The sequence below is a fragment of the Hyphomicrobium facile genome, from assembly GCF_900116175.1.
GTDB lineage: Bacteria > Pseudomonadota > Alphaproteobacteria > Rhizobiales > Hyphomicrobiaceae > Hyphomicrobium_B > Hyphomicrobium_B facile.
Genome location: NZ_FPCH01000004.1, coordinates 1 through 230,686, shown reverse-complemented (window position 1 = coordinate 230,686; position 230,686 = coordinate 1). Strand labels below are relative to the sequence as shown.

The window sequence follows — 230,686 nt, the reverse complement described above, 5'->3', positions numbered from 1 at the left end:
GCGAGCGGAGGGTCGATCTCGGCGACGCCCGGAATGTAGAAAAACGATTTCCCGGTTTTGGCATCGGTGACTTTGAGGCCGATGGTGTCGCCGTCGCGGCTGCCGAAGTTATTGCCGGCGTCGCCTTTCTCCAGAAAGAGCGCGACTTTGCCGGGTACGGCGAAGGCTTCGACGACGAGGCCGAGGTCGACGCCGCCGCCTTCGAGGCGCGTCGGCTGGTCGAGTTCGAAGGTGTTGCGGGAAACCTTGTCCCGGGCAAGCACTTCGAAAATGCTATTGGCGTTCAGGGTCGCCAGAACGCGGTCTGCGGCGTAGATCGAGAACGGCTGGCCTTCGCGGAGGCTGAGCAGGCCGGTGATGTGGTCCACGTCGGCGTTGGTCAGGACGACGGCCTTGATCGGCGAATTGCGCAGTGCGCCCGCCTTAGCCGGCTGGAGTTCCGGTGTTTCGTTGATCTGCTGGCGGATATCGGGCGAGGCGTTGAGCAATACCCAGTTCGAGCCATCAGCACTGACGGCGAGAGACGATTGCAGCCTTGCCTTATATCCCGCTACGCCGGCTCTCACTTTGGATGAGTGAAAGCCATTGCAATTCCATTGCGGGAATCCGCCCCCAGCGGCGGACCCGAGTACTTTGATGATCATATGCGCTGAATGTGGTTGCGCCGACGGGTCGCCGAAGCCGGCAGCGCTCTCAATTATTCGAGATGAAACGGCCGCGGCGGCCGATGATGCATCGACCGCCGCGCCGGTGTCTCACAAACCTTGCGAGACCGAAGACTTCATCGGTTAGATGAGGTCGATCTCGGCCGGCAGGTAGCTCGTGACCTCAAGGCCAACTTCCTGCTCGCGCACTGCGGGTTTGGTCCAAATCTTCATAGTGTTTCCTCCAAAGCGGTAAACTGCTTACGTCTTCGCAGACCCCGCCGAGGGCCCACCAGATCGGTGCAGGCACTTTTGTCGTGCCGCCCCAATCTGCGGATCAGCTGACCAAAGTCAAGGCTGGTTGCCGCTGTCCACTGATGTAGATCATGTTCCGGGTCTTCTTTTCAAATCAATGCGCTTCACGTCTGCGTGTGAACGAATTGACCCGGCGCTTGCCCGTTATGCCTGGTTTGGGATTTCACCCTCGGGCCTGCCGGATTCGAGTCCATTTCAGCGCGCCATCTGCAACCCGAATTTCCGCCGGGCTAGATCTGGGATATTAGAAAAATATTCTTATCTTTGGGGTGGAATGCCGCAGGTGCGTAGAAAATTGTTCTACAATATCGTATGCAATCGGCCTTGGCAGCGTGACGTTCGGCTTTCTCGGTCGGCTGTTAAGGATTGACCTTTAAGAATGCGCGGCCAGCTCACGCGGCCGGCCGGCATGTTTGGGCTTTTCCGGAGCTCGGAGGCGCGCTACGCCCGCGCCTTGAACGCCGGGCTGATACCCTGACGAGGAGAGCTTTTAGTGACCGCGACCCCACTGCTTCCGCGCAATGCGCCCTTTCTGCCGGAAGACATCGAACTGTTGAACAAAGTGGTTGCGCGGACAACTCCGCAGCAGCGTTCGTGGCTTGCCGGATTTTTCGCGGGTTTCGAGGCCGCGCAAGGCGGCGGCATGGCCCAGGTGGTGCCGGCATCCAAGCCGCGTGCGCCGCTCACTATTCTCTATGCGAGCGAAAGCGGTAACTCCGAAGCCCTCGCAAGCAAGGCAAAGAAGGCCGCCCAGAAGCACGGTCTCGACGCGAAGGTCTTCGATATGGCCGACGCCGATATGGCGCTGCTGGCCAAGGCGAAGAACATCGTCGTGTACGCCGCGACCTGGGGCGAGGGCGATCCGCCCGCCCGCGCTGTCGATTTCTATCAAGCGCTGATGAGCGACGCGGCACCGCGCATCGATGGCGTTCGGTTCGCGGTTCTGGCGCTGGGCGATACGGCCTACACACAGTTTTGCGCAATCGGCAAAGCCATCGATCAGCGGCTCGAAGAATTAGGTGGTGTGCGGACGTTCGATCGCGTCGATCTCGATCTCGATTATGCCAAGAAGGCTGCGGAGTGGACGGAAGGTGCGCTTGCCAAGCTCGCACCGGAAGACACGCAGGCTGCGGGCGGAACGGTCGTGCATGTCGATTTCGGCGGCGCCTTTCCGCAGGCCGACGATGACGAACCCAAGTTCACCGCGGAGCAGCCGCTCGAAGCCGAGATCTCGGCGCTCGTCAATTTGAACGGCAGCGGCTCGACGCGCGAAACGTGGCACACGGAATTCGCGTTCGACGATCCGGCTTTCACCTATCAGCCGGGAGATGCGATCGGCCTGCTGCCGGAAAACGATCCGGGTCTCGTTGATGATCTTCTGCAGGCTGTCGGACTCGGTTCGGATGCCGCGCTGTTCCTGAAGCTGCAGAAATCCTATGACGTCACGACGCTGTCGCGAGCGGCCGTCGAGAACTACGCGAAGCTGACAGGGCGCGCCGACGTCAAGGCGTTGCTCGAGGGCGAGGCTTATCCGAAGTTTGCTTCCGACCGGCAGCTCATCGACCTTTTCCTGGCGTACCCGGAGAAGCTCACCCCGGAACAGCTGACAGGTCTTTTGCGGCCGTTGCCGGGACGGCTCTACTCGGTCGCGTCGAGCCTCAAAGCGCATCCGGGTGAAGCGCATCTTCTCGTCGGCGCGGTTCGCTGGCAATCACATGGCCGCGAGCGCAAGGGCGTAGCTTCGACGTTCCTCGGCGAGCGCCGCAGGATCGGCCAGACGGGCCGCATCTACGTCAAGCCGAACCGGCATTTCCGTCTGCCGGCGGACGGGCACACGCCGATCATCATGATCGGCGCGGGAACAGGCGTTGCGCCCTATCGCGGCTTCGTCGAAGAGCGCATTGCGGACGGCGCCAAGGGCAAGAGCTGGCTCTTCTTCGGCGAGCGGAACTTCACCAATGACTTCCTCTATCAGCTCGAGTGGCAGGACTATCTGGCGTCGGGCGATCTCTCTCGGATCGATGTTGCATTCTCGCGCGATCAGCCGGAAAAGATCTATGTCCAGCATCGCATCTGGGAAAGGCGAGCGGACATCAATGCGTGGCTGCAGGAAGGCGCGCACATTTACGTCTGCGGCGACGAGAAGGGCATGGCGAAGGACGTCGATGCGACGCTCGTCAAGGTTCTTGCCGAACCGCTGAAGGGCGATGAAGAGGCGGGCCGCGCGAAGCTCAAGGAGCTGACGAAGGCCGGCCGCTATCAACGCGACATCTACTAATTCAATTGCACGAAATCCCTTCGCAGCCGCCGAGGCCGAAGGGAGCCGGGGAATACGAAATGACCGACAAGCGTTCGAAGAACGAGATCATCAAAGAGCACAGTCATCAGCTGCGCGGTACGCTGGCTGAGGGTCTGCTCAAAGTCGAAACAGGCGCCATCGCGGAAGACGATCAGCAGCTGATCAAGTTCCACGGCTCCTACATTCAGGACGATCGCGACGTTCGCGGCGAGCGGGGAAAGAAGAAGCTCGAGAAGGCTTACTCCTTCATGATCCGCCTGCGCATTCCGGGCGGTGTCGTGACACCGAAGCAATGGCTCGGGCTCGATACCATCGCGAGTACGTATGCGAACGGCACGATGCGGCTGACGACGCGCGAAACATTCCAGTTTCACGGCGTCATCAAGTCGAACCTCAAGCGCACGATGCAGTCGTTCAACGACATCTGCCTCGATACGCTGGCTGCTTGCGGCGACGTCAATCGCAACGTGATGACGGCGGCCAATCCGCATCTGTCGAAGGCGCATAAGCAAGCCTACGATCTCGGCAAGGCGATCAGCGAGCACTTGCTTCCGCGAACGGGCGCCTATCACGAGATCTGGCTCGATGGCGAGAAGGTCGAAGACGCGTCGCGGCCCGCGAAGAAAGACGAAGAGCCGATCTACGGCGTGCATTACCTGCCGCGCAAGTTCAAGGTCGTCGTGGCGGTGCCGCCCGATAACGACGTCGATATTTATGCGCACGACCTCGGCTATATCGCCATCGTCGAGAAGGGCGAACTCGTCGGCTGGAACGTTACCGTCGGCGGCGGCATGGGCATGACGCACGGCGATACGAATACCTTCCCGCGTACGGCGGATCTTCTTGGCTTCTGCAAGCCCGATCAGGCGATAGACGTTGCCGAAAAGGTCGTCACCGTTCAGCGGGACTGGGGCAATCGCGAAAACCGCGCGCGGGCGCGACTGAAGTATACGATCGAAGATCGTGGGCTCGATAATTTCCGCGATGAAGTCGAGCGGCGTCTCGGGTTCAAGTTCGAGAAGCCGAAGCCGTTCAAGTTCACCGGCACGGGGGACAAAATCGGCTGGCGGCAAACGATCGACGCGAAGAAGACTTCGGACAAGGCCTGGCATCTCACGCTCTTCGTCGAGAACGGGCGCATCAAGGATCGCCCGGGCTATGCCTTGCGTACGGCGCTGCGCGAGATCGCTGAACTCGGTATCTGCGATTTCGTCTGCACGGCGAACCAGAACGTCATTCTCGCGAACGCCACGGCCAAAGCTAAGTCCAAGATCGAGGCGGTCTTCAAATCGCATGGGGTTTCGCTCGACGTGTCGTCGGGGCTTCGGCGCAATGCGATGTCGTGCGTCGCGCTGCCGACGTGCGGTTTGGCACTGGCGGAAGCCGAACGCTTCCTTCCCGATCTCGTCACCGCGCTCGAAGAAAGTCTCGACAAAGCCGGTCTCAACGATGACGACATCGTCATCCGCATGACGGGTTGCCCGAATGGCTGCGCGCGGCCGTATCTTGCGGAGATCGGCCTCGTCGGCCGCAATCCGGGGCTTTACAACCTCTATCTCGGCGCGGCGTTCAACGGGTCGCGACTGTCGAAGCTTTACGCGCAGGATGTCGACAAGCAGCGCATCGTTTCGCTGCTCGAGCCGCTGTTCATCGCTTATTCGAAAGAGCGCGAGAAGGGCGAGCACTTCGGCGATTTCGCGATCCGGCATGGCGCCGTGGCGATCACGCCGGCCGGCAATCAGTTCCACAGCGACGTGAAGCTGGTTTAGGAGCCCTGAACCGTTTCTTTCGTCATCCCGGCGAAGGCCGGGATCCATCCAAGCCTGAATAGCGAAGAACAGAAGCCTGGACGGATCCCCGCCTGTGCGGGGATGATATTCTGCGCGGGCTTTTTTCGGCCAGCTAAGCCTTCAGCGAGAGCTGGTAGGCGGCGAAGCAGAGGATCGCCGCCAGGAAGATACGCAGCAGTTGATCGGGTAGAATCCCGGTCAAGCGCGATCCGATAGCGATGCCTGGGATCGAGCCGACGAGCAGCAGTCCCAAGAGTTCGAAGCTCGTATTCCCGATCGACATGTGGCCAAGGCCCGAGACGAGCGTCAGCGGCACTGCGTGCACGATGTCGGTGCCGATCAGGCGGCGCGTGCGGAGCATCGGATAGAGCAGAGTCAAGATAACCACGCCAATGGCGCCTGCGCCGACCGACGTCAGCGTTACGATAGAGCCGAGCGTCAAGCCAAGCAGCATCGTCGGCAAGCGGCGGACTTTGATCTCTACCGGTTCGCCGACGTGGGCATGGCCGCGAACGACGAACGGATAGATCAGGATCGCGAGTGAACTCAGCACAAGCGCCGCGACGAGCGCCTGCTTGATGAAATGAGCAAGCGCCGCGGTGTCGGGATTGAGCAGGTGCAGAACGACAAGCATCGCGACGGAGCCGGGGACGCTGCCCAACGCGAGCCAGCCGACGAGGTGCCAATTGACGTTTCCGAAATTGTGATGGGGCCAGGCGGCCGATGCCTTGGTGATGGAGGCGAACAGCAAGTCGGTGCCGACGGCCAGCGCGGGCGGCACACCGATATTCGTAATCAAGAAGGGAGTCATCAGCGAGCCCGCGCCGACGCCCGTCATACCGACGAGGAAGCCGACGACGAAGCCGCCCGTAATCACCATTGGCCACAGGGTGTGCAAATCGAATTCGGGCATGGGATTCCGTTGCGCGGTTGACGGACTGACCTACGCGAGATCACCCCGATCTGCAATTGCGGATTTTGTGCTGATATAGCGCGGAACCAAGGTCAGGTTGTCAGCCCGGCGCTATGCCGAGGATCCATCGCGCCATGCAGCATCGAGCTATTGGATTAATGCATCCTCGGGACGAGCCCGAGGATGACATTGCTGGTGTGCGTTCGCGCGATGCAACACGGCTGCGCGTGGTTGGCAGCCGGCTTAGAGGCCCGGGTCCATCCCGTCATCGACCGGCGGCGGCGGTTCGATCGCCACGGAGACGCCGGCCGAGCGCAGAATGATCGCGACCTCGTTGGCGCGGCGCATGAACTCCTCGCGATCGCTCGAACTCATCGACAGGTCGCGATTGAGGCCGTTTGCGAGCATATCGCGCTTCAGTACGAAGTGACCCTCGGCCGGTTGTTCCGCCTTGGCATTGACGGATGTCGCGATGCCGCCGGCCATCGTTGCGCCGGTGACGGAATCGACGAGCAACAGCGTGCCGGTTTCCGGCGTCTCGGTGAAGACGTCGATGGAGGCGGCACGGCCGAGCGAAATTTTCGCAATCGCGATGTCGTTCGCACTGCAGCTGCGCGCCGGACGCGACGCCATCGTTTCGAGATCGAGGAGCGCTTTGATCTCGATGTTGGAGATCGGGATGAGGTCGGTGGACGTCCGCAAGAGATAGCCGGCCGTCGGGCTGAATGCGTCTTCCGAGAGCCACACAAAGCGGGCTTCGATCGTTTGTGCCGGAACGGGACGCATCTCGGGCGCCGACAGCACGGCGCCACGCGACACGTCGATATCGACGTCGAGCTGAAGGGCGACGGCCTGACCGGCGGAGGCGCTTGGAAGGTCGCCGTTCATCGTCGCGATGCGGATGACCTTGCCGCTGGCGTTGCTCAGGGCATCGACGACGATGTCGCCGACTTTCACCGAGCCTGACGTGACGGTGCCGGCGAGGCCGCGGAAATCCTGGCCGTCGCGGAGCACGGTCTGCACGGGAAAGCGAAAGACGGAGCCGGCTTCGCTGGTACGGCTCGGCGTTTTCTCCAGATGCTGGATCAGCGTCGGGCCCGTGTACCAGGGCATGTTGCCGGAGCCGGCTGATACGTTGTCGCCGAAGACGGCGGACAGCGGAATCGCGGTCGCGTCCCAGAAATTGAATTTCCAGCACAGCGTGCGGAAGTCAGCCTCGATTTTTCGGAACACGTCTTCCGACCAGCCGACGAGGTCCATCTTATTGACGGCGAGCACGACGTGCTTGACGCCGACGAGATCGAGGATCGCGGTATGGCGCTTCGTTTGCTTCTTCACGCCCGAGCGCGCGTCGACGAGCACGATCGCGACGTCGGCGTGGGACGCGCCCGATGCCATGTTGCGCGTGTACTGCTCGTGGCCGGGGGAATCGATGATGACGAAACGGCGCGTGTCGGTATCGAAATACTTCCAGGCGATGTCGATCGTGATGCCTTGCTCGCGCTCAGCAACGAGGCCGTCGAGCAGCATCGAGAAATCGGGAAGATCGGTGCCCGCGGCCTTGCGGCCGGAGCGGCGCACGTTCTCGCGCTGATCCTCGTAGAGATCGGAGGCATCCCAAAGCAGGCGGCCGATCAAGGTCGATTTGCCGTCGTCGACGGAGCCGCAGGTCAGAAGATGCGTGATGCCGCCAAGCTCGCGCACCAGATTGGGCACGACTTCGAGATGGGGGGCAGCCTTCTGCGTGGCTTCCGTTTTATGCAGTGCGTGCACCGACATCAGAAATAGCCTTCCTGCTTCTTCTTTTCCATTGCGCCGGCCTGATCGTGATCGATCAAGCGGCCTTGGCGTTCCGAAGTCTGCGCGTTGATGGTTTCAGCGACGACGGATTCAATCGTATCGGCGTCGGATTCGACGGCGGCGGTGAGGGGATAATCGCCGAGGGTGCGGAAGCGGATCTTTCGCATCTCGACTTTTTCGCCATCGCGCGGTTGGAGGCGCTGGTCGTCCTGCATCAGGATTTGTCCGTTGCGGACGATCGTCGGTCGCTCGGCGGCGTAATAGAGCGGCACCACCTCGAGCTTCTCGCGCAGGATGTAGCGCCAGACGTCCTTTTCGGTCCAATTCGACATCGGGAAGACGCGGACGGTCTCGCCGGTTCCGAGACGGCCGTTCAACAGGTGCCACATCTCGGGGCGCTGTTTGCGCGGGTCCCAGCGGTGGCCGGAGGCACGGAACGAGAAGACACGCTCTTTCGCGCGGCTTGCTTCTTCGTCGCGGCGGGCGCCGCCGAACGCAGCATCGAAGCCATACTTGTCGAGCGCCTGCTTCAGCGCCTGCGTCTTCAGCACGTCGGTGTGGATCGACGGCGCGTGATCGATCGGATTGATCCCGCGCTTGATGCCTTCCTCGTTCGTGTGGACGATCAGATTCAATCCGAGTTCGCGGGCCGTGCGATCGCGGAATGCGATCATGTCCCGGAACTTCCACGTCGTATCGACGTGAAGGAGCGGGAAGGGCACGGCTTGCGGGAAGAACGCCTTGCGCGCGAGGTGCAGGAGAACGGTCGAATCCTTGCCGATCGAATACATCAGCACGGGCTTGCGGAACTGCGCCGCCGCCTCGCGGAAGATGTGGATGCTCTCGGATTCGAGTAGATCAAGATGTGAAGGCGAAGCCGTCATGCGGCGCGGTCCTCTGGTTCAAATCCGGGGTCTTCGGACTGCGTGTGAAGTCCGCATTCCTTGCCGTTCTCGTTTTCCCACCACCAGCGCCCGGCGCGAATGTCTTCGCCGGGCTTGATGGCGCGCGTGCACGGCTGGCAGCCGATCGACGGGAAGCCTTGGGCATGGAGTGCGTTGACGGGAATTTTGTTCCCCGCCACGTAGTCTTCGAGCTGAGCCAGCGTCCAATCGGCGATGGGGTTCAGCTTGATGAGTTTGGCGCCCGCGTCGTAGCTCGCGAACGGTACGTGCGAGCGGCCTTGCGATTGCTCGCGGCGGAGGCCGGTCAGCCAGGCGGCTGCGCCTTCGAGCGCGCGATTGAGCGGGCGGACCTTGCGTATTTCGCAGCAGGCCTTCCGCGCTTCTATGGAATAGCGAAAGCCGTAAATGCCGTCGTTCGAAACGAGGTCCTCGACTTCGGCTGAGTCCGGAAACATCACGCGGATCTTGATGCCGTACTTGCCTTCGGTTTCGAACAGCGTGTCGAGCGTCTCGGGGAAGTGCCGGCCGGTATCGAGGGTGAAAATGTCGATGTTCGTTGCTGTGGTCGCCACGGCGTGCGTGATCGCCTGATCCTCGATGCCGAGACTCGTCGAGAATGCGATCGTGCCGTCGATGGCCGCACGGATGGCGGCGAGGCGCTCCTCGAGCGTCGTCAAGCTCGCGAGCTTCGCGTCAAGGTCAGCGGCAACCGCATGTTGCGGCGCGGAATGATCATTGCCCGCCGGTCCGCCAGGAGCGGACGCGGGTGCTTCGAACAGCGTCATGGAAGGCCTCCAGTGCTGGGATACATAGGGGTAAATCATTCCCCTGAGAAGCCATTTTCACAAATAAGAATAGGATATTATTCCGGGATGTAAGGCTGGAAGGCGTTTTTGTCGCCGTCGAGGTCCGTAGAACCCGGATGCGTTTGGGCCCTGCGACAGGCCGTTCCGGGTCTCCGTTTCGGGTGGGAGGAAGCGGAGGGTGCCGCGGGGCTGCTGCTCCTACAACTTCTGGCGGTTCGCCCGGGCGAGCCAGGCGACCAGTCCGTTTGCGGCCCGCTTGGCGGTTGCTAAGGTTGGCTGCAGCAGATGGCCCCGGGTTGGCGCCCATCGCCACCCTCGGGCAGGTTTGCGCCCGCCCAATAGCGGCGCGCCTGCCCGGACAAGCATCGGCTCTGAGAGAGCGGCCAGTTTGAGGCCAACGGCGATCGCTTCGCTTTTCAATCACCACGCGTAGTCGAAGAGGTCCAGTTCGGGGCGTGCAAATCTTTCAATATGCTGACGGGCCGCAGGAGTGATGACATCTCGATAATGGATTTCATTCGGACGTACTCCGCCCTTGGCATTTGGCAGTGTGAGCGGTTGGTCGATGCCCAATCGACTCAACGTGGATTGAAAACCACTCTCCAGTTCTTCGTAGCGGATAAAATGGTCGACTAGCACGTCGCCCCCTGACGTATACATGAACCAATTCGTCAGCAGGGAAGGCGTCGACTTTTCCAAAAGATACTTGTTGATCGTTTCCTTGGTATGCGTGCTGGTCTTTCGATTGTTCCAGAAGTATTGGCTCAACGCCCGGTCGTATGGATTGCGAACGATGGTGAATTTGAAGTAGCTGTCCCACACCGATTTGGGCAACGCGCGCCGCACTCGGACGGCGGGCATGTGTTCGTAAAACGCCTTGCGAAATCGAAAGTGTTTGGAGACGGGGGAGAGCGGAGGTATCGGAAGCGACACATACGCAGCGCGATAAAGTGGAATTGCAAGGTTGCGGGCCCGGTAGGCCGGGTATTTTCGTTCCTTGGATTCTCTCGCCGGCGCGATGATGTCGTCCGCTCCACAAAGTTCAGAAAGCGATATTTCGATGCTCGTGCCGGCGGTCTTGCTGGTCTTGACGAAGATGAAGCGTCGAGCGTGTGAAACGATCATTGTAGATGCCTCGTGTCCTTCCTAGGCGCCCCGCGTGCGTCAGGATCGGTTAAAGTCTTAGCAGTGCACGGTCTGTGGGTCATGCTGTGGGTCATGGCCTCGTATAATTCGGCGCCGCACAAGCGGCGATTCGAAAAAATGCTTTCCACAAGGATAGTCAGAAAGCGGATTCGATAGATTTTGCTGCGACGTGTCGCCCCGGTGACACCGCTCCGCTATGCTCTGGACCGAAGGCCAATTTGCCGACATACATCGCCCAATTCCGGTCGCCGGTTTTGGCCGGTGTGGGGCATACAATGGTCTTCCATTTTCTCAAGCTGACAATACCGTATTGTCTTTTGGCAATTGCCGTATGGTCGATTCCTAGCAGTCGGCTTAAGGATCGAATTGATGCTTTAGCCAAGTTCATCAAACACCACCGAAGATACCCGATCAGAAGATTGGTCTTCAGCGATGTCTTGTACCGAATTAAATCGGGATCAGAACTGCTCGATCCGGCCAGGACTTTTACAACGGACAAGGAGCTGGCAAAAATCTTCATCAGCGGTGTCGTTGGTCCTTCTTACAACGTCCCTACGATAGGGGTTATAAGATCTCACGCTGATCTGGCGGCATTTCGTTTTCCGGAGCGGTGCTTTATCAAAGCGACGCACTCTTCTGGCCGCAATATATTCAGGCAAAATGGTGAGCCAATAAACTATGATGTTTTGAGTGAGTGGCTCAATCACAGCTACTATGAAAAGAAGCGCGAGGGCAATTACAGGGACTTGCGGCCGAAAATCATCGTCGAGTCACCGGTTTTCGATGGGCGCGAGTTTTACGAATTGAGCCTGTTTTGCTATAATGGCGAAGTCAAAATTATCATTAGGCAATACGGCAACAAATTTGCGAAGACCTCTCGGAGGAGAAGGATTTATACGGCTGAATGGCAAGACTGCAATTGCTCCATGGGCTACCCGCTTGCAGAACTGGCCGAAAAACCAAAAAATCTCGACGAGATAAAAGCGGTGGCAAATGCGATAGCAGCCTACTTCTCTTTCGTGCGATTGGATATTTATACGGACGAGAAGGAGTTTTTCGTCGGAGAAATTACGCATAGCCACGCGGGTGGGGGACAATCGTTTATCCCGGTAGAGGCCGAAATCGACATATCAAGGCATATGTTTGGCGTTGAAAAAGGTCTAGTGGCTTAGCCCCCAGAGCGGCAGATGGTTCCGCCGCCTTCTTCCGGTTAGTCCCCTTGGGATTTACTGGAGCGAATTCAGATCGCGGCATTCGACGAGCAGTGGCTTTCGAAGGCGCTGCATGTTCACGACAACGAATTTAGCCCGGGACCACCGCGTTCTCGTGCGAGCCAAGCCAGCAATCCGTTTGCTGCCCGCGTCGCGGTTGCGAATGTCGCCTGCAGCAGATAGCCCCCGGTCGGCGCTTCCCAGTCGAGCATCTCGCCGGCTGCGAAGACGCCGGGGTGCCCCTTGATCATCATGTCACGATCGAGGGCGGCCCAGTCGATGCCGCCGGCGGTGGAGATGGCGCGCTCCATGCCGGCAAGGCCTGCGACCGAGAGCGGAACCGACTTGATGCGGGCCGCCAGAGCTTCGCTTCCGGCGGGGAGGCTTGTGCCTGCTTCGCGCAGGAGGGCGAGCGCGACCGGATCGAGATGTGTCGCCTTCCGCAGAAAGTTCGTCAGCGTTTCCTTGCCGCGCGGCTTAGCGAGCCGTTCGGCCAAAACGGACTGATCCATGTCGGGCTTCAGGTCGATGGCGAGTGTTGCGCTCGTCCCTGAGTGTAGCGCCGAACGTATGTGCGGTATGAGCGCGTAAATCGCTCCGCCTTCGAGGCCGGCGCTGGTCACGATGGCTTCGCCCCGCGTCGTGGCACCCGCACAAGTGAGCGCGATGCGCTTCAATGCGGCGCCTTCGAAGCGTGATTTGAAGATCTCGGACCACGCGATCCGCACGCCGCAGTTGGCGGGAGCAAGCGGCGTTACCGGAATGCCTGCGGCGCTGAAGGTCCCGGCCCAGTCCGCGTCTGAGCCGAGCTTCGGCCAGCTTGCACCTCCGAGCGCGAAGAGCGTTGCGTCAGGCGTCGCCGTGACGGTTCCTTCGGGTGTTTCAAAAAGGAGACCGCGCTCGCGCTCCGGCGTGAAGCCGGTCCAGCGGTGCCTCGTTTTGATCGCGACACCGAGCTCGCCCAGACGGCGCAGCCACGCGCGCAAAAGAGGGGAGGCTTTCATCGCCCGCGGGAAGACGCGCCCGCTCGAGCCGATGAATGTGTCGGCGCCGAGCCCGTTCGCCCATTCGATGAGGGTCGCGGGCGGAAAGCTCTCGACCATGGCGCGAACGTTTTCTGCGTCCGTCCCGTATCGGGTCAGGAAACTTTCGAGCGGTTCGCTGTGCGTGAGGTTCAGGCCACCGCGTCCGGCGAGCAGGAACTTGCGGGCGGGTGAGGGCATGCGCTCGTAAACGGTGACGCGATGTCCGGCATTCGCAATGATCTCGGCGGCATAGAGACCGGCGGGTCCCGCACCGATGACAGCGACGTCGCGGGGGGCTGCGGCGCTCACCATGTTCCCGTATTCGGCATGGAGACCCACGGTTCAGTTGGGGCCAAGGGTGTGCCCTTCTGCAAAAGTTCAATTGAGACGAGGTCGGGCGAGCGCACGAACGCGATGTGTCCGTCGCGCGGCGGCCTGTTGATCGTGACACCGGCCGCCCTGAGCCGCTCGCATGTTGCGTAGATGTCATCCACCTGAAACGCGATGTGGCCGAAGTGCCGGCTCGATCCGTAGTCTTCGGGGTCCCAATTATAGGTGAGCTCGAGCATCGGCGCCTTTTCGCTCAGGGCGCGCGCTTCGTCCTCTGGCGCTGCGAGGAAGATCAACGTGAAGCGGCCCTTCTCACTTTCCATGCGACGGATTTCTTTCAGCCCGAGAGCGTCACAGTAGAACTTCAGGCTCGGCGCGATCTCCTTGATGCGGACCATCGTGTGCAAGTAGCGCATCGCTCCCCTTTCCTTCGAACTTCCGAGGTTGCTGCAAGTCGTCAGCGGCAAAATTCGCGCGCCGGAATTCATGCGCTGCAGCTGTGCCACAGTGCGGCTCTAAACGTCTCGCGGCACCGGGTCGCCTTATCTCGCGTTTTTGCGTAACTGTGGATGACCATTGAAGACTTTCGCTTCTGCATGCGCGACGGCATGTCGGAAGCTCATGGGAAACAAGACGAGATGAGCGAATCACGTCGCGATGATTCGCAGTGCAAAACTTATGCACGCATGTGGAGGAATTCTGCACCGAACTGCGCACACAATCGAAACTGGGGATGAATCACGACTGCGTTTTTTTACAGGTTATCATTGGCTTAGTGTGTGACATACGATGTGGATTGAGGCACCACAACTCGCGGTCAAGGGGGAGTGGCCAAAATATTGCCCCTAGTTCCGGGCAGAGCCAGTGTTATGGTTTACGTCGTTGCGCAGTTGCGTTTCAGCGTTCGCTTCTGAAGAGGGCTCTTCCAGAACGGACGCGAGGACGGCAACCGCGGAATACTCGTTATCGTTTGACGCACAGTACACGCGGGGTAAGCAAGTATGGGGGATAATAAACGTCCCGGGCTTTCAGAATATTTTGAACCGGGTCCGATTGGTCCCGAAGCGCTCGACGACGCGGCGGCCGAAGTTTTCGAGGTCGCCGGAACAATCAAATGGTTCGATGCTTCGAAAGGCTACGGCTTCATTGTTCCTGACAATGGCCTGCCGGACATACTTCTGCACGTCACCTGCCTCCGGGCCGGTGGATTTCAAACAGCTTACGAAGGTGCACGCCTTCACTGCGAAGTTCTGCGCAGGCCAAAAGGCATGCAGGCATTTCGAATTCTCAGCATGGACGAAAGCTCGGCTATACATCCGTCGCAGCTTCCGCAACGCACCCATGTCATCGTGCAGCCGGAAAGCGATTGGTGCCGGGCTTACGTGAAATGGTTCAATCGCGTACGCGGTTTCGGGTTCCTGACCCGCGGCGAAGGCACGCCCGATATCTTCTGCCACATGGAAACGTTGCGCCGCTTCGGCTTCACTGAGCTACGGCCGGGCCAGATCGTCCAAGTCCGCTGGGGCTATGGATCGAAGGGCTGCATGGCTGCGGAACTCAGGCCGGACGGTGTGCCGACGGGGCTGCCGTCCCGTAACTGACGCGGGAACGATGGCGACAGTCATGTCGAGTTCAACGAAGGGGGCCGCGATTTGCGTGGCCCTTTTTATTTTTCTGCCCGTGTTCGCGGCGAGCTTCCCAGTTCTCAACCGGTTGATCGATCTCGTTCCGGCCGCATACGCCAAGATGCGCCAGGACAAGTTGACGATCGTTTCTGCTCAAGGCGGGGTCGAGCATCCGTTTACCGTCGAGGTCGCGTCGACGGAACAGGAGAAGGCGCTGGGGCTCATGTTCCGCACGTCGCTCGGAGAGAGCGAGGGCATGCTCTTCCCCTATTCGGCCGAGCGCGGTTTGCAGATGTGGATGCGCAACACGTACATCCCGCTCGATATGCTTTTCATTCGCGCCGACGGTACGATTGCGCGGATCGAGGAGGGGGCTGAGCCGCTATCGGATCGGGTGATTTCGTCGGGTGCGACCGTGCTCGCGGTTCTGGAAATTCCGGGGGGTACGGCGTCGCGGCTCGGCATTAAAGCCGGCGACAAAGTGCGTTATCCGATTTTTTCCGGTGCGGCGGGGCCGTGAAAGCGGGATGCCGCACCGCTTTCGTTAGCCGCGACTTGACCTTAGCGGGCGAAAGCGGCAGATGAGAGCGATGTCGGGGCGTAGCTCAGCCTGGTAGAGCATCTGCTTTGGGAGCAGAGGGTCGCGTGTTCGAATCATGTCGCCCCGACCAATAATTTCAGAGACTTGCTGATCGCGACCGGGGGCGTTGTACAAGGCGAGCTGTCCCGTTGTACAAATTCGGTTCGCTCGGCGTTCTCCCACTTCGCGATCGCAGCCACCGCGAGCTTCCTCTGGCTAACCTCGCGCGCATAGTGTTCGACCATCTCGAAAAGGTTGCTAGGGTCTCGATCGAAGCAGCTGACTCTTAATCAGCGAGCCCATGGTTCGAGCCCGTGATCACCCACTAACTGGCTGAGTTTTCGCGGAAATTTTCGCACTAAGTTTTACACTTTCCGCTGACTCCTCAAAATCCCCGGCGAAAACTTCCGCTCCTATACATTTGCGGACATCAGCAAGAACCACGCGCTCGCAATCGGCGATGCAAAGCGATTTCTGCTTAATCCCAACAGCCGACATCCGCGAACTTGATGACGGCCGTGACTGAGCGTTGGGCGTCGAAGTCCGCGACGCGGAGAAAGCAGACATCGATGAGTTCTAATCAGCAACTTGAACAGGACGTTGGCGGCGAATGCTTCCGCATCCTTCATCAGCTTGTGCCACTTAAGGGTCGGCATCTCCCGGGGGTAGTTGCCACCCCCGGGTACTGCACCCAATCCCAAGGGGATTAGGTGCCTACGGAATTGCCTACCCTGGTTCTTCGATATCAAGGTGGATGGCAGCCGTTCAGATGCGCGGCCTGATCGCCGGCGGCCAACTCAAGCGTTCACGTTCGCACCGGCAGGCAGCCTTGGAGCGTCTTCGTCGAGGACCCGTTGAACGTCTTCCTTCAGGAGGTAGACAGAGACGGCGAGCAGCACCAGATCCTTCAGAAGGAAGGCCGAATTTATTGTCATCGCCGGAAAGCCTCCGGCGCCGGCATCCCATGCGTCTGGCACGAACGGCATGACCGTGAGGGTAGAGATGAAGGTGACGGTGGCACCGAGCGCGCCGAGCATGCCGGCCTTCTTGTTCCAGAAACCCAGAAGCAGCAACGTGCCAAAGATCCATTCCGAGGCGCCGAGGAAAATGGCGGTGCCGCGAATTCCCAACACCGGGATCGTCCAAGAGATGAGCGGGCCATGGGTAATGATAGGCAACAGCCCTCTGATCTCCGATTCGAACCATTTGTCGTATCCGAACCACGCGAAGATGATCACCATTGCGGCGCGGAGCAGGTTGTAATCGAGGTCAGGCTTCAGGAGGCCTGAGCGGCCGAGAAGTTGGGCGATGGCGTTCATTTGTTTTCTCCTCTGAACAGGCCGGACGAGCCGGGGGACGGATCGCATCTGCGTTGATGCCGATGGGTGTCACAATAGTTCAGAAAATGAGATTGATAATGCTGGTTTGGCTCGATTATATGCTCCATCGTCTCAGACGGAGGCTGCGCGATGGAGCACATAGATTGGCTGAGCCGGTTGCTGGACATCGTACCGGTCACCGGACGAGCTGAGCACCGCTGCTTCTTCGCTGCGCCGTGGCGGTTGGAGAGCGCGAGTTCGGAGCCAGGGGAAATCCCCTACCACGTCATCCTCGCCGGCTCTGCGATCCTTGAGGGGGCCGATGGCGAACCTCCGCGAGCACTAAGGGCCGGCGATATCCTGCTCTTGACCCGGGGGGCAGCGCACGTCCTTCACGACGGCGGAGGCCGATCCGCATCGCCCATCCGGCAGAGGATCGGCGCCACGATCACGGTCGATGAAAATGATGGTCACGGCGAGCGGCTCGATATGCTCTGCGGCCGCTTTATCTTCTCAGCAGCCCACGCGCGCCTGATCCACGATCATCTACCACCGCGTCTGGTCGTCAACGCGGCTGAGCACTCGGCGATCGCAGCTAGACCCGGCGCGCGAGCTCGGCTCGCCAACTTAGTGGGTTTGATGCGATCGGAATCGGCGGAGGAGAACCTTGGGGGTCAAGCTATGCTTGGAGCCTTGTCGACAGTGCTCTTCACTCTCACGCTGCGCCTTGCGAGCGAGGATCGTGACGCTCCTACCGGATTGCTTGCGCTGGCCGGCCATCCGCACCTAGCCGGAGCCTTGTCGGCCATGTTGGCTGCTCCAGGTCGCCCTTGGACCCTGCCGGAACTCGCCAGCCTCTGCGGAATGTCGAGGGCCACGTTCATCCGCCAGTTCCAGCAGAGCCTCGGCCGCTCCGCTACGGAACTGCTAACCGATGTGCGCATGACAGCGGCGGCAAACGCCTTGCGAGCCACCTCCAACTCGGTCGCGGCGATCGGCGAGGATGTAGGCTACCAGTCCGAGGCTGCATTCCAGCGGGCGTTTAAGCAGCACGTCGGATTCACGCCGGCAGAGTACCGGCGTCGAGCGGCGATGGACGCAAAGAGTTCGAGGTGACTTACAAGCTGCGGTGCGATGTCCCCGCAGAAGAGGCGCCTAGGGCTCCGTTTCGTAAATAGAAGCCCAAAGCGGTAACTTCACTCAGAGACCATGACCCGACATTTCACTTCTGGCCCAAAGCTGCACTTGGGCGAATGTCCGCTTTCGGAATTGCAGAAGGCGACCTCGAAAGCATCCTCTGTGCACCACGACGGATCGAATCGTAGGTCCGTTTCCTCGGCAAAGCGGACGGACGTCGACCAATTCGGGGTTGCGTTGCGATTGATGTAAAACGATTGAGTGCCTGTGATCACTCTTGATGCTCGATGAGCGCTCGTGACGACATGGGAGTGTAAAACCCCATTGATTTCATTCGAAATCACGTTGTCTCTTAATCAGCGGGTCCACGGTTGGAGCCCGTGATCACCCACCAAATGTTTCAGGGACTTATCGGAAAGTTTGGCAATCCGGCATCTTCCGAGTGACGGTGCCTGGATGGACCGGAGCTTCAGACGCGCTCGGCTCCGCCGTCTTAACGCCTTTTTGCTGCTGCGCTGCTCGCGCTCTTTTGCGCGCAAGCGAGCCGCTCTTCACTGCTGAGCACCGATCTACGCCGTCAGATACGGCTTGTTCTGGGAAATCTCGCGGATGATTCCGCGCAACCAAGTGTGGCGCGGACTGCGCTGGTAGCGCCTGTGCCAGAACGGCTTGACCACAATCGGGGCGGTGACGAGGGGCGGTTCGAAAATCTGCAGATCGCACAATGGCGCCAACTTGTTCGCCAACGGCCTCGGTATCGTTCCGATGAGATCGGAATCTTGAAGGATAAATGGCATGGTGACGTGGTTCGACAAATAGAGCCCCACCGAGCGCGACAAACCCGCCTTATCCAGCGTCAATTCGAAAAGATCACGGCGGCGCGTCGGATGTTCGACCACTACGTGGCGTAGGGACAGAAACTCGTCCATTGATATCTGGTCGTGAATATCCGGATGTCCGCGGCGTGCCATGCATGCGAAACGATGTTCAAAGAGCAATTGCTGTTGAAAGTTGCTTGATACCAAATCGGGAAAATACCCGATGGCCAAGTCAACTTCACCGGATTCAAGTCTACGCGCCAATTCGGGCGGATCGACCACTACAGATCGAATAACCATTCCTGGAGCTTCGAGTTGTGCCCGGCGCACGAGATTGGGAACGAATTCGAGTTCTCCGATATCGGATAAACAAATCTGTACGCTGCCTTCGCGTTCGGGATCGAACGCGGCCTCCTCAAGAATCTGGTGCCGGATTTCCTGGATTATGTTGCGCAATGGCTCCTCAAAAGCCAAGGCACGCGCGGTCGGAATCATTTCGCTACCGGAGTGCACGAATAGTTCGTCGCCTAGACTTTGGCGAAGTTTTTTCAATGAAATGCTTACCATCGGCTGGCTCACTCCTAACCGCCGCGCTGTCTTTGTGATGCTCCGTAGCTCGAACAAGACATTTAGCACTCGTAACAAATTCAAATCGAAGCTTTTAAGGTCGACCATCATCAATCCCATAATGTCATTGCACTGCTCAATATCTCATAAGTGGCAATTATAGTCTCTATTGATGATTGGTTGATGTGCGGATGAAGCGATTGGCGTATCCGACTGCCGCACCGGCAGCAAATTAGATTGGATAAGCCATGATCCGGATCGCCAGCCTTACTTTTACGATCTTAATAGGAGCCTGCATTATGACCACGCCCGTTTCCGCTCAGGTAGACCCCGCAACAGATCCGCATATCGACTCGCAAGTTCGTGCGCTGCTCATAGATTTGAACAAGGATCCGAGTCCTTTTTGGGAATTGGCTCAGCCTAAGCCGCAGGACATTCTCTCCGGCCTGCAAAGCAAAACGCCTGTCGACGTATCTGGAGTGAAGACGGTCGAGAGAACGATTACCGAAGACGGCCGCAGCGTGAAGATCTACATCATGACGCCTGAGCATGTGACCGGTAAGCCCGGAGTACTCTTCTTCATTCACGGCGGCGTCTGGATCGCCGGCAATTTCGATAACCACAAGCGATTGCTGCGCGACCTTGTGGTCGGGTCGGGTCAGGTCGGTGTGTTCGTCGAATATACCTCGCTTCCTGCAGCCACGTATCCCACGCAGCCCGAAGAGTGCTACACCGCTCTGAAGTGGGCCGCCGCTCACGCCAGCGAATTCGGCGCCGATGGCAGCCGTATCGCCGTAGCCGGCAATTCTGTCGGCGGCAATATGAGCGCCGCACTGACTTTGATGGCGAAGGATCGCAACGGGCCGAAGATCAGCTATCAGGTGCTGTTGATTCCGGCCACCGACGGAAGCGTCGACACCCAGTCTTACAAGGACTTTGCGACTGGGCGTTTCCTAGCGCGGGCATTCATGAAGTACGGCTGGGACCTTTATGCACCGGATGAGAAGACGCGGAACCTGCCCTACGTCTCGCCGCTGAGAGCGAGCCCTGATCAACTCAAGGGTCTTCCGCCAGCGCTCATTATCACTGCAGAAAACGATCCTCTGCGCGACGAAGGCGAGGCCTATGCCCGCAAGCTGAAGGACGCCGGCGTGAGCGTCGATGCCGTTCGCTACAACGGCACCATCCACGACTTCGTCTTGCTCAACGCCTTGCGGGACTTGCCTTCGACCCAGGCAGCGCTCCGGCAGGCGAGCGAAGGCATACGCGCGCACATTGGGCAGTAATTGATGTGTTCGTGGCGCAGTTGGAGAGAGTCCGCTGCGCCACGCTAATCGTGCATCCGATGTCCGGCTCCATCCGCCTTCAAAGCGGCTCGTTGGTGCACCCCATGCGCGGACAGTGGGAATCATCAATGATCTGAACCGCCGTCGGCGATCCATGCAGACATAATTGCGGCGACCAATCCGAGCTTACTTCATGCCGGATTTCAGCTTCCGGATACCAGCCGTCGTCCCTTTGCGTCCGAAAGCAGACACTGTTGTCGGCGCGGCTGAGTTCTGCTTTGGGTCAAAAAGCAGACTTTGAGCCTCGGGCTGCCCGACTTCTGCTCATGCGTCGGGAGCGGACGGGTCTTCAATTTTTGTAAAAAGAGCGATACCCGTGATCACTCTTGACGCTTGATGAGCGCTGCTGATGACGTGGAGATGTAAAACCCCTTTGATTTCATTGGAAATCGCGTTGTCTCTTAATCAGCGAGTCCACGGTTCGAGCCCGTGATCACCCACCAAGTCCCCGAAATATCCGGGAAATTTTCGTGGTCGGTTTTACATTTCCGGCTGACTACCAGAAATTCGTCGACGCAATGTTCGGCTCCTATTCTGATATCAGACCGAACAATCGTTCCCTCCCGATCTCCGCTGCGGGCCAGATGCGGACATCACACGTTGTCAATAAGTGACCTATTTTGAAGGTGCTCGAGGGACGAGCATCGCCGGCCCCGCGATCATGGCATGAGGGCGAATGGAGCCAAGATGGATGTTCGGGTACCCTCCACACAGCGCTCAGCTAGGTGACGGGTCCCGCCCAGATTTCTCCGGGCGGGAATAAAGCCTCTTGGCCTATCGGGGCTGCCAGATGTCAGCGGCGCTTGGCCCCGTGCCCACCACGATCGCGGTCATCGCCCTTGTTGCACGAAATCGCTTTTTTCATCTTAGGAATGCGCGAATTGCTCCAGTTCAGGATGACCTGCATGATGTCGTTGCTGTCGTTGCCGAGACCCTCGTCGGTGCCGTCCATCATCATGTGGGTGATGCCCTCCATGACCGGTCGCTTCAGCGGAGAGGGCCAGGCATTGGCATTGCTCGGCGCCTCGTCCAGCTTGATGTACTCGACAGCGGCGCTGCCATTGCGAGCCTTGCGACGAGCGATGAGCGCATTCACGATGTCTTGCGACTGCGCGCTCGTCGCCGAATAGTCACCCTTCACCACTACATACGGGATGTCGTCGAAGTCCGCTTCCGTCAGGCCGGCGTTAGCAAGCGTGACGGGCGTGCCCTCGACGGTAATCAGGCCCTTGAGGTACTTCAGGGCGCCGTTCTGCTTCAAGTAGCGGACCGCGTGGTGCCCGATCGGCCCGCTTTGCGAGTGCGTCGCGATCACTGCACCGCCGTAGATCTTGCCGAGCTGCTCGACCAGCTCGGCGACATTTACCGGCGTCCACGTATGTCCGCTTGCAAACCCACCGGCGCTAATTGTCGTGGGCGTGCACGTCGGACACTGTCCGCCCGGTAGCGTTTGCTCCGCGTTCGGTACGAGCTGGCGCCAATAGTGCAGGAGATAGTAATCCTTCGGTCCCGCAAGCGTGCCGGGCACCTGCTCTCCCTTGGGAATGAGATTGGGAGGAATGAGTTCCGCGCTCGTCGTGTGGATCGGGAACTGCGGCTTTACGCCTGGCCTGTGCGTGGTGTCGGGATCGAGCGGGCTCCACCCGTGCGGGACCAGTTGGTCGACAAATATGTTGGCGGTGCCAGGTCCATTGGTCGGTTGACCCGTCTGAGGGTTAACCAGATGGCCGAACGTGCCTTGCCACCAATCTGACGGACCTAAGACGAGCGTATTGGGAATAAGGGCGCGTCCTTCAGCATCGTTCGAAGGATCTGAATCGGTCAGCTTGGCGACGCCCTCGTGGATAGCGCTCACGTCGAAACCGGAGCGTCCGCGTCCGGATTGGTCGACGACGAAGGTTGGGATGCCCTTGCGAAACGCGTAGGGCGCCCAGCCTTCGCGGCCATCCGGTGTCGATTCAAGGGACGCGCCTGTATGTGCGCCGCCGCTGACGAAGATGACTGGGTAATCGTTGAACTTCATCGGGATCTGGAACTGGACGTACATCTGCCCGATCATCACGACCTGGGGATTAGCGCTGCGCACCGAGGAACGCTCGTAGTAGGTCCGCTTGAGCATGCCGCCGACGAAGAAGCTGCCCTGGTCGCAGACATTCACGCTGTGCTTCAGGTAGTGGCGCGTGGGCGTCGGATAGAAGCTTGGGATGGTGGATTGGTTGGACGCCGCCCATGCGCCCGTCGCGGCCGTGGCGCATATAAGGGTGGCACCAAGCGTGAGCCCGCCTCCGCGCCCGCTACTTCCAGTCTTACTCAACAACATGACGACCTCTCCCCAGTTCTGATGCCGCTTCGCAAGCTGTTGGGCTCGGGTCAGCGATTGCCAATTCCGGCAATCTTGAACAGTCACAGTTGATTCTCGCGATGTCTTGGGAGAGCGAGAACAAAGTTCGCGCAGCGGGAACTACCTCGAATTATTTCAAGATCATTCAGCCTCGCCCGTGGGGCGACGCAGTTGATGAGCGTGTCCCGCATAAGCGGCCGTCGCTGATGCAGCGCAATAAGTCTAAAATATTTGCATTAAATCACTTAATCTCTATGCTGACGTTTGGGCGCTCCCCGTCTGGACGGCGTCCGTTGTTCGCCGTCGGGCTCCGTGAACTACTGAAAAACTATATGACCTGTCCGTCAACCGGTGGAGCCCGAAGTGCCACTGTACGCGCATCGATTGCGGCCCAAAATTTTGAGCGTTTTGAAGACCCTGGGCACAATAAACATTTGATCATGGAGGACGTCTTGAAACCATTCGAGGAAGATCCCCGAATTGAGCGCAAATTCTCTTCAGATCGGAATTGGTCACTAGTCGGTGTCGCGGTACTCTGGGCCCTATATGCGTTCATTTTCTATGAAATGCGTGACTACGCGGGTTCGGGTGACGTCATGCTCGCCCTTGCGATCTCAGGCGGCCTCGTGCTGCTGTTTAACACGGTCTCGATTTTTGCCCTGATCTCGCAGCTAAACGCGCGCCGGAAAGAAATCTACGGTCTCGATCTGCATTATCTCGACCTTCAAAAAAAGAAACCCTGATCCCTTATTCGTGGTCAAGCGGCGGCCCGGCGCTGCCGCACACCTTTCGCAGGGCGCACGCATCGACGGTCTTGGGCCGTGGGCGGCGGAACTTGCGGCCAAACATGAGCGCTCCGTGCTCTGCGGTCTGTATCCTTTACCAAAGAAACAGTGTTCCCACTGCTTGAGCGGATTTGCGGAAGTCGTCGAAAAGGGTGACGATCTGATACGAGAAAAAAAATGCGGAGCCGTAGAACGCGCTTGGATATTTCATCTCCATTGCGAGCAGTCGTTGAGCTAGCCAGGGCCACTTAGAAAAGGCTTTGACAGAAACAACGACAGCCGAGATCCCGATCAACGCTCCCGCGAGGATGTCGCTTGCGTAGTGAAGCCCGCCATAGACCCTTGGCAGACAGACGACGAAGAATGACCAGAAGTAGCTAACAAGGCCGAGAGGACGAGAGATCAAGAAGATAATGGTTGCGAGCGCGAAGCTGATGACCGCGTGATCACTTGGAAATGAACTCCATTTTTCCATCCCACGGTCGTCAGCGTAAAACGGAAGAACGAAATCATGAGCGCCCGAAAAGAAGGGGCGTGGTCGCTCGGGTAGAATATCCTGCAAAAATCGGCTGATCACGAATGCTGCTATCACACCAATCAAACCAGAGGCAATATCGGATCGGTTCAGTTCTCTTTCATGCTTGCGGAACCACAACGCCCACACCAAGGCCACGATTGGCAGCAGCTTGATGCTGCCCAAACCTAGAAAGCCGATGATGAATCGGTCGGCGGTTTCAGATCTATGAGCGTATTGTCCAAGTACGCGCATCACTTGGGCATCAACTGCATTCACGTCCTTGCCTCGCAAGGTCTAGATGAAAGCTATGCGCGGACAACTGATTGTCTCTGCCCGGGCAAGCAATCATTTTCCAGACTGGCCGAAAATGCCGACCAATGTCTGGCGTTGGAACATCCTGGCGCGGGCGTGCCGGCCGGTTCGTTCACGGTCTTTCTTTCTTCCCAACACAGAGTGACAAAACCCGTTCCAGAGAGGGGCCGCGCAGGGAGCGGAAAAATTCGTGAATTGCGGGACGCTAGCGAAATCGAGTATCGCGAGGAGGGAGATTTGGGATCGGCAAGCCATTTGAAGGCCCGTGTGATGCCGGCCTTCGGCCCAAAACTCTATCCTACAGAAGAAGGACTTGTTAGCCGCTTAGATTCGGACAAGTCTTGGCTGATCGTGAGGTGCCCATGAATTACTATTCGCATTCGGGGGACTACTTTTCACCCCGACCAAACAGGACGGGTGCGATCTTCAGCGTACTTGTTGGCCTTGTCTTCGTCTCTCTGTTCGTTTTTGGGGTTGTCTCGACTTACGGCCTTCGCTGACGCTGATCGACGCCCGGTCCCGCTTCTTCCTTGAGCCTGTGGTGGGGCAGCAGGTTGTCAAGTGGGGATGAGGCTGACGTCAGTCGCCGCTCCAATTTCGCGTTCTATCAGATTGTCCGGCTATTTTTCTTAGCAGACTTTCTATGAGCGCATCCGCCGACTCGTTTTCGGTTCCGTCGATGGTTTCGGTGAGCGCTTGTCCACGGTTCTGCGCATTTCGGTACGATGCGCGTTCTGGGATGAACCCGGGCAATAATTCGTATCCCGCCGCAGCAACGTAGTTCCTCGCAACTTTCTCCTCGCTTGGTTCCAATACACGGCAGAGGGCGACTGCCAGGCGGCTTTGAGGAATTCCTATTTCCTCAAGGGCGCGGAGGAGCAGAACAGTCGGATACAAATCATCAATGGTCGCGCTCGTCGGCACCACGACCATGTGAGAGGCGCGGGCGACCGTGCCTGTCGATGGACTCGTATGGCCCGGTGTATCGACGATGATGAGATCGAAAGCTTCACTATCTGCGAGCGCATCGTCGAATGATCGGAAGGCTCCGACGTCGATGGGAGAGGCAGTCCCTCTCTGCTTACGCGCCTTTCCCCATCGGACCGAAGTCTGCTGTTGGATATCAAGGTCTGCGAGCTTGACCTTCAGCTTGCCCGTCGCGCCGACTGCGGCCAGGGCTCGGGCGAGCGTACTTTTGCCGACGCCGCCTTTTTGACTGACGAATGACACGATCAAAGGCATTCGTGATCCCTAGGTGCGCTCTTTTTGATCCGTCTTCTTTCCTGCGCCATGTGTGATGGACTGTTACCTGAAGAGACGCAAGGATGTGTGAGGGAAGGCGTTGAGCGCTCTGTCCTGAAACTTCGTGGCGTATGGTCGCCGAATGGACCATCGGGCCGCGTTTTCCGTCTCGGGCAATTGAAGCTGAGACTGACTTGACATACCGGCGTGAGTTCGCGGTCTTGAAATGGCTTGCTGCCGCAAAATTGTTATGCATCAAGTGGATGCGCCGAACTCTTCAGGTCACAAGGGAACCTGCGCTCTCCGCTGGAAGCACGCTTCAGAGTGACGTGGTCTGTCCAGGAGTAACCCCGGCTGAAAACTACCCAGGTAGGGTCGCGACCAGTTGTCCGTTACGCGCCGCGACGACCTGTCTTCAGCTGGCGGCCAGCTGACTATTCGGCGTCGATGCCGAGTTCGCGCGCTGCGGAGGTCAGACGGGTCTTTGCAGCGGCGTCGTTTGCAAAGGCCGCGAGGGCTTTCGTCAGTGCTGCTTTGGCAGCGTCCTTCTCGCCGAGGGTCATGCGCGAACTCATAAGGCGCATCCAGCCGTTCTCGTCGTTCGGAGAGGCTTCGAGCCGGGCGGCGAGATTGTCGACCATGCCGTGGATCATGTCGTTCCGCTGAGAAGCGGTGTCCCCTGTGGCAGGCTCTGATGTTGAAGCGGACGGCGAATTACTTGCCGCGACGTGCGCCGACTTTATTTGCTCGAGGGCTTTCTTGATTTCCACATTGCCGGGGTCGAGCTTCAGGGCGGTTTCGTAGGCCTTGGCCGCATCGTCTGGCTTATCCGTATTGAGGTAAGACCATCCGAGCATTTTCCAGCCGTTCACATCGTTCGGATCTTTTTCGAGCCTCGTCACGAGCTTCACGATCATCGTATCGACGTCAGGCAAATCGACCGCGTTTGAAGCGGGCGATTGAGCCGCCCCCATTTCCGGATGCGCGTCTATCGAATTTGCGTATGCTCGCAGAGACTCCAACGCATTCGAGTCATCGTCAGAGGCGAATGCCGAATGCGGCGCGGACGGCGTATCACTCAGGGATGCTCCGGCGCTGGAAGAGCTCAACTCGTTCTGAGCGACGCCTGCAAAACAAAGGGCGGCGATCGCAGCGAGCGGAAGCAATACGAGACCGGATGAGGGAAAGCTCACCGCGATCCAGCGTCTGACGAGCGCCACTGCCGGCCGGTGACCGTGCAATTTAACACGAAAGAGAAGTAGCGCTGTCGCCAGCAGCGTGGCGGCTGTTCCCGTGGCGACCATCATATAGTGCTGTGTCATTGTCCCATTCCTCGCGAAGTTTTTTTTTCGCCGAGGAATGGGTCGCAAAATGAGGCATCGGCACAATGGTTTCGCGCGACAAAAAATGATGATGAGGCGCCGATGCCGATGTCTCGTCGGCAATCGGTTTGATCGGAGTAGAACATACGTCGCTACTGCGTCGGGATCTTCGTCTGCATGATCGGCGTGATCACGCCATTCACATGATACTTGTGGCAGGTGAGGCAGTCTTGGCGCACCTTTTTGGTGGCGTGACAGCTCTGGCAAAGGTCCTTGCTCACGGCTCCAAAATTGGAGGCAAAGTTATGCGGATTGCCCTGCTCGTAGCTCTTCAGGTACGGGCGGCTCTTGTCGAGGCTGTGGCAGGTCAGGCAGCCGCGGTTTTGCACGACGCCCAAATGCGGCTCATGGATGAAAGTCGTAAAGCGCCCCTGTTTCGTCTCAGTCGATGCCGGTGAGAAGTTGACGACGCGTCCTTTGCCTTGAATGTCGTCCACGCTGTGGCACTTCGTGCATGATCCTTGAGCGTCCTTGCTCGTCAGGAAATCGAAGACGGCTGCTGCGGGGCTTCGGTCACCCTTCGGTGCCTGTGGCCCGGTGAGGAAGAGCCATGAGTAGATGAATTTGTCCTTGTGGCCTACTGGGCGATAGAAAATCGCATAATCCTGGCGGTACCAGCCGCCGTATTCGGCCCAGCTCTCCGGATCGATATTGCTTTCTATGCTGATCACAGGCGCGGTCTTCGCCGGAGATGCGGACGCGGCTTGCGACTGCGATGGAATTGCGCGCGGTTCTGGCGCTCTGACGCGGTCATTGCCGCGCGACTTTATCTCGCGAAGCTCTTCCTCCGTGGGGCGGAGGAGTTCGTCGGATTGGCTCGCCGCCTTTTCGCTCGCCGCTTGAGAAGTCTCCGCCGGTCGTGCGTCCTGCAAGCCTGCTCTCATCGGTTCGGGCAGGTTGCCGGCGCGTTTTTCCTTGCCGCCGTTCGACTTCGCGTTGGCGCTATCGTCCTTTCCGGTGGCTGCTTCGGGATTGGCGCCTTCAGCCTTCTTCTCCTGTCCCGCGGGCATGAGGCACTGACCAAGAACGCGCATGAGGCATGCGGGCGGATCGTATTTGGCGCTGCCGGCATTTTCAGTCGGTGCCTCCTTCTCCTCAGTCTCGGCCGATGACTGAGGTTCTTCCGAAGGCGTCGTCGTATCTGCGGCAGCGGGCTCCTCGGTGGTCGCCGCGCTCGAATTGCTCGGTTCGGGATCATTGGCGACGGGTTGCGGATTGGCGGGCACCGGACCGCCCGTGATTTCGCTCGCGAGATTGGGCAGCCACTGCTGCTGGGCGCCGACGACGACATCACGCGGTATGCTCGCGGTCAGATCGGCAACGAGAGACGCACTCAGCTTTCCGCCGCTGCCGATGTTGAGGTCGCCGAGGACGTCCGAAGCCTTGCCGGAGATGAGCGCATACAGCAGCCTCTTGATCTCCCAGGCCAGCTCCTTCACCGCCGTTATCTGGTCGTCGCTTGCATTGGCCAGATCCTGGAGGTTCAATTTGTCCACGGTGTTGATAAGCGCGCGGCCCTTTTCGGTCCGGCTGATCATCACCTTCATGAAGGGCGTCAGCCCGGCTTCAGACGCCTCCGGCCATTCGCCGATCGCGGCATTTTTCTGCTTCAGGGTTGGGAGGTCGAGGCCAGGGAGCGCGAGGAAGGCGATGCCTTTCGGACCGGTCGCCCGCTCCTTGCCTGTGATCTGGTCGAGATGGCAGCCGGTGCAGGTCTTCTCAAATGGCGCGACCGCCATGACTCGCCTGTCCTTCTGACTGTCGTGACAGGTCGAGCAGGAGTCCGGAATGCGCTTTGCTGCGTCCTTCTTCGCCACTTCGGGAAAGTGTTTATCGAAATGGCTGGCATGATCGTAGACGATCCGCGTGCGCCGATCGAACGGATAGTTTTCGAATTGCGGATGATGGCCGTCGAAGCTGTCGAACTTCACGACATGGCACGAGCGGCACTGCTCGTTGGAGATCTTGCCCAGTTTGAAATTGGCGCCTTTATGCTCCTGGTGGCAGGTCGCGCAAGTAAGGCCGCGCGAAACGACATCGTGGGCCGGGAAGGCTGCGTTTTGGGCGCGCGCCGATAGCGGCTCGGGCGTAGTCGCGGCAATCTTGGTCAGCCGCTTGGTGCTCGCTAGCAGGACATCGGCCGAAGCACCGTGCGGGAAGAAGGCCGTTTCCGGCATCTTGTGGCAGGTGATGCAGGCCTTGCTGTCGGCGATCGGGTTGCCCGCAACAAGGCCGTGAATCCAACTCAACTTGCCGTCACCGCTTTTGCTATGACAGGAAGAGCAATTTTCAATCGACGCATGCGCGCTCGTCATCGGCCCGGGCATGAGGAACTGCGTGCCCTTCGACAGAAAGAAAGCGGTGAACGTGGAGGCAGCCGTGACGAGCGCCACGAGCAGCGCCAGACGGTCGCGCCGAAAACTCGGAGGCTTCGGACTGTCGCTCTCTTGCGGCCAGAAAAAGCGCCACATCACAGTGCCCCCGACGCGTAGGAGTAGACGACGAGGACGTGCAGCACCGAGAGCACGAACAGCCCGTAGGTGACGGGCACATGTACAAATAGCCAGGCCCTGGTGAGCCCGAAATGGACGCGCGCGAAATCGAGCGCATCTTTTTCGGTTACCAGGTTCCAGATTCTGGAAAGCTTTTCCTGGCCCTGAGCGTCAACGTAGGGCGCGAGGTGATTGATTTCGTCGATCAGCCGCTTGAGCGGGCGTTGCGAAGCGACCAGATGGGACGAGAAATTGCGCGGCCCCTCGAAAAAGTCCTGCAGGTGGTTGGTGTAGAGATCTGTGATCCAGGCGTCATAGGGCGCCGCGGGCAACGCGATCGCGTCGGCAGACGGATCGGGCATTGCAACGACTGCTTTCACATCTTGCGCGAGTTCAGCGACGCGCGCGGGAATGCGGTCATACCCAATGCGCTCGTCGACGCGGCTCTTGGTCTTAAGCGACCAAGCCAGATAGGTGCCGAAAAGCCCGCTCAGAGTTACGAGCACGAAGCCTGTCCACAACGTCCAATCGAAAGCCGAATTCGGAAGGGCGAAATTCGAATGTGAAAGGAATGCTGCGACCAGCAGGTAGCCCACGAAAATATGGAACGTCCGCCACCGCATGATGGATTTTGGCGATAGCCGGCCCGTTTTGGTGGCGACGTGAAAGAAGAGCTGCAGGCTCATTCCACCGGCCAGAAGCCAGCCGTCGAGATAGCGTGGGTCGCGAAGTGCAGAGGTGTAGATTTCGACAAGCCAGAATAGGCCGCCGGAGATGGCGACGATCAGTATCGCTGTGATTGCCTGGCCGCTGACCCCTCGCATCGAGCCGGGAGAGCGTACTCCCACAGACCCGTTGGCCGCGCGCCGCGCCACGAATTTCACGGCGGCCCGCCAAAATCATTCATCGTCATTCCCCCATCGTGCGTGTCAGGCGGCTGATGCCGACATCGCGCCGAGATCAGTTGGTTGCACTCGGTTGCCTCACTGTCCCCACGTACTTCTCCGGTCCCGGAATGAGCGCATCGAGCCCGGCCATCGTGCTGCCGTCGTATTTTTCGGTGAGGCCCGTGAGCAGCTTGGAAACGCTATCGGCAGCAGCGGTCAGCAGGCGCTCATTGTTGAGTTTCAGCGATGCCGAATGGGCATATTCGACCAACTTGGCGATTTCTGGCACGTTCGGCGCTGCTTTCGCCGCAGCGGCAAGTTGCTTTCGTACCCGGTCAACGCGCTGGGCCATGAAGAACGCGTAAGGCTTTCTCACCGTGGCTTTAGCGACGCCGCGCAAGGACGTCTCGAGTTCAACGCCAAGGCCGACAAGATAGAGCATCCGCCTGCGCGTCGTGTTCGCGGCGGCGTTCTCCTTGCCTTTGGAATACCAAGTATTGTGGCGCACCTCGCCCTGCGACCAGGAAACCAGATCGAAGGCGCTGCCGGCGCGATGGCCGCCTTTGTTCACGAGTTCTTCTTGCGGCACGACGTGGCAGCCGTAGCAGTTCTTCGCCAGCTGGTAGATTGCGCTGGTCCTTATCATCCCTTTGGAATCGGCAAGTTTCCAGCGTGCTGCTGCCTCGGCTTTCGTCTCTGTCTTTGCGGTCTTGCCGCTGTAGCTGCTGTGAACTTTGATCCAGTCTTTGCCCGCGCTGTGGCAAGACTCGCAGGAGATGCCTGCGACAGGCTCTTTGCCGTCGTCCTTCTGCTGAACCGTGAAGTGACAAGTGACGCACAACCCTTCCGATTTGATGCGTCTCACTCCCATTTTATCGGCGATTTTCTTCGCTTCGCCGTTGCGCGGAAGATCTCGAAACGTTTTGAAATGGTGCGTTGTCTTCCAGGCTTCGGTTTCCTGCTTGTGGCACTCGGCGCAGGCATTCGGCCCGACGACCTGCGCGGCATCGGATAGGGCCGCGCCACACGCGGCAAAACACATGATCAGCGAGGCGGAGAGAAAGTAGGCGAGGCGAGAAAGGCGCCGTGTGCCGGGAAGCGAAGAACTGAAACTCAAACGATCTAGAACCACAGTGGTGTCGAGCCTTGCGTCGGCGAGCCTTAAGCGCTCGTATCGAACGTGATTGCGAGGTCGCGGGAGCGATCGAAATCCGGATTACGCTTCGGGCGGCTGAGGGGCACGGCGAGTTTTTTTATCGCCCGGGTCAGAACGCCGCCTTCGCTCGTGCCATCGGCGTTCGGCAGGAACGGATCCGCATGGCAGGTCGCACCAACATGCGCGGCGATGTTTTTGACTGACTCGACCATTCCCGGCGCGCCGCAGGCGTAGAGAACATCGGTCGGCAACAGCCGCGGCAGATAGTCGGTCGGCCGGCCGGGCATGATGGCGTTCGGCAAAGCCTGCGGCGAACTGCAGACAGGCACGACGAGGACGTTGGGGAAACGCGCGAGCTTCACGAGGGCTTGGCCCATATATAGAGACTCGAGGGTACGGCCGCCGGCGATGATCATCATCCTTCGCTCCGGCCTCTCTCGCAAAGCGGCGACGGCGATCGACCAGATCGGTGCGAAGCCGGTATTGGTGGCGACGAGAATGAGGCGGCCTTCCAGATTGGGCCGCAAATGTGCCGAGCCGTACGGCCCGGTCAAAGTCACTCGATGTCCCGGCGTGATGCGCTTGCCGAGCGACGAGGTGACACGGCCGCCCTTCATGCGACGGACATGAAACCAGATAGAACTCGTGTCCGGATCGCCGCGCAGGGGATGAGTGATGCTGAAGGGACGGCGCGGATAGCCCTTGAAGCACACCTGCGCATACTGTCCAGCATGATACGGCAGCGCGCGGTCAGTCTTGATGCCGACCTCGATCACCTCGGAGGACAGGGGACGCAGCGAACTCAACACGCCTTCGACGGCTCGGATATTTGTCTGGCGGTTGCTCTCCAGGACCGCGTTACTGGCGATGCGGCACTGGCACGCATGAACGATGCCGGGCTCGGAGCCTTCGCCGCCTTCGACGTCGCCCGAAACCAGCCGAACGCAGCATGTGCCGCAGTGTCCGGCGCGGCAATCGTAAGGCAGGTCGATGCCGTTATTCAGAGCTGCGTCTAGCAGCAACTCACCAGGGCGTGCCTCAAAGCTTTTCCCATCGATCGTAATTTTATGGCTACCTGCCATCACGTGCTCAATTCTTGCCGTTTCAAGGAATTCGGAATTGGGGAGCTATCCATCTATTATGGTTAGACAATGGCCCCCGGCGGATCGAATAAAATGAAACATGGATTGAAGGCGAATTATTTCTGCGAATAAACTCGAATTATGCATTAAGCGGAACGCTGGCTGCCATCTATGTTTTGCTCGCTACGACAAGAACGCGCTGACTTAAAACGTGTCGCTACTTCAATGGCTTGTCGGCGATGTCTATAATTATTTAGATGAGCATAATTCCTTTTATATTCACATCGAGTGGAATAGAAACGTTTTTTCGATTCCGAATTAACTATATTCAATTTCGTCCGCTATTAAATCTGGCCATATCGCTGCCCCGTTTCCCCTATTGTTTTGTTTCCAACGGGGGATCGCATAAATCGGACTGCATTTCGCGCGATCAATGCAATTTTGAGTTCTGCCCAACGGGTATGGGCAGTCTGGACTGGGGGCGATGGTACAAGTTTCGCGTGTTTCACTGCTTGCCTGCGCATGGGCAGGCACGATGCTGGTCTGCGTTACGTTCTCTCGGCAAGATGCCGTCGCAGGGTCTCGCTCATTCGCCGAGGCACAAAGTCAAACTCAACAGAGTCGTTCGGGACTGAAATTCGCGCAGAATAGCGAAGCTGCCGGCGGCAGCGCGGCAGCCAAAGGGACGAGCATCGAGATCGTAAAGTCCAAGTCCGATCCGCACAGCGGCCAGGGCGTCGACGAGTCTCTATATCCTACAGCCGCGCAATGCGGCGCCTGTCACAAGCAGATTTATGAAGAGTGGTCGTCGTCGCAGCATGCCTATGCGTCGATATCTCCGATGTTCCATAAGTTCGAGCAGAAGTTCCAATCGCTCACTCAAGGAACGGTCGGCACTTTTTGCGTGCGATGCCATCAACAGGTCGGCACGCAGATCGGCGAAGCCCGCGAAGCGCCACTCTGGGAGCGCAGTCAGATCTCGCGCGAGGGCGTAACCTGCATCACCTGTCACCGGGTCAAGGAGCAGTACGGCAAGGTCAACGGCGAGCGCCGGATCGAGCCCGGAAAAATCTACGAGCCTGTCTACGGCAGCGGCGAAAAGAGCGTCATCAAAGACGTGCTCGCCAACAAGGATACCTACTCCGTCAAAACGGGTGCCGACGGGCGCGGCAACGACATTCACGAGGGCATGATCACCAACGATCAGATCACCAAGTCGGAGTTCTGCGTCAGCTGCCATCAGGTTGCGGTCAACCTCGGCATCAAGTTGGAAATCGTCTGGGATCAATATCGCGACAGCCCGGCACGCAAAGCCGGCGTCAGCTGCCAGGATTGCCATATGGGCAAAACGCCGGGGAAGCCCGACGGGTATGCGACCGCGCCTTCTGCGATCGTCGGCGGCAAAGAGGTCAACCCCGGGCGCAAGCACGCAAACCACCGGTTTATCGGTCCGGGTTATTCTATCGCGCACCCTGGTATCTTCCCGCACAACACGAAGGCGCAGGCCACGAGTATCAAGGACTGGTTGGAGTTCGACTGGCGCGCCGGCTGGGGTAGCCGGAAGTTCGAAGACAAGGTTGCGGCTGGAAAGATCAAGGTCGATTTTCCAAAGCGATGGGCCGATGCGAGCGATCGCGAAGATGCCCGTGAGATCATCGATGAAAATCTGAAGAAGCTCGACGAGCGTGACAAGCTCCGGCGCGAGGTGATGGAGAACAGCAGCAAGGTCGACGGTCCCTATGTCCAGGGCACACCGCGGATCGGTAAAGAGCTGGCGTTCTCCTACAAGATCAAGAACGTCAATACGGGGCACAACCTGCCGTCCGGCTCGCTCGGTGCGCAACCGCAGCTTTGGGTGAACGTCGCCCTCGTCGATCCTGATGGGAAGAACATCTGGGAGTCGGGCTACGTCGACAGCAACGGGGACATGGCGGATCTACATAGTTTGGACGTCGCGGCTGGCCGCATCGACACCGATCAAATGCTGGTGAATTTTCAAACCAAATTCCTGACGACCAACGTCAAGGGCACGGACCGGGAGATGTACCTGCCGGTAAACTTCGATATCGATCAGTTGCCGCACCTTCGTCCGCCGCAAATCCCGACCACGGTTCTCAATCATCCGCCGCTCGTGCGCATGGAGAACCATTCTCTGGCGCCGCTAGGGGAGAAGGTGGCCAAATATTCGGTACCTGGAAAGTTGATCAAAAAGCCCGGCAAATATCGCCTTGCGTTCCGCATGCGTAGCCGTGCCGAGCCTATCTATTTCATGCGCTTCGTCGGTGCCACCAGGGCCATGGAGCAGAGCATGAACGAGCGGATCATGAACTTCCATGACTTCGCCGTCGATGTCGACGTGAAAGGATAAAAATCAAAGAGCCGAGTGTTTCGGATTTGGTCCCGCCAAGGGGCCAAAATAGCGGGTCCGAAGCCTCTCTGAAGTCTCCTGAAACTCGAACGCACGAGCCAGGGGCATGAAGTGGGAGCTTCCTTATGACCTGCGATGCGAAGGGCAACCTTCGATACCGAACGAGTGTGACGACTGCTGCTATTGTTCTGATGGCCGGAAGCTATCTGACGATGTCCGGCACGACCGCAAAAACTGAACCCCGTGAAAGCGGCGCCGAGACCGGCAAAGACGAGAGCTGGATTACGACTTTGTCCAGCGAGTCTCCAGCCGCGTCCCAGTCCGTAGGGAAACGCTACAACGAGACAATCGTTGCAAAGCAGTACCTCGGCGCCGATGTCGGCGACGCGGACAAATCGAACGCGAAACCAGAAGAGGGCAAGAAGACTCCCAAAAAAGCAAAACCAACCGAGAGCGCCTTCCGCTCCGATCCGCAGTACACACACGCGTACGACTCCGAGGAACAAGCCGACATCTATGGCGGGAAAACCGCAGTCGAGCCGCCGCGTCCGCTGCTCGAGATTGGCCGCGAGCAATACACCTCGGGAATATACGACGAGAGCAGCACGGTCCTCGGGAAATTGAACCCGCTGCTTCCGGGGCTCGCCGTCTACGGGGATTGGCGGACAGCCATCGCCTACAATCGCAATAACGGCAAGGATATCGCGCAGGTCGCGACGCGGTTGAATCTCGACGTCGATTTCAAGCTCACGGCAACAGAACGCATCCACGCGTTCTTCACGCCGTTTCAGGACGGCAACGCGAAATTTACTCGCTTCGAGTTCGGCGGCCGCGATGGCGATCAGAAGTTCAACGGTGAGTTCGATTTCACTCCGCAGATTCTGTACTTCGAGGGTGACGCGGGTTCCATTTATTCCGGCATGACCGGACAGCACGCCTCGTTCGACTTGCCCTTCACCGTCGGTCTCTTCCCACTGTTCCTGCAGAACGGGATCTGGGCGAATGACGCGATCCTGGGTGGTGCGGTGACGCTGCCCGCGCGGAATTCGGCGGCACTCGGTCTCTCCAACTTCGACATTACCTTCTTCGCGGGCTTCGACAACATCGACAACGCCAGCTTCGTGAATGCAAACGGCAAAGTCGACAACAACAATGCCAACCTCTTCGGCGTCACGGCCTTCGCCGACGCTTTCAACGGCTATGTCGAAGCGGGTTATGGCTTTCTACAGGGCACCGGTGTTCAGGACGGCGTCGAGCAGCATTTCCTGACGGCCGCATATACTCGGCGCTATGCCAACACGATCTCAAACTCGACCCGCTTGTTCGCGAACTTCGGGGAGGATGGCCGCGGAAATGGCGACGGCGTTGCCCTCATTTCAGAGAACAGCTTGATCACGCCTTTGCCGAGCACGCTTCTTCCATACGCGAACTTCTTTGTTGGCGTTGGGAACCCCGAGCCCCTGGTCGATGGCAACAACGCGGGCATACTGAAGAACGTCGGCATCAACTTCGAGACCGACGCCCTGACGGGCTACCCGAAGCTCGACGACACGGCCTCCAATACCTTCGGCGGCGCGCTTGGCGTGCAGTATCTCTTCAATCTGGATCAGCAGATCGTCTTCGAGGTGGCGACGGTGCAGCCCTTCGAGAATGACAATATAGGTCCCAAGGGCGCACAGTACGGCTTCGGCGCTCGCTATCAGATCCCGCTCACCAGGTCGTGGCTGTTCCGCGCCGATGCGACTTATCAGATCCAGGAAGGGGCCGAAGATAATTTCGGGGTCCGTACGGAGCTGCGCAGCAAGTTCTGAGCGACCTCAAAAAAAGCTTCGCCGTCGGGGACGACGGCGAAGCTATTAGGATAGTTTCTGACCTGGGGGCCGGAGCGCCCGGCGTCTTATCTAGGCCGGGCGATGGCGTCGATCTCGATGTCGACGTCATCGTCGACCATCGATTGGTAGTTCGTCATGTTGAATGCGCTGCGCTGAATGCGCGTTTTGGCGATAAATCTGCGCGCGCCGGCGTCGTGCTTGAGTGCGGGATCGTCGTGTTGCTCGATGCTGACCTGGAGCGTCACCGGCTTGGTGATGCCGTTGACCGTGATCTCGCCCAAAAGCTCCGCGGCCGTCGGCGAGCCTGTTCGGACCCCGACGCTCTTAAAGGCGATGACGGGCGAGCGCTCAACGTTGAAGAAATCCGCGCCTCTCAACTCGTTGTCGATGAAGTCTTCGCCGGTCGTGAGGCTCGCAGCGGAGATCGAGGCGCTGACCTTGCTCTTTCCAGGGGCGGCTTCGTCATAGTCGAGTGTGCCGCTGACCTTCGTGAAGCGGCCACGCTGCGTCGCGTAAGCCATCTTATAAGCGAAACGAACCTCCGTTCGCCGCTGGTCGAATTCAAAGCGACGGGCCTCAACTGCCGGTGCACCGGCGACTGTCAGTTCTGCGGCAAGCAGTGCAAGACATGCCATTCGCAAAGATGCCGCCGCTTTGAGTGACGACGCGCGTCTTGAGAGTTCGATCTCGCCCAATAGGTCTTGGGTTTCGGCATTACTCTGGCGACGGCTATTGCCGAGACGCATTTTTTTCATTGAGTGGCCTTTCACCGTTTGTATTTTGGGAGAAGCCTGTGGCGCGTTTTGCGCGCTCCTCGAGCCCATTTGTATGGATCAAGGCTTCGACGACTTCAGAAATGCCGTCTCGTCCGGTCATTGCGGCTCTGAAAATAATCCCGGCAATGGCCGATAAAACGAGGGGGTACAGGAACAGGACGATCAATTCGATAAGCGTTGTCGCCATCGCACGTTCTTCCGGTCTCGTATGCGGCGCGGGACGGCGTCGTGAATGCGCCGGAAGGCAAATGAGCCGCATTTGGCCCAATTATCTCAAGCGGCGAATTCCGTATATGAGATGCGCCAATCCCGTACTTTGATTTCCCCAATCGCACAATTCGATTGCGGGATGGCGAAAATGGGTTCGAGAAATACTCATTCTCTTTGAATCGAGGCTTCAATAGTGGCTATTGCCCGCCGATAAATGCCGAATTTATTGGGCCTGCAGAATGAATCCGGGTCACGGCAGGTGCGAAAGCAGCCGGCGATCACATTTCATTTCATGAATTCCGCGGTCGTTCTCACGGATCATGCTTCCTGTGCGAGATGCCGCTTCTTTGCCGCCAAACGAATGCGTGCTGAACGTAGCCGCGCAGTGACCGACGACTGCAATTTGGCTAAGCGGGAGTTTTTTTCGTCGGAAGATATCGGCCAGAGCTGGCCACCATCGTATCCGCAGGCGATGCGACCCAGAGCGCCACGCATCCGATCTGTCTCAAGATCCATGACGAGTTGTTCAACCTCGACCGGATCTGTGATCCCACGGTCGCGAGCGAGGAGGGACGCAAGGAGACGCTTATCAATCGAAGGTAAACTGGCCCAAAATCCGCGGGCAAGTTCGCCGGCCAGATGATTGTCCGGGTGCTCAGCACACTCTGGGGCGCGGCCGATTTGATAGAGGTGCGGCACGGCATCCCACTGAGCCCGCTCGCGGGGTGCAGCAGCGAGTGCGTCCTTCGCCTCCTGCGCGACGTAGAAGCGATTTAGAGTGTCGAAAAGGGTGAGCACGTAGCCTTGCGCCAGGAGATTTGGCTCCCATTCCAGCCAGGAGGGTGCGCCACTTGCGGGCGACACCGCCTCGGCCAGGATCACCTTGGGCCGAAAGCGGTTCCAATCATTGCCGGCCAGAATGCTGGCCTCAGCGCCTTCGACGTCGATCTTGAGAAAGTCGATCTCTGTAACGCCGTAGCGCCCGCACAACTGAGCCAGAGTCACGACGGGCATCGACACGGTGCGATGGCTAGCGCCATATTTTTCTGCAGCTTCCGCGTGAGATTTTATCGTCGTGGAGAGGGCGTGCAGCCGGTTCACGACGTAGAAATCCATCACGCCGCTGTGGCTGCCAACGAGAGCCTCCAGGACTTGGTCGCGGGGCCGGATCTCAGCATACAGCGCAGCAAGATGCGGCTGAGGCTCGACGCAAATGCCTTGCCATCCGCGCTCATAAAACCAGAACGAAACGCTGTCCGCGATGGGATGACCTGCACCAATGTCGATATAAAAGCCCGAAGTCTTGTGCCCTAGCGCCTGCCAAAGATGGTAGTCCTCCATGTTTTGAGCATAAGTCAGTTCCATTGGTCCCCCGGTGCGCGCCGGCCCGCTGCGGCTTAGCTTTTAGACAGGCATCATGCACCTTTGCTTCGCCAAGACCAGCTTCGCTCGGCGAACGCGAGCATTCTGCAACCAAGCTGGCGGGTGCGCGCGCAATATTGCGCCGCCCGAATTCGCGTGACGCGGGACCAACCCATCTATGCCGTGGACGGATCAAATCATCCAGTTCGAGACGTCTTGTCGGCGTTTTCGAGAACTTCCATCAACGAACGGCCGCTAGAAGGATCCTTCGATCCTGACACGATGTCGACCGGGTCGCTTTGAGCGTCCGACGGGATGCTCGTTTTTGATGTCGCGGAATCCCCGAAGATGATTGATTTTTGGAGTCACATTTCATGACGATCATCAGCAAGCATTCGGTGCTGGCGATTTTAGTCGCCGTTGCACTGCTTGGCGTCTCACCGGCGTACGCGCAGTCCGTTGAGCAGCAGGAGAAAAACCAGATGAATAATTCGGCCGCTCCTGATGTGCTGCCGGATTCATCGCAGACAGGGCCCAGCCAGTCGATTCCCCAACAGGAACAGAACCAGATGAACAATTCGGCGGCCCCTGATGTGCTGCCGGATTCGTCGCAGACAGGGCCTAGCCAGTCGATCACCACTCAGGAAAAGAACCAGATGAAATAAGCGGGCGCCTGAGGATCCTGATCCTCAACGGCATTTACCGATCCTGGGGCTCTGGAGCGGCAGGATGTCGTCGTCCGAAATTGGGGTCGAAAAGCTCAGTTCAAAATGCTAATGGCACATCTGACGTTTGCCAGCCGTTGACCATCCAGGGTGGGTTCGGCGGGCAAGCGGGAGTCTCGGCCTTTCTCGCGTGTTCGTTCGAGGTTGGCCCGGTCAGTCGTCGATTTCTACGCGGAGCCACCATGACGGCACGGATCTTCAAACCCGCCAAGACTGCCATGCAGTCGGGGGAAGCGCGCACGAAGGAGTGGGTGCTCGAGTTCGGACCGGCGAGCCCGCGCGATATCGATCCGCTGATGGGCTGGACGAGTTCTCGCGATATGCAATCGCAGGTACGGCTGGAATTCGACACGAAGGAAGAGGCGGTCGCGTACGCGACGCGCGCCGGTCTTGCCTATACGTTGACGGAGCCGAAGCCGCGCAAGCCGATCCGCAAGGCCTACGCCGATAATTTCCGCTACGGCCGGACGACCAACTGGACGCACTAATGTTTGGCGCTGGCGACTCCGCTGCGCGGAGCCGGCCGCCAGCGCGGCCTTGTGGTGGGCTTTTGTACCAGTCAGATTTGATGGCGCATGCAACCCGCCTTAGGCGAGCGGGCTGCACGCGTCAGCGAAGTTTCTAACCGAACAGCGCAACTGTCTTCTGCACCGTAATCCAGATTCCCCAGCCGAGCGGGATCAGGACGAGGAGCCAGAAGGGCACGGCCTTCGCATCGATGCCGCCCTTGCCGATGCCGAACGAGCCTGAGACTTTGGCGCCGCCCTTCTCATGCAGTTTGGCGCGTTCTTCGGCGATTTCGGCGTCCGTCATGTTCCATTTCGGATTAACGGGACGCACGAGCAGGTTGGCGAGGAACCCGACAACCAACAGCCCCGCCAGCACGTAGAATATGGGCCCGTAGATCTGATCGGCAGGAATGCCTTCGGCCTGCCGGGTGTCGTGCAGGTAGTTGACGATCACGGGACCGACGATGCCGGCTGTCGACCAGGCGGTGAGGAGACGGCCGTGGATGGCGCCGACGAACTGGGTGCCGAACATGTCGGCGAGGTAGGCAGGTATCGTCGCAAAGCCGCCGCCGTACATCGATGCTATGATGCAGAAGCAGGCGACGAAGAGCGCCAGCGACTTCCATTCGGCCGCTTGCGTTGCGAGTGCGTAGAGCGTCGCTCCTAGCACGAAGAAGATGAAGTAGGTCTGCTTCCTGCCGAGCGCGTCCGAGGACGAGGCCCACGCAATTCGCCCGAAGATGTTGAAGAGCGAGATGAGGCCGACGAACCCAGCCGCGACGCCAGCTGCTTGAGCTGCAAGAGCGGCGTCCTTTTTGACATCGGCGAATGCAAGTTCGGGATGGCCGATCAGGGCACCGCCAAATGTCTCCTGCAACATTGGCGAAGCGGCTCCGATGATGCCGATACCAGCCGAAACGTTGAGGCAGAGCGCAAGCCACAAAAGCCAGAACTGGGGCGTCTTGTGCGCGTTGGCGAGATGCACCTGGTTCGACGTGATCATGGCGTTCGTCGACGCCGGCGGGGTCCAGCCTTCCGGCTTCCATCCGGCCGGCGGCAGGCGATAGGCAAAGGCACCGATGAGCATGAATACGGCGTAGATCGCGGCCATGACGAGGAAGGTCTGCCAGACGCCGGGATCGCCTTCCGTCTTGAAGTGGTTCATGAGGAGTGTGGCCAGCGGCGAGCCGATCATCGCGCCGCCGCCGAAGCCCATGATGGCGAGGCCAGTTGCCATGCCGCGACGGTCGGGAAACCATTTGATCAGGGTCGATACCGGCGAGATGTAGCCCAGTCCGAGGCCGACACCGCCGATGACGCCGGCGCCGAGCCACATGAGCCAGAGCTGATGCTGATGGACGCCGAGGGCGGAAATCACGAGGCCGCCGCACCAGCAGATTGCCGCGACGACACCTGCTTTGCGCGGGCCGGCCCGTTCAAGCCACCCGCCCCAGATCGCGGCGGAGACGCCGAGCAGGACGAAGAAGAATGTGAACATCCAGCCGAGATCGAACTGGCTCCAATTGCAGTCGGTGGCGGACAGGGCTTTGAGCGTGCCTGCGGCCTTCTCGCTGAAGGTTACCGCACCGGCGGAGCATTCCGGCAGAGGTTTGCCGTCGGCGCCGAGGAGCGCCGCTTGCAGCGGCTTCCAAAAAACGGAGAAGCCATAGGCCATGCCGATGCAGAGATGGATGGCGAGAGCCGCTGGCGGGACGAGCCAGCGATTGAAGCCGGCCTTCGCGACGATACGTTCTCGATCAAGCAAACCGGGAGCGGACGCATCCGCCGGGCTCGTTACACTCATTGTTGTTCCCCCAAAAATATACGGCAGTTCGTCGCTGCTTTTTTCCGTCTTTCTTGCATGGGGGGCGCGACACAATCAACACGGGCCGGACGCTATTGTGGACGTCGCGCGCTGAATCTTGTCCGTTATAGCGGCGTTTTAATGCGGTGCTGATGGAAGCAGGCGGAGCGTCAAGGTGTGGTCAACATCGCGGCCCTCGTCAAAGGCCGTTGCGGATCAGAAAAAATTCGCTACAAAACGCGGAATTCGCCGCGGCGCGGGTGTAGCTCAATGGTAGAGCAGCAGCCTTCCAAGCTGAATACGTGGGTTCGATTCCCATCACCCGCTCCAACTTCTCCAAAATTTCTCCATAAAATCAAAGACGTATAAGAGGCTCGGCTGTTTCGCGGGGCGTCGCGCAAGTAACTACCAAGCTGTTGAAACGCAGAGTACAAAGACTTAGGGGCACCCAAGAGTTGGGGCACGGCTTTCAGAGGGTGACATGGCCAAGTGGCGTCGTCGCATTCAATCCGTCGGTTCGGCCGAGCGGCGTCCCGTTGCTCTCGACATTTCCCGCTTCATGAAGCTCTGCGCGATGCTCGCCTCTCCCAATGAAGGCGAGCGAGCGTCGGCGGCCTTGAAGGCTTCGGAAATGTTGCAGGCTGCCGACCTGACCTGGGAAGACGTCATCAAGGATTCGAAAGCACTCGCAGAACATTTGTCGCTGACGAAAAGCGACAACGAGGAAGCGCGCGCTCACCGGTTCTGGAAGACGAAGGGTTCGCCCGATCACGCACGCGCGCAATCCGACGCGACGTGATCGCGCCGGCGGCCAACTAGATTTCCTAATTCGTTCGTAGCCGCGACGTCGCCGATTGGCGCCGCGGTTTTTATCTCTCGACTTCGAATCCGCGGATCGCCCAGGCTGCGGCCAAGCCGAATAGCCAAAGCGCAATCGGCGGGGCGAAGAGCAATATCGGGACCTCGATGAAATCGCCTCTCGTGCTCAGGCTGCCTTGGACGCCTTCGAGTATAAGGTAGATCGTCCATCCCATGATCCAGCCTGCCGAGATCAGCATCCAGACTCGAAACAGGCCGCGTCTCCAGTTGACGGACACAGATTCGGCCTTGAAATCCGACGCGACCCGGCGAGGAATTCCAAAGTTCGGCATACCACCCTCCTGGTTTCGAAAGGACGAGCAAGCGGCTTGTTCTTTCGAAGCAATCCGGCCCGTTCAGGCGCCTGATGTTGTCATCATGTGCGAGAGAACTCGGCCGCCCACGCGAGGCTAGCATGGCGGAGAAAGGGGTGCACGCCCCTTCAGGAGCGGGGAGGTATGTGGCGGCAGGGGGTGCTCATCCCGCAACTCCTGGCCGCCACTGCTGGCCCTGACTCCTGGCCGCCACTCTCGCAATCGTTGCGCGCGATCAATTCGCGTCATCAAATCGGGTCGTGGCATCAAATCGGGCCTCAGCCGCCGAAATAGGACTGATCAATTGGCGGCCGTTCGGATTTGCCTCGTTCTATGATTGCGGCAAGGTCCTCGACCATCCAGTTGAAAAGCTCGAGTCCCTGGTCGACGTTCGCGAGGCTCGGCTTTCCCGTAACCCCGTTGAGACTCGTTCTGTTCACGGGGTGTGAAAAGACGAGACCGCCTGTGCGATCCGGGTCATCCGAGCTTGCGATCAAATCTGGCCTCGCGATTTCGGGAGCTGCCGCGAGCATGAGCGACGTCTCGGCGGCGTTCGCGTGCCAGTCGTCACCGTCGGCAAAATGCGCGGCGCGCACCCGGTCGCTGACCGTCGCCGTGTTGATGAGCGCGACCATCATGTCGTCGTGCTCGGCTCGAAGCATTTCGAGAGCGCATCGGAGTGGCGCGTAGTTCGTCACGTGACTGTTGACGATGAAGAGCCGCCGCACGCCGCTGTGATAGGCCCAGTCGCCGATTTCCTTCACGACATTGATCAGCGTTATCGGCTGAAGTGCAATCGTGCCGGGCCAGCGGCGACTATGACCGATCGAGCACCCGTAGGGCAGAACGGGGAGCATCGGAACGCTCGTCCGCTCTGCAACTTTCCGGCAGAGGCGATCCGCCAAAACGTAGTCCATGCCTGTGCCGAGATGCGGTCCGTGCTGCTCGGTCGCGCCTACGGGTAGAATTGCCGAGTGGCTGGCATTCGCCAAGTCGCCCGGCAATTCGCTCCATGTTCTTTCCGCCCAATTCATCGGCGCGCCTTCAGTAGAACTTCAGGTAGCGGGCGCGTTCCCAGTCGGAGACGTGATTGAGGTAGCTCAGCCACTCGTCACGCTTGTAGTCGACCCAGGTCTTCTTCATCGCTTGCCCGAACGTTTCTTCGCTCAAAGGATCGGCGTCGAAAGCGGAGACCGCTTCGTCGAGCGTGCGCGGAAGATGATAGACGCCCATGGCTTTGAGTTCGGCTTCGCTCTTCAGATACATGTTCTCGGTGTGGGGATCACCCGGATCGAGTTCGTTGGTAATGCCTTCGAGACCGGCGGCCAGGACGAGCGCTGCACCGAGATAGGGATTGCAGGCGCTGTCTGCGGCCCGCAACTCGATGCGGCCGCCGCCTTGCGGAATGCGCAGTGTGTTGGTGCGGTTGTTGTTGCCGTAGCAGGCCCAAACAGGCGCCCAGGTGAAGCCCGACATCGAACCCTTCAAGACGAGGCGCTTGTAGCTGTTCACGGTCGGTGCGACCACGGCGCAGATCGCGGGAAGATGCTTCATGACGCCGGCGAGGAACTGATAGCCGAGCTTGGAAAGGCCGCAGCCACGCGGATCGGCCGGATCGGCGAACAGGTTCTTGCCCGTCTTCTTATCCGAAAGCGACATGTTGAAATGCGCGCCGCTGCCTGCGCGGTCGGCGTAGGGCTTCGGCATAAAGGTTGCGAAGCCGCCATGCTTGCGGGCGATCTCGTGGGCCATGAGACGGAAGAACACGAACTTGTCCGCCATGGAGAGGGCGTCGAAATAGCGGAAGTCGATTTCGAACTGTCCGATGCCGTCTTCGTGGTCGAAGCTGTAGACGTCCCAGCCGAGGCCGTTCATGGCGTCGACGAGTTCGCCGATCCAACCCATGTTGTCGAGCGTGCGCGTGACGTCGTAGGCAGGCTTTTCGAGATGCTTGCGATCCGACAGCGGCTTGAAGCCGAGTGCTGGGTCGTCTTTCAGCACGAAGAATTCGGCTTCCATGCCGAGGTTGAGGCCGTATCCCATGGCATCGGCTTTTGCGAGCGTGCGCTTCAGGATGTTACGGCTGCAGGCTTCGAAGGGTTTGCCCCTGCACCAGAGATCGCTTGCGAACCAGGCAATGTCGTCCTTCCAGGGAAGAACGGTGCACGAGGCGGCGTCGGGGTGAGCTGCCACTTCTTCTTCGCTCACATCCTGCGGAACTCCGTCGAGCGCCGCACCCGTGCAGAGTTCCGATCCGCCGAGCATGCGGTCGAGGTGCGATACCGGCACAGCCTTGCCCTTCGACACGCCATGCATGTCGACGTAGCTGGCGAGCAGATATTTCACGCCTTTCGATACGAGCTGATCTTCGAGTTCTGAGCGCGGTTTGTTGACGACGGCGTCCATTTTCTTATCGTCTCCGATGTTCGTTTTGGCTTTGAGGGGGTGTCGAGCCGGCGCGGCAAGGCCGATGGCGGTACTCAAGCCGCGCCGGTTCGTTCGTTTGTTCGGTCGTTATTTCGCGGCAACGAGGGAGCTGACGAACTTCGCGTCGAAGGTGTCCTCGATCTTCGGCGCTGCCTTGATCTGGTCGCGCTTGATGAGCACGTCCGCGATCAACTTGCCCGACGTGAAGAGCGATTTTGCATCGTCGCGCGGAGCGAAATATCCGGCCATTTCGGCGACCGGAATATTGTAAGCGCCCTTCGCCTGTTCCTTCACATCGTCAACCGACGTCGAGAAGTATTTCGCAACGATCGCGTAGGCTTCGTCGGGATTCTCCTTCAGGAACGCCATGCCGTCGATGTAGCCCTTGATCACGGCTTCGACAGTCTTGGGATTTTTCTCGATGTAGTCGGCCGAGAAGTAGAGGACGTCGGTGATCAGACCGGGGGCCGACGCCGATGTGTAGAGGGCGTGGTAGCCGCCGTTGGCGTCGAGCTTCAGGATTTTGCTGACGTTGGGTTCGTAGGTGGCGCCGGCAACAGCGCCGCCCAGCAAAGCCGCGGCAACGCTCTCGGGCGTTGCGTCGAGGCCTTCGACATCGGCTTCGGTCAAACCGGCCTGCTGCAGCGCATAGGCGACGAGAAGGTTGTCGCACGTTGCGAACGGGTAGGCGACTTTCTTGCCCTTGAGGTCGGCCAACGACTTGATCGACTTCTGGGCGAGGATTGCATCGGCGCCGTTGGAATAATCGATCGGCATCACGACGCGATAGTTGTTGCCGTTGGCGACGAGGTTGATCACCTGATCGTAGGTGTACATCGCGCCCTGAATTCCGCCGCTCTGAAGGGCGGCCGGAATAAGGGCCGGGTCGGCGAAATCTTTAAGAGCGACTTTGACGCCGTACTTATCGAACATGTTTTTTTCGACGGCGACGTAGAACGGCGCGTAACCGATCCATGCGACCGTCGCGAGGTTGACCTCTTCGGCGCGGGCGGAGCTTGCGTGTATCGACGCCAGTCCGGCCAATGCGAATGCGCCGCCTATTCCTACAGTCCGTATACGTGACAAAAGTCTACGCATGGTCTCTGATACTCCTCCGTTAAAGGTACCGGGCGTCATGCACCGGCTTCGATGCTTCCCACTGCAGACCTGTCGAGGGACAGGCCAACCGTATCGCGGATACGTTCCATCACGGTCCGCTTGAGCTGTAGAAACTGAGGGTCGATGCGCATCTGCTCATCGCGCTTTTTCGGAAGCGGCACGTCATAGATCGTGTCGATCCGGCCTGGATGCGGTGACATGAGGACGACTTGCGTGCCGAGATAGAGAGCTTCCTCGACGTCGTGTGTCACGAACATGATCGTCGTGCCTTCCTGCTCGACGACGTCCAGTACGAGATCCTGCATGACCTCGCGCGTTTGCGCATCGAGCGCGCCGAACGGTTCGTCCATCAGAATGATCGACGGCTTCGACATCAGTGCGCGCGCGATCGCGATGCGCTGGCGCATGCCGCCCGAAAGTTGCGAGGGATAAAGATCCTGCGATGCGGATAGGCCGACGAGCGAGATCAGCGACGCCGCACGTTTTTCTTCGGCGTCGCGTTCGAGCGCGAGATTGTCGTATTTGTTGGCGCTGAGACGGCGGCTGAAGAGGACATTCTGCGCGACCGTCAGCCACGGGAAGAGGCTGTAGTCCTGAAACACCATCGCGCGATCGACGCCTGGGCCTGCAATCTCTTTGCCGCCGACGAGAACGATGCCGCCATCGGCGGACTCGAGGCCTGCAACGATCCTCAGCAACGTTGATTTTCCGCAGCCCGACGCGCCGACGATCGTGACGAACGTTCCGGCTGCGATCGAAAGGCTCACGTCGTCGAGGACGAGATTGCGGCCGCGCTTTCCGTCGAAGCTTTTGAAGACGCCCTTGATCTCGATGGCGTTGGTCATTGCCTATTGCCTCCGCAGGTAAGGGAAGAGAGCGTGGTGGAGGGCGCGGAGGAGCTGATCCTGGATCAGGCCGAGGAAACCGATAACGATCAGGCCTGCGAAGATCTTGTCCGTTTGCAGGAAGCGTTGGGCTTTGAGCACCGAGTAGCCGAGGCCGGAGTTGGCAGCGACGATTTCAGCAACGACCAGGTACGTCCACGCCCATCCAAGGGTGATGCGGCAGGTGGTCAGAAGCGCAGGCGCGGCCGAGGGAAAGATGACCTTGTAGAGAATTTCCCGCCGCGTGCCGCCCATGGTCTGTGCCGCCTCTATCTGCTGCATCGGCACTTTGCGAACGTCATCGGCGAACATCAGCACCATCTGAAAGAACGTGCCGACGAAGATGATTGCGATTTTCGAATTTTCGCCGACGCCGCACCACAGCATCATCAGCGGAACGAAGGCGACGGCCGGCATGTAACGGATGAAATCCATGGCCGGTTCGAGGAAGGCTTCGGCAGGTTTGAACGTGCCGGCAACAAGTCCGAGCGGAAGCGCTATAATGAGGGACGCGAGAAAGCCGAGTGAAACGCGCTGAACACTGATTGTGAGATCGCCGGCGAATCCTTCATTCGCAATCCACGACCAGAAGCGCTTCAGTACGTCGAGCGGCCCCGGCATGAACATTTTCGGCACGATGCCGGCCTCGTTGACGAAGGCCCATAAGAGGATCGGTGTGGCGACGCCGAGGAAGGCGTAAAGCGCATATTGGCGGCTCGTCAGTGTGCCGCGCAGTCTCCACTGACGCTTTGCTCTGGACTGTTCTCTTGCAGCCTTGGTTGCCTGCGGGCCATCAAGTTTTAGAGGCGAAGCATCCATCCAAATTGCCCGTGTGGTTGAAACGCTCATCAATCGGGCTCAAGAGGAATTGGCTTGTCTGCTGCCAAAGTTGCACTTGAGCTCCCTAATTAAGCGCTTAATCAATATTCGCGGGCAAGCGATTCTGGCCCGTAAAGTGCAGCGTTTTTGAACAATCTTTGCACCAACGCGCACATTCTTCAGGCACGGCTGACACAGGGCGTCGGGTTTGATAGGAACGTCGGAATAGTTGAGATCGAGGGAGACACGACGTTGAGCGCTGAGAGCAGTTCGCCGGTCGCCGCGCGGAAACGCCGGAAGCAGGCGGCAAAACGGCGGAGCCAAAGGCGCGTTGTGCGCGCCGGACGTCCGAGGCTCGATGTCGCTTCACCCGATACGGAGATGAAGATCTGTGCGGTTGCGCTCGATCTCTTTGCCGATCGCGGGTTTTCATCGGTCACGACGAAGGACATCGCAGATGCGACCGGCTTCAATCCCGCGCTGATCTATTATTATTTCGGGAGCAAGGATGAGCTATTCCGGCGTGCCGTTACTCTTGCTGTGGAGCGGGCGTTCGAGCAGTTTCGTTTGGCGCGCGAGGGCTTGGAGCATCCTCGCGACATCATCTACGGGTGGCTCGACATTCACGTGAAAGAGTACAGAACGATATCGAAGCTCATCATGATCGCTATCGACTATGCCAAGACATCGAAACGCAACGTGCGCATCGACGAAGCGATCAGGCGGTTCTATCTTGACGAAAGGGATGTGTTGAAGGCGGCGCTTGCTTCGGGCGTCGCGCGGGGTGATTTCCGCAATGTCGATGTCGAGGAGACGGCGAACTTCATCTCGACTTTTCTCGACGGCGTGTGTGCGCGTGCGATGATATTGAAGGATTTCGATCCGATCGTCGCGATCGGAGAACTCCGGTCTTTCCTGAATACGCATTTGAAGCGGAAGAAGTGAGCGCGCCGCGGATCGGTGGTCGGTGTTGCATGAATGGAGAGGGCCCGATGGAGACAGTGCCTGAGACGATGAGGGTGCTGCAACTCGGAAAAAATCTGATCGGCTTCTATGACGGGCGTGTGCCCGGCAAGCGCTATCATTCGTCCGAGCCGAATTGGCTTGATGACGGCGGTTATGCGCTTGGCATTTGCAGCTATGCGGTTGTCTATGGTGCCTCGGCGGTTGTTTACGACACGCATTTGTCTCTCGCGCACGCGCGGGCCATCAGGCGGGCGCTCGAAGCGCGGGGTGTTCGTGATATCCGCGTTGTGCTGAGCCATTGGCATCTGGATCACGTCGCGGGCAACGCGGTTTTCGATGATTGCGAAATTATCGCGGGCGAGGAGACCGCGCGTTTGCTTATCGATAAGAAGAAAGCGATCGAGGCCGGAACGCTCGATGGATTGCCCGGAATTTCGCCGCTCGTTCTGCCGACGACGACGTTCTCGGAGGGATTTGATTTGAGCTGTGGCGATGTTGGAATCGAATTGCGGCCGCTTGATATTCACAGTCGCGACGGCGTCGCGATGTACCTGCCGGGAGACGGAACATTGCTCGCGGGGGACACGCTCGAAGATACGGTTACATATGTCGACGAGCCTGACCGTCTGGCGCAGCATCTTGACGGGCTAGCAAAGCTGGCGACTTGGGATTTTTCGCGCATTCTTCCGAACCACGGCGCACCCGAGCGCATAGCGGGGCCAGGCTACGATGCCGGTTTGATCGATGCGACGCGTATTTATGTCGAACGTCTGATCGGGGTCGCGCAAGATGACCATCTCGCGGGGCTACCTCTAAAAGCTTTTCTCGCCGAGCCATTGGCGGATGGTGCGATCAGCTATTTCGAGCCTTACGAGGCCGTTCATAGAATGAACATCGAGAAAGTGCGGGGCAGGGCGGCTTAGGCGAGTGTTCGGAGACAAGCGTGGTTGCATGCGCGGAAACCGCTTCAGGATATCTGAGTGCGGGAAGCTCCGTTGCGAGACGTCAGCCAAAGGCCGATCGAAATGAGCGCAAAAAGGCCGAGACAGACGAACGCTGTTGGATAGCCAAACTCCTGGGCGAGCCCGCCGCCGACAAGTGGACTCAACGCAGCGCCGAGGCCTTGGGCTCCCATCACTGCGCCCTGACCAACATTGACGCGGCCGGTGCCATTCAGAATTCGCGCGACAAGACCTGGAACGGCGACGCTTTGTAAGCCGGCACCCACTCCATCGAGTATCTGCACCGGGTAAACGCCCCACGGGACGATCAAATAGGCGGCGAGCAAGCCTCTGACCGGAAGCGCGATGAACGAGATAAGCAGCACGAGCCAATAGCCTCGCGTTTCGTTCATTCGCATTGCCACAAGGGATGCCAGGATCATTGTCGCTTGCGCGACGACGATGGTCATCGCGACGAAGCTCGGGCCGTTGCTGCGGGCTTCTGTCACCACGCCCATTCCGTAAAGCGGCAACATGGCCCCGTTGCCGAGGTGGAAAGCAGCGAGAGCGACTGCGAGGATCAGGAGTGGCTTGCATTCCATGAGAGCCGTGAAGCCGCTTGCCTTAGCATCTTGTCCATCTTCCTTGAGTCCGCGTGCGGCTGCGTAGTCTATGCTGGCGGCAGGGATCAAAGTTACAGACAGAATAGCGAGGATGCCGAACACCGCGGCAATTACGAAAACAGCGGAATATCCGAACTTCCAGCCGGCATAGCCGGATAGCGCGGAGCCCACCATGTTGCCTGCGTGATTGAAGGCTTGGTTTCGTCCGTTCTGGTTATTGAAGCCGGCTTGTCTTACGATTCCGAGCGTTATGCCGTTCACGGCGGGGACGATCGCTGCGCCCGCTATGGCAGTTGCCATCTGAGAGCCTGCGACGACCCAGAACTCTTGAGACAGAAGAACGATTGTCGACGCCGCGATCGTGAAGAAACACGCTATGATAACGCAGGCCCGCTTGTATCGCGTTTGATCGATCAGTGCTCCGGCCGGCATACTCATCAGCATGCCTGCGACGCCTCCGAACGTCATGACGGTACCAATCAATCCGCTTTTCCAGCCGTGCGCCAATAGAAAGACGCCGAGAAACGGTCCGATTCCGGCTTGAAAATCGGCCATGAAAAAGTTGAGAGTTAGGAGCGACCACGGGGCGCGTCGCGTCTTGGCCTTATGAATTGCGTCTGAGGCCAACTCGGGTCCGGCCATGCGTCTCTCCACAGATAGTCAGCGTAGTGGAGAAGTTTGTGGTTCGGTGAATTGTTCCAATAGCTTTAGCATTGGTCCCACAATCTCTCTTTGGGCTTGGCAAGCCGAACTTTGCCGATGTTGTTTCAAGAGGACGTACATGCCAGATCGCGCCGATCCCTTCGACCTCGAACGGTTCGTCAATGCTCAGGCGGACAGCTTCGTGCGTGCGGCGAGGGAACTCGCAGCCGGCAAAAAGTTGTCGCACTGGATGTGGTACGTTTTTCCGCAGCTGCGCGGTCTCGGCTCAAGCGCCATGTCGGAGAAATTCGGCATCGGGAGCTATGAGGAGGCTCTGGCCTATATTGGGCATCCGGTCCTCGGACCCCGCCTTGCTCAGGTGACGGCCCTCATGCTCGATCACAGAGACAAATCCCTGATCGATATACTGGGCACGCCCGACAACCTGAAATTCCACTCGTCGATGACGCTGTTCGCATCGGTGACGGGTCACGAAAGCATCTACGCTCGCGCGCTCTATACCTTCTGCAACGGCCCCGACCGAAAGACGCTCGCGCTTCTGGGTAAAATCAACAAAGACGCATAACGATCGGCCGCGGGGTGCAGTGCGTTATCGCTCGGGCTCTTCTATCGGCCCAGTCTCGACCTCGACAGCATTGCCTGCGCCGACCGCGATGTAAATCTTGAGATCGGGGCGCTCCTTCGCGATGCGAAGAGCGAGCGGCCGCGCCTCGGCCTGATGGGCTCTATGCTGCTCATCCGACCAGAGACTGTTGGCTGGATCATCGCTGTTCAGTGACGACGTGAAAGCATCCGCCCAGGCGTTGAGGTCGGCCGAAAGCTCTTGTGAGAGCCCCAGCTTCTCGGGGGGGAAATCTCCGTAAAGGTGTTCGTCCATCGCCCAGAGCGGGTAGGTGTGGAAGTCGGCCATCAGCTTGATCGACCGGGATTGCGAAGGATCGCTCTCGAGGGCCGACGGGTTCTCGTCGTCAGGCCACGCGGCTTCGTCGGACCACGCGAGCGGGGAGGCGCTCGCCGATGCGCGCATGCTGCCGGGGCCGACGACCATCCAGAGGACATAGCCAAAATGCGCGACAACGGCTGCGACGGCGGCAGCGAGGAGTGGGCCTGGCACTTCTTGCCAGCTCATCAGCGCGTCCCGGCTCGCCGCCCAAACGACAAACGCGGTGGCCGCCAGATAGAGCACGAAGGCATTGCGCGTCTGTGCGCGACCCGTGGCGTCAGGCGGCTCTTCGTGGTCGAAGATCTGCGGGGCGAGGTAATACAAATAGAATGCCTGCCCAAATGCGGAGAGGAGGAACAGCCACATTGCAAAGTCCGCGCGGATGACGAGGGCGACGCCACCAGCGAGAATGAGATTTGCAGCGGCGAGGAGCCAGTAGCTTTGCGCGGTCTCGGCCGCTTTCGGTTTCTGTCCGGAGATGCCGGCTATGGCCAGGTCCATGAAGAGGGACGTCAGAGCTGCCCGCGTCGCCAACCACCCGGCGAACGCATAGAATGCGCCGACTATTCCCAAGGCTATTTCGGTCACGCTCGTCGATCCTCACGTTGACATTCGGCGATCCGAGACGGCAGCGACCCAACGCCGCTCGGCCCGCGTTTTCCTCCCTGGGGCACGCGGGACGCGCGCTCCAATGGCTGCGTCAATAGCGAAAGCCCGTTTTTAGAGTCTCTTTATCACCGCCTGTCTTTCTTCTGTGAAGAGCGATAGTGCGGGAACAGTACAAACGCCGGAGGCTGCAATGGGCCGGACCCACCAGCCAGGACAGAGCGAATTCAAAGCGACGCTGCCTGAAAATATCGACTGGAAGCCTTTCCCCGCGTTTCCGTCATCGGTCCGGCTTGCCGTCGTTGTCGGGCAGCCCGCGGAGGCTGCGCCCTATGTGATCAGGGTGAAGGTTCCCTCCGGCGTAAAGCTGATGCCGCACAGTCACCCGGAGGACCGAGTCTACACGGTCATCTCCGGAATTTTTTACATAGGCCTCGGCGACCAATTTGACGGCGGCAAGTTGCAAGCCTATCCGCCCGGAAGCGTCATTGTTCTACCCGGCGACACGTCTCACTTTCATTGGGCAAAATCCGGCGAATACGTCACTCAGGTGACGGCGATAGGTCCGCTGGGTCTAGAATATTTGGATCCCAACGACGATCCCCGTAACAGAGGCGATCATCGGGGCGATCGTGATTGATCATCAACTGCACGGTTGGAGTGCGAGCGGGACGGGATTGGCTGTGAAGAATTTAGAATAGGGAATCTGCCAGCGTGGCAGGTGATTTGGCTGGATCGTTCAGGCCAGCCAAAAGGGGATATCTAAAAAGATACCCCCTGTCTGAAATATGGACACGTGCTGAAATATCAATACAGTATGCTGATTGTTTTCCTCCCTTGCGCTGTCAAATTCAACTGACAAACTGTCAAGTTCTGTGGATAACTTTTCCGACTTCGATTCCTGATGCCGTTAAGGCGCACCAACCGCATCGCAATTGAAAAAGTTCCACTCAGCGGCGACGCCGACTAGATAGTGCGACGCGCGCCGAGCAACCGGTGGTTTTGCTCCTGATCACGATACCGGGCTCTGAGATAAAATCCGGCCGCTATCGGGAGTTTGGACCTTGATGTCTCAGTTCGTGGATGGTGAAGCGTAGACCACCGGTACATTCAGAGACCGTACGGCTTCACAAAAATTGACGGTGGCCGTGTCGCGCGCGAATTGAATCACGACGGTGTCGATTTTCTTCCGTCGCAGCAGAGTCAATGCAGCGGCATAGCTATTGAAAACGTGTGTTGTGGCTCCGGTATTGAGGAGCGCGTTTCTGACGTGGTGGGGAACGCAGCCAGGCGTAGACACGATAATTACGGAGCGGGTGGAAAGTGACATTAATTGGACTACCTTTTATTCAATTTAGCACCAAATATTCGTCCCCCCGAAATATCCCTCCGCGCACAGCAAACGACATTTCTTTATAGCTTTTGCGACAGGCGACCTCGCGGCGATGATGCGTCGCACGCGGAGAGAATTCCATTATGGGCTGGCGAAGACTCCGTGCGGCCATTCCAGAGGGGCGTGCTGCGTTCACGCGGTTTCGACATTGAAGGCACGACGATACTCGACAAGGGCTCGAGCCTTCTAGCTTCCTACCGTCAATCATCGAATCGCGCCCCGCTGACGGACGACTTGGACGTCAGATCGAAATCATGTTCTCGGCCAGTGACGCAGAGAGCAAAAACCAACGCTCAATTTATGCGCGTGCGCTAGCCGCTAGGGTCGACATTTCCGGGCCTCGATGCAAATATGGACAGGATTCTGCAGCTGGGAATGTGGAATAAACAATGACGATGTTTGTTCGACTGATCTTCCAGCTAGCACTGCTCATAGCCCTCACCGGCTGCGCTGCATCGCCTGATCCCGGATGCGTCAAGCACCACTGCGACCCTTCGATTGACGAGCAATTCAAGCGTAACGCGAGTTGGGACGCGAGAACACCCGACGAGTACGCCAAGCTTCCTGCAAAGAACTGAGGGTCAGCGGTTTCTGGAAAGGGCAGGGACCGGTGCTCGTTGAGCCGACGGCGGGACAAGTCAACTGTTGCAAAGGAGCTGAACGAAAGTTCGCAACGCCTTCTGAGGGAAAACCTCGGCGCGCTGGTTTTGTCGAGATAGATTTTCATGGAGCCAGTCTCATATGAGTTGGCCGTCCCATTCTCCCGGTGCGGACTTAATCGTCGCTTCAAGTCACAAATCGTTATGCCGCCTTTGAACGCGTCTCGACACACCCGCCGAGGCTCTTAATCTGAAGCCCAGTGACAGGGATCAGCAAAGCGATGCTCGCTTCAGTGGCCCGCTGGGCTCTCATTCTAGGGATCGTGGGGTTCTTCGGCGGCTTCATCGGTCCGATCGTCTTTACCCCTGAAGCCAACCAAGGGCCGCTGCTGGGTATATTCATCACGGGACCCATTGGAGTTGTGCTTGGTGCAGTGGTCGGCTTGGTGCTTGACCTTCGAGACCGGTAGCGATGTGCAACCTCTATTCTCAAACCGGCAACGTCAAAGCGATCCGCCGTCTCTTCAACGTCAGCCACAAGGACGATCTGGGCGTACCAAGGCGTTGGTAAGATTGGTGCCGGCTGTAGGATTTGAACCTACGACCCCCTGATTACAAATCAGGTGCACTACCACTGTGCTAAGCCGGCTTGCCGTTGTTTCGGCGTCGCCCGTGCGGGGCGCGTCATTTTGGCTGCGACGTGTCAGGTGGACCTGACTTCGCGCAGGCGCTTGATACTCGACGGGGCGGGTGGAGTGCAAGCGCCCTGCCGCATCTCCGGTGACGCGGGCCGATCGGACAAAAAAAGAAGCAGAGATTGCTCTCTGCTTCCTCTGCTTCCCGTTAGAAGCGAGCCCTTACGGGCACCACCAGACCGGTCCGATTGCCATGCAACCACGACGGCTCCAGTCGCCAGGCCGCTTGTGGTAGCGGTGCCAGCCCTTGGGCGGATGCCTGTCGTGCCGCTTGTGGTAGTACTTCCTCTTGTGATTGTTTCTGTAATTGTTTCTGTGATCGTTCCTGTAGTCGACTTGCTGGATCGCAGTTGACGCTGCGACAGGTGCAGGCGGGCCTACTGTGATCGCCGAAGCAGATGTCGCCGAAAGGATCGACGCAGCCACAGCACACAACGCGATGCTTTTGATACCCAAAGTTGTTTCTCCCGATTTCCAAATAAGCGAACCTGCCTCAACGCGCGAGGTTCTCTTTGGTTCCGCTACGAACCTGACCGACGCCATACGGGATACGTGCGCGGAACATCAACTTATTCCAGAATCGCTCTAGCTCTGCCTCGCGGCGAAACATGCTCTGGGGATGTGGGGTTTATGTCTCGACGTCGTCAGAGTGAGGCTGACGTTCAAGCTTGGGCGGTGCTGGGCGAGAGGGCTGCTTCGCTGAAGTCGCGCGCGACGGGCTCGCAACCGAAGAAGAATTTCGTCGAGAAGCAAGCTCGATCAGTTCGGCTAAATCGGCAAAGCCGCGCTTTTAGAGCGGCAAGGCGGGGCGTGCTGCGATTGCGCAGGGCCGGCTTGCCGAAGAAAATCAAGCTGTTGTTCGATGCTTCGCTTCTTGTGCAGACCGGCAGTGCGAAGCCTCCTCGAGACGTGGTACAATCACACCGACGAGAGGAGGTCCCGGCATGCAGTTCACCGTGGGTTTCAAGTCGGACGGAAAGCTCGGGCATGTTCTCATCGATGGCGACGATGCCCTGGTGGCCGCGCTCAAACTGAAGGCCAAGTGTCCAGCGGCGACCATCATGTATGTTCGGCCACGAAACCGCCGTGGGGACAATCGTCATCCGCCGCTTCCGGCTCTTTCGCCGAACTGATTTAGATCAGATCACGCTCGCGCACATTACACGCGGGGTCCCGGCTGGGCAGGGCGCCGTTCGGCGAATTCCGCGATGACGAGGTGGCCGAGCACGATTGCGCATTGGACGTATCGCTTCGCAAGGCGGCGCGGGTTTGTCGCCAGTCTCCACATCCATTCGAAGCCGAGTTTGCGGAAAAGTTTTGGCGCCCGTACTTGAGCGCGGGCAACGAAGTCGAGGGACGCTCCCGCGCAGACCATGCCGCATGCCAATCCTTTGGCACGAGCGCGCTCGGCAAAGATTTCCTGCTTCGGCGCGCCGAGGGCGACAATGCAGATGCGGGCTCCCGACCTTCTGATGGTTTCGATCGCACGGTCGGCCTCTGCGCCCTCCGGATCGAATGCGCGAGAGGGAGAGAGCATTCCCGCGATCTTCAGAAGGCCGTCGGTGTGGTCGGCGATTTCGTGCGCGGCCTTTGCCAGGACATCCTCGGTGGAACCGAAAAGAAATACGGGGAGACGTGCGTCTGCGGCCGCATCAAGCAACGGCAACAGCATGTCGGAGCCGGTGGCGCGAACGATGCTGCGGTCTTGCAAGCGCGCGAGCCAAGCGACCGGCGCTCCGTCCGCCGTGACGATGTCGGCTTCGCGATAGGCCAGGCGAAATCGCTCGTCGCTGCGAAGCTTCACGAGGTGATCGAGATTCAAGGTGAAGACGGTGAACGCTTCTCTTGCTCCCGCTCGATTGATGACCGAGGCGATCGCCGTATCCATGTCCGGCGTGTTGATCGGCCAGCCGCCCACGTGTGCGAGGGGCGCGCTCGGCGGTTTTGCGATGCTCTCTGATTGCAGATCCGCCAATGCGCGTGCGGCAGTATTCTTCTGTTGCACTTTGTATCTCTGATCCGGCTGTCATGTCCCTGAGGGGGAGTGCCGGAGCAATTCCCGTGCCTCGCGTTAACGGGGGCGGGCGGCGGAGATCGGGTGGCCGATCTGTCCCATTTTGTGGCCGTTCGTCCCGATATGGATGGCGCGCGCGGCGTTCTTCGAAACGCTCCGCCCAAGGATCGATCGTTGAGAGAGCCGAGTGCCGCGATATATTTCGGAACGCCCGAGCAATTCGGTTAAGAGCCGCTGAATTCTCGCGTAACACGCGGGTTTTACGAGAGTTTTTGGGATGTGGGTGCCGATGCAACCTGCGTCCTGGTGCTGTTTCCGTCGGGCATTGCTCGAAGGGAAACGGCATGCCGCGCCGCAACGGCCCGGCAAATGCACTGTCATCGTGCGGCGGGACGTTTGGCTTTGCCCGCCGGTGTGACAGGACGCTTATCGGTGCTTGGAACTGTTCGACAACTTGCTTCGCCGAACCTCATGAGGTTCTCGCGATTTGCTCTGACCCAATCGAGTTTCCGTGCGGCAGCTTTTTTAGCCGAGCTTGCCGGCATCGTGCTGATCGCGATCGCGACCGGCGTGTTCTACGACTGCGTGGTCAATGGCGAAGCCGGCTTCGACCAAACTTACGCGGCGGCCGGCATCCTCGCGGGGCTCGGCTATAGTCTGGCGTTTCTCATTCGCGATGAATACGCCATCGAGGTGCTGTTGGAGGGACGACGCAGCCCTGGGCGCGTTTTTCTGACGTGGAGCCTCGTGTTCATTGGCCTCGCGGTCATCGGTTTTCTGACGAACAGCACGGATGCGTTTTCGCAAGGGTGGCTGGCCGTGTTTTTCGTGTCGGGGCTTGCCAGTGTGCTGTTGTTCAATTCGACGCTCAGCCGCGCCGCGGTTCACATCATGTCGCGCGGCTGGATTCGCTGGCGCAAGGTGATGATCGTTGCGACGGACGGGGATGTCTCCGCGCTCGAAGAAGAGATCAACGGCGCCGCGGCCGGGTTCTGGATCATCGCTCGAACGACGGTTCCCAATCTTGCGCAAGAGCCCAATCAGATCGACGCCGTTCTCGATGCAGCAATCGCAAAGGCGCGGATGCTCGGCGTCGAAGACGTCATCATTTCGCACGAGCTCGTGCGCAGCCAGTTCCTGGAGCGGGCCGTCAATGCTTTCAGTGTTCTGCCCGTCGCTCTCCACTTGAGCACGAGCGGCTTTGTGCGGGGGTTCAAGGACGCACGCATCGCGCGCTTCGGCGAAACCACGACCATCTCTTTGACGAGGCCACCGCTTGGGCCGTTGGAAGCCGCGACGAAGCGCTGGTTCGATTTGGTGGCTGCGGGTGTCGCGCTCACTCTTCTCAGCCCGCTGTTCGCGGTGATCGCGGTCCTGATAAAGTTGGATAGCCGCGGACCGGTGTTCTTCAAGCAGCGGCGGCGTGGATACAACACCGCGGAATTTCAGATCTGGAAGTTTCGCACGATGACGTCACTCGACGATGGCGACGTGATCGTCCAGGCGACGGAGAACGATGGTCGCGTAACGGCTCTCGGGAACATCTTGAGGCGGACGTCGCTCGACGAGCTTCCTCAGCTCATCAATGTTCTCAAGGGCGAAATGTCGCTCGTCGGTCCCCGCCCGCATGCCGTCGCACATGACCGCTATTTCGAGAGACATATCGAGCGCTATCCCCGGCGGTTGAACGTGAAGCCCGGCATCACGGGATGGGCGCAGGTCAATGGCTTCCGCGGCGAGACCCGCACGGAGGAGGCGATGCGGAAGCGCGTCGACCACGATCTCTATTACATCGACAATTGCTCGGTCGGTTTCGATCTCTACATTCTCTTGCTCACGGTGATTTCGCCCAAGGCCAAACGCAACGCGCGGTAGTTTCGGGGCTTTTGCAGAGATGTAACGGGGGCGGCGGATTCTGCATTGTCGCAGACTTCGCCGGATGGTCTTCAACCGATCTTAAGGTACTCTGGGCAACGATTCTCGGACCTTTTGCGTAATGTTCCGCGAAGGCAGCTGGAACCCACAGGGGGAGTTCACCCAATGCGCTTTAAATCCTTGATGGCGCTCGCCGCGCTCGTCGCGGCTTCTGCAGTGCCGAGCGGCGAGGTGGCGGCGTGGGGATTGGATCGCCCTGATCTTCGGCCCCGCGTCTACCAGCCCAATCCGGCGCTCGAGAACTATTACTCATATTATTACGACCCGCGTGGCTACTATCCCTATTACAACTCCGGCGAGTGGGGGCCTCCCATCATCAGCCGCTACAAGGGGCCTCTTCCGCCCTATTACGCCTCTTGGGGCGCGCCGAACCGGCGATATCATCACGTCGAATGGCACCGGCTGCATTACCGCGGCCACCGTCGCGGCGACTGGTGATCCGGCTCATATAATTTTTTGATCTTGCAGCGCCCGGTCCAGGCTCGGACCGGGCGTTCCTGTTTGCGCGTATCCGGATTCTTATTTTGTGACGTTACGCGCCCTTTGATTTACCGCGAATGCCAGGAGCGATGCTCGTGTCGAGCATCCGCTTCGGCTGTTCAGGACATGTTCATAGGTTTTTTGAGAATATCCCATCGCTAGCGGGACATGCAGGCGTTCGAGTAATTTGGTGAGGGGATACAACCCATGATGAAGCGATTTGGCAACGCGATGATGGCGCTCGCGGTTGCGTTTTCAATGATGCTGGCCGTCGCTCCAGAGGCGCAGGCTCGGCACGGCCGTGGTGTCGGCGTTGGTGTCGGTGTTGCCGCGGGCATCATCGGCCTTGGCATACTTGGTGCGGCTGCTGCCCGCGACTACGACCGCCCGCGCTACTATTCCCGCTATGACGACGGCCGCTGCTTCCGTGGCCGCGAAGAGTGCCGTTGGTCCGGACGCCGGTGCTTTGAAAATGAATTCGGCGACACGGTCTGCCGCGGCGGACGGTATGTCTGCGAGCGTCCACTGATCTGCGATTAATCGGTACCGTCCGATACTGAAAATCCGGCTGGCGCGCGGGAACGCGCCGGCCGTTTTCATTTTTGCGCTTACATTTTTCCGCTTTTACTTCTTCCGGGCGAGTAGCGCCGTGTGAAGTGCGATCGCCGCCGCGTTCGAGACGTTGAGGCTGGCGAGCGTGTCATCGGTCGTGATGTGGGCGAGGCTGTCGCAGGTCTTGCGGGTCAGCTCGCGGAGCCCCTTGCCTTCAGACCCCATCACCAGCGCCGTCGGCCGTGACCAGTCGAGGGTTTCGATGCTTTGCTCGCCGCCGCTGTCGAGCCCAATGACGGCGAAGCCGGCCTCCTTCAGCTCGGCGAGAGCCTGCGAGAGATTGGCGACGAGGGCGACGGGGACGAGTTCGAGGGCGCCGGACGCGGACTTGGCGAGAACGCCGTTGAGGGGAGGGCTGTGCCGGCGCGTCATGACGAGGCCACTGGCGCCGAAGACGGCCGACGACCTCAGGATTGCGCCGACGTTGTGCGGGTCCGTCACCTGATCGAGAACGATGAGGGGGCGTCCGCCTGCGGCTTCGGCGAGATCATGCCAATCGGGTTCGGGCAGCGGCTCGACGTCGAGGGCGGCTCCCTGGTGGACCGTATCGGCGCCCAGAAGCTTATCGAGGTCACGCGGCGAGACACGCTCGATCGGCAGTTCGATCTTGCCGACGGCCTCCAGGAGGCGGCGCTCGGCGTTTTCGGTCAAAAGAGCGCGCAGAGCCTTACGCGCTGGGTTCTTCAGAGCGGCTTCGACCGCGTGGAGCCCGAACAGCCGAATCGGGCCGTCCTCGTTCTCAGAGTGGCCGCGGGCGTGCCCTCGGTCGTTTGCTCGGTCGTTTGCTCGGTCGTTTCCGGGCCGTCCGCCGGGGCGAGATGAAAAGTCGCTCGAGCGCTTCTTATCGCGCCACGGCTTGTTGAATCGTGGTTTCTGCAGGGCTTGCCTCGAAAAATTAATCGCTATCGGCCCGCTCGGGATACCCTGTTCGGCAACGGGATGGGGGCCGATGCGCACATTGCCGCTTTTCCGATTGACATGAAAGGCCCCCGTGAAGATAACGCGGGCGAAGGCCCTGCCCGGTTGGCAGGGCGCTTTCATTTCTACGGCCGCGGAACAGCGGCCTGGGGAGAGGTGCCCGAGTGGCTAAAGGGGACGGACTGTAAATCCGTTGGCTTCGCCTACGCTGGTTCGAATCCAGCCCTCTCCACCAAGACCCCGTATGGCAGTGTCGATTGACGTCGGTCGACGAGAAAATAATCTAATAAAATCAGTTAAAATCCTGAGCTGACGTCTATTGACGCCGGGCCAAATCGCCTAGCATCGGGCCATCCATTTGTGGACGAGTTTGTGGACGAGCTATGCCCAAAGCCACCCACCGACTGACTGCGATTAAGGCTGCAAACACGAAGGCCGTCGGCATGCATCCAGACGGCGCCGGCCTCTACCTCAAGGTAGACAAGTGTGGCTCTAGATCCTGGGTCTTCCGGTACATGCGCGAACGCAAGCCGAGGTACCTTGGGCTGGGTTCGGCGGCTTCGGTTAGTCTTGCAACCGCGCGCTCGTTGGCCAGCGATGCGCGCCGCCAGCTTGACCTCGGTCAGGATCCGATTGAGGCGAAGCGGCTGGCGGAAAAGGAAGTTGCTGCTGACAAGGCTCGCTCGATGACATTTAAGGAATGCGCCGAAGCCTACATGGCCGCGCACGAGCCGAGCTGGAAGAACGCGAAGCACTGCGAGCAGTGGCACAGCACCCTCCGACGCTATCTCTATCCGAAGTTCGGTGGCATTGCGGTCTCGTCCGTCACGACGGTGATTGTGCTTGATGCCATACAACCCATTTGGCATTCGATGCCCGAGACAGCGTCTCGGGTACGCGGACGGATCGAGGTTGTGATCGATTGGGCAAAGGCGCGTGGCGCTTTCTCAGGGGAAAATCCAGCCCGGTGGCGCGGTCACCTAGCAAACCTGCTGCCGAAGCCATCGAAGGTTGCCAAGGTCGAGCATCACGCGGCGATGCCGTTCGACGATCTGCCGGCGTTCGTGTCGGAGCTGCGAGCGACAGCGGGACTGACATCTCGCGCGCTAGAGTTCACCATTCTCACAGCTGCTCGGACCACGGAAGCGCTGGGCGCGCGCTGGACCGAGTTTGACCTCGGTAAGAAGCTCTGGACGGTGCCTGGCGCGCGGATGAAGAGCGGCAAGGAGCATCGGGTGCCGCTATCGCCACGTTCCGTCGAGATCGTCAAAGAGCTGGAAACAGTCAAGCAGAATGAGTTCGTCTTCCCTGGAGAAAAGCCTGGCCGGCACCTCAGCAACATGAGCATGTTGATGTTGCTGAGGCGGATGAAGCGAAGCGATCTTACTGTTCATGGCTTTCGATCGACGTTCCGAGATTGGGCAGCGGAAACGACAAACTTCCCAAACTTTGTCGTCGAAATGGCGTTAGCGCATGCGATCAGCGACGGCGTTGAAGCCGCATATCGACGGGGTGATCTGTCTGAAAAGCGCCGAGTGTTAATGGGGGAGTGGGACAGATACTGCGCAAAAACTATCCGCAAGGCGGATCAGAACTTCGGAGCGGCGCCCAATTTTTATCTTCGGAAGGAACCACGGGGCAGCTGACTCTTAATCAGCGGGGCCACGGTTCGAGCCCGTGAATCACCCACCAAATGCAAGAAAATCCGAAGAAGTTTTTTGCGGTCAGTTTTATATTTGCAGCTGACTATCAAAATTTTCGATCACGAGATGTTAGCTCTTCAGCTGAATCGGACGGGATCAACTACGCCGCCGTGGATGTCAGTTGTGGGCCAGAAGCGGAAATGCGCTGCGGCCGCCCCAAGGCACTTAGTTCGCGCCTTGCCTTGCGCTCTCCATGGTGGGAATCAGTGCATCGGATCGCCCAAAGCCTTGCGCGGTCGCCGGCTTGTGCGCCGCGAACTTTCTCTCCGTCGCCATTTCTGTTAACGAGCGGGCTAATACGCCTCCTCGGCTTCAATGAATGAGTGGCAATCGCATCAGGCCGTGTCCATGGTATCGAGTTTAGCGCGGATACCGTCGACCGTGGGTTTTGATGAGTGCGCTCGCGCCGGGGATCTGAAGCGCCTTATCTAAAAGTTGATCCAGCATGGGTCGTACGCTCATGATAGCGCTTGCGAGTGCTTTTCTACTATCCGGCGAGAGCTGATTTGCCAGCCCGCTGACATTGTCGAATTCCTCTTCAGAATTATTTAGCGGTACCAGAGCCGCTCGGGCCGAAGTCTCGTCGGATATGGTCTCCAGTGATCCACGAAGCCCGTTTACGGTGCTCGTCGTTTGCGTACCCAGATCGACGTCACCGACCTTGATGCCATGCAGATTCTCGAGCGCCTGGAAGGTTGCCGGTTGAACGCCGCCGATGGCGCGGGCGTCATATCGACGCCTGATGTGCCGGTACCGGTACCGTTACTTGATTGTGTTTCTTGAGGGGCGGTCGCGATCTGCGTGGTGTCATTGCGCGAGAACATGTTCCACGCAAAAAGCGCCAACGCCAGTTAGTGTGAGCGCGGGAAGTAGCCGGCCTCATGTAACCGCGCCGTTGATGGCCGATGCTGCTTTGTGGCTCGCCGAGTTGTTCAACACGACGCCGGAATTTCGGATGAACCTCCAAGCGGGCGCGTCTTCAAACCCGGGATGATCCGTCCCGAGACTGGCTACATGGTACCGATGTTGCCGACCAGGATCATCAGCCGTTCGCGACGGACGATTGCAGTCCTCGAGCCCAATGGCATAGTGAAGCGGTTCCACATCCGCGTGCGATCTGATGTGTCTGATGCAGAGATGCTGGCCGCGGAGACTGGAACGGTCGACAACGGGGACCTCGTGGTCACGCTCGACGGCACCACACACCGCACGCCAATCCGGACATTGCGAGGAGACCGGCGCGGACCCGAAGGCGCGACGGTGAACAATCTCCGTCGCTGGGAAAAGCAGGACTTTATCCCGAGACCGGACGATATCTATCAAGAGCGCCTCTATGCGATCCAATGGATCACGAAAGAGACGCTTGGCGCCTCGCGCCAAGACACTTATTTCGCTGAGGTCTCTCCCGACGACGAAGCGAGAGAGAGAAAGCTCGAAGACATTGTACGCGCGAGCCTCGCCGATTGGCAGGCACGCGGCCTCGTGCCCGACATGCCTATAGAGCCCGGACTCAACACCCGTCAGCCCATTTTCGAACGCGGCTGGACATACTGGCACCACCTATTCACGCCGCGCGACCTGCTCGTGCTAGCGACGATGAAGTCGCAAATATCGAACGCAGGGCTGTATGCCCTCTGGCCGAGAGCGATTAACCACGCGAGCAAAATGTGTCAGTGGCTCACTTCGATGCCGCGTGTCGACAAGCAAACTGGCCAGCAGCTAGCGGGCGCCAGAGACATCCCAAACCACGTCTTCTACAATCAAGCGTTAAACACCTTCGTCAATTACGCAGGGAGATCGGTTGGCGCTCTGCTCGACGACATCGACCCCACTGGAATTGGAGCAGAGAACGGCGTCATGGGGGTTTCTGTAGTGTCGGCCGTTTCCGCCGCTACTTCAGGTCTGACATCTGACGTGTGGATCACGGATCCTCCCTACGCAGATGCCGTTCGTTATGAGGAGATAACCGAATTTTTCATTGCTTGGCTCCGCAAGAACCCACCGGAACCGTTCAAGGATTGGGTGTGGGACAGCAGGCGTGCGCTCGCCATCAAGGGCTCGGGCGAGGATTTCAAGGCCGAGATGATCGCGGCTTACCGCAATCTCGCTAATCACATGCCGGACAGCGGCCTTCAGATCGTGATGTTCACGCATCAGGACGCCGAAGTCTGGGCGGACATGGCCGCCATCATGTGGGGCGCAGGGCTACAGGTAACCGCGGCCTGGTACGTCGCGACCGAAACGACGTCCGAGCTGAAGAAAGGCGGCTACGTGCAGGGCACGGTGATACTTGTCCTGCGTAAGCGCCAAGACGGCGAGGCCGGCTACCGCGACGAGATCACCCAAGAGATCGGCTTTGAGGTCGCACGGCAAATTGAAAGCCTAACCGGCCTCAATGATCGCGCCGTTGCCCACGGCCGCAGCGAAAACCTATTCGAGGACGCGGACCTGCAGATGGCGGGATATGCTGCCGCGCTGCGCGTGCTCACCCGCTACGCCCGCATCGACGGCGAGGATATGGCGGCGTACGCCTCTCGCCCGCGGGTGCGGGGCCGTCCTGATACGGTGAAGGAGATCATCGACTTTGCCACCGAAACCGCTAACTCGCACCTCGTGCCCTCCGGCCTAACCCGAGAGGTGTGGGGCCAACTGACGGCCGAAGAGCGCTTCTATCTGAAGATGCTCGATCTCGATGCCGCGGGCCTCAAGAAGCTCGACAACTACCAGAACTTCGCCAAAGCGCTTTCGCGCTGACTGGCAGCCGCTGATGGCCAGCGTGCAGCCCAACGCCGCGCGCCTGAAGTCCGCTGCCGGGTTCGGCCGCGCGCAGTTCGGCGAGGGCTTTGGCGAAACTCCCACGCGGCGCATTCTATGGGCAATCCTAAAGCTCCAGGCGGAAGATCCGAATGCCAGAACCATCCTCGAAGAGCTGCGTACCACGCCCCGCTATTATGAACGACGCGAACACATCATCGCCATCGCTCTTTTTATCGGCGAGAAGCGCACCGATGTCGATGGCGCGGCTGCACTCGTGCTCGCTGATCTGATTGAAAATCAACGTCTGGGCTGAAAGTGCGAAGGGGACGTGTGTGACGGAGTGGACTGACGCCAAAATCCGCCGCTTTTCCTCGCGCACCGGACGGCTCGATCACGCTCTGCTCTCGGAGCGTCTTAAGGGAGCAAAGAGCTATCGGCGCATCGCGGGTTATTTTCGCTCCTCCATTTTCGAGCTGGTTGGCGAAGACCTCGAAGGCGTCGACGACATCCGCATCGTCTGTAACGGGGATCTCGATCCGCGCGACGTGCAGACCGCCAAGGCGCTCGAAGTCGGCTTGAAAGAACAGCTGAGTGATGGCGTCGATACTCTCGAACGGCTTATGAAGCGCGAGCGCTACCGCCGCCTGTATAATCTTCTCAAGAGCAAAAAAGTCGCCGTTCGCGTCGTCGCCGGCGACGATGCGCCCTTCCTTCATGGCAAGGCCGGCGTGATTGAAGCGCACGACGGGTCGAAGATCGCCTTCATTGGCTCGCTGAACGAAACGCGGGAGGGCTGGTCCCGCCATTATGAGATTGTCTGGGAAGACGCGTCACCGGAAGGCGTCGCTTGGGTGCACTCTGAGTTCGAGTGGCTGTGGGCACGCGGCAGGCCGTTACCTGAAGCGGTGATCGAGGAGATTGGCCGCACCGCGCTTCGCAGAGAAGTGGAGATCGGCGCACTCGATCCGGAAGAGGTGGCGCCCGCTGCGCTGGTCGAGGCCCCGATATTTAGTCGAGACGATGGATTGCAGCCCTGGCAGCGCAGCTTCGTCTCAATGTTCCTGCAACATCGCGAGACGTACGGCGAAAATGGCGCGCGGCTTTTGCTCGCGGACGAAGTGGGAGTCGGCAAAACGCTGTCGCTTGCGACGTCCGCGCTCGTTTCCGCACTCTTGGGAGACGGCCCCGTTCTTATCCTCTGCCCTTCGACCCTGACACGGCAGTGGCAGGTCGAGCTGAAAGACAAGCTCGGCATTCCGTCTGCAGTCTGGCTTTCCAATCGGAAAGCATGGCTCGATCCGAGCGATAACGTCATCAAGGCAAACGGACCAAAGGACGTCGTCCGCTGCCCCTATTGGATCGGCATTGTCTCAACAGGCCTCGTCTTCCAACAAGGCGTCCACGTTCACGACCGGGAATGCGCCGAACTTCTGAAGATGAAGTTCGGCATGGTGATCCTAGACGAGGCGCACAAAGCGCGGCGCACTCGGGGGCTCAACGATCCGGATGGTGAACCGAACAACCTTCTATCCTTCATGATGGCGATCGCGCGTCGCGCGCGGCACGTCCTGCTCGGCACGGGGACGCCGATCCAGACTCATGTAGCCGAGCTGTGGGACCTCATGGGCGTTCTCAACTCTGGTGCTTCTCATGTGCTTGGCGGCCCAACGGTAACGGATTGGGCGCGACCCGAAGTAGCGAGAGATCTGATCACCGGCGCGCGTCAGATTACTGATGAAGCGGGAGGTTGGGCACTCATCAGGAATCCGCTTCCGCCGGGTCGCGAGGACACGCTTTTCGACCATTGCCGGAGTGAGCTTAGCGTGTCCCCACGTGAGTTTCGAGCAGACCGATCGCACGTCGACCTGAGCGAGGACGTCCGCGCCGACCTTCGCGACGCGCTTGCTTCGAAAGCTTCTGGCCTCGCCTTCTTTCAACGACACAATCCGATCGTCCGTCACGTCGTATTGCGCAAACGGCGTACTCTGGAGGAAATGGGACTCTTGAAGCGGATTGCGGTAGACGTTTTCCCCTCGGCGCAGTGCTCACAGCCCGGATTTGCCGGTCGCGCGCTCGTGACATCGTCTGCCTTCGACGAAGCCTACGAGTGCGCGACGGCCTTTGGCGCAGCCTTGCGCAAAAGGGACCGTTCAGCCGGTATCACCGAAAAGCTGATGCAACAACGCATCTGTTCGAGCTTTGCAAGCGGTCTTTCAACCGCGAAGGCGCTGCTCGCGAAACGACAGATTGAGGCCGAAAGCGACGCTGATGATTTACTGCGGGAAGATGCGCCCCCCACCATCGAGCGTGATGAGGCGTCGTTTCTTAAACGGATCATCGAACTGCTGGAGCCAATGAAATCCGACCCCAAGCTTGAAGTCGCAAAGCGATTTCTACTGGAACACGGGTGGCTGGACCGCGGATGCATCGTCTTTAGCCAGTATTTCGATACTTCAGATTGGGTTGCCCGTGGGCTTTCATCGGAACTCCCGGCCGAGCCCGTGGCGGTATACGCCGGTTTGGGCAAATCCGGGATCTGGCTCGCGGGCGATTTTGCTTCTGCTGAGCGGGAGACGATCAAGGAACAAGTGAAACAGCGCAGGTTGCGCCTAGTTGTGGCGACAGATGCGGCCTGCGAAGGGTTGAACCTCCAAACACTTGGTACGCTCATCAACATGGACCTTCCGTGGAACCCCTCTCGCCTGGAGCAGCGACTTGGGTGGATCAAGCGTTTCGGGCAGCTCCGCGAACGCGTATCGATGCTCAATCTCGTCTATCAGGGCACGCGGGATGAGGATATCTACAATGCGTTGTCGGGCAGAATGGAAAACGTCTACGATATCTTTGGCTCTCTCCCCGATACGATTGAGGACGAATGGATCGAAGATGTCCACACGCTCGCGGAGAATTTGCGCGATTACACTAACAGGAAGGCGGCGGCGCAGAACGCTTTCGACGTGCTGTACGGGGGGGACGTTTATCTCACTGGCAAAGCCTGGGAAACCTGTGAGACGGTACTGGCCCGGAGGGATATCTATCAAGCGATGTCGAAGGGCTGGTAGTCTGATTTCCTCGTGCGCGGCGGCCCATAGTAAGTAAGGGCCGCCTTTCATAGCGGCCCCCCCTCGACGTGCTGTGATCGGGGCTGGTGCACGCGCACGACGGAGGAATCGATTATTTGCGCCGCGCGTTATGACCACCGGCCAGTGCGTCCATGATCAGGTCCTAAACGGGGATGGTCGCCGTAGTTGTCTCCGCCTTCGTGGATCCTCCGCGAACGGCATGCCCAAGAATCGTATTTTCAATGAACGCTGAATTCGGCGCCAAAAATTTGGATGATGCGGGCTGCTGCCAAGGCTTGCGACGGCGTGGAGGTGGGTTCCCGAAGAGCGACCGACATCTCAGTCATCGTCTGGGGAGATTGGCCAGCAACGGAGTAAGCGCGCGCATTGCCGCATTCCGTAGCAGTTCAAGCACAGGATCGATACCGTAGCCTTCAGCCGCGACTACGACTGCGAACCTTTCTGCTTCCGACCAGCGGATGGGGCGGATGTGAGTGCAGCCGCAAACATTTCGACGGTGTTTGCGAGAGGTAGCAAGCTCCCCTTACGAAGCCGCGCCACTCCCCTATCGAGTTCGAATTCTTCTTCGAAAATTCCGTATAGTTGCGCAGTATTGTTTTCCATCAAATCAATCCTCGCAAGTTTTCACATGGGGCGTCCGAAGGCACTAAATCCACCACCCGCGGTTGGCCGCCAAAGCCGAAAGGCGCTTCAAACCTCGCGATCTTGTGAAGAAGCGAATGGCATTCACCCTTCTTTTCATAACTAAGCCGACAAGCTGAAAGGAAGGATCCGAGGCTGACTGCATCGGCTGTAGCGGGCCCCCGCAACCAACTGAAGGCGCGATCGCGTCTGCGTCATCGCTTTGACCCTCGTAGCTACTTTTGATTGCCGCCCATCTCGGCCACGGACTGGGACATAAAGTGGGACATTGAAGCAAGTAGGTGCCAGATATCTCTGAGCAATCAATCAAATAGGATCTTCATGCTCTCCCTCCCTCTCCACCAATCTGCCAAGTCGATCTACTTAATAAAGTCAGTGAAATTCCCAGACTGACGTCTATTGGCATCGGGGCAAATCGCTTACCATCGAGCGCGCATTTGTGGACGAATTCGTGGACGCCATTTGGTAATGACGAATTTACTCAACGAAGAGCTTGGGTTTAGGCGGACTCCGTCTCCACCAATCTGTATTCAGGATGCAAGACAAGGCAGCGTGAATACCAATGTCTGAAAAGCAGAGAAAGCGGGATATTCATTCACCGGCGCTGAGCGCCGATTGCGTCAATTGGAACTTTGTACGCAATCGGACCGCAAGGCGACAGAGGAGCGTTATCCGCAGAGCAACATCTGCAACCCAGGCCCTCATTGGCCCGCTACAAATTCAAGATGAATCTGGCTTGGCTCGATGTCCTTGGCGAGAACCACATAGTCTCTAACAAACTTTTGACCTTTGAAGCCACCCGCCTGAATGAGCGCTTCGAGCTGGCTGGCCTGGCGTTCGGCCTCGGCCATCGCCATCGGATCTGCACCATTTGAAACTTCGGCAGTAATGCGAACAGTCGTCTCCGGCTTGTCAATAAATTGACCAGCCTCTTTTTCCAGCGCCTCAAGCGACGATATCGTCGGAAGTCCGGTAGCCTTGTCGAATAAGAGATCGACGGTAGCCTTTGCCGACGATACAGCCCTGACCGCGGAGCGACGCACATACGAGAGCTGTCCACTGGAAGAGCGCACGCCAATCCAATCGCGCGAGCAGCTTGAGCCAGGGCTAAGACAATCGATTTGGAGTTTCGTACCCTTTTGGGCGTATTCGACCGCCGACCTTTGGCGGTCCGGCGACCTGAGCTCTGTCCCTGTCCTAACTTCGACAGATTTTTCGATTTGCGGAATTTCCGGAGCACCCTCTGTCAGAATGCTTCCTCGCGTAGTTGGAGCCGTAAGTGCTTGGTCCAGCCGGGCATCGGCTACCGTCATATCGCGCGTGAAGTTTGTGGCGACAAATTCCGGTTCGGCGGACACGTTCCGGCAGCGATCGCCGTTTGCTCCAAAAAACGCGCTGAAAGCATGGTCGACTTTTGCCGCACATGCCGCGTCAGATTTCACGCTGGCAAGCTGGATGTTATAAGTGGCGCATTGCACCGGCGAAGGTTCTCCCAACGCCAGACATTCCGAAAAGGGCTTATCGGGGCAGCGGCTCCCTCCAGCGCCGTCGGACTCGACCGCGTTACCCAGCTCGTTCATCGCCGCAGAGCACGCATCCGAGGAAATACGCCAAGGCCACGCGTTAAACAGCGGCGAATTATCATCTTCGGTGGGTGCTTGGCCATCCGGAGGCCTTGCTGCCTCGGAGTCTTTTTTGACGGCGACATTGACCACATCAAAGATACGGTCGAGCTTTCTTCCCCAGGCGTCTATCTCGTCGGAGAAATACCTCATGAACCGGCCGCTTTGGACACTACCAGCCCCTCCCGAAAAGACATCCGAGGCGATCGTTCCAGCTTTTGTCGAGTAGAGGACCACATAGCCGCCGCCTCGGGCTTTGAGCGTCAGCGGAATTTTGAACGACCGAGCGGCCATACTGAATGTTCGGCTTGTCACTGACTCGCGCGGCTCAAATGAAGTGAGGTCCGCCGGAAAAGTAATAGGGGTACGGCACGCGTCGACGACGATAATCGGGTGGACGGATTGGAAGCTTCCCCAGTCGTCGCGCAAGGTTGTTATGGACGTTGCATTATCCAGCAGATCCTCGTCGGTTTCATATTTCCCGGTGCCGAAAATCAAGGTTTGGTTCGGAACGCCGTTGTCGTCTTGCCCAGTGCTGAAGCTTCCGTGGCCGGCGAAATAAGTGAGAAAGCGCGTATCGCGCGGCAAATATCGCGGATTGCCGTCGGCATCTTTGATCGCCTCGACGTCCCGCATGTATTTCGTAGCGGCGATCCGGGCGCCTTCGATGTTGCGGTGCTTGGCGTTCAATAGGCAGCAAACATTGAAGTCTTCGCCCTTAAGCTTGAGCGCCAGGGCGCGCGCATCAAAACCGGCGTTGCACAGATTGCCGAGCTTGCCGGAATAGTCGTTGTTGCCGATGATGAGCGCCGTACGCCGGTTGTCCTTGTTGAATGTGCAGCAGTTTGCGCCGCAGTCCGCCGTCGTTTCGAGGTTGATGCAGACATTGTCCGTGGGCGGTAGCTCGGGACAGTCGGCACGCGCAATTTGGGTGAAAAGCGCAAGCCCTAGCAGTGCGAACACCGGAAGAAGAGCATTTTGATTATTCGGAGCTTGCATTGACGCCGAGCCTCTTCATCCACTTCACGACCGCAGGCGTGATCAAGGTATAAATTCCGCCGGGACCGCAAGCGCCTCCTCTCACTTCGCGCGACGTGACGGCAGTTATGAAAAAATTCGCGTCCGACTTCAAAAAGACCGGGCCGCCGCTGTCGCCGCCGCAGGTATCCCGGAGAAGCTGTGGGTCTGCCAGTACGGCCTCCCGGCCGGGCATGCATTTGAACTTGGCGTGAGAAATATCGTCCCCGCAAATCTTCGATACGATAGGAAGATTGGCCCACTTCTTGCGCCCAAGTTGGGCCCGCTCGTCGCGGCCGAAGCCGACGATTGTCACAACGCTCACGACCGGGTTGAGGTACATCCCGGTCGAGGCGATCTTGGCGGGGGAGGGTCGGGCGCAAGCGTTCACCGAAGGCGGCGGCATATCCTGTTCTAGGAACAGCAAAGCGAGATCGCGTCCCCAATCTGGGGGCGAGAACCGGTTTTGACAGTTCCAGCCGCTGAATGTAGCGCTGGGCTTTATCTCCCTCAGTCCGACTCCCGGCTTGCCGTCGCGGGCGTCGTGCGTGGCCTTGACGCGTATGGCCGTCGGATTCGCCTCGATCCGGAGATCACAGACGCAGTGGGCCGCGGTCAGGACCGTCTTGCTGTCGACGAGGGTGCCCGTGCACAATTCGCCGAGATTGCGGGTTATGACGACCGTATGGGGGAAGTCGCATTCCGTGGTCGGCACGCCGAAGGTTATCCGTGCTTCGGAGCTGACGCTGATTTGGCTTTTGGCCTCTTCGAGAAGCTCTTGGAGGCCGTTCCGATACTGCAAGCTCGCATCCTGCGGCTGAGGAAGGCAACGAATCTGCGACAGATCGAGCGAAGTGAATTCGTTGAGATTCGACTGAAGCTGGTCGAGACCTTCCCTCAGGCACGATGCACGCATGTTCTCGTCGCCGCCGGCCCGCGTTGCCGCAAACGCAACCAGCCGGTCAACCAGACCCCGCCGGCACACGATTTCCGTCTTGTCGCAATGCGTTATACCATGTACGTCCGCGACCGTCTGAGCGGCCGACCCCGCTGTGCCGATGGCAAGAGCAGCAAGGAGCGGCGCCAGCCACCGCAGTAGCGAAAACCTGCGTTCCGAATAAATGCGCGGGCAGCCCATCTCTGTTGCGTCCTCCCTTCGCAATCTTTAGGGCTAGCCCGATCCCCCCGAGCAATAATTCTCGCACGCCTGACCGCTCAAACCGGCAGCGGAGCATTGGTCAAAGGCGCAATTGCAATAGCGCTGGGCCTCCACCTGGCCCCACTGGGACGCGTTGCGAGCAATGCATTGGTTCTTTTCCTCGGGCGATAGCGACGTCGAACGACCCGAGGTCGCCGGCACGTTGGATGCATCGGGCTGGGTTGTCGTTGCCGGGTTGGCTTGGAGCTTAGCAAGCTGGGAGAGCGTGGATTGATATGATTTTTGGGAATCGATCAGCTGCTGCTGGGCATTGATCAGGGCGGTGTTGTTGTTCGTTTCGTTGATCTTAACCTGAATGATGTTTGTCGGGAGCGCGGCGATGCCTTGGGCAATGTAGAGCGGAATTTCGACGAACCCGGCAAGCTCGCTCTTCTTGTTGATATCGATATCGACGAGCGCGCCTTGATCGAACGTCAGCGTCGTTTTGCGGTCGGTGAAAAAGGCTCGGTCGATGCCCACGCCTAGGACCGGAGATTTGTTTTCGAGATGCACGGCTTCGCTGGCCTTGAGGAGCCATCCGCCCTTGGCCTTTAGATCCCTTTTGACGAACAGGTACATCACGTACGGCACCCGCGGCCGGTACAAAATTCCTCGCATTTCGGGAATAGGGGAAGCTTGGTAGTCCGCATCATAGCCATCGGCCAATGCGCGCTCGAGCGAGACGCCTCCGAGGGGGTGCTCGCAATAAGAGTCGGCGTCGCGCTGTCCCGGCGCCAGGCCCTGGTTTTCGATCATCATGCAGAAACCGAATTTGCGCATGGAATCGTTGACGACAGCCGCTTGGCCGGAGTTGAAAGGGTCGAACTCGGCGCGGTAAGGGCTCGTCAGCGTTGCCGGCGCGTTGTCGAGGCTGCTACGACCGGCCGCCTGCTCATTGGGATCGAAATTCGGGTTGCCCGATACGACAGTGAAAATGGTATCGGCGACCTTTTTAGCGATTGCCGCCGATTGATCCTTGGAGTTGGCCGAGACTCTCATGAGCAGCCCGCTTGCATCCTTCTGCACCGTGAACGTCTCGTTGGATGTCGGCGAACCGAGGTAGTCGAGGCAATAGGTCTTGCCTTTGTCGGGGTGGCGTACCAGGCGGACGCTGTTCAACCGGAATTCCTCGCCGAGATCGGGGGAATCGCTCTTGGCGATTTCGACCGCAACGTAGGTCTTTGAGAGCGAATAAGCGCCGGCATCGCTATGGCAGCCTCCCAATCCGCTCGGCTTGGGCAGCAGCGTGGAATTCGCCATGGCGCAGCCCGTGAGGATCAGAACGACGAGCAGGACCGCAATCTTATGCATTTGAGCACTCTCTGATTTACTCGCGCATTCCTAGAGATCACAGAGCTCCCGCCGTAATTTCCTTGACATTTGCTTGCGGGCAGGTGGTCTCGAAGTCGCCATTCAGCTCGTGAATGCCGCTGTTGGCGTCCTTCTCCTGGGCAGCGAGTTGGTCCTCCAGCAGATCCCCGATTAGTTGGTTGGCTTGGCTCTTTGCGGCGTCAGCTGCGACTTTGCTTGATTCATCTTTGCTGAGCGCCTGGCCGAGCGCCGTCGTCGTCAGGGCCTGTTCGGCCTGCAACCTACGAACTTCGGCCTGCATCAGCTGGTTCTGGGCCGCCAAGAGATTTCTCTGGCCGGCCGTTTGATCAATCTGGACCTGTATGATGTTGGCGGGAAGCGCGACCATGCTTTTGGCGATTTCGAGCGGCACGTCGACGAATTGTACAAGTTCACTCGTCTTGAACACGCAGACGTTGGTCAGTGCGCCCTGGTCGAACATGACCGTCGTCTTGCGCTCGGCGAAGAAGGCCCTCTCGACGTCAATGGCGAGGATCGGCGATACGTTCTCGAGTTCGACGACCTCGCTGCCACGCAATTCCCATTTTGCCTTCGCCTGCGCCGAGCCTCTGTTCGCGTTGAGGAACAGCAGAACGGTGAAGGGGATGCGTGGCCGGTAGAACACGCCGCGGGACGATAGCGTCTCGGGCGGGTCTTCCGCGAGGCGCAGAGCGTTGACCATGCGAATGTTTTTTTCGACGGCCCGGCGCGGATCATCGCAGTATGTGGCGATGGTGCCGTGGTCGCGCGGCACCGTCACGCCCTGGAGGATGATGCAGAAGCCAAGCTGGCTGAGCGTGCTGTTTACGAGTGCACTCTGTGCGAGATCGAAAGGATCGTACTCGACATCGACAACGCGGTCGTTGACGGCTGCGCCATTGACCGACCGCCCTTGGACCGCAGAGGTCTCGGCGAAATTCGGATTGCCGGAGATGCCGATGAAGATCGTTCGGATAATGGTTTTCAGGATGTATGCCGATTCGTCGATGGCATCTGTCGAGATGGCGTGCAGAAGCCCGCTGCCGCTCGCCGCGAGTTCGGCATCTTGGACGGGCTCTGGTGTCGCGTTTGCGGTTGTGGGTTTTGTAAGTACGCGGCCTTCTCTGACTTTGAAGATCTTGACCATGTCGTGCGCCGTCGGGCTTGCCGCGTAATCGAGGCAATAGCCTTTGTCGCGATCCGGGCGGTGCAGTATGTCGACGCCGGCAAGTTCAAGTCTCTTGTCGTGGTCCTGGGCGGTTGTACCCTTCAGGTCGACTTTGACGCGAAGATAGGTCTTCGACAAATTGTAGGAACCGGTCGTGCTCTCGCAGGCCGGGCGGCCGTCCGCGCCGAGGCTGTCGGGTCCTTGTGGAAGCAGGGAAGAATTCAACATTGAGCACGCGCAAACACTAAGCGCGGCTAGCACCACGGCCAAAATACGCATGTACTAGGCCCCCCAAGGCGCAGAACGCGCACCTCAGCCCCAAAATATGAAATATCGAATTAGAGTCGTTCAGTTAGTCTCTGTGAAGACTAATTGCTGCTGTGGATATTTGCAATAACGAAGCTTGACTGCGCTATAATTCACGAGAGGTGTCGTGCCCAGCCTGCCACAACTCTGGGGGGCTGAGGGATATCTAGAAGAATACCGCACAGAGTTCCCCGACGACGAGCACGAAATGGTCCGTCCGAACGGCTCGTCTTGGTCGGCCGAAGTCTGCTTTTGCTTTGGAAGCTGCCCTTACCGCCGATGATCTGAACGCTTCGAGACCGCCTTTCTCAGCACGCAGCGGCTAAAATGCGATGGTCTTTCTGAGCCGCACTAGAACTTCCAGATTCGACGACTCGGCTTCAGTTCCCATGATCAACTTCGATACCAAGCAATGAAAGTTCCCGAGGGCGGGAAGTGGATTCCGGATTAGAGGATGTGTACGCTGCGAGCAAAAAATCGCGCACGGTTTTGCATTCCGGAAAGCCTACAATGCCCATCTTCAGCGCATCGCTATCGCGTGTAGGCGGCAATGTCTGCAGAGCCGAGAAAGCGGACCTATCTTCATTCGCCGTCACCCCACGTTATGTGCGTCGCGATTACGTCTGTATCGCCATCCAAAGCAGACGGCCTCCAAATGACGCTATGGGCCAGGAGCGGACGTTGTTAGCCAGAACCGCAGTTGACCTAGTTGAATCCTAGAGCTTTCCGTCTGTTATCTGCGGTCGCCCGGATAACCCGGTCCGCGATAATGGAGATGAATGCGATGCCGCAGCCGGCGACGAGACCGGCACCGCTGTCAGCGTGGCTCAGCGCAACATAGACGTCGCGGCCGAGATCCTCCGTTCCGACGAGTGCAGTAAGGACCAGCATAGAGATCGCGAGCATAACTGTCTGATTGAGCCCGAGCAGGATCGTAGGAACGGCTAACGGCAGTCTGAGAAACGAGAGGCTTTGTATACGGCTACATCCCATGGCCTTGGAGGCTTCGATGAGCGACGGATCAACGCCCCGTAGTCCGGCGTCTGTGTATCGGATGATCGGCGCAATCGAATAGCACACGACGGCCAGGATTGCCGGTATGTCGCCCACGCGAAAGAGCATGATGACGGGGATCAGGTAGATGAAAGAAGGCAGCGTCTGAAGGATGTCACACAGAATTTGGAGCGGCCGGGAGAAGATCGCGTTCAATCCTCCCAGAATTCCGAGCGGAAAACCTATCAGAAGCGCGAGGATGACGGATATGCTGATCAGATAGCAGGTGATCATCGCAGCATGCCAGAGGCCAGTCACCACAAGAAACATAGAAAGTGCCGCCATCTGCGCGCCGAAGAGGACCGACCGAACCTGGTATCCCACCGCGAATATTGCGGCCACTCCGACTAGCCAGGGAAGGCCCGTGAAAGCATCGCGCACGGGGTTGAGAACCGAGAGATAGAGGAACGACGCCACGCTATCGATAACAGAGAAATAGTTCACGTTGATGTAATCGACGGCCTGGGTGATGTACGGGCCCGTGGTGAGAACGAACGCACGGGGATAGGCCGCTAGCCAGCCGACCCAATTCGCGAGCACGGTCGTAAGCATAAGCATGGTCGCGCCGACGATCAGCAAACTGCGGCCCAGCTGGGCCTCACCCGCTCCGCGCTGAGGCGCTCTAGTGCTCACCTCAGCAATCTCAGCAGAAATCCGATCCAAGAATATTGCCAGGAGAACGATTGCTATGCCGGCCTCGAGGCCCTTGCCTATGCGCAGGCTGCGAAGCGCGCTCAGCACGTCGAACCCCAGCCCACCGGCTCCGATCAGCGACGCGATGATTACCGCGTTGAGGGATAAAACGATGACCTGATTCAAGCCGAGCATCAGCGAGTCTCTCGATGCCGGGATGAGAACGGCCCAGACGAGTTGCTGGCGCGTGAGACCTGCGATCAGTCCGTATTCGGAGATCTCCGTTGGAACGGATTTCATCCCCAGGATCGTCGCTCTAGCCATTGCAGGTACGGCATAGATCGCCGTCGCCAATGCCGCCGAGACCGGCGAAAACCCGAACAGAAAGAGAACCGGAAGCAGGTAGGCGAACACCGGAACTGTCTGCATGAAGTCCAACGCAACCGTGACTGCGACCTCGACCCGCGGAGTTCTGGCGCAGAGAGCTCCAGCGGCAACACCGAGAATGCAGCTCAAGGGTACGGCCATAATGATCGAGCTCAGAGTCATCATGGCTGACTCCCAGAACCCAAATACCGCAAAGTATCCAAAGCTAATCAAAGCGAGGAGTGCGAGACGCCATCGTCCGACCCAGTAGCCAAGACATGTCACGGCGACGATTACGCCGACCCAGGAGACCGCGGCGATCCCCTGGAACCCCTTCCAGAGCGCCATGTTGAGCATGGCCATCGGCCAGTTCGCGATCGCGGCGAACCATCGTGTCATCTCGCGAAAGGTGAAAAGTCCGAAATCGAGATCGTGGACAAGCCAGTCCATGAAAGCGCCGACCCATCGGCTGATCGGCACGACTGCCGATTGAGGATAGATCGAGGCCACCGGAAGAAACGCAGCAACGATCGCGCAAACCGTGAGCAGAGCGATGGGTACGATCGGCAGCGCGCCAAGCTTTCCGATGTGGAAGCTGCTAGTTCGAAGCATGCGCAATCTCGGGAACTCTAGGGAACAGCGCCTTGGACAGAGCGGCGGGACCGATGGATCCGACAATCTTGCCTTGTTCGTCTACAACTGGGATGGGGCTGCCGGATGCGAAAAGGCGTTCGGCTACGGAGCCTATTTTTGACGAAGCTGGAACCGGTGCCGCGCCTGCGGTCGCGGGATCTGCCGGGCCCATGATCGCGCCGACCGAGATCACCGCGTGCCTTGCAACGTCGCTCGTGAACTTTGCGACATATTCCGTTGCAGGGTTGAGAACCAGTTCCTCCGGAGTTCCCGTCTGAATGACCTTGCCGTCGCGCAGGATGGCCATTCTGTCGCTAACGCGGACCGCCTCGGCGAAATCGTGCGTGATGAAAACGACGGTCTTCTTGAGTATAGCCTGAAGCTTCAGAACCTCGTCCTGCATCTCCCGTCGTATCAACGGATCGAGAGCGGAGAAAGGTTCGTCCAGAAGCCAAACCTCGGGATTGCCAGCGAGCGAACGGGCAATGCCGACACGCTGCTGTTGACCGCCGGAAAGTTCCCGCGGATAGCTGCTCTCGCGATTTGAAAGCCCAACCTGTGTGATGAGTTCCCGTGCGTGCTTGCGGCGCGCGTCAAGAGGTACGTGTAGGATCTTCATCGGGAACATGACGTTCTCGAGCACGGTGAGATGCGGAAACAGGGCAAAGTTCTGGAACACCATGCCCATCTTGTCCCGCCGAAGCTCCGCGAGCTCGCGCTCATTGAGGGCCCGAAGGTCGTTTCCCTCGAACAAGAGCTGCCCGATTGTTGGCTCGACTAGGCGGCTCAAGCATCTAAGCAGCGTCGACTTGCCGGAGCCCGACAGGCCCATCACGACAAAGACCTCACCTGGCATGATATCGAGAGAGATATCCTGGAGCGCCGGCACCCAGTGTTGAAGCGCCATCTCCTTCTCGGTCGGCGGTTGGGCAAGCGTCACCCCTGGTGGGACGCCATAGATCTTCCACAAGTTGCGGCAGGATAGCTTGGCCATGGTTTGGTGATCTGATGTTGCCACGGACAAGCCTTTGATTCCCGTTCAAAATATTGCGTGAGCCGAGCGATGCGCGCCGAGGTTCGGTCGATCTCAGAGCAAGGGAGACCGTCGTCGAAGTTCGTCGAGATCGATCTTCCTCGCGCCGGTGGTTTCTCCGTACGCCTCGATCTCGAAGCGCTCTGCGGCCTCGGCTTCGATTGGGAGGTATGCGAACGCGATTGGAAGTTTGAAATCGTATGAAAAGCAGCCGCTGGTGGTGAGGGAGTTCCCGCCATTCCACTTGACCAGCTCTCCTCCGCGCAATGGAAGAGGGCCGTCCGCAACAAAGGCCCAAAGTTTTCGCCCCGAACCTCGCGCCGCTTCGGCGAGGATATTTTCACGTCCGATGCATGCTGCCTTCTCTCCGGCGATGCAATTGCCGAGGCCTGCTTCGTGCGGCGTGGTATCTGAGGTGATGTCGGTTCCCCAGACTAGCGTGCCACGTTCGATCCGCAGGATATCGAGTGCGTGCAATCCACAATCGCGTAGATTGAACGACGCGCCGGTTGTTTGGACCACTGAGTAGACGTGATTTGCGAACTCGGTAGGCACGTGCAGCTCAATGGCCTCGGACGGCTGATAAGAGCTTGGGATAATCCGAACCGGGGCGCTGGCCAAAATGTGCTCGCAGCCTTGAGCGTGAGTTCCTTTCGGCAATCGAAACTCGCGATCAAGCAGCGTGTCGACGAAGTTTTGTGCGCATGCACCAGTCAGAAGCAGAACGGCCCAGGCGGAGGTTACGTCGATCAGATGCACATGTGAGAGATCCAGTGTATGGCGAACGATCCAATCGCGATCGCGCACTCCACTGACGGCCTGAGTTACAACATAGAAGCGATCGTCATTCAGCCTCGTGATTGCCACGTTGGCTTCGATGCCGCCGTTCTCGTTGCAAAACAAAGTTTGGACAGTAGCGCCGTGGGCGACGTCCACGTTCGCCGTTGAGAGCCGCTGAAGCGCTGTTAAAGCGTCTTTACCCATAACCTCAAACTTGGCGAGATGCGTAAGGTCAAACAGCCCGACGGCATCGCGCGCGGCCCGATGCTCTTGCTGCAGGGCGTTGGCATAGGTTTCCTCTCCAACGGCCGTCTCGACCGATCCGTCGCTGTTCTGCGCGAACCACGAAGCGTGTTCCCATCCCGCGGTTACGTCAAATCGAGCTCCCCGATCTTTCAGTGTGCGATACAGCGGGCTCGTGCGCATCGTTCGACAGCTCACCCACTGATATCCGATCCCATAGTGGTTGTGGTAGATCTCGTGTGCTCTCGGATACATGTAAGAGCGGCTGCCCTGCATCGGTCCATAACGACGTATGTCGATCGGCCAGAGATCGAGGGAAGGGGAGCCGCTAGTGATCCATTGGGCCATCGCTTGGCCCAGGCCACCTCCGAGCGCGATCCCGATGCAACAGCCGGCGGCCACGAAGGCGTTGTCCAAATCTGGAATGCGCCCGACGATGGCGTCTCCGTCTGCCGAGAACGGTATCGGCCCATTGACAACCTCCCGGATGCCGAGGTTCTCGATGATGGGGGTCCGTTTGGCTGCGTTCTCGATGTAAGGGGCAATTCTATCAAGATCCGGCGGCAACAGCTCCTGCCCGAAGGACGGGCGGATGCCGCTCTCGTCGAAGCTGACGGGATCGGGCTCCCACGCACCGACAATCAAGCCGTTGGATTCTGGCTTGTAGTAGATGCGCAAATCGGGATCCCGCGCCGACGGCATATTGGCCGTCACTCCGGGAACAGCTTGCGTTATGATGTATTGGTGCTCGATAGCACAGCATGGAAGCTCAACGCCCATCAGCTGACCGAACTCACGAGCCCACATTCCGGTTACGTTGACGAGAACCCCGCACTCGATCTCGCCGATATTTGTCTTCACCGAAGTTATTGTTCTGCCGCTTCGGTTGATGCCGAGTACGCAAACGCCTTCGCGAATCTGGACACCGTTCTTCCGAGCGCCAGTGGCCAGCGCATTCGTGACCATGGAGGGATCGGCAACACCGTCCGAGGGGACATAGAGAGCGCCCTCGAGGTCGTCGATGTTGAGGATTGGTAGAAGGTCTCTGGCGGCCTCGGGAGTGATCAGCTCGGCCTGAACGCCTAGGCCTTTCGCGAATGTCGCGGCACGCCTGTACTCATTCATCCGCGCGGCGCGGGATGCCAAGCGGAGGCTTCCCGTCTGGCGCCAGCCTGTAGCCTGGCCCGTGATCTCTTCGAGTTCCGCGTAGAGCTTGATGCTCGTCTGGACCATTGCGCTGAGCGCGCGCGCGCTTCTCAATTGGCCTACAACGCCCGCCGCATGCCAAGTCGATCCATGGGTCAGGCCATTCTTTTCGATCAGCATCACGTTTTTGGCGCCAGACTTGGCCAAGTGATATGCGATGGAACATCCGATGATCCCGCCACCGACGATTAGAACATCCGCATAAATCTTGCTCAATGACCGCTCCATGAGACGCCGTGATCATGCATTCTGGTCTATACCAATCAGGGCAATCCGTCTAGAGCGTAGTTGCGGGCAAATCGATTTTGGAACTGGTCAGGGCGAGCCCCTGCAATACGTCCGTTGTGAATTCTCGTATGGGAGGGTGCGCGCAAATCGGAGTGCAGAAGGTAATATGCTAGACATGTCGTCGAGCGAATGATCTTAGAACGGGATTCGCGTCCTAACCGGCCACCATTGAGGAACGATTGTGAGAAAGCGCCTAGGCAAGACGGCGTCCCCTCGGGACGATTCCGACAAGCCCATCTACATCCGCGGACGAGATAACTTCGCGGCGAGGATCGCCAGTGGCGAGTTGCCTCCCGATACGCAGCTCCCGTCGGAGCGCGACCTCAGCGAGGAACTCGGCATCAGCCGGATGACCGCCCGTCAAATCTATAAGTCTCTCGAGGAAGGCGGCCTCATCTATCGGACAGTCCGCCAAGGATGGTTCGTGGCACCAACTCGGCTCGAGTATGCGCTCGGTCGATCCGCCAGCTTCTTGCACAAAATCGAGGCGCGCGGCGGGCGACCGAGCGTTGAGGTTCTTGAAGCGAAGGTCATCCGCCCAGACGCCCGGGTGAGAGAAAAACTCCGTGTCCCACTTGGTGCGGAAGTCTACCTAGTCCGCCGATTGATGCGAATAGGGGACGTTCCGGTGATGATCGAGGCTCTGTACGCATCAGCCAAGCGATTTCCGGCGCTGCTCGACAACGAACTCGAGAAATCGATCTCTCGTCTCTGGGCGTTTCGCTACAACGTGAAGATCGCCCGTTCCGAGATCAACTTGAACCTCCAAAACTTTAGTGCAGCCGAAGCGAAACTGCTCGGCGTGTCGGAAGGGAGTTGCGGTGTTGGTATCTCGCACGTTTATTACGATAAGAGATCGGAGCCCATCGCGATGGGTTTTAATGCGTGGCGCGGTGATTTTGCCAACTTCAGCCTGACGGTAAACTACGAATAGTCGGCACTCAGGGCGTCGCAATTTTCGTTTAGCCTCGCCTCAATCCGTGCGGTTCTTCAATCGGTCGGAGACCGCGCTACGCCAGATATCGGCCGTGTCCTGAAGCCGATACCACAGACCGACGACGGGCAAAAACCAAGGATTTCCGCTATACCCTGGATGGATGACGCGGTGGTTGAGATAATCTAGGGAATTTCCCGGCTGCGATTGGCCAAGCATTCTGAGAGCCGTCCGGTGACCGAGATACGTGCCGAGGGCCACACCACGCCCATTGCAAGGCCCCGAGTAGTAGACGCCGTCCGGGCTGACGCCGAAGTGCGGCAGTTGATCCTCAGCGAACGCGACCTTTCCGAACCAGGAGTGTGAAATCCGCACGCCGCGCAGTTCTGGGAAGAAGCTGCACATCATGCGGTGAAGACGTTTGCCGCCGCTCAGTGCGTCGATCTCTAGGAGACTGGCGCGCCCACCGAAGATAAGACGCTGTCCATCGGGAGACATGCGAAAATAGCTGAGCATTCGCCGGGTATCGGAAATGGCGCGCATGCGTGGAATCAGTTTTTTGGCCAGTACGGGATCGAGCGGTTCGGTCGCGATGATATGGCTGGATACCGGAACGACGCGCGAAGCGAACCACTTCATGGATTGCGGCGTATATCCGTTTGTCGCCTGTAGGACCTCTTTTGATCTCACAAGTCGAACTTCCGATTTGCCGGTCTGCGGCGCGATCGTTTCGATCTCGGTCTCGAAGCCATCCGCAGCTCTCCGCACGGCGACGACGCGGCTATATTCGAAGTATTGCACGTCATTCCTGAGGCCAGCGTCGACGAGTGCTTGATGGTAAAGCCCAGGATGGACCTGACCGCCCCGCGCCCTTATCATCCCACCAAAAAAGGTGCTGGTGCCAACTTCACTTTCGACTTGCGAGCGCGCGACGACGGTCGCTTCCCGCAGGCCTGGCGCACGGCGTTTCATGGTCTCGAAGACCGATCGCGTGTGAGCCCCGATGAATGCGCCAGATCTGACGTAATGGGCGGTGTTGCCGATCGTGTTGAGGCGCTCCTCGAAGAAATCAAAGGCGGCTTCTGTCTCGGCTACGATCTTGTCCGCGAGCACATTCCCAAGATCGCCGGCAAGCTCGTCACGCGGTCGCTTGACGCCTGCAAGTACCTGGCCGCCGTTCCGGGTGCTCGCGCCCTCGCCGATGCGGAGTGCATCAACGACGATCACCTTGGCTCCCGTCTGGACCAACGTCAGAGCGGCAGAGGCCCCCGTATATCCACTACCGATAATGAGGACATCCGTTTCGCGAGGGATCTCGACGCCGGACCTGCCGCGGTCCAGCGCCACTGCATCCCACCAGTACGGTTTCATCGCTGTGTTGGAAAAATGCATGTTTGAAGAAAATCTTTCGCGAAACGGGAGGCAACTGCGAACAGTGCCGTTACTAGTCGAGGAAGTTCTTGAAGCGCACGAGCGATGCTTCGAGGCGTTCCCGTGCCATATTCATAAAGCCTCTGTAGGAGGCTTCTTGGTCGGGCAAGATCGTCTGCATGCTCTCGCGAATATCCTCCGCGGTTTTATGCGTGGAATGGTCGACGGCTCCGGCCCAGGTAAACTGGAAACAATAAGTGAGGAGCAGGGAGATCCGGTAGTCCTGCATGGCACGCTCGAACTCGGCAGACGATGCTTGGGCCCCGAGATAGGTTTTGATGGCGTGGTGCTCGATCTCATGCGTCGGCGGGCCGTACGACAGGAAATCTGAAATGTCCGACATTGGATGGCCGACGGCGCCAAAATCCCAGTCGATCAGCCACATCTCGTCGTTCCGATCCAACATCACGTTGACGTGGGCGAGATCATTGTGGGTGAAGCAAGGCGTGAACGGGCGTATTTTGCGCTCGAGCTTTTCGACCAGCGGCAACACTTCAGTTACCGCAGAGGCGTGGGGGCTGTTGTTCTCGACGTTCCATCGGATGAGATTACGGATCACGAGCGGGCGCCAGTGATAGTTGATGGGTGACCGAATGGCGGTGGTACCAGCGTGCAGGATGCCAAGCTTTTCCATGCAGCGTCCGACAATCGTCTTGTCGGTCAGCTCCTGCTCCGTGAGGTTTCGTCCGTCGATGAAGTCGACGACGGTAAGGTGAGGCTCGGAATACCTCACCTTAGGCGTCACGCCGATCTCGGCGGCGGCCCGGGTGCTTGCGAGAACAGATTGTTCGCTGATGCCTTGAACACCAGCGTCAAAAAAGACGCGAGCCACATACTTCGAAGCCCCGTCGTGGACGATCCAATTGCGGTTGATGAGACCTCCGACAAGCCACTCAAGCATCGGCTTAACTGGCGCGCTCCAGATTGGCAGAGATGCGATGTAGGCTTCGCACTGTTCTCGTGACCAATCGCGGCTAATGCTCTCGACATCGGAATGTCTCGCGTGAGTACCGATTCCCATCTCCACGTTCACCCCCCTTGTTGTTATCGACGCGCTAATTCGCTTGCCCGACGCCGGCCCATGGTCTATACCATTGGTCTATACCACGGCGCGATGCCGGTTGGCAACGTCTGACTTCATGACTGTGGGTTCAGGAGCGAAAGGAGTCCCAAAGATGCTCTCGCGCAATTTACTGCTCTCTGTTGGGTTCATTGGTCTGTTCACAGGCACCACGACTGCACGGTCGGATTCATCCGATCCGATATCGATCGCTCTGAACAACTGGAGCAGTCAAAACGTCAGCTCATATATTCTGGGCGGCATCCTTGAGCGCGAGGGCTACAAGGTGAACTATGTGCAGGCGGATGCCATGGCACAGTTCGCCGGATTGGAGACTGGGGACATCACCTTCCAAACCGAGATCTGGCCGACGACGCAGGGCGTCCGCTTTGAGGAGGGATTGAAGAAGGGCGGCCTTATCAACATGGGCAAGCTTGGTATTCGCGCCCAGGAAGAGTGGTGGTATCCGACCTACGTGAAAAAGTTCTGTCCGACGCTTCCCGATTGGCATGCGCTGTTGGAGAAGGATTGTGCCAAGGCCTTCGCGACTGCGCAGACCGGAGATCTCGGCCGCTATCTCGGTGGGCCGGCCGATTGGGAAGGACATGACGAGGATCGGGTCGCCGCACTCGGCCTGCCGTGGAAAGTGATTCACGCGGGCAGCGATGTAGCCCTCTGGGCCGAGGTCGACTCTGCATACAAACGCAAGGCGCCGGTCATGATCTGGGGCTGGTCGCCGCATTGGTGGCCCACGAAATATGAAGGGGAGTTCGTGGAATTCCCGGCCTACAGTGAAGAATGCTACAATGACCCTAAAGTGGGCCCCAACCCGGACGCCAAATACGATTGCGGCAAACCACGCGGCGATGTGGCAAAAGCTGCATGGATCGGCGGCAAGGACAAATGGCCAGGAGCCTACACGCTGCTCCAGAACATGAAGTTCGACGAGAAGTCGTATGGCCACCTAATCGCTAAGATCGACGTTGAAGGGCAGGACGCTAAAGCCGTTGCCAACGAATGGATTGACGCAAACAAACCGGTCTGGGAAGGCTGGAAGTAAGGTGTGAGGCGGCGGGCATGGCTCGCCGCCAACTTTTCATCAGCGTGTAACGTCTACGCCGCCGATTGTTTGTATCGCTGAACGCCCCCGGTTCACTGCCGTCGTGTGGTGAATGTGTGCGACGGCCGCTTGATCCTCGCCGGCAATCCTCAGACTAATGCCCATCCTAAGTCGCGTGCACTGTCACGAGTTTTGGAACGAATCTATGAACAATCATCTGAAGTTCTACATCGACGGGGTTTGGGTCGATCCGGTCGCGCCTCGCACTCTGGACGTCATAAACCCCGCGACTGAAGACCCATTCACGAAGATCTCGCTCGGCTCGGCCGCGGATGTTGACCGCGCAGTCGCGGCGGCTCGTAGGTCGTTCTCCGCGTTCTCGCAGACGAGCAAGGGCGATCGCGTGGCTCTCCTGAGGCGGATCATCAAAGCTTATAGCGACCGTCTCGATGATATTGCTCGCGCAATCTCCGACGAGATGGGAGCACCAATCGGCATGGCGCGCGACAGCCAGGCGGCGGCCGGCCTCGCTCAACTCGTGTCGACGCTCACCGCGCTTGAAAGCTATGAGTTTGAGGAGCAGCGCGGCAACACACGCATCGTGTTCGAGGGCGTCGGCGTGGCTGGACTAATCACGCCTTGGAACTGGCCGATGAACCAGATCGCCTGCAAAGTCGGTCCGGCAATCGCCGCGGGCTGTACGATGGTGCTCAAGCCAAGCGAGATTGCGCCGGTGAGTGCAATCCTCTTTTCAGAGGTGATGCACGCAGCGGGCGTACCGGGCGGCGTCTATAATATGATCAATGGAGATGGGCTGACGGTCGGGCAAGCCATGTCCACCCATTTAGGCATAGACATGATCTCTTTCACGGGTTCGACCCGCGCTGGAGTTCTGGTGACCAAGTTGGCGGCCGACACAGTGAAGCGGGTTGCACTGGAGCTTGGGGGAAAGTCTCCCAACATTATTCTGCCGGATGCCGATCTTGCGTTTGCGGTCAAGAAAGGCGTGCAAAGCTGCTTCGGTAATTCCGGCCAATCCTGCAACGCGCCGACTCGCATGCTGGTACCGCGCGAATTGCACGCTGAGGCGTTGTCCGTGGCGAAGGGGACGGCCGACAGCATCGAGGTCGGCGATCCGAAGTCCAATGGGATCGACCTGGGCCCTGTCTCGAGCAAGATTCAGTTCGAAAAGATTCAGCGGCTTATCGAAAGCGGCATCCAAGAAGGTGCGACGCTCGTCGCCGGTGGCCCCGGACGCCCGCAAGGCCTGAACCGCGGCTACTACGTGCGCCCCACCGTGTTCGGTAACGTGCGTCCGGACATGACGATCGCGCGCGAGGAGATCTTCGGTCCGGTGCTGTCCATCATGCCTTATGACAGTGAGGAACAGGCCATAGAGATCGCGAACGATACGCCCTACGGCCTCTCCGCCAACGTCCAATCTGCGGATCTGGAGCGTGCTCGCAGAGTTGCCCGTCGGATCCGTGCGGGGAACGTGAAGATCAATTATCCATCGTCGGATATGTCCGCGCCTTTTGGTGGGTTCAAGCAATCGGGGAACGGGCGGGAATGCGGTGAATGGGGAATCCACGACTTTCTGGAAGTGAAAGCCGTCATCGGTTACGGTTCAGCGTGACCGAGAGGAAAACTCGGATCGATCTGACTGCCCTCCACACTTGAATTGGCGACACATGTTTGCCTGGGCCGGCGTAGATAGCGTACCCGCGCGCCGGAAGCACTTTGACGATCGGAGTCCGCTTTGGGTCAGTTGCGGCTATCGCCGTCGCTTCTATGATGACAGCTCGCCACCTCAATGCGGACATTCCGCGCACAACTATCGACTGATCGGAACGATCATCGTCCGAGGTCTGCTTTTGGGATACAGCGACCCAACGGCTGTCCAGGCATTGCCGGAAAACAGACGCTCGCCGACAGATGGGACGTGTGGTTTATGCGTCGATCGGGTGCGTCGCTCACCATTTAGCGTACAAGGCGATTTCGACCGCTCCGGGTCACTTGTCGACATGCTACCTCGCGTGATAGCAGCGCGGGGCTATTCTTTCGCTATGACCACAGGCCACGTCTTCATTGCGAGCAGTCTCGGCGGGTTCATTGCGCGTCTCGGTGGCGACATTGACTGGCTGGAAGGCCTTCCAACCGAAGGCGAGGACCACGGCTTCCAGAAATTCATGTCAAGCGTGGATGGCGTCATCACGGGGGGCGAACCTACGAAAAGGCTCTGTCGTTTGGGAAGTGGCCTTATCAGAAGCCCGCCCGTGATGGTCCTGAGCAATTTCACGCAAATGCTGCGAGCTCAGCCTTTGGCCCAAAGAATTCGAAATGTTGCTGCGCGTGCGGCACATTCCACGCGTTCAGAAGGCGATGCATTTTGGCGAGGAAAGGCGTCGGGCCGCAATAATAATACTCTGCGTCGCGATTGCTGATCATCGTCTCGATCAGCTTTGCATCGATGAAGCCTTTGCTGGTTGCAATGCCATCGCTGCCGAGGGGCCTTTGCGGATCGAGATAGCGAAAGTGCGCATGCAAGTTGTTGTGCTGTGCCTTGAGTTCTTCGACGGTCGCTTTGAAAGCCTGCACTTCTTCGTTCTGGCAACCGTGAATAAAGGCAACTTCGCGCTTCGGAAACCTATCCAGAGCAGTTTGCAGCATGCTCATCAACGGCGTAATTCCGATACCTCCTGCGATGAGGACCAACGGCCGCTCGTTCTCATCGTCCTGATGCAGAAAGAATTCGCCGCACGGAGGAGCCACTTCCAATATCGCGCCGACAGCCAGAGAGTCGTGCAATAGATTCGAGACATAGCCTGCCGGTGCTGTTCCGCCGACGCCGTCTTCTCGCTTCACGCTGATGCGCAGCCAATCCGAATTAGGTTTGGCGGAGAGGCTATACTGACGCATAGTCGTCTGCCAGTCAGCGGTATGCACGCGAATGGTGATATATTGGCCGGGCTTGAAGGTTGGCAGCGGACCTTTGTCTTCGGGAGTCAGATAGAACGATGTTACGATGCTGCTTTCCTGCTCTTTCTTCGATACGATGAAGCGGCGGAACCCTTGCCAGCCTCCCGGAACCGATGCGGCCTCGCTATATATTTGGGCCTCGCGGTTGATGAGAATATCGGCCAAAAACCCGTAAGCTTCGCCCCACGCGGCGACGATTTCCTCAGTCGCGGCGCTGCCCAGTACTTCGCGAATTGAAGCCAAGAGATTCTCGCCGACAATGGGATAGTGCTCGGGCTTGATCTGCAACGACGCATGCTTCTGCGCGATAAGCTCCACCGCCTCTTTTAGCTGGCCGAGATTGTCGATGTTTGCTGCATACGCGCAAATCGCAGATGCCAACGCGGCTTGCTGCTTACCTGCCGTCTGGTTCGTACGGTTGAAATAGGGAAGCACCTCCGGATTGTGGGAAAACATGCGGTTGTAGAAGTGTCGCGTCAACGTATTGCCGTGCTCTTGAAGAACAGGAGCAGTTGCCTTGACGATTTGGATGGTCTTCTGACTTAGCATGGTGCTTCCCTCCGATGCGTGCGGCCAAGAATTTTTCCTGGTGCCAAGTTCAACGGCAAAAGATATATTTTTTATATATCTTTTAGGTCAAGGGAGCTGGAACGGCCAAATTGCCGCGCATGCGATAGGCTGTTTGAACCGCCAGGGAAGCGCCAGCGTGACGTGGTCGGCCGTTGTGCGACGCGCCTACGCAAGTTGCGAAGCGGATCGACAAAATATAGCTTCGAGGTACTTTAATATTCGCGCGAGGCTCGGGTGTAGCGATGCAGTTGACGGACTTTACCGATTACAGCCTGCGCGTTCTTCTTTATGCAGCGAGCCAAGGCGACCGCCGGATTACCATTGAAGAGACCGCCGGCATCTATGGTATTTCTCGCGCCCACTTGATGAAGGTCGTAAACCAACTCACGAGTAGTGGCTTTCTCACCTCTGTCCGCGGCCGTTTGGGTGGTGTCGTTCTGGCCAAGCCGCCGGAAAAAATCCGTCTTGGAGACGTCATTCGCGCAACCGAACCCGATTTCGCGCTGGTTGAATGCTTCGGCGCCGAAAATCATTGCGCGATTACACCACGCTGTAAATTGCGTGGCGTGCTCAACGAGGCCCGAGCCGGATTTCTCGCCACGCTGGATCGTTATACTCTCGCCGATATAGCACTTAAGCCACGGGATTTCCCTCCCAGGCCAGGCGGTTAGGAAAGTGACGGATGATTCATGGAGGATATGCCATTCGGAGAGGAGCTAAATTCAAACCGCAAAAAAGGGCTCCGCCGTATCAAAAGGTCCTGGTGGCGTTAGCCCGCAATTCTTCTTCGCGCGAACCACGTTTGTCTCCAAAGAAGGCCGTTCGGCGTTCGCCGTGTGTACTTGCTTGAGAGCCGATCAAGTCCTTCCAGGAAACGTACCCGACAAGATGACCATTTTGTTTGTCAACAACCGACATATGGGCGACGTTCGCGGAGTTCATTCGCTCGACGACAGCGTCGAGATGGTCGTCAGGATAGGCGATTGTTGGCTTGGTTCCATCGAGAAGCTGAGCGAGTGTGGCCGTACGTGAATGTCTTTCACGGCGCCAACGGATGATTGCGGGGGGATCGATTATCCCGAGAACACGTGTTTGTCTGTCGACAACTGGAAACGTAGGATGCGTCGTTGACGGATCGACGAGGAGTGCCGCCGCCTCGCGCAAGGTCATTGAGCCCGGCACCATCTGAACGCTTTGCGTCATCACATCCGCGACGCGAGTCATGGCAAACGGGCTAACATGATATTCGCAGACAATATGGTGTCCCCGCCGCGCCAGCCGTTCCGTCAAGATGGAGCGGCGCGTTGTGAGGATCGCGACGCAATAGGCCGTAACGCAAGCCACCATCGCGGGCAGGAAGCAGTTCATTGCGCCAGTCAGTTCGACTGCAAAGAATGTTGCAGTGAGCGGGACGCGCATCGTCCCGCTCATCATCGCGGCCATGACCAGAAACGGCCAGAACCCCGCGCTCACTGTTGGCATTATGGCTGTTAGAACCATACCTGTAGCGCCACCGATAATGAGGAGAGGGGCGAGGACGCCTCCGGATGTGCCCGAGCCGAGAGCGATTCCCCAGATCGTCATTTTGACGAGCATCAGAGATAAGGCACTCCCGGTGGAGAGATCGCCTCTGAGAAGATGCTCGATATTGTCGTAGCCGACGCTTAGGGCGCGCGGGTCAATCATGCCTCCGAGGCCGACAAATGCCCCGCCGATCATCGGCCACCACATCCAGTGGATTGGTAGCTTGGAAAATAGATCCTCTGTCGTGTAGACGAGCTTCGTGAGGCACCCCGAGAGCAGACCCGCGATCACTCCTGCTGTTACCCAGCCCAACAGTCCCGTGATCGAAATCTGCACATCAGCCCAAAAGGGAAACAAGGTCGACGGCATGTGAAGATACGTTCGCTCGACCGCGGCCACCGCTGCGGCCACGGCCACAGGAATGAAGCTTCGCGGCGCCCACTCAAAAAGCAGAAGTTCGACGGCCAGCATCACCGCGGCAATGGGAGTACCGAAGACCGTTGTCATCCCGGCAGCCGCACCCGCGACCAGGAGCGTCTTTCGTTCGTTGTCGCTGACAGGGAGCATCTGAGCGATGAGCGAGCCAAGCGCGCCGCCCGTCATAATGATCGGTCCTTCGGCGCCGAAAGGGCCGCCAGTACCAATCGAGATCGCCGACGAAATAGGCTTCAGGACAGCAACCTTCGGACTGACGCGTGAGCGGCCCAAAAGGATGGCTTCCAACGCCTCCGGAATTCCGTGGCCGCGAATTTTCTCGCTGCCATAGCGCGCCATGAAGCCGATGATCAGCGCGCCCGCCATAGGGATCAAGATCGAGCCCCAACCAAGCGGAATCTGACCGATCGTATGGGGCGTAAAGGACCATTCGCCGAAATAGGCGATGTTCGTGCATAGGCGAATGAGGGCGAGTAAGGCGACACCAGCGGCAACGCTGACCGACGCGATGAAGACGGCGATGAACGCGACGAAAAGCACGCGCGGGTTCGTGGTAAAATCGCCGAGGGTGCGATCGATCTCTACGGGCTTCATTCCGTCCCTGCTTTGGCGGCTGATGCAACTGCTGGAAGCTCAACGGCGACCTAAATATCGTATTGCGATATAAATGCAAGCAGGCCATGGGGCCGCGACGAACGACGCGGCTGCGGTGCTCAAGACTTCTCGTTCGCGCCGTTGACCAATGAGATGTGCGATCTATTGTCCGCGCGAAGCGTCAGAATGTGAATGAAGGGAGTGGCAGTGGACAAGCGCCACCCAGAGGCTCGTCCTTCTCCGACCCGTAGAGGTGCGGCGAAGCGCAGCGCGGTCACAAAGGCAAACTACGAGGCGCTTGCGGAATTCCGCTATGCGCTTCGCAAGTTTCAAGCTTTCAGCGAGGAAGCGGCGGCTCGATCAGGCATCACGCCGCAACAGCATCAAGCGCTTCTCTCGATCAAAGGCGCTCCCGAGAAGGACTGGCTTAGCATCAGCCAAATTGCGGAGCGCTTGCTCGTTCGTCATCATACGGCGGTCGGGCTCGTCGACCGGCTGGTGAGCCTCGGACTCGTGGTCAGGAAAACCGATCCAGCCGACGGGCGCCGGATACAGGTTCACATCACGAAAGAGGGCGAAGAAACGTTGGCCGCGCTTTCCGTCAATCACCTTGAAGAATTGAAAGGCATACGTCCTACTCTGCGCAAATTACTCGAGCAGTTCGAACGCGAGCACGGGTCGTAACGATGCGGGCGCCATCCGGCCCATGCTTCTTTGCATAGTTGACCGGGCGCATAAATCATGTAGGCGGATTAGTCTCGCACATGGATGAAGATATGCCAGCGGGGCAGAAGCCACTTTCCATTCTGGTCATCGACGAGAACCAGCTCCGTGCTTCCGTAATTGAAGCGGGGCTGCGCGAAGCTGGCGACGACGACCTGACGATTGTCCACGATGTCATCGGTATTGCCCGGCGCATCGAGGAGATTCAGCCGGACGTCATCATGATCAATCTCGAAAACCCGAACCGGGACATGCTCGAGCACATGTTCCAGCTTTCGCGCGCCGTTAAGCGCCCGATCGCGATGTTCGTCGACCGGTCGGACAGCGCTTCGATCGAGGCGGCGGTTGAAGCCGGCGTCTCGGCCTATGTCGTCGACGGCCTAAAACGAGAGCGCGTCAAGCCTGTCCTCGACATGGCGATCAGCCGTTTCAACGCTTTCTCGCGCATGTCGCGAGAGCTCGATGAGGCGCGCTCCGAACTCGAAAAGCGCAAGCTCGTGGAACGTGCCAAAGGCATTTTGATGTCGACGCGCGGCTTGTCGGAGCAGCAGGCGTACGTGCTGTTGCGCAAGACGGCCATGAGCCAGAACCGGAAGATCTCGGAAATTGCCGAAAGCCTGATCACAGCAGCCGGGCTCCTCGCACCACCCAACGAGGAGGAGTGAATATGGCTATATCGCACCAGATCACTGCGGGCTTCATGCCTCTTCTCGATAGTGCGGTGCTCGTCACGGCGAAAGAAATGGGGTTCGCCGAGGCTGAGGGCATCGACCTCATGTTGGTACGCGAGATGTCATGGGCCAACATCCGTGATCGCCTTGCCGTTGGACACTTCCAGGTCGCGCACATGCTGGCGCCCATGCCGATTGCCTGCAATCTCGGCCTGACGCCACTTGCCGTTCCGACGATCGTTCCGATGGCGCTCGGCCTGGGCGGAAATGCGGTCACCGTTTCGAATGCCGTCTGGGACGCCATGTCGGCGCACGGAGCAGAAGCGAACTTCGATCCCGCAACGGCGGGACAAGCTCTGAAAAAGGTCGTTCTCGAACGCGTCGTGGGGATCAAGCCGCAGTTGCGATTCGCAGTTGTTCATCCGTACTCGGGCCACAACTACGAGCTTCGCTATTGGCTGGCGGCCTGCGGGATCGATCCGTTGCGCGATATCGAGATCGTCATCGTTCCGCCGCCGCTGATGGTCGACGCATTGGCGAGTGGAACCATCGATGGCTATTGCGTTGGCGAGCCGTGGAACACCGCCGCAGCTCTTCTTGGCCGCGGCCACATCGCGACTGTGAAAGCCGCTATATGGCGATCGAGCCCTGAGAAGGTTCTCGGTGCGGATGCGCACTGGGCAGAGGAAAATCCGGAAGCGCTAACCGCATTGTTGCGGGCCCTTGGCAACGCCGCGAAATGGTGTGGAGATTCGCACAATCACGACGACCTCGCGCGGATTCTGGCGGAGAAGCTGTATGTCGCGCAGCCTGTAGGATGGATGTTGCCAGCGCTTCGCAGCCAGTTGCCGATCGGCAAGGAGCGCACGGCAGATGTTTCTGATTTCTTCGTGACGTTCGCAAAGGCCGCGACCTTCCCCTGGAAGAGCCACGCGCTTTGGTTCTATTCGCAGATGGTCCGTTGGGGCCAAGTGCAGCACACCGCCAAAAACGCGCAAGTCGCGCGCGAGACATATCGGCCGGATCTCTATCGGGCGGCGTTGAAGCCCTTAGGCATCGCGCTTCCCGTTGCGAATGCCAAGGTCGAGGGCGCCTTAACCGCTGCGACTCCGGTTGGCTCATCCGGGGCAAGTCTCGTGCTTGGACCCGACGGATTTTTCGATGGCGGCCTGTTCGATCCCGACAAGCTCGACGCCTACATCGCGAGCCAGAAGCAGTAAAAGAAGCGATCTGCGTCAGAAGTGCACTGCACAAATTTTGCGCGGACGAGGCGCTAAGGTGCTGAATGTTTGGACTTGCGAAGCATCGCAGGACGCCATTATCCCTTGTTGCATGAACCGAGTTGAAGGTTTCAACTCGCCTTAACAGCGGGATTTCCGCTGTTAAGGATTCATCAGCGTCCAATGGCGGACGCTCCAGGCAAAGCTGCCGATCAAGCATTCTCACCCAGTTTCGACGGGTGCGAGCGCTTGGCCGGCAGCTTTTTTGTTTTCCGCGCTACGACCGGGAGCAATTCATGCGCGCACAGGAAAACTCCGTCTTGACGGTTTCCACTGCCGAAGGGCGAGTCCTTTGGGTGTCGACCATCGCCTTCACGATCTGTTTCGCGGTTTGGACGATCTTTGCAATCATCGGCATTCGCATCAAGGCGCAGCTCGGTTTGAGCGAAACCGAATTCGGACTGCTTGCGGGAACGCCGATTTTGACAGGCTCTCTCGCCCGCGTTTTTCTTGGCATCTGGACGGATCGCTACGGCGGCCGTCTGATCTTCACACTCAACATGTTGGCGGCGAGCGTTGCAACGGCCCTTCTCGTCTTTGCCCAGACCTATCCTGAAATGCTGTTGGCGGCGCTGGGCGTCGGATTGGCCGGCGGCTCTTTCGCCGTCGGCATTGCCTATGTCTCGCGGTTCTATCAGAAAGGACAGCAAGGCACCGTACTCGGCATCTTCGGTGCAGGGAATGTCGGTTCTGCCGTCACGAAATTTCTCGCGCCGTTCGTGCTGGTCGCATGGGGATGGCACGCCGTCGCGCTCATCTGGGCCGCCGTGTTGGCGGTCATGGCGATCGTCTTCTGGTTCACGACGACCGACGATCCTATCACGGCAGAGCGGCGCCGCACAGGCGATGCGCCCAAGGCCTACGCGATGGAACTTGCGCCGCTGAAGGACATTCGCGTCTGGCGCTTTTCTTTCTATTATTTCTTCACGTTCGGCGCCTTCGTCGCGCTTGCGCTGTGGCTGCCGCGTTATCTGATCGGCGTCTACGGTTTCGACATCGAAACAGCCGGCATGATTGCTGCGGCCTATTCGATCCCGGCGAGCATTTTCCGCGCTTATGGAGGCGTTCTGTCGGATCGGATCGGTGCGCGCGCCGTCATGTATTGGTGCTTCGGTGTCTCGGCCATCGCGACGCTCGCCCTGTCGTTGCCACCAACCGACTACGTGATGCACGGAACGAATGGCCCGATCGCCAGGCATTTCGAGATCAGTCCGCTGGTGTTCGTCGGCATCGCATTTGTGCTCGGCTTTTTCATGAGCATCGGCAAAGCCGCCGTCTATAAGCATGTCGCGACGTATTGCCCGGACAACGTCGGTTCCGTCGGCGGTCTCGTCGGCATGATCGGCGGTCTAGGCGGCTTTGTCCTGCCGATCGCGTTCGGCTTCCTCAATCAGGTGACGGGACTCTGGACGAGCTGCTTCATGCTGCTGTTCGCGATTGTCATGACGCTTCTCGTCTGGATGCACCTTTCCATCCGGCGGATGGAGAAAAGTTCTGCGAAATCATCTGCCGCTCGCAAATCTCTCATCCCGATGGGAGGTCAGGCATGAAACTTGTCATCATCGGCAACGGCATGGCGCCGGGCCGCATGCTCGAGCATCTGCTTGAAAGCGCACCAGGCCGCTACGACGTTACGATTTTCAACGCTGAGCCGCGCGTCAATTACGATCGCATCATGCTCTCTCCCGTTCTGTCGGGCGAGAAAAACTACGAACAGATCATCATTCACGGCGACGGCTGGTACATCAAGAACGGCATCACGCTCTACAAGGGGCATAAGATCGTCGCGATCGATCGCGAGGCGAAGACCGTGACGTCCGATCACGGCGTCGTCCAGCCCTACGACAAGCTCGTTATCGCCACGGGTTCGGTGCCGTTCATTCTGCCGGTGCCGGGCAACACTCTCGCCGGGGTCCTGAGCTACCGTGATCTAGACGACGTCAACGCGATGCTGCTTGCGGCGCAATCCCGTGCCAAAGCCGTTGTCATCGGTGGCGGTCTGCTTGGGCTCGAAGCTGCCGCTGGTCTCGAAGCCCAGGGCATGGACGTCACCGTCCTGCATTTGATGCCGACGTTGATGGAGCGGCAACTCGACCCTGCCGCCGGATATTTGCTGCAACGGGCCATCGAAGATCGCGGCATCAAAGTCATCTGCAAAGCCAACACGAAGGCAATATTAGGAGAAAAGAAGGTCGAAGGCGTCGAGCTTGGCGACGGCCGGATCATTCCCGCGACGCTCGTCGTCATGGCGGCCGGCATTAAGCCGAATGCGGGCTTGGCAAAAGAAGCGGGGCTGGCGACGAACAGGGGCATCGTCGTAGATAACGGGATGCATACCTCGGATCCGGATATTTACGCACTTGGCGAGTGCGCGGAAGTCGGTGGGCATGTCTACGGTCTCGTCGCGCCGCTTTACGAAATGGCGCGCGTCGCGGCGGAGCATCTTGTCGATGAGGCAAGCACAGCAGCTTTCGTGCATAGCGACACGCCGACGAAACTGAAGGTCACCGGCATCGAGCTCTTTTCCCTCGGCGACTTCGCAGACGGCGAAGATCGCCACGAGATCGTTCTTCGCGACGCTTCGGCGGGCATCTACAAGCGCGTTGTTCTGAAAGATAACCGCATCATCGGTACGGTCCTCTACGGGGAAACAGCCGATGGAGCGTGGTTCAATGACCTGAAGAAAAGGCAGGTCGATATCACCGACATGCGCGACACCCTGATCTTCGGTCAAGCCTATCAGGGAGGTGCTCCCCTAGACCCTATGGCGGCCGTTGCAGCCTTGCCCGATGACGCAGAGATCTGCGGCTGCAACGGCGTTTGCAAGGGGAAGATCGTCGGCGCCATCCAAGAGAAAAACCTGACGTCCCTGGACGACGTTCGGGCACACACGAAGGCCTCTGCGTCTTGCGGATCGTGCACGGGCCTTGTCGAACAGCTGATGTCTATAACGCTCGGAGATGCCTACAACCCGGCAGCCGTCCAGCCGATGTGTGGATGCACGACGTTTGGCCATGATGACGTGCGTCGCTTGATCAAAGCCAAAAGCCTCAAGAACATCTACGCCGTCATGCAGGAGCTTGAATGGACCACCTCGTGTGGGTGCGCGAAGTGCCGTCCGGCATTGAATTACTATCTCATTTGTGATTGGCCCGGCGAATATGCCGACGATTATCAATCGCGCTTCATCAACGAGCGCGTTCACGCGAACATCCAGAAGGACGGCACCTATTCCGTTGTACCGCGTATGTGGGGTGGCGTGACGAGCGCCAAAGAGCTGCGCGCCATCGCCGATGTGGTCGACAAATTCAACATTCCAACCGTGAAGGTGACGGGTGGCCAGCGCATCGACATGCTCGGCATCAGGAAGGAAGATTTGCCCGCTGTCTGGGCCGATCTCGGCAAAGCCGGCTTCGTCTCCGGTCATGCTTACGCCAAGGGGCTGCGCACCGTGAAAACGTGCGTCGGAACCGATTGGTGTCGCTTCGGCACGCAGGACTCGACGGGTCTCGGAATTCGTATCGAGAAGTTCATGTGGGGCTCATGGACGCCCGCCAAGGTCAAGATGGCGGTCTCAGGATGTCCGCGAAACTGTGCCGAAGCCACATGTAAGGATGTCGGCGTCATTTGCGTTGATTCCGGCTACGAGATTCATTTTGCGGGCGCCGCCGGTCTCGACATCAAGGGCACCGAGGTGCTCGGCCTCGTCAAGACAGAGGATGAAGCACTCGAAGTCATCGTCGCGCTCGTCCAGATGTATCGCGAGCAAGCGCGCTATTTGGAACGCATCTACAAATGGGCGAAGCGCGTGACGATCGATGAAGTCCGCCGCCAGATTCTCGACGATCTCGACAAGCGTAACGGTTACTACGACCGCTTCGTCTATTCGCAGAAATTCGCGCAGGTCGATCCCTGGTCCGAGCGCGTTTCCGGCCTTCACAAGCATGAATTCAGGCCGATGGCGACGATCGGCACGGCTGATGCGGCGGAGTGACGACATGAGCTGGGTATCAATCGGCAGCATTACCGACATTCCGCGACGAGGCGCGCGTTGTGTCGAAACACCGCTAGGCAAAATCGCGGTGTTCCGCACGGCCGAAGATCGCGTCTTCGCGATCGAAGACCACTGTCCGCATAAAGGCGGCCCGCTGAGCCAGGGCATCGTCCACGGCACCGCCGTCACGTGCCCTCTGCACAACTGGGTCATCTCGCTCGAAACTGGAAAGGCCCTCGGCGCCGACGAAGGCAGCGTGCGGGCGATCCCAATCAAAGTCGAAGGCGAAATGCTCTTCCTCGGTCTGGCCGTCTCGGCCGATCGGGCAGCCTGAGGCAGAAACTCTCATGACAGCGCAGCAGCCGACCAAAACGACCTGCCCATACTGCGGCGTCGGTTGTGGCATCGTGGCGGAGGTCGCTGCCAGCGGTAAGGTCACCGTGCGCGGGGACACCAATCATCCGGCGAACTTCGGCCGACTCTGCTCAAAGGGGTCTGCGCTTGGCGAGACCGTCGACCTCGATGGCCGGTTGCTCTACCCGGAGGTCGGCGGACGGCGCACAACTTGGGACGCGGCGCTCGATCTTGTCGCGTCGCGCTTCTCGAAGACGATCTCCGAATATGGTCCGGATGCAGTCGCACTCTATGTTTCGGGCCAGCTTCTGACGGAAGATTATTACGTCGCCAACAAGCTGATGAAGGGCTTCATCGGCTCCGCGAACATCGACACCAATTCGCGGCTATGCATGGCATCGTCTGTTGCGGGGCACAAGCGTGCGTTCGGTTCCGATACGGTGCCGGGATGCTACGAGGATCTGGAAATCGCCGATCTCATCGTGCTCGTCGGCTCTAACTTAGCCTGGTGCCATCCGGTTCTTTATCAGCGCATCGTCGCCGCGAAAGAAAAGCGGCCGCACATGAAGATCGTGGTGATCGATCCGCGCCGCACAGCGACAGTAGACATCGCCGACCTGCACCTACCGATCAAACCTGATGGCGACGTTGCGCTTTTGGTCGGGCTCCTCAAGTATCTGCTCGAGACGAATTCCATCGATCGGGATTTTGTCGCGACTCACACTTCGGGATACGCAGAAGCGCTAAGTGCTGCGGAAGTACTGGATGGTCCGACGATTGCCGAACGAACGGGCCTCAGCCACGCGATGGTTCAATGCTTTTTCGATCTCTTCGTGCAGACAGAAAAGACGGTCACGGTCTTCAGCCAGGGCGTCAACCAGTCCTCATGCGGGAGCGACAAGGTCAACGCGATCATCAATTGTCATCTCGCGACAGGGCGCATTGGAAGCCTGGAGCTTCGCCGTTTTCCGTCACCGGTCAACCGAATGCGATGGGCGGGCGGGAAGTCGGCGGCCTCGCAAACATGCTTGCGGCGCACATGGACATCGGGAAGCCTGCGGACCGCGAGCGTGTGCAGCGCTTCTGGCAATCGCCCACAGTGGCCACGAGCACCGGCCTCAAGGCAGTCGATATGTTTCGTGCTGTCTCCGACGGCCGCATCAAGGCGCTTTGGATTGTTGCGACAAATCCGGTGGTCTCGATGCCCGATGCGGGCAATGTCGAGGTGGCTCTTCGCAATTGCCCGTTCGTGGTTGTCTCTGATGTCAGCGCGAACACCGACACCATACGCCATGCGCATGTTCGATTGCCTGCGGCAGCATGGGGCGAGAAGAGCGGTACGGTGACCAACTCTGAGCGGAGGATATCGCGGCAGCGAAGCTTCCTTCCGCTTCCTGGTGAAGCACAGCCGGACTGGAAGATCATTTGCGACGTGGCGAAGCGCATGGGCTTCGGTGACGCTTTCGATTTTAAATCGCCGTCAGAAATTTTTGCGGAGCACGCAGCGCTTTCCGCTTTTGAGAACAATGGCACTCGCGACTTCGATATCGGCGAATTCGAAAATATCTCGGAAGAAGCTTTCGATCGCCTTGAGCCATTTCAATGGCCCCGCCGTGCGGGCTCTGTTTCATCTCCTCGGATGTTCGGCGACGGCAGATTCTTCACGTCTGACAAAAAGGCTCTCTTCCTCACAACCGGCGCTGAGGACGTTCCGCGGATAACCAATGCCTTCCCGATGACACTCAATTCCGGGCGCATTCGTGATCACTGGCATACGTTGACGCGGACCGGAAAAAGCCAGCGGCTCTCACAGCATTACGGTGAGCCATTTGCGGAAATTCACCCTGAGGATGCCGCGCGCCACAACATCAAGGATGCCGATCTCGTTCGGGTTTCGACCGGGTCCGCTTTCATCATCGTGCGCGCGCTTGTCTCGGCGCGCCAACGACTAGGCTCGATTTTTGTTCCGATGCACTGGACCGATCAGTTCGCATCGAAGGCTCGCGTCGATACGCTTGTGCCCGCAATTGTGGATCCTGTTTCCGGGCAACCCGCTTCGAAGAACATCGCCGTTCGCGTTGAACGCTTCGTCGCGGAGGCGTTCGGCTTTGCGGTTCTTTCTCAGAAGCCCAAGCGCATCGACGCTGAATATTGGGCACTTGCGAAGTGTAATGGAGGCTGGCGCGTCGAGCTTGGCTTCGCCACGTCTCGTGGAAATTGGTCAACGCTCGCCGCCGAACTTTTCGGCGAGCCACCGAATGCCGAGACAATCGCGTTCCACGATCGCCAGAGCGGCCGCTATCGCTTCGCCTGTTATCGCGATGAAGCGTTATTGGGCGCGCTATTTCTCGCGCCGGACCCCGTGGCTGTTTCACGGGATTGGGCTGTGGGGCAACTCACTGCGCCGCATGCCCGGGCGGCTGTGCGCTTCAGGCTCATTGCCGGACGTCCGGGCGCCGGCGCCACGGACAAAGGCGCGACCGTCTGCTCTTGCTTTGGTGTCGGCGCCAATGAGATCGCGACGGCCGCACGTCGAGGCTGCGGCACCGTCGCGGCGATTGGAGAAACATTGCAAGCCGGCATGAGCTGCGGCTCTTGCCGCGCCGAAATCCGAGCCATCCTCGATGCACAGAACCTCGAAGCAGCGGAGTGACCGTTGAAACGAGTAATCAAATATTTGCGTCTCAAGTTGGCGTTTGGTGCATTTGTTAGCTTGTCCAGTGCGTCGCTTGCTGCTGATCTTGGTGGCTATTGCTGCAGCTTCCTTGAAGAGCGTGTTGCTGAACTTGAAGCGACGACCGCACGCAAAGGCAATCGCAAGGTCTTTCTGGCGATAGCCGGTTACGTCGGCCAGGAGCTGACCTGGTGGGATGCTGTCCGCGGATCGGTTAGACCCTCCGCTCTCGCCTGCGCATGATCGTGCGAATAGCGGTTGCGTGCGCGCCGCTTGCGAACAAGAGAGTCTTCCTCCGCTCCCGCATTGTTGTTCAACCGCGATTGGGAGGTAGTGCTGATCCCGGGGTCATGCTGGCATTTGACGGCCGAGGCAAGTCCTCACGGCTTGGGTCGCCGCAATTTGTTCTTCGCCTCGGCCGTGGGCAAAAGACCCTAGTCATTGTACGCCGAACAAAAGGTCGCGCTGCGGATATCGCCTGCCGTCCGACGACAGATGTCTTCGGGCGATAAGTTATCATCAACTTTGGGTGCTGAGCCACTTTTGGCTCTTGAGGCGCTACTGTGAACATGAGCAGCGGATCGCGCTTCGGCGAGTTGGCATTGCGGGGTGGCAATCCATTGTCCGCCGATTTTTGCGAAGTCGCCATCACATGCCGGCTGAGCATGGGCGGCCGGAACAGGAGCGAGATAAAGAAATGCAACCGCCAGTACAGCCGGTAGAACTTTGATCATGTTAGTCTCCTTTCAGCTTTTATTTCGGGAAAAAACCCAAGACGAAGCACTTCGAGAGCTGCGGCTGCAGCCCGAAAGCGGGAACTCCTGTTTCAAATGATTTTCTTGCCGCTATTCCAGCTGGCGCTCTGCGCCGTGAATGGCTCTATTCAGTTCGGCCGATTTTTATTTTCGGCATGGCGAGCTGAATTTCGCGCCGTTCGTGATGGTATCCCGCTTGTGAGGGGATTGCGGGCTGCGATGTCGCGTGGATATTCGGCCATTCTTTCCTCAATTCACGGACATCGACTGGCGCCGGTTCTTGTCTCATTCAATCTCGGCGACTCTCATGGGATTTGGTCCGTGAATGAATAGATGGCACCGACACAGATGTTTCACAAAAGCATAATAATGCGGAAAAACCGCAATTATTTTGTCTGCCAAAGGGGCTTCAATCGGCCATTCCAGCAGAGGACGCGCGAAGTCCTTCGCGAACATGAACGATAATGTTTTCATCGGCTCGCGCGGAATGAATAACGTAAGCAGAATAAGAAAATTCTGGCGAATTGGGTACCAGGGTCAAAAGGCCGTCTTTGAGATATGGCTTGATGAAACCGCGCCGGAAATAACCCCGCCCGCCTACCGCGAGAATGTATTCGAGCGCGAGCGGCCCGTAGCTAACGGCTACGGACGAAGGCGGAGCTGCGGGAAAAGCGGCGTGAAAGGCATCGGAGAATTCTTCGCCCCAATCTATCCGAACGGTCTCGTGCGATGCCGCCGATTGTGTGCTGCCCTTGGCCTCTGCCAAGACGAGTTTTTCTTCAAAGATAAGCTCGGCGATTAAGCCGATCTTACGCGGAGCGCCGTAGAGGATAGCCGCATCAAGCAAGCCTTCTTGAACCTGATCGATCAAGCGCTCTGCCGTATCCACGCGGACCGAAAGCGCAAATTGTGGATACGTCCGACGCATCCATACAAGCCATAAGGGGACAAGAGGATCCGAAATGCTGAGTTCCGTGCCAATTGAGATGACAGCTTCTTGCTCATGGGGTAGCGCGATCGAACGAACCGCTTGCTCAGAAAGTCTGACAAGACTTATCGCGAAGCAATGAAATTTTTGGCCCGCGGCCGTGAGCTGAGTGCCTAGCTTGTTTCGCACGAAGAGGGGGCGGCCAAGTTCCTGCTCGAGCACGCGTATCCTTGCGCCGATGGCGGTTTGGGTTACATGCAAATTGGCAGCCGCCGCCGCAAAGCTTCCTGTCTTGACGACTTCCAAAAAAGTTCGTGCCGAAGTTATGTCCATGACTGCCGTTAAATGCTGCTGGGGGTACTCTGAACGATGCCTCGCGAAGCTGTTTTTTTTAGTCTTTACTATTAGCCGGCGTGGCTGTGCGTGTCTTTCGTTTCCCCTTTCCCAGCCAGTCCCTCGGCCGCGTCAATCTGTGAGGGTGCCTCCCATCCACCGCCGAGAGCTAGGAAAATCGCGATCTGATTGAGATTGACGTCAGTCTGACCCGCAGCGTAGGCCTGTTCGGCCGCCGCGAGGCTTCGATCAGCCTCGAGCGATGTAAGCGCATCGGTGCTGCCCCCTTGCCACAACTCGCGCGCATCCTTTGCCACTTTGGCAGCGCGGTCGCGCGCGTCTTTGAGATTTTTAAGGCGATCGAGGCTGAATGCGTAGCTCGTAAGTGAGCTTTCGATTTCGCGCAAGGCCGTCAGCACAGCTCTATCGAAGCTCGCCAGGTCCGCGCGGCTTTGCGCTTGCGCTGCCGCAATGCGCGCGCGGGCCACGTTTTGATTGATATTCCAACTTATGGTCGGGCCGACGCCGAACCGATTGGTCAGCGCTCCAAACAAATCCGGAGCTGCACCTTGTGTTCCTATAGACGCGCCAATTTTCACATCGGGGTAGAGATCGGCGGTTTCGACGCCGATAATTGCGGTGGCTGCGGCGAGCCGTCGCTCGGCTGCTCGAACATCGGGACGGCGTCTGAGCAGCGCGCGAGCATCGCCGACAGCAATCGGTGAGGAAAGCTCCAGCGGGGATTTGCAGGAGAGAAGCGCGCGGTCCAATTTTTCGGGCGGCTCGCCGACTAGCGTCATCAGCCGATAAGCGGCGTTACGTTGACGGGCTTCAAGGAGAGGAATTCGTGACTGCAATTCTGCATATAGGCCTTGCTGCCGATCGATATCGAATCGGGCCGCGCGCCCACTGCTGACCAGCGTGCCCGTGAAGGCGATCGCCTGCTTCTGCACACGCACTGTGCGACGGGCGGAATTCAGTTCGTTGCCACTATTGCAGATATCGGCATAAGCGCGGGTTGTGTCGGCCGCGACGTTCACTCGCACGAGATCGCGCGCGGCGACAGCTGCCTCGTCCGCCGATGTCGCGGATTCGATGCCGCGACGGATCCTCCCGAAAAGATCAAGGTCATAGGTGATCGAAATCCCGGTATTCGCGATTTCATGCTGGGGTGGTTTGGTGTGGCTAAGATAGGATTCAGCCGACTGCTGAACGTAGCTCGTATCAAAATTTGCAGCGCCGTTAATTTGGCGCGCGGTCTCGGCTTCGGCGAGCAGAGCGTGTGCTCGCTCGAGATTGGCTTCCGCGGCGCGAAGGTCGGTATTGGCAACAAGGGCTTTCTCGACAAACCCCCCGAGCCTTTGATCATTGTAGAGCCGCCACCAGTTGCTGACCGGCGCCTCAACGACGATGGCTTTCGTTTTGGAAGAAAACGAGCCTTGCGACTCGGGCGCATTGAAGAGCGAACTGGTAGGCAACTGGTAATTGGGACCGACGACGCATGCGCCGAGGAACAAGCATACCGTCGAAGCTGCGATCGTCTCCTTCCTCACCATGGAAAGCTCCGCCTTACGATTGCCTCTCCCGTGTACGGCTTAACTTCCACTGTTGCTGTCTGCCCGACGATCAGTTTAAGCCCCGCCGGTAGCTTATCGATCGTCACGCGGACCGGAATGCGCTGAGCAAGACGGACCCATTGGAAGGACGGGTTAACGTTGGCAAGGGCGGATTCGCGATCGCTGCGCTCGCGGTCTTCGACGCCGGTCGCGATGCTCTCGACATGTCCGTGGATCGGCTCGGCCACGCCCATAAGAAAGGCAACGGCGGGATCGCCGACATGGATGGCAGGAATTTTGGTTTCCTCAAAGTATCCTTCGATGCGTATCGATTGGTCGTAAACGAGAGCCGCGACCGCATCCCCTGCCTTCATGTATGTTCCCGGCTGCAGGGTCATGTTTGATACATAGCCATCGACCGGCGCTCGTACGTTGGTACGGTCAAGATTGAGCTTCGCAAGGTCGCGTGCGGCTACGGCCTGCGCTAGTCCCCCCCGCAACTCGTCGACACGTGCGCTTCCCTGCTCCACGGTTTCCGCAGCGATTACATTCTTCATCGTGTGATTGCGCTGATCTTCCCTCTCCGCTTGCGTCAGCGACGCCTGCTTGCTTTGAACCAGGGCCTCAGCTGCCTGAAGAGCAAGTTCGTAACGCGGCCGGTCCATGACGAGCAGAACTTGTCCCTTCCGCACATACTCGTTGTCACGAACACGTACGTCGGTGATCAGCCCGGCGACGTCGGTCGCCACTTGCACGACGTCGGCCCTTATTTTTCCGTCGCGGGTTAGGGGATCGACTTGATAGCGCCGCCAAAGCGCCTGCATTCCCACAAGAGTGATTGACACCATTAGTAGGGTTCCAAGCGTACGGCTCCACAGCATGCCATTCATCGGAGAGGAAATTCCCGAGGCAATACGTGCGCATCGGCGAGAATGGAAAGCCCCCACCAGAAAGTCACAAACACTGCGATATCGAGAATGCCCATGTGGCTATTGACATGACGCAGTGGCATTCTGGCGATTAGCGGCCGTATGACATAAGCTAAGGTGGCCGCAAGAGCAGCCCAGACGAGCGCGGCGGGAAAGTACACGCCGAAAATTTGAACTTCATCGACCATGAATTTGGGTCTCCTCAATCCTGGACTCCGCTGGGAAGAGATTGCAATGAATGCCGACGGCAGCGAGGAGGGCCTGCCGCAACACGTCGCTTCGGTCGTCTGCTGTTTGGATCGCGCCGATGGCCCCATCGAGCGCCGACAGAAGTTGTGGGCCGGCCGGAGCCACATTCGCTTCGCGATAGCGCTGGTGAAATATTTGAGCGAGTTCAGAAAGTACGTTCTCGATTGCGTTTTTGACCTTCGCACTTGCACTCGCGGCGGCCTTTCGTAGGTGGAGAATATTCCGACCCACGCGGATATCGCTTAAGCCGTCGGCGGCATGAAGCGCGTCGCTCTCGCTTGCGAGCGCCATGCGCGCTGCGATCTGGCCCGTCCGATCGAGCGCCAGAGCGGTCCAATCCTTGAGACGAGGTTCCGTCGCCCCTTGGGCTAACGCCGCGATGTCACGCCATTGCTCGCGGATGATCCGGCGCGCGGTCCGTTCGATGCCAACCGAACGAAAAAGGCGCGTGACCGCAATCGTAATGACGATGCCCATGACTTGGGCAATGCCAGTGTTTGCGAACACGGCGAAATCGGCCTGGAAAGAATCGACAAAACCAAGGCCGACTATCAGACAGGAGAACATCGGAAGCGCGATCGCCGATCGTGCCGAGTCCGCCTGAATATACCCTATGCCGATTAAGGCCGGAGCAAGGGCTACACTCAGCAACATGTAGCCATCGACCAGCGGCAATATGGCGAACATGTAGGCCGCTGCGATCGGAAAGGTCACAAGCGTCGCGAAGAGATAGCGGCCGATAATCGGCGCGGGATCTTCCTGCGCCGCAAAGGAACAAGTAACGAGGGCCGCGAACGCCGCCGTTGCCGATCCCGACGGCCATGCCAGCAGTATCCAGACCGCGCAATAGAGAATGATCGCCGCCGCCATCGCGAGTCCAGCAAGGGCCGCCATGACAGGATCGCGCGCAATTGGAGGGCGCCTTTCGTCTATTGCTAAAGAAGGGTCGAGCATTGACGGTTGATCAAGCGCTTCTGTAAGGCTCTTGGCCTCTTGCAGCGTTTCGACAAACTCGGCGAGGCGTTCGGTGAGGCTCGCGACGATCAGCGCCTGCCAACGCCTTTCTTCACTGTTCTTATGCGATAAAGATCGCGCGCGCGCTGCAAGACGCGCCGCCATGCCTTCCAACTTGTTGGTCGGCGCGTCCGCGCATTCCCGCAACCATGTCCGCGTATCATCGATCAGTCGAGAGAGCTCAGGGTCGATTTCTTTCTTGTCTAAGAGGTCGAGGCGCTGGGCTATAGCGGAAGCCAACGGAATAAGCGCCGCAAGCCGCTGTTGCAGACCATGAACCATGCCACGGGCACCGGCAGCCCCCCTCATGTCGTATGGCAAGTGGATCGCGATTACTCCGAGTTCCGTCACGTCGGAGGCGACGCGTTGGCGGTGGGCGTAGGTAAGATTCCTATGGCGCAAGTCGATAGCGCCATCGGCCCACGCGATCGCATCGACGAGAAAGCGTTTCGCGCGGAAATAGATGACTTCCTGGACATTCCACGGCCGGATCACGCTATGCACGAGCGTCACCATCGCGATTGCGACAGTCATTTCTTCGACGCGGGATATGGTCGTCGTAAAAATATTCCCGGGATCATCGAGATAGGGAAAGCTGGCAACGGCCGCGCTAAAGCCGGCCATTTGAAACAGGAAGGCGCGGGGGGTGCGGTCGAGGACGGCAAGATAGATGCACAATCCGGTCCATGCGGAGAGGCAGAGAACCAACAATTCCGGAGAATTTTGAAGATTGGGAACGAGGATGATGGCAACGAGCGCGCCGAGAATAATCCCGATCAGTCGATACAACGCCTTTGGGCGCAGCGCACCGGACAGGGGCTGCGCCGTGACGTACACGGTCAAAATCGCCCACCACGGCCGCGGGAGGCTGGCCGCGAACGCGATCCCGAGCGTCAAAACACAAGCAAGATAACTGCTTAAGGAAAAGATGAGCCGGTGGGAGTCAAACAACAAAAGATGATTGTGCCAGCGGGTCGCGTTTATGGATGGTGACATGTGGGTTCGACGAACACCTCCCCCGGGCGGACAGGATCCGGCGGGGGTCTGCCGAATCCTGCCCGCATCTGGTTCCAGGCTCTGTCACATCTGCTCTGCGACGACAAAATCATTTAATTTCGATCAAACCAAAATTTTTTTGCGATCGATGACTTTACCGACGATCCCAATGACGATCTTGAAGTGAGGAGCCCCGGGGCAAATGGAGAAATTCAAGAGCAGCTAAGTGGCTGACGCTCGGTATTTCGGAAGCCGGGATGACATTGCGGAGCGCCTGAAGCGTCCGAAAGCTCCATCCCGCGCTGCGCTCCGTGCAGGTGAATGCGCTGCCTTCGCGTCTCGCCGAAGCTCTGGCTGAGCGCGCAGGGCTTAGCGGAAAGCTCGCAAACACTCCCGACCGAATGCTTGAACAGGCTCAGCGCCGGCTTTCCGACTGGCGCTTTCGCCTGCGCCCGATCGACGATGATTGCTAAGGGCCCAACTCGGCGGCATGGTTATGGTGATGTTACTCAGCGTCGTCGCGAATTTGGATTGGTCGCTGGCAAAAGCGGGAGGTCTCGTGATGTCTGTCGCGCTCGCCGGCGGGATAGTCGCTACGATACTGGGATCGTGGGGCGCGCTGCAGATCGTAAACCGGTGGCGATGAGATTCCTCTGAACACCAATTGCACGAGAGCCATCGCCGCGAGTGCCTTTGGTCGTTGCCGTGCAAGTTCGGCTGCGCAACAGCATCAGCAGCGTTGACCTCGATCAGATCGGGCAGCAGCGGCCTCGGTCACCGCGCGATGGCCCCGACAACGGACGATGCCGATCGGTGGCTAGACGTCGACCAGAGCCAGTCGATCGAGGCCGGCTAATGGGATGAAGTGGACTTTGTAGGGATGTTTCGACGGGCAAGCTGGCTAAATGAGCGCTTATTCCCTCGTTTGTGGACTGATTTGTGGATCAGGTGCCGAAAATCGAAAATAAGATAATAAAAACAGTGACTGTTGGAGGAAGCCCTCTCCACCAACGATCCCGTCTGCTGGCGGCATTTTTTACTTCCCATGGGTCTGGCGTGTTTTGCCTTGTCGGGGAAGTTGTCCTTCAAGGCTGCTTAGGGCAACCCGCCGTTGGCCGACGAGCAATTGGCGAGCGCGGCCGGCCGATAAAAAGTAACTGAGAACGCGTCCGTCGGGGACAGCCGCGACGGCACGTTTACGGATCTCGCTAATTGTTCGATGACGACCTCCAAAGGAAACTTGGGCGAGTTCGTGAAGAGAGCGAGGCGGGACACGATCTCCTAGCCGAGCTTCACGCAGACGCGCTGAACGCGCAGTTTTCCGTCCTCGGCATTCAGAGTGCACTGGCGTCCATTTCGCGAAGAAACTCACGGTACTCATCGGCTTCTCCGCACCCGGTGAAGCGGGTAGGCCTTTCGGCTAGTTCAACTGGTGACACTGAATTGGCCGGCAAGTAGGGAAATCATCGCTTGTCCGGGCCGTTGTATATTTCATAGCTACGCGATCTCGAGCGACGACCTCCGCCCACAATGAGGAGTAAGGCATGCGTCGGGATTAATCCTCTAACGGATTATCGCAGGGACGCGTCCTTTCTCGCAGGATGGAAAGGTCCAGCCCATGGTATCGAATACCACTCGCGCCTTGCGACCCTTCTTTGGTTTCCAAAAAGCTGAAAGGTTCGGCCATCGAGAGGCCGCAGCATTTTCCGATACGTCGCGATTTCGGTCGATCCGCCAATATCAAATGTTGGGGCAGTCCTGGGGGATAGAAAATCCTTTCTTCAAAATTCAGGAAAGCCGTTCGAAGAGGTCGGTGACCATCGATGGGAAACAACTCGTAAACTTCGGGTGGTGCGATTATCTCGGCCTGAGTGATCATCCCGAGGTGATGGCGGCGGCGAGGAGTGCCATCGACGCCTTTGGTTGCTGTATATCGGCAAGCCGCATGATCTCGGGAAGCCTGGACATGCATCGGCAGCTCGAAACGGAGCTTGCGGATTTTTTCGGCTTCGAAAATTCGCTTACTTTTGTGAGCGGGCACGCGGCCAACGTGTCAACGATCGCCACACTCGTGAACAAGGGTGACCTCGTCATTCATGATGAGTTCGTGCACAACAGTGCCATCGTTGGCGCGCGGCTATCAGGCGCCGAAATAAAGCCTTTCAAACACAACGATTTGGAATCGCTTGTTCGGCTGCTTCTCCAAAATCGCGACAGCTTCCAAAACGTATTGATCGTCATCGAGGGTCTTTGTTCGACCGAGGGTGATTGTGTCGATCTTTCCGGCCTCATCGAGATCAAAGAAAAATTCGGCTGTTGGTTGATGATCGACGATGCCCACGGCGTCGGGGTTCTGGGCGAAAGCGGCAGGGGCGTCGCGGAATATGCCGGAGTTGACCCGAGGAAAATCGATATTTTCATGGGCACTCTGAGCAAGTCGCTCGCATCCTGCGGCGGGTTTATTGCCGGCAATGCGGATCTGATCGAACTTCTCAAATATTCCGCACCGGGTTTCGTCTACTCGGTGGGACTTCCTCCCGCGGTGACCGCCGCAGCACTCGCAAGCCTTCGCATTCTCAAAAGAGAGCCGGAGCGCGTCCATCGCCTTCATGATAACAGCAAGCTGTTTTTCAGGGACTGCCGCGCGCGTGGCTTCGATACGGGGACGAGCATCGGACTTGGAATGGTCCCCGTTATCGTCGGTTCGGTGAAGAATACAGGCAAGCTGCTCGAGCGCATGCAGGAGCAGGGCTTCAACCCGTCACCGATCATCTATCCCGGTGTCCGGTTCAATGCGAGCCGGCTGAGATTTTTCATTTCGTCGGAGCACTCCGTCGATGAACTTCAGTCGTGCGCGGAAGCATTGAGCCGATAATCCGTTGCGTCTATTTCCCTTCGACGGCGTAGGGGGAACCTGCGCCGGTGTCCTTCAGAAGAAGCACGAACGGGATCAGGACGAGGAAGCTCAGCGTGATGAAGCCAAAGGACTCGATGAAGCCAATCATCATCGATTGTCGTGCGAGCTCGGCGCCGAGCATTTGCTGTCCAAGCGGACTGGATGCCGAAACGCCGGCCGCTTCGAACCAGGCGTGCAGGGCGGGATTGTAGGGGTCCATCGCGCCGGCGAGCGACTGCCAATTCTGATGCGCCGTGCGGGTCAAAATCGTGGCCGCAATAGCGATGCCGACAGAGCCGCCGATCGTCCGTGCGATGTTGAAGATGCTCGCTGCTTGATCCGAGGCGCTCTTCGGCAAGGTCTGATAGGCGAGCGTCGAAAGGGGCACAAATATCATGCCCATGCCGATGCCTTGAACGATGGTCGGCGCGATGATCCAGAATTTGTCGATGTTGAGATTGTACGTGGTCGTCGTGACGTATGTGCCGCCGGCCGACAACAGGAGGCCGAAGAATACGAGCCAGCGTGAATCGACATGTGAGATCAACGCGGCGACGATGATCATGCCGGCCATGACGGCGATGCCGCGCGGGGCCATCACGAGCCCTGCGGTGCTCGCTGGATAGCCGAGCAGGTGTTCCAGAAAGAGCGGCTGCAGCGCTATGGTGCTCAGCATTCCGACGCCGAACGCCATGATGAGAAACGTCGATGTGGCGAGGTTTCGATCCTTCAGCAGGCTGAGCTGAAGGATTGCGTCCGGCCGATTGAAGCTTCGGTAGACGAAAGCCGTGATGCAAACGATCGATATAACGGCCAAGCTGACGATCAGGCTCGATTGCAGCCAGTCTTCGACGTTGCCGCGATCAAGCAGCATCTGAAGGCTGCCGACACCGATCGCCAATAGGGCGGCGCCCAACCAATCGATGGGCACGCGGATCGGCTTCGTCGGTCTGAGGTAGGCGACGAGAAGCGCGAGGTTGACGATCCCGATCGGCAGATTGATGTAGAATATCCACGGCCAGCCGAGATGATCGGTGATGAACCCGCCGACCGTCGGACCCATGATGGGCCCGAGAAGCACGCCTATCCCCCAAACCGCCATCGCCTTGCCGCGGCTTTGCGCATCGAAGCTGTCGACCATCGTTGCCTGGGAGAGGGGAATGACGCTCGCTCCGAAGGCACCCTGGAGAAGGCGGAACAACACCATTTGAAAGAGCGTGCGGGCCTGTCCGCAGAGCATCGACGCGACAACGAAGCCCGCGACGCTGATGATGAGAACGCGCTTTCTCCCGAACCGTTCGGCGAGAAAGCCGCTCATCGGAATGACGATCGCTTCAGCGACGATATAGGACGTCAAAACCCACGTGATCTGATCGGGAGTCGCGCCGAGAGCGCCCATCAATTCGGGCAGCGCGACATTCACCACGGTCATGTCGAGAATGACCATGAGGACGGCAAGAAGAACGGCGAGCGAGGTCAGGAGCCTATCGGTGATCGGCAGGCTCGCTGGGTCCACTACTTGATCACTTGCTGCCGCTGTATCACTTGCCGCCACTGTCGCTTTCTCCGGCAGTGTCGACGGTCACGGATGCCGAGGCGCCGACGCCGATCGGGGGATCGTCCGGTCGAAGCGTCAGTCCGATGCGCACGGGGAACCGCTGGACGACTTTCACCCAGCTGCCCGTCGCGTTCTCGGATGGCATCAGCGAGAATGCGGCATTGCTGGCCCGGCTGATGGCCTCGACTTTGCCGGTGAATTTCAGCGACGGGAACGCGTCAACGGTGATGTTGGCGGTTTGGCCCACCTTGATGCGGGCAAGATCAGTTTCCTTGAAATTCGCGTCGACCCACCAATGCGCCGTATCAACGAGCGGGAAGAGGGGCATGCCGGCTTTGGCGAGTTCGCCCGGTTGAGTGCGGACCTTGCCGACGGTTCCGTCGACGGGCGCTTTTATGGTCGCATGATCGAGATCGAGACGGGCCTGGTCGACGGCCAATTGCGCTTGCTCGACGTTCGCCTTCGCGGCGACTGCCTGCGGGCCGGTTCCTGTCGGCTGCTGTTGTGCGACGGTGAGGCGCGATTGCGCGAGCTTTAATGCCGACTCGTAGGGTGCGGGGTCCAGCTGAACCAGGACGTCGCCGGATTTGACGGACGCGAAGGGTTCGACTTTGACCTCTGTCACGAGCCCGCTCACGAGCGGGGTTATCTGGACGATGTTGGCCTGGACCTGCGCATTGTCCGTCGAGGGATAAAGTGTCGAATGTTGCCAATAGAAATATCCGGCGACGATCAGACCGATGATTGCGAGCGTGCCGATAACGGAAAGCGCACGCTTGGAAAGAAGCGGCTGACGCGCGGATGGCGGGGCGCTGCTCTGGACAGCACTGGGCAACGGCTTCTTCTCTTGCAATCGATCCTGCATGGATTTTTTCCGCTTATTCGTAGGCTGCAACTTTCATGACCCCTTAAAGTTGCCATCACGGCTGGACGGAACGAACGCCTGCAGGCTCTATACTTGCAGCGTGCCGCGCGGGCGACTGAAATATCACGATGACACCCCTCGGCCCGATAGCAATTCTCGCCGATGCTTACCGGTTGAACTCCGAGTCCGGAATGCGGCGCATACGCAGCGTAAACCCCGGGTTTTCCGCTGGCGGATCAATAAATGCGGTGTGCTACCCATTTCGCTTGTGTGGCATGGGGCAGAATTGGGCGCTTGTTAACTCCTTCTGCCGAATTCTTACCCGGACGTATTCGAAAGCTCACGCAAAGCCTAGGTGGTGGTCGTGCCCGAGCGATTGCAGAAAGCCGAAGCCTCTTACTCGAGATTGATCGCGCAGCACGCCAAGTCGGACTTCGATCCGATGGAGGCGGAGACGCGCTTGCGGGGGCTGGTGCTCGATCAGCCGCTCGTTCCGCTGACCACCAAAAGTGGACGCGTGTTTTTCTTGCGGCGGGCTCTGACGGACGCCGGCATGTCGTATCGCATTTTCCGCACGGAACTGTCGGCTGTGATCGGCGAGGAAGCCGTTGGATTTTGCGAAGTGGGCCGCATGGTCAACGGGATCGCGGTCATCACAAAAGCCGAGGTCCAGAGGTCGTTTCAGCGGAAGGGTATTGCGACTGCCGTTTATGATTTGATTTCGGCGGACATGATTCATGCCGGAGGGCTGCTGTGGCCAGTGTCGCCGCGGCAAATGTCAGACGCTGAGTTCAAGGTCTGGTGGCGGCGGTCGCCGGTGCTGGTGTTTTATTATCCGCACAGACACCGGCTTGGTCTGCGGCCGCGCTTCGAATTCGAGGAGCTGTTCGACGGGGCCACGCCCAGGCGCACCTTCAGCGAGACGGTACGCGCCTGTTTCCACGCACTCGCTTCCCGATTCAAGTGGGTCCGTGGGCAGCAGCTAGATTGAGCTTCGGGCCGGATCGCGGCGCTTCAGGGCCCGGCTTTGGCGAGAAAGCGCTCGGCGACGCTCAGGGCTTCCCGGACCTTGCTCGAGATGACGCAGCGGCGCTGAAGTTCGCTGTCGGCGTATTTCAGCGCGTCGCGCAATTGCTCGATCACTCCGAGTGTCGAGATGTCGCTTGCAAGGCGTGGTTGGGCATTCATGACGGATCCTCCGAATTCGATTGTTCGGAAGCAATAACGTCCTCGCGGCATTTTCAAGGAAGCGGGGGCTTTTAGCGTATCTTTAGTTGTCAACAAAGCGGCAGGGACGGGGCCCTGACGCGCGTCACCACCAGAAGAAGGACTTCTGCCGTGGATATCCCCGCCGTCCGTAACGGTCGTAGCCGTAAAAGTAATCGTCGGAGCTATCGCGATAGAAGTTGTCGGACGGGAAGAACTGTTTCGGCCGCTTTTTGATGCCGCCTTGAGGCTCGGTGCTGACAAGCACGATGAAGTCCGTTGCCTTGTTAGTTTCCTTGCTCATCGGTTCATCGGAGATAATCAGCGATGAGCCGGGCCAGGCGACCTCGGAAAAGCGCGCGACGACTTCGGGCGGAATCGTGATCCGGTCGAGCGCGGCGGTGGCTTTGGCGAGGTCCGTCTGGGGCGTGTTGTTGACGACATCGCTCGTCTGCTGGAGGCGGTCGTCGTCGTTGTATGCGTAATCGGCTTCCTTGTGCTCCAAGGTTACAGCGTGCCAGCGCAGATCCTTGCCGTCGTTGGCGTATTCAACGGCGGTATAGATGTGTGTGCCGATCGGCCGATCGGGCTCGCTGATTGTGACAGGGGCTTCGAAGACGGGCTCATAGCCTTGGCGCACATAGAGCCGTTGCGTCTTGAGGCTGATGAATATCGAAACCGGTTGCGTCTTGTGCTTGGCGTCGTCTGCGGCAGCGACAGCGATGGCTCTCGCGGCTTCAGAGGGCGCCGCTTCTTTTTGGGCCGCCAGAAATTCGTCTTCGGCCGCTTTCAGATTTGCGGTTGCAACAGCCAATTTTGCTGCGGCTTCTTCAGCGTTTTTCGTCGCTTTCGCCTTCGTGTCTTCCCAATTCTTGATGGCTTTGGGGGACTTCGCGGCTGCCAGTCCTTTTTCAGCCTTTGCAACCCGGTCGTCGGCTGACTTTTTTGCGGCTTCGGCTTTGCGGACAATCTTGGCGGCTTTGTCGCGAGGCTCTTTCTTTTCGTCGACGATCTGCTTCATCTCGTCGGCCTGGGAATTTGCGGAATCGGCTTCAATCCGCTTGCCGGCCGCAATTGCTTTCAGGGCTTCGAGTTGGGCTTTGCGCGCCGGCCAACGCTTCACGTCGGGTTCAAATGGGCTCGCGCTATCGTCGCTGTCCTGGCCATAGTACGACATCGGGATCGCGACAGCAGACTCGACGGCCGGCGGCGGCGTGGGCTTCAGCAGCACTGGGTGGGAAATCTCGACGGGCGCGACGTCGTCGTAGGCAACGATCACGCGCATGCCGATCTTGGTCAGCGGAAAGAGGCGCTGGGCGAAGCCGTCCGGCATCCGGACGCATCCATGCGATGCCGGGTAGCCCGGAAGGGCGCCTGCATGGAGCGCTACGCCTGACCACGTGATGCGTTGCATGAAGTGCATCGACGCGTCGTCGTAGACATTCGAATAGTGTTCCTCTTCCTTTTGAAGAACGCTGTAGGTGCCGACTGGGGTCTCGTAGCCCGTTCGTCCGCTTGAAACCGGCGCGCGCATGACGCCGCCGGCGGCGTCGTAAACGCTGACCCGCTGATCCTTGAGGGACACGATCGCCAACATCGGCTGGCCGGTCAAAGTGTCCTGCGAAACGTCTTCGAGATTGCGCGAGCGGCGGCTTGCGGCTTCGGCGCTATCGATCATCGAACTCGAAGCCAGTGCTATCAGCGCCATCATGGCAAGGCCCGTCAGGGGGCGCTGTCGCTGAGGAAGCAGGCGGTACATTTTACAGACCTTGAGTATGCTGGCGGGCGGAAATGAGACAGGGGCAGCCTAGTCTGAAGATGGTTGAGCATTGATTAGCGCGTGCTCCAAGATTGATGTCATCGTGGACGTTTCGTTTCAATAGCCCTCCGCATTGCTCGGATGATCGGGCCTCGCGCATAAAAATCATGCAAAGACCCTCAACAAACGTTGGTGTTGAGGGTCTATCGTGATGACTTGATTACGTGTTTCAGCCGTCAGTCGCTGCAGATCCAGCGCCGATGCGAACGGCTCCACCAGCAGCCTTGATCGTAATCGTCGTAATATCCGTCATCGTAGTAATAGTAGGGGTAACCGGCAAAGAAGAAGCGGTTATGGTGATGCCGGTGGTGGCCGGCCATGTGCGTGCGGCCCATCTCGCGACGAACCGAAGGGCCTGCGAAGCGTGGTCCGCCCATCATGTGACCGGCGTGCATGCCTCCAGAACCCCCATGCATCCCACCTCCGCCGGAGCGGACCTGGACCTCAAAGCTACTCGTCGAATGGGACGCGAAGCCGCCCGGGTTGATCGGCGCAGCTGCCGCGCCGCAGGCTGCCGCCGAGAGCGCAAGCGCTCCGCCGGCAAATAGAGAAAGCAGCTTTTTAGACATAATGCTCTCCTTAGTGTGAGCGAAGGCATCCGGCCTGTTTGCCGTACACGGACGGGGAATGCGGGCTCGATCGGGGTCGTGACCCGAGACGTCACGAGGGGTCGCGTCGCATTTGCGGACCGGAAGAACGGGGACATCGTCGCCGTTAACTCCATTTTAACCACTCGGGCATGGCGCGACGTGTTCCGCCGGGAACAGCGCGAGCGGAGCGAAGTGTGCTGAGGGCAGGTAAAGGCCCAAGCGGTGCGGTTCGCGCCATCACGGGACGGCGGACAACCCGGTGTTCACCCTATTGCGGCCTCAAGGCATCAATCTCGAACTCGACTGGACGATGTTTACCATCGCCTCATCTGCGGGCCCCTATGGGATTGAATTCAATTCCAAGGTGCCCTTCCGCAGATGCCCGAGAAGTCGAATTCCTCCCCCCACATCATTCTCGAAAACGCCGATCCCCGATGGGAGCGTGTGATCGCCTGGGCCAAGTCGCTCTTTTTCGACAGGCTCGGCAGCGCCTCGCGGCCTAAACTTCTTCTGGCGGTAACGATTGCCGATCTCGTGTCGATCGTTGTCGCGTGGCCGCTCGCGAATGCGCTGCTAGGAAACCCGTTCGAGCCATCGTGGCGGAGTTTTGCTCTGACGACATTGGTTGCGGTGCTCGCGGTCTACGTGCTGCGCCGTCAATGGTCGTATTCCATTCCGGCGCTTCGCGGGTTCACCTCGCAAGCGCTGAAGGTGCTGACGTCGCTCGGCGCCGTCGCGCTCGGAATTTCGGGCTTTGCCTTTCTGTTCGATCACGATGAGGTCGCGCCACGCGAGATTGCGGCGTGGATGGAATTGTCGGCCGTGTTTCTTTGCGTCGTTCGTTCGCTTGCTGCGTGGACGATAGACCGGCTGACGCGCGCCGGCAGTCTGGTCCGGCGGACGGTCATCGTCGGCGGCGGGCAGGAGGCCGAAGATCTCATCCGCGAGCTTTCCTCGGATCCGACCAATCACATGCGCATTCTCGGCGTATTCGACGACCGGCAGGACGCGCGCGCCGCGGGGAGCTATGGCGGCATCGCGCGGCTCGGGACATTCGAGACGCTCACCGATTTCTGTCGCGATGCGGGCGTCGACTTGCTCATCGTCACCGTTCCGACGCGCGCTGAAGAACGCTTGATGGAGATCCTGTACAAGCTTTTCACGCTGCAGGTCGACGTGCGGATCTCGGCGTTGAACTCGAAGCTCCGGCTCAATTCCCGGGCTTACAGTTTCATCGGGCGGGTGCCGATGCTCGCGGTGATGGACAAGCCGCTGAGCGACTGGGACAGGGTTCTCAAGAACGTCGAGGATCGTGTGCTCGCAGCGCTATTGCTGCTGCTCGTTTCGCCGATCATGGCGCTCGTTGCGCTTGCCGTGCGGCTCGACAGCAAGGGTCCGATATTCTTTCGCCAGAAGCGCTATGGCTTCAACAGCGAAGTGATCGAAGTGTTGAAGTTCCGCTCGATGTACGTCGAGATGCAGGATGACACCGCCAGCAAACAAGTGACGCGAGGCGATCCGCGCGTGACGCCGGTCGGCCGCTTCATCCGGCGTACGAGCCTCGACGAACTCCCACAGCTCATCAATGTGCTAAAGGGCGAGATGTCGCTCGTTGGGCCCCGTCCCCATGCGACGGGCGCCAAGGCCGAACGCGATCTCTATGAAAACGTCGTGCAGGGTTATTTCGCCCGCCATCGGATGAAACCGGGCGTCACGGGCTGGGCGCAAATCAACGGCTGGCGCGGCGAGACGGATACCCACGAGAAGCTCGTCCGCCGCGTCGAGCACGATCTCTACTACATCGACAACTGGTCTGTTCTGTTCGATCTCTACATCATTGCGTTGACGCCGCTCTCGCTGCTGACGGGGAAGAATGCCTACTAGCGCCGAAGCAGCCGAGACGGCGCCGCGCCTTGCTCCTGCTGCTCCGATTTCGCTCAGCATTCGGGCGAGCACGCTCGCGGGCATGCTCGTTGCGATTGCGACGATGCTCAGCACGATCGTTTTCTCGGAGCCTGCGATTGCCGACGGCTTGATGGTGATGGTCATCGGCGTTCTGCCGGTTCTGCATGTGCTGAAATTCGGCAACGCGGCATTCGTCAATTATTCGGCGTGGATCGCGCTCTTTGCGCTGGGCTTTGCCGGAACGATGCTTTCCACGACGTTCCAGACCGCGTTCGTGCATCAGCTCGTCACGCTGTTCCTGGCAACGGGCGCGTTCGTGATCGCGGGCTACGTCGCGAAGGACCCGGAGCCCCGGGCGAAGCTCGTCCTCGTCTGCTACGTTGCCGCTTGTCTCATCGCCACAGCGGCGGCCTTCGCCGGGTACTTTCGCCTCATCCCTTCGACGTACGACCTCTTCACAAACTACGATCGCGCGCGCGGCACCTTCAAAGATCCGAACGTCTACGGCGCGGCGGTAGCACCTGCGATCGTCAGTGTCGTCTGGGTGATGTTGCGGGGACGGCCGGCGCACGCGCTGATGGCTGCGGCTGTTGCATTGCCGCTCGTCATCGGGTTGCTCATCAGCTTTTCGCGCGGCGCGTGGGTGTCGACGATATTTTCCGTTTTCATCTTGATCGGCATCGTCCTCTTCCGCTCGCGGCGCAGCTCGGATTTCAATCGCTTCGGGAAGGTGACCATCATCGGCATCGTCGGCCTGATGAGCGCGCTTGCGGTTGCAACACAGATCGACCAGGTTCGCGACCTGCTCGGCCAACGTGCCAACCTCGATCAGAGTTACGACGAGGGTCCGAACGGGCGTTTCGGGGGGCAGCAAAAGGCGCGTGCGCTGATCGTCGAGCATCCCTTCGGGATCGGGACGCATACGTTCCGCGATACCTATCACCACGAGGAACCGCATAACGTCTATCTCACCCAGTTTCTGAATGCCGGGTGGCTTGGCGGCTTGATCTACATCATGACCGTGGCGGTGACGCTCTATCTCGGCTTTCGGACGGCGCTGCAAAGAACGCGTCTTCAGGGACCGGCTGTGATCGCTTTCGCGTCGTTTGCGGGGTTGGCCTTCGAAGGGTTCGTCATCGATAGCGATCACTGGCGTCACTTCTTCCTAATGGCCGGATTGATCTGGGGGCTGGCAGATGCAACTCCTCCAGCGAGCGACCCGCGACGGCGGGCCGATGACATTGAGGCTTAGCCGTGTCGGCACCCGTCCTGCCGGCTGGTGGTGATCGCTGGCTTGGCGGGAAAAAATCCGTTTGCTACGTATTCCCCAGAGGTTCGGCATCTGGTGCTGCGCCCGTCGACCAGGAGTTCTCTCCATTTTGAGCATCCTCAAACAGCGGCGTGCGGCGATTGCCGCATTCATGGCCGCCGGTGCCTTCCTGCTTGGCTGCCTCACCGTGGCAGGGCAGGAGGGACCACCTGTCGACACGGCGCTGGTCGTCTCCGTCGACGTCTCGAACTCCGTCGACGACGCCCGTTACCGGCTGCAGATGGAAGGGATCGCCAAGGCGCTCGAAGACCCCGGCGTCATCGAGGCGATTACCGGGGGATCGGCGGGCGGGATCCTGTTCTCGATGGTCACGTGGGCGGACACGCCGTCCTTCGTCATTCCCTGGATCAGGATTGCGAACAAGGCAGATGCGTTTGCGGCGGCAAAGCGGGTTCGTTCGCTGCAGCGGCAAGGCGGCGAGTTCACCTGCATGACGCGCATGCTGCGGTCGGCAAACGACAAGATCGTTCCGCAGGTTCCGGCGAAGGCTGCCCGCATCATCATTGACGTATCGGGAGACGGTCCCGACAACTGCAACGCCGAGGAGCCCATCGAGACCGTGCGCGACGAGCTCGTGGCCAACGGTGTCACGATCAACGGTTTGCCGATCCTGCTCGATACGCCGGAAGATTCAGCGCTGTTGCCGAAAGCCGTGCCGGGCGGGCCGCCTCCGCTCGAGCAATGGTATCGCGAGCATGTCATGGGCGGACCCGGCAGTTTCGTGCTGCCGGCCCAGGGCTACAGCGATTTCGAGCGGGCCATCCGGCAAAAATTCGTCATCGAGGTGAGCGGTCTCGCAGCACCCCGCTATTCGATGACGGACTTGGCCCGATAGCTCGAAGCCGTCCTGAAATTCAGATGTCGTTTTCGGTGGCGGGGGCGCAGCGCCAGCGGGTGACTTGCCAGCCGGGATGCTCCTCGCTCCATTTCGCGAAGTGCGGCGGGGCTTCGGCCATGCACGTCATCGCGTCGATGTTGGCATCGATCGGGATCTTGTAGTCGCGGCAAACATTTGGATCGTTCGCAAGGCAGGCGGATAGAACGATTGCAAGCATGGCAAATTCCCGGATTGCGCGTCAGCGATACTCAACAGTACGCTGACGCAAGGTGCCGGGGATTTGTTTCAGGCGTGCTTCCTTGCAAAATAGTTTGCAAATCGCCGCGTCAGGCGGCGGGCAACAGAATTTCGCCCCGTCCGATCGTCGCCGTGTCGCCGCCAATCTTCTGCACGAACAATGGCATAGGCTTCGGTGCGAGCTGGCCGAGGGCAGATTTCAGGTAGCGCGCCAGAACCCGTACGATCACGAGATCGTGTTTGCCGGTATCGACGAATGTCGGGAGAAGGCTGTCGACCGTCGGGGCGATCAGCGTGCCACGGCGCATCATCAGGCCAGGCTCCGGACCGAGGCCGCCCTCAGCCCAGATAGTGCCGCCGATCATCCGCGTGCCGGTACCCGCACCCGTCTTTCCGCGGACGACAACAGTGCCTCTGCGCATCTTTTCGCCGGCTCGCGCGCCGATATTGCCTTCGACGACGATGATGCCGCCCATCAGGCCGAAACGGTCTCCGGAAACGATGCCGCCGAGATTATCGCCGGCGTTGCCGAGGACGTGGATCATGCCGCCGGTCGCACCGGATGCCAGATGGGAGCCGGCGCTGCCCTGAACTTCGAGCTTGCCGCCGGTCATCTTGCGGCCGGCATAGTGGCCGACGTCGCCGACCACGCGGATCGTGCCGCTGTCGAGACCGAAGGCGACGAAATCGAGCGTGGGCGTTGCGCCCTCGACGGTGAGGACGTCGCCCGGGGTTCCTGAAATTTCGAATGCATCACCGAGGGCGACGCCGCCCTTTTCGATGCCGACGTTCAGCCGTGCGATTTCGTGCGACGACAGAGCGGCGAGCTTCGCGGGCGTGATGTCCTTGAACGTCAACCGCTCGTTCGCGGGCGCCTTGAGGCGCAGCGTGAGGCCGCTCATCAGATCAGATCCTTCAGATGATAGTGATGCTGGCCGAGCTTGCCGCCGTAGTTGCCGGCGGTGATGCGCGTGACGCCGCGCTTCGCCCCGATGTCGGTGACGGCTTTGAGGCCAACCCGCATGGCATCGGCAACGGCTTTCGACGTCAGGCCGTCAATAACAATTTCGAGGACCGCGAGCGTGTCGGGCGCGAGCTCGGTCTTCTTGACCGTGCCGCGAAGCGTCGGACAGAAAGCGTCGTTCGTCGACGCAAACATGCCCGCGTATTTCGCGCCGACCTTCGAGCCCGAGCGCACGATGCCGCCGGGAAAGGGCGTAATGACGTCATCGACCTTGGCGATTGCGTCAACAGCGGCTTCAGCCGTTTCGAGAAGTCCGGCGCGGTCCGTGCCGAGGATCAGCATGTTGCCGCCGCCGACGGCGTCGGTCGTCAGGCCTGTTTCCTCTTCGATCACGAATTCGCCGTCCATGACGGGCACGCGCCAGTAGCGAGTGCCGCCGAGTTTCTTGGCCGTCTGAAAGCCGTCGCCGAACAACCGCGGTCCCTTGCCGAGGCCGATGGACTTATCGGCCTTGAGGCCGGCGTAGCAGGCGGAGCCAGGGCTCGTCAGCACGCACTGGCCGATGCGATTGCGGATTTGCGGAACGAGCGCGTCGGGCGAAAATCCGAAGATGAGGATGCGGACGCCGGGGCGGCCGTCGGGTGTTTCGTCGGGCGACAATTCCTTGTCGATGCCGCATTCAGCGCCGCATCCGATCACCGACGTGCCGAAGCCCGTCGCGACGGTTGCTGCGATGCGTGCCCATTTCAGCGTATCGGCCGTGATGATGATGCCGGTTCCGCTCATGCCAAAAGCTTCGGCGAAGGTATCGTCGATGGCGACGCCGTTGACCGTCTTGCTCATGCTGCGCGTGCCCTGGTCGGTTGGATGATCAGCGAGCCGCGGCCGCCGTTGACGATTTCATCATCGGATAAGCGGAAGTTGTCCATGCGTACCGTATGATAATCTTCGAAGTAGCCCTTCAAAGATCTCTCGATGCCCGGGTCGTAGGACGGCCGCATGACGTGCGTTCCGCCGTTGACGACCTTGACGATCTTGCCGTTGCGCACGATCAGTTCGCCGTTCTTGAAGAGAAGTTCCGGCGTCGTGAACATGGCCTCGCGATCGGGATTGTCGTCGTAGACGGTGATGTCCGCCCAGGCGCCGACGCCCAGATGGCCGCGATCGACGAGACCGAGGCTGCGAGCAGGGCCGGCGCGCGTCATGATCGCTATTTCGTAGAGCGAATATTCGCGGTCGAGGGATGCGAGCGTCGAATACTTCAGCGCGTCCTGATTGATCGTCTGCATCCGGTCGCGGCGGAACTCCTTGTCCATCAGGAGCCGGATGAGATGCGGGTACCATGTGAACGGTCCACCGTTCGGATGGTCCGTCGTCAGGAACAGGCGCCATGGATCGTTGACGAGCAGGAACAGCTCGAGGCCGATGGCCCACTGCAGCGCGTTGACGAAGCTCTTGTCGCGATACTTGAAGGGAACGACACCACAGCCCGCGTCGCACTCGATATCCATCACGACCCATTTCTTCGGATCGGCGGAACGGGTGTTGACGAACTGGCGCATCGAGTCGCCGGAGGCCGTGCACGTCTGGCCGAACATGACCTGGCCGACGTCGCACGACACGTTCTTGTTGGCGTTGACGGCTTCGGCGATGGGCGCGGCGGCGGATGAAAACTTCAGGTCGCCTTCGGTGCCGTAGCTATGGAACTGAATGTGCGTGAGATGGATCGGCAGGCCTTCCGCGCCCCTGATCGTCTCAAGCGTCGTCTCGTAGCCGCCCGGTACTCCGAGATTGCAGCCATGAATATGCAGCGGATGGACGACGCCGAGCTCATGCAGGCCGCGGGCCAGCGTCACGATGATGTCGCGCGGTGTGACGCCGTAATAGACGTGCTTCTCATCGAGATCGAGCTTGCGCTGATTGAACTTGAAGGCGCTGATGCCGCCGGGATTGACGACCTTGACGGCGATCGCCTGCGCGGCGTGCATCGTCCAGGCGATGTAATCCTTGATGGCTGCGAAATCGGCCTTGCCGGCGAGCTGGCGCAGGAAGAAATCGTCGGAGCCCAGCATCACGAAGGCGCCTTTGTCGATGATCGACGTATCGCCCATCTCCATGTGCGCTTGCCGGGCATTCGCGGGCAACATCGCGGGCTCGAAAGCGGCCGTGTATCCCATCTCGGCGTAGCGATAGCCTGTTGTCATCGTCGACGGGACGGCGTGGCCGACGCCGGCGCGCGTCAATTCCGTGCGCGCCACTTCATGGCCGATGTGATCCTCGGGAAGCAGCATGCGGGCGATCGTCATCTTGCCGCCGCCGATGTGCGAATGCGGATCGATGCCGCCGGCCATGATGACCCGGCCGTGCAGAGGGTATTCCTGATCGACCTTGGCGGTCGGCTCAGGAGAGACGATGCGGCCGTTCTCGATGAAGATGTCGCGAACTTCGCCGTCGACCCCGTTCGCGGGATCGTAGACTTTGCCGCCAGTGAGCTTGATGAGCATTCTCGGTCTCGTATTGGGCCTAGAGGGCAGCTTCAATTTTTTCGAGTACGTCGGCGGCGCGAGGCAGTGTCGAATTGCGGAGCTTGCGCAATGGCAGCGATACGACGTTGTCGACGCGCACCATAATGCCCGCATGATCGATGCCGGGCGTGCCGACGGGAATATAGACCTTCGGAGTCCGCGCCGGCTTGATCGATGGCGTGCCGAGAAGGATCATCGGAATATCCGTATCCGGCGGAGACAAATCAGGTGTGAACGAAGCGAGCCACAAAAGCAGGTCGCTTTCCTTGGCGTAGAGCATGCGGTTCATCGCATAGCGCTCTGAATCGTAGTCGGGCTTGCCGCTCGCGAACGAGACGCGCAGCGGGAAACCGGACTGCCAGCCGCATACTGCGCCTGCCGAAACTGCGCCTTCGTTGCCGCCGAGGGCGAGGCCTGCGAAGCGCGATGTCAGGTTGATGTCTTTGACGAACTCGGAGACCGCCTGCACCGTCAAGTCGGCGTTGGCGAAGCTGAGGCTCGGGGGCGCCCATACGACGACGCCGTAGCTCGCGGCCTTGCAACGCTCGAGCAGATCTTCGACGGCCGCTCGCGGCAGGCCGCCAATGTTATCGCCGGTGATGGTCGCGCCTTTGTTCAGGGCACGCATGGCATCGAGAACTTCGCCGATGCGGTCGGTCTTCACCGGAAGCGTCAGAACTTCGCCGATGCGATTGCCTTTGACGGCAGACTGATCGAGCCCTTCGCCGAGGAACACGACCGTTCGCTTCGGCGGATTATCCGAGAACATCGAGGCTTCGTTGCAAACGATGCGTTCGAAGAAGCGCGGATGAAGCTTGTGGACGTCGCTGCCGGCGATAATGAACAGGTCGGCGCGGTTGCGCGCCTCGGTGAGCGTCGTCATCACCCAGCCCGAGGTCTGCAGCACTTTGAAATTGCGATACTGAGCGTCGCTCAGCGCATGGTCGACGATGCCGCCGCCCTTTTCCGCGAGGGCCATGATCGCGCGGACGCCTTCGACGTCCGTCGCGAGGCCGCCAAAGATCGGCAGGTGGCTTTCACGGATGAGACGCGCCGCGGCAGCTATGGCCTCGTCCAGCGACACATCTTTTCCGTCGACTTGCGGAGAGGGTTCGACGAGCTTCCGTTCGAAGCCCGCTACCGATTTCACGCAGCCGTTTTTCAAAACTTTAAGCCCTTCGCTCGAAGGGCCGATCTCAAGATCGTCGCAAAGAATGCCGCAAAAAGGACAGGCGACGTTCGTATGGTGGTTTGCGCCGTGACTCGACTTTTCGGATTCCAAATCCTGCTCCTCATGGTCCCTGGTCTCGCGACCGGCGGGATTCGACCAAAGCACGCGGCCGCAGGTAAAACAACGTTACCGGGGCGGTCAAGCGTGGCGAACGGACAGATTGAATGCGACACATTTTGCCGTCTTTCCGTTGACGATGAACCTGCCTATTGTCCCGCCGCTCGATCCCGGGCCAAGGACCTGCCCAACGCACCAATAATTTCCGGAGGAATGTATGCTCAAACGGTTGCTGATCGCCGCCACGATCTTCGGCCTCGTGCCGCTGGCTCTGACCGGCGCCGCATGGGCGCACGGCCCGTCTCGCCAGAAAGTCGTCGAGTCCGTCGAGATCAATGCGCCCGCCGATAAGGTCTGGGCCGTGATCGGCAATTTCCAGGATGCGAGCTGGATCCCCGCCGTCGCCAAGACCGAGGGCAAGGGGGGCAACGACACCGGCGCGACCCGCACCCTGACGCTCCAGAGCGGCGGCACGGTCGAGGAACAGCTCGATACGTATGACGCTGCGGAGAAGTCCTACTCGTACGAGATCACCAAGGTCGACGTGAAGGTCCTGCCGATCAACGATTATTCCTCGCGCATCACCGTGACGGCGAACGGCGACAAGACAACGGTCGAATGGAAGGGCGCGTTCTACCGCGGCTATATGCTTAACGACCCGCCGCCGGAGCTCTCGGACGAAGTTGCAAATAAGGCGATCACAGATCTCTACACCTCAACCCTCGCGGCGTTGAAGAAGAAGATCGAAGGCGGAAGCTGAGGGACGATTGAACGCCTCGCGGGTTCGACGGAAGCTCGGTCTTTGCCTGCCGGCACTCGGCGTGCTCACGCTGGCCGGGCCGTGCGGGGCCGCCGCCGCGCATGAGGCGATCGTAACGGGTCAACCTTCCGACAGCGTCTCGTTCGTCGATCTGTCAGCGATGAAAGAGACCGGGCGCATTCATGCCGGCGGCAAGCCCGCCGGCATTGCTCTTTCCCCCGACAAGGCGACGGCTTACGTCACCGCACCGGATGGAAAAGAGCTGATCGAGATCGACGCCGTTTCGCGCGCGATCAAGCGGCGTCTCGTTCTCGGCGGCGCGCCCCTCGGGATCGCGGCGCATCCCACCCGGCCCGAGGTCTATGTCGCTGATTGGTATGCGCATAAGGTGATCATCGTCGATACCGGGACGCTCTCCGTTTCGGGCGAGATCGCCGTCGGGCAATCTCCGTCGGGGCTTGCCGTGACGCCGGACGGGCGTTTGCTCTTATCTGCCGATCGCGATAGCGACGCCGTTTCGATTATCGATATCGGGACGCGCACGCGGCTGGCGTCGGTCGAAGTCGGAAATCGTCCCTTCGGCATCACGATCGACGCTAGCGGCCAGAGGGCCTTCACCGCCAACGTCAAGAGTGACGACGTCACCGTGATCGAGATCGCCACAAAGAAGGTGATCGGGCGCGTGGCGGCCGGGCGGCGTCCTTACGCGGTCGCCTTGGCCCAGGGGAGGGGGTTCGTCACGGACCAGTACGGCGGGACCGTCACCGTGTTCGACCAGTCGACGCTTCAGCCGATCAAGCGGATCGCGGCTTGTGATCATCCTGAAGGCATCGAGCCGGACGCGGACGGAGCGAACGTCTATGTGGCGTGCTGGGGTGACGACGTTCTTCTGCGCATCGATCCCCGAAGTCTTGCCGTAACGGGCAAGGCCGCGGTCAGCAGCGGGCCCCGGGCGTTCGGCAAATTCATACGTTGACCGCTGGGATACCTGGGCGATGACCGCCTGTGTGGCGTCCGGCGATAAACGTCCGGGTTACTGCCTCGGGTTACTGCCCCGGATTACTGGCCGGGTTACTGGCTTGTAAGTTGAGACTTTCCGATCTTCCGGCATCCTTCGGAATGCCTTGCATTCGGTTCATGGCCCGGGTCATTGACTGAAATTGGCAAGGCTTCTGGTCAAGCTGCCGTTGTCCCGCTACACAGCCGGGAAAAAAGTTTCGCATCGACGATCTGGAGGATCGCCCCCTATGTTCACTTTTCCCTTCCGCACAGCCGGTCTTGCGGCGTTCGCGGTCACTTGCCTGAGTGCTGCAAGCGTTGCGGCCGAGGCGCCGAAGCCGGCCGAAATCCTGTTCGACCGGCCGCACATTGCTGCGGTCGCTCCGGGTACCGACCTCGTCTACAAATTCGAGCGCAAGCCTTCCAATCCGAAGGCGCTCGGCGAGGGCTACACGGATGACATTATCGTGAAGGTCGAAAGCGACGGAGCGCCGGGCAAGAAGAACGTTATGATCAAGATGTACTCGGGGGATAGAGCCCGCGAGCCGCAACGGATCACCGACATGGACGGCAATCCGATGCTCATCATCTATCTCGACAACGCGGTTGCGCATTTCCGCGAGCTGGCAGGTGGGGACAGTGCTTATCTCAAGGGCATGTTCAGCCGGCATCTCGGCGACGGCGCAACGATTGCTCCGGCAACGATCGTCTATAAGGGCCAGACGGTCGAAGGCTATCGCGTAACCGCGACGCCGTTCGTCAACGATCCGGCGCGTGGAAAGATGAGGGGTTTCGAGGGCGCGACGTTTACGATTGCGCTGTCGGACAAGATCCCCGGTTACTTCGCGAAGATGACGGCCGAGTACAACAATACGGACAAGAACTCGCCGACGCTCGAAGAGACGACGACGCTTGAAGGTGTAGGAGAGGTAAAATGACAAAGGGCTTCTCGAGCCTGGCATTCAGCGGGCTTTTCGTGGCGGCTGTTCTGGTTTCCGCCGTGGGTTCGCGCGTCGCGGCACAGGAATTGCCGCCCAACGATTATCCAACAACGGCGCGCGCCGATTACGTTTATGCGTGCATGGCGGTCAACGGCCAGAACCGCGCCAACCTCGACAAGTGCTCGTGCTCGATCGACGAAATCGCGGCGATCTTGCCGTACGCCGAATATGAGGAGGCGGAGACGCTGTTGTCCGTCGGTCTGAAAGGCGGAGAAAACGTCGCCTGGACGCACGCGCCGGAATTCCAGGAAAAGGTGAAAAATCTGCGGCGCGCGCAGGTCGAAGGTGAGTTGCGCTGCTTTTGATGATTGTGCCCGGCGACTCCCCTGCGGGGAGCCGGCCGCCGGGCGCGTTTTTAGTTTTCCGCGAGCCGGCCGGCGAGCGCGGAAGAGATCATTCCCATTCGAGTTCGGTGAAGGCGGCGGTGACGTTGCGCGGGTGATGCTCGTCGAATAGCGCCCAATTTCCGCGCTCAGACTGTCCGGCCGTCGCGACGGCTTGCTCGATCGTGTTGCCGTCCTTGATCATCTTGCGAACGTCGCTCGCCAGAACTTTCAGATAGCGTTCTACGGGCTTGATCGCATCGGGCCAGGGCATCGTGTTGGGTCCGTGGCCCGGAACGGCGCGCTCGGCTTTTTCCTGCATCAGCGTTCCGATGAGATTGATCCAGCCGACGAGCGAACCGTCGAGTGTCGGAACATGATTTGAGAAAAGCAGATCGCCGAGAAAAAATGTGCCGGTTGCTGAATCGAAGATCGTCAGGTCGTTGTCGGTGTGCGCTGTGGGGCGCGCCTTGAGCGTCAGTGTTCGGCCACCGAGATCGAGGTCGAGAGTGTCTGTCACGAGCAAGGTCGGCGGAATGATTTCGGTGCCCGCGAAAGCTTCGTCACCGATTCGCTGACGTGCATTCGCCAGATAGCTGTCCTTGCGTGCATAGAGAGAAGCCGGAAGCTTGTGGTGGCCGACGAACTCGCACCCCGCCGATTTGAAGGCGGCGTTCCCCAGAACATGGTCGGGATGCATGTGGGTGTTGATGACATAGCGAATGGGCGTCTCAGTTATCTTCGAGATAGCCTCATGAAGATCATTACCGGCCGCGTAGGAGCCGCTCGTATCGATCACGGCGACGGCCGAACTGCCGACAATGCAGACGGCATTTGAAATATTTCCGCGGTTTTCCCTGTTAACCAATTCGTATTTGCCGACGTGAACAAAAACGCCCGGCGCGATCTCGTGGACGCCGATCTGCTCAGCTTCAGCCTTAGAAACGCGCGGCAGGAGCGGCAGGAGCGCTGCCAAGGTCACACCGCGGAGGAACTCTTTCCGGGAAGTTTTTGCATTCAAAGGTGAAATTTCAACCATTCAATCCAGGCCTCTGGAATTTGTGCGATATGGATGCTCGCAAGGTGTGTTCAGTCCGCGACTTTTCACGAAAGTGGGCAAATTCCTAATCACCAAGCCTAATTTTTACCGCTCAGAAACAACTAGACGTGCGCCGCAGCATTTTTTGTGCATTGCAATTTCTTCCGGTGAATAAAGGGGTAATTTGGGTCAGAGGTGTTGTCCTAATTTGCCGCAGCGGAATGATCGTCGCACTTCGTGTTGCGGCTTGAAAAAAAAAGTGTCTACATGCGCCTCGTTCACGAGGACTACCGGTTTCTACACGGTTTCGTGAAGCACTCCTTCTCCGACGGGGCAAAGACGGGAGAAAATCCCGCAATTCCTGAGATCGGAGCCAGGAGATATCGGCAGTCCTCGGGTTCGACTTGCAAGCGTGGCAAGACTTTTCTCAAAACGGAGGAAGCGCGATGCGCAAAAGTGCATTCGCCTACGGTTTGCTCGCAACAGCCGCGTTCTCGGCGCCCGTCTGGGCGAACGATGACGTTGCCAAGTTGTCGGCAGATCCGAATAACTGGGCCCAGCAGTCCGGCGATTATGCCGGTACGCGGTATTCCGCTCTGGACCAGATCAACACTGAAAACGTTGGTCAGCTGAAAGTGGCATGGACGTTCTCGACGGGCGTTCTTCGTGGTCACGAAGGCGGCCCGCTCGTGATCGGTGACACGATGTACCTTCACTCGGCGTTCCCGAACATCGTGTTCGCACTGAACCTCGCCGACGAGCAGAAGATCATCTGGAAGTATACGCCGAAGCAGGACCCCTCGGTCATCCCCGTGATGTGCTGTGACACGGTTAACCGTGGCGTGCAGTATGCCGAAGGCAAGATCTTCCTCCATCAGGCCGACACCGCTCTCGTCGCTCTCGACGCGAAGACGGGTAAGGAACTGTGGAAGGTGATCGACGGCGATCCTAAGAAGGGCGAAACGGGCACTGGTGCTCCGCTCGTCACGAAGGACAAGGTGATCATCGGTATCTCGGGCGCTGAGTTCGGCGTTCGTTGCCACCTCACTGCCTACGACATCAACAGCGGCAAGAAGGTCTGGCGCGCCTACTCGATGGGCCCGGATTCTGACATCCTGGTTGATCCTGAAAAGACCCTGTCGCTCGGCAAGCCGGTCGGCAAGGACTCTTCGCTCAAGACCTGGAACGGCGATCAGTGGAAGATCGGTGGCGGTTCGACCTGGGGCTACATGGCCTTCGATCCTGAACTCAACCTGATCTACTACGGAACGGGCAACCCATCGACCTGGAACCCTGCACAGCGTGCGGGACCGGATGGCAAGCCGATCGACCAGAAGTGGTCGATGACCATGTTCGCTCGTGACGTCGACACCGGCGTTGCTAAGTGGGCATACCAGATGACGCCATTCGACGAGTGGGACTACGACGGCATCAACGAGCCGATCCTGGCCGAACTCGATTTCGATGGCACGAAGCGTAAAACGGCAACTCACTTCGACCGTAACGGCTTCGGCTACACCTGGGATCGTGCAACGGGTGAGCTTCTCGTCGCTGAGAAGTATGACCTCGCCACGAACTGGGCATCTGGCATCGACATGGACAAGTCCTCTAAGGACTATGGCCGTCCGATCCGCGTCGCCAAGTACTCGACGTTCAAGGATGGCAAGGGTGCCGACGTGAACACGAAGGGCATCTGCCCTGCGGCTCTCGGTTCTAAGGACCAGCAGCCGGCTTCTTACTCGAAGCTGACTGGCCTGTTCTACGTTCCGACGAACCACGTCTGCATGGACTACGAGCCCTTCAAGGTTTCGTACACGGCTGGTCAGCCCTACGTTGGCGCCACGCTGTCCATGTTCCCGGGTCCGGATGAACCGAAGCGTATGGGTAACTTCATCGCTTGGGACGGCACAAAGGGCAAGATCGTCTGGTCGAAGCCTGAGCAGTTCTCGGTCTGGTCGGGCGCTCTGACCACCGCTGGCGGCGTTGCCTTCTACGGCACGCTCGAAGGCTACTTCAAAGCCGTCGACCAGAAGGATGGCAAGGAGCTCTTCAAGTTCAAGACGCCGTCGGGCATCATCGGCAACGCTATGACTTACAGCCACGGCGGTAAGCAGTACGTTGGCATCTTCTCGGGCGTTGGTGGTTGGGCCGGTATCGGTCTTGCTGCTGGCTTGACGAACCCGACCGATGGTCTCGGTGCTGTCGGTGGCTACGCTGGCCTCTCGGAGTACACGAACCTCGGTGGCTCGCTCACCGTGTTCGCTCTCCCATAGGACACGCGCCTAGAAATACGGGAGCCGGTGCAGGGAAACCTGCGCCGGCTCTTTGCCGTCCGGCCACGCATCAGCCAACCAACCCGATACCCTGTCTTTTCAAAAGAACGGCGCGACAAGTGGCGATATTTTTTCGCCCTGAAACGCGGCGCAAAAAGCGGGAAGCGTTCGGCGAACGGCGGCTCACCATCCACGATCTCTAGAATGGATTTGGGAACGGTCAGTGCGGTGGTGACCCACGCAATTCAAACGACAGGATGAAGAGGAACATCGTGAACAAGTTCAGTAAGAGATTGGCCTTCGCGCTGATGGCTTGTGCCGCCGCCGGAGCTGCCGCTTGCCAGGAGCAGAACAAGCCCGAAGAGAAGGCTGCTGCACCGGCTCCGACGACCGAAGCCGCTCCCGCTCCAGAAGCCAAGACTGAAGCTGCCGCGACGCCTGCCGCCGAACCAGCGAAGCCCGCTGAGACGGAAGCAGCTGCGCCTGCCCCGGCGCCCGCAGCCGAACCCGAGAAGAAAGCGGAAGCACCTGCCGCGCCGGCTCCAGCTCAACCCGAGCAGGTCGCGCAAGCCGAACCGGCTGCAGCACCCGCTGCACCCGCAGCGTCGTCAGCCGCGCCCAATCCGGATGATCCGAACTCGCCGCCCGAGGGATCGCGCAAGCCGGATGGCGATGCCGTCTATCCGAACCCGGTCAGCGATCTCGCCAAGAGCGAGGGCATCAAGTTTGAAGATGGCCGTTATCGCAACAAGGACGGCGATCCCCTGCCGGTTGTCACGAAGGACTACATGGTTGACTGGGGCACCTGGAACGGCTTCCGCCGCTATCATGATGCCTGCCACGTTTGCCATGGCCCGAATGCGCTCGGCAGCACGTTCGCTCCGAACCTTGGGGAAAGCCTAAAGACGATGGATTACAATACGTTCCTCGCGACGGTTTCCAGCGGCCGCGTCGTCAACCGCGCCGGCACGGAATACGTCATGCCGGCCTTCGGTGAAGACAAGAACATCATGTGCTACATCGACGATATCTACACGTACATCAAGGCACGTTCCCAGAACATGGTCGACAGCCACACAGGTATGCCTGCCGGTCGTCCGAATGGCCGTGAAGATATCTCGCCCGAAGCCAAAAAAGCTGCGGAAGAATGCACGGGCTGAGGATCTGGAATTTTATCCGATCCTCATCATATGATTGTTAGTCCGGAGCGCGTCGGCGTCGCTCCGGGCTGACAGTAAATTCGGTCATTGAAGGTTCAGGGGGGCGGGTCGCAATTGCGGCGTGCCCCCACTCCATATCAGGAGCCGGCACGTTCACGCCGCTATAACAAAAAGGTTATCAACGTGAGGAAACAAGCGCTCAACGTTTCATTCTTTTCAGCGCCTGCATTGGCTCTGGGAATTACTGCTGCCGTTTCGATATTTGCTTTTCCCATTCGTTCAAACGCCGCCGACGTGCCGAAGGCAGATCTGGTCAACAGGCAACAGCTTCGCGTTTGCGCCGATCCGGCCGATCTTCCGTTCTCGAACGAGAAGGCTGAGGGCTTTGAAAACAAGATCGCCAACATCATCGGCGAGGAGTTGAAGCTTCCGGTCGTCTATACGTGGTTTCCCAAGGCGACGGGCTTCGTACGCATGACACTTGGCGCCAAACGATGCGATCTCGTCATCGGATGGGGGCAGGGCGATGACCAGGTGCTGAACACGAACGCGATCTATCGTTCGACGTCGGCCCTCATCTACAAGAAAGGCACCGGCCTCGACGGAGTCGACTCGCTCGCCGACCCTCGCCTCCAAGGCAAGAAAATCGGCGCCCAGCAGGCCTCGGCCGGGGCAACGCTCGCCGCACGGTACGGTCTGATGTCCAACGTGCACGGCTACCCGCTGATGGTCGATCGCCGTTACGCAAATCCCGCCGTAGACATGATCAACGACATTCGCAAGGGTGAAGTCGACGCCGGAATCTTGTGGGGGCCGATCGCGGCTTACTGGGCGTCGCGGGACGGCGTGCCGCTCGTTGTCGTTCCTCTCGTGAAAGACGTCGGCGCCGCCAGAATTGCATTTCGCATTACGATGGGCGTGCGTAACGGCGACGATGCCTGGAAGCGCCAGCTCAACGAGGTCATTCGCAAACGGCAGGGCGATATCGACAAGGTGCTGCTCGATTACGGCGTGCCGCTGTTGGTCGATGACGATACGTCGACCGAGATGATCACAAAGCCGCGCACGTCGGCTACGGCAGAGCCAGCTCCGGCGGGCAGTGCGGCGACGGCGTCGTCACCGGCTCCAGCGGCGGCTACGCCTTAAAGACGCGAGACGCGAATTCGGAAGCGGCGGATTTTTAAGCGCCGCTTCCCGATTATTTCACCGCTTATTCCCTTGCTTCGGGCAATCTGAAAGTTTCCCGCCAAAGATGCTTCTGCCCCGCGCGCTGATGATCGTCGCGTTGATCGTTACGGCAGCACTTTGGATGCCGGTTGCCGGCACCCTCGCCGTGTTAGCGGAAGAGGATGTTTCCGGTCCTGCACCCATCGGCGAGGCGCCACCTGAGCCTCAGTCCTACCGGACCGATAATTATCGCAAGCCCGTGCCACTGACGCTCAAAGGCGCAACGGTGCTGTCCGACAGCGAGGCAATGAAAATCTGGACTGCGAAGACCGCCGTTTTCATCGACGTCTATCCGCGTGCGCCGAAACCGGAGGGCCTTCCTGAGGGTACGATCTGGCGGGATACGTCGCACATGACAATCGAAGACGCCGTATGGCTTCCGAATGTCGGCTACGGCGTTCTGTCGGCAGATGCGGCTCAGTATTTTCAACGCAACCTCGAGATGCTGACGAAGGGCGATAAGACGAAGCCGCTCGTCTTTTTCTGTCTCAAGAATTGCTGGATGAGCTGGAATGCCGCAAAGCGCGCTTTGAGCTACGGATATACGAACGTCGATTGGTATCGCGACGGCAGCGACGGCTGGCAGGAAGCCGGCGGCCTCGTCGTCGACGCTCATCCATTGCCTTGAGCCTCGAGCGGCCCTGAGGCGTGAATTTCAATTTGATTGCAATCTGCCGCACTGGCCGCCACCTCGTCGCCACCGTTTCGAGGTGGATCGGATGTTAACGGCTTCGGACGCGATCCGCTGATGGGTTGCTATACAAGTTGGCGGGATGGTGTATTGCGCAGCACACTGTAGATTTCGCGCAGAATGCAATCTCTCAGCCAGAGAAGCGGGGATAGAGTGACACTAAATGAACTAGCGATCCTTTTGGCCGCCTTGGCGCTAGCCGCACCGCTCGCGCGATTTTTCGGTATCGCAGCAGTTCTTGGCTATCTGGTCGCGGGCGTACTTCTCGGGCCGTATGGCGTCGGGCGGCTGTTTTCCGAGCACGATGCGCAGCAAGTTCTGCACTTCGCGGAATTCGGCGTCGTTCTGCTGCTGTTTTTGATCGGATTGGAGTTACGGCCCAAGCGGCTTTGGGCCATGCGCCAGGCCGTCTTCGGCATCGGCACATTGCAGGTGGCGATTACCTCGCTCGCGCTCGCGTTCGTCGGCATTCTATTTTTCGGAACCCAGTGGCAGCCGTCGCTGTTTGCAGGCGCTGCTCTGGCGCTCTCTTCGACGGCCTTCGCTTTGCAGGTGCTCGAAGAGAACAACGAACTTTCGACCCGGCATGGCCGGCTCGGCTTTTCGGTGCTTCTGTTCCAGGACCTCGCCGCCATTCCGCTGATTGCGCTCACACCGTATTTCGCGGTGACGGCCGCCAAGTCTGCACCGGTCATCGATTACTTCGCTTTCGCAAAGGGCCTCGGGACGATCGTTCTCGTCGTCGTCGTCGGACGTTATGTGCTCGATGCGTTTCTGCGTCTCGTGGCGCTCTCGCGCGTGAAAGAGGCCATGACGGCGGCCGCGCTTCTGACAGTCGTCGGCGTCACGCTGATCATGGAAGCCGTTGGATTGTCAGCGTCGCTCGGCGCCTTCATCGCGGGTGCTCTGCTTGCCGAAAGCAGCTATCGCCACGAACTCGAGGCAGACATCGGGCCTTTCGAAGGACTGCTGCTCGGGATCTTCTTTACCGCCATCGGCATGTCGCTCAATCTCGGACTTCTGCTCGCGGAGCCGGGGCTGATCATATCGCTCACGCTGGCGCTGATCGTCGTGAAGGCCACTATCCTGTTTCTGCTCGGTCGCTGGCAGGGACTCGAGGCCGGACCGTCGCGCCGGCTGGCTTTTGCTTTGTCGCAAGGCGGCGAGTTTGCCTTCGTTCTGCTGTCGGTCGGTCAGGCCGCTGGTGTCCTCGGCAGTAAACCGTCGCAAATTCTCGCGGTCGTCATCACCTTGTCTATGGCGATGACGCCGGTGCTCCTGCTGCTCGACCGCAGGCTTTCGGCAAAGGCGAAGGCGCCGACGCGTCCCTTCGATACGTTGCCCGACAACGACGGACACGTCGTGATCGCGGGGTTTGGACGGTTCGGACAGATCACGGCCCGCGTGCTGCGCGCGAAGGGTATTCCTTTCACGGCGCTCGACATCAGCGTGGAGCAGGTCGACTTCGTCAGACGCTTCGGCAACAAGGCCTTCTTCGGTGATGCCAGCCGGCCTGAGGTGCTGGAGGCAGCGCAGATGGACAAGGCGCGCGCCTTCGTGCTCGCGATCGATGACGTCGAAGCGTCGATGCGCGCGGCGGAATACGTCAAGAAGCAGTATCCACACGTGCCGATCTACGCGCGTGCGCGTGACCGCATGCACGCTTACCGGCTGCTCGACCTCGGCGTCGCGGCGATGCGGCGCGAGACCTTTTTGGCGTCTTTGGACCTGACGCGATCGTTGATGCTGGGTCTCGGGTATTCCGAGCGGGTCGCGAGCCGCATCGTCAAGACCTTCCGGGATCACGACGAGCGGCGTCTCAACGAAGACTACAAGCTGTCGTCGGATGTCGAGAAGCTTCTGGAGCGGGCGCGCACGTCGCAGGCCATGCTCGAGAAGCTGTTCCGCGAGGACGAAGCGGAAGAAGCCAAGCTCGCACACGCCGAGAAAGGTCCGCGCGAGGGCAAGACTTCGCGTGACGCCAAGGCCAAGGCGGACACCATCGACCCTTAAGCGTGACACTTGGTCCCCTACGGCAATGGGTCCGGAGGTGCGGTTTTTGCCGTGCACCACGGGTCTCGCTGCGGTAGACGGGGCCGCAATCCCCCGGTAAATGTCCCTCGACCTCACGGCGGCGCCAGCGGCGCTCATGAAAACGGATCCACGAAAAGAATGAGTAAAGCCCAGATCAAGGCCGACACGGCGCCGGCAGCAAGCCTCGGGGAAATGGCCAATGCCATCCGCGCCCTGGCGATGGATGCCGTTCAGGCGGCCAATTCCGGTCATCCCGGGATGCCCATGGGCATGGCCGATGTTGCGACCGTTTTGTTCACCGAAGCGCTCAAGTTCGATGCGAGTGCGCCGGAATGGCCGAACCGCGATCGATTCGTCCTGTCGGCCGGTCACGGGTCGATGCTTCTTTATTCACTCCTCTATCTGACCGGTTATCCCGGCATGACGATCGAGGAGATCAAGAACTTCCGTCAATTCGGTTCGAAGACCGCGGGTCATCCCGAATATGGCCACGCTCCCGGAATTGAGACGACGACGGGGCCGCTGGGCCAAGGTCTCGCCAATGCCGTCGGCATGGCGCTGTCGGAACGCTTGCTCGCGGCGCGCGTCGGCTCTGAACTCATCGACTATCATACGTACGTCATCGCCGGTGACGGATGCCTGATGGAGGGCATCAGCCAGGAAGCCATTTCGCTCGCGGGGCATCTGAAGCTCGGCAAGCTGATCGTCCTCTGGGACGATAACTCGATCACCATCGACGGTGCGACCAGCCTGTCGGTCTCGGACAGCGAAGTGAAGCGCTTCGAGGCGTCGGGCTGGAATACGGCGAAGGTGGACGGCCACGATGCGGCGGCCGTCTCGGCGGCGATCAAAGCAGCCAAGGCCGATCCGTCGAAGCCGTGGCTCATCGCCTGCAAGACGCAGATCGGATACGGCTCGCCGAACAAAGCCGGTAAATCTTCCGCTCACGGCGAACCGCTTGGCGCCGAGGAGATCAAGAATACGCGCGAGAAGCTCGGTTGGCCGTATGGGCCGTTCGAGATTCCCGGTCACATCCTCGCCGCTTGGCGCGGGGTTGGCAGCGCGCACGAGAAGCTTCGCGCCGAGTGGACAACGCGCGTATCCGCTGCGAGCCCGGAAGCGAACGCATTGATTGCCGGGCGCGATACGAAAGCCCTCGTTGCGAAGGCGATCGCCGAGGCGAAGACCGCTTTCACGAGCGATACCGCAAAGCGCGCCACGCGTGTCTGGTCGCAGTTGACGATTGAACGCCTCGTGCCGGTCCTGCCGGAATTGATCGGCGGATCCGCTGACCTCTCGGGATCGAACGGCACGCGGACCAAGCACCACAACTCCGTGACGCCCGAGAACTTCTCAGGCAATTACATCCACTACGGCGTGCGCGAGCACGGCATGGCCGCGGCGATGAACGGCCTCGCACTCTCGGGCTCGTTCATTCCCTACGGCGGGACGTTCCTCGTCTTCGCGGACTACTGCCGTCCTTCCATTCGTCTCTCGGCTTTGATGCAGCAGCGCGTGCTTTACGTGCTGACGCACGACTCGATCGGTCTTGGCGAAGACGGGCCGACGCATCAGCCCGTGGAGACCCTGAGTTCGCTCCGCGCGATCCCTAACGTAAATGTGTTTCGTCCGGCTGACGGCGTCGAAACGGCCGAGTGCTGGGAGCTGGCGATTGCGTCCGAAGCGGCGCCATCAGTTCTGGCCCTGTCGCGGCAAGCGGTACCCAATCTTCGTGCGGATGGCGCTGAAAACCTCAGCGCAAAGGGCGCGTACGTTTTGAAGGCGCCGGAGGGCAAGCGCGACGTGACGTTGCTCGCGACCGGCTCCGAGGTTGGCCTCGCAGTCGAAGCGGCTGCTGCGCTGGCGAAGGATGGCATCAAGGCCGCCGTCGTCTCCATGCCGTCGTTCGAACTCTTCCGTGCTCAGTCCGAGGCCTATCAACGTGATGTCCTCGGCGACGTTCCGCGGATTGCGGTCGAAGCAGGCACGGCACAGTCGTGGTACGAATGGCTTCGCAATCCGTCCGACGTCTTCATCGGCATGCACGGTTTCGGCGCGTCGGCGCCTGCCGGTAAGCTCTATGAGCATTTCGGCATCACCGCTTCGCACGTAGCGGAAGCAGCGCGGGGCGCGATTTCGAAATCCGCATGACGAGCTGACAACCAGGCATTTGATACCGGAATGGACGCGGAATGAACCTCGACAAGCTGAAGACGACGGATGGGATCGACGTCGAAGGTAAACGGGTTATCGTTCGAGCCGATCTCAACGTTCCGGTGAGAGACGGGAAAGTCACGGACGCGACGCGTCTCGAGCGGCTGCTGCCCGGCATCAACGCCTTGGCCAATCGCGGCGCCAAGGTGATCGTGATCTCACACTTCGGACGGCCGAAGAATGGTCCTGAAGCCGACCTGTCGTTGAAGCCTGTCGCCGAGATGATGCAACGCTTGCTCGGGCGGCCGGTTGCTTTTGGCGGCGACAGCATCGGTGCGGAAGCCGCGAGTGCCGTCGGCAAGCTGAAGAATGGCGATGTGGCGCTTCTCGAGAACCTGCGTTTTCACAAGGGCGAGGAGAAGAACGATCCGGCCTTCGCGGGAGAGCTTGCGAAGCTTGGCGACATCTTCGTGGGCGACGCATTTTCGTGTGCGCACCGCGCGCATGCGTCGACCGAGGGATTGACGCATTTTCTTCCGTCATACGCCGGGCCGCTGCTGATGGAGGAGATCAACGCCCTCAGAACCGCGCTCGAAAAGCCCCAGCGGCCGACCGCTGCGGTCGTCGGCGGAGCCAAGGTTTCGACGAAGATTCCGGTTTTGACGAACCTCGTCGCGAAGGTCGACAGCCTGATCATCGGCGGGGGCATGGCGAACACGTTTCTCCAAGCTCTCGGCGTCGCCGTCGGCAAATCTCTCGCTGAGCCGGAGTTTCATGCGACCGCGCGAGACATCATGGCTGCCGCGAAGCAGAAGGGCTGCGAAATCGTCCTGCCGGTCGATGCGGTCGTTGCGCGCGAATTCAAGGAAGGCGCCGCCAGCGAGGTTGTGGCGATCGATAGCGTGCCGGCGGACGCGATGATCCTGGACGTTGGTCCGAAATCCGTTGCGCGCACCAGTGAACTCCTCGATCGTACTAAAACGCTGCTTTGGAACGGCCCGCTCGGAGCGTTCGAAATTGCGCCTTTCGGCGAGGGTACGTTTGCGCTGGCGCGCGCGGCCGCTCAATTGACGAAAGCAGGAAAGCTTGTTTCGGTCGCGGGCGGCGGAGATACGGTCGCGGCTTTGAACTCGGCCGGCGTGGCGGATGATTTCACCTATGTCTCGACCGCAGGCGGCGCATTCCTCGAATGGCTCGAGGGCCGCGAATTGCCAGGCGTCGCAGCGCTCGCGCGCTGAAGACGCGTTTACCGGCGAGCCAAGCATCAGGAAGTAGGCTGTAATGCTCGCAGATGCTCATATCTATCTTGGCGTCGGTCTTGCGGGTCTCGCGAGCTTCCTGTCGCCATGCGTGCTGCCGCTCGTGCCGCCCTATCTCGGTTATATCGGCGGGACGACGCTCGATCAGTTGACAGGTGACGAAAAGATAGACCGCGGCGTCTGGTTGCGCGTCGTCATTTCCGCTGTGTTCTTCGTCCTGGGGTTCACGACGATATTCGTCAGCCTCGGCGCCGGAGCGAGCTCGATCGGTCAGGTGCTGCTCTCTTATCGCGCGTCGCTCGGTACGCTCGCCGGTATCGTCATCATTCTGTTCGGGCTGCACTTCCTCGGAATTTTCCGCATCCATCTTTTCTACAATGAAGCGCGATATTCGACCGCCGCAAAGGAATCGAGCTTCCTCAGCGCCTACGTCATGGGGCTCGCGTTCGCGTTCGGGTGGACGCCGTGCATCGGGCCGGTGCTCGCAACGGTGTTGACGCTTGCCGCGAGCGAGTCGAGCCTCTCAGCCGGCGTCAGTCTGCTCCTTGTCTATTCGCTCGGTCTCGGCGTCCCGTTCATCCTTGCCGCAATCGCGATACGCCCGTTCCTCGGGTTCATGAAGCGGTTCAAGCGCCATTTCGCGACACTCGAAAAAGTCATGGGGCTGCTGCTCGTCGTAACGGGTCTGCTGTTCGTGTTTGGTGCGCAGAACTGGTTCAGCCAATGGATGATCGAGAACTTCCCGGCGCTGGGTAGGATCGAGTCCCTCGTCACGCCCTCTGATCTCAGTTCGGAGATTTTGAAAAAGGGAACGCCCTGAGGCGGGGCCTGAGCTCTTCAAATGAAGCCATTGGAATGAAAATGATGGCCGCCGAGACTGTTCCGATTGCCCTTACCATAGCCGGGTCCGATCCTTCCGGGGGCGCCGGTATTCAGGCGGATTTGAAAACGTTTTCTGCTTTCGGAATCTACGGTGCGACTGTCATCACGGCATTGACGGCGCAGAACACGCTCGGGGTGACGGGCGTTTTTCCGATATCGCTCGACTTCATCGCTGCGCAATTTCGTTCGGTCGTTTCCGATCTCAAAGTTTCGGCCATGAAAACGGGAATGCTCGGCGACGCTGCGACCGTCGAGACGATCGCGCGCCTTCTCGGCGAGGTTCCGGCTGTGCCCGTGATCGTCGATCCGGTCATGGTGGCGACGAGCGGGGATGTTCTTCTCGCGCCCGATGCCATCGACGCGGTGCGCGGCGCTTTGCTTCCGAGGGCTCGCCTGATTACGCCGAACATCCCGGAGGCCAGCCGACTGCTCGATGGTCCGCTGGCAGAGACCGAAGCAGATATGCGGGTGCAAGCCGAAGCGTTGATGAAATTCGGTTGCGCCGCGGTGCTTCTCAAAGGCGGTCATGGAACTGGGGCGGAAGCCGTCGATGTTTTGTTCGACGGACAAGAGCATCATGTTCTTCGCCGGCCGCGCGTCGCGACGCGGAATTCACACGGCACGGGTTGCACGTTGTCGGCAGCAATTGCGGCCGGTCTCGCGCAGGGGCACCCGATGCGCGAGGCAGTGGAAAACGCAAAGCGCTTCGTCTGGCACGCGTTGTTTGCCGGTGCACAGATGCAGATCGGCAAAGGCAACGGACCTGTCGACCATAATTTTGCGCTGAGAAAAGCGTAGCTTCGCCGTTCAGGGCGCGTGCTTCCTGGTCGTGCGTGCAAGGCCTGTGGCGAGCGAGCATCTAACCGCTTCGACTCGCACGTCAGGGAAGGCGTCAAGGCTTGCGCCCCATCTAGGACTTTGGCAGCTTGCGCGCGACTTCGGCATAACGCCGTTCACAGACTCCGGGGGGAGCGCCAAGCTAAGTTTCGAGGGATTGAAACGGGGCTTGGCAAGAACCGGTCCGCCTACGGCGGGCCGGTTTTTTGTTGCCGCTATTCTTGTTGCTCAAGTGGCACAGGATAGATGTTTTGGCCCCGTTGAGTCTTTCCTCACATGTAGTTAGGCAAAGATAAGCGTAAGGTGAGAACTAAGGTAAACGCCGTCAAGGCGTCGGGGGCTAGTACATGCGGCAGTCAAAAAAGAGATCAGGGAATCCGTTCCGTCTCGCAGTCATTGGCGCAGTTGCTGCTGCGACTTGGTCGAGCGCAGCATCGGCGGGCGGCTTCGACATTCATGAGCAGTCGACTGTGTTTCTCGGCTCGGCTTCGGCAGGGTCCGCGGCGGGCGGCAGCCTCGGGTCGATGTTCTGGAATCCGGCGGCGACGGCGCAGTTTCCAGGGCTGAACTCGGAATCGTCTTACACGCTGATCCTTCCGTACGCGAATGTCGACATCACCGGTCCGGGTCCTTTCGGCTCCGGCAGCAGCGGTAACATCGGCATCGACGCGACGACGAGCGCGAGCTATGGCGCTTACCAGATTTCGAAAGACCTTTGGATCGGCATCGCGCTCAACTCGCCGTTCGGATTGGCTTCGAAGCCTGAAAATACGTTCTACCCGGGATCGTACCTGGGCGTGACAGCCAAGCTTATCACGATGAACGCCAATCCGACGATTGCGTATCGCATCGCGCCGGGTATCACGATCGGTGCGGGTGTGCAGATCGAATGGGCGCAGACGAAACTGCAATTTCGCGATTCTCCAGATAGCGTCGCGCAATTTGGTGGCACCGACTGGGCATTCGGCGGCACAGCGGGTATCACGATCGAGCCGGCTCGGGGCACGACCATCGGTCTCGGTTATCGCTCTCAGATGACGCACGAGTTCGAGGGAACGTTTCATTCAGAGGCTCTCACCTTCGGAGCCAACGTTCCTGCGACAGCAAAGGTCAACCTTCCCGATATCGTGACATTGAGCGCGCGGCAGGAGATTACGCCAACCACTCGGCTCATGGGTACGGTGGAATGGAAGAACTGGAGCGTGTTCAAGGACCTTCCGTTGACGACGCCCGGCGGAACGTTGGCGGTCGACGCGAACTGGCACGACGGTTGGTTTTTCTCTGTGGGCGGTGAATACGACTATTCTCCGCTTCTCACGTTGCGGAGTGGCGTCGCTTATGAGATCTCGCCCGTTCAGGACCCTTCCGAAAGGCTCGTTCAGATTCCCGACAATAATCGGGTCTGGCTGAGCATCGGCGCGAGCTACAAGTGGAGCGACTCCATCACCCTCGATGCAGGGTATTCGCACATCTTTGTCCAGGACGGCGGTGTCAACCTCAACACAGTGACCGATATCGGCCCATTCACCGGCACGGCGCAGGCGTCGATCGATCTCTTCTCTGTCGGCATGCGCACGAAGTGGTAAGCCACTCCCTGAGCTGAAAACAAAAAACCGGGCCCAACGCGCCCGGTTTTTTTATGCGTGCCGATTGAAGAAGAGCCTCAAGCGGCGTCGTCGACTTTCAGCTCGTGCATGATGCTTTCGAGAATGCCTTCGAGCTTGTTCGCGGATGTTTCGAGCGCACTCGCTGCTGAGACGACGCGGTTGGATTGCGCGGCCTGAGATTGGCTCATCGCGTAAAGCCGGCCGGCGTTGCGGGCGATTTCCTCGCAGCCCTTCGGATCGAACGGATTGGCCTGAAGCGACCAGGCAATGTCGTGGATATCTTCGGCCGCCTTCAGGATTGCGTGCGACGGCAGAATGCTTTCGTCGACTGCAGGTCTCGCGAGCAGAGCGGCCCGCGTTTCGGCCATCTTCGCCTTGATCGCTTCGATTTCCGCCTTGAGCTGGCCGAGGAGAGCAGGCGGCTCGCGCAACGAGCTTTGCAGACGCTTGATTGCGTCTTCGAGAAGGGCGCTGTCGAGCCGGCGGGCGCGGCGGCCGTGCTCCGCCAAAAACCAACGTCCGCGGGCGGTTTCCAGGAGCGTCGTTTCAATGGCCCGGTATTCGGTTTCGGTGTCGCTTGGGATGATCGAGGGAAGAGCCTGCATGGCCGTATTGTGCTCCGCAAAAATCAGCTTAATGGGTTACGCGATTCTCGCGCGGCGTAGACACAACCTCCGGCTGAACCGAGCGGAGCTTGAAGATCATTCTGAGCAGTTCGGCCTTATACGGTGACGTGAGCATTTGAGCATAAGGGACCGAGGTATGGGCGCGGGCAGAGACGCGAGGTGGAGCTTCGCGGTGCCGGTCGCGTTGTTCTACGCGGCGCTGTTCGTCGTTTACGGAACGAACGTGCCGTTCATGCCTGTCTGGCTGGATTGGCGTGGGCTATCGCCCGCCGAGATCAGCATCATCGTCGCCACACCTCTCTTTCTTCGCCTGTTCGTCACCCCGGTGATCGCCATGGCGGCCGATCGTGAGTGGGCTCACCGAAGATACCTGATCATTCTCGCCTGGCTCACCTTGGGGTTCGTGCTCGCGCTTGCTGCCTCCCAATCCTTCGGCGGCATTCTTCTTTTCGCGACGCTCCTCATGCTGTGCAACTCGACGATCATGCCCTTGATCGAGACGATTGCGGTGAATGGCATGCGCCATCGCGGGCTTCATTACGGCCGTGTGCGTCTCTGGGGATCCTTGTCGTTCGTCGCTGCCTCCTTTGCCGGTGGTGTCGTCATCAATGCATATGGCGGGGGCGCCGGCGTTTGGCTGATTGCTTTCGGCTGCGGGTTGACCGTGCTTGCCGGTCACTTCTTGCCGGCGGAAGACCGGCCGGACGCGCCGGCGAAGCCCTCGGTGCCGCTTTGGCAAGGTGAGGCGCTGCGCGATCTGATGAGGCAGAGGAAGTTCCTAGTCTTCCTCGTTGCGGCGGGGCTCGCGATCGCGTCCCATGCCGCGTTCTATACGTTCGGCATTCTGATTTGGAACCAACAAGGTCTCTCGGCCGCGTGGAGTGGAAGTCTCTGGGCCATCGGCGTCTTTGCCGAGGTTTTGCTGTTTTCGGTTTCGGGTTCCGTCATTCAGCGGTTCGGCGCAGCGCAGTTGATCGCGCTCGGTGCGGCTGCCGCGATCCTGCGCTGGCTCGTGATGGCGTTCGATCCGCCTCTTGCCGTGCTGCTGCCGCTGCAGATCCTACATGGCTTGACGTACGGCGCGACGCACATCGGTGCGATCCATTTCATCCACGATACCGTCGACCGGGAGAAGCAGGGCACGGCGCAGGCGCTTTACGCGACGATGTCATCCGGGGTCGCGATGGGATGTTCGACGCTGATCGCGGGCTGGGCTTACGCGCGTGGCGGATCGATGTCGTATCTGGCGATGGTGGCCATTTCGATCGTATCGCTTGCCGCTGGACTATGGCTCGTCAAGTCGCGCAAGGGCACGGTGTTCGGCGCGGCGAAAGTGGAAACCGCGTAACTGCGCCAACTCAACCCCAGAGTTCCGGCTCGGGGGGATACATGATCCCGTTTTCTACCCGCAATCCGAATTCGCGATCGCGCGCCAGAAGCAGAGGCCCGTCGAGATCGATCCAATCGGCTTCGGAGGCGAGCAGCATCGCAGGGGCGACGGCAAGCGAGGTCGCGACCATCGAGCCGATCATGATCTTGAAGTTTTGCCGTTGCGCAGCCCGCACGAGGCTGATCGCGCCGGTCAAGCCGCCGGCCTTATCGAGTTTCACGTTGACCGCATCATAAGAGCCGACGAGGCGCGGAATGTCGGCGGCCGTATGCACGCTCTCGTCGGCACAGATCGGAACGGCACGCTCAATGTGGCGTAAGGCTTCGTCATTGCCGGCGGGAAGCGGCTGCTCGATCAGCTCGATCCCGCACTCGGCAGCGACGGACACGAGATGCTGCACCGTCTCGACGGTCCATGCTTCATTCGCGTCGACGAGGAGGCGTGCATCGGGACGGGCTGCGCGAACCGCTCGCATGCGGGCCTCGTCGCCTGCGCCTCCGAGTTTGAGTTTCAGAAGCGAAAGGTTCGGCACGCGCGCCGCCTTTTCGGCCATCGTCTCCGGTGCATCGAGGCTGATTGTAAAGGCGGTTACCTTCGCCTCTGGCGGAGCGAGTCCGGCGAGTTGGTATGCGCGGACGCCGGTGCGCTTGCTTTCGAGATCCCAGAAGGCGCAGTCGAGGGCGTTGAGCGCGGCGCCCGGCGCCAAGTGCTGCGCGAGATCGGTGCGGGTCGAAACGCGGCCGGCCAACGAACGGATGGTTTCGAGCACACCGGTGACGTTCTCGCCATACCGGGTATACGGCACCGCTTCGCCGCGGCCCCGATGCGCGCCGTCGGAGACTTCGACCACGACGACTTCGGCGGCCGTTCTGGCGCCGCGTGAAATGATAAAAGCTTCTCGAAGCGGCCAGACCTCGGCTCGGGCTTCAATGGTCAGCGCGGTCATCGGTCATCGCCCATCGCCAGATTGGCATCGATCGTACCGACATCGGGTGACCGAAGGAGAACGGCAAGCCCGCTACCGGATGCGGCCGGCCGCGTGGGCGAGGAACAGATATACCCGGCCGGTTTCCGAAACGAGATGTGTTTGCGCCGTTCGGCCGGTCGTGTCGCGAGCTTCCGCTTCTTTGATGATGCGTTCGAAGTCGGACAGATAGCGGAAAATCGACTGGGCAAGATCGTTATCGGTTTTGACGCGCGTCGAGATCTCGTCAAAGAGCGTTCGTGCTTCCGGGGCATAGATGCTGCGTACGAGGACGTTGCGCTGGCCCGCGCGGATACGATTCCAAATGGCGCCTGCCGTTGCCTGGTCGAGCGCGCGCGCGATCATGCCGACGTCGAGACGAACGGGAGCAGGCGCGGGCGGCGGCTCCGGGGCCTGCGCGGGTGCCTCGTCCTCGTGAGAGGCGCGGGCCAATAGATCACCGAGCGACCATCCTTCGCGTGCTTCCTGCTGTGACGCGCCTCTGCCGCGGCTCGGTGCGCTTTCCTGCTGAACGAGAGATGAGGCCAACGATCCGCCGAGGCGGGCGGGAGCCGGGTCGGGGCGAGCCAGATCCGGCCGGATGATTTCGCGCGGGGCGTTGGCGCGCTGGGAAATCTGCGTCAGCTGTTCGATGGCGCGCAACTGATCCTGCAGCGCGCGGCGCATGGATTCCGCGGTTTCGCGCGTACTTGCGGGAAGGCGTGCGGCTTCCTCGCGGATGCGGGCCTGCTCGCGGGCAAGGGTCGCTGCCGCTTCCGCCGCGCGCATGCGCGTTTCATCGGAGGCCGACGACAAGCGGGTGGTCAGGTTTTCGAATTCCCGCGAGAGTTCGCCCGATACGTTCTGGAAGCGGTTTCTCAAGTCGGAAAGTGCCCGGTCGCCCTGGGCTTCCGTCTCGTGCTTGACGCGGTCGAGTTCGGCCATGAGTGCACGCGAGCGGTTCTCGGCGCTGTCGCGAAGCTCTTCGGCGATGGCTCTGGCCTTGAGTTCGATATTCGAGAACGAGCCTTCGAGGTTCGTCGAGTAGCCGGCGATCGTCCGTCCGAATTCGTCGGCCTTGCCGGAGAGGCGGTCGAGCGTATGGGAGAGTTCGGCGTGCCGCGACTGCAGCGTGTTTTCGATCTTGCTGTTTGCGGTGTCGAGCACGTTCGCAGCTTTGAGGATCTGCTGCCCTTGGTTCTCGAAGCGATCGGTGACGCCGTGAATTTGCGAGAACAGATTTTCGGCGACGTTCTGCAGGACACCCGACTGTTTGGAGAGGCCGTCGATGGCCTTCATCGTCTGGCGCGTGATGTTCTCGCTGGTGCGGCGCACGGCGTTGATGCCGTTCATCACGGAATCGTCGAGTTCGGCTGCCTGATGCGCGATCGTATCGCGGAACGTGCGGGAATGCAGTTCGAGTGCATTGGTGAGTAGGGACGCCTTTTCGCTGACCGCGTGATCGATTGCCGTCGTCGAGCGCATGATCTGATCGTCGAAGAGTTCGAGCCGCCGCTGGAAGGCCTCGTCGAGAGACCGCGTGCGTTCGACGAGTTGCCCGTCGAGCGCCTGGGCGCGGTTCGACAGCGTCGTATCGAGTGCGCGGGCGTACTCCTCGAACACGGTCTGCAAATTCTCGGTGCGATTGCCGAGCGTGGTATCGAGCGTCTGCATATAGCCGTCGAACGTCACGCGCATCTGTTCGGTGCGGGCGCCGAGGGCCGTGGAGAACGCGGACGTATAGTCTTCGAGGACGGACTGCAGTTGCAGCGTGCGCGATCCGACGGCGTTTTCGAAGCGGCCCGTCGCGGTCGCCAATGACCCTTCGAGGTTGGCGAGATTTTCGCCCGCGTTCGAAATGATGCCGCGCAGCGTCAGCTGCTGCTGCGAAAGCTTTTCGATGAGCGTCGGGATTTCGGTTCCGAGCGTTTTCAGCGTTTCGGTGACGTTGGTCGAGGTATCGAGAAGGGCATGGCGTTCGCCGCCGAGCTCGTTGATCAGCTCGCGGATGCGGCGCTCGTTGTGCTCGTAGGAGCGTTCGAGTTCCGCGACGTGATTGTGGACAAGGGCCTCAAGTTCGCCGGCGCGGCCGAGGGCTCGCGACACGGCGTCGTTCATGAACGAGACTTGCCGGCGGACCGCTTGGCCGAGGCTCGCGATCGATTGCTCTGCGGTTCTGTCGGGTTCTGCGAGGCGGATCGCGACTTCGCTCATCGTTGCGGATTTGAGTGCGAGCGACGCGATGTGCCAGTTCAGCAGAGCCAGCAGCCAGATAATTCCGATCGGCGCGACGATGGCCGTGATGGTGTAGAACGTCGCGGGCTGCAGCAGCAGCGACGAGAAGGTTTCGCCCGCCTGCCAACCGGGCGCCATCGTCAGGGCGCCGACGGTCAATCCGACGACGGCCCAGACGGCGCTGCCAATGGCGGCGAGGCGGAAAACTTTGCTCGAGGGCTTTTGCTCGAGCGCGTAGATCAAGCCGCCGATGCTTGGGACGTCGTCGTTGGCGGCGATCTTTCCGCGTACGGGGCCTGCGGGGCGGCGGCGTGCAACGCGGCGTGCCGGTGCGTCATCGCTCGCGGTTTCGTTGTCGGGCTTCAACGGTGCGGGTGGCGCGGCGGACCGCTGGTGGTCGTCGCCGAGGAGCGGTGGCGGAAGGGCGAGCGGCGTATCGATCGAGCCCTTTTGGATTGATGTTTGGCCGGCCGGCTGGGCTGTCGCTTGGCTGGTTGCGTGGCCCGTCACTTGGGCTGCCGCTTGGCGCAAACCGTCGGGAGCGCTCAAGGTAGGCTCCGTCGATGCCGGCTGCGTCCTGCCGCCGATAGCCATGAGCTTCGCAATCTGATCCTGCGACATTGCGCAATGCCCCCCACTCGATCCGGTACGCGACACAAGCCCGTGCGCTTCAGGCCCACCGGAACTCCCATTTCGCACCCTATAAGATTTTTACTTGGTTACAAAATGGAAACACATGGGTAACCATACGGAATGTCTATGCATCTAAGAGACTTAGCGAGTTTGGGGCGCGCATTGCGGCCGGATTGCGGCCGAGGGGTCGCCCGGGATACCCCTGCGGCCTCACGCCTGTAGGTTAAGTAGCGGTTTACGACGATGGCTGAAACACTGCGGCCTGCTTTACCCAGAGTTATCGCGCATTTGCGACCATGATTATTCAAAGGTCAGGCATGGCGACGCTATGCCCGCAGCAGTGCAAAGTGCATCGGAATGCGTATCATGGACATCCGACCGGCTCGCTCGTTCGATCTTCAGGCCCCGGAAAACCTCGGCGGTTCGAACGAATTGCCGGTCGATCTTGCGCATTTGCGGCGCTACACGCTTGGGGATAAAGCGCTGGAAGACGAGGTTATCGGGCTTTTCCTCGCGCAACTCCCCGAGACGATAGCGGCTCTCAGGTCGGCCGCCACCGAGCGAGACTGGAAGATTGCGGCGCATACCCTCAAGGGATCGAGCCGGGCCGTCGGGGCATGGCGGATGGCGAAATTGGCCCAGCAAGCTGAGGCACTTGTTTGCAGCGCCGAGCCCGGAGCGTGCTCGGATGCGATCATCAAACTGGAAGCCGCGGCATCCGAGGCCCGCACGTTTTTGCACCAATCCAGCAAATTGGCTTAAGCATCGGGGCAACAGCATTTGCGCGTCGCAGGGACGCGCGCCCGTTCGGCTTGAAATAGAAGCTGCGTCCATCTAAGTGTGCGCGCTAGCTAATCAACCCAATTCGCTCGAAGCTGCCGAATGGCAGCCTTTTCAAGCCACAAGGACGCGCACGCAGCCATGACTAAAATAACGTTCATCCAACCCGACGGCGAGAGTCAAACGGTGGAGGCGGAAAACGGTTTGACCGTCATGGAAGCTGCTAAGCTTAACGACATTGCCGGCATCGAGGCTGAGTGCGGCGGCGCCTGCGCTTGCGCAACGTGTCACGTCTACGTGGACGAAGCTTGGCGGGACAAAACCGGCAAGGCTGCCGACATGGAAGAGGACATGCTGGATTTCGCGTTCGATGTCCGCGAAGGCAGCCGGCTCTGCTGCCAGATCAAAATCACGGACGCTCTCGACGGTCTCGTCGTCCGCGTACCTGCGAAGCAGTTCTGACGTATCCTCATTTTCAAACGGACGATCGCAATGATCGAGACTACTCCCGCCGCGCTCGAAGTTTCCGACATCTCAGAAGCGTCTGAAACTTCCGGGCCGATTGAAACCGATGCCATCGTTATCGGTGCGGGACCGTGCGGTCTCTTCGCCGTTTTCGAATTGGGTCTTCTCGATATCAAGGCGCACGTCATCGATATCCTGGACCGGCCCGGTGGGCAGTGCGCTGAGCTTTATCCCGAGAAGCCGATCTACGACGTTCCGGCGCTTCCGGTCGTGACCGGTCAGGAATTGACCGACCGGCTGATGGAACAGATCAAGCCGTTCGGGCCGCAGTTCCATTTCAACGAGCGCATCGACGGCTTGGTCCGCGAGGCGGACGGCCGCTTCCGCCTCACGACCGACGCCGGAACCGAGTTCCTGGCTAAAGTGGTCGTCGTCGCTGCGGGTGGCGGGTCCTTTACGCCGAAACGGCCGCCGCTCAACGGCATCGAAGAATACGAAGGCAAATCGGTCTTCTATTCGGTGCGCAAAATCGAAACGATGCGCGGGCACGACATCGTCATCGTCGGCGGCGGCGATAGCGCTCTCGACTGGACGCTCAATCTCGCGCCGGTTGCCAAGAGCTTGACGCTGATCCATCGCCGCGACGAGTTCCGCGCCGCGCCGCATTCGGTCGAGAAGATGCGCAAGCTCGTCGAGGAAGCGACCGTGCGTCTGATGATCGGTCAGGTCACGGCGCTCGAGGGCGCGAACGGCCATTTGACGGCGGTCGACGTCAAGACCGCGTCAGGTACGGAGCGCATTGCCTGCTCGGCCATGCTTCCCTTCTTCGGGTTGACGATGAAGCTCGGGCCGGTTGCCAACTGGGGGCTCAATCTTCATGAGAACCTCATTTCCGTCGACACCGAGCGTTTCGAAACGAGTGAACACGGCATCTTCGCCATCGGCGACATCAACACGTATCCGGGTAAGCTGAAGCTCATCCTATCGGGCTTCCATGAGGGTGCGCTGATGGCGCAGGCCGCTCATAAAATCGTCTATCCGGACAAGAAGCTGCTGTTCCAGTACACGACGTCGTCATCGAGCCTGCAGAAGAAGCTCGGCGTAAAATAACGCGTTATCTCTCGGCGGCGGCCGCGATTTTCGCGCCGTCGCGCATGAGCCGCCGCAGCGGCTTCGGCAGCTTTTTGACCGCGGTCTTGATGCGTGCGCGGAGAAATCCAAGGTAGACCCTTGCGTAGATTTCGCCCTTCAGCGTGAGCGGCATCACCCAATCGACGACCGGGTCGGCCTTCTCGCACCAGTCGAATTTGTAACCGTCGCCGGGCGCGAGCATATCGCAGGCCTCGAGGCCTTCAGCATATCCGTCCTTCAGGCTCTGCTCGAGGAGCAAAACGCCGGCGCCGGACTTCTCGTACTCGAGATTGAAGGCGATCAAATGCATCGCGATGCGCGCTTTGCAGGCGAAGGATACTTCGAGCGCCGCGATCTCGCCGTTCGATTTCAAAGCCGAGACGATGCAGCCAGCCGGCTTCGTCTTGCCCTCGGCCAGATCGGCGAACAGATCCGCCATGCGCCGATCGGCGATTGCGTTCGACAGCAGGCCGCGAGATTTGAGCCACTCGGATTTGAGCCCGAGGGCCTCGACCGCGAGTTGACGGGCTTCGTCGCCGCCATGGAGGCGAAGAAATTGCATCGGGCCTTTTTCTTCGAGCCGGCGGAAGAGGCGGCGGCGGTTCTTTCGCGTCTTGCTCGAATAGCGTTGTTCGAAGGCGGGGAAATCCGCAGCCGACGTTAGATCCATGTAAGGCGCGACCAGACGTTCGGCGGCCGTGGCGCCGAGTTCATTCATCAGTGGAGTGACGTTCGCGTCCTCGCGGACGCGGCGCAGGCGGAGGATGTCGGCACCTGATTGCGAGCGGAGTAAATCGAACGCGGCGCGCAGGATCGCATCTTTATCCGGAACATTCTCGATGAGGGCGTCGCCGTATTGGCTGGCGGATCCGCCCATCCAGAAGACTTGCGTAATGCCGCGCATGCGCTCGGAAACGAGGGGGAACACCATGATGAGGCGATCATCGCGGCGCGCTGTGATGAGCAGTAGCTTCAGTGTGCTCGGCTGGCCGTTTCGCTCCCGCAGATAATGATTGGCCCAGTGCCAGCAGAAATTGAAGGTTTGAAATACGTTCGCCGGCTTGCCGGATTTCGCGAAAAGATCATTCCACTCTGTTTCGAGAGCATCGAACGCCGCACGATCCATGATGAGATCAAATTCGCAAAATGTTGGATGCACAGCTGCGACGGCGCGGCATTGTTCGATCGTTGGCCGCTCGAAAGACGTCAGCGCGCGTGCGGCAGTGGTCATCATTGGCCAGTGCGATCTCGATGGCGGGGCGGGCCCGCTGTTTCAGGATTTGCTTCTGACGTTGTAGCGAGCAAACGTTAGGTGAGCGTTACGCCGTGCAATTCTGACCAATGCCCTTACGCGTGTGCGATTTCGAGAAATGCCAGGACAATCAATAAAATAGCGCTTGCTGCAACGAGGACTTTGCCGCGCCGAGTGGGCGCCGCGGTTCCCATCACCAGCGCTGCGATCAATACGGCTGCAGACAAAAGATTGATCGGAACGAGTGCCGCCGGGCCAACCGATCCGCGGCTAGCCGGATACTCCTGTCCAATCCAGATGCTGGCCGCGATGGCGAGTGAAAGCGCGCCCACGAGGCGAGGCCATAGCCCGGTGACAGGTCGTGCAAGTCCGGCAATTGCGAGTGCCGCGAGCGGAACGATCAAAAGGCCGAGACCGGCGATGCCCTTGATGATGATTTCGGCCCAGAGGATCTGCTGCACGCGAACATCCGGCTAGCTCGATTTTCGAGGTCCTAGAGCGGTCCGTCTCAATGCTCGAAGACTTCCTTCATGCGGGCGCCGCCCTCAGCAGAACTGTTCGATCCGCCGCCGCCCCAGCCACTGAGCAGTCCGCCGCCGTCTTCGGTTGGTTCAGGAGGCGAGGGCGTGTAGTCGCCATTGAGATGGCGGGTCAGCGCGAGCTTGATCCTCGCGACTTTCAGCTCCGAGCAATAGTCTGCGCCCTTTTCGGTCAGCGCTTTGGAGACACCGTTGAATGCCGTGTCGTAAACTTGCGTGAGCTTCGCACCATCCGCAGGATTGGCGGCGGTCTCGGACGACAGGAACTGGTTTTTCAGTTTCGCTGGATCGAAATTGTAACCGCATTTAATGGCACGTGCGGATGTCGCCGCGACGTCCATTGCGCGCGCGACGGGATCGTTCGGATTGGCGTTTTCTGCAGCCGCTTTCGATCCGCCACCCAAGAGGGAGCCGGTCGATAGGCTTGGCAGCGACGCGCCGCAGCCCCCAAGGGCCGCAGTCGAGACGGCTACTAGTAAGATTCTGACGTGTTTCATTGGGATGTTCCCCCCACCCCGGATTTCTAAGCCATTGTCCCCAGGCCAAGCCCAAGGTCAATAATTAGAATCGAGTTAGCCACATTCGGAGCCTAATTGTTTGCGGCACAACTCGATAGGCCTATCGGGATTTTACGCACCAAAGTACGTCCGAACGGCGTTCTTAACGCATCAACGCACGCATTCCGGCATCAAGTCCGTCGAGTGTCAGGGGAAACATTCGGCCGTCGAGGAGCTGACGAACGATGCCAATGGATGGCGTCCAGTCCCAATGAAGTTCATCGACGGGATTCAACCAAATGGTGTGCTTGTAGATATCAGCGACCCTTTTCAGCCAGACGGCGCCGGGCTCTTCGTTCATATGCTCCACCGAGCCGCCGGGGACGGTGATTTCGTAGGGGCTCATCGAGGCATCGCCGATGAAGATGACCTTGTAGTCGGCAGGGTAAGTGTGGAGCACCTGCCATGTGTCGATCTTGTTGGTGTAACGGCGCGCGTTGTCTTTCCAGACACCTTCATAGAGGCAATTGTGGAAGTAATAATATTCGAGATGCTTGAACTCGGCGCGGGCTGCGGAGAACAGATCTTCGACCTCGCGGATGTGGTCGTCCATCGAGCCGCCGATGTCGAAGAACATCAAAAGCTTTACGGTGTTGTGCCGTTCCGGGCGGAGACGAACGTCGAGATAGCCCTTCTCGGCGGTGCCGCGGATCGTGCCGTCGAGATCGAGTTCGGAAGCGGCTCCGGAACGCGCAAATTGGCGTAAGCGGCGAAGCGCGACCTTGATGGTGCGCGTGCCGATTTCAGCGGTGCCGGCGAGATCCTTGAATTCCCGCTTGTCCCAAACCTTGATGGCGCGCCGATGCCGGCTCTCGTGCTGGCCGATACGAATGCCGGCGGGATTATATCCGTATGCGCCGTAGGGTGAGGTTCCGCCGGTGCCGATCCACTTGTTGCCGCCCTGGTGACGCTCTTTCTGTTCGGCGAGGCGCTTCTTCAGCTCCTCCATGATTTTGTCCCAGCCGCCGAGCTCGGCGATTTTCCTCTTGTCCTCTTCGGAGAGGTGGAGCGTGCTGATACGGCGGAGCCATTCCTCGGGAATTTCGGCTTCGATTGTTTCGGGCAGGAGTTCGATGCCTTTGAAGACGTGCGCGAAGATCTGGTCGAAGCGATCGAGGTTGCGTTCGTCCTTCACGAGGGTTGCGCGGGCGAGATAGTAGAAGTCCTCGACGCGGCCGCCCGCAATTCCGGTGCCGACGGCCTCGAGCAGCGTCAGGTATTCTTTGAGCGTTACCGGAAGTTTGGCTGAGCGGAGCTCAGTGAAGAAAGTCTCGAACATCAGAGAAACGTAAGCACTTCCGCGCGCCGGGACAATGCGCCAAGGGGGCCCACAACGCGAAGAAGCCGCCCGGGGGGCGGCTTCTCGTATGCGGGTATTTACGGCGGGAGATCAGTAGTTGATCAGAGCACCGAAGGAGAAGTACTGGAAGTCATCGAAGCGTATGTTCGAGTTGTCGTCATATTCGAGGTGACGATACTTGAGCCACATCGACATCGCTGCAGCGTCGATCTCCTGGACAACACCGAGGCCCCATAATTTGGTGGTGTCCTTATTCGCAGCGCTGAAGTCCCCGAGAGCCGTGAAGCCATCGACACCCGACGCAGCGAAGATGCCTTCACCGTGAGCGTGCTCATACTCGCCGTAGAGGACGGTGTGGCCCAGCGGGTTCCAGCGCTGACGGATGCCGCCCTTAAGGTACCACACCTCAGACTGGCCTCTGCTGCCGGTCAAGTTGGTCGGATCGTCGTAGTCATCGTGACCGTAGGCACCGTAGATCCACAAGCCGGTCGGAACGTGCTCGGCGTACGCACCAGCCTGGAAGTATTGCTGCGTGTTATTGAGGATTACGAAGCCGCTCGATGTGTTGCAGCACAACTCGTCGGTGCTTTCAGTATATGACGCGACGGCAGCAACCTTGATGCTGTTCCATTCGCCAGCATAGCGCGTGGTGATGGCCCAGAGGTCATCCTCACCCCACGATGCCGATACAGAGAAGCCGCCGAAGGTCGGCGAGTCGTAGCGAACGACGTTACGCGGGACACCGGCGCAGTCACCCAAAGCACCGCCCCAGCTCTGGCAATAATTGCCACCCCAGACCGCGGGCGACAGAGTGCCCGAACCCTTTTCGCGGATGAAAAAGCTATTGTAGTCGAAGGCCACCCAGTTGGCCGGGATGAGCGTGCCCGAACCGTCAACGAGGATTGCCGCGTTATCGGCCGCGTCAGACTGCTTACCGACTGAAACTTTGCCGAGCTGATCGCTCTTCACAAACCAGAACGACTGCAGCGTGCTTACGCCATTGACCGTGGCGGGCTTGAGCAGAGCGTTCGGACCGTCGACAACGTTCTGACTTGTCGTCAAGCTATCCGAGCCGACAGCTTCGAGATGCAGAACGTAACCGGCGTACCAACCCGGCAAGATCGTTGCCTGGCCCGTGAACTTCACGTGGCTGGCAATCGTCGAACCGAGGTCGGTGACGTAGACGTTCGATTCACGGCCGTCGTCCCACCACATGACCTGCTGGCCGACCCAACCGGAGATTGTGAGCGAGACCTTGCGGTTGCCCTTCCGCGCCGTGGTTGCTTCTAGTTCTGCGATTCGCTCCTCGAGATCTGCGCAGCAGTTACCGCCAAGGTCCGCAGCAGAGGCGCTCGTGGCGAACCCGCCAGCGAGGACGCCTGCAGCGACCAGAGCGCCTACCCGAAATTTCGTCATTTCACCCTTCTCCCGTCTTCAGCACTTCTAGTCCTGGACGCGGTACTTCGGCGTTCGCCGCAGTCGGCCACTGATGGAGGAGCCCGTTGCGGGACACCGGCAAGTGACTTCGCCGCTTGACGGGGAGATTAGCGATTCGCGACTGCGCAACAATTCAGGTTTGCAATTTGCAGGTTTATTCTTGGCAGGTGCAAGAAAACCTCATTTAATTCAATTGTCCGAGTGCGGACAAAAATCTGAGCTTTAAAACAGGGCTTTGCGAAATTCGGCAATGATCCGATCGCAACATGTGCTTGTTGCGTCTACGCCACAGCGGCGAAATTGTGAAACACAAAAAAAGGCCGCCCAAATTAGGCGGCCTTCGTATTTTGAGTTCAGATACGGTCGGATCAGAAGTTGATCAGAGCGCCCATACCAACGTACTGGAAGCTGTCGGTCGGGATCGAGCCTTCGACGACATCGGTCATGTCGGCATCGATGTGACGGTACTTAACCCAGATCGACATAGCAGCTGCGTCGATTTCCTGGACGGCACCGAGACCCCAGACCTTGACGTTGCTCTTACCCAAGAACGTCAGATCGTCATTAGCGTCGACAGCGGACGAGAAGTTGTTCTCAGCACGCTCGTACTCGCCGTACAGCACCGTGTGACCCAGCGGGTTCCAACGCTGGCGGATACCGCCCTTGACGTAGAACGTTTCGTTTGCAGAAACGCCCGATCCGTTCAAGTCGAGGTGGCCGTATGCGCCGTAGGCGAACAGGCCTGTCGGGACGTGTTCAGCATACAAGCCGACCTGGAGGTACTGGCTGTCGAAGGGCTGAGCTACGTTGACCGAGTCGTCGCTGAACCGCGAGGTTTCGCTGTATGCAACAGCACCAGCAACCTTGAAGTCACCCCATTCGCCAGCGTAGCGAGCTGCAACGTCCCAGAAATCGTCTTCACCCCAAGAGGCCGAGACCGAGAAGCCGCCGAAGGTGGGCGAGTCGTAACGGACGCTGTTGGTCGGAAGACCGTTGCAGTCACCCCAGACGCAACCGCCTGCAGCACCCAATCTCAGATCCGTCAACTGGCCGGTATCCGAACGGCGGATGAAGAAGCTGTTGACGTCGAACGAAACCCAGTTAGCCGGAACCAGCGAACCCGAACCGTCGACCAGGATGGCCGTGTTGTCCGAAGCCTGAGACTGCTTACCGACAGAGACCTTACCAAGCTGATCGCTCTTGATAAACCAGAACGACTGCAAGGTGCCTACGCCGTTAGCTTTGCCGGTCAGAGCCGACGGGCCATCGGGCGTGTTCTGGTCTGTCGTGAGGCTGTCCGAACCGACAGCTTCAAGATGGAGAACATAACCAGCCGTCCAACCCGGAAGGATCGTTGCCTGGCCCGTGAACTTCACGTGGCTGGCGAGCGTCGAGCCGAGATCGGTGACGTAGACGTTCGATTCGCCGCCGTCATCCCACCACATGACCTGCTGACCGACCCAACCGGATACGGTGAGCGAGACCTTGCGGTTACCTTTGCGTGCCGTCGTAGCTTCTAACTCCGCGATCCGCTCCTCGAGGTCTGCGCAGCAGTTCCCCCCGAGATCAGCCGCAGATGCACTGCCAGCCGACAGGCCACCTGCAACCAGGCCTGCTGCTACCAGCGCACTCAGACGATATTTGTTCATGAATTTAGCTCCCGTCTGCTTCGACTTGAGGAATGACGGACGGAACAGACTGTTCAGCCCAACACTCTTCTTTACGTAGTGCTTATTGTTAACCGTCCTCAAACCCGTCTTCAGCGGTGTACGGGCTTCCCCCCGAATGACCGCTCAGGCCGTATCTATAAGCAGATCCGTTTCGGTCCGTGAACAGGATTAGACGTATGAGCGGTGGAATGGCGTGGGGTTGTGACTGAAAGGCCACGAGCGCTGAAGTTGCCACACGATGGTCACTCGCGAACCGAATTTCAGACGAATTGATTTTGTTGAGCGGGCAAGCGGTTGCAATTTTAAATCGCTGCAACGTGTGCGCCGAGCACAAGCATTATCATAAAGACGATCCGATCTTCCGCGCTTGATTAGTGGAGCACTTTGGGTACGCCTAGAGTATTCCCGAAAGAGATTTTGACCGTGTGGTAATTGCATCAGCGAATCAGGGGTGATTCGCTCTAAATACGATGTTCAAAATTGGGTTAGTACATTAAAGATAAAAGGGAAATGCCGTTTCGGAAATAACCATTTCGGGCGGTGTACGGGCGGTTGAAACGGTGGGTGTCGACCTAATAATACTCGACGTGAAAGTCACACGCGTCCGGGGCTTCCGTGGAAAATCTGCCACAATCATCCGCTAGCCACTTCGAGACCGGCCGCCGGGGGCGCTTGTGGACAGCGAGAGGGCGGTACGTACGCACCGCAGGGGTTGGCTGATATCGGAAATGACAGGTAATTTCGTTGATCGCCGCGCATTGCTCGAAAGGGCGGTGGCGGGAAGTTTTGCCCTTGGGCTCGCTAAGTTGGCCCTGGCAGTCACTGAATCTCACGCCGAGGGAGAATCCGCGCCAGCGCCGGCACAGGCACAGCCAAGCCCGCAGGGCATGGCGTTCGGGCAGACGACGTTGAAGGCCGAAGCGAAGAGGCTGGCGGACCAGCCGTTTTCCAAGCCGACCATGGACGCTCTACCAGCGCCCTTCAACAAGCTCTCCTACGATCAATATAGAGACATCCGGTTTCGTCCGGAGAAGGCGATCTGGAAGGGCGAGCATCTCGGCTTTCAGGTTCAGCCGTTCGCGATGGGGTGGCTGTACGATGTTCCTGTCGATCTTTGGATCGTCGAGAACGGCAAGGCGACTCGTCTCGTCGCCGACAGCAACTTGTTTTCCTTCGGTCCGCTCATCGGCCCCGGGCCGGACGCTGCGCCATTCGGATTTTCAGGATTTCGGATTCACGGGCCGATCAACCGTGCCGACGCCTTCGAAGAATATACGGTTTTCCAAGGCGCGAGCTATCTGCGTGCGGTTGGACGGGGAGAGAATTATGGCGCTTCCGCAAGAGGGTTAGCTCTCAATACCGCGCAACCGGCGGGCGAGGAGTTTCCGTTCTTTCGGAGCTTTTGGATCGAAAGACCGAAACCGCTCGCAACCGAAATCGTCGTCCATGCGTTGCTCGACAGTCAATCTACGACCGGCGCTTACCGGTTTGCGATCGCACCCGGAGAGACGACGGTGATGGATGTCGAAGCGACTTTGTATCCGCGAGTAGCGCTCAGTCATGTCGGCATCGGTCCTTTGACGAGCATGTTCTTCCACGGGCAAGCAAGCCAACGGCGCACCGAAGACTACCGTCCCGCTGTCCACGACAGCGAGGGGCTTGCGCTGGTGAATGGCAGCGGCGAGCGTCTCTGGCGTCCTCTCAACAATCCTAAGACGCTACAACTCAGCGCTTTCATGGACAAAGATCCGCAGGGATTCGGGCTTTGGCAGCGCGATCGTTCGTTTCGCAACTACGAAGACCTCGAGAGCCGTTACGAACGGCGCCCGACAGTTTGGGTGGAACCTCAAGGACCGTGGGGCGACGGTTCCGTCGAACTCATCGAGATTCCGATCGAGGATGAGATCCACGACAACATCGCAGTCTACTGGAAGCCATCGAAGGGACTCGCCGCCGGTGGTCCGCATGTCTTCAACTACAAACTCTATTGGGGTCCCGACGTGCCGACGTCGTGGGCGGGCGCCCGCGTCGTCAAGACGCGGGTTGGAGGCGGGAAAAAGCCCGGCAGCATCGTCTTCGTCATCGATTTGACAGGACCTTTGGTCAAAGATGCGAAGGACTTGCCCGCTGTCGATCTATCGGCGAGCGCGGGTAAGGTTTCCAATGTTTCTGTCCAGCGGAATCTCGAAATTTCTGGTGTTCGAGTGACGTTCGAACTGGCGCCCGGCGACAGCCAACTCGTCGAGCTGCGTTGTGTGTTGAAGGCAGGCGATCAGGCGGTTTCGGAGACTTGGCTCTATCGATGGACGAAGCCGTAAACGAGAACTTCATCGGCGAGGTGCTTCCCGCATCTCCCTATTCCAGTCATCGACGCGACGCCGGTCCGTGGCGGCACTTGCCGCATTCGGCGCCGCTCGACATGCCTACCCAGGATTTCGCGAAGCCGGTTGAGGTTGTCGCCGAAATCAGGCGGCGGGGATATTGGGTGCCTCGTACGGCGATCTTCGCCGGCGCCGCGGTGCTGACGGCCGCTTTCGCGCAGGAACTCTTCACCATCCTGTCGTTCGTCGTCATTACGCCGGTGCAGTTCCTCTTTCTGATCCTTTCGACGATCGCCTTCGGGTGGATTGCGATCGGCAGCTTGAGTGCGGCTCTCGGCTTTCTTCCGCTTTTCACGGGTGAGCGGCCCGACACGATCGAGCCGCCGCTCCCGACGTCGCCTTTGACGTCGCGCACCGCGTTGCTGTTTCCGGTCTATCATGAGGACCCGGCACGCATTGCGGGCGCTGTCGAAGCAATGGTGCGCGAACTCGAGCACCTCGGCCGGAATCAAAATTTCGATGTGTTCATTCTCTCCGATACGCGCGGAGATGAGGACGGCGAAAAGGAAGCGGCGGTCTATCGCGCTCTCAGCGGGCAGCTCGATGAGATCGCATCGATCTATTACCGGCGCCGCATCAAAAACACTGGACGCAAGTCGGGCAACATTGCCGACTGGGTCGAGCGGTTCGGCGCCGCGTACGAATCGTTCATCATTCTCGACGGCGACAGCGTCATGTCGGGCGGCACGCTCGTTTCACTTGCCGCCGCCATGGAGGCTGATCCCAAGGCCGGACTCATTCAGACGGTGCCGCGACTCGTCGGCGGCGAGACGCTGCTACAGCGCCTTCAGCAATTCGCCTCCAATACCTATGGTCCAGCGGTCGCCGCGGGTCTCGCATTCTGGCATCGCGACCAGGGCAACTATTGGGGCCACAACGCCATCATTCGTACGACCGCGTTCGCCGAGGCTGCCGGGCTTCCCGAGCTTGCCGGCCGCAAGCCGTTCGGCGGCCATATCATGAGCCACGACTTCGTCGAGGCCGTGCTGCTTCAGCGTGCGGGCTACGGCGTGCATATGATGCCATCGCTCGAGGGTTCCTACGAGGGGATGCCGCCCAACATCATCGACGTCGTTGTGCGCGACCGGCGCTGGGCCCAGGGCAATCTGCAGCATCTCGCCATCGTCTCGCAGCCGGGTCTGACGCCAATGGGACGGCTGCACCTCGGCATGGGAGCGGCCTCGTACCTGATTTCGGGCGTATGGGCGATGTCGCTCATCGTCGGCGTCGTGCTGGCGCTGCAGGGCCAGCAGATGATTCCCAGCTATTTCCGGGACGATAAGACTCTTTTCCCGATCTGGCCGACCATCGATCCGGGCGCCGCTTTGCGTCTCTTCATGGCGACCATGATCGTCGTGCTGCTGCCGAAAGCGCTCGGTCTGTTGCTTGCCTGGCAGCAGGCGCGGAGAGAAGGGACTTTCTTCGGGGCGATCCGCGTCACGATCGGTGTTTTGGTCGAGACGGTCTACTCGATGCTGATCGCACCGATCTTCATGGTGACGCAGACGGTCGGCGCGGCTGAAATTCTGGCCGGTCGCGATTCGGGCTGGAGCGCGCAGAAGCGTGGCGACGGCGCACTGACGTTCGACGATGCGATGTGGTTCGCGCGTTGGCACACCGCGATCGGCGGCATCGTCGGCGCGATAGCCTGGACGGTATCGCCCGCATTGCTCGCCTGGATGTCACCAGTCATTCTGGGTCTCGTTCTCGCGGGGCCCGTCAGCTGGCTGACATCGTTGAAGGCGGGAGCCTTCGAGCGATGGGCGCTCGCGACGAATGAAGACCGGAAGCCGCCCGCAGTGCTCGTCGACGCCGGCCACCGGTCGCGCGATTGGGCGCGAAAGATCGCGACGCCCGGTGGGTTGACGCAACAGCCGGACGCGGCCGCGGCGTAGACGGGCGCGTCTCACTTCTCAGACTTGCTTCTCGGACTTGTCGGAGCCGCGCAGCGACCGCAGCAGTTCATTGAAGATTTCGCGGACCCGCAGCGGTTCGGCATCGAGATAGGGAAGCGGACGGATCACCTCGACGGCCACGACGCCGAGACGGGAGGTCAACGCGCCGTTGAACGCGCCTTCGCCAAGCCGCCGCGACAGCCTCCGCAACACGTCCTGGCCGACGAACTGGCCGAGAAGATCGTCGGTCATCGCGATGCCGCCGGTCGCGATGATGTGGCCGACGACGAGCCGGGCGAGGCGTAGCGCGCCGAGGACGCCCGGCCGGCCGCCGTAGAGCCCTGCGAGTGCGCGGAACATCCGCACGTTCTCGACGAGGACGAAGCCCATGGCGATCCACATGATCGGGGAGAGTGCGGTGACGGTCGCGACGCGTTTCGCTGATTTCAGGATGACGCGCCGGCTTTCGGCATCAATGGGGCGGAGAAGTTCGCGGTCTGCCAGACGCAGCAACTCGCCCGGTTCGAGCACGTCGCCGGTATGGTCCTTCACGCGCGCCAATCCCCACGCCAGATCCGGGCGGCCGCGGTAGTGAGCGAGAAGGGCGGCGACGGCCTTTCGCTCGCCCGGGAGGTTGGGTTTCGCGATGGTGTCGCGGACGAGCGCGCGGAGTTTCGCAAGCCGCGCGAGCCGGCGGAAACCCAAGAGCTCGCGCAATACGATGCCGAGCAGCGCCAGGGCGATGACCGTCATCAACCCGAAAGCGACCCAGCCGACCCAGTCCTGACGTTCGAGCGCGATCGAGACGAACCGCGTGAACCACACGCCTGCGGCCAATGACGCGAGGGCCGCCATTGCGGAAAAGAGAATGCTGCCGAAACGGAAGCCGCGGTTGATATCACTCACCGTCAGGCGCCCCGCAGGAACGGAGGCGCGTCGCGACGTGACCGCGCCGCCACCGGAGATGTCGTCGTCGAGTTCAGGTTCGTCGGCGATGTCGTCCGGCGTAAAGACGCGAGGCTTTCTCGGCGGCGGCTGATCGTTCTCGAATGTCATGCGAGATAATCCGAAATCAGGAAATCGAGCGCGCGGTCCAATCTGATATGCGGAAACGCGGCCGGCTTGCCATCGGAAAGCGTGTCGACGAGCTTGGGCGGGGCAAAGCGGACGAGTTCGAGGGACGCGGACTTGGCGTGTCGCGCCGCGTTGAGGGCGGCTGCCGGATCGGCCGGGAGGTCGCCGGGGAAAATCGCTGCTTCCTTGACGCCATCGAAGATGACGCCGCCGATCCGCTCGCCTTTGATGGGCGTGCCGCGAAGGCAGGGTAGAATTTCACCGCCTTGTTTGGCCGTTGCCTCGCGCGTTGCACGCAGCGCCGAGAGGGCTAACGCGTGAACGCCCGCGCCTTCGGTTTGGGCGCGTGTGACGGCGTCGTCGACGATGGCTTTCAGGAGGGCTTCGAGGCGGTCGTGGCTCGACGCGGGAAGATGATCGGCCTTCGTTGCTGCGAACAGGACGCGATCGATCTTGCGTCCAAGAAACATCGAGAGCCACGAATTGGCGCCGGGCCGGAAAGCCTTCAGGATGTCCGTCATGGCGTGTTCGAGATCGCCCACGGCTTCGGCGCCGCGATGAAGGGCGGTCAAAACGTCGATCAGCACGATCTGGCGGTCGAGGCGCGCGAAGTGATCGTTGAAGAACGGTTTGACGACGGACGACTTATAGCTTTCGAAGCGGCGCGCCATCATCGCTGCAAGCGAGCCACGCGGCAGGCGCTCGTCCGACGCGAGCGGCATCGGAAAGAACGTCAGAAGAGGAGAGCCTTCCAATTCGCCGGGGAGCAGGAAGCGGCCGGGCGCGAGTGTCGATTGTGCGCCGCTCTCGCGCGTTGCGCGCAAGTAGGCGGTGAAGAGCTTGGCGCCCGTCATGGCGATCTGCTCGTCCTCCACCGCGGCGGGGTCGGTGCCGGCGAGGAAGCCGAGAAAGGGCTTCGCGAATTCGGCGCGTGATGGCGCGCTGGCGAATCCCAGTGCTTCGGTCGAAAACGCCCGGTAATCCTGCTCGAGGAGGGGCAAGTCGATCAGCCATTCGCCGGGATAATCGACAATGTCGACATGAAGCTTCGAAAGGCCGATGGCCCGCTTCAGGGCGTAAGCCGAGCGATATTCGATGGTGACGCGCAATTCCGAAATGCGTTTCGTGCTCTCGGGCCATGATGGCGGCGAGGACAGCAGGTCGGCGAGGTGGGCTTCGTAGTCGAAGCGGGGAACACTATCGTCGGGCTGGGGCTCGAGGTAGGCGCGGACGATGCGGCGCTCGGCGTCGGGCGCAAAGAACGGCAGGCGTCCTCCCGCAACGAGATTGCGAACGAGAGCGGTGATGAAAACCGTCTTGCCGGCGCGCGATAGGCCGGTCACGCCCAGACGCACGGACGGCGTCAGGTAATCGGCGAAACGCGCCTGCGCGTCTTTCAGAAGTTCGGAATAGGAGATCTCTGCCAAGTGGTGCCGCGCATGAGCCAAGAGAAAAGGGAGCGGAAAGCTCCCTTTAAGTGGCGTAACTTGCGGGCGTCGACAAGGCGCTTCCGGAACGTGCCGGGCGGCGTAGAGCGGCTAATCCGTGAAAGCCGCCCATCTGCCAAAGGTTCAACCGTAAAAAACGACGGCGACACCTGCCGCCAGCACAACGACGGCCATCAACATGATGGCGCTCGATCGAAGAAACTCAGTCACGGCCCTCTCTCCTCAGTCTGGTTCACAACTCGTGTTGGGACCTAGAATAGGCTCAGGGATTGAATAGGCCGTGAAGCAGGAGTTCAGCCAACGTTCATTCGCCGCGCGATGATCTGACCGACGGTGAGAGATTGCGCCAAGACTTAGGCGTCGTGAGCTTTTCGGACTTCGAAAATTTCCATGATGCGGCAGCCGCGATGCGGGCCGTCGACGACGAACGTCCATTTGCCTTCGGTGAAGGTGTCGCACATCTTCACGCCCTTCACGAGGATCCAGTGCCCTTCTTTGCCCTTATGGATCGCCAGAATGTAATAGGCCCAGGCGTTCCGCGGCTTCTGCATCCAGGTCCAGAACGTCGGGCGTTCCTTGCGGGCGCGATGCATGTGGCTTTCCTTGAGCTCCATGCGGTAGCCGAAATAGGAAAGGGCAGCTTCGACCTCGTCGGCGTAGGTTCCTTTGACGACTGGTTTGCGGTGTGGCGGCAACTCGCGGCCTTCGCGAATGACGTCCTCGATCTTGGAGATGCCGAAGCCCGTAATCGCGGAAAGGACATATGGCCCGCAGAATGCGACCCGCCCGGTATCGTTCTTCGCCGAATCGAGGCTCGACGCCGGCCAGGCGGTTGAAAAGCGATCAGCCATAATGAAAATGCCCTATACAAGTAACGACGGGATGCTCGTTCGATACGGTTAAGCAAGCGTTAACGATCCAGGAGCCCGGGCCATCCATGGCAGAACGCGTGAACGTTTCTTTCTTTCAAGAATTGATGGCGGCGGTCGCCGAGCAGGGACGCGCGCTGCTTCCCAAGGCGCTGTTCGGCGAGGCCGGCGGAGAATCGATCGAGGTTCTGTCGCGAGCGCTGATGTCGGGACGCGGTGAAGCTTCCGGTGTGGCGATCGCTCGCCAGCTGCTCAATCAGCTCAAGAAAGCAACGAGCGAGGAACGGCTGCAGTTCTTCCGGTTTCTCGCTGATGATCTGCAACCCAATCCGGCGCATGTGGCGGATGCCGCCAGGGCCTATCTCGATTATCCGTCCGACAAGACCCTCGCAAAGCTGCAGAAGGCTTCATACAGCCCGCGGCTCGAGTTCTTCCGCCGCTTGAATCTGGCGGCTGGAGCCACCGCGGAAATCGTTGCGCTGCGCAGCGATCTCGTTCGCCACATCAAGTCGGACGAAGCGCTTGCGGCCGTCGACGCCGACCTCGAAAGGCTTTTGACGTCGTGGTTCAACCGCGGCTTCCTTGTTCTTCGCCGCATCGACTGGCAGACGCCGGCGGCTATTCTCGAGAAGATCATCGAATACGAAGCGGTGCACGAGATCCGCGGCTGGGATGACTTGCGCCGCCGTCTCGATCCCAAGGACCGACGCTGCTTCGCCTTTTTCCATCCGGCGCTCGTCGACGAACCATTGATCTTTGTCGAAGTCGCCTTGATGCGCGAGATGCCGGACGCCATCGCGACGGTGCTCGACGGGCGCCGCCCGGAGGACGACGCGCCGCCGACGACGGCGGTCTTCTATTCGATTTCCAACTGCCAGGACGGCCTCAAAGGCATTTCGTTCGGCAACTTCCTCTTGAAGCAGGTGGTCGAGGATCTCGCGCGGGATGTGGCGAGCCTCAGGACGTTCGTCACGCTTTCTCCGGTTCCAAGCTTCGCGCGCTGGGTTGACCGGGCGCTCGCGAGCGGAAGCGACGTGCCGATTTCGGCGGCCGACCGGCAGGCTCTATCGCGGTTGCGCGATCCGCGCTGGGTCGAGGAGGCGGCGAAAGACGCGCCCGGAACGGACGAACTCAAGTCGGCTTTGATGGGCCTTGCCGCTCATTATTTCCTCGTCGCTCGCTCGAACGATGATCGTCCTGTCGATCAGGTCGCGCGCTTTCACCTTGGCAACGGCGCGCGGCTCGAGCGGTTGAACTGGCTGGCGGACCCTTCCGAGAAGGGGCTTCGCGAGGCGCATGGCCTGATGGTCAACTACCGGTACGATCTGGCTGAGATCGAGCGCAATCATGAGGCGTACGCTTACGATGGCACCGTGGCGGCGTCCCGCGCCGTTCGTTCCCAATTGAAACCGGTGGCCAAGCCCAAGGGGCTTTCGACGATGCCGGATCTTCTCGCGTTACCGGGTACGGGGAAGGCGAAAAAGGGCCGTCCGGAGGAAACCAAGCCGTAGCGGATATCGTTTCGGATCGGCTCTACACGAACCTTGTAAAGGCCTCTCGCGCGTGCAGTATGCGGCTTGGGATTGCGGCCGGCGCACCCGTTGAGGCTGTGCGCCTCGAGCCGCAATGCTTCGTCATATTTTGAGGCTGACATGCGCTACGATCAGGACGACCGTGAAAGCAGCAACGTAGAGGATCGGCGCGGTCAAGGCGGCGGCGGTTTCCAATTTCCGGGCGGGGGCCTTCAAATCCCCATCGGGGGCAGGGGTGGGTTCAGCATCACGTCGTTGCTGATCATCGGCGCCGTTTTGCTGTTGTTCGGTATCAACCCGCTCGACGTTCTGCTTGGCACCAATGGCCAGATCGGCATGCCGCAGATGCCGCATTCGGATCGGCCGTCTCGTTCGCCCTCCGACATTCCCGGGCTTCCCGGTTCGCCGCAGAAGCAGGCGGCGGGCGACGACTCAGAAGCGGTATTCGTCAAACGCGTGCTCGCCGATACCGAGGATGTGTGGAATTCGGTCTTCAAGAGCTTCGGGCGGGATTATCCGGATCCGCCGCTGGTTCTCTATTCGGGAATTACCCGTACCGCATGCGGCGCAGGACAGGCGGCGATGGGGCCGTTTTATTGCCCGCTCGATCAGAAGGTCTACATCGATCTCGCGTTCTATGACGAGTTGAAGCGGAAGTTCAACGTCAGCGGGGATTTTGCGCAGGCCTACGTTATTGCGCACGAGGTCGGCCATCACGTGCAAAAGCAGCTCGGGATTCTCGACCAGGTTCAAAAGCTCAAAGAGCGGGCCGACGACGAAGCGACCGCCAACCAGATTCAGGTTCGGACCGAGCTACAGGCGGATTGCCTCGCGGGCGTCTGGGCCAATCTCAACGATCAGATGAAGAAGCGCCTGCAGCCGGGCGACGTAGAAGACGCGCTCAACGCTGCATCTCAGATCGGCGACGACATGATTCAAAAGAAGATGACGGGCCGTGTCGTCCCGGATGCGTTTACGCACGGGTCGGCCGCGCAACGCGTTCGCTGGTTCAAAGCTGGTTTGGAAACCGGCAAGATGGATGCCTGCGACACGTTCAATACGTCCAGTCCGTGAGAGCTAGCGCCGGTCTCGCTGAAGAGTGCTCTGACTGGCGCGTGCACAAATGAATGAGCCGGAGGACGGGATTACGGATCGCAATCCCGTCCGTCATCGAGCGGCTCTTATAGCTCGGCGCCCTTGAAGTCGCTGATCTTGCAGCTGATCGATTGGGCCGCGAGTTCCTTGCAGAGTTTCTTCGCATCGGCCTTCGATTTGATCGGGCCTGCAATCAATCCGAAGCTCGGGTTCGCCGCCGTTCCGAGGTCGGCATAGCGCGGGCTCAGAGTGCCCAGTTGCTCGGCGTGTACCTGGGCAAGCGCGCTCCAGGTAATCCGCAGGCCGTCAACGGAGGAATCCGTGGCGATCTGAATTCCGATCGGTTTCGGCGCTGGCTTTACGACGGCTGGGCCGAAGCTGATCGCATCACCCGCGTTCGCCGTCTGCGTGCCCTTCGAGATGCTGCCCGTCACGATTGGCGCGCCGACTGGCTGAGCGACTGGCGGCCCGACTTGCGGCCCGACCTTGGGAGCGGCGTTGATGACTTTGGTCGGCGGCGGTCCGTCGGGTGCAGCTTGCGCTTGTGACGCGCCTGAGGCGAAGTCCGGCACGTCAGGCGTCGGCGGTGGCAGCGGAGCGGCAGACGCCGTCTTCGCCGTGTCTTGGCCGCGAACCTTCTCGTCAAGCGCGGCGAGGTGCGCACTCAGCTGATCCGTTTGGGTCTGATGAGCAGCGGCGTTCGCCTTCACGCTGTCGACCTCGATCTGAAGTCTTTCCAGCGATGACTTGAGGCCCTCGACGTCGGCCGACACCTTCATCACTTGCGTCTCGCCCAGCATGCGCTCCGCGACGCGGCCACCCGAAAAGTCGGGGAGTATGTGCGGCGCCAGAAACGCTATGCAAAGATAGCCGAGGCCGGCGGCCCCCAGAGTGAACCATATAGCTGCATATGGCGTGGCACCGGTGTTCCTGCGCATCGGCTTGTCGCTTGCAGTCTTGGTCATTGGTCTGTCGTCCTGATGCCTTAGGGGCCGGTCCGCATGGCGGTCCGTTTGCCCCGAATCGTTTTCACCGTGTGGATGAGGTTGGGTCCGGTGTGCGATTGCCGCAATGCCAGCGAGTGCGTTCGGCGCTAGAACCTGTGGACGAATGCAGACTTGCCGCGAGCCACCTATCCTTCGGGAACTCTTGGGCAAAGGGCTATCGGCAAAGATGCTTGAGGCGCCCTGTCGCGGGCGAGCAAATCGATACTTCGAGCAGTACTTGCTCCGGATGGATCGCTGGCGGTATGGCATGATGGGCAATCGGGGGAACGCACGGCGTCAGCGCTCGCCCTTCGGCTCATTGCAATGACAAAGCAAGGTTTTCCATGAGTGTCCGGCCCTGTCTCTTCGTCGTGTTAGCCGCGGGCAAGGGCACGCGCATGAAGTCGTCCCTGCCGAAGGTGCTTCACAAAGTTGCCGGGCAGTCGATGCTAGCGCATGTCTTGACGACTGCGTCGCGCATCGAGGGCGGGACGATCGCGGTCGTCGCCGGACCTCAAATGGATGCCGTCGCGACGGAAGCGGTACGGGTTGTTCCGGGCGCGCGGATATTCGAGCAATCGGCCCAACTCGGAACCGCGGATGCGGTGCTCGCCGCGAAGCCCGCTCTCGATGAACAGGATGGGGGCGACGTCGTCGTTCTCTTCGCCGATACGCCGCTCGTCCGGGGCGAGGTCATCGAGCGGCTCCGCGCTGCCCTCGATTCGGGCGCGAACATTGCCGTTCTCGGTTTCAGGCCAAAAGATCCAACGGGTTACGGCCGGCTGCTGATCGATGATCGTGGCGCGCTGACGGGGATACGCGAGGAGCAGGACGCGACAGCGGCTGAACGGGCCATCGGGCTCTGCAATTCGGGCGTCATGGCATTCCGGGTGCCGCGGCTCTCCGAACTTCTTTCGCGGATCGGCAGCGCCAACGCGAAGGGCGAATACTATCTGACCGACGCTATCGAGATTGCGCGGCAGCAGGGGCTCAAAGCGACGGTCGTCGAGTGTGACGAGAGCGATGTGCTCGGCGTCAATACGCGGGAACAACTGGCGGTCGCCGAAGGCATTTGGCAGGCGCGCGCCCGTTCGGCATTCATGCGCGACGGCGTTACGATGGTCGCGCCGGAGACGGTCTGGTTGAATTTCGACACGCGAATCGCGTCCGATGTTTCGATAGAGCCCAACGTGATCTTTGGTGCGGGCGTCACGGTGGAAGAGGGTGCTCAGATCCTTGGTTTTTGCCACATCGAAGGCGCGACGATCGGAAAGGGGGCGCGAATCGGACCCTTCGCCCGCTTCCGGCCGGGGGCGCGGATCGGGGCGAACGTCCACATCGGCAATTTTGTCGAGGTCAAGAATGTGACCCTCGGCGAGGGCGCGAAGGCCAATCACCTCTCCTATTTGGGCGACGGGAGCGTGGGTGCTGGCGCAAACATCGGCGCGGGCACGATCTTCTGCAATTATGATGGATACAACAAAGAGAAAACCGAGATCGGCGACGGGGCCTTCATCGGTTCGAATACATCGCTCGTTGCGCCCGTCAAAATCGGCGCGGGCGCGTATATCGGTTCGGGAAGCGTTATTACCAAGGACGTCAGCCCGGGGGCTCTGGCGATCGAACGGAGCGCCCAAGAGGAAAGGCCGGGGTGGGCCGAGAAATTCCGAGCGGTGATGTCTCGCCGAAAAGCCGCTCAAAAAAGATGATTATTAACTACGTGCGGACTTTGCAGAGAGCGACAGGGCACGAAGACAGCGTTCGTCTGAAACACTCTGTGACTTGAGATGATTGTTAACCGCCTCCATCGTTCGCTTGGGGGAACCTTCTTTGGGGAGCCGATCCAATGTGCGGGATCGTAGGAATTCTCGGAAAATCGTCGGTTTCGACCAATCTGGTCGACGCCCTGCGGAGGCTCGAATACCGGGGCTATGATTCGGCGGGCATCGCGACGGTCGAGGACGGCGCGATCGATCGCCGCCGCGCCGAGGGCAAGCTACGGAACTTGGAAAAGCGGTTGATCTCGGAGCCGCTCGCGGGCCGCACCGGCATCGGCCATACGCGCTGGGCGACGCACGGCCGTCCGACGGAGCGCAATGCGCATCCGCATATGACGGCGAAGGTCTCGGTCGTGCACAACGGCATCATCGAGAATTTCCGCGAGCTCAGGGCGCGTCTCGAAGCCAAGGGACACAAATTCGAGACCGATACCGACACCGAAGCCGTCGTCCACCTGATCACGGACGAGATGGATCAGGGAGCGGAGCCTGTCGCCGCCGTTCGCAGTGCGCTGAAGCATCTGGAGGGCGCCTTTGCGCTCGGCATCATTTTCGCGGGCCAGGACGATTTGATGATCGCGGCTCGCAAGGGCTCGCCGCTCGCCATCGGCCACGGCTCGGGCGAGATGTACCTCGGTTCCGACGCCATCGCGCTCGCACCTTTCACGGATGCTATCACTTATCTTGAAGAGGGCGATTGGGCGGTTCTGCACCGCTCGGGCGCCGAGATCTTCAATCTGGACGGTGAGCGCGTCGAGCGCCCGGTCGTCAAAGCAGTAGCGAGCGCTCTTTTGATCGATAAGGGCAACTATCGCCACTTCATGGCGAAGGAAATTCACGAGCAGCCGGAAGTCATTTCGCACACGCTCGCGAACTACCTCGATATGACGACAGCGCGCGTTCGTTTCCCGGATCTGGGCGTCGATCTCTCGAAAATCAGCCGCGTTACGATATCGGCGTGCGGTACGGCTTATTATGCCGGGCTCGTCGCCAAATACTGGATCGAGCGTTACGCGCGGTTGCCGGTCGACATCGATGTCGCGTCCGAAATGCGTTACCGCGAAACGCCGTTGCCCGAGCACGGTCTTGCGGTTTTCGTCTCGCAGTCAGGCGAAACGGCCGATACGCTGGCGACGCTTCGCTATGCGAAGGCCAATGACCAACGCATCGCCTCCATCGTCAACGTTCGCACCTCGACGATTGCGCGTGAATCGCACGCGGCGTTGCCGACGCTGGCGGGGCCGGAAATCGGGGTCGCTTCGACGAAGGCATTCACGTGCCAGCTTGCGGTTCTCGCCTGCTTGGCGATCGCAATCGCCCGGGCGCGTGACAAGATCACGGTCGAACAGGAAATGGCGCTGGTCAAATCGTTGATGGAGGTGCCCCGCCACATCGCGACGATTTTGAAGAACGACGAGCCTTTCATCGCTGTTGCCCACGAACTCGCCAAGGCCCGTGACGTTCTCTATCTGGGCCGCGGTTCGAGTTTCCCGATCGCACTCGAGGGCGCGCTGAAGCTCAAGGAGATCTCGTATATACATGCCGAGGGCTACGCCGCCGGCGAGTTGAAGCACGGTCCGATCGCGCTGATCGACGAAACCGTGCCGGTCGTCGTGGTCGCTCCCGAAGACGACCTCTTCGAGAAGACAGTGTCCAATTTGCAGGAGGTGGCGGCTCGCGGGGGGCAGGTGATCCTGATTTCGGACGCGGCGCCTGAAAAAGCTGGTTGTAAACTCGCTGCCCACATCCAAATGCCGAGCGTCGACACTTTTGTTGCGCCAATGATTTATGCTGTGCCGACTCAGCTCATCGCCTACCAGACGGCGGTCTTGATGGGTACGGACGTCGATCAGCCGCGAAATCTGGCGAAGTCCGTTACGGTGGAATAACCGGCTAAAAAAGCCGGTATAAGGGGGCGGGGGCCCACAATTTGCCTCGTTCAAATGATTGCAATACCCTGAGGGGAGGTTGCGCAATCTAGAACGTGACCATTGGGGAAGGTACGTACAATGACGCAGTTCCAGGTGTTGGCGCGCCCCATGGCGCTCGCTGCCATCGCGACGTGCGTGTTTGCCGGCGGCCTCGCCGGCTGGCCATCCGCGGGCGAAGCTGCCAAGGCAAAGTCCGCAAGCCAGGCGACGCAGGGGCCGAAAGCTGGCCAAAGCGGCGGCGGCGACAGTGACGCCGAACAGAAAGCTATCGCGATCGCGGCTGCGAAAAAGGCTTATGACGCCGGGTTGAAGGAATATGCCGCCGGCCGTCACCAAAACGCGATTGGTCAGCTGACGATTGCCGTCAAGGCGGGCGTGCTTTCGGCCTCAGAAATGGCGAAAGCCCTTTACACCCGCGGCCTTGCCTACAAACGAGAGAACAAGCCCGGTCTCGCTATTTCGGACCTCACGAGCGCGATCTGGTTGAAGAACGGGCTTAGCCCGAGCGACCAGAAGTCGGCGATTGCGGAGCGCTCGGAAGCCTATCGGATGGCGGGCCTCGAAGACACGGGCAGCACGCCGGATCAGCGCGTTATCGCCGCCGCTCAACCGGCAGCCGGTGCTACAGGCTCCAAGGTCGTTGCGAATCCAGCGCCGGGCCCTAATGCCGGATCGGCGGGGCTTTCAGCTGCGGCTATTGCCGAAGCGGCCGGTGGCCAGGGTGGTGGTGCTGGCTCCGGAGACGGCACGTCGGCGACGATTACGCGACAGGACGCCAACAGTGAGGCCGCGCAGGAGGCGGCGCGTGCTCGTGCTACCGCAGCGGGAGAGAGTTCGACCGTTCAATCGATTGCTTCGCCGTCCGGATACGGTGGCGACGCTAGTCCGGTGGCGGCGCCGTCGGGCGGCGGGTCGTCGTTCGGCCAGACGGTCAGCGCCATACCCGGCAACGTGACCGGCTTTTTCTCCAACATGTTCGGGGGCGGATCGACGTCTTCCACAGCGCCGTCAACGAGTAGTCCTGCGGGTAGTGAAGCGGTGACGACAGCTTCCACATCCGGCGCTCCTGAAACGTCGAGTTGGAGCAACGCGACCGTCGTCGCGCCGGGCAGTGCTGCCGCAAAGCCCACGAAAATTGCGCTCGCAGCCGAGACCAAACCAAAGGCCGTCGCGGCCAAGGGCAAGTATAAGATTCATATCGCGGCTCTCAGGTCGCGCGCAGACGCCGAAGCATTGGCGCAGAACCTCATCGCCCAGCATGGCTCCGATCTTTCCGATCACGTTCCGACCGTCGATGAGGCCGTCATCGGCAGCATGGGGACATTTTATCGCGTGCGGATCGGGGGCTATGCCTCGCAGGATGAGCCGCGCGGTCTCTGCAACAAACTTCGAACCAGTGGCCTTGATTGTCTTGTCGTGACAAACTGAGGCTCGCCCGGTCTCCATCGGGCTATCAGCTCGCGTAGGAGAGAATGGCCCCACCGTCTGCTCACGACCCCGGCCCTCGCAGTTCTTTGGGCGCCGACGCGAAGACGGATGCACAGCTGACCGCTGGGCTCAAGCGGCTCGTCAGCGATGACGGCAAAACGGGATGGCGGCTCGGATCGCGGATCCGCAACGCTTTTCTGACCGGTCTCGTCATCGTCGGTCCGGTCACGATCACGCTTTGGATCATGTGGGGCGTCATCCATTGGATCGATGCCTGGATCAAGCCCCTTCTGCCGACGACGTTCAATCCCGATACGTATCTGCCGTTTCCGTTGCCGGGACTTGGGCTCGTCATCGCCATCGTCGGGCTGACGCTGATCGGCGCGCTCGCTGCCAACCTGCTCGGGCGGACGCTCGTCTCCTCGGGCGAGCTCATGATGTCGCGCACGCCGATCGTTCGCAACGTCTACGGGGCGCTGAAGCAGATTTTCGAGAGCGTCATCTCGACGACGGGCCCAAACTCGAGTTTCCAAAAGGTCGGGATGATCGAATTCCCGTCGAAGGAAATCTGGAGCCTCGTGTTCGTGACGGGCGAGACGACCGGCGAGATCAAGGACGCGAAGCCGGGCGGCGCCGAAGATCTTCTGACCGTTTTCATGCCGACCGGCATTGTGCCGCCCACCGGATTCATCTGCTTCGTACCGCGTGCGAACGTGGTGTTCCTGTCGATGACTGTCGAGGAAGCGGCGAAGATCGTTCTCTCGGGCGGCATCGTCATGCCGGACGTCGCGGAGAAGATGAAGCGGCTTGCGGCGGCGGAGAAGAAGGCGTCGCGTTTCCGTTTGGGCAGCGACAAGCCTGCTGCTTAGGCCGCGCGAAACAGGCGAACCGCTTCGTCGCATTCGAAGAGATAGAGCAGCGTTCTGAGCGCCTGACCGCGGGCCGAGACGAGGTTCGGATCTTTCTGGAGAATGAGTTCGGCGTCGTCATGGGCGGCTTCGAGCAGCGCCTCGCGGCCGGGGACCTCTGCAATCCGGAAGCCCGGCGCGCCGCTCTGCCGGGCGCCCAGGATTTCGCCGCCGCCGCGAAGTTCGAGATCTTTCTCGGCGATCTTAAAGCCGTCCTCGGTCTCTTCCATCATCTTCAGTCGCGCTTCGGCGGTTTCTCCGAGCGGCGCTTTGTAGAGCAGCATGCAGAACGATTCACGCGTGCCGCGGCCGACGCGGCCGCGCAGCTGATGAAGCTGGGCCAAGCCGAAGCGCTCGGCGTGCTCTATGACCATGATGTTGGCGTTTGGAACGTTGACGCCGACTTCGATGACGGTCGTCGCGACGAGAATTTTCAGATGGCCGGCGGCGAAGGCCGCCATAGTCTCGTCCTTCTCCTTGCCCGTCAGCCCTCCGTGCAGAAGGCCGACGCTTTCGCCGAAGATCTGGCGGAGATACGCAAACCGTTCTTCCGCGGCGGCGAGATCTGAAATCTCGGACGTTTCGATCAGCGGGCAGACCCAGTAGACCTGCGCGCCTTCTTCGAGCTGGACGCGAACGCGATCGATCAGGCGTTCCAGCAATTCCAGCGGCACAGCTTTGGTGACGACGGGTTTGCGTCCGGCGGGCTTTTCGGTGAGCTTCGAGACATCGAGATCGCCGTAGTGCGTCATCAGAAGCGTGCGCGGAATGGGTGTTGCGGTCATGACGAGGACGTTGGTGTCGCCGTTCGATCCTTTCGATTGCAGCGCCATGCGCTGGTGGACGCCGAAGCGGTGCTGCTCGTCGATCACGGCGACGGCGAGGTCCCTGAACTGGACGTCGGATTGAAAGAGCGCGTGCGTTCCGACCAGGATGTCGATCTCGCCAGTCGCGAGACGCGATAACACGGCCTCGCGGGCTTTGCCTTTTTCGCGGCCCGTGAGCAGGGCGATCCTCAGGCCTGCCGCGTCGGCAAGCGGTGCGATCGTCTCGATATGCTGGCGGGCGAGCACTTCGGTTGGCGCCATCAACGCGGCTTGCGCTCCGGCTTCAACGGCGACGGCCATCGCCATCAGCGCGACGACGGTTTTGCCGGAGCCCACGTCGCCCTGGAGCAGACGCAGCATCCGGTGGGGCGCGGCGAGGTCGTCCGCGATTTCGCCCAGTGCGCTCGTTTGCGATCCGGTGAGCGAAAACGGGAGTGCGGCGGCGATCTTCTCGCGGATTTTTCCGTTGCCGGACAGGCGGCGTCCGCGTTCCGTCTTCAGGTTTCGCCGGACGAGCGCGAATGCGAGCTGCCCAGCGAGGAGTTCGTCATAGGCGAGGCGTTGCCAAAACATGGCGCCGTTCGAGACGTCTTGCGCATCGCCCGGCCGATGGACGCGGACGACCGCTTCGTTGAACTTCGGCCAGTCTCGCGCTTCAAGCCAACTCGCCTCCTGCCACTCGGGAAGTTCCGGAACGCGTTCGACGGCCTGGCGCGCAGCTTTGAGCGCGATCTTTCCGGAGAGCCCCGCAGTCAGCGGATAGACCGGCTCCAGCAACGGCATCTCGTGACGGGCTTCGGGCGAGACGATGTAATCAGGATGCGACATCTGAAGCCGCTCGCCGTAGCGTTCGATGCGTCCGGAGACGTAGCGGATTTCGCCTTCGGGCAGCTGACGCTCGATGAATTTATGCTCGGCGTGGAAGAAGATGAGGTCGATGCGGCCCGTGTCGTCTTCGCACGTAACCTTGTACGGGGCCTTGGTGTTGCCGCGCGGCGAGGGCTTGTGCTTCAGCACCCTCAGTTCAAGCGTGACGATGGTTCCGGGGACGGCGGCTGCGAGCTCCGGCTGGCTGCGCCGGTCAATCACGCCGGTCGGCATGTGCCACAGCACATCGATGACACGGGGCTCGGAAACGCCGGGCGGCAGCGCCAGACATTTTTTCAAAAGCAGAATGAGGCGCGGGCCGATCCCGGCCAGGGTTTGCGCCGACGCGAAAAGCGGATTGAGAAAGGCTGGTCGCATCGTAGAATTAGGCTCGCCGTTGGCAGGTGTCGCGGGGCCGCTACCGTTGGTCGCGGCAATAAGCATCGCCGGGTGCGCTAGGCGCGGGGAGCAGTGGGCGGTATAGGAACCCTTCGCGAATGGCGCACCGTGACGGCCGGCCGGCGCTCAGTCAAGCTGCTGCCGACGCTTTTACCATTGCCATGCAACCCGGACTTCATATGACGGACGATCTCGAGGCGAGGAGGCGGCGTGCGTCCTATCGCGCTCACCACCGCGGCACCAAGGAAATGGACGTGCTGGTCGGGCGCTATGCTGATGACCGGCTTCCCTCCTATACTCCTGAACAGATCGAGCGCTTCGAGCGTTTCATGACAATTCCCGATCCCTCACTCCAGCAGTGGATCTTCTCCGGCCAGGGTTACAGCGGCATCGAATTCGAGGACCTGCTGAACGATATTCGGGCCTTCCATGGCCTTACGGCAGAGACGAGATAAGACGCATTAGATGACAACAAAAGTGCAAAACTCTCGCGCCGTATTTACGGGTGTTCCGGAAGGTTTTGACGGCCGCGTCGTTGCCGATATCACGAAGGCTGCGCGGACCGGCGATCAGCCCGGCCTGCACCTCCACATCGCGCGCGACGACCGCCGGCTCGATGAGCTTCAGGCGGCCGTTGCGTTTTTTGCTCCCGACATCGCCATCGTGCCGTTTCCGTCGTGGGATACCGTTCCTTACGACCGGACGAGCCCTAATCCCGAAATCGTGTCGAAGCGGATCACGGCGCTCGGAAAGCTTGCCGTCGGCGGACGCAAAAAGCCGACGCTGGTGCTGACGACCATCAATGCGATTTTGCAGCGCCTGCCGCCGCGGAGCTTCATTCGGGGCGCCGTCAAGACGATCGCGCCGGCGACGCGGCTCGATCCGGCGGATCTCATCAAGCGTCTCGAATCCTACGGCTACGACCGGTCGAGCACGGTCATGGAGCCCGGCGAATATGCGCAGCGCGGCGGCATCATCGATCTATATCCGCCTGGGCGGAGCAATCCCATCCGTCTCGATTTCTTCGGCGATACACTCGAGTCCATCAAGGCCTTCGACGCGGAGACGCAGCGCTCGCTGAAGCCGGTTCCGAAATTTTCGTTGATGCCCGTCAGCGAAGTCGCTTTCGGGGAAGCGGCGACGGCGTTGTTCCGGACGCGCTATGTCGCCCTGTTCGGCGGCAACACGGGCGACGATCCGCTTTATGAATCGGTCAGCAGCGGGCGGCGTTACGTCGGCCAGGAACACTGGCTGCCGTTCTTTCACCCTCACCTCGAGACGCTGTTCGACTATCTGCCGGGGGTTGGCGTCAGCTTCGATCATCTCGACGATGAAGCGATCGAGCGGCGCTTCGAGCAGATCCGCGAGCACTACGAGGCGCGCGTCGATTCACTCGAGGGCCAGCGCTTTGGCGCGCCGCCCTACAAGCCCGTGCCGCCCGACCAGATGTTTCTCGACGCCAAGGATTGGGCGGCGGCGCTCGGTTCGCGGACAGTCTCGCGTCTGACGCCGTTCGACGATCCCGGCGCGACTAACGTTTATTCGATGCACGGAAAGCGCGGGCGAACGTTCGCTGCCGAACGCGCCAATCCTGACGCCAACGTTTTCGATGCAGCGGTTGCGCATATCCGGCGCGTTCACGCGGAGAACCGCCGGGTCATTCTTGCGGCCTGGACGCCGGGGGCGCGCGAACGCCTGATTACGCTGCTCGAAGATCATGGTCTCGAGAACGCCGTGAAAGTAGAGAACTTCGCGGAAGTGCTTGCGCTCCCGCCCGGCGAGACGGCGTTCGCGGTGTTCGGAATCGAGGAAGGTTTCGAGACGCCGGATTTCGCGGTCGTTGCCGAACAGGACATTCTTGGCGACCGCCTGGTGCGCCAACGCCGTCGCGCCCGCAAGGCGGCGGACGTTCTCACAGAAGCGACGAGCCTCTCGGTCGGCGATCTCGTCGTTCACAGCGATCACGGTATCGGCCGGTTCTCAGGGCTCCAGACGATCACGGCGCTCGGGGCGCCGCACGACTGTCTCGAGCTGCAGTATGCCGGCGGCGACAAGCTGTTCCTGCCCGTCGAGAACATCGAGCTTCTGACGCGTTACGGTGCTGATGAAGGCGATGCCCAGCTCGACCGGCTCGGCGGCGTCGGCTGGCAGACACGCAAGGCGAAGCTCAAGAAGCGTCTTCGCGAGATCGCGAACGAGCTCATCAAGATCGCGGCGCTTCGGGCGCTGCGGGAAGCTCCGGTGCTCGTTCCGCCGACAGGTGCTTACGACGAGTTCGTCGCGCGGTTTCCCTATGAGGAGACGGAGGATCAGGCCGCCAGCATCGATGCGGTGCTCGGCGATCTCGCATCGGGCAAGCCGATGGACCGGCTCGTCTGTGGCGACGTCGGCTTCGGCAAGACGGAAGTCGCCATTCGCGCCGCATTCGTCGCGGCGATGAACGGTTTGCAGGTCGCCGTCGTCGTTCCGACGACGCTGCTTGCGCGGCAACATTTCCGCACGTTCACGCAGCGGTTCCAGGGCCTCCCCGTGAAAATCGCGCAGGCGTCGCGCATGGTTGGGACGAAGGAGCTTGCCGAGGTAAAGGCCGGAGTGAAATCCGGCGATATCGATATCGTCGTCGGTACGCATGCCTTGCTCGGCAAGGGTATAGAGTTCGCACGGCTCGGCCTTCTGATCATCGACGAAGAGCAGCACTTCGGCGTCAATCACAAAGAGCGCCTGAAGAAGATGCGCGAAGACGTGCATGTGCTGACGCTGTCTGCGACGCCGATTCCGCGCACGCTGCAGCTTGCCTTGACGGGCGTGCGCGAGCTTTCGCTGATCACCACGCCGCCCGTCGATCGTTTGGCGGTGCGGACATTCATCTCGCCATTCGATCCGGTCATTCTGAAAGAGGCGCTGCGGCGAGAGCGTTTCCGCGGCGGGCAGACGTATTACGTGGCGCCGCGGATTTCCGATCTCGATGAGATGTCCGAATTCCTCCGCGAGGCCGTGCCCGATCTCGTCTTCGCGCGTGCGACGGGTCAGATGACGCCGACGGAGCTCGAGGACGTGATGACGGCGTTCTACGAGGGCAAGTACGACATTCTACTGTCGACGGCGATCGTCGAGTCCGGCCTCGATGTGCCGAACGCCAATACGCTCATCGTTCACCGGGCCGATATGTTTGGCTTGGCGCAGCTCTATCAGCTTCGTGGGCGCGTCGGCCGTTCGAAGACGCGAGCCTATGCCTACATCACGACGCCGCCGGGACAGAAGCTCACCGAAGGCGCAGAAAAGCGGCTCAAGGTTCTGCAATCCCTCGATACGCTGGGTGCGGGTTTCTCGCTGGCATCGCACGATCTCGATATTCGTGGCGGCGGCAACCTTCTCGGCGAAGAGCAATCCGGCCACATCAAGGAGGTCGGTTTCGAACTCTACCAGTCGATGCTGGAAGAAGCCGTTTCGGCGATGAAGGGCGGGGATCTCGAAGCCGACGACAAGTGGAGCCCGGAGATCCAGCTCGGCACGTCGATCATGATTCCGGAAACGTACGTTGCCGATCTACAGCTTCGGCTTGGCCTTTACCGGCGACTGTCGAGCTTGGAGAAGCGGTCGGAGATCGATGCGTTCGCGGCGGAGCTTGTCGACCGGTTCGGTCCGCTGCCGCCCGAGGTCGAGCATCTTCTCGACGTCATGGAGATCAAGGGCCTTTGCCGCATGGCCGGCATCGCGAAGGTCGATGCGGGACCGAAGGGCGCTGTCATTACGCTGCACAAGGCGAAGTTTGCGAACCCGGAAGGGCTCATCGCATTCGTGCAGAATTCACGCGGCGCGCTCAAGGTGCAGCCCGATCAGCGCCTCGTCTATCGCTCCGATTGGGATTTGCCGGAGATGCGCCTGAAGGGCGTGAGAGCGGTCGTTCAGCAGTTCGCCGACATCGCGGCGAAGACGAAGAAGGCGGCTTAAGCCCGCTCGATCAGGGGCTCGTCGCGATGAGCGCGGCGAGGGCTTTGCGCTGCACCTTGCCATTGGGTGTCCGCGGGAGCCGATCGACGAAGACGATTTCACGCGGCACCTTGTAGGCTGCGAGGTGTTCGCTGGCGAATGCCTTGACCGCGGCGGCATTCTTCGGTGCCCCTTCAGTCGGAACCACGAAGGCGCCGATGATCGAAACGCCGCTTTTGACGCGGATTTCGGTGCAGGCGACTTCGGCGACGCCGGGGCATGGTGCGAGCGCGGATTCGATCTCGAGCGGCGAGACGCGATAGCCGCCCGCGTTCATCAGCTCGTTCACGCGGCCGAGGTGCGTGATGTAGCCATCGGCATCGAGGGAGCCCAGATCGCCGCCGATAAACCATTCGCCGCGGTACACTTCCGCTTCTTCGTCCGGGCGGTTCCAATAGCCAAGCATCATGCCCGGATCGGAACGGTGGACGGCGATCAGACCTTCCTGTCCCGGAGGGAGCGGCTCGCTTCCGCCCCCGGTGGGGATGATCGCAACGCGCCGTCCTGCTTGAGGTTTGCCGACGGTTCCCGGACGATACGGAACGTCGGGGCCGGTCGAGATGTAGGTCGATATTTCGCTCATGCCGAGTGCTTCGTAGAGCGGTAGGCCAGTGGCGCTGCCCCAATCTTCGACGAGGCCTGGTGGCGGTGTTTCTCCGCCCATCAAGCCGTGGCGCAACTTGCCGAGTGAGCCGGGCGTGGGGCGCGCGTATTTCAATATCTGGCGGAATACGCCCGGGACGGCGGCGAAGAGGGTTGCCCCCGTTGCCGCGATGATGGCCGGCCAAAGCTCGGGAGATTTCTTTCCGGTGCAAACGATGGCTGTCGCGCCGTTCGCCCATGGGTCTGTCAGACCGACGCCGAGCGTGAATGTCCAGTTGAACCCGCCGGCGTGGAGCATCCGGTCATCAGCGGTGATGCCGAACCACCCTTGATACATGGGCCGGCGTCCCATGGCCGAGCGATGGGCGTGCAGAACGCCTTTGGGCTTTGCTGTCGTGCCCGACGTATAGATCAGGAATGCCGGATCGTCCGCATTGGTCGCTGCATAATCGGCTCGTTCGGACGTGCGGATGAGGGATGCTATATCTTCGGCTGAGAATTCGATGATGCCGGGTGCGATGCCGGCCGCCAATGGTTCGAAGGTTGCGATGGCCGAGGCGCCGCTATCCTCAAGCAGCGCCTTCAGTTCCGGAGCGGTCAACTGATCGGAAAGCGGCAGCGCGACGAAGCCGCCCGCAATCGCCGCGAAGAACAGAAGCGCCGATTGGCTCGAATTTCCGAGACGGATGGCAACTCTTTCGCCGGGCTTCAGGCCGCGTCCGGCCAGTCCGGCTGCGAGCCGAAGAACGGCATCCTCGATCTCCGCGAACGACCACGTCTCCAACGGGCTTTCAGGCTTCTGGGTATCGTAGACGAGCAGGGCTGTTTTTGACGGCGTTTGATGCGCGGCTCCGCCAATGGCGTATTTCGCCATGTTCAACGGATTGTTGGAGCTCGATGTCATTTTCCCTCGATCCACCACGTATCGACGGCATATCCGAAGATCGGCGTCTTATCCGGATGCTTGAGACGCGCCCAGTAGGCGACCCACTGCCGGGGCGTATAAAACAGGGGGACGACGTAGTCACCTGAAAGCAGCACGCGATCGAGGGCGCGGACGGACGATACGAAATCCGTCTCGCTGTCGGCCGCCAGCATGCTCTCGATCATGGCGTCGGCGGCGGGATTGCGGACGCCCGCGAAATTATAGGAGCCTTTGGAATCCGCCGTCTTGGCGGACCATCGGAACAGCTGTTCGTTGCCGGGCGAAAGCGACGACGGCCACGAATTCTGGATCATGTCGAAGTCGAAGCTCGACAGGCGCTGTTGATATTGGGCGCTATCGACGACGCGCACCCGGACGGAGATGCCAAGCGGTGCGAGGCTGCGGGCATAGCTCAGCAGCAGAGCTTCCTGGGCGTTGCTGTTGGCGAGAATTTCGAAGGCGAGCTGTTTTCCCGTCTTGGGATCGATCATACGGCCGTCTTTGAGAACCAGGCCTGCTTCGGTCAGCAGCGCAAAGGCGGCCTTCTGGTTGGGCCGATTTTGGCCGCTGCCGTCAGACCCCGGGAATCTGTAAGTGCCCTCCATGAATTCCGGCCGGACGGCATCGGGGAAGGGCGCGAGGAGCGAGCGTTCCCGTGCGTCCGCCTGGTGGCCGGTCGACGCCAGATATGAGCGTTCGAAGTAGCTCTCGGTTCGTTTGAACAGGCCGTTGTAAAGGACCCGATTGCTCCATTCGAAGTCGAAGAGCATCATCAGGGCGCGGCGCACGCGCGGGTCGGCAAAGATCGGGCGGCGCGTGTTGAAGACGAACGCCGTCATGCCGGCGGGGAGGCCGATGTCAAATTCGGCTTTGACGATGCGGCCGTCGTGAACCGGCGGGATGTCGTAGCCGCCAGCCCAACGGCCTGGGTCGTCTTCGAGCCTCAGATCGAGATTGCCGGACTTGAAGGCTTCGAACATGACGGAGGCGTCGCGGAAATAGTCGAAGCGGATATCGTCGAAATTGAAGCGGCCGCGATTGACGGGAAGGTCTTTGCCCCAATAGTCCGGATCGCGGCGATAGCTGATCGATCTCCCCGCATCGATGTTTGAAACCGTATAGGGGCCGGAGCCGAGGAGGGGTTTCATCCCGGCGGTTTCGAATTGCTCCGGCGTCATGTCGCGGGCGGCGAAGACCGGCATCAGGCCGAGGATCAGCGGCAGCTCGCGGTCGGTTGCATCTTGAAACGTGAACTTGACGCCGCGCTCGCCGACTTTCTCGGCGCTAGTGACCTTTGCAAAATAGGTTCGGTGGTTAGGACGGCCTTTCTCCTTCAGCAGCGCGAACGATTTGACGACGTCTTCCGGGGTGACCGGCTGACGATCGGAAAAGCGCGCCGCGGGATTGATCGTGAACGTCACCGATTTGCGGTCGTCGGCGACATCGATTGAATCGGCCAAGAGGCCGTAGAGCGTGAACGGTTCGTCGAGGCTGCGCGCCATCAGCGCTTCGACGACGAATTCCCGGATGCCCGATGCGGGCGTTCCCTGCACGATGAGCGGGTTCACGCTCTCGTAGGAACCCAATACCCCGAGGGTCAGAGTGCCGCCTTTTGGGGCCTCGGGGTTCACATAGGGAAAGGCGGTGAAGTCTTTATCGAGAAGCGGGGCGCCATGAAGCGCGATCGAACTCTGTGGCGCGGCGTTCGCCGGGAGCCCCGCGGTCAAAACACTCAACAATAAGAGGATAAACTTCCCGAATGACATTGCCGGTACCTGAAATGCTTTCACCGGCTTGTTACTACGCGATAATCCCGGCAGTGTGGCGCTAACGGACAGCGCGACTTCAGGTCTTCTAACGGGGCTGAGCGGGGGCTGTCCAGCTTGTCGCAGTTGCCGACGAGCAACGATGGCCGACAGCGAGCCGTGGCCCCCAATTGCGCTGGACCGCGGTCACGTGATTGCCGTAATCCGAGCCTTACTCGGCGCCGGATCGGCAGTACAGTGCCGGGTCTGCGCAGGCTTGGTGGCGAGCTTTTGACGCACGGCGATGAACTTAGGGGTAGACGCCGGTGAGGCCGGCACAACGAATAAAGCGAGGATTTTTAGGTTGATGGCAAACGCACTATTGCGCGCGGGCGGCAGGGCGCTCGTATCGGCAGTAGCGGTTGCGGCGGTGATGTCCGCTGCGTCCGCTTGGGCCCAAGATGCAGCGAAACCGGCTGCACCGAAAAAAGCTCAGCCGGCTGCTGCGGCACCGGCGGCAGGAACGCCTGCGGCCAACGGAGCGGCTGCTGCTTCTCCCAAGAGCGCCTGGGTGAAACTTTGCGAGAAAGCACCTATCGAAAAGAAGGGTCCGGACGGCAAGGAAGTGAAGGAAGAGAAGTCTCTCTGCCTCACGCATCATGAGCGTCTCGACGGCAATACCGGCATGGTTCTCGTTTCGGCAGCCATTCGCGAAGTCGAAGGCTCCGACAAGAAGTCTCTGATGATCATGGTTCCGCTCGGGATGGCGATCCCTCCGGGTGTCCGCGCTGCGATCTACACGAAAGACCAGTGGGCGGCTGCGTCCAAGAACGAGAAGATCGATGAGAAGGCCTTGAAGCCCATCGAACTTCATTATGCGCTTTGCCATCCGGCTGGATGCACGGCCGAAACGGAAGCCACAGCAGATATTCTCGACCAGATGTCGAAGGGCGGCGGTCTCATGGTGCTTGCCATGAACGCAGCGGCCCAGCCGATCGGCTTCCCGGTTCCTCTCGACGGCTATAACGAAGCCGCCGCTGGACCTCCGGTCGACAACAAGAAGTATGCCGAGGCTCGCAGCCAGCTGATGCAGCAGATTCGTCAGCGTCAGCAGCAGATGGCCGAGAAGTGGAAGGAAGACCAGATGAAGAACCTGCCGCTCGATGGGCCTGGTGCTCCTCCGACCACGACGAGTTCGACGAAGGCGCCGGCAGCGGCACCTGCAAAGCCGAAGCAGTAAGGCCTTCTGGTTTTCAAGCTTTGGACCGCCCCGGATGATAAATCCGGGGCGGTTTTTTTATCGGTGTTTTGCTGATCTAGTTCGTCGAGCCGGGACGAAGGCGATAGCCGCCATTTCCGTCCTTCAGGAAACGCTCACCGATATCGGGGTGACGGAGCGGCGCGTCATTGTCGTCCAGCAGCAGGTTCTGTTCCGAGACGTATGCGAGATAGGTCGTCTCGGCGTTTTCTGCGTAGAGATGATAGTAGGGCTGGTCTTTCCGAGGCCTGACTTCCTCGGGGATGGATAGCCACCACTCCTCGGTGTTTGCAAACTCCGGATCGATATCGAAGATCAGTCCGCGAAATGGATAGAGTCGATGCCGGACCACTTGGCCGATCGCGAACTTGGCGTGTTTGATATCGTTCATGGCATTTTTAATGTGTGGCGGCCCGGATCGCGGCGCAAGTCCAACTGCGGAGATCAGAGCGCGCCGTAAAGCGCAGCACGCTCCGGGTCCTTTGACGCGACGATCTTTGCAAGATCGACGATGACCTTGGCCTGTTTCCAGGTCGCATCGTCCTGCATCTTGCCGTCGAGCATGACGGCGCCGGTTCCGTCGGGCATGGCGTCGATAATGCGCTTTGCGAATTTGACTTCGGCCGTATCCGGCGAGAACACGCGCTTGGCGATTTCGATCTGTGACGGGTGCAGCGACCAGGCGCCGAGACAACCCTGCAGAAACGCATTCCGGAACTGGGCCTCGCAGGCGGCGAGATCCGAGAAGTCGCCGAACGGGCCGTAGAACGGCTTCAGACCGTAGGCGAGGCAGGCGTCGACCATCTTGCCGACGGTGTAATGCCAGAGGTCCTGCTGATAGAACGCGCGTGCTGCGCCGGGGTTATCTTTCTGTGCGTCCGCGAGGACGCCGTAATCGGGGTGGCCACCGCCGACACGCGTCGTTTTCATGCCGCGCGAGGCTGCGAGATCGGCGGGCCCAAGGCTCATGCCGTGCATTCGCGGAGAGGCGGCTGCGATCGCTTCGACGTTGTTCACGCCCTCGGCAGTCTCGAGAATGGCGTGGATCAAGATCGGCTTCTTGACGCCGTGTTTCGCTTCGAGCTGGGCCAGAAGCTGATCGAGATAGTGGATGTCCCACGGTCCTTCGACCTTCGGCAGCATGATGACGTCGAGCTTGTTGCCGACGTTGGCGACGATCTCGGTCACGTCGTCGAGCACCCAGGGTGAATTGAGGCAGTTGATGCGGGTCCACACGCCGGTCGATCCGAAATCGGTGTCACGGACCATCTGGATGAAGCCTTTGCGGGCGTTTTCCTTCTGATCGAGCGGCACCGCGTCCTCGAGATTGCCGAGCACCACGTCAACCTGGGACGCCAGTTCCTTGATCTTGGCGCGGATTTTCTCGTTATGCGGCGGCACGAAATGGATCATGCGCTCGAGCGTGACGGGAAGGGCCCGGTAGGGTTCCGGGGCGCCGATGGCGAGGGGCGAGAAATGCTTGGCGGGTGTGCGCGTCGAAGCCATCGGCAGCTATCCTATTCAAAGGCTTGGAAGATAGGCCGCCACCATTGTGGGGTCGGTGTCCCGCTGTCAACGGGGCACTCTTTCCTGTGGCTCGTCCCTAGGACCCGGGGGGGGAGCGCTTACCGCCGTGTGCGATGCACCGGTGCGAAAAAGTCGGTGCCGTCGATCCGAAGAAAGAGAGGCGCTTTGGCACGCTCCGTAGCTGGAGTTCTGATCGACCGGTCCGGCATGGGAGGTGCCTTAGTCCTCCGACGGTAAAGGCTTCTCCAACTGAGCTAGATAGGACCGTTCGCAGCGTCCATGGCAGCGTCCAAGCTCAGAACATGGCCGGCCTTCGGGATTTGTGCGAGCGTTGGGGCCGCACTTGACAGCACAAGAGGCAAATCGATCGCTGTCGCGGCTGCAACTTTTCGCAAGCCCTCGTTCAACATGTTCTTGCCGCTCTTCGATATTTCGGATGCGCTCAATCATTGGCGGAACTCGCACACGCTGATAAATCCTGCGATCCTGCGCAAAGGCTCGCTTTCAGGCTCGGGTGCCGACGAACAGCATCGCCCGTGACCTCGACGCCTTGGCTTCGCGTTTGTCGCGCCAAGTCCTCATCTTGGCAGTACGGCGTAGAAAGTTGACCGGTTGGCAACACTTGGAACGTGCCGTTGCAGAGAATGTGTGCGTTGGCCGGCGCGGGTAGAACCAGTGCGGTAGCCAGCACACAGAATAGAAAATTCCTGATCATCGCGTCCTCTCCTGACTAAGTTGTCGAAGGTTGAGACTCGACGGCCGCGAATTTTATTCCAGGCTGGCCACGACTTTCGGTTCTGTTCTCGCGCTGACGCTTGAAATCGTCGGCAGGAGAGCCGACAAGTGCCATGTTCCGAAAGCGGAGCCACGGACGCGGTCCGGTTTGAAGTGCCCGATTTCGAGATAAATGAGGGCCGGATGCTCGAGGTATCCAACCAGCCGCCGCCACTCGAGAACTACGATCTCTTTTCGAGCGATCCCGTCCTCCGCGCGGCGCTGGTGCGCGAGCATGGGGGCTCAGCGCTGGACGATCTTTCAACGCTCGGTCGGCAACTCGGTACGGCAGAGATGATCGCCGCCGGGGCGGAGGCCAATCGCAACAGCCCTGTTCTCAAATCGTTCGACCGGTACGGTCACAGGATCGACGAGGTCGAGTTTCACGCGAGCTGGCACAAACTTCTCGGCCTCGCGTTGAACGCGGGACTGCATTCCGGTCCATGGGTGAAGCCGCGAAAGGGCGCGCATGTTACTCGCGCGGCCGGTTGCTACATGCTGGCCCAGATTGAAAGCGGCGTTTATTGCCCTGTCTCGATGACGTATGCGGCCGTGGCGACGCTCTCGCATTCGCCGCCGCTCGCGGCTGAATGGCTGCCGCGCATTTATTCGCGCGTCTACGATCCGAGTTTCAGACCGGCGGCGGAGAAGACGTCGGCGTTGATCGGCATGGGGATGACCGAAAATCAGGGCGGATCGGATCTGCGTGCGAACGTCACGCGCGCCGTTCCTTACGCGAGCGAGGGGAACCGCCGCTTCTACCGCATCAAGGGGCACAAATGGTTCATGTCGGCGCCGATGTCGGATGCCTTCCTGATCCTGGCGCAGACCGGAGCCGGGCCGAGCTGCTTCCTGGTTCCGAGGTGGACGCCGGAGGGCAAGAGGAATGCGATCCATATTCGCCGCCTCAAAGACAAGCTCGGGAACCGCTCGAACGCGTCGAGCGAGGTTGAACTCGATGGCGCTCATGGGGAACTGGTCGGTGAGGAAGGCCGCGGAATCCCAACCATCATCGAAATGGGAAATTACACGCGCCTCGATTGCGCCATTGGAACCTCGGGGCTGATGCGGCAAGGCCTCGCGCAGGCGGTGCATCACGCCCGCTACCGACGCGCATTTCAGAAGCTGTTGATCGATCAGGCTCTCATGACGAACGTTCTCGCCGACCTCGCCATTGAATCCGAGGCCGCAACCGTTCTGACCATGCGGCTCTCCCGGGCCTATGACGAGAATGATGAGGCAGCGTTGGCGTTTCGCCGCGTCGTGACGCCCGCCGCAAAATTCTGGATTTGCAAACGCGGTCCGGCTTTTGCCGCCGAAGCGATGGAGGTGCTCGGGGGAAACGGCTACGTCGAAGAGTTCAATCTGGCGCGGATCTACAGGGAAACACCGCTCAATTCGATTTGGGAGGGCTCCGGGAATGTCATGTGTCTCGACGTGTTGCGTGCGTTGACGCGAACGCCGGCCGCCGTCGCGATGCTGTTGGATGAGGTCGTCGAACCTGCGACGGCTGATCCGCGCCTAAGGGCGCATCTCGTGCGACTACAGGGGGAAGCGAAGCAGCTGGACGAAGCGGGGGCGCGTTCGTTCGTCCGCGATCTCGTCCTCGCGTTACAGGCGGCGTTGCTCATTCGCTATTCGTCAGCTGACGTTGCGGATGCGTTTTGCGCCACGCGATTGGCGGGTGACGGCGGCGCGTTCGGTCTTCTTCCCGCGGGCACCAACGCGCGGGCCATCGTCGACCGGGCGGCCCCAGCGTTCAGTCGATAAGCTTGTCGCGAGGATTAGCTGGTGCAACCTGTCCCAATCGGGCAACTTTGGGCTGGGCCCAGAGTGTCGGGGGAGCTGTTGAGTGAAGCCAAAACCAGTCTGGTTCGGACTTTCATTGCTTTCCACACTGATGATCGACGCCGGTTGCACTGTCCGGACGTCCAAGCCTGGATGGTCGGTAGCGATGGATTGGTCGGCCGGCGAGCGCTTCGATTATTCGGAATGGACGTTCGAACAGGGATTCCTCCGAAACGAGGAGCTGCAATATTACGCGGGTCAATCCAATTTCGAGATTTCGAATGGCGGCGTAACTCTCATTGCACGGAAAGAACAGGTCGCTAATCCGGATTATCGCAAGGGCGCTCCGAATTGGCGGCAAGTGCGGGCGGACGGCAAGTACACTTCGGCCAGTCTTGTTTCAAAGAAGTCCTGGCAGAACCTCTCTATCGAAATTGTCGCCAGCGTTCGCGGCGGCAAAGGCGCGTGGCCAGCAATCTGGCTGAAGGCTGAGAACAAGCAAGGTTTCGGCGAAGTCGATCTGATGGAGCAGCTGGGCCGGGAGCCCGATTTGGTTCACGCGACGGTGCACTATGGTTCGTCGTTCACCAACCGGACCGCCAAACAGGCCGAGCGCGTGATCCCCGGGCTGCAGGGCAAGGATGTCCTCTATTCAGCCGAGCTGACGCCCGAGAAGCTTCTCGTGTCGATCGACAATGAGCCGATGATTACGATGGATCGAACGCGACCGTTGCAGCAGCCGTTCAATCTCGTGATCAATCTTGCGCTCGGAAGTGCATGGGCGGGGCCGGTCGATGAAGCGGCACTACCCGCGACGATGACGATCAAGGCCATCCGCATATGGGAACGGCAGCCGCCCGAACCCGACAGCCGAGAAGACGTCACCGCGTCGGATTAGGGCGAATGCTGGAGCCCTTTGCGGGCTTCGAACACTCAACCGGCCTTGGGATCGGGCGTCGTATTCGGATTGGCAGCGGGGCCCGCAGCGCTTGCGATCTCCGGAAGCATCTTTGCCATGCCGGCGAGGATCGTATCCACGGGAATTCCGAGAGATCTCGCGATCTGCTGAACATGTTCGTCGCCGAGCGCGGTTTGAATTTGCTCCGGCGTGATCGGCAGATTGTTCTTGTTCTTGTCGAGCCACGAAGACACCTGAGATCCGAAACCCGCATCTTGAAGTTTGGTGAGGATCGACTGGAGGCCTTCGGTTCCGAGGACGCCCTTCAGGAGTTCCGGCAAGGCTCCTTCCTCGGCTTGTCCGACGATGTTTCCGACAACTCCCTTGAGTGTATCGCTCCAGCTCATGGTCTGCCCTTTCTTTGTTCGACACGTCATCCAGCGTGATTGCTTTTTGACCTCTGTCCAGGGCGTCCGCGACGTGGCGGGCGTCACCCATGCATCACGAATCCCCGGCCGTTAACCGGCGTTCGTGTGAGTTGAGCAAGCAGATACTAGGCTCACGTGACAGGGCCGTAAATGCAGCGATGCCGGTCAGAACGATCAATAACGGCACCGAAGCGCCACGACGGTGGACGATTGAGATGCTTCGCCATATCATGATCAAAGTTCATAGCTAACAGGCGACTATGATCATCAAACACATTCGATCCATCGGCGATAGCGGCGCCGCGCGCGCGGGCGTTGCGTGCTTGGCCCTTCTTTTCTGCCTCGCTCCCGAGGTTCGTGCCGAGGATTGCGTCGGCGTGCAGTCGACGACTGCGGAACCCGATTTCACGGCTTGCGACGACGAGATCGAGTTCGATTTGGATGCGGCTCTTGCAGAGCACTCCCTACCGGTCGCGTCGGCTCCTCCTGCGTCGGACGGGATGCCGTGGATTGCGCTCAGCAAAGGCACCATCCCGTCCAAGTTCAACGCCAACGATGGCAGTGTTTCGGTTCGCACGAGCTTGGGCACATTGCGCGATTACAATGCGCGGACCGTGTCCGTGCAACGGCCGGACTATGCGACAGCAGATGCCTACGCGGTGAAGCTTCCGAAAGCTGGTCCCGGGCCAAATACTCCGATTGATGTTTGGAGCAATATCGATCTTAGCGGCTACAACGGATCGGAGTCGCATTCGTCGCGCGTCGGTTTCGGAGCGGACTACAAGATCAACAGAGCGACGAGCGTAGGCGTGTCGTTGGAGAAGGGCGATGCCCGTTCCTCGCCGGCGGCAGGCGTCGAGCAGGATCAGAAGGCTTCTGCTTACGTCACGATGCAGGCGGCGCCGATGCTAAGCCTCGACGCACGTACCGAATGGCAGGCGGGCAACAGCGAATTTGCGGCGAGCACGGGAGTTGCTCAAAAGAGCGCTGTCATCCTCGCGCCGAAGGTCAATCATTCGTTCTCGCTCGAAGGTGGAACGACACTCGAGCCATTCGTCACCTACAAGCGCGCCTTCGATTTATCGACGAGCCGCAAGGAAGGGGTGGATACGTCGTTCGACGCGGCGTCTGCCGGCGCCGGCGTCACCTACACGAAACCCGACGCTTACTCGCTGAGCGTTACGGCAGACGTCGACAATGTCGGAATGTCAACCGAGCCGCAAAGCCTGAGCAGCAAGTTCCAGCTCAGCGTTCCGATCAGGTGAACGTATCGCTGCTCACAGCGGCGCCTTGAAGACGAAAAACGCTCCGAGAGCGATGAAGGCAAATCCGACGCCCTGATTGATCGTGATCGGCTGGCCTAGATAGGTTGCCGAGAAAGCTACGAAGACGACCAGGGTTATAACTTCCTGCATCGTTTTCAATTCCGCCGGCGAATAGACCGCGACCCCGTAGCGATTGGCCGGGACGGCGAGGCAATATTCGAAAAACGCAATTCCCCAACTGACGATAACGACAAGCCATAGCGGCTTGTTGGTGAATTTGAGATGGCCGTACCAGGCGAAGGTCATGAAGACGTTCGACATCGTCAGGAGGACGATGGGTAATACTGCTTGTGGGATCATGTTGCTCGAAGGTCCGGATTGATTGCGTCTGGTGGGAATTGCCGTTCCTCAATTACCCGCCGAACGGCCCAAAGGCAAAAGCGGAACCGGAATTCAGCGGGAGGCGTTCACAGAGCAGTCCAAATTGGCGAGGCTCGGATGCCGGAAAACATCAGAGAGACCGTTCCGAAGGTCCTGAAGACCCTTTGGGATCTTGAAAACAAATTACGCGGCGCCGCGCAGAATGGCGTCTTCCTGCGACGCGAGGAGGCCAAGCAACACTTGGCCGAGGCGCGGCAACACCTCGATGAATTGATGAACCTTGTGCGTTCGCATGATTCATCTGCGGAAGGTCAATCGGAGCAGTCAACTGACACCGGCATTCCACCGTCTATCAAACATTGAGGAGAGCAACATGGCACGTGACGTTATTCTTTGGCTGGCAGGCGTTCCGCTGGTCGTGATCATCGGCCTGCATCTGTTCGGCTTCCTGCACTAACATCAAAGCGCAAACCCGGAGCCTTAGCTCCGGGTTTTCCTTCTTCTGCTGATGGTCGTTTCAGCTGACAGAGTCGTCCGGTTCTTCCTTTTTCGCCAGCATGACAGCCACATGCCGGTTCAATGCATCGGCCGCGAGTGTTGGAACGAGGCCCGGCCCAATGGGTCCGTGAGCGGCATTGTATGCCGTTCGCATGTCGCCATCCTTGCCCCAAACGATCAGCGCAAATCCCGCAACGTTGTTTCCCAGTCCGTCGACTGCGGCGTTGCACTTTTCAAACAGGTCTTCGCGCAGAAGCTCTGCATCCCGCTCGGATCGTGCAGCCTTTTCAGTGGTCAGCTGTACAAGTTTTGACATTGTTTCACGTCCGCTTGTGTGATCGTCGAAGGTGGTAACGCGCGGAAAGGGTTCAGGTTCATTGTCTTTGTCCTGACGAAATGTTCTCTCTAGGTTTTCGGGGGGCTTGACTGCGGCATTTGGATCGGCATCCTAAGGAGAGCCGCGAAACGGAGGCGCCGGGATTGCCCGGTTGGTTGTGAAGGTGTCGGCCGGACGACATCGCAACAATCGAGGTCGTCATGCTTTCCGGCGCTACAACCGGCGTGCGTTCGCAGCATAAGCTCAGCGCGCTGTCTCCTTCCTCCATCGCTTCCGAACAAACCTATTCGGGCACCCATACTTTTCTCAGGGCGCCACGCGTCGACCGGGCAGGAGCGGGCGATTTCGTCGTGCTCGGGATACCGCTCGACATCGCAACGTCGAACAGGCCGGGAGCGCGGCTCGGGCCCGACGCGGTGAGATCTGCCTCCGCTCAGCTCGCTGAACTCAAGGCTTATCCCGGTGGTTTCGATCCTTTATCGCACGTCAGGATTGTCGATCTCGGCGACGCTTTGCTCGATTTCGGATTTCCGCAAACGATCCCTGCGGCGATCGAAGACGCTGCGTTCGATGTCATCGCGAGCGGCGCATTCTTGTGCGCTCTCGGCGGCGATCATTTCGTCAGCTATCCGTTGCTCAAAGCGCATGCGCGGATGCATGGGCCGCTGACGCTCATTCATTTCGACGCCCATCCCGATACGTGGACGCCGCGTGTCGGGCATGACGGTTCGGTCGAGATCAATCACGGCACGATGTTCGCGCAAGCCATTCACGATGGCCTGATCGATCCCAAGAAGTCATCGCAGATCGGCATTCGAACCTGGGTCGACGATCCGATGGGCATGAACATTTTCGACAGCGCCGCCGTCGCCGATAGAGGCCCGAGTGAGATCGTTGCGATGGTGAAGGCGCTTGCGGGGGATTCTCCCTGCTATCTGACCGTCGATATCGATTGTCTCGATCCGGCCTTTGCGCCCGGCACCGGCACGCCCGTGATGGGTGGGCTTACGCCGCGCGAACTGCTCGCCATGCTTCGGGGCCTCGAAGATGTTCGGATCGTCGGATGCGACGTCGTCGAAGTGGCGCCCGCGTATGATCATGGAGGCATCACGGCGCTTGCTGCGGCAACTGTCGTGTATGAGCAGGCGTGCCGGTTGGCTCGCATGAATGGTGCGCGGGCGGACGTCTATCCGTGGCCAGGCGGGGCGATGTCCATACGCGATGACGCAAGGGCAGGACAGCTGAACCGGATGTAAGTCCGGTTCCCGCCGGAACAGCGGAAGCATCCTGGGACACGCTATTTCTTCTCGCGACAACGGCCCATTGGGGCTTGCCGCTAGAAGAGATGGAGACCTGCAATGACTACTTTTGTTGTGATCCACCGGAATGCTTTCCGCGCTGTTCTCGCGCCGGCCCTCGCTCTCGCCGGCGTCACGCTGATGGCGGGCACTGCTTCGGCCGTCAGCCTGCGCGTACAAATGGCGTGCGCCAGCGATTATTATGCTCACTGCAGCGCCTACAGTCCGAACAGCCCGCAGGTCAGATCGTGCATGCGCGCGGTCGGCGTCGGTCTCTCGAAGGGTTGTGTCGATGCACTGGTTGCGGCTGGCGAAGTTTCGGTTGCGGAGGTTTCGCGGCGGCGTGGCGGATCGATGACCGCAGCGAAGTAAGTCTCCCGCAAAATTCGCACGTTCGGTTGCGTTCGCGGCTGAGATATTGGATGTCCTAAACCAAATCTTAACCATAAAGGCGAAAACGTTAAGCGGTGTTCAGTTGGCTTTGTGGGAAGTCATGCCGCCGCTTGATGTTTGGTTTGAACCGGCTTCCGATTTGCGTCTCGCCCAAGGCTTCCAATTACAGTTGCCGCGTTCTCACGTTCCCACCCGCAAATCCAAACTCACTCGCGTTTCCATCGAGGACTTGCGGCCGACGCAAATGGCGGTCGGAATGCGGGCCGTTGCGGCCAAGCGAGAAAAAGTCGAACGACGCGCGAGAAGCCGGCGAAAGCTCAAATGTTTTCTCGAGGAGCGTCCGATACCGGCCGTGCTCGGTCCCGGCGAAGACTTCTTCATCATCGATCATCATCACTTGAGCCTGGCGCTGTTGAAGAGCGACGTGGAAGAGGCATGGGTCGATGTGGTCGCTGATTTCTCGCAGCTGCCGCGCAAACGCTTCCTGCGGCAGATGACAACGCTCGGGCTGTTGCACCCTTATGATGCGCACGGGCAACCGGTGTGCCCGTCAAAACTTCCCGAGACGTTGAAGCAATTGCGCGCCGATCCCTATCGCGACCTCGCTTGGTCCGTTCGCAAAGCCGGCGGCTTTGCAAAATCGGGCAAGCCCTATGAGGAATTTCGATGGGCCGATTTTTTCAGGGCGCGCATTCCGAGGGCGACCGTGCGCCGTGATTTCGAATATGCGCACAGCCATGCCATGCGCCTCTCTGCCTCTCGCGAGGCCGTGCGGATGCCCGGATATATCGGGCGGTAAACTCTCTTAGTGCCGCTGCTGACCGTTGAAGGTGAACTCGAACTCGTCGTGCATATTCTGTGCGGCTTGGCGCCAATCGGCTCCTGCCTGACCATTCAGCGCGGCTTCGATTTCGGCCCGTGCCTGATGGCCTGGTTCCTGCTGCTGATACGCTTGCTGATCAATCGCTGCGACGGGCTGTATGGGAGTGCGCACGGGAAGCGCACAAAGTCGCGAAGCAAGATCCTGGAGTTCTCCGAGAATGGCTTCGCGGCGAAGCTCGTGCTGGATCGCAACGTTGCGAACATCACGAAGCAGCTGCTCATCGACGCGGCGGATTGCGTCGGACAACGTCATCACGAAATCCTGTTCGGTGCGCGCATTATCCGCAAGGCGCATCAACATTTCTTCGACGTTTTTAGATAGGGCGGCCATGGTTATCTCCTCGCGGCTTAGAGGTCCGATACCGTGCGATTCTCATGGCCAAAAAGTGATGACGTTATGCTCGGAATGCGAGCTAAGAGGCGCGCGAGGCTCATCAATTTGCCGAGCACAAAATATCATCTGACGGATAATTTTGCGGGAGAGTTATGCGCGCTGCAATTCGAATTTGCAGCGCGCCGCCGTTTCGTTCAGCTGTCGGACTTATGGCTTGAAGATCGTCAAGCCGGCGACGCCAGCTGAGATGTTCAGCCCCGTCTGTCCTTCGACGCTCACAGGCTGGAGGATGATGGACTGGCTCGAGCCACCGAGGAGTGCGTTAGCGCTCGCGCCGATGCCGACTGCGGCACCCGCGGTGACGCCGCCGTAATTGCCTTCGAGTGCTTCACTCGGAATGTTCGTCGTCGGTCCAAGTACCGTCCAGACGAGAGTGCTATCGCCCTTGATGCCGATATCGACACCGACTTTGGTGATCGTTGCGGCGTAACGATAGGTGCGTCCGCTGATTGGCGTTTCGAAATTGCAACGCAGGTTTTGCTTCGAGCCGAAAATGTACCCGACGCCGCCCTTGCCGTAGCAGGTCAACGTGCCGACCGCGATTTTCGGCGCGGCGATGGACGGCGAAAGCGGCGTTGCGGCCATCGCGGCGAAGACTGCGCATCCGGCAAGAACCCGCGAAGCAAGGGGTGATGAAGTCATGTTCTTTTCTCCCGACATCGACTGTCGCGCGCGGGCATGTCCGGGCGCGTGTACATAAGGACAAAAACTCTGCACATGCGTGACGTTCGAGCCCCCTGTAGTCGCGGAGGTCTAAAGTCCTAAAACGACGGTTCGGTGGCAGTTCATCCGGCCAAAGTCACGCGCGAGTGAAGGGTATGGTGAACGGCTATCTTGGCGTGCATCTTGAACTCAGGTCAGCGCGCCGTCTCAGTGTTCCGAATATCGCTCGTTCAGCTCCTTGGTGCGCTGGATGGTCTTTCCGGTCATGCATCCGAGGATTGCCGCTGTGGCGCCGGTGCCGCCGGACCATTCCAGCGCCACGAGGTCTTTGCAGTCGGAATCGCGGTAGGCGACCCAGGCGCGTTGGGCATTGCGCATCGCTTTCTCGAGGCGCTCTTTGTCCGACTGTTCGTCCATGTCGCGCGTCCGGATATAGGCGAGAGCACTCGCGTAGGCGGCGTTGAGGGCCTTATCGGCGGCCTGATAATCCTTGTCGGCGCAGAAGTTCAGCTCCACCGTCGTTCCAGCGTCGGCGCAATTGATTTCAGCGGCGGCGGGTCTGGTGGTCCATAGGCTTGCGAGGCCGAGAGAGAGGAGAAGGCAGGGAACGAGCGCTGCAAGGCGGGGCATCGGTCTGTACTCCAAGCGGTGCTGAGATATGACGTGTGGAAATTTCTACGCGTCGCGCGTTCCGGCCGGTAGGCTTTATTCGGAAAAATTCGGAATTGAGACGGAAAAGGAATTTGCATCATGATAGCGCCGTGTCTCCGTCTCCATCGCCTTGTCATGAACCCGACGCAGGAAGCGATCTTTGATGCCTTTCACGGCCTACAGCTACCGCGATGATCCGGCGGTTCCGGGCTTTGACGATAGCCGGCCCTTGATCATTTTCGACGGTCTTTGCGTTCTCTGTTCAGGCGGCGTGCAGTGGATGCTTGATCGCGATCCGGCTGGGCAAAGCCAGTTCGCAATCATTCAAGATCCGCTGCCGAAGGCCCTTTACGCGCATTACAATCTCGACGCCGAAGCGTTCGATACCTTCATGGTGTTGAGCAAGGGACTGCCTTACACGCGGTGGGCGGGCGTGTTGGCTGCGGCGCAGACGCTGCCTCAACCCTGGCGCGGATTGGGGTTCGCGGGCCGAATTATTCCCGATGCCATCGGCGACCGGATTTACGATTGGGTTCAGCGGAACCGGCTCCGCTGGTTTGGCAGCCGGGATACGTGCAGGCGTCCGAGCGTCGCCGAGAAGTTGCGATTTCTTGTTACGTAGGTCCGATTGCGGCAGGCACTGATTGCCGCCATGTTGTGGCAAAGCAGAGGAGACGCTCGATGAGTTGGCTCAAGGATAACGATCCCATTCCGGGCGATTGCAAGTCTTGCGACGCGATCGAGCAAGTCATTGTGCCGCGCGCTCGCGATCTCGGCGGGTTCGAAGTGCGGCGCGCGCTGCCGTCGGCGCAGCGGCAGATGATCGGGCCCTTCATATTTTTCGATCAGATGGGCCCGGCGCAATTTCTATCCGGGCAAGGGATCGACGTCAGACCGCATCCCCATATCGGGCTTGCGACCGTCACCTATCTTTTCGAAGGTGAGATGATGCATCGCGACAGCCTCGGGTCGTCGCTTGCGATCCGCCCGGGTGAGGTCAATCTGATGACGGCGGGCCGCGGCATTGTCCATTCCGAACGGACGGCTCCCGACACGAGAATGTCCGGCCAGGATATGTTTGGAATCCAGGCGTGGATGGCGCTTCCGAAGTCTCATGAGGAGAGCGCTCCGGCCTTTGCGCATCATGATGTGAGCGCGCTGCCGAGGCTCGAAGGCGAGGGGAAGCGCGTTCGGCTCATCGTCGGCAGTCTTTACGGTGAGACGTCGCCTGCCGCCTTTCCGCACGATTGCTTTTATGGCGAAGCCGTTCTGGCGCCGGGCGCCGTTCTGCCTCTCGATCCGGATTACGACGAACGCGCCGTGTATCTCGCGTCGGGGCGCATCGATATCGGAGGGCAGACATTCGAGGGAGGTCAGCTTCTCGTCTTCAGGCCCGGCGATCGCATATCAATTCTCGCGGAAACAAACGCGCGGCTGATGCTTCTCGGCGGTGAACCGATGGACGGGCCGCGGCATATCTGGTGGAATTTCGTATCGAGCTCGCAAGAGCGCATCGACAGCGCCAAAGAAGATTGGCGGCAAGGCCGTTTCGAAATCGTTCCCGGCGATGAAACGGAATTTATTCCGCTACCCGAAAATCGCTGATTTCTGATTTGGGCCACAATTCATCGCAATTCGCCACCTGAGATTGTGCGCGCCGTACAGCTGCCGTTCAGTCTTCGACTCCTAAAGTGCAAAAGCCGGAACCAGTAATCGCAATTGCGAATTACCGGGAGGCAATAGCTTGGGAGACCGAAATGCGAAATCTACTTTTGGCAGTGGCGCTGGGACTCGGGATCGGCTTTGCCGCGACCGGAGCTCAAGCCGCTGCAATCGGCGGCGGCAATCTTGCGGCAGTTGAATCAGCTGCGAAGAGCGGCAACAGTGTCGTAGAGAAGACGCACTATCGCCGTTGGCGGCATCGCCATCATCGCTATGGCTATTATAGGCCGTATTACCGGCCCTATTATGGATACGGCTACTATCGTCCGTATCGCCATCACCGGCATTGGCGTCATCACCACCGCCACAACCGCTGGTAATTCGCTCAGCCATTCAAGGCTGACCGAAAATCATTGCAGGGGACGAGCTTAGCCTCGTCCTCTGTATGGCTGTACGCCCTGGTCCGGCAGCCACACATCCTTCGGAAGTGTTCCCGTTTGCCAGAAGACGTCAATCGGAATGCCGCCGCGCGGATACCAGTAACCGCCTATTCTCAGGAACTTCGGTTCGATAAGGCTCGCAATACGCTTGCCGATCGCAACGGTGCAATCTTCATGGAAGGCACCGTGGTTGCGAAACGACGCGAGATAGAGTTTCAGCGATTTGCTTTCAAGCAGCCACGCGCCCGGCACGTAGTCGATGACGAGATGTGCGAAATCGGGCTGGCCCGTCACGGGACACAGTGACGTGAACTCGGGTGCGGTGAAGCGCGCGACATAGTCTGTATCGGCGTGCGGATTGGCGACGCGGTCGAGCTGAGCCGTCTCGGGACTGTCCGGTATCCCGACTTGCTTGCCGAGCTGAGTTGCGCCCGGCTTTTCCGCTGCCATTGTCCGTTACTCCGCAGCCAAACGCGCTTCGGGTGAAGGTCCGCGATATATACAACCTTCACTGCAGCTATCGCGATGGACTTCGACCTGGCACAGGCCGGGGATGCGGTTCGAAAGCCGGTTCCAGATCCACACGGCGATGCGCTCGAGCGTCGGCGCTTCGAGCCCGTCGATGTCGTTCAGCATGCGATGATCGAGGGCGTCCTCCGTTTCGCGGAGCGCTGACGATAATTCGTCGAAATGGAAGATGTAGCCGGTCGTCGGGCCCGGTTCGCCTTCGACGACAATGCGCGCGCGAAACGAGTGTCCGTGCACGCGGGCATTGGGTGTGCCGGGTGCTGCCGACGGCAGGAAGTGGGCCGCCTCGAACCTGAATTCCTTATAAATTTGCATGGCCGCTCCATACGGGATTTCGCCCCGAGGCGCCACCCCCGCCGGGGGGCTCAAACCGCGCCAAACCGGCGCGGAAGGCCCATTCGTTAAGGGATTCCGAGAATTTTATGGGTTTGGACCGACAGACGCCATGCCGGATTGGCTTTGCAGTAAGCGATGGCCGCAAGCGTGTTGGCGCGCTGATCGGGGCCGTCCATCGGCTGCAGGAAGCGTTCCTCGAAGTCGAGTTCGAGATACCGGGCCGGGTCGCCGCCTTCCTGCGGGAAGACGAGCTTCAACTCGTGACCGTGCAGCTGCTTCAGGTCGGAGCCGACTTTCGGTGAGACGCAAATCCAATCAATCGTTTCGAGGACCGGAAGCGTGCCGTTGGTTTCGATCGCGATCCTGAAGCCGCGCGCGTGGAGCGCGTCGACCAGCTCCTGGTCCACCTGAAGCATCGGTTCTCCGCCGGTCAGGACGACAAGTATCGAATGGTTTGACGCAGGAGCCGCTTGCCGGCAGGCGTCCGCGAGGGCATCGGCAGTCTCGAAGCGTCCGCCGCCTTCTCCGTCCATCCCGACGAAGTCCGTATCACAGAACTGGCAGACGGCCTTGGCGCGATCCTGCTCACGCCCGGTCCACAGGTTGCAGCCTGCAAACCGGCAGAACACGGCGGGCGTGCCGGCGTTCGCGCCTTCGCCTTGCAGCGTGTAGAAAATCTCCTTGATCGCATACATGCTGGGATACCTACGAAGCGCCGCGGGCAAGTCAAGTCCGGCAGGGGCGGATGGTGACCGCAGCGCGCTCCTGTCGCTGTTTCGGCTTATCAGAGGCGCCGGCCGGGGGCCGAAAATGGCCGGCAGGGCGTCGTCGCCGCATTGAAAGACGCCGAGCATGAGAACAGTTTCAATCGGGCGACGGGTTCCAATCCGTTTGCGTTAGAAGCCTGACGGAAGGGACCAGCCATGCAGCCAAGCGCACCGCGAAGCTCTCCCGGGCCGGACAATGTCGGCATCGTCGATCTTGCGACGCTGACTTCAATGAGCGGGCTCGAGTTTCTTACCGCCATAATGCGCGGCAATCTGCCGGGACCGCCAATTTCGAAGACGCTCGGGTTCCGGTTGGTCGAAGCGGAGGAGGGGCGGACGGTGTTCGTTTCCGAACCTCGCGAAGAGCACTACAACCCCATTCGAACCGTACACGCAGGGTATACCGCGACGCTGCTCGATTCCTGCATGGCGTGCGCGGTGCTGTCGACGCTTCCGAAGGGCACCGGGTTCACGACAATGGAATTCAAGGTTTCGTTGCTCCGTCCGATGACGAAGAACACGGGCACCGTTCGTGCCGAAGGAACACTGCTGTCGCGCGGGCGTCGGGGTGCGGCGGCTGAAGGCCGATTGACGGACACCAGAGGCAGGCTCATCGCGCACGCGACGACGACGTGCCTGATCTACCCTTTCTGAGATCTACGCTTTCTGAGATCTACGCTTTCTGAGGCAATTCGCGATTTGTGCGCGCTTGCCATTCCGCCCAGCCTTTAGCGCGAAGATCGCAAGCCGGGCACACGCCGCAACCATAGCCCCACTCGTGACGGTTCGTGCGGTCGCCGACGTAGCAGGTGTGGGTGTCTTCGAGGATGATTTGGATCAGGTCTTCGCCGCCGAGCTTCGAGGCCAATTCCCAGGTTCCGGCCTTGTCGATGAACATGAGCGGGGTTTCGATGGACACCGGCGTCGCCAGTCCCAACGACAGGGCCTGGGCCATTGCCTGCATCGTATCGTTCCGGCAATCGGGGTAGCCGGAGAAGTCTGTCTCGCACATGCCGCCGACGATGGTGGCGATCCCGCGCCGGTATCCGAGCGCCGCGGCATAGGTGAGGAATAGAAGGTTGCGACCCGGCACGAACGTGGTCGGCAATCCGGTGGCCGCGAACGCAATTTCCGTGTCGCGGGTCAGCGCGGTATCGCTGATGCTTTGGAGTGCCGGCAAGTCGAGGACCGTATCGCCGCCGAGGCGCTGTCCCGCAGGGCCGAGGCGCGCGAGTTTCGAGCGGATGATTTCACGCTGCTCGAGTTCGACGCTGTGGCGCTGTCCGTAGCTGAACCCGACCGTTTCGATCCGGTCGTAACGATCTAGCGCCCAGGCCAGACATACGGTCGAGTCCTGGCCACCTGAAAAAAGAACAAGAGCAGACGATTCCGGCACGGGGCGACTAAACCTTCTCAGAAGAGCTGTGGATGGCACCGATTTAGGATGAAAACCCTCACGGATCGCTTATTTAGCGCAACCCCGGGATCTTGGGTGGGTTTCTCTTTGATCGACTTTATCGACGAACACGTTATCTCACCCGTACTTCTCGACCGAACTGGCCCATAGGGTAGGCGCAGACCGCCCAGCGGGTCTTTGCTGCACCGACATTAGGGTTTAATAACCGGGCGCGAAACTCCCGAAAACGCCCCTTCCCAACCACAAGTACCAACACCAGGAACGCTCATGACCGCCATCGTCGACATCATCGGCCGCGAAATCCTCGACAGCAGAGGCAATCCGACGGTCGAAGTGGATGTGCTTCTCGAAGATGGATCAGAGGGCCGGGCTGCCGTACCGTCGGGCGCCTCGACCGGGGCTCACGAAGCGATCGAGCTCAGGGATGGGGACAAGGAGCGTTACCAGGGCAAGGGCGTTTGGAAAGCGGTCGATGCCGTCAACGGTGAGATCTTCGATGCGCTTTCGGGCATGGATGCCGAAGAGCAGCGCGGGATCGATGCGGCGTTGCTTCAGCTCGACGGAACCGACAACAAGAGCCGGCTTGGCGCCAACGCCATTCTCGGCGTGTCGCTTGCCGTGGCGAAGGCCGCGGCGCGTTCGAACGACCTTCCGCTCTATCGCTATATCGGCGGCGTCAACGCGCACATTCTTCCCGTGCCGATGATGAACATCATCAACGGCGGGGCCCACGCCGACAATCCGATCGACATCCAAGAATTCATGATCATGCCGGTTGCGGCCGAATCTTGCGCGGATGCCATCCGCATCGGCGCTGAGATTTTCCACACCCTGAAGAAGAACCTCAAGGACGCGGGTCATAATACTTCGGTTGGCGACGAGGGCGGCTTCGCGCCTAACCTGAAGAGCGCCGACGAAGCGCTGACCTTCATCATGAAGTCGATCGAGAAGGCCGGTTACAAGCCCGGCGAAGACGTGATGCTGGCGCTCGATTGCGCCTCGACCGAATACTACAAAAACGGGAAGTATCAGCTCGCCGGCGAGGGCAAGTCGCTCGATAGCGCGGGTAACGCCAAATATCTCGAAGATCTCGTGAACCGCTTTCCGATCGTCTCCATTGAAGACGGAATGGCGGAGGACGACTGGGCCGGATGGAAGCTCTTGACCGATCTCATCGGCAAGCGCGTTCAGCTGGTTGGCGACGATCTCTTCGTGACGAACACGGAACGCCTCGCCGAAGGTATCGAGAAAGGCATCGCGAACTCGATCCTCGTGAAGGTCAACCAGATCGGTTCGTTGTCGGAGACGCTCGACGCTGTGAGCATGGCGCAGCGCGCTGGGTATTCCGCAGTCATGTCGCATCGTTCGGGTGAAACGGAAGACTCGACGATTGCCGATCTCGCCGTTGCGACGAACTGCGGTCAGATAAAAACGGGCTCGTTGTCGCGCTCGGACCGTTTGGCAAAATACAACCAGCTCATCCGGATCGAAGAAGAACTCGGCGCCGTCGCGATTTATGCGGGCCGGTCGATCCTGAAGCGCTAGTCGCAATAAGCGGCGCCTGAAGGCGGCGGTACTCGCTAATGCGAACTGTCGTCTTAGGCCCGTTAATGTGGCTTTTTATTGAGCTTTCATAACATCAGCTCGCGGTAATGTGACGCCGGAACGCTAGTACGTTCCGCGCGTTTCGTTGCCATGAGTGTGAGCGTAATGCGTCAAACGAGACCAGTCACTTTCCGCGGGGCGAACCACGCGCGGAGGATCGATCATTTCCGCCGCCGTGCTTGGGTGCAGCGTCGGGCGTCTCGGCAAGTCGTCGAGCCCCCGTGCCCAACGCGTGAATATATTCCTGGCGAATTTCCTGAGCCGCCGAAATCGAAAGTTTGGGCCTTTCTGCGCCGCGGCATCGGCTTGGCATCGGATTTGGTAATCCTCATTATTGCCGCGCCGTTTTTTGCCGTTTGGTTCCTCTACCGGCTCGCCCTGCGTTTAGTCCGCGGCAAAAACTGATTTCCGGAATGTGATCGGGTTCGTGCCGCAGTAGCGGAACACGGTGCGGACGGATTCGTTTCATCTTGGCAACGGAAGAAACCAAAGGATGGACACGCCATGAAGAAACTCATTGCGGCATGTGCGTTCGCAGCGCTGATCGGTGCTGCGCCGGCAATCGCAGCTGATACGACGAACGACAATCGGCCGCCTTCGGACACGAGTTCCGGACCGGGCGTGAAGGGCGCACCGGGTAGCACGAATGGCCCTGCCATGGATGCAAATGATCCTGCTTCGAACAGCGGCGCGAGTTCAGGAGATCAGGGCATGTCACCTTCTCAGGACGCGACTGGCGTCAAGGGCGCACAAGACAGCACCAATGGCCCTTCCGACAAGAAGCCGGGCGATACGGCTAAGTAAAAACGACTTGAAGGCCCCGGCTTCCGGGGCCTTTTTTCATTGGCCGATGGGTGCAGGGCCCGATCTCTTTCGGTCTAATCCTTAATCGATGTTAATCATGTCAGCCGCTGGCATGTCGTTTGCTCGTCATTGGCGATCTCGCTCGCTCGATAGGGCCGAGGGGGTCGTTTTTTCAAGACGAGATGCGGGGCGGAGACAGACGTGTTTTTGGATAAACCTCATGCCGAGGCCGTTCAGGATCGGCTCGCCGCGCCGTCCAAAAAGCGCGGGATCGATGCCGCCGACATTCTCGCAGCACTTTGGCGGCGCAAGCTGTTTCTGCTGATTTGCGGGCTTTTAGGCGCCGGCTTTGCGGTGATGCTGTCGAAGATCGTACCGCACCGGTACGTCGCCACGGCCGAGCTTCTCGTCGATCCACGGGACCTTCGCCTTCTTGACAGAGAGGTCATGCCACGGGCCGGGGAATCCGATTCCGGCATCACGGTCGTCGAGAGTCAGGTTCAGGTGCTTTCGTCGAACAGTGTTCTAAAACGAGCCATCACGGCGTTGGGTCTTCAAAATGACCCGGAGTTCAATGGCACACAAGGCAACGCCCTAACGACCGCATTACCCGGGCTTGCCGGGTATTTGAGTTCCGAACCGAAGGGCTACCCAGAAACAACGGCTCTGCAGACGTTGCAGCAGCGGATCGGCGTCAAGAGACCCGAGCGCACGTTTGTCATCGATCTGTCGGTCAGTTCCAACGATCCGAACAAATCGGCGCGCATCGCCGACGCCATCATCGCCGCGTATCTCGAGGATCAGGCGCAATATCGTTCGTCGAGCAATGAAGGCGCTGCCGAAGCGCTGGACTCGGGCCTCAAGGCGATGAAGGACCAGGTCAACGCAGCGGAAGAAAAAATTGCTGCCTACAAGGCGGCTAACAACCTCGGCCTCGCAAGCGGCAAACTTGTCGTCGAGCAACAGCTTACCGATGCGAACAATCAGTTGGCTCTGGCGCGGGTGGCGACGGACCGCATCAAAGCGCAGATGGACGATATTCAATCGTCGCGCGCGACGCCCGAGTCGATCCCCGAGATCATGGCTTCGCAGACGTTGATCAATTTGAAAAAGCAGCTCGCGGCGGTTTCGGCGGAGCGCGCCCGGTTTGCCGCTCAATTGATGCCGAAGCATCCCGTGATGGTGACGATGGCTCAACAGGAGCGCGCCGTCAGGTCCGAAATGGATCGCGAGATCCTTCGCGTCCTCGGCAGCATCCGCCACGACTACGAACGAGCCAAGGCCAATGAGCAATCTTTGGCAGAAGCCGTTCAACGTCTCAAAGGCGAAATGAACGAGGCGGCGAAGGCACAAATCGAGTTACGCGAATTGGAGCGCAATCTCGAGGTTACCCAGAGCCTTTATCAGCAGTCGGTGGCGCGATCGCGCGAGACGCGCGAGCAGTCGCGGCTCAATACGACGAACGTGCGCATCATCTCGTCTGCGATGCCGCTTGCGGCGCGCGTGTTTCCGCCTCGTGGCGTTATCCTGGCGATCCTCGGTTTCCTGATCGGGCAGGCATTGGCTGCCGCGGCGATCTTGTTTCCCCTTGTGCGAGGGCTTTTCGAGGCGCCGAGCTCTGTACGTGCAAGTGGCGCCAGCAGCGACGACACGATGCTGTCAACACGCGAGCGGGATGAGGAAACTCCGCTAAAGACACCCCGAAATACCAAAACGGGTGCCGAGGCCGGCGGTGACGCCAGTGCCGACGAAGTCTCCAGAGGTGCCGTGAGAGCGGCTACGCTCGTCAAGGCGAGCAACGGCGTTTCCAGAGAAAAGGACGTTGTTCCGCTCTCGCCTCGCAGGTTGATCTGCGATATGCGCGCCGCTTCGCGTGCTGCCCAGACGGTGTGGCTACGCGACGGCACTTCGGCAATGGCATCGCTCGCGCGCATCGCTGCGACCTCGCCGGATACGGCGTTCGCCGATCATATTCGGACGCTCCACGCTTACCTCGGCGGCCGAGCGAGCCCCGATGCGGTGCAGACGGTTTGGTTCGTCTCCAATCATGGCGTGCCGATCAAACCTGTCATCGCGCTCGCCTTCGCGCATGCATGTGTGGCGGAAGGCAAAAAGGTTTTGATCGTTGACGGCGACGTGCGGACGCCCGGACTTACGCGCTTGCTGGTGGCCGACGGCGCAGTGAGCGCGGGCACGGCGCGCGAGGCGAGGGGAAAGATCAGCAAGACAAGGGATCCGAGCCTCGATCTCTTGATCGTCAACAACCCCGATGCTTCTTGGATCATCGCGTCGCTGGATGACGCAAAGCCTTCCTACGATGTCGTCATCATCGATGCGCGGGCCGATGCCTTGTCGCACGATCTCGATGCCGCGAACCAAGTGCTCTTCGTTTCATCCAATCGGCCCAACGACGGTGTCGCGTTCGACACGGGCGTTGACGCCCTGACGAAGGATTTGCCGCGTCTCTGCGGAGCGATCCTCACGGTGAAGGGTCTTGCACGTCCCACTGCGGCAGTCGCTGCGCATGTCAGCTAATCTTAGCCGCCGCAACTTCATCGCCGGGGCGACGGCTGCGAGCGCTTTTCTCAGCTCGAAGTTGGCGCGTGCGGGTGATCAATCGAGGTTCGACGTCGCCGGCAATCAGCTCCGTTTCGGCGGCCGTCCAATTCGTTTGCTGGGTGTCGGTGTCGGCGACCCGGTATACGTGCGGGGCGAACGGCCCCTCAGCGACTACGACGTGCTTGCGCGCGATTGGCGTTCAACGGCCGTGCGGATCAGCGTTCATCCCGGACATTGGCGTCATAATCGGGAGCAGACGTTTGTCGCACTCGATCGCGATATCACCGCAGCACGAGCCGCGGGACTTTTCGTCATTATCGATTGGCATGCGATCGGTTTTCCCGGGCGGTACGCGGAGCCTGTAGATCCCAGTTGGGGTCTGCCACTCGACGCCTTCGAATCCGACGATGTGCTGGCTCTGGACTTTTGGCGGCACGTGTCTGCACGTTTCGGGAATGACCCCGCCATTCTTTTCGAACTTTGGAACGAGCCGGTTTACGACGGTAAGCTGTGGCGAAGCACTGGCGAACATTGGCCGGTTCTCAAAGCCCTCTGGGTGCGGCTGATCAGCGAAATCCGATCGCGGTCCGACGCGATCATCATCGTTGCGGGCGGGCGGTGGGCCCACGATCTCAAGGGAGTCACGAAGAACCTGATCGATGACGAGCGGGTCATCTATTCCTGGCATTGCTATCCGAATGAAGATCGTGGCGTCGCTTCGCGCTGGCCGGACACCCTAGACGGGCTTCCGGCCGTCAAACCTGTCGTCGTGACCGAGTGGGGCTTCAGCAGGGACGGGGATGATGCCATCAGAGGCACGCCGGAAGACTTCGGCATTCCATTCACGCGTGATGTTCTAGAACCGCTCAAGCTTCATTCAATGGCGTGGTGCTTCTCTTCCGGGGCGACGCCGAGGATGCTGGCGCCGGATGGTGTCTCAACGACCGAGTACGGCGCGTTCGTCAAAGACTATCTGGCGCGTGCGTCGCGTCCCGAGACTTAAATTCGAGGGCGAACAAAGATGGCAACGATGAAAGGGGAAGTCGGCACCGCTGCACCGGTTGCAAGTGATCTTGCGCGTGTGCTTCGGCCGTTCCTTTTGCTTGTCGTACTGCTTGTATACTGCATTTCGTTCGAGCCATTTCATGATCGCTCGGGCGCCGATCTCGCCGGACCGCTCGAGGGCGGTAATATCGCCAATCAGATTGCCTTCCCGCTGCTGTTCATCGTGTTGGCCGCCTTCACGCTCGCTACTAAGCCGAACCACTTCCGCAACGTCGCCGCGTTGCCGTTCGTGGCGTTCATGGTTTGGCTGCTCCTTACGAATGTCGTCTCCGGCGATCCGGCGACGGGTTTGAAGCGCGGGCTATTCGAGGTCATTTCGATGACGATTGCGGCGATGGCCGTGGGGTTGCCGCCGAGCCCGCGTCAGTTCGCCAATCAACTCGCGATCGCTGCTTTCGCCGTGCTCGTTCTTTGCTACGTGGGCGTTGCGTTCCTGCCATCGCTTTCCATCCACTCGGCTGGCGATACCTTGGAGAGGGAACTTGCGGGTAACTGGCGCGGCTTCTTCAGTCACAAGAATGAAGCCGGGGCGATGATGGTCGTCCTCATCTTCTCGGGGCTGTTCATCGCCGAAGCGGCCAAGACGTGGGCCGGTTGGCTGATCGTCGGCGCGGCGTCCGTGTTCCTGCTGTTCTCGATGTCGAAGACATCGATTGCGCTGGTGCCATTGACGTTGACCTTAGCGGCGTTGGTCTACCGGGCGCGAAGCGGTTGGCTTCGCGCCGTCCTTATCCTTCTGCCGCTTGTTTCTCTCAACCTTGCGACGGTTGGATCGAGCTGGCCGGGTCCAATCAGATCGCTCGTCGGCCTCGTGCTTCCTGACGCTACCTTCACAGGTCGAACGGATCTTTGGCGCTTCTCACTTGAGCAAACAGCGGCGCATCCGGTTTTCGGCTACGGGCTTACGGGTCCATGGCGGACGAACGAGCTGATGTATCGCGATAAGCTTCCGGCGGAGCCGGAGGATATTTCGGGCTGGGTCGAAGAACTTGGAACGGATTCTCACAACAGCTATCTCGAAGCCGCGCTCCAATTCGGCGTTCCGGGTTTAATATTGCTGCTGATCGCCGTGATCTATGTTCCGCTCCGGGACTTTGGGGCTGCATCGCGATTGTCGAACAATCCGGCCCTGGTGCGCTACTTCCTGAGGCTGTGGATCTACGTCCTCTTCACGGCTTCACTGGAGACTGTGCTCGTCTCGCGCAACAATCCGGTCTGGTTCATGGCTCTGATGGCGATTATCGGGATGCATTTGCTCGCGCGTTTCCCCGTCGCCAAAGAGGATCGCTGCTAGAGGATCGCCGCTGAGTTTTCCGATCAGCCGCGAACGCCGATGCCGTGCAAGGCTTCGTCGACCGACAGGCACGGGATTCCGCGCGCCATTGCGGCGTTTACGGCCATTTCGAGATGAGCGGGGGAGCAGCCGATCCAGCTCGGGTTCGGTGTCACGTCGTGGGTATAGAAAATGACCCATGCGTTCGTCGCGATCGCCTCGTCGAGAATGGCGTTGATCGATTGCTCGGTACTCGTTCGATCATAGAGTTCAACTGAGCGAAGCATTGCGAGATCGATGAGGCCCGAGTTCAGACCACCGTAAATGCTACGGCAGCTGCTGAACGTTTTGTCGAGGTCGAACTTCAGCGGGAACGAAACATTTCCGAACGGATAGGCGAAATTTTTGCTCACTGCATTTCCGCAGATGTCTCGTAGGGCATCGAAGCACTGTTGTGTTTCGCGGGCGAGGCCTGATCGGGTCAAGCTCTGCACTTTGACGTGGCTGTAGGTGTGGCAACCGATTTCGTGGCCTGCGCGGGCGAGCGCTCCGACGTCGCGTTTATCGATGATGGTCCAATGCTCGTCTTCGGTCCCGCAGATGCCGGGCGCGATGTAATAGGTTCCGCGTATGCCATAGCGATCAAGGATCCGCGCACCGTTCGTCCGAGCGGAATCCGGCGCATCGTCGAAGGTGAAGCTCACGATCGGATGCGTGTTCTTCGCGATGAATGGCTTCGTCGGCACTACGCGCGCGAAATAACGCGAGGCGCTTGCACAAAGTCCCGTAGTCCGCTTCGGCGTTACTTCGGCGCGACTTCCTTGAACCATTCCGCTGATCGCGTTGATGCCGTTCATGGTGTCACCCGAGTTCCAGATTGGAGATGAGGTATGCCGCGGCTTGCCGCGTGGTATGCCGTTCGGCTGCGCGTCTCAGCGAAGCCCTGTCGGTTGGCGTATTGAGCGCCAGCTCGATCGCCTTCGAGAGCGCTTTCGTATCGCCGACCGGCACGAGGCCGCCGAGGCGGCCGCCTTCGAGAACTTCTCGAGGTCCGTAGGGACAATCGGTTGATACAACGGCGGTGCCGCAGGCGAGAGCTTCGATCAGCACATTGCCGAGCCCTTCGAACTTCGACGAGGTGACGAGCAGGTCGGCTTTCAGAAGCCATGCGAATGGATCATTCGTTGCGCCCGCGAGCGTTACGCGATCTTCTAGGTCAAGACGCGCGATGGTGTCTTCGAGCGCCGGCCGCATGGGACCTTCGCCAACAATGACGAGGCGTGCGGGCACGCGCTTCACGAGATCGGCGAATGCTCCGATCAGTGTCAGATGGTCCTTCTCGGGCGACAGGCGGCCGATTGCGACGAGCAAACCTTTTTCGCGCGTTTCGGCGGTTCCCGCTCGGTGCGCTAATCGCGCGGCCGTCGGCGGATCGATGACGGCGTTCGATGTCATGACGTTGATCCGCTCGGCCGGTACGCCGAAATTCAAGATGAGGTCGCGGCGAGCGCCTTCCGTCAGAGTGAGCACGCGGTCGGCTCGACTGTAGACGTATCCGGCGGCGCGGAAGGCGAGGCGGTTCTGAAGATACGGGTCGAGGCCTTTCGCAATCGAGGGCGCTGTCACTTCGCGCAGCACGAGGCGCGGGCGTGATTTCGGCGGGATTAATCGGGTGGCGGCGAACGCGGCGACATTGGGAGCGGCTTCAGAACTGAAGAGCACCGTCGGCTGCAATTTGCTGATCGCGTTGCGGAGAGGGACGACTGCCGTTGCGAGACGCTTCGCAGGGACGTGGATGATGCGAACGCCGTCTGCCACGAGCTGTCTCAGCCGGCCGTCCGGAACGAGCGTGAGAATGCTGACGTCGATACCCGTTTCGAAGAGGCTGTTGGCCAACAGGATGGCGTCGCGCTGAGCGCCGCCGCCGTGGAGAGCCCGGATAAAGAATGCGACGTGCGGGCGTGAGACTACGGCCCCGACCGCCGTGGCGCCGGGCGTCTCGGCGTCCGTCGTTGGGCCAACATCTTCTTCGAGGTTGGCATGGAAAGTGGATTTCCGGTGTGTCCCATGAAGCATCATGGGGGCGGTCCATGCCAAAAACGTGCCTGAATCGACAACGATCGGGCGCGGTCCGTCGAAAATGAAAAAGAGACGTGTCCCAAAATTGGGCATTTGTTCAGTGGTGCAGTAAGGCTTTCCCGTAATGATTTTGCGCCACGCTGTGATCTATATCGGCTCGCGAGTGTTCGCTGCGGCGCTCAACTTGCTTTCCGTCGCCCTCTTCGCGCGTCTTGCCGGGCCCGAGACTTTCGGCGCTTACCTTCTCTATCTCGCTTCGGCGTACATCATTTACGGCTTCGCCATTCAATGGCTGAGGATGTCGTTTTTTGCCGTCTATACGGCGGACCATTCGCTTTCGATCGTCGGCACGTTCATTCGCACGATGTCCGTTTTCGTGGGGCTGGTGGTCATCATCGCGGGCTTAACCGTTTGGGCGGGTATCTTCAGCCGCGATGTGGTGGCGGGCCCCATCTTGCCGACGGTCGGCCTCGCCGTATTCGAGACGTTCTATGAGATTGCACGGGCGCGTCTGAAGGTAGAGCTTGTCGGGGTCGCCGTGCTTCTTCGGGCGCTTTTCGTTCCGGTCGGCGGCGCTATCGCCTTCACGTTAACGGGAACCGCGACCGGTCTTGCAGCCGGCGTTGCGCTCGCTCACGTTTTGGCGGCAGCGCCATTGATCCGAGAGGGTTGGCCGGCGGTTAGAGAGAAGTTTTCCGCCGGTATTGCGCGTCAATATTTGAAGTACGGCTCGCCGCTTATCCTGGCTTTCGGCATCAACGCCGCCGGACAAAGCGGCGATCGATTGCTTCTCGCGAAGTTCGACAGCGTCGGTGCGGTTGGTCCCTATGGCGCCGTCAGCGATCTCATCAAGCAAAGCCTCGTCGTGGTATCGGAGGCGGTCGCCGGATCTTACATGCCGCACGCCAAACGCGCCGCAAGCGACGGTGACAGCGCGAGAACGAGGCTCATTTTAACGGAAGCGTTCCGCGCGTATTCGTTCATAACGGCCTTTGGATCGGCGTTTATATTGTGTTTTGCACCCGACTTGATCCATGTGCTTTTCGGCGAGGCTTACGCGAAGGCCGCCGCGTCGCTGGTTCCACTCTTTACGTTGGCAACGGCCTTTTACGTCTTTCGGGCGTTCTACTTCGGTCAGGCGATCTATTTCCTGGAGAGTGCATCGGCCGAACTCTATGCTTCGACTGCGACAGTGGCTGCGGGAGCCGCAACGGCGCTTCTGCTCATTCCACCTTATGGTGCGACCGGTGCGGCTTTGGCCTTGCTCGCGGCGCAGGGTGCGGGTTGTCTCGTTGCCGCGCTTGCCGCGCGACGGTGGCGAGCCATGCCGCTCCCCATCCTCGATCTTTGCGGCATTGCCGGCATTGCAGCAGCATCAGCCTTTCTGGCGGATATCGAGGGTCTTCTGCCATTGGGCCACGTGGTGATATTGGCGCTTAAGCTTGCTGTGCTCGGCCTCGGGGCGGCAGTCGTCATCAAGGTCTACGATATTTTCGGTATCGGCCTCTGGACGCGGCAACTCACGCTCCGCAAGCTCGCCGCTCTACGATTGGTCTAAGAACCGCGCGGCGCTATTCGGCTGCGACGACCAGTTCGTTATAGGCCGCGAGCATCCGGCTGCGCGAATATTTGGCCCGGATTGCCTGAGCGAACTTATCGAGATCGCCGTTTGTTCGCGTTCGTTGGGCTCCGATCGCTGCGGCGAATGCCAGCGTGTCATCTGGGTCGACGAAGCTCACAGGTTCGCTGCCGCCGACGGAGAGGACTTCGCGCAAGACCGGAAGGTCAGCGGCAACGATCGCAACGCCGGCCATGGCTGCTTCCACCGCCGCGAGCCCGAACGTTTCCCATTTGGACGGAAACACGAACACGTCGACTGCGCCGAGAAGATCGCCGAGCGCCTCCCGAGACACAATTCCCAAGAAGTGAATTCGATCCGCAACTCCAAGCGAGCGTGCCAGCTCGCGAAGGTGGTTCTCGTTCGGACCGCCGCCCGCAAGGATAAGGCGGGCGCCCGTTACATGAGGCAGAGCGCGAATGATCTGGTTCTGGCCCTTTTGATCGCAAAGTCTGCCGGCGTTCAGAAGCAGCAGGCCATCGTCCGGAACGGCATATCGAGGCAAGACTTCGGCGCGCGGGTGACGTGCTTTTGGTGCATCAAGGCCGTGATCGATCCTCCGCAGGTTTCTGCGGTAACGCTGCGGATAATGACGGAAGGCGTGCTCGGTCGCGGCGGAGTTCGCGATGTTGATGCTGTAGAGCCCCGCCGACCCCATGGCTGCATCGAGCAATCGTACTGCGGGGTGAATTTCGTCCGGCATCGCGGTTTGATGCACGATGCGCCGTTTGCAGCCGACGAGCGCTCCAATGAACCCGACGATGACAGACGCCGTCGATTGATAGGCGATGAGCGTGTCGGGCCTGGTCCTCGCGATTTTCATGATCGCGCCCGCAACGCCACGCAGCTTCTGGGCGGTGGTGGCGCTGATGCCGGGGTAGATGAAGCGTGTTTCGACGCGGGCGCCGCTGCGCTGAAGGCCGTCGGAGATCATCTGGGCAAGCGCTTCGACGCCACCGCCTTCGTCGCTGTGAACCAATTGCAATACGGAGGTGCCGCTGCCGCTTCGGCCAAGATTTGCGGAGCGCGGCTCAAGCAATAGAGGGTCTTTTTCTGGATGAGTGGCCGCGCCGGCCGTCGCGAGACGCGCGTCTGCCCCAAACTGGAACTTGGTTTGTTGCAACGTTGGTGCTCCCCACTGGCCGGTAAACATTTTCGGCTCGATGGGTCATGCCGTTGCAAACCAGCAGCCAATTGGCGTGCGTTGGGCCGGCAACTTCGTCGACTCTGGATCATTCGGGAGCGGGAGGTGCGCAGTCGCCACAGGCGAGGCCGCGAATCCGAGTTGGCGCTATCCTTGCTATGGGTGACGTGCCTTCGCGACTGCACATCGGAGCTTCGTGCAACCCCCGTGTCTCTCCAATCATCATCAGAATTCTCTCAGGATGCCGGACGTGCTGACCTGCCTTCGGATTATCGCGTTCCGATTTGGAACGATGTCCAATTTGAAACGGCGCTTGCAGACTTAGGGGACCGCTAAGTGCCGATGCATGAGATCAGGGCTGCGCAAGACCCAGCGAAGGGTGGCGGCTCTCCAGTCTCCGACGTCACGATCATCGGCGCGGGCGCCGCCGGTTCGATGGCTGCGATCGTGCTGGCGCGGCGGGGGATTTCCGTCACGCTTGTCGACATGCGCGCCAAACATCCTCCGGAATTTCGCTGCGAAAAAATTGTCGACGATCAACTCGACCTCATCGAACAACTTCAACTTCTCGATCTCCTGAAGCCGGTTTCAACGCGCGTCGACCGGATGCTGGTCGTGCGGCCCGGCAACATTCAGGAGCTGCGTAAAACGACCGAATACGGCTTCAGCTATCAGGACTTCATCAATTCATTGCGGGCCGGCGTGCCCGGGCGCGTGCGGTTCGTCAACGAGCGCGTTGCGAAGATCCGTAACGGCGAAGAGACGCAGATCGTCGAACTCGCCGATGGCGAAACGCTTTCCACGCGTCTCGTCCTATTGGCGACCGGGCTGGCGCAGGGGCTACGTCAAAACCTCGGAATGACGCTCGATACTGTCCATCATCATCACTCGCTCTGCGTCGGCTTTTCGCTCAGACCGGGTGAAGGACAGAAATTCAATTTTCCGGCGCTGACGTATTACAGCGAGCGTCTTGAAAGCGGCATCGCTTACATCACGCTGTTTCCGATGGGCGACGTGATGCGCGCCAATCTCTTCACCTACCACGGCTATCAGGATCCGTTTGTCGCCCAGATCAGAAACGATCCTGTTTCGGCGCTTTACGGCGCCATGCCCGGGCTTCAGAAATTTCTCGGGTCGTTCGAGAGGACCGATGAGGTTCGCATCAGAATGATAGACCTCGATCGCGTGGCGAACCACCGGCAGCACGGCGTCGTTTTGATCGGCGATGCTTTTCAGACGTCATGCCCCGCGACCGGCACGGGATTGACCCGGTGCATGAACGACGTCGCGCGGTTGTCGGAGCACATTGACCGTTGGCTCGCGACTCCCGGCATGAGCCGGGGCAAACTCGCGTCATTCTACGACGATCCGCGGAAGACGTCGGTCGATGATAAGGCGACCTATGCGGCGCATTATGCGCGCAAATTTGCGACCGACCGCAGACTCAGCTGGGATCTCCGGCGCATCAAGACGGTTCTGCGATCTCGCTTCAACATCATGGAAGATTCTCTCGCGGAGCGATTGAGGCTGCTATCGGCATCTTGATCGAGTAACCCGGGCCGCGACCTACGACGCTAAGCGTGGGAGCCTATCGGCAATTGTGCGTGCGAGCGCCTTTAGTTTGGGATTTCGCGAAATATAGGCGATGGCTTTCCTGCGAGCGATGAAGGGCGTGCCGCGCAAACTCAGCGGGGTTGTCAATTCCGCCATCGGCACGGGCGAAACTCCAAACTCGTCCTTATAGCGGTGCGCGCCGACCGACAGATCAAAGGTACGGCAGCCTTCGGCGTGAAGCGCTTCGAGGGCCTGATGTATGATCATCTTGCCCAGTCCGAGCGGCCGCCATGTGGGATCTTGCGACTGGCTCATCCGTATGAGCGTGGTGTGATCGTTATTCTTGAGGGCGAAGAATGTCGCGACGATTTCGGCATCGGTCGCGAGTACGAACATGACCGCGTGTCCGGTTACGAGACCGCGCAAAAGCTGACGGCGATAGAACTCTTGGTAGACCGGCTCATTGAACACATGCTTGGCGCCGCGGGCGGCCAAGCGCGAGGTTTGTTGTTCCTGGAGCACTTCGAGGGCTTCCAGCGCCTCATCGCTATTCGTGATGCGTCGCAGCTGGCCTCCGTTCTCGTTGGCGAACTTGGTCGCGCGGCGGCGTAGTTCTCGGCGTGCAGATTTGCTGAGTGTCGACAGGTATTCGTCCCAATCGTCGCCGAGCGATACGATATGGCCGCTCAGATCGCTGCTTTCGATGCCGGAAAGCGTGGTCATGGGGTTTACGTTGGAGCCGAGCGACAACGGCATCTTTTGCAGCGTCAGGACGTCCGCCGGCGGAAGCACTCGCAGAATGGCCGGCCAAATTTCTCGGGTAAAGCCCTGAAAGTCGTAGTCCGAGCGCGCGAGGGGTGCGTTGTAATCGGTGATCCATAAATCCGCGAATTCGATCCGCCTGATCCCGCTCTGAGAGTGCCGCATGAGCGGGATCATCATGAGATCATGGCCGGAGCTTTGCTCTACAACGCTGACGATGACAGGTTCGACGCCGGTGGGTGCGAAGGATTCGTACCAATTTCCGATCCAATGAGCCGTTTGAAAGGGCGATGCAAAGGCGTGCTGCTCAAGCGCCTGCCAGCGATCGGCAACGGAACTCCATGTCGAGGCGATTTCGACGGAGACATTTGGATTTATGGACGCGGTCAAAAGAAAATCCGGGGCAGAGGGGGATACGACACGGCGAACCGCGCCGCCCGAAGGGTTGCACAATGGATGCCAGCCCGCTGTCTCGCAGGAGGAAATTATCGCATTCAAAAACTAACGTTCTGCTAGCGGCTCGCTCGAGTGCATCACAATTTGTGCGCGATGAGCGGCGGGCTCGTCATTTTGACGGTGAGATGGTGCTGGCTGCGTGGGCCGGGTTCAGCTCATGATCGATGTCTACAGTTTTGCATCCACCCGCGCGGAGCAATTCATTGACGCGGTCGGCGTCGTGGCGCAAGTCCGCTAATTTTGCGACCTTATCGGGATCAAGGGTTTTTTCCCCTTCCAGATGCTGGATCCAGCCAACGACGTTGTCCGAGCCGAGTTCGAGCGAACCCTGCAGCTGCTTTATTTTAGCGATATGCTGCTCGACGAATGCTGTCGGCTCAGCGCAAGGATCGCTGGATGATTGAACCGGCGTTTTGTGGTGCTTCGCCGAGCTTTCTCCGGGCAGCCCGATGAGGCCATAAATCAACGCGGCGACCGCGAGGGCCGCCAGGCGAAGACTGTTGGTGGGTAAGTGTCTCGGCATCAAATTCCGCGTCTGAGCATTCGTCGTTGATCGAGTCGCGTTTCGCAAAAAGTAGCGCAGGCGGTATATTTGAGAAATGCGACGTTCGGCGATGTTTGAACGACCGCTATCAATCGCGGCAAGTTAGACACGACAAATAGGACGGGCCGGTGGCGATCCACCAGCCGGCGAGCGGAGACGAGGTCTGCGAGTTTCACGCAGCACCTTATGGCGCTCAGCGGCATATCCGGATTTCCGTGCGAAGGGCGAGGCCGATGATTCTCAGCAAAGAGATCTTGTGCTCGGACACAACCTTGGATCGGCCAATTCATACAGTTTCGAAATGCTAGGGCGGCCACCCCGGCCCGTTTGTGGTCCCGGTGCAATCCCGGGATTGAAAAAAGTGGACGCTGTTCGATGCTGGGGGCCGGGCAACTAGCTTCCCGGAAACAGTTCCGATAAATTCGCGGGGCTCAGCGGGGGCGTGGGGCAGGGGGAAGTCGGAACGTGAAGTTTCGTGCAATCTTCAATTTGACGGGCAGCATGCTGGTCGCCGCGGGAATGTCGGCGTGCGCCGGTTCGCCGATGTCGCTGCCGCCTGCCCAATATCTCGCGTCACCCGAAAAAGACGAAGAGCCGAAGGCGATTTCGGATCCGAACGAAGCGTTCAACCGCGCCGTGTTCGAGAACAATCAGAAATTCAATCACGCCGTTCTCTATCCGGTCGCCAAAGCCTACAACGAGAACGTTCCCCAGGCGGTTCGTGACAGGGTCGAAGCGTTCTCGACGAACCTTTCCGAACCGATGGTGTTCGCGAACAACATTCTGCAGCTTCGTCCGCAGGCGGCGGCAACCACGCTCGGACGTTTCGTTTTGAATTCCACCGTCGGCGTCGGCGGCCTGTTCGACGTTGCGGTGGCGCAAGGGCTCAATCACCAGTCAGGCGACTTCGGGCAGACCATGTTCGTCTGGGGTTATCGTGACAGCAGCTATCTGGTGCTGCCGATCGTCGGTCCGACAAACGTCAGGGACGCGATGGGCAGCAGTATCGAGTTTGCGGTGCAGTTGGATTCGGGCGCACTTCTCCCCGCATCGCTCATGTCGATGAAGAGCATCGCGGATTTCGTCGAAGACGTCCAACCGGTAACAAACGCCGTCGGCGTGGCGGGAAGTGTGTCGAGCCCGCTCACCAATCTCAGCAAAGCGCAGGATATGGAGACGCTCGAGGACAGTTCGCTCGACTTCTATACGATGCTCAGGAGCGTGACGGATCAGAAGCGTCAGGCTGAACTGCAGGAAGCATTGGATACGAGCGCTCTGACGAGCACGCCGCCACCGCCCGATCCCAATGCGATCGAGCCCGTCACCGTGCTCGTCTCTTCGCCGACGATGCTGGAAGTGCGGCGAGTCGTCGATGCGTCCAAGACCGCAAATCCCGGCACCGGCACCATGGTGATCATCGGGCCGCCATCGCCTGCGGATGCGCCGATCGCTCGGTGATCGGAATCACAACACGTCATTCCGGCTGATGCATTCCCGTTGATGCAATCGCGAACCGCGCATGGCCGTGGGCGTTATTTGCCGCGCCGGGCCGCGCCGTCAGATTGGCACAAGGCCACGCACTGAGATTGAACGCCGGGAATCGAACTCGTTGCGCGAACGTCTTCGGCGTTCGGGCGCGACGCTCGACGATAGCCTCCGTTGCAAGGTGCGATATCTTGAAAAGAGCAGCTGCTCAGGTCGACGACGAAAACACGCAGTCGCTCATCATCGGCAAGGCGCCTCTGGTTCGTCATCTCTATGAAGGACGAGACATCACGCCGATTTGGAACGACCTGTTGGCGCGTGTCTCCGCCGACCCGAACGACGCCGCGGCATTCCTCGACCTTTCAACGATTTTGTACACGTTGGGCCAGCCCGATAAGGCGGTGCTGGCGCAGACTGCGGCGCTCGACATTCGCCGGACTTTTCACATCCGAAATGGGCGAGGCACGGGCCCGAGAATTCTCGTGTTCGTGACGGCCGGTGACTTCATGGCCAACACGCCAATCGAGTTTCTTCTGGAGGCGTCGGACGCGAACGTTCTGCTGCACTATGTCGACGCGGGGACGAGAGATCTCTCAGGCGTGCCCGATCATGATGTGGCGTTCGTCGCTATCGGCGAGTCGCCAGCTAATCGGCCTGTCCTTCAAAGGCTCGAGCGGCTCCTCGGCGGGTGGGCGGGCGCCATCATGAACAATGCGCCTTTGCGGATCGTGGCACTCACTCGGGATGGGGTTGCGGAGAGCTTCGTCGATGAGCCGTCGATCTTGGCGCCTCCGACAGTCGGCGTCTCGCGCAACACGCTCGAGCAGATAGCGGCGCGGCAATTTCCGCTCGGCGGTATGGATTATCCGATCATCGTGCGGCCCGTCGGAACGCACGCCGGCAAATCTATGGAAAAAATTGCGAATGAGGAAGAACTCGGCCGCTACCTCGAAGGCGCATCGGAGGCTGAGTATTATATCGCGCCTTTCGTCGACTACAGCGGGCCGGACGGCAAATTCCGGAAGCAGCGAATTGCATTCATCGACGGAAGGGCATACGCGAGCCATCTCGCCGTTTCCGATCATTGGATGGTGCACTACCTCAGTGCAGGCATGGCAAAATACGCGGACCGGCGCGCCGAGGAAGCGGCGTGGATGCGCGATTTCGATAGCGACTTCGCCGCTCGTCATGCGGTCGCGTTCGAAGCGCTGCATCGACGCCTGGGCTTGGATTATTTCGCGATCGATTGCGCGGAGCTTCCCGATGGCCGGCTCCTGTTATTCGAAGCCGACGTCGCCATGATCGTTCACTCGATGGATTCAGACGTTACGTTTCCCTACAAAAAGCGAGCGATGCGCAAACTGTTCGATGCGTTCGAAGATGCGCTGCAACGGCGTATCCAACCCAAGATGATCAGCGCGGCATGAGCGACATTCACTTTCGGAGATTTTGATGGTCGCGAAGCTGCGCACTATTCCCATTGGGTTGACGAACACCGACTTGGATTCTGTTTCCCATGCCAAAGCAGAGCAGCCGCTTTCGTCCGTTTCGCTGCTACTCGGAAGCGGCGGCGACAGGCGGATCTGGTCTGACGCCGCGACTGGCCGCAACCGCTATGGAACGCTGACAAGACCTGCGGGCGAGGAAATCTCATTCTCATCGACGACGGCGAGCAACGTATCGGCGGAGGGTTACGCTGCTGCCGACCGTGCACTGAAGTGTCTCGTCGGCACGGATACGGTTAGCCCAATCCCATACGACGAATGGTTCGATGACGTGCGCTGCGGCGTTCGCCGGAGCCTCGCCGTGGCGGATGCCGAGGTCATTCTGGCGGCATCGGGGACGGATGCGGAAATTCTTGCGCTCGGACTCGTCGCCGGTCTCTCGGTGAGACCAATCACCAACATCTTCATCGCCCCTGACGAGACCGGAAACGGAATTCCGCTTGCGGCGGCGGGCCGTCATTTTTCAGATCTGACCGCGCTTGGCCGGGCAGTCGATAACGGCGAGCTTCTCGAGGGCTTTTCGGATAGCCGCATCGAGGTGAAAACCGTTCCGATCCGAGATGAAGCGGGCCAGCAACGCACGCGTGAGGCGGTCGATTACGCTGTCGCGGGGCTCGTCGAACAGGAGTTGAGGCGCGGGCGCGATGTTCTCGTGCACGTGCTCGATACGTCGAAGACGGGATTGGAAGGCGTATCCAGGGAAACAGCACGCCAGCTTGCGGCCGCCGCACCCGGCCGCGTGCGCATTCTCATCGACGCGTGCCAGCTGCGTTGTGCGCTCAGTCAGCTTCGGCAAGATCTGGGCGACGGGTTCCTCGTCGCGGTGACGGGTTCGAAGTTCGCGGCGGGGCCGCCTTTTGCTGGCGCCTTGTTGATCCCTGCCGCAACCGTCGATGAGCTAGCTCAATGCCGCAACATTCCGGCCGGTCTCGCAGAATATACAGCGGCGCAGGACTGGCCGGCATCCCTTCGCCAACGCACCGACTTCGGTTTCAAGTCGGAAATGAATATCGGGCTCAGTTTGCGATGGGTGGCGGCGCTCGCAAACCTTGCGCCTTACACGGCCGTCGATGAGATGCTGCGAGCTCAGATCAAGCAGCACTTCGTCGACGCCGTCCTCGTCCGGGCGACGGAGCTTAAGGGTGTCCAGCTGCATCCCGACGACGAGGGCGCGTATCTGGCGTCGCGCGGCATCGTTCCGCTGACGGTCCTCAGCGACAGCGGTGGTTTCGCGTCCTTCGATGAAGCGCAGGCCGATCAGGTCGCGCTCAGACGTACTGCGGGCGGTCCGATTTGCCATATCGGCCAGGCCGTGCGTATCGGCCCTCGCGTTGCGCTTCGCATTGGAGCGTCGGCGACCGACATCGCCGGGGTCGCCGCGCGTATGGTTGCCGGCCGGACGCTGCAGGACGCCTTCAAGCCGATCGAAGCCGATCTCGATGCGGTCTTCGCGAAGTGGTCGGGTATCCGCCGGCATCGCGCCGGCGCATGACTTCGAAGCGCATGACGGGCCGGGACGGCGAGACGGGGCCTCCCGATCGTTCGCGCGATCTCGATCCGGCCGATTGGGCCGAATTTCGCCGGCTCGCTCACGCTGCGCTGGATGATGTCATCACGCAGGTCCAGACTGTCAGAGAGAGAGCCGTCTGGCAGCCGGTTCCCAACGAAACACGCGATCGTTTCGCTCGGTCGTTGCCGGTCGGGCCGCGAGATCTGAGCGACGTAGTCGCCGATATCAGAACGCAGGTATTGCCGTTCGCCTCCGGCAATTTGCATCCGCGTTTCATGGGTTGGGCGCAGGGCGCGGGCACACCTGTCGGCATAGTTGCGGAGATGGTCGCCGCCGGTTTGAACATGAATTGCGGTGGCCGTGACCACATCGGCATAGAGGTCGAACGTCAGGTCGTTCGCTGGATGGCTGAGGCCTTCGGGTATCCGGATGGCGCGAGCGGGTTGCTGCTGACGGGTTCGTCGATGGCGAATTTTTTGGCGGTGACCATCGCCAAGGTCAACGCGATGGGACCTGATAGCCGAGCGACGGGCCTCAGAAGCGCGGATGGTCAGCTCGTGGCTTACACGTCGGCCGAGGCTCACAGCTGCATAGCGCAGGCAATGCAACTATCGGGTATCGGATCGGCGAATTTGCGGAAGATCGAGGTCGATGCTGCCGGGAGATTGCGGCCGGAAGCTTTGAAGGCTTCGATCGCAGCCGATCGGGCTCGGGGATTTTTGCCGTTCCTGGTCGTTGCGACGGCCGGAACCGTGAACACCGGAGCGATTGATCCGCTCGCGGACATTGCTCGGGTCGCATCCGAAGAAAAGCTATGGTTTCACGTCGATGGCGCAATCGGAGCGCTGTCGATTTTCGCGCCGCCGCTTCGTCATGTTTGCTCTGGAATCGAGATGTCGGACTCGGTGGCGCTTGATTTTCATAAGTGGGGCCACGTTCCATACGAGGCCGGTTTTCTGCTCGTGAGAGACGGGGCGGCGCACAGCCAAGCCTTTGCCGAATCCGCTGCCTATCTTCAACGCGCGGAGAGGGGGCTCGCGGCAGGCGAGACTTGGCCGTGCGACTTAGGACCGGATCTCTCGCGCGGCTTCAGGGCGCTCAAGACGTGGATGACAATCGAAACGTTAGGAACGGCGCGGATTGGCGATGCGATACTGCACACGTGCGAGCTAGCGACTTTTCTGGCAGAGCAGGTGAAACAGAGCCCGATCTTCGAGCTGAAGGCTCCGGTCGCTCTCAACATCGTCTGCTTCGGCGTCAAAGGCGGAAGCAGCGAGGCCAACCGCCAACTCGTGATGGATCTCCAAGTAGCGGGAACGGCCGCGCCTTCCTGGACGACGATCGACGGCGAGGTCGTGATCCGCTGCGCGATCTTCAATCACCGGACGACGCGCGCCGATATCGATCAGTTCATGGAAGTGATCAGCGGCCTAGCACGGGGGGCTTAGGTTCTACCAACGGCGCGGCTGCCGGCCTTTACGGGCATCCCAACGGGCGCGCGAATAGACTTCGACAGCGCCATAAGGCCGGCGCCAATTCGGAAACAGGCCAAAGTAGGGGAGCGGATAAGGCGAAGCGTAGATGTAGCCGTTTTCTTCGTAAAGGTTGTTGTAAGGCTGCGCGATGACGACCGGGGGAGGGAGAACCTCCTCAAAGTAGGCATCGTCAGGCGGTGGATAGCTGCCACCGAAATCCGCGGCCGACGCGGACGATGCAGAGAGACCCACAGCCGCGAATGCAGCGAGCGCGATAAGCGTTTTCATGGATGAGAAATTGTCCCCGCGAAGCCGATCAATGGAACAGCGCAAACACGACCCAAGCGAGCGTCATCAAGCATATGATGGCGAGGGTCAGGCCGAAGTTTTTCCGCTCGCGCTCGGGGTAGGATCTGAAATTCTGGTGGGTGGCCATCGGTGGTTACGCAACTCGATTTGATCTGTTCCGAGGCTATTGTCGGCTCGGCGAGTAATGATCCCGTTAAGGTAGGCTGCCAAATTGTCCGGGAGAGACGGTGTGTGTGGTTGAGCGGGTGTGCCCGCGGTTACTTCCGATACTGCTCGTCGGTGACGTGCTCCATCCAATCGACGACTTTTCCGTTCAGCGCTTCCTGGACGGCGATGTGGCTCATGCCGTTCGTTGGCGATGCGCCGTGCCAATGCTTTTCGCCGGGCGGAAACCACACGACGTCTCCGGGCCGGATTTCTTCGATCGGGCCGCCATCGCGCTGAGCCCAGCCGAGGCCCGTCATGACAATCAGAGTTTGTCCGAGGGGATGGGTATGCCAGGCGGTGCGAGCCCCGGGTTCGAATGTCACCAGTGCGCCGGCGACGCGTGCGGGTTCAGGCGCCTGGAGGAGCGGATCGATCCGGGCGTGGCCAGTAAAGTACTCTGCCGAACCCTTGGCCGACGGTTGGGTGCCGCTGCGCGAAATCTTCATCGGGTTTTCCTTTGCAAGCTGCAGGGCGATTTGGTCAAGCAGTCACTGTTGGCGTTAAAGCAACGCTCCGCTGTCGCACTGGTGCGCATCAGCTTACATCAGTGCTTACGTCACTGGGCGACTTTGAGCGGTACGGTGTTTGAGGGGGCAGCTCTGCAGGCCGGTCATTCGAGAGCCGCAAAGCATCAACGGTCAGCCTGAGCCTGATGGCAGGGAGTGGCGATCGGTGCGCTGTGATCAGTCGCTGTGATCAGTCTCAGTCGCTGTGATCAGTCTAGGCCGACATGTCCGCCGCGGCGCAGCCGCAGCGACTTGACGATGAAGCCCACTGCGATCGTGGCGGCGACCGGAATGAAGGCGGCAGCAGCGATTTGCGGGAGCGAACTCAGCACAGCGTAGAAAGAATAGCCCATAGCATACTCCGGAGATCGGCTAAGCAACGTCGAAGAACGCTGCATGTTCCTTTCCGGTTAAAATTTCTTTTGGCGGCGGGGCGCCATGACAGTCGGATGCGCGACGCTCGCCGGCCGCTTTCAGCGATGGAGAGAGGCCGGTCGCTTCCCGTCCTTCCTCGCTGGCGTTTGTCTCAAGGCGCGTCTTGGAGCGGGAACGTCCGCGTGTTCGGGGTGTTTGCCGTGCAGCGAACAACCGAGGACGTTTCTCCATGAACCCGAGCGATCAGCAAAAACATCTCTACGACCTACTCAAAGATTTTTCGACGGCCATTCTGGTATCGCGGACCGCCGACAACGGGCTCCATGCGCGTCCGATGGCAGTGGCCGAACTGCAGCCTGACACGCACGCCTATTTCGTGACGGATGCGCGGTCGCCCAAGGCGTCGGAGATCGAAGCTCACCCCGAGGTGCTGGTGACGTTTCAGAGCTCATCCGAATTTGCGACGCTTTACGGATCAGCGTCCGTTGTTCGGGATCGCGCTCTGGTTGACCGGCTGTGGTCGGAAGCCTGGCGCGTTTGGTTTCCCGGCGGGAAGGATGACCCGAACTTGGTGTTGATCAGCGTCGCGCCGAAATCGGGAGAGTACTGGGATAATAGCGGCGTCGAAGGGATTAAGTACGTTTTCGAAGGACTGAAGGCCTATTTCAAGGGCGAGCGCGTCAATCCCAGCGAAACCATGAACGCTAAGGTTAGGCTCGGCTCGTGAATGGGACTACGGCTGCGACGCCGCCTCGTCCGCAGCGTGCATCGGCGGTTGCCCGAAAGTCGTCGGTCGTCAGGAGTAGGGGCGGCAGTCGAGCGAGCGCGCGTGTTTCCGCAGTCAGGTGCGGCAGATGTGACGCATCAAAAAATTCCGACACAAAATTTGCGGCATCGCACGCGCGATGGCCTCTAGAAACACCGCAAATAAAGGCGTTTTCTTGAGGCTGTGAATAACTCGAGTCGGTGGTCAGCGGGTGTTGACACCGAAGTCGGTATGTTGTTTAAACAGCCTCGTTGGCGGGCCACACGGCCTCGCCGCCCTCGCAGGGCATTGAACTCTCGAAAC

At 59.7% G+C, this 230,686-nt stretch carries 192 protein-coding genes, 4 tRNA genes and 2 pseudogenes (1 of these 198 cut by a window edge); 100 read left to right on the top strand and 98 right to left on the bottom strand.

Annotated features, from left to right (window positions below):
- Positions 1-644 carry the 5' portion of a pyrroloquinoline quinone biosynthesis protein PqqB gene (gene pqqB / locus BM399_RS19060; protein WP_092869371.1) on the bottom strand. Its footprint begins 289 nt before the window's first position, so only the first 644 of its 933 coding nucleotides appear in the window; the start codon lies at positions 642-644; its stop codon lies beyond the left edge, outside the window.
- Between the two features lie 144 nt (positions 645-788).
- The gene (gene pqqA, locus BM399_RS19055; RefSeq protein WP_041921595.1) at positions 789-878 is read right to left on the bottom strand and encodes a pyrroloquinoline quinone precursor peptide PqqA; all 90 of its coding nucleotides are present in this window, start codon (positions 876-878) and stop codon (positions 789-791) included.
- A 574-nt stretch (positions 879-1,452) separates the two neighbouring features.
- Between pqqA and BM399_RS19050 the strand changes: the two genes are divergently transcribed.
- Complete coding sequence (locus BM399_RS19050; protein WP_092869370.1) at positions 1,453-3,237, top strand: diflavin oxidoreductase; 1,785 nt, start codon at positions 1,453-1,455, stop codon at positions 3,235-3,237.
- A 59-nt stretch (positions 3,238-3,296) separates the two neighbouring features.
- Positions 3,297-5,027 (top strand): NADPH-dependent assimilatory sulfite reductase hemoprotein subunit, encoded by a 1,731-nt coding sequence (locus BM399_RS19045; RefSeq protein WP_092869472.1) that lies wholly within the window; start codon positions 3,297-3,299, stop codon positions 5,025-5,027.
- 133 nt (positions 5,028-5,160) lie between these two features.
- Here the strand turns inward: BM399_RS19045 and BM399_RS19040 are convergent, their stop codons facing one another.
- The 5 genes from BM399_RS19040 to BM399_RS19020 all read right to left on the bottom strand — a co-directional run bounded on the left by BM399_RS19040 (position 5,161) and on the right by BM399_RS19020 (position 10,597).
- The gene (locus tag BM399_RS19040; protein ID WP_092869369.1) at positions 5,161-5,961 is read right to left on the bottom strand and encodes a sulfite exporter TauE/SafE family protein; all 801 of its coding nucleotides are present in this window, start codon (positions 5,959-5,961) and stop codon (positions 5,161-5,163) included.
- Positions 5,962-6,204: 243 nt separating this feature from the next.
- Positions 6,205-7,740, bottom strand: a complete 1,536-nt coding sequence (locus BM399_RS19035) for a GTP-binding protein (protein WP_092869368.1) — start codon at positions 7,738-7,740, stop codon at positions 6,205-6,207.
- A complete protein-coding gene (cysD, locus tag BM399_RS19030; protein WP_092869367.1) occupies positions 7,740-8,645 on the bottom strand; it encodes a sulfate adenylyltransferase subunit CysD in 906 nt (301 codons plus the stop codon). Before cysD ends, BM399_RS19035 begins: the two co-directional genes overlap by 1 nt.
- The gene (locus tag BM399_RS19025) at positions 8,642-9,451 is read right to left on the bottom strand and encodes a phosphoadenylyl-sulfate reductase (RefSeq protein WP_092869366.1); all 810 of its coding nucleotides are present in this window, start codon (positions 9,449-9,451) and stop codon (positions 8,642-8,644) included. Before BM399_RS19025 ends, cysD begins: the two co-directional genes overlap by 4 nt.
- 441 nt (positions 9,452-9,892) lie before the next feature.
- Complete coding sequence (locus tag BM399_RS19020; RefSeq protein WP_092869365.1) at positions 9,893-10,597, bottom strand: sulfotransferase family 2 domain-containing protein; 705 nt, start codon at positions 10,595-10,597, stop codon at positions 9,893-9,895.
- 239 nt (positions 10,598-10,836) lie between these two features.
- On the opposite strand from BM399_RS19020, the gene BM399_RS19015 reads away from it, so the two are divergent.
- On the top strand, positions 10,837-11,790 hold the full coding sequence (locus BM399_RS19015) for an ATP-grasp fold amidoligase family protein (RefSeq protein WP_143117874.1): 954 nt from the start codon (positions 10,837-10,839) through the stop codon (positions 11,788-11,790).
- 116 nt (positions 11,791-11,906) lie between these two features.
- Here BM399_RS19015 and BM399_RS19010 read toward each other — a convergent pair whose 3' ends face one another.
- Together BM399_RS19010 and BM399_RS19005 are read right to left on the bottom strand one after the other, a co-directional pair.
- Positions 11,907-13,166, bottom strand: coding sequence for a TIGR03862 family flavoprotein (locus BM399_RS19010; protein ID WP_092869363.1), 1,260 nt, complete (start codon positions 13,164-13,166; stop codon positions 11,907-11,909).
- The gene (locus BM399_RS19005) at positions 13,160-13,600 is read right to left on the bottom strand and encodes a VOC family protein (protein WP_092869471.1); all 441 of its coding nucleotides are present in this window, start codon (positions 13,598-13,600) and stop codon (positions 13,160-13,162) included. Before BM399_RS19005 ends, BM399_RS19010 begins: the two co-directional genes overlap by 7 nt.
- A gap of 585 nt (positions 13,601-14,185) precedes the next feature.
- Here BM399_RS19005 and BM399_RS19000 point away from each other — a divergent pair.
- From BM399_RS19000 to BM399_RS18990, 3 genes are all read left to right on the top strand, one after another.
- The gene (locus BM399_RS19000) at positions 14,186-14,785 is read left to right on the top strand and encodes a cold-shock protein (protein ID WP_092869362.1); all 600 of its coding nucleotides are present in this window, start codon (positions 14,186-14,188) and stop codon (positions 14,783-14,785) included.
- Positions 14,786-14,807: 22 nt separating this feature from the next.
- Complete coding sequence (locus BM399_RS18995) at positions 14,808-15,329, top strand: DUF192 domain-containing protein (protein ID WP_244531372.1); 522 nt, start codon at positions 14,808-14,810, stop codon at positions 15,327-15,329.
- Positions 15,330-15,403: 74 nt separating this feature from the next.
- Positions 15,404-15,480: transfer RNA gene (locus tag BM399_RS18990), tRNA-Pro, on the top strand.
- A 706-nt stretch (positions 15,481-16,186) separates the two neighbouring features.
- On the opposite strand, the gene BM399_RS18980 is transcribed toward BM399_RS18990, so the two are convergent.
- On the bottom strand, positions 16,187-16,708 hold the full coding sequence (locus tag BM399_RS18980; RefSeq protein WP_092869359.1) for a YkgB family protein: 522 nt from the start codon (positions 16,706-16,708) through the stop codon (positions 16,187-16,189).
- A gap of 150 nt (positions 16,709-16,858) precedes the next feature.
- Between BM399_RS18980 and BM399_RS18975 the strand changes: the two genes are divergently transcribed.
- Positions 16,859-17,824: an AraC family transcriptional regulator gene (locus BM399_RS18975; protein ID WP_092869358.1), complete on the top strand. Its 966-nt coding sequence runs from the start codon at positions 16,859-16,861 to the stop codon at positions 17,822-17,824.
- 590 nt (positions 17,825-18,414) lie between these two features.
- Here the strand turns inward: BM399_RS18975 and BM399_RS18970 are convergent.
- On the bottom strand, positions 18,415-19,341 hold the full coding sequence (locus BM399_RS18970) for a LysR family transcriptional regulator (protein ID WP_210186980.1): 927 nt from the start codon (positions 19,339-19,341) through the stop codon (positions 18,415-18,417).
- A 188-nt stretch (positions 19,342-19,529) separates the two neighbouring features.
- On the opposite strand from BM399_RS18970, the gene BM399_RS18965 reads away from it, so the two are divergent.
- Complete coding sequence (locus BM399_RS18965) at positions 19,530-20,516, top strand: alpha/beta hydrolase (RefSeq protein ID WP_092869356.1); 987 nt, start codon at positions 19,530-19,532, stop codon at positions 20,514-20,516.
- 853 nt (positions 20,517-21,369) lie between these two features.
- Here BM399_RS18965 and BM399_RS18960 read toward each other — a convergent pair.
- On the bottom strand, positions 21,370-22,983 hold the full coding sequence (locus tag BM399_RS18960; RefSeq protein WP_143117873.1) for an alpha/beta hydrolase family protein: 1,614 nt from the start codon (positions 22,981-22,983) through the stop codon (positions 21,370-21,372).
- A gap of 14 nt (positions 22,984-22,997) precedes the next feature.
- Here BM399_RS18960 and BM399_RS21435 point away from each other — a divergent pair, with 14 nt between their 5' ends.
- Positions 22,998-23,660, top strand: coding sequence for a hypothetical protein (locus BM399_RS21435; protein WP_244531371.1), 663 nt, complete (start codon positions 22,998-23,000; stop codon positions 23,658-23,660).
- A gap of 136 nt (positions 23,661-23,796) precedes the next feature.
- Here the strand turns inward: BM399_RS21435 and BM399_RS18950 are convergent, their stop codons facing one another.
- The 7 genes from BM399_RS18950 to BM399_RS18920 all read right to left on the bottom strand — a co-directional run bounded on the left by BM399_RS18950 (position 23,797) and on the right by BM399_RS18920 (position 32,772).
- Positions 23,797-24,495, bottom strand: coding sequence for a phosphatase PAP2 family protein (locus BM399_RS18950; protein WP_143117872.1), 699 nt, complete (start codon positions 24,493-24,495; stop codon positions 23,797-23,799).
- Between the two features lie 615 nt (positions 24,496-25,110).
- Positions 25,111-25,773 (bottom strand): ParA family protein, encoded by a 663-nt coding sequence (locus tag BM399_RS18945; RefSeq protein ID WP_092869352.1) that lies wholly within the window; start codon positions 25,771-25,773, stop codon positions 25,111-25,113.
- Between the two features lie 434 nt (positions 25,774-26,207).
- The gene (locus tag BM399_RS18940; protein ID WP_092869351.1) at positions 26,208-27,095 is read right to left on the bottom strand and encodes a tetratricopeptide repeat protein; all 888 of its coding nucleotides are present in this window, start codon (positions 27,093-27,095) and stop codon (positions 26,208-26,210) included.
- A gap of 152 nt (positions 27,096-27,247) precedes the next feature.
- Positions 27,248-29,626, bottom strand: coding sequence for a cytochrome c3 family protein (locus tag BM399_RS18935; protein ID WP_092869350.1), 2,379 nt, complete (start codon positions 29,624-29,626; stop codon positions 27,248-27,250).
- The gene (locus tag BM399_RS18930) at positions 29,626-30,531 is read right to left on the bottom strand and encodes a hypothetical protein (protein ID WP_092869349.1); all 906 of its coding nucleotides are present in this window, start codon (positions 30,529-30,531) and stop codon (positions 29,626-29,628) included. Before BM399_RS18930 ends, BM399_RS18935 begins: the two co-directional genes overlap by 1 nt.
- A gap of 76 nt (positions 30,532-30,607) precedes the next feature.
- A complete protein-coding gene (locus BM399_RS18925; protein WP_244531370.1) occupies positions 30,608-31,666 on the bottom strand; it encodes a cytochrome c family protein in 1,059 nt (352 codons plus the stop codon).
- 29 nt (positions 31,667-31,695) lie between these two features.
- Entirely contained in the window at positions 31,696-32,772 is a 1,077-nt protein-coding gene (locus BM399_RS18920; protein WP_092869347.1) for a 2Fe-2S iron-sulfur cluster-binding protein, read from the bottom strand.
- Between the two features lie 484 nt (positions 32,773-33,256).
- Between BM399_RS18920 and BM399_RS18915 the strand changes: the two genes are divergently transcribed.
- A complete protein-coding gene (locus tag BM399_RS18915) occupies positions 33,257-35,140 on the top strand; it encodes a multiheme c-type cytochrome (RefSeq protein ID WP_092869346.1) in 1,884 nt (627 codons plus the stop codon).
- Positions 35,141-35,265: 125 nt separating this feature from the next.
- On the top strand, positions 35,266-36,951 hold the full coding sequence (locus BM399_RS18910) for a hypothetical protein (protein WP_092869345.1): 1,686 nt from the start codon (positions 35,266-35,268) through the stop codon (positions 36,949-36,951).
- 86 nt (positions 36,952-37,037) lie between these two features.
- Here BM399_RS18910 and BM399_RS18905 read toward each other — a convergent pair whose 3' ends face one another.
- From BM399_RS18905 to BM399_RS18900, 3 genes are all read right to left on the bottom strand, one after another.
- Positions 37,038-37,607 (bottom strand): YceI family protein, encoded by a 570-nt coding sequence (locus BM399_RS18905; RefSeq protein WP_177228224.1) that lies wholly within the window; start codon positions 37,605-37,607, stop codon positions 37,038-37,040.
- A 94-nt stretch (positions 37,608-37,701) separates the two neighbouring features.
- Positions 37,702-37,935, bottom strand: coding sequence for a hypothetical protein (locus BM399_RS21280; RefSeq protein WP_177228223.1), 234 nt, complete (start codon positions 37,933-37,935; stop codon positions 37,702-37,704).
- A 341-nt stretch (positions 37,936-38,276) separates the two neighbouring features.
- A complete protein-coding gene (locus tag BM399_RS18900; protein ID WP_092869343.1) occupies positions 38,277-39,323 on the bottom strand; it encodes an FkbM family methyltransferase in 1,047 nt (348 codons plus the stop codon).
- Positions 39,324-39,694: 371 nt separating this feature from the next.
- Between BM399_RS18900 and BM399_RS18890 the strand changes: the two genes are divergently transcribed.
- Positions 39,695-39,985 carry a hypothetical protein gene (locus tag BM399_RS18890; protein ID WP_092869341.1) on the top strand — a complete coding sequence of 97 codons (291 nt, stop codon included), beginning with the start codon at positions 39,695-39,697 and terminating at the stop codon, positions 39,983-39,985.
- Positions 39,986-40,227: 242 nt separating this feature from the next.
- Positions 40,228-40,533 (top strand): ETC complex I subunit, encoded by a 306-nt coding sequence (locus BM399_RS18885; protein ID WP_092869340.1) that lies wholly within the window; start codon positions 40,228-40,230, stop codon positions 40,531-40,533.
- A gap of 133 nt (positions 40,534-40,666) precedes the next feature.
- On the opposite strand, the gene BM399_RS18880 is transcribed toward BM399_RS18885, so the two are convergent.
- Positions 40,667-42,358, bottom strand: a complete 1,692-nt coding sequence (locus tag BM399_RS18880) for an OFA family MFS transporter (RefSeq protein ID WP_092869339.1) — start codon at positions 42,356-42,358, stop codon at positions 40,667-40,669.
- A gap of 256 nt (positions 42,359-42,614) precedes the next feature.
- Between BM399_RS18880 and BM399_RS18875 the strand changes: the two genes are divergently transcribed.
- Both BM399_RS18875 and BM399_RS18870 read left to right on the top strand, forming a co-directional pair.
- Positions 42,615-42,688: transfer RNA gene (locus tag BM399_RS18875), tRNA-Gly, on the top strand.
- Between the two features lie 151 nt (positions 42,689-42,839).
- Positions 42,840-43,157, top strand: a complete 318-nt coding sequence (locus tag BM399_RS18870) for a hypothetical protein (protein ID WP_092869338.1) — start codon at positions 42,840-42,842, stop codon at positions 43,155-43,157.
- 70 nt (positions 43,158-43,227) lie between these two features.
- Here BM399_RS18870 and BM399_RS18865 read toward each other — a convergent pair whose 3' ends face one another.
- From BM399_RS18865 to BM399_RS18840, 6 genes are all read right to left on the bottom strand, one after another.
- Positions 43,228-43,509, bottom strand: coding sequence for a hypothetical protein (locus BM399_RS18865; protein WP_092869337.1), 282 nt, complete (start codon positions 43,507-43,509; stop codon positions 43,228-43,230).
- Positions 43,510-43,808: 299 nt separating this feature from the next.
- Positions 43,809-44,564: a creatininase family protein gene (locus tag BM399_RS18860; protein ID WP_092869336.1), complete on the bottom strand. Its 756-nt coding sequence runs from the start codon at positions 44,562-44,564 to the stop codon at positions 43,809-43,811.
- Between the two features lie 10 nt (positions 44,565-44,574).
- Positions 44,575-45,936 carry a type III glutamate--ammonia ligase gene (gene glnT, locus BM399_RS18855; protein WP_092869335.1) on the bottom strand — a complete coding sequence of 454 codons (1,362 nt, stop codon included), beginning with the start codon at positions 45,934-45,936 and terminating at the stop codon, positions 44,575-44,577.
- Between the two features lie 108 nt (positions 45,937-46,044).
- The gene (locus BM399_RS18850) at positions 46,045-47,055 is read right to left on the bottom strand and encodes an ABC transporter substrate-binding protein (protein WP_177228222.1); all 1,011 of its coding nucleotides are present in this window, start codon (positions 47,053-47,055) and stop codon (positions 46,045-46,047) included.
- Positions 47,056-47,090: 35 nt separating this feature from the next.
- The gene (locus BM399_RS18845) at positions 47,091-47,921 is read right to left on the bottom strand and encodes an ABC transporter ATP-binding protein (protein WP_092869333.1); all 831 of its coding nucleotides are present in this window, start codon (positions 47,919-47,921) and stop codon (positions 47,091-47,093) included.
- Positions 47,922-47,924: 3 nt separating this feature from the next.
- Complete coding sequence (locus BM399_RS18840; RefSeq protein ID WP_210186978.1) at positions 47,925-48,809, bottom strand: ABC transporter permease; 885 nt, start codon at positions 48,807-48,809, stop codon at positions 47,925-47,927.
- A 222-nt stretch (positions 48,810-49,031) separates the two neighbouring features.
- Between BM399_RS18840 and BM399_RS18835 the strand changes: the two genes are divergently transcribed.
- A complete protein-coding gene (locus BM399_RS18835) occupies positions 49,032-49,724 on the top strand; it encodes a TetR/AcrR family transcriptional regulator (RefSeq protein ID WP_143117871.1) in 693 nt (230 codons plus the stop codon).
- 47 nt (positions 49,725-49,771) lie between these two features.
- Positions 49,772-50,668 (top strand): MBL fold metallo-hydrolase, encoded by an 897-nt coding sequence (locus BM399_RS18830; protein ID WP_092869330.1) that lies wholly within the window; start codon positions 49,772-49,774, stop codon positions 50,666-50,668.
- 44 nt (positions 50,669-50,712) lie between these two features.
- On the opposite strand, the gene BM399_RS18825 is transcribed toward BM399_RS18830, so the two are convergent.
- On the bottom strand, positions 50,713-51,951 hold the full coding sequence (locus BM399_RS18825) for an MFS transporter (RefSeq protein WP_092869329.1): 1,239 nt from the start codon (positions 51,949-51,951) through the stop codon (positions 50,713-50,715).
- Positions 51,952-52,090: 139 nt separating this feature from the next.
- On the opposite strand from BM399_RS18825, the gene BM399_RS18820 reads away from it, so the two are divergent.
- Positions 52,091-52,537, top strand: a complete 447-nt coding sequence (locus BM399_RS18820) for a DUF1810 domain-containing protein (RefSeq protein ID WP_092869328.1) — start codon at positions 52,091-52,093, stop codon at positions 52,535-52,537.
- A 24-nt stretch (positions 52,538-52,561) separates the two neighbouring features.
- Here BM399_RS18820 and BM399_RS18815 read toward each other — a convergent pair whose 3' ends face one another.
- Positions 52,562-53,503, bottom strand: a complete 942-nt coding sequence (locus BM399_RS18815; RefSeq protein WP_092869327.1) for a hypothetical protein — start codon at positions 53,501-53,503, stop codon at positions 52,562-52,564.
- A gap of 211 nt (positions 53,504-53,714) precedes the next feature.
- Here BM399_RS18815 and BM399_RS18810 point away from each other — a divergent pair, with 211 nt between their 5' ends.
- The 3 genes from BM399_RS18810 (at position 53,715) to BM399_RS18800 (ending at position 55,983) form a co-directional block, all read left to right on the top strand.
- A complete protein-coding gene (locus tag BM399_RS18810; protein WP_092869470.1) occupies positions 53,715-54,161 on the top strand; it encodes a cupin domain-containing protein in 447 nt (148 codons plus the stop codon).
- A gap of 1,142 nt (positions 54,162-55,303) precedes the next feature.
- Positions 55,304-55,492: a hypothetical protein gene (locus BM399_RS18805; RefSeq protein ID WP_092869326.1), complete on the top strand. Its 189-nt coding sequence runs from the start codon at positions 55,304-55,306 to the stop codon at positions 55,490-55,492.
- A 281-nt stretch (positions 55,493-55,773) separates the two neighbouring features.
- Positions 55,774-55,983, top strand: coding sequence for a hypothetical protein (locus BM399_RS18800; protein WP_143117869.1), 210 nt, complete (start codon positions 55,774-55,776; stop codon positions 55,981-55,983).
- A 104-nt stretch (positions 55,984-56,087) separates the two neighbouring features.
- On the opposite strand, the gene BM399_RS18795 is transcribed toward BM399_RS18800, so the two are convergent.
- A tRNA-Thr gene (locus BM399_RS18795) sits at positions 56,088-56,162 on the bottom strand.
- A gap of 990 nt (positions 56,163-57,152) precedes the next feature.
- Here BM399_RS18795 and BM399_RS18780 point away from each other — a divergent pair.
- Positions 57,153-57,341 (top strand): hypothetical protein, encoded by a 189-nt coding sequence (locus tag BM399_RS18780; protein WP_092869323.1) that lies wholly within the window; start codon positions 57,153-57,155, stop codon positions 57,339-57,341.
- 26 nt (positions 57,342-57,367) lie between these two features.
- Here BM399_RS18780 and BM399_RS18775 read toward each other — a convergent pair whose 3' ends face one another.
- Positions 57,368-58,213, bottom strand: a complete 846-nt coding sequence (locus BM399_RS18775) for a WecB/TagA/CpsF family glycosyltransferase (protein ID WP_244531369.1) — start codon at positions 58,211-58,213, stop codon at positions 57,368-57,370.
- 480 nt (positions 58,214-58,693) lie between these two features.
- On the opposite strand from BM399_RS18775, the gene BM399_RS18770 reads away from it, so the two are divergent.
- The 3 genes from BM399_RS18770 (at position 58,694) to BM399_RS18760 (ending at position 61,177) form a co-directional block, all read left to right on the top strand.
- On the top strand, positions 58,694-60,097 hold the full coding sequence (locus BM399_RS18770) for an exopolysaccharide biosynthesis polyprenyl glycosylphosphotransferase (RefSeq protein WP_177228221.1): 1,404 nt from the start codon (positions 58,694-58,696) through the stop codon (positions 60,095-60,097).
- A 165-nt stretch (positions 60,098-60,262) separates the two neighbouring features.
- Entirely contained in the window at positions 60,263-60,595 is a 333-nt protein-coding gene (locus BM399_RS18765) for a hypothetical protein (RefSeq protein WP_092869321.1), read from the top strand.
- Positions 60,596-60,844: 249 nt separating this feature from the next.
- Entirely contained in the window at positions 60,845-61,177 is a 333-nt protein-coding gene (locus tag BM399_RS18760; protein WP_244531368.1) for a hypothetical protein, read from the top strand.
- A gap of 84 nt (positions 61,178-61,261) precedes the next feature.
- Here the strand turns inward: BM399_RS18760 and rlmB are convergent, their stop codons facing one another.
- Positions 61,262-61,966: a 23S rRNA (guanosine(2251)-2'-O)-methyltransferase RlmB gene (gene rlmB, locus BM399_RS18755; protein ID WP_280140599.1), complete on the bottom strand. Its 705-nt coding sequence runs from the start codon at positions 61,964-61,966 to the stop codon at positions 61,262-61,264.
- A gap of 351 nt (positions 61,967-62,317) precedes the next feature.
- Here rlmB and BM399_RS18750 point away from each other — a divergent pair.
- From BM399_RS18750 to BM399_RS18730, 5 genes are all read left to right on the top strand, one after another.
- Positions 62,318-62,402, top strand: a tRNA-Tyr gene (locus BM399_RS18750).
- 148 nt (positions 62,403-62,550) lie between these two features.
- Positions 62,551-63,813 (top strand): tyrosine-type recombinase/integrase, encoded by a 1,263-nt coding sequence (locus tag BM399_RS18745; RefSeq protein WP_092869320.1) that lies wholly within the window; start codon positions 62,551-62,553, stop codon positions 63,811-63,813.
- A 1,071-nt stretch (positions 63,814-64,884) separates the two neighbouring features.
- The gene (locus BM399_RS18740) at positions 64,885-66,624 is read left to right on the top strand and encodes a hypothetical protein (protein WP_143117868.1); all 1,740 of its coding nucleotides are present in this window, start codon (positions 64,885-64,887) and stop codon (positions 66,622-66,624) included.
- Positions 66,625-66,637: 13 nt separating this feature from the next.
- On the top strand, positions 66,638-66,940 hold the full coding sequence (locus tag BM399_RS18735; RefSeq protein ID WP_092869318.1) for a hypothetical protein: 303 nt from the start codon (positions 66,638-66,640) through the stop codon (positions 66,938-66,940).
- 19 nt (positions 66,941-66,959) lie between these two features.
- Complete coding sequence (locus tag BM399_RS18730) at positions 66,960-69,689, top strand: phospholipase D-like domain-containing anti-phage protein (protein WP_092869465.1); 2,730 nt, start codon at positions 66,960-66,962, stop codon at positions 69,687-69,689.
- Between the two features lie 1,364 nt (positions 69,690-71,053).
- On the opposite strand, the gene BM399_RS18720 is transcribed toward BM399_RS18730, so the two are convergent.
- The 7 genes from BM399_RS18720 to BM399_RS18690 form a co-directional block, all read right to left on the bottom strand.
- Complete coding sequence (locus BM399_RS18720; RefSeq protein WP_092869316.1) at positions 71,054-72,973, bottom strand: caspase family protein; 1,920 nt, start codon at positions 72,971-72,973, stop codon at positions 71,054-71,056.
- Positions 72,957-74,129, bottom strand: a complete 1,173-nt coding sequence (locus BM399_RS18715) for a S1 family peptidase (RefSeq protein ID WP_092869315.1) — start codon at positions 74,127-74,129, stop codon at positions 72,957-72,959. Before BM399_RS18715 ends, BM399_RS18720 begins: the two co-directional genes overlap by 17 nt.
- A 33-nt stretch (positions 74,130-74,162) precedes the next feature.
- The gene (locus tag BM399_RS18710; RefSeq protein WP_092869314.1) at positions 74,163-75,500 is read right to left on the bottom strand and encodes a hypothetical protein; all 1,338 of its coding nucleotides are present in this window, start codon (positions 75,498-75,500) and stop codon (positions 74,163-74,165) included.
- A gap of 37 nt (positions 75,501-75,537) precedes the next feature.
- Positions 75,538-76,914 carry a hypothetical protein gene (locus BM399_RS18705; protein ID WP_092869313.1) on the bottom strand — a complete coding sequence of 459 codons (1,377 nt, stop codon included), beginning with the start codon at positions 76,912-76,914 and terminating at the stop codon, positions 75,538-75,540.
- A gap of 783 nt (positions 76,915-77,697) precedes the next feature.
- Complete coding sequence (locus BM399_RS18700; protein ID WP_092869312.1) at positions 77,698-79,656, bottom strand: ABC transporter permease; 1,959 nt, start codon at positions 79,654-79,656, stop codon at positions 77,698-77,700.
- Positions 79,643-80,671: an ATP-binding cassette domain-containing protein gene (locus BM399_RS18695; protein ID WP_092869311.1), complete on the bottom strand. Its 1,029-nt coding sequence runs from the start codon at positions 80,669-80,671 to the stop codon at positions 79,643-79,645. The genes BM399_RS18700 and BM399_RS18695 overlap by 14 nt, the downstream gene beginning before the upstream one ends.
- 93 nt (positions 80,672-80,764) lie before the next feature.
- Positions 80,765-83,155 (bottom strand): GcvT family protein, encoded by a 2,391-nt coding sequence (locus BM399_RS18690; RefSeq protein ID WP_177228220.1) that lies wholly within the window; start codon positions 83,153-83,155, stop codon positions 80,765-80,767.
- A gap of 253 nt (positions 83,156-83,408) precedes the next feature.
- On the opposite strand from BM399_RS18690, the gene BM399_RS18685 reads away from it, so the two are divergent.
- Entirely contained in the window at positions 83,409-84,161 is a 753-nt protein-coding gene (locus tag BM399_RS18685) for a GntR family transcriptional regulator (protein ID WP_092869309.1), read from the top strand.
- A gap of 39 nt (positions 84,162-84,200) precedes the next feature.
- Here the strand turns inward: BM399_RS18685 and BM399_RS18680 are convergent, their stop codons facing one another.
- Both BM399_RS18680 and BM399_RS18675 read right to left on the bottom strand, forming a co-directional pair.
- Positions 84,201-85,553, bottom strand: coding sequence for an NAD(P)/FAD-dependent oxidoreductase (locus BM399_RS18680; RefSeq protein WP_092869308.1), 1,353 nt, complete (start codon positions 85,551-85,553; stop codon positions 84,201-84,203).
- Between the two features lie 52 nt (positions 85,554-85,605).
- Entirely contained in the window at positions 85,606-86,613 is a 1,008-nt protein-coding gene (locus BM399_RS18675) for a phosphotransferase (protein ID WP_092869307.1), read from the bottom strand.
- Positions 86,614-86,767: 154 nt separating this feature from the next.
- On the opposite strand from BM399_RS18675, the gene BM399_RS18670 reads away from it, so the two are divergent.
- Together BM399_RS18670 and BM399_RS18665 are read left to right on the top strand one after the other, a co-directional pair.
- Positions 86,768-87,712 (top strand): ABC transporter substrate-binding protein, encoded by a 945-nt coding sequence (locus BM399_RS18670; protein WP_092869306.1) that lies wholly within the window; start codon positions 86,768-86,770, stop codon positions 87,710-87,712.
- 205 nt (positions 87,713-87,917) lie between these two features.
- Positions 87,918-89,348, top strand: coding sequence for an aldehyde dehydrogenase family protein (locus BM399_RS18665; RefSeq protein ID WP_092869305.1), 1,431 nt, complete (start codon positions 87,918-87,920; stop codon positions 89,346-89,348).
- Between the two features lie 659 nt (positions 89,349-90,007).
- On the opposite strand, the gene hmpA is transcribed toward BM399_RS18665, so the two are convergent.
- On the bottom strand, positions 90,008-91,240 hold the full coding sequence (gene hmpA / locus BM399_RS18660; RefSeq protein WP_092869304.1) for an NO-inducible flavohemoprotein: 1,233 nt from the start codon (positions 91,238-91,240) through the stop codon (positions 90,008-90,010).
- A 263-nt stretch (positions 91,241-91,503) separates the two neighbouring features.
- Between hmpA and BM399_RS18655 the strand changes: the two genes are divergently transcribed.
- Positions 91,504-91,932 (top strand): RrF2 family transcriptional regulator, encoded by a 429-nt coding sequence (locus BM399_RS18655; RefSeq protein WP_092869303.1) that lies wholly within the window; start codon positions 91,504-91,506, stop codon positions 91,930-91,932.
- A gap of 79 nt (positions 91,933-92,011) precedes the next feature.
- Here BM399_RS18655 and BM399_RS18650 read toward each other — a convergent pair whose 3' ends face one another.
- Positions 92,012-93,814: a chloride channel protein gene (locus tag BM399_RS18650; protein WP_092869302.1), complete on the bottom strand. Its 1,803-nt coding sequence runs from the start codon at positions 93,812-93,814 to the stop codon at positions 92,012-92,014.
- Between the two features lie 207 nt (positions 93,815-94,021).
- Here BM399_RS18650 and BM399_RS18645 point away from each other — a divergent pair, with 207 nt between their 5' ends.
- From BM399_RS18645 to BM399_RS18610, 8 genes and pseudogenes are all read left to right on the top strand, one after another.
- The gene (locus tag BM399_RS18645; RefSeq protein ID WP_244531367.1) at positions 94,022-94,498 is read left to right on the top strand and encodes a MarR family winged helix-turn-helix transcriptional regulator; all 477 of its coding nucleotides are present in this window, start codon (positions 94,022-94,024) and stop codon (positions 94,496-94,498) included.
- Positions 94,499-94,578: 80 nt separating this feature from the next.
- Positions 94,579-95,202: an ANTAR domain-containing response regulator gene (locus BM399_RS18640; RefSeq protein WP_244531366.1), complete on the top strand. Its 624-nt coding sequence runs from the start codon at positions 94,579-94,581 to the stop codon at positions 95,200-95,202.
- 2 nt (positions 95,203-95,204) lie between these two features.
- Positions 95,205-96,428, top strand: coding sequence for a CmpA/NrtA family ABC transporter substrate-binding protein (locus tag BM399_RS18635; RefSeq protein WP_092869300.1), 1,224 nt, complete (start codon positions 95,205-95,207; stop codon positions 96,426-96,428).
- A 296-nt stretch (positions 96,429-96,724) separates the two neighbouring features.
- Positions 96,725-98,038 (top strand): MFS transporter, encoded by a 1,314-nt coding sequence (locus BM399_RS18630; RefSeq protein WP_092869463.1) that lies wholly within the window; start codon positions 96,725-96,727, stop codon positions 98,036-98,038.
- Positions 98,035-100,482, top strand: coding sequence for a nitrite reductase large subunit NirB (gene nirB, locus BM399_RS18625; RefSeq protein WP_092869299.1), 2,448 nt, complete (start codon positions 98,035-98,037; stop codon positions 100,480-100,482). The genes BM399_RS18630 and nirB overlap by 4 nt, the downstream gene beginning before the upstream one ends.
- A gap of 4 nt (positions 100,483-100,486) precedes the next feature.
- Entirely contained in the window at positions 100,487-100,816 is a 330-nt protein-coding gene (gene nirD, locus BM399_RS18620) for a nitrite reductase small subunit NirD (RefSeq protein WP_092869462.1), read from the top strand.
- Positions 100,817-100,829: 13 nt separating this feature from the next.
- Positions 100,830-103,489 (top strand): annotated as a pseudogene (locus BM399_RS18615) (nitrate reductase).
- A gap of 24 nt (positions 103,490-103,513) precedes the next feature.
- Positions 103,514-103,708, top strand: a pseudogene (locus tag BM399_RS18610) (porin); the annotation flags it as partial.
- 236 nt (positions 103,709-103,944) lie between these two features.
- On the opposite strand, the gene BM399_RS21000 reads toward BM399_RS18610, so the two are convergent.
- From BM399_RS21000 to BM399_RS18585, 6 genes are all read right to left on the bottom strand, one after another.
- Positions 103,945-104,244 (bottom strand): hypothetical protein, encoded by a 300-nt coding sequence (locus BM399_RS21000; protein ID WP_143117867.1) that lies wholly within the window; start codon positions 104,242-104,244, stop codon positions 103,945-103,947.
- 430 nt (positions 104,245-104,674) lie between these two features.
- Positions 104,675-105,526 carry a LysR family transcriptional regulator gene (locus BM399_RS18605; protein WP_092869298.1) on the bottom strand — a complete coding sequence of 284 codons (852 nt, stop codon included), beginning with the start codon at positions 105,524-105,526 and terminating at the stop codon, positions 104,675-104,677.
- 71 nt (positions 105,527-105,597) lie between these two features.
- Positions 105,598-107,082, bottom strand: coding sequence for an efflux transporter outer membrane subunit (locus tag BM399_RS18600; RefSeq protein ID WP_092869297.1), 1,485 nt, complete (start codon positions 107,080-107,082; stop codon positions 105,598-105,600).
- Entirely contained in the window at positions 107,076-107,930 is an 855-nt protein-coding gene (locus BM399_RS18595) for an efflux RND transporter periplasmic adaptor subunit (protein ID WP_210186977.1), read from the bottom strand. The genes BM399_RS18600 and BM399_RS18595 overlap by 7 nt, the downstream gene beginning before the upstream one ends.
- A gap of 38 nt (positions 107,931-107,968) precedes the next feature.
- Entirely contained in the window at positions 107,969-108,199 is a 231-nt protein-coding gene (locus BM399_RS18590; RefSeq protein ID WP_092869295.1) for a DUF1656 domain-containing protein, read from the bottom strand.
- On the bottom strand, positions 108,189-110,270 hold the full coding sequence (locus BM399_RS18585; protein ID WP_092869294.1) for an FUSC family protein: 2,082 nt from the start codon (positions 110,268-110,270) through the stop codon (positions 108,189-108,191). Before BM399_RS18585 ends, BM399_RS18590 begins: the two co-directional genes overlap by 11 nt.
- 1,813 nt (positions 110,271-112,083) lie before the next feature.
- Here BM399_RS18585 and BM399_RS18580 point away from each other — a divergent pair.
- Positions 112,084-113,145 carry an aminotransferase class I/II-fold pyridoxal phosphate-dependent enzyme gene (locus BM399_RS18580; RefSeq protein ID WP_177228219.1) on the top strand — a complete coding sequence of 354 codons (1,062 nt, stop codon included), beginning with the start codon at positions 112,084-112,086 and terminating at the stop codon, positions 113,143-113,145.
- Between the two features lie 10 nt (positions 113,146-113,155).
- Here BM399_RS18580 and BM399_RS18575 read toward each other — a convergent pair whose 3' ends face one another.
- Both BM399_RS18575 and BM399_RS18570 read right to left on the bottom strand, forming a co-directional pair.
- Positions 113,156-114,721, bottom strand: coding sequence for a DHA2 family efflux MFS transporter permease subunit (locus BM399_RS18575; protein ID WP_244531365.1), 1,566 nt, complete (start codon positions 114,719-114,721; stop codon positions 113,156-113,158).
- Complete coding sequence (locus BM399_RS18570; RefSeq protein WP_092869292.1) at positions 114,708-115,589, bottom strand: HlyD family secretion protein; 882 nt, start codon at positions 115,587-115,589, stop codon at positions 114,708-114,710. Before BM399_RS18570 ends, BM399_RS18575 begins: the two co-directional genes overlap by 14 nt.
- A 364-nt stretch (positions 115,590-115,953) precedes the next feature.
- Here BM399_RS18570 and BM399_RS18565 point away from each other — a divergent pair, with 364 nt between their 5' ends.
- Positions 115,954-116,580 carry an N-acetyltransferase gene (locus tag BM399_RS18565; RefSeq protein ID WP_143117866.1) on the top strand — a complete coding sequence of 209 codons (627 nt, stop codon included), beginning with the start codon at positions 115,954-115,956 and terminating at the stop codon, positions 116,578-116,580.
- Between the two features lie 23 nt (positions 116,581-116,603).
- Here BM399_RS18565 and BM399_RS21275 read toward each other — a convergent pair whose 3' ends face one another.
- From BM399_RS21275 to BM399_RS18555, 3 genes are all read right to left on the bottom strand, one after another.
- On the bottom strand, positions 116,604-116,777 hold the full coding sequence (locus BM399_RS21275; RefSeq protein WP_177228218.1) for a hypothetical protein: 174 nt from the start codon (positions 116,775-116,777) through the stop codon (positions 116,604-116,606).
- A gap of 124 nt (positions 116,778-116,901) precedes the next feature.
- Positions 116,902-118,554, bottom strand: coding sequence for a L,D-transpeptidase family protein (locus tag BM399_RS18560; RefSeq protein WP_092869290.1), 1,653 nt, complete (start codon positions 118,552-118,554; stop codon positions 116,902-116,904).
- A gap of 236 nt (positions 118,555-118,790) precedes the next feature.
- Positions 118,791-119,183 carry a hypothetical protein gene (locus BM399_RS18555; protein WP_092869289.1) on the bottom strand — a complete coding sequence of 131 codons (393 nt, stop codon included), beginning with the start codon at positions 119,181-119,183 and terminating at the stop codon, positions 118,791-118,793.
- Between the two features lie 399 nt (positions 119,184-119,582).
- Here BM399_RS18555 and BM399_RS18550 point away from each other — a divergent pair, with 399 nt between their 5' ends.
- The 3 genes from BM399_RS18550 (at position 119,583) to BM399_RS18540 (ending at position 123,274) form a co-directional block, all read left to right on the top strand.
- A complete protein-coding gene (locus BM399_RS18550) occupies positions 119,583-121,088 on the top strand; it encodes an undecaprenyl-phosphate glucose phosphotransferase (RefSeq protein WP_092869288.1) in 1,506 nt (501 codons plus the stop codon).
- A complete protein-coding gene (locus tag BM399_RS18545; RefSeq protein ID WP_092869287.1) occupies positions 121,078-122,361 on the top strand; it encodes an O-antigen ligase family protein in 1,284 nt (427 codons plus the stop codon). The genes BM399_RS18550 and BM399_RS18545 overlap by 11 nt, the downstream gene beginning before the upstream one ends.
- A 169-nt stretch (positions 122,362-122,530) precedes the next feature.
- Positions 122,531-123,274, top strand: coding sequence for a DUF1194 domain-containing protein (locus tag BM399_RS18540; protein ID WP_092869460.1), 744 nt, complete (start codon positions 122,531-122,533; stop codon positions 123,272-123,274).
- Between the two features lie 19 nt (positions 123,275-123,293).
- Here the strand turns inward: BM399_RS18540 and BM399_RS18535 are convergent, their stop codons facing one another.
- The 5 genes from BM399_RS18535 to BM399_RS18515 all read right to left on the bottom strand — a co-directional run bounded on the left by BM399_RS18535 (position 123,294) and on the right by BM399_RS18515 (position 128,285).
- The gene (locus BM399_RS18535) at positions 123,294-123,494 is read right to left on the bottom strand and encodes a hypothetical protein (protein ID WP_092869286.1); all 201 of its coding nucleotides are present in this window, start codon (positions 123,492-123,494) and stop codon (positions 123,294-123,296) included.
- Between the two features lie 109 nt (positions 123,495-123,603).
- Complete coding sequence (locus BM399_RS18530; RefSeq protein WP_092869285.1) at positions 123,604-124,416, bottom strand: formylmethanofuran dehydrogenase subunit C; 813 nt, start codon at positions 124,414-124,416, stop codon at positions 123,604-123,606.
- Positions 124,416-125,321 carry a formylmethanofuran--tetrahydromethanopterin N-formyltransferase gene (gene fhcD / locus BM399_RS18525; RefSeq protein ID WP_092869284.1) on the bottom strand — a complete coding sequence of 302 codons (906 nt, stop codon included), beginning with the start codon at positions 125,319-125,321 and terminating at the stop codon, positions 124,416-124,418. The genes BM399_RS18530 and fhcD overlap by 1 nt, the downstream gene beginning before the upstream one ends.
- Entirely contained in the window at positions 125,318-126,982 is a 1,665-nt protein-coding gene (locus BM399_RS18520; RefSeq protein WP_092869283.1) for a formylmethanofuran dehydrogenase subunit A, read from the bottom strand. Before BM399_RS18520 ends, fhcD begins: the two co-directional genes overlap by 4 nt.
- 19 nt (positions 126,983-127,001) lie before the next feature.
- A complete protein-coding gene (locus BM399_RS18515) occupies positions 127,002-128,285 on the bottom strand; it encodes a formylmethanofuran dehydrogenase (RefSeq protein WP_092869459.1) in 1,284 nt (427 codons plus the stop codon).
- Between the two features lie 223 nt (positions 128,286-128,508).
- Between BM399_RS18515 and BM399_RS18510 the strand changes: the two genes are divergently transcribed.
- From BM399_RS18510 to BM399_RS18495, 4 genes are all read left to right on the top strand, one after another.
- Positions 128,509-129,051, top strand: a complete 543-nt coding sequence (locus BM399_RS18510; RefSeq protein WP_092869282.1) for an SRPBCC family protein — start codon at positions 128,509-128,511, stop codon at positions 129,049-129,051.
- A gap of 7 nt (positions 129,052-129,058) precedes the next feature.
- The gene (locus tag BM399_RS18505; RefSeq protein WP_425284105.1) at positions 129,059-130,027 is read left to right on the top strand and encodes a YVTN family beta-propeller repeat protein; all 969 of its coding nucleotides are present in this window, start codon (positions 129,059-129,061) and stop codon (positions 130,025-130,027) included.
- Between the two features lie 271 nt (positions 130,028-130,298).
- Positions 130,299-130,988 carry a hypothetical protein gene (locus BM399_RS18500; protein WP_092869281.1) on the top strand — a complete coding sequence of 230 codons (690 nt, stop codon included), beginning with the start codon at positions 130,299-130,301 and terminating at the stop codon, positions 130,986-130,988.
- Positions 130,985-131,356 (top strand): hypothetical protein, encoded by a 372-nt coding sequence (locus BM399_RS18495; RefSeq protein WP_092869280.1) that lies wholly within the window; start codon positions 130,985-130,987, stop codon positions 131,354-131,356. The genes BM399_RS18500 and BM399_RS18495 overlap by 4 nt, the downstream gene beginning before the upstream one ends.
- Before the next feature lie 88 nt (positions 131,357-131,444).
- On the opposite strand, the gene BM399_RS18490 is transcribed toward BM399_RS18495, so the two are convergent.
- Entirely contained in the window at positions 131,445-132,413 is a 969-nt protein-coding gene (locus BM399_RS18490) for a quinoprotein relay system zinc metallohydrolase 2 (RefSeq protein WP_092869279.1), read from the bottom strand.
- Between the two features lie 446 nt (positions 132,414-132,859).
- On the opposite strand from BM399_RS18490, the gene BM399_RS18485 reads away from it, so the two are divergent.
- From BM399_RS18485 to BM399_RS18440, 10 genes are all read left to right on the top strand, one after another.
- Positions 132,860-134,686, top strand: coding sequence for a methanol/ethanol family PQQ-dependent dehydrogenase (locus tag BM399_RS18485; RefSeq protein WP_092869278.1), 1,827 nt, complete (start codon positions 132,860-132,862; stop codon positions 134,684-134,686).
- A 272-nt stretch (positions 134,687-134,958) separates the two neighbouring features.
- Positions 134,959-135,846, top strand: a complete 888-nt coding sequence (locus BM399_RS18480) for a cytochrome c family protein (protein ID WP_244531363.1) — start codon at positions 134,959-134,961, stop codon at positions 135,844-135,846.
- 183 nt (positions 135,847-136,029) lie between these two features.
- The gene (locus BM399_RS18475) at positions 136,030-136,992 is read left to right on the top strand and encodes a quinoprotein dehydrogenase-associated putative ABC transporter substrate-binding protein (protein ID WP_092869457.1); all 963 of its coding nucleotides are present in this window, start codon (positions 136,030-136,032) and stop codon (positions 136,990-136,992) included.
- A gap of 106 nt (positions 136,993-137,098) precedes the next feature.
- A complete protein-coding gene (locus BM399_RS18470) occupies positions 137,099-137,701 on the top strand; it encodes a PQQ-dependent catabolism-associated CXXCW motif protein (RefSeq protein ID WP_092869277.1) in 603 nt (200 codons plus the stop codon).
- A 216-nt stretch (positions 137,702-137,917) separates the two neighbouring features.
- On the top strand, positions 137,918-139,777 hold the full coding sequence (locus tag BM399_RS18465) for a monovalent cation:proton antiporter-2 (CPA2) family protein (protein WP_092869276.1): 1,860 nt from the start codon (positions 137,918-137,920) through the stop codon (positions 139,775-139,777).
- A 159-nt stretch (positions 139,778-139,936) separates the two neighbouring features.
- Entirely contained in the window at positions 139,937-141,949 is a 2,013-nt protein-coding gene (tkt, locus tag BM399_RS18460) for a transketolase (protein ID WP_092869275.1), read from the top strand.
- 41 nt (positions 141,950-141,990) lie between these two features.
- Positions 141,991-143,190, top strand: a complete 1,200-nt coding sequence (locus tag BM399_RS18455) for a phosphoglycerate kinase (protein ID WP_092869274.1) — start codon at positions 141,991-141,993, stop codon at positions 143,188-143,190.
- Positions 143,191-143,233: 43 nt separating this feature from the next.
- Positions 143,234-144,031, top strand: a complete 798-nt coding sequence (locus BM399_RS18450) for a cytochrome c biogenesis CcdA family protein (protein WP_092869273.1) — start codon at positions 143,234-143,236, stop codon at positions 144,029-144,031.
- Positions 144,032-144,075: 44 nt separating this feature from the next.
- Positions 144,076-144,891: a bifunctional hydroxymethylpyrimidine kinase/phosphomethylpyrimidine kinase gene (gene thiD / locus BM399_RS18445; protein WP_092869456.1), complete on the top strand. Its 816-nt coding sequence runs from the start codon at positions 144,076-144,078 to the stop codon at positions 144,889-144,891.
- Between the two features lie 386 nt (positions 144,892-145,277).
- Complete coding sequence (locus BM399_RS18440) at positions 145,278-146,516, top strand: OmpP1/FadL family transporter (RefSeq protein WP_092869272.1); 1,239 nt, start codon at positions 145,278-145,280, stop codon at positions 146,514-146,516.
- Between the two features lie 77 nt (positions 146,517-146,593).
- Here the strand turns inward: BM399_RS18440 and BM399_RS18435 are convergent, their stop codons facing one another.
- Positions 146,594-147,142 carry a hypothetical protein gene (locus BM399_RS18435; RefSeq protein WP_092869271.1) on the bottom strand — a complete coding sequence of 183 codons (549 nt, stop codon included), beginning with the start codon at positions 147,140-147,142 and terminating at the stop codon, positions 146,594-146,596.
- A gap of 193 nt (positions 147,143-147,335) precedes the next feature.
- Between BM399_RS18435 and BM399_RS18430 the strand changes: the two genes are divergently transcribed.
- Positions 147,336-148,511: an MFS transporter gene (locus tag BM399_RS18430; RefSeq protein ID WP_244531362.1), complete on the top strand. Its 1,176-nt coding sequence runs from the start codon at positions 147,336-147,338 to the stop codon at positions 148,509-148,511.
- A 10-nt stretch (positions 148,512-148,521) separates the two neighbouring features.
- On the opposite strand, the gene dgcA is transcribed toward BM399_RS18430, so the two are convergent.
- Together dgcA and BM399_RS18420 are read right to left on the bottom strand one after the other, a co-directional pair.
- Entirely contained in the window at positions 148,522-149,499 is a 978-nt protein-coding gene (dgcA, locus tag BM399_RS18425; protein ID WP_092869269.1) for an N-acetyl-D-Glu racemase DgcA, read from the bottom strand.
- 72 nt (positions 149,500-149,571) lie between these two features.
- On the bottom strand, positions 149,572-152,373 hold the full coding sequence (locus tag BM399_RS18420; protein ID WP_092869268.1) for a coiled-coil domain-containing protein: 2,802 nt from the start codon (positions 152,371-152,373) through the stop codon (positions 149,572-149,574).
- A gap of 378 nt (positions 152,374-152,751) precedes the next feature.
- On the opposite strand from BM399_RS18420, the gene BM399_RS18415 reads away from it, so the two are divergent.
- The 3 genes from BM399_RS18415 to BM399_RS18405 all read left to right on the top strand — a co-directional run bounded on the left by BM399_RS18415 (position 152,752) and on the right by BM399_RS18405 (position 154,740).
- The gene (locus BM399_RS18415) at positions 152,752-153,147 is read left to right on the top strand and encodes an Hpt domain-containing protein (protein ID WP_092869455.1); all 396 of its coding nucleotides are present in this window, start codon (positions 152,752-152,754) and stop codon (positions 153,145-153,147) included.
- A 159-nt stretch (positions 153,148-153,306) separates the two neighbouring features.
- Complete coding sequence (locus BM399_RS18410; protein ID WP_045837936.1) at positions 153,307-153,627, top strand: 2Fe-2S iron-sulfur cluster-binding protein; 321 nt, start codon at positions 153,307-153,309, stop codon at positions 153,625-153,627.
- A 30-nt stretch (positions 153,628-153,657) separates the two neighbouring features.
- A complete protein-coding gene (locus tag BM399_RS18405; protein WP_092869267.1) occupies positions 153,658-154,740 on the top strand; it encodes an NAD(P)/FAD-dependent oxidoreductase in 1,083 nt (360 codons plus the stop codon).
- Between the two features lie 4 nt (positions 154,741-154,744).
- Here the strand turns inward: BM399_RS18405 and BM399_RS18400 are convergent, their stop codons facing one another.
- From BM399_RS18400 to BM399_RS18375, 6 genes are all read right to left on the bottom strand, one after another.
- A complete protein-coding gene (locus tag BM399_RS18400; protein ID WP_244531361.1) occupies positions 154,745-155,995 on the bottom strand; it encodes a GNAT family N-acetyltransferase in 1,251 nt (416 codons plus the stop codon).
- A gap of 113 nt (positions 155,996-156,108) precedes the next feature.
- Positions 156,109-156,474: an ABC transporter permease gene (locus BM399_RS18395; RefSeq protein WP_092869266.1), complete on the bottom strand. Its 366-nt coding sequence runs from the start codon at positions 156,472-156,474 to the stop codon at positions 156,109-156,111.
- A 47-nt stretch (positions 156,475-156,521) separates the two neighbouring features.
- Positions 156,522-157,049 carry a hypothetical protein gene (locus tag BM399_RS18390; RefSeq protein WP_092869265.1) on the bottom strand — a complete coding sequence of 176 codons (528 nt, stop codon included), beginning with the start codon at positions 157,047-157,049 and terminating at the stop codon, positions 156,522-156,524.
- A 163-nt stretch (positions 157,050-157,212) separates the two neighbouring features.
- On the bottom strand, positions 157,213-158,388 hold the full coding sequence (locus BM399_RS18385; RefSeq protein WP_092869264.1) for a vWA domain-containing protein: 1,176 nt from the start codon (positions 158,386-158,388) through the stop codon (positions 157,213-157,215).
- A 111-nt stretch (positions 158,389-158,499) separates the two neighbouring features.
- Positions 158,500-159,825, bottom strand: coding sequence for a porin (locus tag BM399_RS18380; protein WP_092869263.1), 1,326 nt, complete (start codon positions 159,823-159,825; stop codon positions 158,500-158,502).
- Positions 159,826-160,214: 389 nt separating this feature from the next.
- Complete coding sequence (locus BM399_RS18375; protein WP_092869262.1) at positions 160,215-161,495, bottom strand: porin; 1,281 nt, start codon at positions 161,493-161,495, stop codon at positions 160,215-160,217.
- A 749-nt stretch (positions 161,496-162,244) separates the two neighbouring features.
- Between BM399_RS18375 and BM399_RS18370 the strand changes: the two genes are divergently transcribed.
- Positions 162,245-163,834: an OpgD/OpgG family glucan biosynthesis protein gene (locus BM399_RS18370; RefSeq protein WP_092869261.1), complete on the top strand. Its 1,590-nt coding sequence runs from the start codon at positions 162,245-162,247 to the stop codon at positions 163,832-163,834.
- Positions 163,819-165,792 (top strand): glucans biosynthesis glucosyltransferase MdoH, encoded by a 1,974-nt coding sequence (gene mdoH / locus BM399_RS18365; protein WP_092869260.1) that lies wholly within the window; start codon positions 163,819-163,821, stop codon positions 165,790-165,792. The genes BM399_RS18370 and mdoH overlap by 16 nt, the downstream gene beginning before the upstream one ends.
- 18 nt (positions 165,793-165,810) lie before the next feature.
- On the opposite strand, the gene BM399_RS18360 is transcribed toward mdoH, so the two are convergent.
- The 3 genes from BM399_RS18360 to BM399_RS18350 all read right to left on the bottom strand — a co-directional run bounded on the left by BM399_RS18360 (position 165,811) and on the right by BM399_RS18350 (position 169,165).
- On the bottom strand, positions 165,811-166,848 hold the full coding sequence (locus BM399_RS18360; RefSeq protein ID WP_092869259.1) for a YcjF family protein: 1,038 nt from the start codon (positions 166,846-166,848) through the stop codon (positions 165,811-165,813).
- On the bottom strand, positions 166,845-168,293 hold the full coding sequence (locus tag BM399_RS18355; protein WP_092869258.1) for a YcjX family GTP-binding protein: 1,449 nt from the start codon (positions 168,291-168,293) through the stop codon (positions 166,845-166,847). The genes BM399_RS18360 and BM399_RS18355 overlap by 4 nt, the downstream gene beginning before the upstream one ends.
- A 374-nt stretch (positions 168,294-168,667) precedes the next feature.
- Positions 168,668-169,165 (bottom strand): hypothetical protein, encoded by a 498-nt coding sequence (locus BM399_RS18350; protein ID WP_092869257.1) that lies wholly within the window; start codon positions 169,163-169,165, stop codon positions 168,668-168,670.
- An 86-nt stretch (positions 169,166-169,251) separates the two neighbouring features.
- Between BM399_RS18350 and BM399_RS18345 the strand changes: the two genes are divergently transcribed.
- Together BM399_RS18345 and ypfJ are read left to right on the top strand one after the other, a co-directional pair.
- Positions 169,252-170,694, top strand: a complete 1,443-nt coding sequence (locus tag BM399_RS18345) for a malonyl-CoA decarboxylase (protein ID WP_092869256.1) — start codon at positions 169,252-169,254, stop codon at positions 170,692-170,694.
- A 141-nt stretch (positions 170,695-170,835) separates the two neighbouring features.
- Positions 170,836-171,789, top strand: a complete 954-nt coding sequence (gene ypfJ, locus BM399_RS18340; protein ID WP_092869255.1) for a KPN_02809 family neutral zinc metallopeptidase — start codon at positions 170,836-170,838, stop codon at positions 171,787-171,789.
- Positions 171,790-171,896: 107 nt separating this feature from the next.
- On the opposite strand, the gene BM399_RS18335 is transcribed toward ypfJ, so the two are convergent.
- Positions 171,897-172,775 carry an SPOR domain-containing protein gene (locus BM399_RS18335; protein ID WP_092869254.1) on the bottom strand — a complete coding sequence of 293 codons (879 nt, stop codon included), beginning with the start codon at positions 172,773-172,775 and terminating at the stop codon, positions 171,897-171,899.
- 365 nt (positions 172,776-173,140) lie between these two features.
- Between BM399_RS18335 and glmU the strand changes: the two genes are divergently transcribed.
- The 4 genes from glmU (at position 173,141) to BM399_RS18315 (ending at position 178,802) form a co-directional block, all read left to right on the top strand.
- Complete coding sequence (gene glmU, locus BM399_RS18330) at positions 173,141-174,505, top strand: bifunctional UDP-N-acetylglucosamine diphosphorylase/glucosamine-1-phosphate N-acetyltransferase GlmU (protein ID WP_092869253.1); 1,365 nt, start codon at positions 173,141-173,143, stop codon at positions 174,503-174,505.
- Between the two features lie 137 nt (positions 174,506-174,642).
- On the top strand, positions 174,643-176,463 hold the full coding sequence (glmS, locus tag BM399_RS18325; protein ID WP_092869252.1) for a glutamine--fructose-6-phosphate transaminase (isomerizing): 1,821 nt from the start codon (positions 174,643-174,645) through the stop codon (positions 176,461-176,463).
- A gap of 120 nt (positions 176,464-176,583) precedes the next feature.
- Positions 176,584-177,933: an SPOR domain-containing protein gene (locus BM399_RS18320; protein ID WP_244531360.1), complete on the top strand. Its 1,350-nt coding sequence runs from the start codon at positions 176,584-176,586 to the stop codon at positions 177,931-177,933.
- 44 nt (positions 177,934-177,977) lie between these two features.
- Positions 177,978-178,802, top strand: a complete 825-nt coding sequence (locus BM399_RS18315) for a DUF502 domain-containing protein (RefSeq protein WP_092869250.1) — start codon at positions 177,978-177,980, stop codon at positions 178,800-178,802.
- Here BM399_RS18315 and recG read toward each other — a convergent pair.
- Complete coding sequence (recG, locus tag BM399_RS18310) at positions 178,799-180,913, bottom strand: ATP-dependent DNA helicase RecG (RefSeq protein WP_092869249.1); 2,115 nt, start codon at positions 180,911-180,913, stop codon at positions 178,799-178,801. The two genes, BM399_RS18315 and recG, sit on opposite strands and share 4 nt — an antisense overlap.
- 119 nt (positions 180,914-181,032) lie before the next feature.
- Between recG and BM399_RS18305 the strand changes: the two genes are divergently transcribed.
- Both BM399_RS18305 and mfd read left to right on the top strand, forming a co-directional pair.
- Positions 181,033-181,389 (top strand): FAD assembly factor SdhE, encoded by a 357-nt coding sequence (locus BM399_RS18305; protein WP_244531359.1) that lies wholly within the window; start codon positions 181,033-181,035, stop codon positions 181,387-181,389.
- A 10-nt stretch (positions 181,390-181,399) separates the two neighbouring features.
- Positions 181,400-184,885, top strand: a complete 3,486-nt coding sequence (gene mfd, locus BM399_RS18300; RefSeq protein WP_092869248.1) for a transcription-repair coupling factor — start codon at positions 181,400-181,402, stop codon at positions 184,883-184,885.
- A gap of 10 nt (positions 184,886-184,895) precedes the next feature.
- On the opposite strand, the gene BM399_RS18295 is transcribed toward mfd, so the two are convergent.
- A complete protein-coding gene (locus BM399_RS18295; RefSeq protein WP_092869247.1) occupies positions 184,896-186,431 on the bottom strand; it encodes a class I adenylate-forming enzyme family protein in 1,536 nt (511 codons plus the stop codon).
- Complete coding sequence (locus BM399_RS18290; protein ID WP_092869246.1) at positions 186,428-188,218, bottom strand: extracellular solute-binding protein; 1,791 nt, start codon at positions 188,216-188,218, stop codon at positions 186,428-186,430. Before BM399_RS18290 ends, BM399_RS18295 begins: the two co-directional genes overlap by 4 nt.
- Before the next feature lie 346 nt (positions 188,219-188,564).
- On the opposite strand from BM399_RS18290, the gene BM399_RS18285 reads away from it, so the two are divergent.
- The gene (locus tag BM399_RS18285; protein WP_092869245.1) at positions 188,565-189,437 is read left to right on the top strand and encodes an invasion associated locus B family protein; all 873 of its coding nucleotides are present in this window, start codon (positions 188,565-188,567) and stop codon (positions 189,435-189,437) included.
- Between the two features lie 76 nt (positions 189,438-189,513).
- On the opposite strand, the gene hspQ is transcribed toward BM399_RS18285, so the two are convergent.
- Positions 189,514-189,846, bottom strand: a complete 333-nt coding sequence (gene hspQ, locus BM399_RS18280) for a heat shock protein HspQ (protein ID WP_092869244.1) — start codon at positions 189,844-189,846, stop codon at positions 189,514-189,516.
- Between the two features lie 53 nt (positions 189,847-189,899).
- Entirely contained in the window at positions 189,900-190,961 is a 1,062-nt protein-coding gene (locus tag BM399_RS18275) for an HpcH/HpaI aldolase/citrate lyase family protein (protein ID WP_092869243.1), read from the bottom strand.
- 300 nt (positions 190,962-191,261) lie between these two features.
- Here BM399_RS18275 and BM399_RS20995 point away from each other — a divergent pair, with 300 nt between their 5' ends.
- The 3 genes from BM399_RS20995 (at position 191,262) to BM399_RS18265 (ending at position 194,442) form a co-directional block, all read left to right on the top strand.
- A complete protein-coding gene (locus BM399_RS20995) occupies positions 191,262-191,522 on the top strand; it encodes a hypothetical protein (RefSeq protein WP_143117865.1) in 261 nt (86 codons plus the stop codon).
- A gap of 378 nt (positions 191,523-191,900) precedes the next feature.
- Positions 191,901-193,526 carry an isovaleryl-CoA dehydrogenase gene (locus tag BM399_RS18270; RefSeq protein WP_092869242.1) on the top strand — a complete coding sequence of 542 codons (1,626 nt, stop codon included), beginning with the start codon at positions 191,901-191,903 and terminating at the stop codon, positions 193,524-193,526.
- An 82-nt stretch (positions 193,527-193,608) separates the two neighbouring features.
- Positions 193,609-194,442 (top strand): glycoside hydrolase family 16 protein, encoded by an 834-nt coding sequence (locus tag BM399_RS18265; protein ID WP_143117864.1) that lies wholly within the window; start codon positions 193,609-193,611, stop codon positions 194,440-194,442.
- A gap of 35 nt (positions 194,443-194,477) precedes the next feature.
- On the opposite strand, the gene BM399_RS18260 is transcribed toward BM399_RS18265, so the two are convergent.
- Positions 194,478-194,849 (bottom strand): YidB family protein, encoded by a 372-nt coding sequence (locus tag BM399_RS18260; protein ID WP_092869240.1) that lies wholly within the window; start codon positions 194,847-194,849, stop codon positions 194,478-194,480.
- 281 nt (positions 194,850-195,130) lie between these two features.
- On the opposite strand from BM399_RS18260, the gene BM399_RS18255 reads away from it, so the two are divergent.
- Complete coding sequence (locus BM399_RS18255) at positions 195,131-196,135, top strand: hypothetical protein (RefSeq protein ID WP_092869239.1); 1,005 nt, start codon at positions 195,131-195,133, stop codon at positions 196,133-196,135.
- A 12-nt stretch (positions 196,136-196,147) separates the two neighbouring features.
- On the opposite strand, the gene BM399_RS18250 is transcribed toward BM399_RS18255, so the two are convergent.
- Positions 196,148-196,495, bottom strand: a complete 348-nt coding sequence (locus BM399_RS18250; protein ID WP_177228217.1) for a DMT family protein — start codon at positions 196,493-196,495, stop codon at positions 196,148-196,150.
- Positions 196,496-196,633: 138 nt separating this feature from the next.
- On the opposite strand from BM399_RS18250, the gene BM399_RS21270 reads away from it, so the two are divergent.
- Positions 196,634-196,879 (top strand): hypothetical protein, encoded by a 246-nt coding sequence (locus tag BM399_RS21270; RefSeq protein ID WP_177228216.1) that lies wholly within the window; start codon positions 196,634-196,636, stop codon positions 196,877-196,879.
- A gap of 154 nt (positions 196,880-197,033) precedes the next feature.
- Here BM399_RS21270 and BM399_RS18245 read toward each other — a convergent pair whose 3' ends face one another.
- Positions 197,034-197,330: a hypothetical protein gene (locus BM399_RS18245; protein WP_092869238.1), complete on the bottom strand. Its 297-nt coding sequence runs from the start codon at positions 197,328-197,330 to the stop codon at positions 197,034-197,036.
- Positions 197,331-197,551: 221 nt separating this feature from the next.
- On the opposite strand from BM399_RS18245, the gene speB reads away from it, so the two are divergent.
- The 3 genes from speB (at position 197,552) to BM399_RS18230 (ending at position 199,841) form a co-directional block, all read left to right on the top strand.
- The gene (speB, locus tag BM399_RS18240) at positions 197,552-198,607 is read left to right on the top strand and encodes an agmatinase (RefSeq protein ID WP_092869237.1); all 1,056 of its coding nucleotides are present in this window, start codon (positions 197,552-197,554) and stop codon (positions 198,605-198,607) included.
- Between the two features lie 102 nt (positions 198,608-198,709).
- Positions 198,710-199,021, top strand: coding sequence for a hypothetical protein (locus tag BM399_RS18235; protein ID WP_092869236.1), 312 nt, complete (start codon positions 198,710-198,712; stop codon positions 199,019-199,021).
- Positions 199,022-199,142: 121 nt separating this feature from the next.
- Positions 199,143-199,841 carry a ParB-like protein gene (locus tag BM399_RS18230; protein WP_092869451.1) on the top strand — a complete coding sequence of 233 codons (699 nt, stop codon included), beginning with the start codon at positions 199,143-199,145 and terminating at the stop codon, positions 199,839-199,841.
- A gap of 6 nt (positions 199,842-199,847) precedes the next feature.
- On the opposite strand, the gene BM399_RS18225 is transcribed toward BM399_RS18230, so the two are convergent.
- The 3 genes from BM399_RS18225 to BM399_RS18215 all read right to left on the bottom strand — a co-directional run bounded on the left by BM399_RS18225 (position 199,848) and on the right by BM399_RS18215 (position 201,611).
- The gene (locus BM399_RS18225; RefSeq protein ID WP_092869235.1) at positions 199,848-200,255 is read right to left on the bottom strand and encodes a hypothetical protein; all 408 of its coding nucleotides are present in this window, start codon (positions 200,253-200,255) and stop codon (positions 199,848-199,850) included.
- A gap of 210 nt (positions 200,256-200,465) precedes the next feature.
- Positions 200,466-200,960, bottom strand: a complete 495-nt coding sequence (locus tag BM399_RS18220) for a DUF992 domain-containing protein (protein ID WP_092869450.1) — start codon at positions 200,958-200,960, stop codon at positions 200,466-200,468.
- Positions 200,961-201,188: 228 nt separating this feature from the next.
- Entirely contained in the window at positions 201,189-201,611 is a 423-nt protein-coding gene (locus tag BM399_RS18215; protein ID WP_092869234.1) for a lysozyme inhibitor LprI family protein, read from the bottom strand.
- A 184-nt stretch (positions 201,612-201,795) separates the two neighbouring features.
- Here BM399_RS18215 and BM399_RS18210 point away from each other — a divergent pair, with 184 nt between their 5' ends.
- The 3 genes from BM399_RS18210 (at position 201,796) to BM399_RS18200 (ending at position 203,674) form a co-directional block, all read left to right on the top strand.
- A complete protein-coding gene (locus BM399_RS18210; RefSeq protein ID WP_092869233.1) occupies positions 201,796-202,254 on the top strand; it encodes a thiol-disulfide oxidoreductase DCC family protein in 459 nt (152 codons plus the stop codon).
- Positions 202,255-202,313: 59 nt separating this feature from the next.
- Positions 202,314-203,237, top strand: a complete 924-nt coding sequence (locus BM399_RS18205) for a pirin family protein (RefSeq protein ID WP_092869232.1) — start codon at positions 202,314-202,316, stop codon at positions 203,235-203,237.
- Between the two features lie 152 nt (positions 203,238-203,389).
- Entirely contained in the window at positions 203,390-203,674 is a 285-nt protein-coding gene (locus BM399_RS18200) for a hypothetical protein (RefSeq protein ID WP_092869231.1), read from the top strand.
- 48 nt (positions 203,675-203,722) lie between these two features.
- On the opposite strand, the gene queF is transcribed toward BM399_RS18200, so the two are convergent.
- The 3 genes from queF to queE all read right to left on the bottom strand — a co-directional run bounded on the left by queF (position 203,723) and on the right by queE (position 205,293).
- Entirely contained in the window at positions 203,723-204,184 is a 462-nt protein-coding gene (gene queF / locus BM399_RS18195; protein WP_092869230.1) for a preQ(1) synthase, read from the bottom strand.
- Positions 204,185-204,190: 6 nt separating this feature from the next.
- Positions 204,191-204,577, bottom strand: coding sequence for a 6-pyruvoyl trahydropterin synthase family protein (locus tag BM399_RS18190; protein WP_092869229.1), 387 nt, complete (start codon positions 204,575-204,577; stop codon positions 204,191-204,193).
- An 86-nt stretch (positions 204,578-204,663) separates the two neighbouring features.
- Positions 204,664-205,293 (bottom strand): 7-carboxy-7-deazaguanine synthase, encoded by a 630-nt coding sequence (gene queE / locus BM399_RS18185; RefSeq protein WP_092869449.1) that lies wholly within the window; start codon positions 205,291-205,293, stop codon positions 204,664-204,666.
- Positions 205,294-205,521: 228 nt separating this feature from the next.
- Between queE and BM399_RS18180 the strand changes: the two genes are divergently transcribed.
- Complete coding sequence (locus BM399_RS18180) at positions 205,522-206,019, top strand: PaaI family thioesterase (protein ID WP_092869228.1); 498 nt, start codon at positions 205,522-205,524, stop codon at positions 206,017-206,019.
- Between the two features lie 19 nt (positions 206,020-206,038).
- Here BM399_RS18180 and queC read toward each other — a convergent pair whose 3' ends face one another.
- Entirely contained in the window at positions 206,039-206,761 is a 723-nt protein-coding gene (queC, locus tag BM399_RS18175) for a 7-cyano-7-deazaguanine synthase QueC (RefSeq protein WP_092869227.1), read from the bottom strand.
- A 288-nt stretch (positions 206,762-207,049) separates the two neighbouring features.
- Between queC and eno the strand changes: the two genes are divergently transcribed.
- The 5 genes from eno to BM399_RS18145 all read left to right on the top strand — a co-directional run bounded on the left by eno (position 207,050) and on the right by BM399_RS18145 (position 214,109).
- On the top strand, positions 207,050-208,327 hold the full coding sequence (eno, locus tag BM399_RS18170) for a phosphopyruvate hydratase (protein WP_092869226.1): 1,278 nt from the start codon (positions 207,050-207,052) through the stop codon (positions 208,325-208,327).
- Positions 208,328-208,891: 564 nt separating this feature from the next.
- Positions 208,892-209,191: a hypothetical protein gene (locus BM399_RS18160; protein WP_092869224.1), complete on the top strand. Its 300-nt coding sequence runs from the start codon at positions 208,892-208,894 to the stop codon at positions 209,189-209,191.
- 201 nt (positions 209,192-209,392) lie between these two features.
- The gene (locus tag BM399_RS18155; protein ID WP_092869223.1) at positions 209,393-211,726 is read left to right on the top strand and encodes an exopolysaccharide transport family protein; all 2,334 of its coding nucleotides are present in this window, start codon (positions 209,393-209,395) and stop codon (positions 211,724-211,726) included.
- Positions 211,716-212,753, top strand: coding sequence for a glycoside hydrolase family 5 protein (locus BM399_RS18150; RefSeq protein ID WP_092869222.1), 1,038 nt, complete (start codon positions 211,716-211,718; stop codon positions 212,751-212,753). Before BM399_RS18155 ends, BM399_RS18150 begins: the two co-directional genes overlap by 11 nt.
- Positions 212,754-212,771: 18 nt before the next feature.
- On the top strand, positions 212,772-214,109 hold the full coding sequence (locus BM399_RS18145; protein ID WP_092869221.1) for an O-antigen ligase family protein: 1,338 nt from the start codon (positions 212,772-212,774) through the stop codon (positions 214,107-214,109).
- Positions 214,110-214,132: 23 nt separating this feature from the next.
- On the opposite strand, the gene BM399_RS18140 is transcribed toward BM399_RS18145, so the two are convergent.
- Together BM399_RS18140 and BM399_RS18135 are read right to left on the bottom strand one after the other, a co-directional pair.
- Positions 214,133-214,945, bottom strand: a complete 813-nt coding sequence (locus BM399_RS18140) for a polysaccharide deacetylase family protein (protein WP_092869220.1) — start codon at positions 214,943-214,945, stop codon at positions 214,133-214,135.
- 4 nt (positions 214,946-214,949) lie between these two features.
- Positions 214,950-216,167: a glycosyltransferase gene (locus BM399_RS18135; RefSeq protein ID WP_177228215.1), complete on the bottom strand. Its 1,218-nt coding sequence runs from the start codon at positions 216,165-216,167 to the stop codon at positions 214,950-214,952.
- A gap of 124 nt (positions 216,168-216,291) precedes the next feature.
- On the opposite strand from BM399_RS18135, the gene BM399_RS18130 reads away from it, so the two are divergent.
- Positions 216,292-217,725 (top strand): lipopolysaccharide biosynthesis protein, encoded by a 1,434-nt coding sequence (locus BM399_RS18130; RefSeq protein WP_092869218.1) that lies wholly within the window; start codon positions 216,292-216,294, stop codon positions 217,723-217,725.
- Between the two features lie 13 nt (positions 217,726-217,738).
- On the opposite strand, the gene BM399_RS18125 is transcribed toward BM399_RS18130, so the two are convergent.
- Positions 217,739-218,908 (bottom strand): glycosyltransferase, encoded by a 1,170-nt coding sequence (locus tag BM399_RS18125; protein WP_177228214.1) that lies wholly within the window; start codon positions 218,906-218,908, stop codon positions 217,739-217,741.
- Positions 218,909-219,271: 363 nt separating this feature from the next.
- Between BM399_RS18125 and BM399_RS18120 the strand changes: the two genes are divergently transcribed.
- A complete protein-coding gene (locus BM399_RS18120; protein ID WP_244531386.1) occupies positions 219,272-220,474 on the top strand; it encodes an NAD(P)/FAD-dependent oxidoreductase in 1,203 nt (400 codons plus the stop codon).
- Between the two features lie 21 nt (positions 220,475-220,495).
- Here the strand turns inward: BM399_RS18120 and BM399_RS18115 are convergent, their stop codons facing one another.
- Together BM399_RS18115 and BM399_RS18110 are read right to left on the bottom strand one after the other, a co-directional pair.
- Positions 220,496-221,635, bottom strand: coding sequence for a GNAT family N-acetyltransferase (locus BM399_RS18115; protein ID WP_143117863.1), 1,140 nt, complete (start codon positions 221,633-221,635; stop codon positions 220,496-220,498).
- 175 nt (positions 221,636-221,810) lie between these two features.
- On the bottom strand, positions 221,811-222,224 hold the full coding sequence (locus BM399_RS18110) for a hypothetical protein (RefSeq protein WP_143117862.1): 414 nt from the start codon (positions 222,222-222,224) through the stop codon (positions 221,811-221,813).
- 486 nt (positions 222,225-222,710) lie between these two features.
- Here BM399_RS18110 and BM399_RS18105 point away from each other — a divergent pair, with 486 nt between their 5' ends.
- From BM399_RS18105 to BM399_RS18090, 4 genes are all read left to right on the top strand, one after another.
- The gene (locus BM399_RS18105) at positions 222,711-223,703 is read left to right on the top strand and encodes an MlaA family lipoprotein (RefSeq protein WP_244531356.1); all 993 of its coding nucleotides are present in this window, start codon (positions 222,711-222,713) and stop codon (positions 223,701-223,703) included.
- 218 nt (positions 223,704-223,921) lie between these two features.
- On the top strand, positions 223,922-225,157 hold the full coding sequence (locus BM399_RS18100; protein ID WP_177228213.1) for an ATP-grasp domain-containing protein: 1,236 nt from the start codon (positions 223,922-223,924) through the stop codon (positions 225,155-225,157).
- Between the two features lie 25 nt (positions 225,158-225,182).
- Positions 225,183-226,727, top strand: a complete 1,545-nt coding sequence (locus BM399_RS18095; RefSeq protein WP_092869212.1) for a hypothetical protein — start codon at positions 225,183-225,185, stop codon at positions 226,725-226,727.
- Positions 226,724-228,193 (top strand): pyridoxal phosphate-dependent decarboxylase family protein, encoded by a 1,470-nt coding sequence (locus BM399_RS18090; RefSeq protein ID WP_092869447.1) that lies wholly within the window; start codon positions 226,724-226,726, stop codon positions 228,191-228,193. The genes BM399_RS18095 and BM399_RS18090 overlap by 4 nt, the downstream gene beginning before the upstream one ends.
- Before the next feature lie 3 nt (positions 228,194-228,196).
- Here the strand turns inward: BM399_RS18090 and BM399_RS18085 are convergent, their stop codons facing one another.
- The 3 genes from BM399_RS18085 to BM399_RS21265 form a co-directional block, all read right to left on the bottom strand.
- Complete coding sequence (locus BM399_RS18085; RefSeq protein WP_092869211.1) at positions 228,197-228,508, bottom strand: hypothetical protein; 312 nt, start codon at positions 228,506-228,508, stop codon at positions 228,197-228,199.
- Positions 228,509-228,786: 278 nt separating this feature from the next.
- On the bottom strand, positions 228,787-229,182 hold the full coding sequence (locus BM399_RS18080; protein WP_092869210.1) for a (R)-mandelonitrile lyase: 396 nt from the start codon (positions 229,180-229,182) through the stop codon (positions 228,787-228,789).
- 269 nt (positions 229,183-229,451) lie between these two features.
- Positions 229,452-229,595 carry a hypothetical protein gene (locus BM399_RS21265; RefSeq protein ID WP_177228212.1) on the bottom strand — a complete coding sequence of 48 codons (144 nt, stop codon included), beginning with the start codon at positions 229,593-229,595 and terminating at the stop codon, positions 229,452-229,454.
- 251 nt (positions 229,596-229,846) lie between these two features.
- Between BM399_RS21265 and BM399_RS18070 the strand changes: the two genes are divergently transcribed.
- Complete coding sequence (locus tag BM399_RS18070; protein ID WP_092869208.1) at positions 229,847-230,344, top strand: pyridoxamine 5'-phosphate oxidase family protein; 498 nt, start codon at positions 229,847-229,849, stop codon at positions 230,342-230,344.
- Positions 230,345-230,686 lie beyond the last annotated feature (342 nt).

What these genes read in the sequence shown, in the direction of transcription:
- BM399_RS18845 (WP_092869333.1), bottom strand. Translation starts at nt 47,921, where the DNA reads ATGACCAACGCCATCGAGATCAAGGGCGTCTTCAAAAGCTTCGACGGA.
- glmS (WP_092869252.1), top strand. Translation starts at nt 174,643, where the DNA reads ATGTGCGGGATCGTAGGAATTCTCGGAAAATCGTCGGTTTCGACCAAT.
- BM399_RS18380 (WP_092869263.1), bottom strand. Translation starts at nt 159,825, where the DNA reads ATGACGAAATTTCGGGTAGGCGCTCTGGTCGCTGCAGGCGTCCTCGCT.
- BM399_RS18860 (WP_092869336.1), bottom strand. Translation starts at nt 44,564, where the DNA reads ATGAATTGGGCGGAAAGAACATGGAGCGAATTGCCGGGCGACTTGGCG.
- BM399_RS21265 (WP_177228212.1), bottom strand. Translation starts at nt 229,595, where the DNA reads ATGGGCTATTCTTTCTACGCTGTGCTGAGTTCGCTCCCGCAAATCGCT.
- BM399_RS18600 (WP_092869297.1), bottom strand. Translation starts at nt 107,082, where the DNA reads ATGGTGAGGAAGGAGACGATCGCAGCTTCGACGGTATGCTTGTTCCTC.
- BM399_RS18900 (WP_092869343.1), bottom strand. Translation starts at nt 39,323, where the DNA reads ATGGAACTGACTTATGCTCAAAACATGGAGGACTACCATCTTTGGCAG.
- BM399_RS18530 (WP_092869285.1), bottom strand. Translation starts at nt 124,416, where the DNA reads ATGAGCGGCCTCACGCTGCGCCTCAAGGCGCCCGCGAACGAGCGGTTG.
- BM399_RS18120 (WP_244531386.1), top strand. Translation starts at nt 219,272, where the DNA reads ATGCATGAGATCAGGGCTGCGCAAGACCCAGCGAAGGGTGGCGGCTCT.
- BM399_RS18980 (WP_092869359.1), bottom strand. Translation starts at nt 16,708, where the DNA reads ATGAACGCCATCGCCCAACTTCTCGGCCGCTCAGGCCTCCTGAAGCCT.
- BM399_RS18345 (WP_092869256.1), top strand. Translation starts at nt 169,252, where the DNA reads ATGGCAGAACGCGTGAACGTTTCTTTCTTTCAAGAATTGATGGCGGCG.
- BM399_RS19000 (WP_092869362.1), top strand. Translation starts at nt 14,186, where the DNA reads ATGGGGGATAATAAACGTCCCGGGCTTTCAGAATATTTTGAACCGGGT.
- BM399_RS18605 (WP_092869298.1), bottom strand. Translation starts at nt 105,526, where the DNA reads ATGGACATAACTTCGGCACGAACTTTTTTGGAAGTCGTCAAGACAGGA.
- BM399_RS18405 (WP_092869267.1), top strand. Translation starts at nt 153,658, where the DNA reads ATGATCGAGACTACTCCCGCCGCGCTCGAAGTTTCCGACATCTCAGAA.
- fhcD (WP_092869284.1), bottom strand. Translation starts at nt 125,321, where the DNA reads ATGAGCAAGACGGTCAACGGCGTCGCCATCGACGATACCTTCGCCGAA.
- BM399_RS18965 (WP_092869356.1), top strand. Translation starts at nt 19,530, where the DNA reads ATGACCACGCCCGTTTCCGCTCAGGTAGACCCCGCAACAGATCCGCAT.
- BM399_RS18655 (WP_092869303.1), top strand. Translation starts at nt 91,504, where the DNA reads ATGCAGTTGACGGACTTTACCGATTACAGCCTGCGCGTTCTTCTTTAT.
- BM399_RS18360 (WP_092869259.1), bottom strand. Translation starts at nt 166,848, where the DNA reads ATGACATTCGAGAACGATCAGCCGCCGCCGAGAAAGCCTCGCGTCTTT.
- BM399_RS18200 (WP_092869231.1), top strand. Translation starts at nt 203,390, where the DNA reads ATGCGAAATCTACTTTTGGCAGTGGCGCTGGGACTCGGGATCGGCTTT.
- BM399_RS18385 (WP_092869264.1), bottom strand. Translation starts at nt 158,388, where the DNA reads ATGTTCGAGACTTTCTTCACTGAGCTCCGCTCAGCCAAACTTCCGGTA.
- BM399_RS18315 (WP_092869250.1), top strand. Translation starts at nt 177,978, where the DNA reads ATGGCCCCACCGTCTGCTCACGACCCCGGCCCTCGCAGTTCTTTGGGC.
- BM399_RS18535 (WP_092869286.1), bottom strand. Translation starts at nt 123,494, where the DNA reads ATGCTTGCAATCGTTCTATCCGCCTGCCTTGCGAACGATCCAAATGTT.
- BM399_RS18350 (WP_092869257.1), bottom strand. Translation starts at nt 169,165, where the DNA reads ATGGCTGATCGCTTTTCAACCGCCTGGCCGGCGTCGAGCCTCGATTCG.
- BM399_RS18190 (WP_092869229.1), bottom strand. Translation starts at nt 204,577, where the DNA reads ATGCAAATTTATAAGGAATTCAGGTTCGAGGCGGCCCACTTCCTGCCG.
- BM399_RS18695 (WP_092869311.1), bottom strand. Translation starts at nt 80,671, where the DNA reads ATGGCCAAGCTATCCTGCCGCAACTTGTGGAAGATCTATGGCGTCCCA.
- hspQ (WP_092869244.1), bottom strand. Translation starts at nt 189,846, where the DNA reads ATGAACGATATCAAACACGCCAAGTTCGCGATCGGCCAAGTGGTCCGG.
- BM399_RS18665 (WP_092869305.1), top strand. Translation starts at nt 87,918, where the DNA reads ATGAACAATCATCTGAAGTTCTACATCGACGGGGTTTGGGTCGATCCG.
- BM399_RS19035 (WP_092869368.1), bottom strand. Translation starts at nt 7,740, where the DNA reads ATGTCGGTGCACGCACTGCATAAAACGGAAGCCACGCAGAAGGCTGCC.
- BM399_RS18245 (WP_092869238.1), bottom strand. Translation starts at nt 197,330, where the DNA reads ATGTCAAAACTTGTACAGCTGACCACTGAAAAGGCTGCACGATCCGAG.
- BM399_RS19010 (WP_092869363.1), bottom strand. Translation starts at nt 13,166, where the DNA reads ATGGTGAGCGCCGCAGCCCCCCGCGACGTCGCTGTCATCGGTGCGGGA.
- BM399_RS18670 (WP_092869306.1), top strand. Translation starts at nt 86,768, where the DNA reads ATGCTCTCGCGCAATTTACTGCTCTCTGTTGGGTTCATTGGTCTGTTC.
- BM399_RS18630 (WP_092869463.1), top strand. Translation starts at nt 96,725, where the DNA reads ATGCGCGCACAGGAAAACTCCGTCTTGACGGTTTCCACTGCCGAAGGG.
- dgcA (WP_092869269.1), bottom strand. Translation starts at nt 149,499, where the DNA reads ATGACCGCGCTGACCATTGAAGCCCGAGCCGAGGTCTGGCCGCTTCGA.
- BM399_RS18810 (WP_092869470.1), top strand. Translation starts at nt 53,715, where the DNA reads ATGGGCCGGACCCACCAGCCAGGACAGAGCGAATTCAAAGCGACGCTG.
- nirB (WP_092869299.1), top strand. Translation starts at nt 98,035, where the DNA reads ATGAAACTTGTCATCATCGGCAACGGCATGGCGCCGGGCCGCATGCTC.
- BM399_RS18745 (WP_092869320.1), top strand. Translation starts at nt 62,551, where the DNA reads ATGCCCAAAGCCACCCACCGACTGACTGCGATTAAGGCTGCAAACACG.
- BM399_RS18400 (WP_244531361.1), bottom strand. Translation starts at nt 155,995, where the DNA reads ATGATGACCACTGCCGCACGCGCGCTGACGTCTTTCGAGCGGCCAACG.
- BM399_RS18090 (WP_092869447.1), top strand. Translation starts at nt 226,724, where the DNA reads ATGACTTCGAAGCGCATGACGGGCCGGGACGGCGAGACGGGGCCTCCC.
- BM399_RS18550 (WP_092869288.1), top strand. Translation starts at nt 119,583, where the DNA reads ATGCCCGAGAAGTCGAATTCCTCCCCCCACATCATTCTCGAAAACGCC.
- BM399_RS18420 (WP_092869268.1), bottom strand. Translation starts at nt 152,373, where the DNA reads ATGTCGCAGGATCAGATTGCGAAGCTCATGGCTATCGGCGGCAGGACG.
- BM399_RS18295 (WP_092869247.1), bottom strand. Translation starts at nt 186,431, where the DNA reads ATGACATCGAGCTCCAACAATCCGTTGAACATGGCGAAATACGCCATT.
- BM399_RS18520 (WP_092869283.1), bottom strand. Translation starts at nt 126,982, where the DNA reads ATGCTCATCAAGCTCACTGGCGGCAAAGTCTACGATCCCGCGAACGGG.
- BM399_RS18275 (WP_092869243.1), bottom strand. Translation starts at nt 190,961, where the DNA reads ATGGCTTCGACGCGCACACCCGCCAAGCATTTCTCGCCCCTCGCCATC.
- recG (WP_092869249.1), bottom strand. Translation starts at nt 180,913, where the DNA reads ATGCGACCAGCCTTTCTCAATCCGCTTTTCGCGTCGGCGCAAACCCTG.
- BM399_RS18375 (WP_092869262.1), bottom strand. Translation starts at nt 161,495, where the DNA reads ATGAACAAATATCGTCTGAGTGCGCTGGTAGCAGCAGGCCTGGTTGCA.
- glmU (WP_092869253.1), top strand. Translation starts at nt 173,141, where the DNA reads ATGAGTGTCCGGCCCTGTCTCTTCGTCGTGTTAGCCGCGGGCAAGGGC.
- BM399_RS18440 (WP_092869272.1), top strand. Translation starts at nt 145,278, where the DNA reads ATGCGGCAGTCAAAAAAGAGATCAGGGAATCCGTTCCGTCTCGCAGTC.
- BM399_RS18830 (WP_092869330.1), top strand. Translation starts at nt 49,772, where the DNA reads ATGGAGACAGTGCCTGAGACGATGAGGGTGCTGCAACTCGGAAAAAAT.
- BM399_RS18870 (WP_092869338.1), top strand. Translation starts at nt 42,840, where the DNA reads ATGGCCAAGTGGCGTCGTCGCATTCAATCCGTCGGTTCGGCCGAGCGG.
- pqqA (WP_041921595.1), bottom strand. Translation starts at nt 878, where the DNA reads ATGAAGATTTGGACCAAACCCGCAGTGCGCGAGCAGGAAGTTGGCCTT.
- BM399_RS18590 (WP_092869295.1), bottom strand. Translation starts at nt 108,199, where the DNA reads ATGGTCGATGAAGTTCAAATTTTCGGCGTGTACTTTCCCGCCGCGCTC.
- BM399_RS18085 (WP_092869211.1), bottom strand. Translation starts at nt 228,508, where the DNA reads ATGAAAACGCTTATCGCGCTCGCTGCATTCGCGGCTGTGGGTCTCTCT.
- BM399_RS18545 (WP_092869287.1), top strand. Translation starts at nt 121,078, where the DNA reads ATGCCTACTAGCGCCGAAGCAGCCGAGACGGCGCCGCGCCTTGCTCCT.
- BM399_RS18220 (WP_092869450.1), bottom strand. Translation starts at nt 200,960, where the DNA reads ATGACTTCATCACCCCTTGCTTCGCGGGTTCTTGCCGGATGCGCAGTC.
- BM399_RS18820 (WP_092869328.1), top strand. Translation starts at nt 52,091, where the DNA reads ATGCCAGATCGCGCCGATCCCTTCGACCTCGAACGGTTCGTCAATGCT.
- BM399_RS18080 (WP_092869210.1), bottom strand. Translation starts at nt 229,182, where the DNA reads ATGAAGATTTCGCGCAGCGGCACCCAACCGTCGGCCAAGGGTTCGGCA.
- BM399_RS18975 (WP_092869358.1), top strand. Translation starts at nt 16,859, where the DNA reads ATGGAGCACATAGATTGGCTGAGCCGGTTGCTGGACATCGTACCGGTC.
- BM399_RS18585 (WP_092869294.1), bottom strand. Translation starts at nt 110,270, where the DNA reads ATGTCACCATCCATAAACGCGACCCGCTGGCACAATCATCTTTTGTTG.
- BM399_RS18720 (WP_092869316.1), bottom strand. Translation starts at nt 72,973, where the DNA reads ATGCAAGCTCCGAATAATCAAAATGCTCTTCTTCCGGTGTTCGCACTG.
- BM399_RS18260 (WP_092869240.1), bottom strand. Translation starts at nt 194,849, where the DNA reads ATGAGCTGGAGCGATACACTCAAGGGAGTTGTCGGAAACATCGTCGGA.
- BM399_RS21275 (WP_177228218.1), bottom strand. Translation starts at nt 116,777, where the DNA reads ATGAATGCCCAACCACGCCTTGCAAGCGACATCTCGACACTCGGAGTG.
- BM399_RS18840 (WP_210186978.1), bottom strand. Translation starts at nt 48,809, where the DNA reads ATGAGCGTTTCAACCACACGGGCAATTTGGATGGATGCTTCGCCTCTA.
- BM399_RS18735 (WP_092869318.1), top strand. Translation starts at nt 66,638, where the DNA reads ATGGCCAGCGTGCAGCCCAACGCCGCGCGCCTGAAGTCCGCTGCCGGG.
- BM399_RS18470 (WP_092869277.1), top strand. Translation starts at nt 137,099, where the DNA reads ATGCTTCTGCCCCGCGCGCTGATGATCGTCGCGTTGATCGTTACGGCA.
- mfd (WP_092869248.1), top strand. Translation starts at nt 181,400, where the DNA reads ATGACAACAAAAGTGCAAAACTCTCGCGCCGTATTTACGGGTGTTCCG.
- BM399_RS18335 (WP_092869254.1), bottom strand. Translation starts at nt 172,775, where the DNA reads ATGACCAAGACTGCAAGCGACAAGCCGATGCGCAGGAACACCGGTGCC.
- BM399_RS18160 (WP_092869224.1), top strand. Translation starts at nt 208,892, where the DNA reads ATGAAGAAACTCATTGCGGCATGTGCGTTCGCAGCGCTGATCGGTGCT.
- BM399_RS18140 (WP_092869220.1), bottom strand. Translation starts at nt 214,945, where the DNA reads ATGAACGGCATCAACGCGATCAGCGGAATGGTTCAAGGAAGTCGCGCC.
- BM399_RS18910 (WP_092869345.1), top strand. Translation starts at nt 35,266, where the DNA reads ATGACCTGCGATGCGAAGGGCAACCTTCGATACCGAACGAGTGTGACG.
- BM399_RS18635 (WP_092869300.1), top strand. Translation starts at nt 95,205, where the DNA reads ATGGCTATATCGCACCAGATCACTGCGGGCTTCATGCCTCTTCTCGAT.
- BM399_RS21435 (WP_244531371.1), top strand. Translation starts at nt 22,998, where the DNA reads ATGTCTTGGGAGAGCGAGAACAAAGTTCGCGCAGCGGGAACTACCTCG.
- BM399_RS18415 (WP_092869455.1), top strand. Translation starts at nt 152,752, where the DNA reads ATGGACATCCGACCGGCTCGCTCGTTCGATCTTCAGGCCCCGGAAAAC.
- BM399_RS19045 (WP_092869472.1), top strand. Translation starts at nt 3,297, where the DNA reads ATGACCGACAAGCGTTCGAAGAACGAGATCATCAAAGAGCACAGTCAT.
- BM399_RS18770 (WP_177228221.1), top strand. Translation starts at nt 58,694, where the DNA reads ATGAGGTTCTCGCGATTTGCTCTGACCCAATCGAGTTTCCGTGCGGCA.
- thiD (WP_092869456.1), top strand. Translation starts at nt 144,076, where the DNA reads ATGGCCGCCGAGACTGTTCCGATTGCCCTTACCATAGCCGGGTCCGAT.
- BM399_RS18270 (WP_092869242.1), top strand. Translation starts at nt 191,901, where the DNA reads ATGCTCGAGGTATCCAACCAGCCGCCGCCACTCGAGAACTACGATCTC.
- BM399_RS18890 (WP_092869341.1), top strand. Translation starts at nt 39,695, where the DNA reads ATGACGATCATCAGCAAGCATTCGGTGCTGGCGATTTTAGTCGCCGTT.
- BM399_RS18250 (WP_177228217.1), bottom strand. Translation starts at nt 196,495, where the DNA reads ATGATCCCACAAGCAGTATTACCCATCGTCCTCCTGACGATGTCGAAC.
- BM399_RS18825 (WP_092869329.1), bottom strand. Translation starts at nt 51,951, where the DNA reads ATGGCCGGACCCGAGTTGGCCTCAGACGCAATTCATAAGGCCAAGACG.
- BM399_RS21270 (WP_177228216.1), top strand. Translation starts at nt 196,634, where the DNA reads ATGCCGGAAAACATCAGAGAGACCGTTCCGAAGGTCCTGAAGACCCTT.
- BM399_RS18920 (WP_092869347.1), bottom strand. Translation starts at nt 32,772, where the DNA reads ATGGCAGGTAGCCATAAAATTACGATCGATGGGAAAAGCTTTGAGGCA.
- BM399_RS19020 (WP_092869365.1), bottom strand. Translation starts at nt 10,597, where the DNA reads ATGATCGTTTCACACGCTCGACGCTTCATCTTCGTCAAGACCAGCAAG.
- BM399_RS21000 (WP_143117867.1), bottom strand. Translation starts at nt 104,244, where the DNA reads ATGATCAAAGTTCTACCGGCTGTACTGGCGGTTGCATTTCTTTATCTC.
- BM399_RS18510 (WP_092869282.1), top strand. Translation starts at nt 128,509, where the DNA reads ATGCTCAAACGGTTGCTGATCGCCGCCACGATCTTCGGCCTCGTGCCG.
- BM399_RS18145 (WP_092869221.1), top strand. Translation starts at nt 212,772, where the DNA reads ATGGCAACGATGAAAGGGGAAGTCGGCACCGCTGCACCGGTTGCAAGT.
- BM399_RS18490 (WP_092869279.1), bottom strand. Translation starts at nt 132,413, where the DNA reads ATGGTTGAAATTTCACCTTTGAATGCAAAAACTTCCCGGAAAGAGTTC.
- BM399_RS18540 (WP_092869460.1), top strand. Translation starts at nt 122,531, where the DNA reads ATGGCCGCCGGTGCCTTCCTGCTTGGCTGCCTCACCGTGGCAGGGCAG.
- BM399_RS21280 (WP_177228223.1), bottom strand. Translation starts at nt 37,935, where the DNA reads ATGGCGACAACGCTTATCGAATTGATCGTCCTGTTCCTGTACCCCCTC.
- BM399_RS18970 (WP_210186980.1), bottom strand. Translation starts at nt 19,341, where the DNA reads ATGATGGTCGACCTTAAAAGCTTCGATTTGAATTTGTTACGAGTGCTA.
- BM399_RS18705 (WP_092869313.1), bottom strand. Translation starts at nt 76,914, where the DNA reads ATGTTGAATTCTTCCCTGCTTCCACAAGGACCCGACAGCCTCGGCGCG.
- BM399_RS18995 (WP_244531372.1), top strand. Translation starts at nt 14,808, where the DNA reads ATGTCGAGTTCAACGAAGGGGGCCGCGATTTGCGTGGCCCTTTTTATT.
- BM399_RS18765 (WP_092869321.1), top strand. Translation starts at nt 60,263, where the DNA reads ATGCGCTTTAAATCCTTGATGGCGCTCGCCGCGCTCGTCGCGGCTTCT.
- BM399_RS18230 (WP_092869451.1), top strand. Translation starts at nt 199,143, where the DNA reads ATGCCGCCGCTTGATGTTTGGTTTGAACCGGCTTCCGATTTGCGTCTC.
- BM399_RS18285 (WP_092869245.1), top strand. Translation starts at nt 188,565, where the DNA reads ATGGCAAACGCACTATTGCGCGCGGGCGGCAGGGCGCTCGTATCGGCA.
- queE (WP_092869449.1), bottom strand. Translation starts at nt 205,293, where the DNA reads ATGTATGCGATCAAGGAGATTTTCTACACGCTGCAAGGCGAAGGCGCG.
- BM399_RS18320 (WP_244531360.1), top strand. Translation starts at nt 176,584, where the DNA reads ATGACGCAGTTCCAGGTGTTGGCGCGCCCCATGGCGCTCGCTGCCATC.
- ypfJ (WP_092869255.1), top strand. Translation starts at nt 170,836, where the DNA reads ATGCGCTACGATCAGGACGACCGTGAAAGCAGCAACGTAGAGGATCGG.
- cysD (WP_092869367.1), bottom strand. Translation starts at nt 8,645, where the DNA reads ATGACGGCTTCGCCTTCACATCTTGATCTACTCGAATCCGAGAGCATC.
- BM399_RS18070 (WP_092869208.1), top strand. Translation starts at nt 229,847, where the DNA reads ATGAACCCGAGCGATCAGCAAAAACATCTCTACGACCTACTCAAAGAT.
- BM399_RS18850 (WP_177228222.1), bottom strand. Translation starts at nt 47,055, where the DNA reads ATGCGTAGACTTTTGTCACGTATACGGACTGTAGGAATAGGCGGCGCA.
- BM399_RS18740 (WP_143117868.1), top strand. Translation starts at nt 64,885, where the DNA reads ATGGTACCGATGTTGCCGACCAGGATCATCAGCCGTTCGCGACGGACG.
- BM399_RS18455 (WP_092869274.1), top strand. Translation starts at nt 141,991, where the DNA reads ATGAACCTCGACAAGCTGAAGACGACGGATGGGATCGACGTCGAAGGT.
- BM399_RS18255 (WP_092869239.1), top strand. Translation starts at nt 195,131, where the DNA reads ATGATCATCAAACACATTCGATCCATCGGCGATAGCGGCGCCGCGCGC.
- BM399_RS18485 (WP_092869278.1), top strand. Translation starts at nt 132,860, where the DNA reads ATGCGCAAAAGTGCATTCGCCTACGGTTTGCTCGCAACAGCCGCGTTC.
- BM399_RS18210 (WP_092869233.1), top strand. Translation starts at nt 201,796, where the DNA reads ATGCCTTTCACGGCCTACAGCTACCGCGATGATCCGGCGGTTCCGGGC.
- BM399_RS18410 (WP_045837936.1), top strand. Translation starts at nt 153,307, where the DNA reads ATGACTAAAATAACGTTCATCCAACCCGACGGCGAGAGTCAAACGGTG.
- BM399_RS18110 (WP_143117862.1), bottom strand. Translation starts at nt 222,224, where the DNA reads ATGCCGAGACACTTACCCACCAACAGTCTTCGCCTGGCGGCCCTCGCG.
- BM399_RS18700 (WP_092869312.1), bottom strand. Translation starts at nt 79,656, where the DNA reads ATGCTTCGAACTAGCAGCTTCCACATCGGAAAGCTTGGCGCGCTGCCG.
- BM399_RS18945 (WP_092869352.1), bottom strand. Translation starts at nt 25,773, where the DNA reads ATGCCTTTGATCGTGTCATTCGTCAGTCAAAAAGGCGGCGTCGGCAAA.
- BM399_RS18150 (WP_092869222.1), top strand. Translation starts at nt 211,716, where the DNA reads ATGTCAGCTAATCTTAGCCGCCGCAACTTCATCGCCGGGGCGACGGCT.
- mdoH (WP_092869260.1), top strand. Translation starts at nt 163,819, where the DNA reads ATGGACGAAGCCGTAAACGAGAACTTCATCGGCGAGGTGCTTCCCGCA.
- BM399_RS18880 (WP_092869339.1), bottom strand. Translation starts at nt 42,358, where the DNA reads ATGAGTGTAACGAGCCCGGCGGATGCGTCCGCTCCCGGTTTGCTTGAT.
- BM399_RS18390 (WP_092869265.1), bottom strand. Translation starts at nt 157,049, where the DNA reads ATGAAACACGTCAGAATCTTACTAGTAGCCGTCTCGACTGCGGCCCTT.
- BM399_RS18435 (WP_092869271.1), bottom strand. Translation starts at nt 147,142, where the DNA reads ATGCAGGCTCTTCCCTCGATCATCCCAAGCGACACCGAAACCGAATAC.
- hmpA (WP_092869304.1), bottom strand. Translation starts at nt 91,240, where the DNA reads ATGCTAAGTCAGAAGACCATCCAAATCGTCAAGGCAACTGCTCCTGTT.
- BM399_RS18290 (WP_092869246.1), bottom strand. Translation starts at nt 188,218, where the DNA reads ATGTCATTCGGGAAGTTTATCCTCTTATTGTTGAGTGTTTTGACCGCG.
- BM399_RS20995 (WP_143117865.1), top strand. Translation starts at nt 191,262, where the DNA reads ATGGCAGCGTCCAAGCTCAGAACATGGCCGGCCTTCGGGATTTGTGCG.
- BM399_RS18560 (WP_092869290.1), bottom strand. Translation starts at nt 118,554, where the DNA reads ATGTACCGCCTGCTTCCTCAGCGACAGCGCCCCCTGACGGGCCTTGCC.
- BM399_RS18650 (WP_092869302.1), bottom strand. Translation starts at nt 93,814, where the DNA reads ATGAAGCCCGTAGAGATCGATCGCACCCTCGGCGATTTTACCACGAAC.
- BM399_RS18370 (WP_092869261.1), top strand. Translation starts at nt 162,245, where the DNA reads ATGACAGGTAATTTCGTTGATCGCCGCGCATTGCTCGAAAGGGCGGTG.
- BM399_RS18640 (WP_244531366.1), top strand. Translation starts at nt 94,579, where the DNA reads ATGGATGAAGATATGCCAGCGGGGCAGAAGCCACTTTCCATTCTGGTC.
- BM399_RS18095 (WP_092869212.1), top strand. Translation starts at nt 225,183, where the DNA reads ATGGTCGCGAAGCTGCGCACTATTCCCATTGGGTTGACGAACACCGAC.
- BM399_RS18495 (WP_092869280.1), top strand. Translation starts at nt 130,985, where the DNA reads ATGACAAAGGGCTTCTCGAGCCTGGCATTCAGCGGGCTTTTCGTGGCG.
- BM399_RS18225 (WP_092869235.1), bottom strand. Translation starts at nt 200,255, where the DNA reads ATGGCCGCCCTATCTAAAAACGTCGAAGAAATGTTGATGCGCCTTGCG.
- BM399_RS18305 (WP_244531359.1), top strand. Translation starts at nt 181,033, where the DNA reads ATGGCGCACCGTGACGGCCGGCCGGCGCTCAGTCAAGCTGCTGCCGAC.
- BM399_RS18205 (WP_092869232.1), top strand. Translation starts at nt 202,314, where the DNA reads ATGAGTTGGCTCAAGGATAACGATCCCATTCCGGGCGATTGCAAGTCT.
- BM399_RS18760 (WP_244531368.1), top strand. Translation starts at nt 60,845, where the DNA reads ATGATGAAGCGATTTGGCAACGCGATGATGGCGCTCGCGGTTGCGTTT.
- tkt (WP_092869275.1), top strand. Translation starts at nt 139,937, where the DNA reads ATGAGTAAAGCCCAGATCAAGGCCGACACGGCGCCGGCAGCAAGCCTC.
- queF (WP_092869230.1), bottom strand. Translation starts at nt 204,184, where the DNA reads ATGGCAGCGGAAAAGCCGGGCGCAACTCAGCTCGGCAAGCAAGTCGGG.
- BM399_RS18500 (WP_092869281.1), top strand. Translation starts at nt 130,299, where the DNA reads ATGTTCACTTTTCCCTTCCGCACAGCCGGTCTTGCGGCGTTCGCGGTC.
- BM399_RS18135 (WP_177228215.1), bottom strand. Translation starts at nt 216,167, where the DNA reads ATGATGCTTCATGGGACACACCGGAAATCCACTTTCCATGCCAACCTC.
- BM399_RS18180 (WP_092869228.1), top strand. Translation starts at nt 205,522, where the DNA reads ATGCAGCCAAGCGCACCGCGAAGCTCTCCCGGGCCGGACAATGTCGGC.
- BM399_RS18915 (WP_092869346.1), top strand. Translation starts at nt 33,257, where the DNA reads ATGGTACAAGTTTCGCGTGTTTCACTGCTTGCCTGCGCATGGGCAGGC.
- BM399_RS18935 (WP_092869350.1), bottom strand. Translation starts at nt 29,626, where the DNA reads ATGTGGCGCTTTTTCTGGCCGCAAGAGAGCGACAGTCCGAAGCCTCCG.
- BM399_RS18570 (WP_092869292.1), bottom strand. Translation starts at nt 115,589, where the DNA reads ATGCAGGATCGATTGCAAGAGAAGAAGCCGTTGCCCAGTGCTGTCCAG.
- BM399_RS18215 (WP_092869234.1), bottom strand. Translation starts at nt 201,611, where the DNA reads ATGCCCCGCCTTGCAGCGCTCGTTCCCTGCCTTCTCCTCTCTCTCGGC.
- BM399_RS18805 (WP_092869326.1), top strand. Translation starts at nt 55,304, where the DNA reads ATGACGATGTTTGTTCGACTGATCTTCCAGCTAGCACTGCTCATAGCC.
- BM399_RS18865 (WP_092869337.1), bottom strand. Translation starts at nt 43,509, where the DNA reads ATGCCGAACTTTGGAATTCCTCGCCGGGTCGCGTCGGATTTCAAGGCC.
- BM399_RS18235 (WP_092869236.1), top strand. Translation starts at nt 198,710, where the DNA reads ATGACTACTTTTGTTGTGATCCACCGGAATGCTTTCCGCGCTGTTCTC.
- BM399_RS18905 (WP_177228224.1), bottom strand. Translation starts at nt 37,607, where the DNA reads ATGGCATGTCTTGCACTGCTTGCCGCAGAACTGACAGTCGCCGGTGCA.
- BM399_RS19025 (WP_092869366.1), bottom strand. Translation starts at nt 9,451, where the DNA reads ATGACGCTGTTCGAAGCACCCGCGTCCGCTCCTGGCGGACCGGCGGGC.
- BM399_RS18885 (WP_092869340.1), top strand. Translation starts at nt 40,228, where the DNA reads ATGACGGCACGGATCTTCAAACCCGCCAAGACTGCCATGCAGTCGGGG.
- BM399_RS18675 (WP_092869307.1), bottom strand. Translation starts at nt 86,613, where the DNA reads ATGGGAATCGGTACTCACGCGAGACATTCCGATGTCGAGAGCATTAGC.
- eno (WP_092869226.1), top strand. Translation starts at nt 207,050, where the DNA reads ATGACCGCCATCGTCGACATCATCGGCCGCGAAATCCTCGACAGCAGA.
- BM399_RS18595 (WP_210186977.1), bottom strand. Translation starts at nt 107,930, where the DNA reads ATGGTGTCAATCACTCTTGTGGGAATGCAGGCGCTTTGGCGGCGCTAT.
- BM399_RS18940 (WP_092869351.1), bottom strand. Translation starts at nt 27,095, where the DNA reads ATGACACAGCACTATATGATGGTCGCCACGGGAACAGCCGCCACGCTG.
- BM399_RS18780 (WP_092869323.1), top strand. Translation starts at nt 57,153, where the DNA reads ATGCAGTTCACCGTGGGTTTCAAGTCGGACGGAAAGCTCGGGCATGTT.
- nirD (WP_092869462.1), top strand. Translation starts at nt 100,487, where the DNA reads ATGAGCTGGGTATCAATCGGCAGCATTACCGACATTCCGCGACGAGGC.
- BM399_RS18680 (WP_092869308.1), bottom strand. Translation starts at nt 85,553, where the DNA reads ATGCATTTTTCCAACACAGCGATGAAACCGTACTGGTGGGATGCAGTG.
- BM399_RS19040 (WP_092869369.1), bottom strand. Translation starts at nt 5,961, where the DNA reads ATGCCCGAATTCGATTTGCACACCCTGTGGCCAATGGTGATTACGGGC.
- glnT (WP_092869335.1), bottom strand. Translation starts at nt 45,936, where the DNA reads ATGGACGCCGTCGTCAACAAACCGCGCTCAGAACTCGAAGATCAGCTC.
- BM399_RS19005 (WP_092869471.1), bottom strand. Translation starts at nt 13,600, where the DNA reads ATGCGCTACTTGCACACGATGGTCCGCATCAAGGAGATCGCGCCGAGC.
- BM399_RS18450 (WP_092869273.1), top strand. Translation starts at nt 143,234, where the DNA reads ATGCTCGCAGATGCTCATATCTATCTTGGCGTCGGTCTTGCGGGTCTC.
- BM399_RS18715 (WP_092869315.1), bottom strand. Translation starts at nt 74,129, where the DNA reads ATGGGCTGCCCGCGCATTTATTCGGAACGCAGGTTTTCGCTACTGCGG.
- BM399_RS18555 (WP_092869289.1), bottom strand. Translation starts at nt 119,183, where the DNA reads ATGTCTAAAAAGCTGCTTTCTCTATTTGCCGGCGGAGCGCTTGCGCTC.
- BM399_RS18130 (WP_092869218.1), top strand. Translation starts at nt 216,292, where the DNA reads ATGATTTTGCGCCACGCTGTGATCTATATCGGCTCGCGAGTGTTCGCT.
- speB (WP_092869237.1), top strand. Translation starts at nt 197,552, where the DNA reads ATGCTTTCCGGCGCTACAACCGGCGTGCGTTCGCAGCATAAGCTCAGC.
- BM399_RS18710 (WP_092869314.1), bottom strand. Translation starts at nt 75,500, where the DNA reads ATGCATAAGATTGCGGTCCTGCTCGTCGTTCTGATCCTCACGGGCTGC.